This window comes from Alkaliflexus imshenetskii DSM 15055 (genome assembly GCF_000517065.1).
Taxonomy (GTDB): Bacteria; Bacteroidota; Bacteroidia; order Bacteroidales; family Marinilabiliaceae; genus Alkaliflexus; species Alkaliflexus imshenetskii.
Map to the genome: position 1 here is coordinate 2,879,684 of NZ_KI912105.1, position 230,686 is coordinate 3,110,369.

Annotated in this window: 180 protein-coding genes, 5 tRNA genes, 1 other RNA gene, 2 pseudogenes, 1 CRISPR repeat array and 1 riboswitch (1 of these 190 only partly in view); of the genes and pseudogenes, 95 read left to right on the forward strand and 93 right to left on the reverse strand. The window is 41.8% G+C overall.

The genetic code is table 11. The annotated features are described in order from the left end of the window. Positions 1 to 14 precede the first annotated feature (14 nt). A CRISPR array of direct repeats spans positions 15 to 10,524; the repeat unit is 30 nt; unit sequence ATTTCAATTCCACTATGGTGCGGTTGGGAG. Between the two features lie 226 nt (positions 10,525 to 10,750). The 10 genes from cas2 to cas6 all read right to left on the reverse strand — a co-directional run bounded on the left by cas2 (position 10,751) and on the right by cas6 (position 22,350). Further along, positions 10,751 to 11,014 carry a CRISPR-associated endonuclease Cas2 gene (gene cas2 / locus ALKIM_RS0112175; protein WP_026474891.1) on the reverse strand — a complete coding sequence of 88 codons (264 nt, stop codon included), beginning with the start codon at positions 11,012 to 11,014 and terminating at the stop codon, positions 10,751 to 10,753. Between the two features lie 363 nt (positions 11,015 to 11,377). Beyond that, positions 11,378 to 11,677 (reverse strand): four helix bundle protein, encoded by a 300-nt coding sequence (locus ALKIM_RS18445; RefSeq protein ID WP_044117926.1) that lies wholly within the window; start codon positions 11,675 to 11,677, stop codon positions 11,378 to 11,380. 230 nt (positions 11,678 to 11,907) lie between these two features. Beyond that, positions 11,908 to 12,909, reverse strand: coding sequence for a type I-B CRISPR-associated endonuclease Cas1b (gene cas1b, locus ALKIM_RS0112185; RefSeq protein WP_026474892.1), 1,002 nt, complete (start codon positions 12,907 to 12,909; stop codon positions 11,908 to 11,910). 387 nt (positions 12,910 to 13,296) lie between these two features. Continuing rightward, positions 13,297 to 13,806, reverse strand: a complete 510-nt coding sequence (gene cas4, locus ALKIM_RS0112190) for a CRISPR-associated protein Cas4 (RefSeq protein ID WP_026474893.1) — start codon at positions 13,804 to 13,806, stop codon at positions 13,297 to 13,299. 220 nt (positions 13,807 to 14,026) lie between these two features. Next, on the reverse strand, positions 14,027 to 16,699 hold the full coding sequence (locus ALKIM_RS0112200; RefSeq protein WP_026474894.1) for a CRISPR-associated helicase/endonuclease Cas3: 2,673 nt from the start codon (positions 16,697 to 16,699) through the stop codon (positions 14,027 to 14,029). Further along, the gene (locus ALKIM_RS0112205; RefSeq protein WP_026474895.1) at positions 16,680 to 17,477 is read right to left on the reverse strand and encodes a CRISPR-associated protein Cas5; all 798 of its coding nucleotides are present in this window, start codon (positions 17,475 to 17,477) and stop codon (positions 16,680 to 16,682) included. The genes ALKIM_RS0112200 and ALKIM_RS0112205 overlap by 20 nt, the downstream gene beginning before the upstream one ends. Then, positions 17,477 to 18,499 carry a PDDEXK nuclease domain-containing protein gene (locus ALKIM_RS0112210; RefSeq protein ID WP_026474896.1) on the reverse strand — a complete coding sequence of 341 codons (1,023 nt, stop codon included), beginning with the start codon at positions 18,497 to 18,499 and terminating at the stop codon, positions 17,477 to 17,479. The genes ALKIM_RS0112205 and ALKIM_RS0112210 overlap by 1 nt, the downstream gene beginning before the upstream one ends. 9 nt (positions 18,500 to 18,508) lie before the next feature. After that, the gene (locus tag ALKIM_RS0112215; protein WP_026474897.1) at positions 18,509 to 19,444 is read right to left on the reverse strand and encodes a type I CRISPR-associated protein Cas7; all 936 of its coding nucleotides are present in this window, start codon (positions 19,442 to 19,444) and stop codon (positions 18,509 to 18,511) included. A 22-nt stretch (positions 19,445 to 19,466) separates the two neighbouring features. Further along, entirely contained in the window at positions 19,467 to 21,347 is a 1,881-nt protein-coding gene (locus tag ALKIM_RS0112220; protein ID WP_026474898.1) for a hypothetical protein, read from the reverse strand. 235 nt (positions 21,348 to 21,582) lie between these two features. Beyond that, positions 21,583 to 22,350, reverse strand: a complete 768-nt coding sequence (cas6, locus tag ALKIM_RS0112225) for a CRISPR-associated endoribonuclease Cas6 (RefSeq protein ID WP_026474899.1) — start codon at positions 22,348 to 22,350, stop codon at positions 21,583 to 21,585. Between the two features lie 486 nt (positions 22,351 to 22,836). Between cas6 and pfkA the strand changes: the two genes are divergently transcribed. Next, on the forward strand, positions 22,837 to 23,808 hold the full coding sequence (gene pfkA / locus ALKIM_RS0112230; protein WP_262480532.1) for a 6-phosphofructokinase: 972 nt from the start codon (positions 22,837 to 22,839) through the stop codon (positions 23,806 to 23,808). 58 nt (positions 23,809 to 23,866) lie between these two features. Here the strand turns inward: pfkA and ssrA are convergent. The 10 genes and pseudogenes from ssrA to ALKIM_RS0112260 form a co-directional block, all read right to left on the reverse strand. Next, positions 23,867 to 24,264: a transfer-messenger RNA gene (gene ssrA, locus ALKIM_RS19655) on the reverse strand. A gap of 741 nt (positions 24,265 to 25,005) precedes the next feature. Further along, entirely contained in the window at positions 25,006 to 25,377 is a 372-nt protein-coding gene (locus ALKIM_RS0112235; RefSeq protein WP_026474901.1) for a barstar family protein, read from the reverse strand. A gap of 7 nt (positions 25,378 to 25,384) precedes the next feature. Further along, complete coding sequence (locus ALKIM_RS18450) at positions 25,385 to 30,544, reverse strand: FG-GAP-like repeat-containing protein (protein WP_052345539.1); 5,160 nt, start codon at positions 30,542 to 30,544, stop codon at positions 25,385 to 25,387. 140 nt (positions 30,545 to 30,684) lie between these two features. After that, positions 30,685 to 30,978: a hypothetical protein gene (locus ALKIM_RS20265; protein WP_052345540.1), complete on the reverse strand. Its 294-nt coding sequence runs from the start codon at positions 30,976 to 30,978 to the stop codon at positions 30,685 to 30,687. Positions 30,979 to 31,002: 24 nt separating this feature from the next. Beyond that, positions 31,003 to 31,152, reverse strand: a pseudogene (locus ALKIM_RS20390) (SpvB/TcaC N-terminal domain-containing protein); the annotation flags it as partial. A 15-nt stretch (positions 31,153 to 31,167) separates the two neighbouring features. Next, the gene (locus ALKIM_RS19345; RefSeq protein ID WP_052345541.1) at positions 31,168 to 31,560 is read right to left on the reverse strand and encodes a hypothetical protein; all 393 of its coding nucleotides are present in this window, start codon (positions 31,558 to 31,560) and stop codon (positions 31,168 to 31,170) included. A 29-nt stretch (positions 31,561 to 31,589) separates the two neighbouring features. Next, positions 31,590 to 32,015, reverse strand: a complete 426-nt coding sequence (locus ALKIM_RS0112245) for a T9SS type A sorting domain-containing protein (RefSeq protein WP_026474902.1) — start codon at positions 32,013 to 32,015, stop codon at positions 31,590 to 31,592. A gap of 878 nt (positions 32,016 to 32,893) precedes the next feature. Next, the gene (locus ALKIM_RS0112250) at positions 32,894 to 33,253 is read right to left on the reverse strand and encodes a hypothetical protein (RefSeq protein ID WP_026474903.1); all 360 of its coding nucleotides are present in this window, start codon (positions 33,251 to 33,253) and stop codon (positions 32,894 to 32,896) included. Positions 33,254 to 33,590: 337 nt separating this feature from the next. Continuing rightward, a complete protein-coding gene (rpe, locus tag ALKIM_RS0112255; protein WP_235714412.1) occupies positions 33,591 to 34,247 on the reverse strand; it encodes a ribulose-phosphate 3-epimerase in 657 nt (218 codons plus the stop codon). Positions 34,248 to 34,359: 112 nt separating this feature from the next. Then, on the reverse strand, positions 34,360 to 35,226 hold the full coding sequence (locus ALKIM_RS0112260) for a sigma-70 family RNA polymerase sigma factor (protein ID WP_026474905.1): 867 nt from the start codon (positions 35,224 to 35,226) through the stop codon (positions 34,360 to 34,362). Positions 35,227 to 35,797: 571 nt separating this feature from the next. Between ALKIM_RS0112260 and rho the strand changes: the two genes are divergently transcribed. The 3 genes from rho to nifJ all read left to right on the forward strand — a co-directional run bounded on the left by rho (position 35,798) and on the right by nifJ (position 42,832). Further along, a complete protein-coding gene (rho, locus tag ALKIM_RS0112270; RefSeq protein ID WP_026474906.1) occupies positions 35,798 to 37,672 on the forward strand; it encodes a transcription termination factor Rho in 1,875 nt (624 codons plus the stop codon). A gap of 360 nt (positions 37,673 to 38,032) precedes the next feature. After that, positions 38,033 to 39,214, forward strand: coding sequence for an AAA family ATPase (locus ALKIM_RS0112275; RefSeq protein ID WP_235714413.1), 1,182 nt, complete (start codon positions 38,033 to 38,035; stop codon positions 39,212 to 39,214). 84 nt (positions 39,215 to 39,298) lie between these two features. After that, positions 39,299 to 42,832 carry a pyruvate:ferredoxin (flavodoxin) oxidoreductase gene (nifJ, locus tag ALKIM_RS0112280; protein ID WP_026474908.1) on the forward strand — a complete coding sequence of 1,178 codons (3,534 nt, stop codon included), beginning with the start codon at positions 39,299 to 39,301 and terminating at the stop codon, positions 42,830 to 42,832. A 79-nt stretch (positions 42,833 to 42,911) separates the two neighbouring features. Here nifJ and ALKIM_RS0112285 read toward each other — a convergent pair whose 3' ends face one another. After that, complete coding sequence (locus ALKIM_RS0112285; protein ID WP_044117927.1) at positions 42,912 to 44,825, reverse strand: polysaccharide biosynthesis protein; 1,914 nt, start codon at positions 44,823 to 44,825, stop codon at positions 42,912 to 42,914. A gap of 466 nt (positions 44,826 to 45,291) precedes the next feature. Between ALKIM_RS0112285 and ALKIM_RS0112295 the strand changes: the two genes are divergently transcribed. The 3 genes from ALKIM_RS0112295 (at position 45,292) to ALKIM_RS0112305 (ending at position 52,339) form a co-directional block, all read left to right on the forward strand. After that, positions 45,292 to 47,820, forward strand: coding sequence for a M1 family aminopeptidase (locus ALKIM_RS0112295; protein WP_084555880.1), 2,529 nt, complete (start codon positions 45,292 to 45,294; stop codon positions 47,818 to 47,820). Between the two features lie 407 nt (positions 47,821 to 48,227). Then, a complete protein-coding gene (locus ALKIM_RS0112300; RefSeq protein WP_084555881.1) occupies positions 48,228 to 52,109 on the forward strand; it encodes a M1 family aminopeptidase in 3,882 nt (1,293 codons plus the stop codon). Between the two features lie 56 nt (positions 52,110 to 52,165). Further along, positions 52,166 to 52,339, forward strand: coding sequence for a hypothetical protein (locus tag ALKIM_RS0112305; RefSeq protein ID WP_157363900.1), 174 nt, complete (start codon positions 52,166 to 52,168; stop codon positions 52,337 to 52,339). An 18-nt stretch (positions 52,340 to 52,357) separates the two neighbouring features. On the opposite strand, the gene ALKIM_RS0112310 is transcribed toward ALKIM_RS0112305, so the two are convergent. The 26 genes from ALKIM_RS0112310 to ALKIM_RS0112435 all read right to left on the reverse strand — a co-directional run bounded on the left by ALKIM_RS0112310 (position 52,358) and on the right by ALKIM_RS0112435 (position 79,642). After that, the gene (locus tag ALKIM_RS0112310; protein WP_026474913.1) at positions 52,358 to 53,335 is read right to left on the reverse strand and encodes an MraY family glycosyltransferase; all 978 of its coding nucleotides are present in this window, start codon (positions 53,333 to 53,335) and stop codon (positions 52,358 to 52,360) included. A 7-nt stretch (positions 53,336 to 53,342) separates the two neighbouring features. Continuing rightward, positions 53,343 to 54,260 carry an NAD-dependent epimerase/dehydratase family protein gene (locus ALKIM_RS0112315; RefSeq protein ID WP_026474914.1) on the reverse strand — a complete coding sequence of 306 codons (918 nt, stop codon included), beginning with the start codon at positions 54,258 to 54,260 and terminating at the stop codon, positions 53,343 to 53,345. Beyond that, positions 54,260 to 55,300, reverse strand: coding sequence for a glycosyltransferase family 2 protein (locus ALKIM_RS0112320; protein ID WP_026474915.1), 1,041 nt, complete (start codon positions 55,298 to 55,300; stop codon positions 54,260 to 54,262). The genes ALKIM_RS0112315 and ALKIM_RS0112320 overlap by 1 nt, the downstream gene beginning before the upstream one ends. Positions 55,301 to 55,316: 16 nt before the next feature. Next, positions 55,317 to 56,594 carry a phenylacetate--CoA ligase family protein gene (locus ALKIM_RS0112325; protein WP_026474916.1) on the reverse strand — a complete coding sequence of 426 codons (1,278 nt, stop codon included), beginning with the start codon at positions 56,592 to 56,594 and terminating at the stop codon, positions 55,317 to 55,319. 27 nt (positions 56,595 to 56,621) lie between these two features. Beyond that, positions 56,622 to 57,674, reverse strand: a complete 1,053-nt coding sequence (locus ALKIM_RS0112330) for a glycosyltransferase family 4 protein (RefSeq protein ID WP_026474917.1) — start codon at positions 57,672 to 57,674, stop codon at positions 56,622 to 56,624. 6 nt (positions 57,675 to 57,680) lie between these two features. Then, positions 57,681 to 58,784 (reverse strand): glycosyltransferase, encoded by a 1,104-nt coding sequence (locus ALKIM_RS0112335; RefSeq protein WP_026474918.1) that lies wholly within the window; start codon positions 58,782 to 58,784, stop codon positions 57,681 to 57,683. Positions 58,785 to 58,916: 132 nt separating this feature from the next. Continuing rightward, positions 58,917 to 60,035, reverse strand: a complete 1,119-nt coding sequence (locus ALKIM_RS0112340; RefSeq protein ID WP_026474919.1) for a glycosyltransferase family 4 protein — start codon at positions 60,033 to 60,035, stop codon at positions 58,917 to 58,919. A 22-nt stretch (positions 60,036 to 60,057) separates the two neighbouring features. Continuing rightward, a complete protein-coding gene (locus tag ALKIM_RS0112345) occupies positions 60,058 to 61,476 on the reverse strand; it encodes an O-antigen ligase family protein (RefSeq protein ID WP_026474920.1) in 1,419 nt (472 codons plus the stop codon). A 74-nt stretch (positions 61,477 to 61,550) separates the two neighbouring features. Further along, positions 61,551 to 62,702 carry a glycosyltransferase family 4 protein gene (locus tag ALKIM_RS0112350; RefSeq protein WP_026474921.1) on the reverse strand — a complete coding sequence of 384 codons (1,152 nt, stop codon included), beginning with the start codon at positions 62,700 to 62,702 and terminating at the stop codon, positions 61,551 to 61,553. Positions 62,703 to 62,720: 18 nt separating this feature from the next. Further along, the gene (locus tag ALKIM_RS18455; RefSeq protein ID WP_052345542.1) at positions 62,721 to 64,121 is read right to left on the reverse strand and encodes a hypothetical protein; all 1,401 of its coding nucleotides are present in this window, start codon (positions 64,119 to 64,121) and stop codon (positions 62,721 to 62,723) included. A 28-nt stretch (positions 64,122 to 64,149) separates the two neighbouring features. Beyond that, positions 64,150 to 65,319: an acylneuraminate cytidylyltransferase gene (locus ALKIM_RS0112360; RefSeq protein WP_026474922.1), complete on the reverse strand. Its 1,170-nt coding sequence runs from the start codon at positions 65,317 to 65,319 to the stop codon at positions 64,150 to 64,152. After that, on the reverse strand, positions 65,310 to 66,185 hold the full coding sequence (locus ALKIM_RS0112365) for an N-acetylneuraminate synthase family protein (protein WP_026474923.1): 876 nt from the start codon (positions 66,183 to 66,185) through the stop codon (positions 65,310 to 65,312). Before ALKIM_RS0112365 ends, ALKIM_RS0112360 begins: the two co-directional genes overlap by 10 nt. Positions 66,186 to 66,322: 137 nt before the next feature. Then, positions 66,323 to 67,321, reverse strand: a complete 999-nt coding sequence (locus ALKIM_RS0112370) for a glycosyltransferase (protein ID WP_026474924.1) — start codon at positions 67,319 to 67,321, stop codon at positions 66,323 to 66,325. After that, positions 67,322 to 68,236, reverse strand: a complete 915-nt coding sequence (locus ALKIM_RS18460) for a glycosyltransferase family 2 protein (RefSeq protein ID WP_052345543.1) — start codon at positions 68,234 to 68,236, stop codon at positions 67,322 to 67,324. A gap of 13 nt (positions 68,237 to 68,249) precedes the next feature. Then, entirely contained in the window at positions 68,250 to 69,185 is a 936-nt protein-coding gene (locus tag ALKIM_RS0112380) for a glycosyltransferase family 2 protein (protein WP_026474925.1), read from the reverse strand. A gap of 1 nt (position 69,186) precedes the next feature. Beyond that, positions 69,187 to 70,293 carry a DegT/DnrJ/EryC1/StrS family aminotransferase gene (locus ALKIM_RS0112385; protein WP_026474926.1) on the reverse strand — a complete coding sequence of 369 codons (1,107 nt, stop codon included), beginning with the start codon at positions 70,291 to 70,293 and terminating at the stop codon, positions 69,187 to 69,189. Further along, positions 70,284 to 71,225, reverse strand: coding sequence for a hypothetical protein (locus tag ALKIM_RS0112390; RefSeq protein WP_026474927.1), 942 nt, complete (start codon positions 71,223 to 71,225; stop codon positions 70,284 to 70,286). The genes ALKIM_RS0112385 and ALKIM_RS0112390 overlap by 10 nt, the downstream gene beginning before the upstream one ends. A 27-nt stretch (positions 71,226 to 71,252) precedes the next feature. After that, a complete protein-coding gene (locus ALKIM_RS0112395; RefSeq protein WP_026474928.1) occupies positions 71,253 to 72,383 on the reverse strand; it encodes an acyltransferase family protein in 1,131 nt (376 codons plus the stop codon). Positions 72,384 to 72,385: 2 nt separating this feature from the next. Continuing rightward, positions 72,386 to 72,874, reverse strand: a complete 489-nt coding sequence (locus ALKIM_RS0112400; protein WP_026474929.1) for an acyltransferase — start codon at positions 72,872 to 72,874, stop codon at positions 72,386 to 72,388. 4 nt (positions 72,875 to 72,878) lie between these two features. Next, the gene (locus ALKIM_RS0112405) at positions 72,879 to 73,376 is read right to left on the reverse strand and encodes an acyltransferase (RefSeq protein ID WP_026474930.1); all 498 of its coding nucleotides are present in this window, start codon (positions 73,374 to 73,376) and stop codon (positions 72,879 to 72,881) included. Then, positions 73,373 to 74,287 carry a DegT/DnrJ/EryC1/StrS family aminotransferase gene (locus ALKIM_RS0112410; protein ID WP_218916699.1) on the reverse strand — a complete coding sequence of 305 codons (915 nt, stop codon included), beginning with the start codon at positions 74,285 to 74,287 and terminating at the stop codon, positions 73,373 to 73,375. The genes ALKIM_RS0112405 and ALKIM_RS0112410 overlap by 4 nt, the downstream gene beginning before the upstream one ends. Beyond that, positions 74,274 to 74,723, reverse strand: a complete 450-nt coding sequence (locus ALKIM_RS0112415) for a sugar 3,4-ketoisomerase (RefSeq protein ID WP_044117928.1) — start codon at positions 74,721 to 74,723, stop codon at positions 74,274 to 74,276. The genes ALKIM_RS0112410 and ALKIM_RS0112415 overlap by 14 nt, the downstream gene beginning before the upstream one ends. Continuing rightward, the gene (locus ALKIM_RS0112420) at positions 74,695 to 75,090 is read right to left on the reverse strand and encodes a sugar 3,4-ketoisomerase (protein WP_173400723.1); all 396 of its coding nucleotides are present in this window, start codon (positions 75,088 to 75,090) and stop codon (positions 74,695 to 74,697) included. The genes ALKIM_RS0112415 and ALKIM_RS0112420 overlap by 29 nt, the downstream gene beginning before the upstream one ends. Positions 75,091 to 75,092: 2 nt before the next feature. Continuing rightward, positions 75,093 to 76,901: an ABC transporter ATP-binding protein gene (locus tag ALKIM_RS0112425; RefSeq protein ID WP_044117929.1), complete on the reverse strand. Its 1,809-nt coding sequence runs from the start codon at positions 76,899 to 76,901 to the stop codon at positions 75,093 to 75,095. Positions 76,902 to 77,512: 611 nt separating this feature from the next. Then, positions 77,513 to 78,571, reverse strand: coding sequence for a GNAT family N-acetyltransferase (locus ALKIM_RS0112430; protein WP_026474935.1), 1,059 nt, complete (start codon positions 78,569 to 78,571; stop codon positions 77,513 to 77,515). 15 nt (positions 78,572 to 78,586) lie between these two features. Then, on the reverse strand, positions 78,587 to 79,642 hold the full coding sequence (locus ALKIM_RS0112435; RefSeq protein WP_026474936.1) for a GNAT family N-acetyltransferase: 1,056 nt from the start codon (positions 79,640 to 79,642) through the stop codon (positions 78,587 to 78,589). 369 nt (positions 79,643 to 80,011) lie between these two features. Here ALKIM_RS0112435 and ALKIM_RS0112440 point away from each other — a divergent pair, with 369 nt between their 5' ends. Beyond that, positions 80,012 to 81,151: a lipid II:glycine glycyltransferase FemX gene (locus tag ALKIM_RS0112440; RefSeq protein WP_026474937.1), complete on the forward strand. Its 1,140-nt coding sequence runs from the start codon at positions 80,012 to 80,014 to the stop codon at positions 81,149 to 81,151. Between the two features lie 80 nt (positions 81,152 to 81,231). Beyond that, complete coding sequence (locus ALKIM_RS0112445; protein ID WP_044117930.1) at positions 81,232 to 82,395, forward strand: lipid II:glycine glycyltransferase FemX; 1,164 nt, start codon at positions 81,232 to 81,234, stop codon at positions 82,393 to 82,395. A 24-nt stretch (positions 82,396 to 82,419) separates the two neighbouring features. Here the strand turns inward: ALKIM_RS0112445 and def are convergent, their stop codons facing one another. From def to ALKIM_RS0112465, 4 genes are all read right to left on the reverse strand, one after another. Further along, a complete protein-coding gene (gene def / locus ALKIM_RS0112450; RefSeq protein ID WP_026474939.1) occupies positions 82,420 to 82,974 on the reverse strand; it encodes a peptide deformylase in 555 nt (184 codons plus the stop codon). 76 nt (positions 82,975 to 83,050) lie between these two features. Beyond that, positions 83,051 to 83,467 carry a Holliday junction resolvase RuvX gene (gene ruvX / locus ALKIM_RS0112455; protein ID WP_026474940.1) on the reverse strand — a complete coding sequence of 139 codons (417 nt, stop codon included), beginning with the start codon at positions 83,465 to 83,467 and terminating at the stop codon, positions 83,051 to 83,053. 139 nt (positions 83,468 to 83,606) lie between these two features. Then, complete coding sequence (ppdK, locus tag ALKIM_RS0112460) at positions 83,607 to 86,321, reverse strand: pyruvate, phosphate dikinase (protein ID WP_026474941.1); 2,715 nt, start codon at positions 86,319 to 86,321, stop codon at positions 83,607 to 83,609. A 398-nt stretch (positions 86,322 to 86,719) separates the two neighbouring features. After that, positions 86,720 to 87,730, reverse strand: coding sequence for a dihydroorotate dehydrogenase-like protein (locus tag ALKIM_RS0112465; protein WP_026474942.1), 1,011 nt, complete (start codon positions 87,728 to 87,730; stop codon positions 86,720 to 86,722). A 687-nt stretch (positions 87,731 to 88,417) separates the two neighbouring features. On the opposite strand from ALKIM_RS0112465, the gene ALKIM_RS0112470 reads away from it, so the two are divergent. Beyond that, positions 88,418 to 90,226 carry a T9SS type A sorting domain-containing protein gene (locus tag ALKIM_RS0112470; RefSeq protein ID WP_026474943.1) on the forward strand — a complete coding sequence of 603 codons (1,809 nt, stop codon included), beginning with the start codon at positions 88,418 to 88,420 and terminating at the stop codon, positions 90,224 to 90,226. 91 nt (positions 90,227 to 90,317) lie between these two features. On the opposite strand, the gene ALKIM_RS0112475 is transcribed toward ALKIM_RS0112470, so the two are convergent. Together ALKIM_RS0112475 and ALKIM_RS0112480 are read right to left on the reverse strand one after the other, a co-directional pair. Further along, on the reverse strand, positions 90,318 to 92,663 hold the full coding sequence (locus ALKIM_RS0112475) for a GumC family protein (protein WP_026474944.1): 2,346 nt from the start codon (positions 92,661 to 92,663) through the stop codon (positions 90,318 to 90,320). A 16-nt stretch (positions 92,664 to 92,679) separates the two neighbouring features. Next, the gene (locus tag ALKIM_RS0112480; RefSeq protein WP_026474945.1) at positions 92,680 to 93,462 is read right to left on the reverse strand and encodes a polysaccharide biosynthesis/export family protein; all 783 of its coding nucleotides are present in this window, start codon (positions 93,460 to 93,462) and stop codon (positions 92,680 to 92,682) included. A gap of 322 nt (positions 93,463 to 93,784) precedes the next feature. Between ALKIM_RS0112480 and ALKIM_RS0112485 the strand changes: the two genes are divergently transcribed. Both ALKIM_RS0112485 and trkA read left to right on the forward strand, forming a co-directional pair. After that, entirely contained in the window at positions 93,785 to 95,860 is a 2,076-nt protein-coding gene (locus tag ALKIM_RS0112485; RefSeq protein WP_084555882.1) for a ComEC/Rec2 family competence protein, read from the forward strand. A 96-nt stretch (positions 95,861 to 95,956) separates the two neighbouring features. Next, the gene (trkA, locus tag ALKIM_RS0112490; RefSeq protein WP_026474947.1) at positions 95,957 to 97,297 is read left to right on the forward strand and encodes a Trk system potassium transporter TrkA; all 1,341 of its coding nucleotides are present in this window, start codon (positions 95,957 to 95,959) and stop codon (positions 97,295 to 97,297) included. A 10-nt stretch (positions 97,298 to 97,307) separates the two neighbouring features. Here trkA and ALKIM_RS0112495 read toward each other — a convergent pair whose 3' ends face one another. The 3 genes from ALKIM_RS0112495 to ALKIM_RS0112505 all read right to left on the reverse strand — a co-directional run bounded on the left by ALKIM_RS0112495 (position 97,308) and on the right by ALKIM_RS0112505 (position 98,309). After that, positions 97,308 to 97,922, reverse strand: coding sequence for an L-threonylcarbamoyladenylate synthase (locus tag ALKIM_RS0112495; protein WP_026474948.1), 615 nt, complete (start codon positions 97,920 to 97,922; stop codon positions 97,308 to 97,310). A gap of 185 nt (positions 97,923 to 98,107) precedes the next feature. Further along, positions 98,108 to 98,190: transfer RNA gene (locus ALKIM_RS0112500), tRNA-Tyr, on the reverse strand. Positions 98,191 to 98,235: 45 nt separating this feature from the next. Then, positions 98,236 to 98,309: transfer RNA gene (locus tag ALKIM_RS0112505), tRNA-Thr, on the reverse strand. Between the two features lie 423 nt (positions 98,310 to 98,732). Here ALKIM_RS0112505 and ALKIM_RS0112515 point away from each other — a divergent pair. Genes ALKIM_RS0112515 through ALKIM_RS0112525 form a run of 3 tightly spaced genes read left to right on the forward strand, consistent with a single transcriptional unit; the run spans position 98,733 to position 100,975 of the window. Then, entirely contained in the window at positions 98,733 to 99,275 is a 543-nt protein-coding gene (locus ALKIM_RS0112515; protein ID WP_026474950.1) for a DUF4199 domain-containing protein, read from the forward strand. After that, a complete protein-coding gene (locus ALKIM_RS0112520) occupies positions 99,265 to 100,257 on the forward strand; it encodes a glycosyltransferase family 2 protein (RefSeq protein ID WP_026474951.1) in 993 nt (330 codons plus the stop codon). Before ALKIM_RS0112515 ends, ALKIM_RS0112520 begins: the two co-directional genes overlap by 11 nt. After that, positions 100,244 to 100,975 (forward strand): class I SAM-dependent methyltransferase, encoded by a 732-nt coding sequence (locus tag ALKIM_RS0112525; protein ID WP_026474952.1) that lies wholly within the window; start codon positions 100,244 to 100,246, stop codon positions 100,973 to 100,975. Before ALKIM_RS0112520 ends, ALKIM_RS0112525 begins: the two co-directional genes overlap by 14 nt. 1 nt (position 100,976) lies before the next feature. Here the strand turns inward: ALKIM_RS0112525 and ALKIM_RS0112530 are convergent, their stop codons facing one another. From ALKIM_RS0112530 to ALKIM_RS0112540, 3 genes are all read right to left on the reverse strand, one after another. After that, a complete protein-coding gene (locus ALKIM_RS0112530; protein ID WP_026474953.1) occupies positions 100,977 to 101,441 on the reverse strand; it encodes an NUDIX domain-containing protein in 465 nt (154 codons plus the stop codon). Positions 101,442 to 101,676: 235 nt separating this feature from the next. Next, positions 101,677 to 102,585 carry a tRNA (adenosine(37)-N6)-dimethylallyltransferase MiaA gene (miaA, locus tag ALKIM_RS0112535; protein ID WP_026474954.1) on the reverse strand — a complete coding sequence of 303 codons (909 nt, stop codon included), beginning with the start codon at positions 102,583 to 102,585 and terminating at the stop codon, positions 101,677 to 101,679. Between the two features lie 5 nt (positions 102,586 to 102,590). Continuing rightward, entirely contained in the window at positions 102,591 to 103,124 is a 534-nt protein-coding gene (locus tag ALKIM_RS0112540; RefSeq protein WP_026474955.1) for an IS1096 element passenger TnpR family protein, read from the reverse strand. A 164-nt stretch (positions 103,125 to 103,288) separates the two neighbouring features. Between ALKIM_RS0112540 and ALKIM_RS0112545 the strand changes: the two genes are divergently transcribed. The 3 genes from ALKIM_RS0112545 to cysK all read left to right on the forward strand — a co-directional run bounded on the left by ALKIM_RS0112545 (position 103,289) and on the right by cysK (position 106,393). Further along, positions 103,289 to 104,428, forward strand: a complete 1,140-nt coding sequence (locus ALKIM_RS0112545; RefSeq protein WP_026474956.1) for a BamA/TamA family outer membrane protein — start codon at positions 103,289 to 103,291, stop codon at positions 104,426 to 104,428. Between the two features lie 387 nt (positions 104,429 to 104,815). Beyond that, positions 104,816 to 105,238, forward strand: a complete 423-nt coding sequence (locus tag ALKIM_RS0112550) for an RrF2 family transcriptional regulator (protein ID WP_026474957.1) — start codon at positions 104,816 to 104,818, stop codon at positions 105,236 to 105,238. Between the two features lie 234 nt (positions 105,239 to 105,472). Then, a complete protein-coding gene (gene cysK, locus ALKIM_RS0112555; protein WP_026474958.1) occupies positions 105,473 to 106,393 on the forward strand; it encodes a cysteine synthase A in 921 nt (306 codons plus the stop codon). Positions 106,394 to 106,453: 60 nt separating this feature from the next. On the opposite strand, the gene ALKIM_RS0112560 is transcribed toward cysK, so the two are convergent. Next, positions 106,454 to 106,930, reverse strand: a complete 477-nt coding sequence (locus ALKIM_RS0112560; RefSeq protein WP_026474959.1) for a Dps family protein — start codon at positions 106,928 to 106,930, stop codon at positions 106,454 to 106,456. A 211-nt stretch (positions 106,931 to 107,141) separates the two neighbouring features. On the opposite strand from ALKIM_RS0112560, the gene ALKIM_RS0112565 reads away from it, so the two are divergent. Both ALKIM_RS0112565 and ALKIM_RS0112570 read left to right on the forward strand, forming a co-directional pair. Then, positions 107,142 to 109,289, forward strand: a complete 2,148-nt coding sequence (locus tag ALKIM_RS0112565; RefSeq protein WP_026474960.1) for a DUF3857 domain-containing protein — start codon at positions 107,142 to 107,144, stop codon at positions 109,287 to 109,289. Between the two features lie 38 nt (positions 109,290 to 109,327). After that, positions 109,328 to 111,265, forward strand: coding sequence for a DUF3857 domain-containing protein (locus ALKIM_RS0112570; RefSeq protein WP_044117931.1), 1,938 nt, complete (start codon positions 109,328 to 109,330; stop codon positions 111,263 to 111,265). 140 nt (positions 111,266 to 111,405) lie between these two features. Here the strand turns inward: ALKIM_RS0112570 and ALKIM_RS0112575 are convergent, their stop codons facing one another. Continuing rightward, positions 111,406 to 113,670, reverse strand: coding sequence for an aconitate hydratase (locus ALKIM_RS0112575; RefSeq protein WP_026474962.1), 2,265 nt, complete (start codon positions 113,668 to 113,670; stop codon positions 111,406 to 111,408). Between the two features lie 337 nt (positions 113,671 to 114,007). Between ALKIM_RS0112575 and ALKIM_RS0112580 the strand changes: the two genes are divergently transcribed. From ALKIM_RS0112580 to ALKIM_RS0112600, 5 genes are all read left to right on the forward strand, one after another. Next, entirely contained in the window at positions 114,008 to 114,478 is a 471-nt protein-coding gene (locus ALKIM_RS0112580) for a hypothetical protein (RefSeq protein WP_026474963.1), read from the forward strand. A gap of 123 nt (positions 114,479 to 114,601) precedes the next feature. Beyond that, a complete protein-coding gene (locus ALKIM_RS18465) occupies positions 114,602 to 115,387 on the forward strand; it encodes a sirohydrochlorin cobaltochelatase (RefSeq protein ID WP_052345544.1) in 786 nt (261 codons plus the stop codon). 314 nt (positions 115,388 to 115,701) lie between these two features. Next, positions 115,702 to 117,243 (forward strand): acyl-CoA carboxylase subunit beta, encoded by a 1,542-nt coding sequence (locus tag ALKIM_RS0112590; protein ID WP_026474964.1) that lies wholly within the window; start codon positions 115,702 to 115,704, stop codon positions 117,241 to 117,243. A gap of 97 nt (positions 117,244 to 117,340) precedes the next feature. Then, the gene (locus tag ALKIM_RS0112595) at positions 117,341 to 118,825 is read left to right on the forward strand and encodes an acetyl-CoA carboxylase biotin carboxylase subunit (protein WP_026474965.1); all 1,485 of its coding nucleotides are present in this window, start codon (positions 117,341 to 117,343) and stop codon (positions 118,823 to 118,825) included. Positions 118,826 to 118,834: 9 nt separating this feature from the next. Then, on the forward strand, positions 118,835 to 119,353 hold the full coding sequence (locus ALKIM_RS0112600; RefSeq protein ID WP_026474966.1) for a biotin/lipoyl-containing protein: 519 nt from the start codon (positions 118,835 to 118,837) through the stop codon (positions 119,351 to 119,353). A 255-nt stretch (positions 119,354 to 119,608) separates the two neighbouring features. Here ALKIM_RS0112600 and ALKIM_RS0112605 read toward each other — a convergent pair whose 3' ends face one another. From ALKIM_RS0112605 to ALKIM_RS0112630, 6 genes are all read right to left on the reverse strand, one after another. After that, positions 119,609 to 119,932, reverse strand: a complete 324-nt coding sequence (locus tag ALKIM_RS0112605; RefSeq protein ID WP_026474967.1) for a DUF2149 domain-containing protein — start codon at positions 119,930 to 119,932, stop codon at positions 119,609 to 119,611. Positions 119,933 to 119,943: 11 nt separating this feature from the next. Further along, positions 119,944 to 120,552: a MotA/TolQ/ExbB proton channel family protein gene (locus ALKIM_RS0112610; RefSeq protein WP_026474968.1), complete on the reverse strand. Its 609-nt coding sequence runs from the start codon at positions 120,550 to 120,552 to the stop codon at positions 119,944 to 119,946. A gap of 29 nt (positions 120,553 to 120,581) precedes the next feature. Continuing rightward, positions 120,582 to 121,295 carry a hypothetical protein gene (locus ALKIM_RS0112615; protein ID WP_026474969.1) on the reverse strand — a complete coding sequence of 238 codons (714 nt, stop codon included), beginning with the start codon at positions 121,293 to 121,295 and terminating at the stop codon, positions 120,582 to 120,584. 7 nt (positions 121,296 to 121,302) lie between these two features. Further along, on the reverse strand, positions 121,303 to 125,508 hold the full coding sequence (locus ALKIM_RS0112620) for a cobaltochelatase subunit CobN (RefSeq protein ID WP_026474970.1): 4,206 nt from the start codon (positions 125,506 to 125,508) through the stop codon (positions 121,303 to 121,305). A 210-nt stretch (positions 125,509 to 125,718) separates the two neighbouring features. Beyond that, positions 125,719 to 127,101 (reverse strand): HmuY family protein, encoded by a 1,383-nt coding sequence (locus ALKIM_RS0112625; RefSeq protein ID WP_026474971.1) that lies wholly within the window; start codon positions 127,099 to 127,101, stop codon positions 125,719 to 125,721. 39 nt (positions 127,102 to 127,140) lie between these two features. Next, the gene (locus ALKIM_RS0112630) at positions 127,141 to 129,417 is read right to left on the reverse strand and encodes a TonB-dependent receptor (protein WP_026474972.1); all 2,277 of its coding nucleotides are present in this window, start codon (positions 129,415 to 129,417) and stop codon (positions 127,141 to 127,143) included. 726 nt (positions 129,418 to 130,143) lie between these two features. On the opposite strand from ALKIM_RS0112630, the gene ALKIM_RS0112635 reads away from it, so the two are divergent. Continuing rightward, complete coding sequence (locus ALKIM_RS0112635; protein WP_026474973.1) at positions 130,144 to 131,781, forward strand: ATP-binding cassette domain-containing protein; 1,638 nt, start codon at positions 130,144 to 130,146, stop codon at positions 131,779 to 131,781. Position 131,782: 1 nt separating this feature from the next. Continuing rightward, complete coding sequence (locus tag ALKIM_RS0112640) at positions 131,783 to 133,381, forward strand: ATP-binding cassette domain-containing protein (protein ID WP_026474974.1); 1,599 nt, start codon at positions 131,783 to 131,785, stop codon at positions 133,379 to 133,381. Between the two features lie 50 nt (positions 133,382 to 133,431). Here the strand turns inward: ALKIM_RS0112640 and ALKIM_RS18470 are convergent, their stop codons facing one another. The 6 genes from ALKIM_RS18470 to ALKIM_RS0112670 form a co-directional block, all read right to left on the reverse strand. Beyond that, on the reverse strand, positions 133,432 to 133,932 hold the full coding sequence (locus ALKIM_RS18470) for a hypothetical protein (protein ID WP_052345545.1): 501 nt from the start codon (positions 133,930 to 133,932) through the stop codon (positions 133,432 to 133,434). 7 nt (positions 133,933 to 133,939) lie between these two features. Beyond that, on the reverse strand, positions 133,940 to 135,271 hold the full coding sequence (locus tag ALKIM_RS0112650) for an ABC transporter permease (RefSeq protein ID WP_026474975.1): 1,332 nt from the start codon (positions 135,269 to 135,271) through the stop codon (positions 133,940 to 133,942). Then, a complete protein-coding gene (locus tag ALKIM_RS0112655) occupies positions 135,268 to 135,906 on the reverse strand; it encodes an ATP-binding cassette domain-containing protein (protein ID WP_026474976.1) in 639 nt (212 codons plus the stop codon). Before ALKIM_RS0112655 ends, ALKIM_RS0112650 begins: the two co-directional genes overlap by 4 nt. A 28-nt stretch (positions 135,907 to 135,934) precedes the next feature. After that, a complete protein-coding gene (locus ALKIM_RS0112660) occupies positions 135,935 to 137,137 on the reverse strand; it encodes a GTP-binding protein (protein WP_026474977.1) in 1,203 nt (400 codons plus the stop codon). Positions 137,138 to 137,309: 172 nt separating this feature from the next. Continuing rightward, a complete protein-coding gene (locus ALKIM_RS0112665) occupies positions 137,310 to 138,287 on the reverse strand; it encodes a CobW family GTP-binding protein (RefSeq protein WP_026474978.1) in 978 nt (325 codons plus the stop codon). Between the two features lie 6 nt (positions 138,288 to 138,293). Beyond that, entirely contained in the window at positions 138,294 to 138,701 is a 408-nt protein-coding gene (locus tag ALKIM_RS0112670) for a Fur family transcriptional regulator (RefSeq protein WP_026474979.1), read from the reverse strand. A gap of 226 nt (positions 138,702 to 138,927) precedes the next feature. After that, a riboswitch (cobalamin riboswitch) is annotated at positions 138,928 to 139,135 on the forward strand. 123 nt (positions 139,136 to 139,258) lie between these two features. Between ALKIM_RS0112670 and ALKIM_RS0112675 the strand changes: the two genes are divergently transcribed. From ALKIM_RS0112675 to ALKIM_RS0112690, 4 genes are all read left to right on the forward strand, one after another. Continuing rightward, positions 139,259 to 141,400 carry a ribonucleoside triphosphate reductase gene (locus ALKIM_RS0112675; RefSeq protein WP_026474980.1) on the forward strand — a complete coding sequence of 714 codons (2,142 nt, stop codon included), beginning with the start codon at positions 139,259 to 139,261 and terminating at the stop codon, positions 141,398 to 141,400. Further along, on the forward strand, positions 141,397 to 142,023 hold the full coding sequence (locus ALKIM_RS18475) for an anaerobic ribonucleoside-triphosphate reductase activating protein (RefSeq protein ID WP_052345546.1): 627 nt from the start codon (positions 141,397 to 141,399) through the stop codon (positions 142,021 to 142,023). The genes ALKIM_RS0112675 and ALKIM_RS18475 overlap by 4 nt, the downstream gene beginning before the upstream one ends. Before the next feature lie 314 nt (positions 142,024 to 142,337). After that, positions 142,338 to 142,676: a DUF6686 family protein gene (locus ALKIM_RS0112685; protein ID WP_162148817.1), complete on the forward strand. Its 339-nt coding sequence runs from the start codon at positions 142,338 to 142,340 to the stop codon at positions 142,674 to 142,676. Positions 142,677 to 142,770: 94 nt separating this feature from the next. Further along, positions 142,771 to 143,277 (forward strand): flavodoxin, encoded by a 507-nt coding sequence (locus ALKIM_RS0112690; RefSeq protein ID WP_026474982.1) that lies wholly within the window; start codon positions 142,771 to 142,773, stop codon positions 143,275 to 143,277. A gap of 84 nt (positions 143,278 to 143,361) precedes the next feature. On the opposite strand, the gene ppnP is transcribed toward ALKIM_RS0112690, so the two are convergent. The 6 genes from ppnP to ALKIM_RS19350 form a co-directional block, all read right to left on the reverse strand. Then, positions 143,362 to 143,643, reverse strand: a complete 282-nt coding sequence (gene ppnP / locus ALKIM_RS0112695; protein ID WP_026474983.1) for a pyrimidine/purine nucleoside phosphorylase — start codon at positions 143,641 to 143,643, stop codon at positions 143,362 to 143,364. 106 nt (positions 143,644 to 143,749) lie between these two features. Beyond that, positions 143,750 to 144,718: a tRNA dihydrouridine synthase gene (locus tag ALKIM_RS0112700; protein ID WP_044117933.1), complete on the reverse strand. Its 969-nt coding sequence runs from the start codon at positions 144,716 to 144,718 to the stop codon at positions 143,750 to 143,752. A gap of 89 nt (positions 144,719 to 144,807) precedes the next feature. Further along, a complete protein-coding gene (gene gap / locus ALKIM_RS0112705) occupies positions 144,808 to 145,821 on the reverse strand; it encodes a type I glyceraldehyde-3-phosphate dehydrogenase (RefSeq protein ID WP_026474985.1) in 1,014 nt (337 codons plus the stop codon). Between the two features lie 291 nt (positions 145,822 to 146,112). Next, positions 146,113 to 146,238, reverse strand: coding sequence for a hypothetical protein (locus ALKIM_RS20325; RefSeq protein ID WP_262480533.1), 126 nt, complete (start codon positions 146,236 to 146,238; stop codon positions 146,113 to 146,115). Between the two features lie 161 nt (positions 146,239 to 146,399). Beyond that, positions 146,400 to 146,708 carry a nucleotidyltransferase family protein gene (locus ALKIM_RS0112720; protein ID WP_052345547.1) on the reverse strand — a complete coding sequence of 103 codons (309 nt, stop codon included), beginning with the start codon at positions 146,706 to 146,708 and terminating at the stop codon, positions 146,400 to 146,402. Then, the gene (locus ALKIM_RS19350) at positions 146,687 to 147,067 is read right to left on the reverse strand and encodes a HEPN domain-containing protein (RefSeq protein WP_052345548.1); all 381 of its coding nucleotides are present in this window, start codon (positions 147,065 to 147,067) and stop codon (positions 146,687 to 146,689) included. Before ALKIM_RS19350 ends, ALKIM_RS0112720 begins: the two co-directional genes overlap by 22 nt. Before the next feature lie 240 nt (positions 147,068 to 147,307). Here ALKIM_RS19350 and ALKIM_RS0112730 point away from each other — a divergent pair, with 240 nt between their 5' ends. From ALKIM_RS0112730 to ALKIM_RS18500, 9 genes are all read left to right on the forward strand, one after another. Beyond that, positions 147,308 to 148,144: a tRNA threonylcarbamoyladenosine dehydratase gene (locus ALKIM_RS0112730; RefSeq protein ID WP_026474987.1), complete on the forward strand. Its 837-nt coding sequence runs from the start codon at positions 147,308 to 147,310 to the stop codon at positions 148,142 to 148,144. A gap of 171 nt (positions 148,145 to 148,315) precedes the next feature. Next, positions 148,316 to 148,750, forward strand: a complete 435-nt coding sequence (locus ALKIM_RS0112735) for a DUF6483 family protein (protein ID WP_026474988.1) — start codon at positions 148,316 to 148,318, stop codon at positions 148,748 to 148,750. Between the two features lie 170 nt (positions 148,751 to 148,920). Then, positions 148,921 to 149,877, forward strand: a complete 957-nt coding sequence (locus ALKIM_RS0112740) for a sensor histidine kinase (RefSeq protein WP_026474989.1) — start codon at positions 148,921 to 148,923, stop codon at positions 149,875 to 149,877. Continuing rightward, the gene (locus tag ALKIM_RS0112745) at positions 149,870 to 150,523 is read left to right on the forward strand and encodes a response regulator transcription factor (protein WP_026474990.1); all 654 of its coding nucleotides are present in this window, start codon (positions 149,870 to 149,872) and stop codon (positions 150,521 to 150,523) included. Before ALKIM_RS0112740 ends, ALKIM_RS0112745 begins: the two co-directional genes overlap by 8 nt. A gap of 113 nt (positions 150,524 to 150,636) precedes the next feature. Then, positions 150,637 to 151,287 carry a 4Fe-4S dicluster domain-containing protein gene (locus ALKIM_RS18485; RefSeq protein ID WP_044117934.1) on the forward strand — a complete coding sequence of 217 codons (651 nt, stop codon included), beginning with the start codon at positions 150,637 to 150,639 and terminating at the stop codon, positions 151,285 to 151,287. A 171-nt stretch (positions 151,288 to 151,458) separates the two neighbouring features. Then, positions 151,459 to 152,511, forward strand: coding sequence for a heterodisulfide reductase-related iron-sulfur binding cluster (locus ALKIM_RS18490; protein ID WP_052345550.1), 1,053 nt, complete (start codon positions 151,459 to 151,461; stop codon positions 152,509 to 152,511). Between the two features lie 110 nt (positions 152,512 to 152,621). Continuing rightward, complete coding sequence (locus ALKIM_RS18495) at positions 152,622 to 153,653, forward strand: FAD-dependent oxidoreductase (protein WP_044117936.1); 1,032 nt, start codon at positions 152,622 to 152,624, stop codon at positions 153,651 to 153,653. Between the two features lie 55 nt (positions 153,654 to 153,708). Beyond that, a complete protein-coding gene (locus tag ALKIM_RS0112765; RefSeq protein ID WP_026474991.1) occupies positions 153,709 to 154,044 on the forward strand; it encodes a 4Fe-4S dicluster domain-containing protein in 336 nt (111 codons plus the stop codon). Between the two features lie 28 nt (positions 154,045 to 154,072). Then, the gene (locus tag ALKIM_RS18500) at positions 154,073 to 155,929 is read left to right on the forward strand and encodes a (Fe-S)-binding protein (RefSeq protein WP_162148818.1); all 1,857 of its coding nucleotides are present in this window, start codon (positions 154,073 to 154,075) and stop codon (positions 155,927 to 155,929) included. Between the two features lie 34 nt (positions 155,930 to 155,963). Here the strand turns inward: ALKIM_RS18500 and ALKIM_RS0112775 are convergent, their stop codons facing one another. Further along, positions 155,964 to 156,353: a winged helix-turn-helix domain-containing protein gene (locus ALKIM_RS0112775; protein ID WP_026474992.1), complete on the reverse strand. Its 390-nt coding sequence runs from the start codon at positions 156,351 to 156,353 to the stop codon at positions 155,964 to 155,966. 433 nt (positions 156,354 to 156,786) lie between these two features. Here ALKIM_RS0112775 and ALKIM_RS0112780 point away from each other — a divergent pair, with 433 nt between their 5' ends. From ALKIM_RS0112780 to ALKIM_RS0112795, 4 genes are all read left to right on the forward strand, one after another. After that, the gene (locus ALKIM_RS0112780) at positions 156,787 to 158,298 is read left to right on the forward strand and encodes a sigma 54-interacting transcriptional regulator (protein WP_157363904.1); all 1,512 of its coding nucleotides are present in this window, start codon (positions 156,787 to 156,789) and stop codon (positions 158,296 to 158,298) included. 4 nt (positions 158,299 to 158,302) lie between these two features. Continuing rightward, complete coding sequence (locus tag ALKIM_RS0112785; RefSeq protein WP_026474994.1) at positions 158,303 to 158,779, forward strand: GNAT family N-acetyltransferase; 477 nt, start codon at positions 158,303 to 158,305, stop codon at positions 158,777 to 158,779. 144 nt (positions 158,780 to 158,923) lie between these two features. Next, entirely contained in the window at positions 158,924 to 159,328 is a 405-nt protein-coding gene (locus tag ALKIM_RS0112790) for a NifB/NifX family molybdenum-iron cluster-binding protein (protein WP_026474995.1), read from the forward strand. A gap of 137 nt (positions 159,329 to 159,465) precedes the next feature. Next, positions 159,466 to 159,705, forward strand: a complete 240-nt coding sequence (locus tag ALKIM_RS0112795; protein WP_026474996.1) for a hypothetical protein — start codon at positions 159,466 to 159,468, stop codon at positions 159,703 to 159,705. 117 nt (positions 159,706 to 159,822) lie between these two features. Here ALKIM_RS0112795 and ALKIM_RS0112800 read toward each other — a convergent pair whose 3' ends face one another. Next, complete coding sequence (locus ALKIM_RS0112800; protein ID WP_218916701.1) at positions 159,823 to 160,284, reverse strand: hypothetical protein; 462 nt, start codon at positions 160,282 to 160,284, stop codon at positions 159,823 to 159,825. A gap of 381 nt (positions 160,285 to 160,665) precedes the next feature. Here ALKIM_RS0112800 and nifH point away from each other — a divergent pair, with 381 nt between their 5' ends. The 9 genes from nifH (at position 160,666) to ALKIM_RS19360 (ending at position 174,784) form a co-directional block, all read left to right on the forward strand. After that, on the forward strand, positions 160,666 to 161,490 hold the full coding sequence (gene nifH, locus ALKIM_RS0112810) for a nitrogenase iron protein (protein ID WP_026474998.1): 825 nt from the start codon (positions 160,666 to 160,668) through the stop codon (positions 161,488 to 161,490). A gap of 32 nt (positions 161,491 to 161,522) precedes the next feature. Then, positions 161,523 to 161,849, forward strand: a complete 327-nt coding sequence (locus ALKIM_RS0112815) for a P-II family nitrogen regulator (RefSeq protein WP_026474999.1) — start codon at positions 161,523 to 161,525, stop codon at positions 161,847 to 161,849. Positions 161,850 to 162,075: 226 nt separating this feature from the next. Next, positions 162,076 to 162,441 (forward strand): P-II family nitrogen regulator, encoded by a 366-nt coding sequence (locus ALKIM_RS0112820; RefSeq protein WP_026475000.1) that lies wholly within the window; start codon positions 162,076 to 162,078, stop codon positions 162,439 to 162,441. 14 nt (positions 162,442 to 162,455) lie between these two features. Beyond that, positions 162,456 to 164,084 (forward strand): nitrogenase component I subunit alpha, encoded by a 1,629-nt coding sequence (locus tag ALKIM_RS0112825; protein WP_026475001.1) that lies wholly within the window; start codon positions 162,456 to 162,458, stop codon positions 164,082 to 164,084. Positions 164,085 to 164,168: 84 nt separating this feature from the next. Continuing rightward, on the forward strand, positions 164,169 to 165,548 hold the full coding sequence (gene nifK / locus ALKIM_RS0112830; RefSeq protein ID WP_026475002.1) for a nitrogenase molybdenum-iron protein subunit beta: 1,380 nt from the start codon (positions 164,169 to 164,171) through the stop codon (positions 165,546 to 165,548). Between the two features lie 571 nt (positions 165,549 to 166,119). Continuing rightward, positions 166,120 to 167,811 carry a thiamine pyrophosphate-binding protein gene (locus ALKIM_RS0112835; protein ID WP_026475003.1) on the forward strand — a complete coding sequence of 564 codons (1,692 nt, stop codon included), beginning with the start codon at positions 166,120 to 166,122 and terminating at the stop codon, positions 167,809 to 167,811. 245 nt (positions 167,812 to 168,056) lie between these two features. After that, a complete protein-coding gene (locus ALKIM_RS0112840) occupies positions 168,057 to 169,379 on the forward strand; it encodes a 2-hydroxyacyl-CoA dehydratase family protein (protein WP_026475004.1) in 1,323 nt (440 codons plus the stop codon). A gap of 92 nt (positions 169,380 to 169,471) precedes the next feature. Then, a complete protein-coding gene (locus ALKIM_RS19355) occupies positions 169,472 to 171,445 on the forward strand; it encodes a PAS domain-containing hybrid sensor histidine kinase/response regulator (RefSeq protein ID WP_162148819.1) in 1,974 nt (657 codons plus the stop codon). A gap of 168 nt (positions 171,446 to 171,613) precedes the next feature. Further along, complete coding sequence (locus ALKIM_RS19360) at positions 171,614 to 174,784, forward strand: PAS domain S-box protein (protein ID WP_162148820.1); 3,171 nt, start codon at positions 171,614 to 171,616, stop codon at positions 174,782 to 174,784. 251 nt (positions 174,785 to 175,035) lie between these two features. Here the strand turns inward: ALKIM_RS19360 and ALKIM_RS19365 are convergent, their stop codons facing one another. The 7 genes from ALKIM_RS19365 to ALKIM_RS18525 all read right to left on the reverse strand — a co-directional run bounded on the left by ALKIM_RS19365 (position 175,036) and on the right by ALKIM_RS18525 (position 186,242). Continuing rightward, positions 175,036 to 179,586, reverse strand: coding sequence for a PKD domain-containing protein (locus tag ALKIM_RS19365; protein WP_052345554.1), 4,551 nt, complete (start codon positions 179,584 to 179,586; stop codon positions 175,036 to 175,038). A gap of 421 nt (positions 179,587 to 180,007) precedes the next feature. Then, entirely contained in the window at positions 180,008 to 180,721 is a 714-nt protein-coding gene (locus tag ALKIM_RS0112860) for a LytR/AlgR family response regulator transcription factor (protein ID WP_026475005.1), read from the reverse strand. A gap of 9 nt (positions 180,722 to 180,730) precedes the next feature. Beyond that, complete coding sequence (locus ALKIM_RS0112865; protein WP_026475006.1) at positions 180,731 to 181,771, reverse strand: sensor histidine kinase; 1,041 nt, start codon at positions 181,769 to 181,771, stop codon at positions 180,731 to 180,733. A 21-nt stretch (positions 181,772 to 181,792) separates the two neighbouring features. Next, positions 181,793 to 183,013, reverse strand: a complete 1,221-nt coding sequence (locus tag ALKIM_RS0112870) for an ABC transporter permease (protein ID WP_026475007.1) — start codon at positions 183,011 to 183,013, stop codon at positions 181,793 to 181,795. Between the two features lie 53 nt (positions 183,014 to 183,066). Beyond that, positions 183,067 to 183,768: an ABC transporter ATP-binding protein gene (locus ALKIM_RS18520; protein ID WP_044117937.1), complete on the reverse strand. Its 702-nt coding sequence runs from the start codon at positions 183,766 to 183,768 to the stop codon at positions 183,067 to 183,069. 30 nt (positions 183,769 to 183,798) lie between these two features. Next, on the reverse strand, positions 183,799 to 185,004 hold the full coding sequence (locus ALKIM_RS0112880; protein ID WP_026475008.1) for an efflux RND transporter periplasmic adaptor subunit: 1,206 nt from the start codon (positions 185,002 to 185,004) through the stop codon (positions 183,799 to 183,801). A gap of 11 nt (positions 185,005 to 185,015) precedes the next feature. After that, entirely contained in the window at positions 185,016 to 186,242 is a 1,227-nt protein-coding gene (locus tag ALKIM_RS18525) for a TolC family protein (protein ID WP_262480548.1), read from the reverse strand. A gap of 75 nt (positions 186,243 to 186,317) precedes the next feature. Between ALKIM_RS18525 and tnpA the strand changes: the two genes are divergently transcribed. From tnpA to tnpC, 3 genes are all read left to right on the forward strand, one after another. Then, positions 186,318 to 186,671, forward strand: coding sequence for an IS66 family insertion sequence element accessory protein TnpA (tnpA, locus tag ALKIM_RS0112890; RefSeq protein WP_026473991.1), 354 nt, complete (start codon positions 186,318 to 186,320; stop codon positions 186,669 to 186,671). Positions 186,672 to 186,677: 6 nt separating this feature from the next. Continuing rightward, complete coding sequence (gene tnpB / locus ALKIM_RS0112895) at positions 186,678 to 187,043, forward strand: IS66 family insertion sequence element accessory protein TnpB (RefSeq protein ID WP_026473992.1); 366 nt, start codon at positions 186,678 to 186,680, stop codon at positions 187,041 to 187,043. Positions 187,044 to 187,106: 63 nt separating this feature from the next. Further along, positions 187,107 to 188,780, forward strand: coding sequence for an IS66 family transposase (gene tnpC, locus ALKIM_RS18530; protein ID WP_044117938.1), 1,674 nt, complete (start codon positions 187,107 to 187,109; stop codon positions 188,778 to 188,780). Between the two features lie 711 nt (positions 188,781 to 189,491). Here tnpC and ALKIM_RS18535 read toward each other — a convergent pair. Both ALKIM_RS18535 and ALKIM_RS0112910 read right to left on the reverse strand, forming a co-directional pair. Further along, a complete protein-coding gene (locus tag ALKIM_RS18535; RefSeq protein WP_052345556.1) occupies positions 189,492 to 189,818 on the reverse strand; it encodes a DUF4907 domain-containing protein in 327 nt (108 codons plus the stop codon). After that, complete coding sequence (locus ALKIM_RS0112910; RefSeq protein WP_026475009.1) at positions 189,805 to 190,809, reverse strand: Kelch repeat-containing protein; 1,005 nt, start codon at positions 190,807 to 190,809, stop codon at positions 189,805 to 189,807. Before ALKIM_RS0112910 ends, ALKIM_RS18535 begins: the two co-directional genes overlap by 14 nt. A 366-nt stretch (positions 190,810 to 191,175) precedes the next feature. Here ALKIM_RS0112910 and ALKIM_RS0112915 point away from each other — a divergent pair, with 366 nt between their 5' ends. The 21 genes and pseudogenes from ALKIM_RS0112915 to ALKIM_RS0113025 all read left to right on the forward strand — a co-directional run bounded on the left by ALKIM_RS0112915 (position 191,176) and on the right by ALKIM_RS0113025 (position 211,418). Further along, complete coding sequence (locus ALKIM_RS0112915) at positions 191,176 to 192,489, forward strand: DUF4270 family protein (RefSeq protein ID WP_084555886.1); 1,314 nt, start codon at positions 191,176 to 191,178, stop codon at positions 192,487 to 192,489. After that, the gene (locus ALKIM_RS0112920) at positions 192,482 to 193,714 is read left to right on the forward strand and encodes a hypothetical protein (protein ID WP_026475011.1); all 1,233 of its coding nucleotides are present in this window, start codon (positions 192,482 to 192,484) and stop codon (positions 193,712 to 193,714) included. Before ALKIM_RS0112915 ends, ALKIM_RS0112920 begins: the two co-directional genes overlap by 8 nt. A 774-nt stretch (positions 193,715 to 194,488) precedes the next feature. Beyond that, a complete protein-coding gene (gene nifE, locus ALKIM_RS0112925; protein ID WP_026475012.1) occupies positions 194,489 to 195,817 on the forward strand; it encodes a nitrogenase iron-molybdenum cofactor biosynthesis protein NifE in 1,329 nt (442 codons plus the stop codon). Positions 195,818 to 196,006: 189 nt separating this feature from the next. Further along, entirely contained in the window at positions 196,007 to 197,380 is a 1,374-nt protein-coding gene (locus ALKIM_RS0112930; protein ID WP_026475013.1) for a nitrogenase component 1, read from the forward strand. Positions 197,381 to 197,534: 154 nt separating this feature from the next. Next, positions 197,535 to 198,806, forward strand: a complete 1,272-nt coding sequence (gene nifB, locus ALKIM_RS0112935) for a nitrogenase cofactor biosynthesis protein NifB (protein ID WP_026475014.1) — start codon at positions 197,535 to 197,537, stop codon at positions 198,804 to 198,806. Positions 198,807 to 198,995: 189 nt separating this feature from the next. Continuing rightward, positions 198,996 to 199,304: a (2Fe-2S) ferredoxin domain-containing protein gene (locus ALKIM_RS0112940; RefSeq protein ID WP_026475015.1), complete on the forward strand. Its 309-nt coding sequence runs from the start codon at positions 198,996 to 198,998 to the stop codon at positions 199,302 to 199,304. A gap of 134 nt (positions 199,305 to 199,438) precedes the next feature. Further along, positions 199,439 to 200,650, forward strand: coding sequence for a homocitrate synthase/isopropylmalate synthase family protein (locus ALKIM_RS18540; protein WP_044118310.1), 1,212 nt, complete (start codon positions 199,439 to 199,441; stop codon positions 200,648 to 200,650). A gap of 75 nt (positions 200,651 to 200,725) precedes the next feature. Further along, positions 200,726 to 200,986: a TOBE domain-containing protein gene (locus tag ALKIM_RS18545; RefSeq protein ID WP_044117939.1), complete on the forward strand. Its 261-nt coding sequence runs from the start codon at positions 200,726 to 200,728 to the stop codon at positions 200,984 to 200,986. A 2-nt stretch (positions 200,987 to 200,988) separates the two neighbouring features. Beyond that, entirely contained in the window at positions 200,989 to 201,321 is a 333-nt protein-coding gene (locus ALKIM_RS18550; RefSeq protein ID WP_044117940.1) for a winged helix-turn-helix domain-containing protein, read from the forward strand. Between the two features lie 102 nt (positions 201,322 to 201,423). Then, positions 201,424 to 202,164, forward strand: a complete 741-nt coding sequence (modA, locus tag ALKIM_RS0112960; protein WP_044117941.1) for a molybdate ABC transporter substrate-binding protein — start codon at positions 201,424 to 201,426, stop codon at positions 202,162 to 202,164. 81 nt (positions 202,165 to 202,245) lie between these two features. Continuing rightward, entirely contained in the window at positions 202,246 to 202,737 is a 492-nt protein-coding gene (locus ALKIM_RS19370; RefSeq protein WP_052345557.1) for a TOBE domain-containing protein, read from the forward strand. A gap of 2 nt (positions 202,738 to 202,739) precedes the next feature. Beyond that, the gene (modB, locus tag ALKIM_RS0112970; protein WP_026475017.1) at positions 202,740 to 203,420 is read left to right on the forward strand and encodes a molybdate ABC transporter permease subunit; all 681 of its coding nucleotides are present in this window, start codon (positions 202,740 to 202,742) and stop codon (positions 203,418 to 203,420) included. Further along, the gene (locus ALKIM_RS0112975) at positions 203,405 to 204,289 is read left to right on the forward strand and encodes an ABC transporter ATP-binding protein (RefSeq protein ID WP_218916703.1); all 885 of its coding nucleotides are present in this window, start codon (positions 203,405 to 203,407) and stop codon (positions 204,287 to 204,289) included. Before modB ends, ALKIM_RS0112975 begins: the two co-directional genes overlap by 16 nt. A 340-nt stretch (positions 204,290 to 204,629) precedes the next feature. After that, a complete protein-coding gene (gene dapA, locus ALKIM_RS0112985; RefSeq protein WP_044117942.1) occupies positions 204,630 to 205,523 on the forward strand; it encodes a 4-hydroxy-tetrahydrodipicolinate synthase in 894 nt (297 codons plus the stop codon). 368 nt (positions 205,524 to 205,891) lie between these two features. Next, a complete protein-coding gene (locus tag ALKIM_RS19930) occupies positions 205,892 to 206,062 on the forward strand; it encodes a hypothetical protein (RefSeq protein WP_157363908.1) in 171 nt (56 codons plus the stop codon). Between the two features lie 503 nt (positions 206,063 to 206,565). After that, positions 206,566 to 206,916 (forward strand): hypothetical protein, encoded by a 351-nt coding sequence (locus ALKIM_RS0113000; RefSeq protein WP_026475022.1) that lies wholly within the window; start codon positions 206,566 to 206,568, stop codon positions 206,914 to 206,916. 11 nt (positions 206,917 to 206,927) lie between these two features. Beyond that, positions 206,928 to 207,746, forward strand: coding sequence for a hypothetical protein (locus ALKIM_RS0113005; protein WP_026475023.1), 819 nt, complete (start codon positions 206,928 to 206,930; stop codon positions 207,744 to 207,746). Then, a pseudogene (locus ALKIM_RS20270) lies at positions 207,715 to 208,350 on the forward strand (S8 family serine peptidase); the annotation flags it as partial. The gene ALKIM_RS0113005 and the pseudogene ALKIM_RS20270, both read left to right, overlap by 32 nt. Further along, positions 208,339 to 209,247, forward strand: a complete 909-nt coding sequence (locus tag ALKIM_RS20395) for a T9SS type A sorting domain-containing protein (RefSeq protein ID WP_394332396.1) — start codon at positions 208,339 to 208,341, stop codon at positions 209,245 to 209,247. The pseudogene ALKIM_RS20270 and the gene ALKIM_RS20395, both read left to right, overlap by 12 nt. Before the next feature lie 142 nt (positions 209,248 to 209,389). Continuing rightward, entirely contained in the window at positions 209,390 to 210,127 is a 738-nt protein-coding gene (locus ALKIM_RS0113020; RefSeq protein WP_262480549.1) for a nitroreductase family protein, read from the forward strand. Positions 210,128 to 210,197: 70 nt separating this feature from the next. Continuing rightward, entirely contained in the window at positions 210,198 to 211,418 is a 1,221-nt protein-coding gene (locus ALKIM_RS0113025; protein ID WP_026475027.1) for a serpin family protein, read from the forward strand. 431 nt (positions 211,419 to 211,849) lie between these two features. Here the strand turns inward: ALKIM_RS0113025 and ALKIM_RS0113030 are convergent, their stop codons facing one another. Further along, entirely contained in the window at positions 211,850 to 212,605 is a 756-nt protein-coding gene (locus ALKIM_RS0113030) for an SDR family NAD(P)-dependent oxidoreductase (RefSeq protein WP_026475028.1), read from the reverse strand. 219 nt (positions 212,606 to 212,824) lie between these two features. Here ALKIM_RS0113030 and purL point away from each other — a divergent pair, with 219 nt between their 5' ends. The 4 genes from purL to ALKIM_RS0113055 all read left to right on the forward strand — a co-directional run bounded on the left by purL (position 212,825) and on the right by ALKIM_RS0113055 (position 218,264). Continuing rightward, complete coding sequence (purL, locus tag ALKIM_RS0113040; protein WP_026475029.1) at positions 212,825 to 215,056, forward strand: phosphoribosylformylglycinamidine synthase subunit PurL; 2,232 nt, start codon at positions 212,825 to 212,827, stop codon at positions 215,054 to 215,056. Between the two features lie 125 nt (positions 215,057 to 215,181). Further along, entirely contained in the window at positions 215,182 to 215,913 is a 732-nt protein-coding gene (ubiE, locus tag ALKIM_RS0113045; RefSeq protein WP_026475030.1) for a bifunctional demethylmenaquinone methyltransferase/2-methoxy-6-polyprenyl-1,4-benzoquinol methylase UbiE, read from the forward strand. A gap of 53 nt (positions 215,914 to 215,966) precedes the next feature. Then, a complete protein-coding gene (porT, locus tag ALKIM_RS0113050) occupies positions 215,967 to 216,677 on the forward strand; it encodes a type IX secretion/gliding motility protein PorT/SprT (protein WP_026475031.1) in 711 nt (236 codons plus the stop codon). A 15-nt stretch (positions 216,678 to 216,692) separates the two neighbouring features. After that, positions 216,693 to 218,264 (forward strand): NAD(P)/FAD-dependent oxidoreductase, encoded by a 1,572-nt coding sequence (locus tag ALKIM_RS0113055; RefSeq protein ID WP_026475032.1) that lies wholly within the window; start codon positions 216,693 to 216,695, stop codon positions 218,262 to 218,264. On the opposite strand, the gene ALKIM_RS0113060 is transcribed toward ALKIM_RS0113055, so the two are convergent. Further along, a complete protein-coding gene (locus tag ALKIM_RS0113060; protein ID WP_026475033.1) occupies positions 218,261 to 219,031 on the reverse strand; it encodes a TrmH family RNA methyltransferase in 771 nt (256 codons plus the stop codon). The genes ALKIM_RS0113055 and ALKIM_RS0113060 overlap by 4 nt on opposite strands. A 50-nt stretch (positions 219,032 to 219,081) precedes the next feature. On the opposite strand from ALKIM_RS0113060, the gene tamL reads away from it, so the two are divergent. Continuing rightward, entirely contained in the window at positions 219,082 to 221,403 is a 2,322-nt protein-coding gene (gene tamL / locus ALKIM_RS0113065; RefSeq protein ID WP_026475034.1) for a translocation and assembly module lipoprotein TamL, read from the forward strand. A 63-nt stretch (positions 221,404 to 221,466) separates the two neighbouring features. Here tamL and ALKIM_RS0113070 read toward each other — a convergent pair whose 3' ends face one another. Further along, the gene (locus ALKIM_RS0113070; protein WP_044117943.1) at positions 221,467 to 222,462 is read right to left on the reverse strand and encodes a class II fructose-bisphosphate aldolase; all 996 of its coding nucleotides are present in this window, start codon (positions 222,460 to 222,462) and stop codon (positions 221,467 to 221,469) included. Between the two features lie 315 nt (positions 222,463 to 222,777). Between ALKIM_RS0113070 and ALKIM_RS0113075 the strand changes: the two genes are divergently transcribed. From ALKIM_RS0113075 to rplA, 13 genes are all read left to right on the forward strand, one after another. Then, positions 222,778 to 224,109 carry a sodium-dependent transporter gene (locus ALKIM_RS0113075; RefSeq protein WP_026475036.1) on the forward strand — a complete coding sequence of 444 codons (1,332 nt, stop codon included), beginning with the start codon at positions 222,778 to 222,780 and terminating at the stop codon, positions 224,107 to 224,109. Between the two features lie 48 nt (positions 224,110 to 224,157). Beyond that, positions 224,158 to 225,228 carry a helix-hairpin-helix domain-containing protein gene (locus ALKIM_RS19385; protein ID WP_052345558.1) on the forward strand — a complete coding sequence of 357 codons (1,071 nt, stop codon included), beginning with the start codon at positions 224,158 to 224,160 and terminating at the stop codon, positions 225,226 to 225,228. A 172-nt stretch (positions 225,229 to 225,400) separates the two neighbouring features. After that, positions 225,401 to 225,592, forward strand: coding sequence for a 30S ribosomal protein S21 (gene rpsU / locus ALKIM_RS0113085; RefSeq protein WP_026475037.1), 192 nt, complete (start codon positions 225,401 to 225,403; stop codon positions 225,590 to 225,592). A 92-nt stretch (positions 225,593 to 225,684) separates the two neighbouring features. Then, the gene (locus ALKIM_RS0113090; protein ID WP_026475038.1) at positions 225,685 to 226,569 is read left to right on the forward strand and encodes a tyrosine-type recombinase/integrase; all 885 of its coding nucleotides are present in this window, start codon (positions 225,685 to 225,687) and stop codon (positions 226,567 to 226,569) included. 18 nt (positions 226,570 to 226,587) lie between these two features. Continuing rightward, complete coding sequence (gene hpf / locus ALKIM_RS0113095) at positions 226,588 to 226,887, forward strand: ribosome hibernation-promoting factor, HPF/YfiA family (protein WP_026475039.1); 300 nt, start codon at positions 226,588 to 226,590, stop codon at positions 226,885 to 226,887. Between the two features lie 303 nt (positions 226,888 to 227,190). Beyond that, positions 227,191 to 227,263 (forward strand) — tRNA-Gly (locus ALKIM_RS0113100). 9 nt (positions 227,264 to 227,272) lie between these two features. Next, positions 227,273 to 227,344, forward strand: a tRNA-Thr gene (locus tag ALKIM_RS0113105). Between the two features lie 61 nt (positions 227,345 to 227,405). Then, positions 227,406 to 228,593, forward strand: coding sequence for an elongation factor Tu (tuf, locus tag ALKIM_RS0113110; protein ID WP_026475040.1), 1,188 nt, complete (start codon positions 227,406 to 227,408; stop codon positions 228,591 to 228,593). A gap of 57 nt (positions 228,594 to 228,650) precedes the next feature. After that, a tRNA-Trp gene (locus ALKIM_RS0113115) sits at positions 228,651 to 228,723 on the forward strand. Positions 228,724 to 228,760: 37 nt separating this feature from the next. Beyond that, positions 228,761 to 228,955, forward strand: a complete 195-nt coding sequence (gene secE, locus ALKIM_RS0113120; RefSeq protein WP_026475041.1) for a preprotein translocase subunit SecE — start codon at positions 228,761 to 228,763, stop codon at positions 228,953 to 228,955. A 21-nt stretch (positions 228,956 to 228,976) separates the two neighbouring features. Then, entirely contained in the window at positions 228,977 to 229,522 is a 546-nt protein-coding gene (gene nusG, locus ALKIM_RS0113125) for a transcription termination/antitermination protein NusG (protein ID WP_026475042.1), read from the forward strand. Between the two features lie 113 nt (positions 229,523 to 229,635). Next, the gene (gene rplK, locus ALKIM_RS0113130; RefSeq protein ID WP_026475043.1) at positions 229,636 to 230,079 is read left to right on the forward strand and encodes a 50S ribosomal protein L11; all 444 of its coding nucleotides are present in this window, start codon (positions 229,636 to 229,638) and stop codon (positions 230,077 to 230,079) included. A 14-nt stretch (positions 230,080 to 230,093) separates the two neighbouring features. Then, positions 230,094 to 230,686, forward strand: the 5' portion of a protein-coding gene (gene rplA, locus ALKIM_RS0113135) for a 50S ribosomal protein L1 (RefSeq protein WP_026475044.1). It continues 103 nt past the right edge of the window; only the first 593 of its 696 coding nucleotides appear in the window; the start codon lies at positions 230,094 to 230,096; its stop codon lies off the right edge, out of view.

A 230,686-nucleotide genomic window follows, 5' to 3' on the forward strand; every position in this document is an offset into this window, starting at 1 on the left:
GGAGATGAACACCAATTTCAATTCCACTATGGTGCGGTTGGGAGAAAATTCATTTTCTTCTGATTGATGGATTATTAGATTTCAATTCCACTATGGTGCGGTTGGGAGCCTTGCATATTTTCAATTACATCACTTTCAAAAAATTTCAATTCCACTATGGTGCGGTTGGGAGGAAGTGACAGTGGATATGTCAGCATAGAGAGAACCTTATTTCAATTCCACTATGGTGCGGTTGGGAGTCTCTTCCGCTTCAAGTGCCATTTTTTGAGATAGTTCATTTCAATTCCACTATGGTGCGGTTGGGAGAAACTTACATACAAATGCTTGAAGATAAAAAGACTTTATTTCAATTCCACTATGGTGCGGTTGGGAGCTGGACGGCTAAAAGAACAAAGCGCATTGTTGAACTATTTCAATTCCACTATGGTGCGGTTGGGAGCGATGAGGCGCGGCAATATGAGGAGATGAACACCAATTTCAATTCCACTATGGTGCGGTTGGGAGAAAATTCATTTTCTTCTGATTGATGGATTATTAGATTTCAATTCCACTATGGTGCGGTTGGGAGCCTTGCATATTTTCAATTACATCACTTTCAAAAAATTTCAATTCCACTATGGTGCGGTTGGGAGCAACCGTTAGATAATTATCCGCAGTGGTCTGGCTTCATTTCAATTCCACTATGGTGCGGTTGGGAGGCGGGTTTGACGACGAGGATCTAAAAGCTTTTGGCATATTTCAATTCCACTATGGTGCGGTTGGGAGAGAAGAAATGTGTAAATACATTGACACGATGCATAAATTTCAATTCCACTATGGTGCGGTTGGGAGGAAGTGACAGTGGATATGTCAGCATAGAGAGAACCTTATTTCAATTCCACTATGGTGCGGTTGGGAGTCTCTTCCGCTTCAAGTGCCATTTTTTGAGATAGTTCATTTCAATTCCACTATGGTGCGGTTGGGAGAAACTTACATACAAATGCTTGAAGATAAAAAGACTTTATTTCAATTCCACTATGGTGCGGTTGGGAGCGATGAGGCGCGGCAATATGAGGAGATGAACACCAATTTCAATTCCACTATGGTGCGGTTGGGAGAAAATTCATTTTCTTCTGATTGATGGATTATTAGATTTCAATTCCACTATGGTGCGGTTGGGAGCGAAGGTGAAGCTTCCTACAGTGCCTGCCAATCCGCATTTCAATTCCACTATGGTGCGGTTGGGAGTCTGCGTTGCCATATTCGGTTAAACATCGGATCCTTATTTCAATTCCACTATGGTGCGGTTGGGAGTTATTCACTATGTGATGCTCAACCTCGACTTCCATATTTCAATTCCACTATGGTGCGGTTGGGAGCCTACAAAAAGAAGTATGTGCATGTATTGAACACAGATTTCAATTCCACTATGGTGCGGTTGGGAGTTGTCACGGTAGAAGGGTTCAAGCTTGTTCCATCATTTCAATTCCACTATGGTGCGGTTGGGAGTCTTCATGTACACGCCATCCCCTTCACGGCTCCCCATTTCAATTCCACTATGGTGCGGTTGGGAGCGTGCGATCCTACCATCTGTTGAATATTGAAAGTATATTTCAATTCCACTATGGTGCGGTTGGGAGTCTGCGTTGCCATATTCGGTTAAACATCGGATCCTTATTTCAATTCCACTATGGTGCGGTTGGGAGAGCGCGAGACTACAATCAACAGAAGCCAATATGTAAATTTCAATTCCACTATGGTGCGGTTGGGAGACAACACGCGTTATAAAAAATTGCCGTTGAAGTGATTTCAATTCCACTATGGTGCGGTTGGGAGGATGTAATTCATCACCGTGCTCTCACTCACAATAATATTTCAATTCCACTATGGTGCGGTTGGGAGCCACGTAAGGACACATTGACGCCGCAACTGCGTAATTTCAATTCCACTATGGTGCGGTTGGGAGCAGGATAAGCTCCCGTCTCCTTGCTGGAGATTTCACGATTTCAATTCCACTATGGTGCGGTTGGGAGCGCCATTCCTGCGGGACATAATGTGCGTTTTATCGAATTTCAATTCCACTATGGTGCGGTTGGGAGAATCAGACGACAATCAATATCGACGGGGTGTCCACATTTCAATTCCACTATGGTGCGGTTGGGAGATTAATCGTTGTGGCGTGTATGCTTCGCAAAACGACATTTCAATTCCACTATGGTGCGGTTGGGAGAGCACAAAGCAAGTATGTGAGCAAGTTTGACAAGAATTTCAATTCCACTATGGTGCGGTTGGGAGTATTCAGTTGAAAGTCAGTCAGGTGATAATGAGGATATTTCAATTCCACTATGGTGCGGTTGGGAGGGAATTGACATGGAACGATTATCTATTGTAATGAATTTCAATTCCACTATGGTGCGGTTGGGAGAATTATAGCTTTTTATATTTTGGTGTCTGTGTTGAAATTTCAATTCCACTATGGTGCGGTTGGGAGGAGCGCGCGCATTAGTAAAGTATTGATTAGTACCTTCATTTCAATTCCACTATGGTGCGGTTGGGAGTATGACATCGGATGAATATCTGGAGATGTGGTATGAAATTTCAATTCCACTATGGTGCGGTTGGGAGAAAGAGCGTCGCTCTAATTTCCCATCTGACAGAAGAAATTTCAATTCCACTATGGTGCGGTTGGGAGTATTGTTGACGCTGATTTAGGCACTTTGTCGGGCAAATTTCAATTCCACTATGGTGCGGTTGGGAGTATGAAGCGTGGCCCCTTGCGTATCCGCATTCATGATTTCAATTCCACTATGGTGCGGTTGGGAGAGCTCCCGAGCTAAATGTTAGATTGCCTCCGAAGGATTTCAATTCCACTATGGTGCGGTTGGGAGGATTTATTCCAAATCCCCGGAATGTGCACATCCTTGATTTCAATTCCACTATGGTGCGGTTGGGAGTCGGCTTGCGCCCACGCTTTACAACAGGTTTTTCTTATTTCAATTCCACTATGGTGCGGTTGGGAGAACGCAGCAGTTAAATTTGAATTTATCGTTTGAGTATTTCAATTCCACTATGGTGCGGTTGGGAGGGTGTAATGTCTGATTTCTTTTGGACAATTAAAGAATTTCAATTCCACTATGGTGCGGTTGGGAGACTGTCAATGTATTTATCCCAAACCGCTTTTTCTGAATTTCAATTCCACTATGGTGCGGTTGGGAGGAATTGCAATGTTCGAAACATAAATTCATTCGTGAATTTCAATTCCACTATGGTGCGGTTGGGAGCCGACTTGTACGTATTTAACCGTGAGCGCAAACAAAATTTCAATTCCACTATGGTGCGGTTGGGAGTGGTGGCTTTGTTGCCTGCCCGAACCGATACAAGAATTTCAATTCCACTATGGTGCGGTTGGGAGTCTGTCAGATTCGCGCTTATATGCACTTTGAGCGTCAATTTCAATTCCACTATGGTGCGGTTGGGAGTATGCAAGGCCAACTACTTCAATGCCAAAGCGTTTATTTCAATTCCACTATGGTGCGGTTGGGAGTATGCAAGGCCAACTACTTCAATGCCAAAGCGTTTATTTCAATTCCACTATGGTGCGGTTGGGAGAGGGAGCAGATAATTAACAAAATGACACGTATGGGCATTTCAATTCCACTATGGTGCGGTTGGGAGATTAGGGTATTACCATTAACGTGGAGGCGTTCGGAATTTCAATTCCACTATGGTGCGGTTGGGAGAATCAAAAACAATTATTAATAATGTAAATAGTAAGATATTTCAATTCCACTATGGTGCGGTTGGGAGAAAATGAGAAAATTTAATGAAATAATTGAAAGATCAGATTTCAATTCCACTATGGTGCGGTTGGGAGTTGGGCGAGATGTATTACACCAACGCACTGAAAGTCATTTCAATTCCACTATGGTGCGGTTGGGAGTAACTCAATTATGTACATCTACTAAAATAAATAAGATTTCAATTCCACTATGGTGCGGTTGGGAGATGAGTAGAATACCGTTATCCGGTGAGGTAATTGTATTTCAATTCCACTATGGTGCGGTTGGGAGTTCTTAGGAAAAATTCCTAACTTTTATTTTTTACTTATTTCAATTCCACTATGGTGCGGTTGGGAGATATATTCACATACATAGTAAGGCTTTCTTTTGCTATTTCAATTCCACTATGGTGCGGTTGGGAGAAGGTGATAAGATCCTTGATACTCATTTTGGTTCATTTCAATTCCACTATGGTGCGGTTGGGAGCAGCAAAAGCCGCGGAGGCCAGATGGCAGAAGGCTTATTTCAATTCCACTATGGTGCGGTTGGGAGCGTTATCTTAAGGATGTGCAGCGCATAGCAGGCGATTTCAATTCCACTATGGTGCGGTTGGGAGCACATCGCCGTTGACCTTCATCTGACTAAACACGAATTTCAATTCCACTATGGTGCGGTTGGGAGTTTAAGCAAACGAGCGACTTTCTTTTCATACTTTTATTTCAATTCCACTATGGTGCGGTTGGGAGGAAGGGATTGCGCGATCATGCAATTATCACGCTCAATTTCAATTCCACTATGGTGCGGTTGGGAGGCGGTAATCCCGGTTCCAAAAGTAAGCGTCTCAATGCATTTCAATTCCACTATGGTGCGGTTGGGAGTTAATGAGCTAGAGGGAGCTCCGACGTTGAATAGAATATTTCAATTCCACTATGGTGCGGTTGGGAGAAAAGCAACATCTATTGAGGATGCTTCAAAAACATAATTTCAATTCCACTATGGTGCGGTTGGGAGCATTAAAAAAACTATTGCCCTGAAACACACCACCATATTTCAATTCCACTATGGTGCGGTTGGGAGAAATTTTCATATTCTTTAATCCATCTTGAGTACATTTATTTCAATTCCACTATGGTGCGGTTGGGAGACAGGTATCCAATCCAAGACACCAACAGTGCCCTCATTTCAATTCCACTATGGTGCGGTTGGGAGCAGGGAGCTGAATTGATTCACTTGTAGCATTTTTTTATTTCAATTCCACTATGGTGCGGTTGGGAGTGAATGTGTCAAACAGGATGCACGTCTTAATTAAATATTTCAATTCCACTATGGTGCGGTTGGGAGGGAATTCCTTCGAGTCTTTCGGTTGTTTCGTAATGCCATTTCAATTCCACTATGGTGCGGTTGGGAGAGTTAATTGGGATAAAGTAGTTTCTGCTTTGAAAAAATTTCAATTCCACTATGGTGCGGTTGGGAGACCCATCTGAAAACAGGAACGACCTCGCCGTCTGGAATTTCAATTCCACTATGGTGCGGTTGGGAGTGCCTTCGTGCTCTTCTTCCATTCGGTTGATCCGCAATTTCAATTCCACTATGGTGCGGTTGGGAGAGTCTGGCGGCTTTTTCAGCCGTCAGCGAAACACATTTCAATTCCACTATGGTGCGGTTGGGAGCCTTCTCTGTAACACAAAATGAAGTGGTAATAGGTATTTCAATTCCACTATGGTGCGGTTGGGAGCACGATACTGGCAAGGCGATACTTGTCCGTATCAAATTTCAATTCCACTATGGTGCGGTTGGGAGTACTTCTTCTTCCTGTGATTGAATCCACTGGTAAGGTATTTCAATTCCACTATGGTGCGGTTGGGAGTGCTCAAGCTCTTTGTTTACGCATGATTTGACTTTATTTCAATTCCACTATGGTGCGGTTGGGAGCAGGATAGGATAACTTCAACGGTACGCCATAACAATTTCAATTCCACTATGGTGCGGTTGGGAGAATGATTTCACCTGTGCCTCTTAGCTCTTCATCGTTATTTCAATTCCACTATGGTGCGGTTGGGAGTATCACTTTCGCTTCTGTCACCGCCCAAAAATATCATTTCAATTCCACTATGGTGCGGTTGGGAGGCAGCACCAAACATGTTTATTTCTTGTGCTATCAATTTCAATTCCACTATGGTGCGGTTGGGAGGCCGGTTCAGATCCAATCAAATGGAGTTTCATTGAGATTTCAATTCCACTATGGTGCGGTTGGGAGTTCCCATTCATGGTTTCTTAACCAAAGAAGGTACCATTTCAATTCCACTATGGTGCGGTTGGGAGTTATCTGAAAAATCAGCTTATCGGATAATATTGAAATTTCAATTCCACTATGGTGCGGTTGGGAGAAAAAGCACGGTTTATAACACTATGTTTATGCAATATTTCAATTCCACTATGGTGCGGTTGGGAGATCGTTCAGCATGTCATAGTTCAGCACTGTGGCGCATTTCAATTCCACTATGGTGCGGTTGGGAGGTTAACTGCAAGCTTAAAGACCGTGCTTAAAAGGTATTTCAATTCCACTATGGTGCGGTTGGGAGCGAATAATCAAATAATTTACAGAACTCCAAAACAGATTTCAATTCCACTATGGTGCGGTTGGGAGAAAATGAAACATGAAACTCGACAAAGTTTCTAAATCATTTCAATTCCACTATGGTGCGGTTGGGAGACCGCGCCCCAGCTCACCAATAAGGTCCTGAGTATATTTCAATTCCACTATGGTGCGGTTGGGAGTTTTGCGGTTTTGATTAAAATTAGGTGCTTTTAGTATTTCAATTCCACTATGGTGCGGTTGGGAGCGGCAGGTTTCTCTTTTTGAAAAATCTCAGAATCATTTCAATTCCACTATGGTGCGGTTGGGAGGGCTTGAATTTGCAGGATTACAACGCAATAGTCTTTATTTCAATTCCACTATGGTGCGGTTGGGAGCACGTGGGAGATAACGCGCACTAATGAGGCAGAGCATTTCAATTCCACTATGGTGCGGTTGGGAGCCTGCTCTACCTTTGCCTCTGCCTTTGCCTGCACATATTTCAATTCCACTATGGTGCGGTTGGGAGCACCATGTGCACACGCCACCAGCCATTCAATTACTCAATTTCAATTCCACTATGGTGCGGTTGGGAGTTTGTAGCTGTGAAAATACAGAACGCATAGATGTATTTCAATTCCACTATGGTGCGGTTGGGAGAATTCCCTTGGCGTAATAGAGGTTTTTTGGAGCCAATTTCAATTCCACTATGGTGCGGTTGGGAGCGGGGTTTTTTCTCTGAAGATATGGCAGATGGAAATCAATTTCAATTCCACTATGGTGCGGTTGGGAGAACAAGCTTTAAACGGTAAAATTATTGTAAGTGAAATTTCAATTCCACTATGGTGCGGTTGGGAGCCGGACGACCCCAAGCGGCAGGGGATTCATCACATTAATTTCAATTCCACTATGGTGCGGTTGGGAGTGTTGATTTCGCCAGCCTGCTGAACCTGCTTGGTTATTTCAATTCCACTATGGTGCGGTTGGGAGAAGCTTTTCACAACAGTTAAGGGCCGTGAAATGGAGATTTCAATTCCACTATGGTGCGGTTGGGAGATTGTGGAGCAATACAATGTAAACTGGCTTAATAATTTCAATTCCACTATGGTGCGGTTGGGAGACAGAGATGCCGCCAGAACGCTATTCCTTGAAGGAATTTCAATTCCACTATGGTGCGGTTGGGAGAGTCATCCAGCAACTTGTCGAACAATTCCGGATCATATTTCAATTCCACTATGGTGCGGTTGGGAGCGTAAAATTAGAAGAGGTGAGGCGCGCGATAAACAATTTCAATTCCACTATGGTGCGGTTGGGAGACTTTTTTTTTTGCGCCAACAAAAAAGCCCCTGTTTTATTTCAATTCCACTATGGTGCGGTTGGGAGAGATGTCGCCTTCGCGGTTGTCCTGGTTAAATACAAATTTCAATTCCACTATGGTGCGGTTGGGAGATGGAGGCGAAGGCAAAGCGCACGTTTATTTTTTTGATTTCAATTCCACTATGGTGCGGTTGGGAGCGGCCTCCGTTTTTCCCATTCTAGCCAGCTCTATCATTTCAATTCCACTATGGTGCGGTTGGGAGAAAGACCAAGGAGCTCACATACGCTCTTGAAAATGCATTTCAATTCCACTATGGTGCGGTTGGGAGGATTTTTGCTTTCTGAAATGCAACTTTGATTTTTATTTCAATTCCACTATGGTGCGGTTGGGAGAATGACGAAACCATGCTCTTCAAAGAACCTTTTAAATATTTCAATTCCACTATGGTGCGGTTGGGAGAGTTTCCGAAGTTTGAAGCACCTCAGAAATTACAATATTTCAATTCCACTATGGTGCGGTTGGGAGTTTGGTTAAAACCCAAGTTACAAAGGATGTAACGGATTTCAATTCCACTATGGTGCGGTTGGGAGTGGAAACTTATTTTACTAATATGAATTCTTTATTGATTTCAATTCCACTATGGTGCGGTTGGGAGTAATTTAACAACCTCATTAAATGCTCACGATTTTAATTTCAATTCCACTATGGTGCGGTTGGGAGCTTCTTCTCATTACTTTTTGTCCTTTCTCTTTAATTATTTCAATTCCACTATGGTGCGGTTGGGAGTATCTATTTTGAACCTTTATTGAAAGGCTTAAAAGATTTCAATTCCACTATGGTGCGGTTGGGAGTTGCATAGCCTCCTGACCTTGATTCTTTGTTCTTGTATTTCAATTCCACTATGGTGCGGTTGGGAGTCATAATAAGGTGTTTTAGCAATTGAAGGTAAAGTGTATTTCAATTCCACTATGGTGCGGTTGGGAGTAAATACGTTTACTCTATGCATAACAGGTGCAACTAAATTTCAATTCCACTATGGTGCGGTTGGGAGAACCGATAGGAAAATCAGCAGGCTCACACAAGGTTATTTCAATTCCACTATGGTGCGGTTGGGAGTCGATGACATTGAGCAGCGTCACCTTCTTATTGTATTTCAATTCCACTATGGTGCGGTTGGGAGAAAGTGTTGATTTACGCAAAGTATATAGACACTCATTTCAATTCCACTATGGTGCGGTTGGGAGCTTGAATTTGCAGGATTACAACGCAATAGTCTTTATTTCAATTCCACTATGGTGCGGTTGGGAGTTCGTGGATTTGTTTGCGCAGATTGGCAATTTCGTATTTCAATTCCACTATGGTGCGGTTGGGAGGGATCTGAACCGGCTGTATTCAGATAACCGATGTATATTTCAATTCCACTATGGTGCGGTTGGGAGCGCAGTTCTTTCTCTGTTTTGCCACGTGCAAAGCTGTATTTCAATTCCACTATGGTGCGGTTGGGAGCGATACCACAGCTCGCCGCACTGACCACGGAAAGTAAATTTCAATTCCACTATGGTGCGGTTGGGAGGTTGAGTTGATACCGATAGAGAAAGTTGTGCCTAAATTTCAATTCCACTATGGTGCGGTTGGGAGAGGCAAATACAACTCATTAAACAGTATTCTGATAAATTTCAATTCCACTATGGTGCGGTTGGGAGTGACAGAGGGTGATTGGTTAGTTCTGCCTAAAGACATTTCAATTCCACTATGGTGCGGTTGGGAGTGGTATATGGCATAATGATTTGTTTTACATCATTGAATTTCAATTCCACTATGGTGCGGTTGGGAGTCTGGGCGGGCATTGTAAAACCCACAAATTATTAATTTCAATTCCACTATGGTGCGGTTGGGAGCCAAAAGGCTTTCATCCGGTCAACACACCTACATACATTTCAATTCCACTATGGTGCGGTTGGGAGGGCAAAGAGGTTACAGAAGGCATTGTAGATTTATTATTTCAATTCCACTATGGTGCGGTTGGGAGATCAAATCCGGTACAGGTTCAAAGAATGATAGACAATTTCAATTCCACTATGGTGCGGTTGGGAGGACAATGAGGCAAATCTAGCAGGGGGATATATACATTTCAATTCCACTATGGTGCGGTTGGGAGCTCATTGCGGTGAGCATTTTAGATTTGAAATGTTATTTCAATTCCACTATGGTGCGGTTGGGAGTAAAATCAAAGTGGGATTTATCATTAATTACTTGAATTTCAATTCCACTATGGTGCGGTTGGGAGAAACATCAAGTCCTACGACTGATATTCAAATACTAAATTTCAATTCCACTATGGTGCGGTTGGGAGAATGATAAACGAATCTTTTGAGATTGCACAAAATTTATTTCAATTCCACTATGGTGCGGTTGGGAGATTTGGGGATATTTTTCGCTTCCTTTTTTCATTCATTTCAATTCCACTATGGTGCGGTTGGGAGATGTTAATTTTTTACATTTTAAATCGTTAAATAACCCATTTCAATTCCACTATGGTGCGGTTGGGAGTTATTAATCGAGCCTGATAGTTATATCCAGATTGATTTCAATTCCACTATGGTGCGGTTGGGAGGACCAGCAGCTACCAAACGCTGCATTTGAGCCTCATTTCAATTCCACTATGGTGCGGTTGGGAGAGTTGGATTTGCTTCAATGAACTGGCGGTTCAAATTATTTCAATTCCACTATGGTGCGGTTGGGAGAATCGTAAACACTCAGGAAGACTTAGTTTCAATACATTTCAATTCCACTATGGTGCGGTTGGGAGTTTCCGAAGTTTGTAATACCTCAGATATTACAACATTTCAATTCCACTATGGTGCGGTTGGGAGCCGTTGAAATTAATAAAAAAAACAACGGTTTTCTTGGGGTTTACTATTATGTTTTTGTTCTTTTTAATGTTAATAGGTTGTCGATGTCCGATTGTTTAAAAAGTACCGGACATCGACAATATGGTGTATGGTTTTGATTGTTAGTATGTCAAAGAACTTATTGGTGCACAATATGAAAATAGTTTGCCAATTGAGAGCCTGAAAATTTCACATCGACAACCAAGGGTTATATAAAGTTATCAATTTCAGAGCGTTCCTTGCCAATGATTTCTTTGTCAAGCCACTTTTCCTGTCGACTCTTAAAGATAATTAAACTATCTGTTTCCGAATCCATTATTTCTTCCGCTTTATATTTTAATTCGAGTAATTTCACTTCTGTGATTTCCCCTTCAAAAACCGAATTTTGAATCCAATTCAAGTATTTCCGGCAGAGTTTCAGCATTTTTGCTACTCGTTTTTGGTTTACATCGTACATGAGAATTATATACATAGGGGTAGTTGTTTAGCTGTTGAGTTCGTGAGCTGATGAGTTGATGAGGTAAAGAGTGTTGATTAATAGAGTGTTCAGGTTGCTCGCTCTGATAATCTACTTTCCGCTCATCACCTCACTAGCTCATTAGTTATTGAACTCTTGAGTTATTGAGCTGTTAATCTGGCTAACTCACAAGTTCATCTGCTCTCTACCTCATAAGCTGATTAGCTGTTGAACTTCCCACCTCGCCAGTTCATTAAGTCATCAGCTCATCAACTCATCAACTCATCAACTCACTAATTCATTAGCTGGTTAGCTATAGAGTTTAGTTTTTAATGTTTTACGTGTTATTGAGAATACCTTTAATAACTCTTCGGATTCTTATAGTAATTTGCCTAAAGTCTGATTGTTAATGGGTAAAGCGCATTCTGAAAGTAATTCAAGCCAGAATAGGGTTTCATCACACTCTTCTACAACAATACAGAGTTTTGAAAAATACTCCCTTGTGGAACGAGCTCTGCATGCTGCCCGAAAGTTGGCAGCTACCGAAGTCCCTGAGCGTAATAGCTGCTTACCGATAACTTGCGTTTCCGTTGATTTCGATAATCCGGAATAGAACTTTACTATTTCAATCGCAAACAACTTTGTTCGTTCCTCGTACTTTTTGTTATAATCACTCATAATATGCTATTAATTGAACTAGATGATTAACTGCTGAGCTGATGAACTGATGGACTATTGAACTGATGAACGAAAGAGTTATTGAGCCGTTTAACTCACCACCTGTCATCTCACAATTTCATTAGCTCATAACCTCACCAACTCACTAGTTCATTAGTTGTTGAACTGTTGAGTTTTTAAGCTGTTGAACTAATCAACTCACTAACTCATTAGCTCACTAACTCCCCACCTCACCACCACATTTTAAAAGGTTTATACTCTTCAATGCCAAGAAAGTGCTTTGAAAGTTTGTAGCATTCCAGCTTTATCAGGTGCTTGTAACTCACATTTCTATTAAGACTTCTATGTTTGATGGTTTCATTTAACCTGTCTTCAAAGGCCTGAACAAATACCTTTTTGCCATTGGCATTGAGTAGACAACGGTTTAAGTGACGGTCGAAATGCTTCTCTTGCAGCTCTTTTTTGTTGAGCACTTTAAAAATTGTTCTGTCAACCAGTAGCGGTTTGAATATCTCTGCCAAGTCAAGTGCCAAGGAGTACCTACGTTCACCGGGCGTGTGGAGGTAGCTTATAACCGGATTGAGTTGCGTTTGATGTATAGCCCGCAAACATTGACTATAGCACATCATGTTTCCAAATGAGATAAGCGCATTCACTTCGTTTTGGGGAGGTTGTTTGGTACGGTTGCCCATCTCAAAATCATTTACTATCAGGTTGAACGCATCATAATATGTCATTCTGATGTTGCCTTCAACGCCCATTAATTGGTCAATTGCCGATGAATTTGGTATCGATTGTCGTAGGTTTTCAATTTTTTCGATAATCTCAGTCATATCCTTGCCTCTGTTGTGGTAGTATTTCAGGTTTTTAAGAATATTAGAAGATGCCCCATCAACAAACGCATGGGCTATTCTCATCCGTTTCACCAAATCGGTATGATGTGACGTTTGAGCCATGAGCATTCTCCCTGACAGTAGCTGGTCACGAGGCATAAACGAACCGGTATAGTTCTCATAGTAATCGAAAAAATGAACTGCAATGCCGCTTTGTCCCAGAAAGTTGTATAGCGCGCTGTTGGCTGTTAGGGAGCCAAACACATAAAAATCTTCGATGTTTTCAACTGGCAAATATCTGGGCTGACCAACCTTATCGTCAATAATTGGTGTAAATTTTAAAGTATTGTCTTTGCGACTTAACTCGCCCGGATTGAAAAGATAGAAGGTTTTCTTCATAATAAGTGTTTTTAGTTGTTGAGCTGTTGAACTTCCCACCTTGCCAGTTCACTACCTCATAAGCTGATTAGCTGTTGAACTGTTGAGCTAATGAGTAGATAAACTAAATAGTGTTGAGTAATAAAGTGTTCAGGATGCTCTGATACTTTACTTCCCACTCATCACCTCACTAGCTCACTACCTCATAAGCTGATTAGCTGTTGAACTGTTGATCTAATGAGTAGATGAACTAAATAGTGTTGAGTAATACAGTGTTCAGGTTGCTCTGATTCTTTACTTCCCACTCATCACCTCACTAGCTCACTACCTCATAAGCTGATTAGCTGTTGAACTCCCAACCTCGCCAGTTCATTAACTCATCAGCTCATCAACTCTCTACCTCATCAGCTATTCATCCTCCCCGCTAAAGCAAAAATCAAAATACGAACAGTTTTTACATTTGCTCTGGTTTATGCGAGGCGGACATACTTCAGATGTAAGAAGTGACTCTATCTCCAATTTCATTTTTTCAACTAAAGCTTCGTCTTCGTTGGAAAGATCAACATCCATCGTTTTCCTCAGTTTTGGATATTCCAGGATAGCTTTGGCTTCGGGCACCCCATTCTGTTTCAGTACATAGAGATAGTATTTTACTTGCCATTCATGAGCTTCTTTGTGACTTTTACTCTTTTTAATCTCATGTACCACCCGATTTCGGGCGTCATAATAGTCTATTTTTATACCATCCAGTTCAATCTCGGTATATTTTTCCGACCGGAACGGGTAGCTATTTTCATGAATCAGCTTCCCTTCGGCCACCAGCTCGCTGGTATGCTCCATGTTTATGCCATTGGCAAATAGCCATAATTTGCGATGACACACATAGTAATAGTTGAAGTGGGTTCCGGTAATTTGCATAATGCATGTAATGTTATATATGCTTTATCTACACTTTCAAAAGCGCAATTAATAATTTACAACAGGTTATTCTAAGCCTACACTTACAATTCCTTAATTTTGAAATAATCACATGCAATGTTGATTTGCATAAATGTTATCCATCATATCCATATCAAATAGAACATTTCTTAAAGCGCTGGCAATACTAATGTTTTCAAACGAATTGTTTAAGAGCTTTTTATAAAAAAACATCTTCTGTAACGCTCTTCATATCAAACCCGGCCACCTGATCATATTTACCTTTCCAATGAGAAAAATATTTGTAACCATACTGGCTTTTTTCTGCATCAAACTGGCATGAAAGGGCTTTTATCATTTTGGGATAAACAGATATGGTAAACCTGGACATTAGCCCTGTAAGTATTTTGAGTTCAATTTGATTTAAGGTATAATCACTATGTTTGTTCTTGATTATTGAAATATAGCGGTCAAACAGCATTTCACCGGATAGCTTCTTATCTATATTAAGAACATTAATTTTTTCTAAATATTCAAGTTTATCTTCTTTCTCTAGTTCAACATCCAAAGGAATAAATAATTGCTCGCTTTCATATTCGTCAATAAGACGGAATTCATTTGAAATATTCTTAAAATCAAATTGTTTAAAATTGTCAAGATAACTGTCTAATTTGTCGCCATCTGTCCAGTCTGGCTTCAATGCTTCTTGGAACACCTTTTCATACAGTTTGTCGAAGGTTTTATTCTGTAATATTTCCCTGAAATTATTGAATAGGTCTTTATCTTTTTGCTGCTGTATATAGCGTTTATCTTTTCCGTATATCACTTTGGCACTATCGCAATCGAACAAAAACACCTTGCAATCATCTTTCGAGGCGTTGCGGTTTATCCGTCCTGCAAGTTGTTCATCGCTGTCGAGCAACGAACGGTCTTTAAAGCCCAAATCCATATCTATATCAACACCAGCCTCAACTACTTGTGTTGATACGACTAAAACTTTATCGTATTTCACAGCTTTAAGTTCGTTGATAATTGTTTTGCGCTGGGGTTCTAAAATATCACCGGAGATAATAAACAGCTTATAACCTTCAAATTTTTTCTCGTTTTCCACGAGCTTAAAAAATTGAGACGCTGTATTTTTAGTAATAAATTCAACAAGCACTCTAGCTTTACCATGTTTTTCAAAATAGACATCTGCCTGCTCTTTCACAAAGGTTGCAAGCATACTTATATAGTTTGGTTTGTCGATGTTCTTAAAATCAGCATTATCGAGCAGCGAAAAGTCAAATTCAATACGTCCGGCAAAATTTTTATTGGTGAAATAATGATGTTTATTCGGAGTAAGACTCACAAATGTACCTTTTGCTGTTTCACTTAAAGCATCAATCTTTGGCAAGGTTGCCGACATTATTATAAATCTTATATTGAATAAGGGAGCATAATGCTCAATAAAATACAAGATTTTGTCCCAATGTTTCGGGTTGTATGTCTGCAACTCGTCAATCACTACCACAGAATTGCACAATCGGTGAAGAAGATAGTTAGATTCTTTGCTATTGCCTTTCAGAATCTCAAAAAAACGCACATGGGAAGTAACGCAGAATGGATAATTAACAAATAGATTATCGAGGTATAAGCGTTTTTCTTTCCCGTACGTGGCATCTACTTCTGCGCATGTTCTATTGCTTTCATGAAAACCGGCTTTTGAATGTAGCTGAATTATTTCATTGTTTGTCAGCCCAATAGTTTCTTGAATTGCCTGAAAGGTTTGTGTAATAAGCGTGGTGAACGGAAACACATAAAATATTTTGTTCAGGCTTTTATCTGTTTTCAACAATTCGGTAATACATGCCAGTGAAAGATTAGTTTTTCCAGCCCCAGTTGGTGCTTCTATATAATACCAGTGGCTATCGGAATTTTGCTTTAATGAAGAAATCACTTCTGCATTGAGCTTTTGCCGCAAAAAATTTAGGTTTGCCCTATTTCGTTCCTGAAGTTCTGTAAATGGTTTATTTTGAAACTCCTCGAACCTTTCAAATAGTTCCTTATTGTAGGATTTGGTTGAATAGAAATTGGTTGTTATTTTTTCTTTGAGTTCATTATTTAAAACTCCGAAATCATCAACTTGCATGTCAGCCATATAATCGTTTGTTGCATAATAGTCGCAGGCTGTAAGAAGTGAGTAGCTGAGTTTGAGGAGCGCGAAAAGACTAAAGTACGTTTTAGTATCTGCTTTAGCGGTGAATTCATTTATTATATCGTCAAAACTTTCATAAAAGCTAATGCTGCAATCAGAATTCAACAAAATTTTATAAACATCTAAAAATTGATATGATTCTTCAACAATCTTAATGTTAAACTCCTTTTCAAAACCTATAAATGGTGAATGATGACTGTTTATTGAACATCCAAAAGCAATAACTATGAAATACAAAAAAGTCTTATCATTCTCATTAACACTGTCATCTTCAAGTATTTGTTCGAAATAATAGTTGCTAAAAATATAACTGCCTAAAAATGAATGATAGTGCTTTTGTTCAAGAGCTTGTTTTTGGAAATCCTTGTTCTGCATTTTTTCAACTTGAAAATTCGGGTTAATTTTTCCCAAATCATGTAAAACGACAGAGTTAAAGAAAATAGCTTTACAATAGTTGCTAACTTCGGTGCTGTTTATGCTGGCTGCTTCGCACAATACCTTTATTGCATTATCTGCAATAGTTTCAATGTTCTGATTTACTGCAATTTTGCCAAGGTATTTTAAAACAAGCTCTGAATGTTCCTTTAAAGTTTCATCACGTTTGGAGTCAGAAATATGAGCCAAATACCTATCCCCTGCCGTATCAAAAAGCTTCAAGGCTTTTTTAGTTATATTACTAAAAGAGTTGTATAACATATTTCTCTGTACTTAATAATTGGAAAGATTCTGTTGGAGAATAATCTTCTCTTAGTTCATGGTTTGTATAGGCAAAAGCTTTATAATCATATTGAAATAAAGGAGCTCCCAAGTATAAATGAGGCAAATTCTCAAAATACATAAACGGTAAATTATTTAAGTCTTTCCTTTTGCCCGGGATAAAACGCGGCCTTGCTTTTCCATCTTTTACCGCTTCTTCTTTTACAAACAAAGAATTAATAATAAAATCACCCTCTGGTTTGAAATCAGAGTATGCAAGCTCACGGGCATTCTCCCACCAAAGCGAATGTTCATTTTTCCCCAAGTACGGAACATATTCAGATTTGTAGCTCAGTATATTATCATACAGTATTTTCTGTTCTTCTATTTCAGTATCAAGCAAAACAAAACATCTAAAGGCTGGAGCAATAAGAGTTTGTTCCGAAACCATAAGATTTCCACCAGTTTCTTCACTTGCCATGCCTGTGCTGTTATTGTACTTGATTATGGTTTTCGAGAAATTGCCGTTTTCGTGATATTTCTTTTCCGTATCATCGTTCAATGGCATAAAGCTAAGCTTAACATGATTCAATTTTTCGTAATACTTAGGCAACTCACCGTTTTTCATAAAGCCTTTCATTCCTGCTATTGCTCCGAGTATTCCCAGCAATGCGGGTTTGTGAAGCATGTTGAAAGTAAGATATACTGGTTCGTTTGTATCGGGTTTTTTCAGCATCCCGAAATCGGCTCTTAGGTCGAATGAAAGAAGTTTGTTCATTATTTTCTTGTTAATTGATATTCAACACGGGGTTCTTCTAATGTAAAAAACTCATCTAGTTTCTGTTCAAGCAGCTTTTTGTCAATTAGCTGTGTCTCGTACTTTGCAACCATTGTTGGTGAAACAGACCTATTAAGAGCATATTGCACAACTTGTGTGTCGTGGTTTTTACAGAGAATAATACCAACACTTGGTTTTTCGTGTTCCTTTTTCACATCATTGTCCAATGCTTCCAAATAGAACTCCATTTTGCCCATATATTCCGGTTTGAAATCTGTTATTTTTAAATCGAAAACCACCAGGCACTGCAATTCACGGTGGTAGAAAAGCAAATCCACATAAAAGTCCTTATTACCAACCTGCAAACGGTACTCTTCGCCCACTAATGCAAAATCTTTCCCGAATTCAATAACAAATTCTTTTAGGTTTTTCACAATAGCTTTTCTAAAATCTTTCTCGGAATGATGTTTTGGCAATGATAGAAAATCAAGCAAATAGATATCTCTAAGATTACGTTCAGCAGCAGGATGCAATTCTCTCAGCACTGCTGAGAGAAATTGATTGTTTGTGATTGATCGCTCAAACAAACCGCTATCAATCTGGCGTTCGAGCTCTCTAGAACTATATTTTTCTTGAATTGCTAGCCTTAAATAGAATTCCCGTTCCTGATTGTTGTTTGATTTCGATAAAACAAGCAAATTATTAGTCCAACTTAATTCTCTCACCAGTGGTGAGAGAATTACATTATCGCTGTATGTAGCGTAAAACTGTTTCATACGCCAGATGTTCTGAGCAGAAAATCCTTTGCTATCGGGTTCGTTCTTTAAAATATAATCAGACAATTTCTGAACAACCGACTTCCCCCATTCGCTTGACTTAATTTTATTATGTACATAAGCCCCAATTTGCCAATATAAATCAATGAGTGCGGTATTTACCGAATGGTAAATCCGTTGCTTAGTCGTAATAATTAAGCTTTGAATTTCGGAAAATTGTTGGTTGTAGTTTTTTATTGCTGTCATACTTTGCAACTATAAATTGAGAATCGTCCAACCGGATTCTATGTTTTCAAGTTTCATTGAATCATTATTGTAAGCTATCTCCACCGATTCTATTTCAGCTTTAAAATCTGCCAGTTTTGCCTTTAGTTTTTCGCAATCAAGCACAACCAGACCATTTTCCTTTACCTGCTTCAATTTTACTAATTGAGTAAGATTGGGCAGAACAAGTTTTGAGCCTTCTTTTAAGGTAATCCAAATCAAAGCTTCATTTTCCGAACCAGCTTTCGATGCCGAATCATACCAGGTAACTCCTCGGCTCATGGCTTCTTTAAGTTTGGTAATGTCTTCTTCTGATAAAGATTTTGCTCCTTCTCCTGCCAGTTTTACAACTTCACTTAAATTTGATGGATTCACCGAAAAGTGGTGCAAGTAATGCCCTTCTTGTAGTTTTGATTGGCGACCAAGCGTAGTGGCTTGTTTTTCTTCACTTTTTTCGTCAGGATTTCTAAATGGAGACATTATCTGTTCAGAAAATATATTGTTTTCTGCCCAAATATTAACACCATGATTTATTTGTACCGGGCCATGAATAGATATCGCAATATTTCCGGCTTTTGCCTTTTTTGCGAACGTTGCACCAAAAAGTCTAATATCAAGGCAACTTAAAATATCCTTTGCTACAACTTTTTTCTCCTTTGTATCCTTATTGATTGGAAACATTGCAGCATAAGCATCATCCAGGCTATACGGCACAAATTCTTCATTTAGGCGTTTGAAATAAAAAATCCGCTCATCATTCCCATACACATCTTTCAAATAATTCTTTACTGCATATTTGAATGCTTTGTCGGTTGCATATACCGTACCATCGGGTAATGTGCGTGGCTGGCCGCTAAAGTCGGCATTGTAGTTGGAGTTAATGGCTTTTACTATAGCTGCTCCGAAAACTCTTTTGCTGAATATCATAGTCTTAAAAATTACGTGGTTATTATTCGTTTTCTGATTTATCTTTTTTCTCGTAAATCACATTTTGCGCAAAGCAGCCTGCTAGAAAATAGCGGAGATAGTCTTTCATGTTAATGTCTGAATTATATCCAAGAACCTCACTAGCAAGTTTTTCAAACCGCCCTTTTGAAACGTCTATTTCGTGCTTATACATTGCTATGCTGTTGCTTATTGCGTCTTGTAATTGAGACACCTTGGTCTTTTGTAAAAAAGGTTCGAGCATTGCATAGCTTTTATTACTTGCTGCACTTTTTGTAAGCAGAAAGTAAACTATTTGCCCTGCACCGAATGCAAATTCAGCGGGGTCTTCCGAAAATGATACAGAATCGCCATTAGCTACTGCTTTCATTTTCTCTACTAATTCGGGAATTCGTGATGCCATATTCTCTCTATTTTGATTTTGACTAAAATGCGTATATAGGCTAAACCAAAGGTTTAGTTTCTCTTTAATATGATAACCCCTTGAATGATTGTCATATCGATATTCATCAATACGTATATCTTCAAGTATAGAAACGGACATCATTCTATCGAACATAGCGCAAGTAATGCTCTGGTGTCGTGATTTGTAGATGTAATCGTAGATAGACTTCCGATATTGAAGCATGAGGTTACAGATTGCATCTGTAAATTGATATTTCGGGTTCGGTTCAATTTCGTCAAAATATTTAACCCAAGTATCCGATGGGCATAACTGTCCGTTAAAAACTGAATTAAACACCCTACCCTGTAATTCAAATACATTGCTTATTACGTTTGCAGAAAATCTCCCTCCCAACCAAAAAACCTCTGTAAGTTTAATACTATCAAGCATGTATTTAAAATGAGGCACAAAGTCAATATCTATAATCTGACTACCTTTTAAGCCTTTCTGAAAATATATTAAATAGTAATTTTTCAAATCAGCATTGTGTTTTGAGGTTAGTTGATTTATCAATTTCGGGAATGTCAAAGTCTTATCTTCAATTTGAAAATGAACGATATCTTCGTTCAATTCATCTTGTTGTACAAATATTGGACATGGGTTAGGTAAAATTTTGTTTTCTGATTTCAACCTAAAAAACTTATAAATGCTCTTTGCCTCATCCCCTGAAACCTTAAAGTTCACCTCAAAACTTGCAGTCTTATGCCGCATAAAAGGCTTCTTTGTAACATTACCAACAGTAATATCATTGCTAATGCCATGTGTTTCATTCTTTTTTAAAGGATATAAAAACACACCTGACTCTATATATTTATCATAAAACAAATTGTAATCAGACATCTTGGGAGCATCCATGAAAAAATAAAATGAAAACGTATCTTTAATTTTCTGTTGGATGTTGCCAAATTCAAATTCAAATTCCCATTTGTTATCTTTTTTTTCGAGTTTTCCTTTAGAGTCAAAAAAATCAAACATTTTTCCTTTTGCAAAATATTGGAAGTCTTTAAACCATTGCTTCTGCAAAGTATATTCTTCAGCCTCAAAATCAACTACGCTAGCTACCGCTTTAAAATAAGCATTAACAGCATCTGCTTGTTTTTTTCTTCGGCTTGCGGGTGTTTCAGATTTTGTTTCATCAGGCTTTAATCCTTTACCTGAAATTGATATCGCGAATGGACTGCCTATATCAATAAAAATCTTTTCATTGGAGTTCATGCTTTTATTTGTAATCATACTAGAACATGAATACAATTCAAGAAACTCATAGTATAATGGCGTCTCTTCTGTTTTGTTATTTACTAACAGATATCGATTTGGATTTATTACTAACTCTTCATTTTCATAAGCCAGAAACATATACAGCCCCTCTTTCAACTTAAGGTTCTTGCTGAATGTCTCTTCCGGCAATGCCTTTGTAAATTGTACGATTTCTTTTATCATATTTGTATGTTTAAAAACTCCTGCTAATAACACTAGACTTTTCAGCTCTTATTGAATCTTAATATAAAATAGGTTGAATCAATTATTGCACCCCAAACAGGCTATTCACAATTCTCTCAAATCGACTAAATAGTTCAAACTGTAAACTAATAAAATCAAACGAGTAAATCAATAATTTTAATATAGCACTTAACTTTTGTCCTAACAATGATAGATATATTAACGGCAGGCGTTTTCATTCATAAACCTCAATCCAACCGAAACCATTTGAACTTTTTTCGCAGATACCAGCACTCCACACCATCTGGTGCACATCAATGGGAGCTGTAAGTTCAAAGTCAAAGAGGCTTCCTACAATTCTGGTTTCTTCTGCGGTTCCCGGTTTAATCAAATAACCTGAACGCTTGAAAGGAGCGTATGGCTTAAGCTTTATTAAACCAGGGTCTTGTAGTCTGGTGCTAACATATTTTTCACGAATGTGTTTTGTGGCAAATGTGGCAAAGTCTGGGTTGTCCGGGTATATAAAGCGGGCGTGCTTTGAGCCCTCTTCCTTTATGCTAACTACCCATGGAGTTGATAGGGAGTAATTCAATGTTGTTTTAAAATCAGGTGGTGAAGAGGCTTCGATTCCCGTTACCATAAAATCGATTCCATTGTTTCTGTCCCCCAAATAGAAACTGTTGGAAGCAAAAAGTCCTTTAATGAAATTTGTTGCTGCTTCGGGTATGTCAAAAGATATTTGCAGATGAATCTGCTTGCAATTCAATTCAAAAAGTTGTTTCTCCTTAAGCAGCCTGGGCCTTCCAAATTCCAGTCGTGAAAAGCAAAATAGTTTATACAGTTTTGAGTCTCCAATACCATATCCTTTCTCATGCAGAAATGTAGCAAAAGCTTCATCAGCTGATTTTAATACACGGTATATCCAGGCGCTGATGTAGTATTGATAATTCATGGGCAGAAGGTTTTGTGATCCGCTGCTTGTGAGGGTAAGTTTAAATCTCATAATCTTCGGTTTGAAAATTGTAATTATTCAATTTGTTAACTCAGTAACTGTTATAAAAATTATGTCACTCTTTAGGCAAAGAATTCAGTAAAGATTATTTTTCGGTATGCACTGCGCGGCAGATAATTAGGTGCTTTCCAATTCTTAATTATCTCTGAAATAGAGATTAACAGCATCTCACAATTCAATCGATATCCTGGTTCTGCAAGACTATTTATATTTTATAGCCATGCACAATTTTCAGGAGGTAAAAATGTTTCTCTCTCTCAAACATCGTTAAATATAGTGAAAACCGGCAAGATTTACGTCCGTGTTCGCACACGGTAACGCATCAATCATTATATTTACCTCATCTGTGGGGCACAATTATTCTATCATGAGAGTGTCTACGGTAATGTTGGAATATGTAAAGCGGTGTGTTACCAACAGTTTTGCGGTTTCAAGTTGTTGCTTGTCAATTAAATCAAATTACATAAAATGAGAGAGATGAAGAAGATAGGTGTACTTACCTCCGGAGGTGATGCACCCGGGATGAATGCTGCAATCCGGGCGGTGGTACGTAAGGCTGTTCATGAGAACATTGAGGTAGTCGGTATTTTAAAAGGTTACAATGGCATGGTGAATGGGGATTTTATTCCAATGGAAGCGGCTTCGGTAAGTGGAATCTTGAAAGAGGGGGGAACCATTTTAAAGTCGGCACGCAGCGATGTGTTTCGAACCCCTGAAGGGCGCGCTACGGCTTACGAAAACTTAAAGCGCGAGGGTATCGATGGTCTGGTGGTGATAGGTGGTGATGGCACGTTCACAGGCGCATCCATCTTTGGTCATGAGTATGACTTTCCGGTAATTGGTATTCCCGGTACCATCGACAATGACTTGTTTGGCACCGACCTTACCATTGGTTACGACACAGCGCTAAATACTGTGGCCGAAGCCGTAGATAAAATACGCGATACGGCCACATCTCACAGTCGCCTCTTTTTTATTGAAGTGATGGGCCGCGATGCCGGTTTTATTGCACTCAATGCAGGTGTGGCGTGTGGTGCTGAGGTGGTTTTACTGCCCGAAAAAAGAACCAGTTTCGATGAGTTAAAGGAGTTCTTGCAGAAGAAGTACAGCTATTCCAAGTCGAGTAGCATTGTGCTGGTAGCCGAGGGCGAAAAACTTGGAAAGACCATCGACATAGCCGACCGCATTGGAAAGGAGCATCCCGAGTATGATGTGCGCGTTACCATATTGGGGCATTTGCAGCGTGGTGGTTCGCCAACCGTTACCGACAGGGTTCTGGCCAGCGAGTTGGGTGTGGCGGCAGTGGATGCGCTACTCACCAACAAAAGGGATGTGATGGTGGGCATTGTGAATGGAGAGATAGTACACGTGCCACTTTCTCAGGCAATTAAAGATGAAAAGCCTATTAATAGCAGGCTGCTTAATCTTATTAATGTGATATCCGGTTAATGCACTTCAAATTATATAAATACGAATCCCGCAAGAATTTTCTCGCGGGATTCATATTTTGTGGAGCTGCGGGGAATCGAACCCCGGTCCAAACAAGTAAGCCATATGCTTTCTACATGCTTATTCTGTCATTGGTTTTCGTGAGCCGTTTGGGAACAGACACCCGGACGTCTCCTTAGCCTCTTTGTTTTCGCCAACAGAGCGAGGCAGCTGTTGACTATTCCCGATTTACCTACACCTCCGGTTCGGGCCGCTTCAGGAAATGGCACCCGGGAGATGTCTCGTCCAAGCTCCTGGAGCAAGGATTACGCTAATCTACTATACTTCGATTAAGCTGCGAGAGCGTAATTAGTTTCGCCAGTTATAAAGTCAGAATCCGGGATTATCGAGCCGTGATTCCATCGCTCGGCATGCTTACATACCACTTTACCTTGCTGTCAAATCCAGGTCAGCCCCGATAAAGGGTTGTGTAACTCTGCAAAGATAGTGCATTTTTAGAGACTACTTATAATTATTACTGTTTTTTGAAAATGATAAAATCTCATGAGTAGCTCATGGATGTTAAATGCAGAGATTAAAATTCAATGCAATTGAATAATCTCACAGCTAAGCGTAGTTTTTAACTACGCTTGAGTTAACACGTTACTTGTCATTGTATTGCTATGGTTTTTCTATTAAGCGAAGCTAGTAGATTATTTTCAAAAAATTGCCGTTTTTTAAAGCATAGTTAATTTTTTTGCCTGACTTGAGGTTATTCAGCTTCGTTTTCCGGCGTTAGCAGTTATAAATGGGAATGAAAGCACGAATTGCCGCTTGGCTTACCAAGAAACTCGCCTTAACGGGAACGGTGAACCCCCGCTCGGCGAAGTCTGTGACTTCGTCGTCTAAACCCTTGTAGTCTCCTGACTACATCTAATTGAAATCTCGGTTGGTTACACAAAATCGATGATGAACCAGCTCCATGGCAGTTACAAACTGCCGAATAGCATTCGACGTAGTCTGCCAAAGCATAGTCTCTAACACACAATACTACGCCGAGCGGGGGATGACAAGCATATTATTACAGAACTAATAAGCACATTTATTTTTCAAAGAGATACGCAAAAGCGGCTAGCACAAAAATAAAAAGCTCGGCAATAAACCGAGCTTATATTTAAGTGTAAATATGCTACTCAAAGATATAGGACAATAAGGCTATTATTTATTACACAATAGCTCCTTTACTTTTATTTCATCTTTTATTTCAAAGATTACTTCAAATATTTTATTCTTGTTAGGCTCCCATGTTGCAATTGCATCTACTAAGATATTTAGATATATTACGAGGGATTTATTATCTATTTTAGGTAAATCCTTATGTAATAAACTAATTTTTGATTTACTTATCCAACTTAAATCACAAAGGCAATCATATAATGCGTCCCAATTATTGCCAAAATAGTCCGGGAACAAAAGTTTTTCCTTTAGTTCATTAAGTAAATCTTCTTTCTGTTCATTAATACCTGTGATAATTGCTACAAATGCATCAGTATTTATATCACTTTTTACATTATTTACAAATCGTAACATATTCTACTTATTGGTCTATTTGAATAAATGTTTTATAATGGTCAGGTGTATAATAAATCTCTCCATTAAATCCTATTATAATTCTTTGCGGGCCTGGCCCATTAACTCCAGGTGTTGGATGTACATATTCTTTATAGTACCCCTCTGGTTGATTAGGTAAGAAACCTTCTCTATTTTGGAATGTAGAACCATCATTTCGATGTGGATAACTCTCTCCATTATTAATTCTGTCCATTGTTTTATTTAGACCTAAAGACTCGATGCTATTCTTAGGCGTTAAAGATTTCCCAGTCCATGGATTTATGTTATTTTGTTTAGCATATCGATAACCTCCAAAAGCTCCTGTCCCTGCACCGATAAAAGCTCCCATTTTCATGCCGTTCAACCCAGCTTTGTTGGCAGATTTCAGGTCTCCTCCCATTATAAGGTTTCCGGTAAACCCACCAGCATATCCTCCGGCCATGCCTCCAATGGCACCTGTTACCATTCCTTTAATAATGGGACTTGTAACATTTGTCCCATTTATAATAAGGCCGCCTAAACCTTGTCCAGCCCATTGACCAGCAGCACCACCAACGAGGCCAGAGAATGCCCCCACTAAAGCGCCTTGTATTATCTGGCTTCCGTTTCCTCCTCCAAGCGCAGTATTGGAAGCTCCTAATATTGCTCCCCCTGCTGCCCATCCTGCAGGACCATATAATGCTAAAGTGCCAGCGGCAGCACCTGCCCCAAAATATCCTAGACCTTTGGCATCAAATCTGCAACCATTCATTGCCCAGTTTATGGTGCCTCCTATAGCTGCGGCAATTAAATCATCAATTCCAAACCATTCACCGTTCTTATCGGTATATTTCAGTGGATTGTTTATACAATACGAATATCTATTATAGCTCTGGCTATTGTCCGGACTCTGCACATAATTATCAGGACTGAGAAAGCGGCTAATGGCAGGGTCATACAACCGGCCGTTCATATTAATGAGTCCAAACCAAGGCAAATGCTCATGTCCGGTAAAGCCACGGCCTAAAAATAGTTCAGGTTCATTCCCGGAGGTAAAGGTTACATGATTGTTCGGGTTGCGCAAGCGCCCCCAAGCATCATAACTCAACTCCTGAGTCAAAGAGCCGTTGCTGTTGACCAAATGGGTGATGCTACCCAAATAATCTCTACAAATGAAAAATAGTTGCCAATTTCCGCTTCCCTGTTTTACATACACGGCAGGGGCTGAGTAAGCATCGCCACCAAGGTAAAGCTTTTCTTTAGTTCCTGCAACACCTTGGTCTTTTTCGTAAGAACCGCCTAAATAATAACGCGTAAGTTTTAAAGAGCCATTTTCTTTCAAAGACATTTTTACCCGTTGCCCATCACAGTTGTATGTAAAATCAGCGGTGTAGTCATTTTCTGAAATAGAAGAAGGTTGTTTAAAGGAGTTGTAATTCACTTTTTGTAGTCGCAAAGGTACCGAGCCATTAGTAATATGGGCTGCTGAGATAGCATAGGGCTTTGAGATGTTGTTATAGTTGAAGGTTCCAATGTCCGATTTACTGGTAAGATTGCCGATGCCATCATATTCTGCCATGTGATTACCAAAAGTAATTAGCCTATTAAGATTATCATACCCGAAATTTTCAGTTATGTTCCTACTACCGTCTTTTCTACTTATTAGATTACCAGTTACAGTATCAAAGAGATATGTAGAGTTCTGTAGTTGTCCTTGGGAGTTCGAGGTTGTTCTACCTGTTGGCATGCCAAAGTTATTGTAGCTATATCCTCTGGTAAGTGGACCTGTTGTAATTGCTGTAGGTTGCCCAATTGCATTTTGTGCAGAAAGTTTGAAAATTGAGGTTGTGCCATTCAGCCGAATTTCCGAAAGTGTACCGTTGGTATAGACATATGTCTCTGTAGCAATAGTGCCAGTTGGAGTTAAATAACTTAGTGACTCAATACTTCCATCAGCACGATAGTTATAATCTTTTTGCAGCCATATTCCATCAGCTCCTATTTCTTTATTCGTCTTCACCCTATTGAAAGTGTCATAGGAAAAGGTTGTTGATGTCCCATTACTACTAGTAATTGCTGCAATTAAACCATAAGCGTTGTAATCATAGTTAGTGGAGAATTCAGGAGTTGTTTTTGAGGTGATTCTTCCGAACTTATCAAATACCATTGTGGTAACCCGGCCTTCCGCGTCTACCTGTCTGTTTAAATTCCCTGAATTGTCGTATCCATAAGTAATGGTTCCAGCAGAAGGATCTACCATACTAATTTGTCTTCCAAATGAATCGTAAGTGAAAGTAGTTCGTATGCCACCCGGAGCTTCAATTGTAGAGGGTTGTCCGTCAGCGCGAAGCAAAAAAGTAACAGTTCCTCCAGGGTCTTTTGATGAAACCATCCCACCCAGTGCATCATAAGTTCGCACCGTGGTTATTCCGTCAGATGTGATGGTAGTTGTTAATCCGTTGTATGAATAAGTAGTAGATTTACCTGAAGGTTGAGTTACAGATAATATTTGGTCATATACATTATAAGTATAGGTAGTCCATAATGAGCCTGCACTTCCGGTAAAAGGTTGAGATGCTTTATGTAATCGGCCATAGGTGTCGTAAAGATTATCTATCTGCGTCCAAAAACCGTCAAACCGTTGTTGTGCACTTCTTTTTTCACGCCCTAAAGCATCATACCATATCTTTTGTGTAGGCTGACCAGCATCGGTTTGTGTTACACAGTAAAGACTGTTATTGCCAGTTTCGCTCCAAGCGAAGAGAGTCGTACTTGTTTGCCCCGCAGGATTTATAGAGGAGAGCAACCGACCAAATTCATCATATGTATAGGATGTTTTTTGTCCTTTGTAATTTAGGCTGTAATCAGCCATTCCACTGGAAGTATAATGAGTTTCTCTAGAGAAGCCCATGGGATTGGTGCTCTTTATCATTCTACCGAAAGCATCATATTGGAATGTTGTGGTTAAAGGTTCTGAATTATAGGTGGTTTCAGTTAACGTAGTGATCTTGCCTAATATGTCATACAGATAAGCTTCTTGTTTTACAACCATTCCATCAACCATACTGATTTTGCTGTTTGGTAAGCCTTTATTGCTATAGGATGGATAGTAAAATCGAATGGTTGAGCTTCCTCCATTACGTGTTGTAACCTTGGTTTGGTCGTACAGAAATCCCAAAAGATAAGCCGCATCGGTAGTGTAATTGGCATATTTATTAGTGATTGTAATTTTTATTCCACCTGGTAGGGTGGTGTTCTCAGTTATTACATTTCCATAAGAGTCATGTGTATAGGTTGAGGACGAAGAGAGATTCTTTATCTTATCAAGATTTGTAACACTTGTTAATCGTAGATTAAGAACCTTATTGGTTTGCACGCTAACTGAAAATTGATATGTAGTCTTACAGGTAGGAGATTCATCGTAATTAGAAATCATATATAAGTAAGGATTAATTTCCTTGGTATAATGCCTATTTCTAATATTGTCATTCACCCTGATACGCTCAAAACCTCTGAAGCCTAGTCCTTGCTTATGAATAACGGCATTATGATAGTTGTATGAAACAGACTCCAGTTTGCTTCCGTTATGCCAAATTTCACTGATGGATAAAACCCATAAAGGGCCATTGAAATTCACATAAGGGAAGGCGGCTCCGGAGCCTTTGTTGTAAAGTGGTCCACTATTGTTTGAGCCATTACCGTTCAACTTTTCGTAGTCAAACCGGGATTCCACTCCAAAACTGTTCACAACAGAACTTAACATGTGCTCACGAGTATCATCTCTAGGGAAGCTATATTTTAAAATTTTTCCATTTTTTATTGCCAACAGCTGACAAAAAACGTTACGACTGTTTATGTTCGTCGGTAGCAATTTGGCATCATTGTTCTCCCTTCCAAATGACGAGTTTGATGGTGAGGGTGTTATGGCGTTGGGGATTCCGTTTTTAGTTAAATAGGTTGTAAATCCTATAGAATTATAGAAAATAAGATCGGTTAATCCGTCGCTGTTTATATCCTGCAACATAAAACCTTCATTTTCTCTAGTTGTTTTTTGAGGCCCTGTGAAGCTGCTCATGGTAAAGCTTCCGTTACCATTCGAATGGTAAATATTCCAGGTACTACTGTTATCCGCATTAGGTGATATTAGGAGATCTAGTAGACCATCGCCATTGAATTCACCCACCATTAAATCACGTCCCGCTATTGTGGATTTTTTTAAGTTGGAATAGGTGGCAATTTTTTTTAGTGAGTAGGTTACTCCACTCCCCTCAAAGGTGTATATGCTTGTTCCTGAATCATTAATGTGGCATATGTCGCTTTTGCCGTCTCCATTATAGTCTAATATTAGGATACGGTCGGTATTGTAAAACGCCGTTTGCGCATTTGTTTGTCTTGTGCCGAAAAAATCTACTACATGGGGGAAATCATATTTTTCATACAGTTTAGTGCCATTTTCAAGGTCAAACAAATAGCATTTTGATGTAATGTCAGATTTTCCTATTGGGTTGTGGGCAGAAACAGCCAAAACCTCCATTTTTCCATTACCATTAAAATCCCCCGTGAAGTAAAATTTGGGGTGTATGCTTTTACCTCCATCTGCATCCGTAAGAACGGTTGTGAAGTCAAAAGTACGTGTGTATCTTAAGCCTATCCCGGAATATACATTGCCGGAATAAACTTTAAAAACCACTCTATCGTAACCATTGAAAATTGTATTGTTAACTTTGATGACTTCTTCTTCATTCTTACCATCTATATCAGCACAGAAAATATCGACGAAACCAGGTTCTGTTAATAAATTGGGCATTGGGGCGGCCATATTTCCTGACAAGCCGGCGTATAGGAAGATTTTTTCGGTGCCATCATATCTATTATCATACCGGTTTTGTGAATGTCTGAATAACGTTTTATTCCTATAATGATTGTAATACGATTCCTTTGTGGGGTAAGTTATCACCCCTTCATCGTCTGATCCATAGTCGAATTTGCCTTTTCTTACGCTTATCGCATTTGGGGAGTCTCCGAAATTATACCATTCCAGTAGCTGGACTATACTTCTGTTATATGTTGAATTTGTATTTCCAGTACCATAATTAAATCTCAGAGGGTTGAAATATTTTCCTTGAGCAGAGAAGTTTATCTCCTTAATTAAGGAGTAGTTATTCATGGCGTAGGCTATCTCATAACTATGTAACAAATGACTGCCGTATTTACAGTTGATTCTGACCAATCGGCGATTTTCGGTGATTTGCAATCCTCCGATATAAAGGCGTATTGGATCTGGACGGGTGGTTTCATAAACAAAATCTATGCTCGCACTACTATTATCGCCATAAGTAATGCGCGAGATGTGTTTTTGATGGGTTCCTTGTATGTATAGTTGATAGTGTTGCCCGATGGGTCAGTCATATTGATAAGGGGATACTCCAAGCTATTTCCGGTGCTTGTTGTATAGCCATATATTCCTTTGTTGCCATTTGGGTAGAGTACCTGAAAGTGAGATATCACGTTGTTTGATAAATAAGCAATTGCTATGATTTTGCCTTGTTCGGATTCATAGCGAATGCTTGAAGCATTGCTGCTTAATTTGATTAAACGCATTCCATCCAAAGAAAATGCATCGTCATTTGTTAAGCTAACACCATTGGATTGCCCATCATAGTAACCACTTCTATTTATCCGGGTAATTTTTGAAATCCCAGTCAAACTCCAACCTGCACCTAATGTTCCATTTCCACCGCCTGAGCTATAAAATAGCGATATCTGAGGCTGTATGCCATTGGAGCCGGGTTATATCTGAATTGGAACCTGTAGTGTTGCTGCTCCATTTAATCCATGTCCGGGGATGACTGGTATTTCGCCAAAAGCCTTTGATTTATCAATATTTGTGGATAGAGTCGCAGTTGTTGAAGATTTTAGCTGTGGGGTAGGTAACGGTTGAGATATTTCGGGGACTTCTGTTTTTGGGATGGCATATGTGGTAGTGTATTGCTCAATTTCCGGTGCAGGATACTGAGCGTTAATTACTGAATCTTCCCATTGGGTAATTCGTTCGTCACTCCAGTTTTTCCAATCAGGGCCAGATGTTTGACTTCGTTTCTGTGCCTTTACTTCAAAGGCCATGTTATAAGTAGCCAAAAATAGAATAGCGCATATGCATGCTATTGGTAAACGTTTTTTCATGAGGGTTAAAATGATAAAGGTTAAGGTTTTTAGTTTTTTACGATTTTCCAAAAAGACGACTCTTCACCAAGTGTTATAGTCATTAAATAATAACCTGTAGGCTGATTGCTCAAGTTTAAAGATGTATTGGGTTCTAATATTTCTTGGGTCAGAATTAATCTTCCATTAATGTCAGTAATTGTAATTTTCCCAGTGGTTTTGTCTTCCAGGGATTTGATGCTGACAACTAAATGTCCTCTAGTGGGATTAGGGAAGATTTGGATTTTCTGGTCTGAAAGACTGTCCTCAAAGATTTGCTCTGTTTCAGCTTCACTAAATGAAGATGATTTGAGAGGAATTGTCTTTCTTTCTATGCGATTTCCGGCTTTGTCATATGTAAAGGCAATATTCTGCCCATGAAGCTTGACGAGTGCAAGAGTGAAGAAAAAGAATGTGGTCAACAATATTTTATTCATATCATTATTATTGGTTGAGTTTTTGGGTCCTTCATAATATTTCTATATTAAACTGTTTGAATTTAATGAGGATTATGAAAAACCTTGTGTGTACTAACAGTTCCTAACTCTATATATTTTAGAGAGGTCTGTTAAATTAGGGTACTATCACGATTTTTTTAATGAGAATCACGCAGTCAATTAAGCATAATTGACTTTACTGAAAGGAGTTTTCAGTATTTTGGAAAGAAATTTATGAATTGTCGATACGTTTCATTGGTATTAGGATTAAGGTGGTTAAAAATACACATGAACGCTTTAGCAAAAAAGCTAAACTAATGGCACAAAATAAATTTTAAAATTTGAAATTTGCAACTAGAAATTTGAATTTTTCGGAGCTTTCTATCTGGTCGTAATTTCTATCTTTTTTTGGAAGCGAAAGAACCAAAAAGTAATTACAATGTATTTTACTCCTAACTGATTGATTTTAATGCGATTTAGTTGTTTTTGGTGAGATGATTGCAATACTTCAATGCATTATGCAGCAATATCAATCATTGGGGAGAAACTTGTATTAATTTTAAGTTTTTAGTAAACATTGACATTTTGTGTAGTTAGCAGCCGTGTGTAAGCATCTTATTGTTAATATATTAGTGTATTGCGTAAAGCTGCCAGTGCTTTTAGCATTATTTGTAGGATGAGTCGAATGATAATATTTCGAGTGCTTTATTAGGGCTTATAATTATTACTGTTTTTTGAAAATGATAAAATCTCGTGAGTAGCTCATGGATGTTAAATGCAGAGATTAAAATTTCAATGCGATTGAATAATCCTCGTCAAAAACACCTGTGCTAGAAACCAATAAAACTCGCCCTAACGGGAACGGTGTAGCCAGCAATTTATTTATCATTTGCGGCTTGTCTCCTGATTTCAATAAAACTTCGGATATAGATGGCTAATGAGAAAACCGACGTTAGTATCATCAGCGACAAGCGAAAGAGAGCCAATCCATTGTTGGCAGATATGGCTGCTGACAAGGGTTTTGTCAGGCCAATTATAACTAAAAATGTTAGGAGCACCACAATGTGGGCAGCAATTTTATTTGATTTCCGGAACAAGGGATATAATGCGGTAATAACAACACCGAAGAAAGCCGGAATGAGAGCCGTAACCGAAGGGGTGTCCGATGCCACATAAGCCCAGACGCTAAAAAAAATCAGTGTAAGTGCATTGATTAAACTTGCAGTGTATGTCTTCATATCAGTTTGGTTTTTTGATAAGCCTTCCCAATGTCAGCCTCTTCTTTGTCGCTTCATTAGGAATTTCTATCAATAAACCCGGGAGAGGGGGCGGTTGTTCATTTTTAATACAGATATGCGACATTTAGGGAGTGTAATGCCGTTAAGTACTAAAAGCTGGTCATTACGATGGCTTATTCTTAGAAGAGACTGTTTAAATTTAATATATGCAATATGATATAGACGCGATGAGTTTTAGAAATTAGACAGATAGACCATCCGAGAAAGATGATTAGATTAATCTTATTCTCTATTGAATCATATCTATCAGTCTAAACATCTTTCATCTAATCATCTACTAAAAAAATTTAATCCTTTTAATGGCTTCCTGTGGGTTAACTGATTTAAACACGTAGCTTCCTGCCACCAGCACATCGGCGCCTGCATTAACCAGTGCAGCCGCATTGGTCTGGTCTACGCCACCATCTACTTCGATAAGCGCAGAGCTATTCTTTTTTTGAATAAGTTCTTTGAGACGACTGATTTTGTCCAACGAGCCGGGAATAAATTTCTGTCCGCCAAATCCGGGATTAACCGACATGATGAGCACCAAATCCAGCATTGGGATTATCTCCTCAAGCACCGAAACGGGTGTATGGGGGTTGAGTGTAACACCGGCTTTCATGCCTGCGCTGTGAATCGATTCAATGGTGCGATGCAGGTGTGTGGATGCTTCGTAATGCACATTGAGCAGGTGGGCTCCTGCCTGCTTAAAAGCTTCGACATACCGTTCCGGCTGAACAATCATCAGGTGCACATCCAAAGGCTTTTTGGCGATGGCGCTAACGGCCTCTATTACCGGAATGCCAAACGAGATATTGGGCACAAACACGCCATCCATGATGTCAAGATGCAGCCAGTCGGCATCGCTGTTGTTAATCATTTCAACTTCGCTTGCCAGATTGGCAAAGTCAGCGGCCAAAAGTGAAGGTGCAATAAGGTGTTGCCTCATCATTAAAGTTTTGTTGTGACGATGCTGCAAATTTAGCAGTATCTGTGATATAATGCATAAGCCCATTAACTGAAATCAATCAGCAAAGTGCTTAATTTTTGCTACAAACGAAGGATTACTCTCCCAGATAGGACCTTAATATTTTACTCCGATAGGTGTGCTTGAGTCTTTTAATGGCTTTTTCTTTTATTTGTCGCACCCGTTCGCGTGTCAGATTGAAGAGTTTTCCAATTTCTTCCAACGAATAAGGCGGTTCGCCATTCAGTCCGTAATAGAGTTTAACAATGTCTGCTTCTCGTGATGATAGGGTTGAAAGTGAGCGCTCTATTTCGCGTCTGAGTGAATCATCCAGTAATTGGGAGTCGGGGCTGGAAGCATCTGAAGAAAGCAACACATCGTAAAGGGTGTTTTCTTCATCTGTTTTAAGTGGTGCATCCATCGATACATGTCGCGACGATACTTTTAATGCTTCTTTCACCTCTTTGGGAGCCATATCAAGTAAGTCGGCAATTTCGTAGGATGTTGGTTCACGCTGAAACTCCTGCTCCAAACGTGAGAAGGTGTTGTTGACCTTATTGATGCTGCCGATTTTATTTAGAGGCAAACGCACGATGCGAGCCTGTTCGGCCAATGCCTGCAGAATGGATTGTCGGATCCACCACACGGCATAGGATATAAATTTAAAACCTCTGGTTTCGTCAAATCGTTGGGCTGCTTTTATCAGGCCCAGGTTACCTTCGTTGATGAGGTCGGGAAGGCTGAGTCCCTGATTTTGGTACTGTTTTGCAACGGACACCACAAATCTCAGGTTGGCATTGATTAGCCTCTCAAGTGCAGCCTCATCGCCCTGTCTGATTTTTTTAGCCAGCGCCACTTCCTCCTCAGCAGAAATCAATTGTACTTTACCAATTTCATGAAGGTATTTATCCAGTGATGGTGCTTCCCGATTTGTTACTTGTTTCGTTATCTTGAGTTGTCTCATGTTTTTTAATAGGTATAGAATAGGTTCAAAGGTTATGTAATATTAACAAAAAAAAGACAAGTGATGTTTCATTTTTTAATCTTTTTTTCTCCAATGTGTGTTGATATACAACTTTTTTAAGATTAATCATGAAAAAGCGAATCAAAATTTTGCTGGTAAAAATGGAATGTTTAAGTTTGCAAATGAAATTCATTCGGGTTTCTTCAAAAGTACCGTTCTAAAATAAAAACATTTCTTTTCCGGTTTAAGATTAATGGCAAAAAAAATGCCGTAATTTTCTCATAGAGCAGCCTGTTGTTTTTTTATTGTGGTAGAAGATATAAGCGGGCTAAACTGGCCGGATAAATATGTGTGATTATTCTGACAGGTTTCATTATTTTATTACAATTGTACCTTATTAATGTGAATACAGTCAATTGGTTATGTCTCTTGCATGCTTATTGATGTTGTTACTTCCCGGTTGATTCATCAACATCCCGTTTACCCACTTTCATGAGTTATTTCCTGAAAATTATAGCCAATACATAAACAATCGTTTTTAACAGAAAAACAAAGTATTATTTTATCAATCATGTACGATATTATTGAGTTAAACAAGAAGCTGCTGATGGATTTAAGAACCATCGCCAAGGAGCTTGATATCAAACGTATTGAATCCTACAAGAAACAGGATTTGATATATCAGATTCTTGATGCACAAGCAATTAAAGCTTCTGAAAGAAAAGGGAGAGAGCCACGCACTGCTGATGGTGACGATGAGAAACGCGGCAGACGAGGACGTCCTCCAAAGAGAATTAAGGATCAGGCCGAAAAGGCGGCACAAGAGTTAAGCCAGCCCAAAGAGAAGGTTGTTGTACAACAAGAATCCAAAAAGCCTGAAACAGAGCGTTCTGCAAAGCCTGAGCAGGCTCAGGAGCAGCGCAAAGCCACCCCAGCGGTTTCCGAAACCCCAGCGGTTAAAGAGGTAAAGGCTGATAAGCCTAACGAACGCACAAGCGATCGCACCGTAACTGAAAAACCTGTTGCTGCCCCGCAGAACGATACCGAGCAGAGAAAGCCGCATCCCCGACAACAACAGCCTCAGCAGCAGGCGCAATCACAGCCTTCTCAACCACAACCAACACAGCCACAGCCACAGGGACAGGGACAGCAACCACAACGCCGTCAGGATGACAATCGCAAGTGGAACCGTGGCGAAGAACGTCAGCAGCGCCCCGAAGGCCAGCAGGGACAAGGCCCGCAAAAGCGTTTTAACGACCGAAACGAGAACAGACCACAGACCCGCCCCGAACAACAACAGCGCAAGGAAGAGAAGGCTTTTGAGTTTGAAGGTATTATATCTGCTTCAGGTGTGCTCGAAATTATGCAAGATGGATATGGTTTCCTTCGTTCATCTGACTACAACTATCTCAACTCCCCTGACGACATTTATGTGTCTCAGTCGCAAATAAAACTTTTTGGTCTTAAAACCGGTGACATGGTGCTTGGCGCCATTCGTCCACCCAAAGAGGGTGAAAAGTATTTCCCACTTATCAAAGTGGAGTCAATAAATGGCCGTACGCCCGATTTTGTGCGCGACCGTGTGCCATTTGACCATCTTACCCCAATCTTCCCCGACGAGAAGTTTAACCTTACCGGTGGCCCCAGATCGAACCTTTCAACCCGCATTGTTGATATGTTTTCGCCAATTGGAAAAGGGCAGCGTGGATTGATTGTGGCACAGCCTAAAACAGGTAAAACGGTATTGCTAAAAGATGTGGCAAATGCCATCGCTTCTAATCACCCGGAAGTATATATGATTATCCTTCTGATTGATGAGCGTCCCGAAGAGGTGACCGATATGGCTCGCAGTGTGAATGCAGAGGTGATTTCCTCCACATTTGATGAACCGGCTGAACGCCACGTAAAGGTTGCAAATATTGTTCTCGAGAAGGCTAAGCGCATGGTAGAGTGTGGACACGATGTGGTTATTCTCCTCGATTCCATCACCCGTTTGGCACGTGCCTATAACACCGTGTCGCCAGCTTCGGGTAAGGTGCTCTCGGGTGGAGTGGATGCCAATGCACTGCATAAACCCAAACGGTTCTTTGGTGCAGCCCGTAACATCGAAGGTGGTGGTTCACTCACCATTTTGGCCACTGCCCTTACCGAAACCGGCTCAAAAATGGATGACGTAATATTCGAAGAGTTTAAAGGAACCGGTAACATGGAGCTTCAGTTGGATCGCAAGCTTGCCAATAAACGCGTATTCCCATCTGTCGACATCATGTCGTCTAGCACCCGAAGAGAAGATTTGCTGCTTGACAAAGAGTTTATGAACCGCATCTGGATTCTTCGTAACTACCTGTCAGATATGAATTCGGTGGAAGCTATGGAGTTCATCAAAGACAGAATGATGAAAACAAACTCAAACGAGGAGTTTCTTATATCGATGAATGACGGATAACAGCTAATTTACCCGCTGATGATTTATCATGACATCTCATTTTTAAAAAGAAAAATGCGCTGTTTCGGGTAGTTTTGCTTAATATATTTTAACAGTCGCAAGCTGAAAGCATTTTCTTTCGGTTTGCGACTTTTTTTTGTCACTTATTTTGTCCCTTTTTTTTGTTTGATGTCCTTAAACGGTCGGGTTTTCATGTGGTTATGAAGATGTGTCCGTGTTTTTTCACGAATGATGTTTGGATGCACGGTCTTATTTTTAATAGTTTTAAATAACACTAATCTCGTCGTTTTGTAATCTTTAAATTGCAAAATGAAGACCTAAAAAATTAAATTTGCAATAATAAAGAAACACTTTTTAATTATGATGCAGGCTTTTTTTAAAACGCACAAGTTCCTGCTCGATCATTTAAATGTGCCGATTCGCCGTGGAATGATGGACAAGATTAACTGGGACGACCGGTTGATCGGCATTCTTGGTGCCCGTGGTGTTGGGAAAACCAATTTTCTCCTCGACTATGTAAACGCTACATACGGCTTTGATAAAGCCTGCCTCTACGTTAACCTGAATAATCTATACTTTTCTGAGCGAACCATCATCTCATTTGCCGATGAGTTTCAGAAAACCGGTGGTGAGCGTCTTATTCTGGATCAGGTGTTTAAATATCCCGGGTGGATGGATGAGTTGATATATTGCTATGACAATTTTCCCGGGCTTAAGATTGTTTTCAGTGGGTCGCCACTAATGTACAATGCCGGTGAAGAGTTAAACCTAAACGGAAGAGCTGCAATATATACACTCGAAGGATTTTCGTTCAGAGAGTTTGTAAACCATAAAACCAATGGCAGTTTCAAGGCTGTTTCTCTTGATGATATTCTTAATAATCATGAGCGTATTGCAGCCTCAGTAGTTGAAAAGGTTAAACCATTAGCTTATTATAACGACTATCTGCATCATGGTTATTATCCCTTCTTTTTAGAGAAGAGCAACTACCTCGAAAACCTGGTGAAAAACATCAATCTGGTACTCGAAATTGATATCAGTTACCTGCAGCAAATTGAGTTGAAATATTTGCCAAAACTACGTAAACTGCTTTATCTTATAGCTTGTTCTGCCCCCTTTCAGCCAAACGTAAGCAGGTTGAGTGCCGAAGTTGAAACCAGCCGGGCCACCATCATCAATTACCTGAAATATTTAAAGCAGGCTAAGTTGATTCATCTGCTGTATGAGGGCAATACCGAAATGCTCAAGAAGCCATCTGAAATTTATATGCAGAATCCCAACTTGTTGTATTCGGTAGGCAGAGGCGATGTGGAGCAGGAGGTTCTGAATAAGACTTTTTTTTGCAACCAGGTAGCATACCGTCATCGCGTTGGATATAATCGAAATGTGGATTTTACGATTGAAGGAAAGTATCTGTTTAATGTAGGCCGGAGAGTAAATGGAAGCAAGAGTAGATTGGGCGAGGTGTGGCATGCTTGTGAAATGATGGAGGTTGGTTCGGGACGCGATGTGCCACTGTGGCTGTTTGGCTTTTTGGACTAACCCGAAACTGTGTGATTTTTAGATAGAACAGAGATATAACGAGATAGAATTAATTTTATTTTTTAACGTAAAGAGAATAGACAAATGGCAAAAGCAAAGAAGTTTATTACCTGTGACGGTAACTATGCTGCGGCCCACATCGCTTACATGTTTAGCGAGGTAGCAGCTATTTACCCAATCACTCCTTCTTCCAACATGGCCGAGTATGTGGATGAATGGGCTGCCAACGGAAGAAAAAACATCTTCGGTGAGAAGGTGAAGGTAGAGGAAATGCAATCCGAAGCCGGTGCTGCAGGTGCTGTGCACGGTTCATTGCAGGCTGGTGCTTTAACATCTACATTTACTGCATCTCAGGGTTTATTGTTGATGATCCCCAATATGTATAAAATTGCCGGTGAATTATTGCCCGGTGTGTTCCATGTTAGTGCAAGGAGTCTTGCAGCACAAGCGCTTTCGATTTTTGGCGACCACAGTGACGTGATGTCAACACGCCAGACCGGATTTGCGATGCTTGCAACAGGTAGCGTGCAGGAAGTGATGGATTTGGCCGGTGTGGCTCACCTTACTTCTATCAAATCGCGTGTGCCTTTCCTTCATTTCTTCGATGGTTTCCGTACTTCTCACGAAATTCAGAAAGTTGAGTTGATGGAGCAGGACGCCCTGGCTTCTCTACTTGATAAAGAGGCGCTTCAGAAATTCCGCGACAATTCGTTGAATCCTGAGCGTCCGGTTACCCGTGGTACTGCACAAAACCCCGATATTTATTTCCAGTCACGCGAAGCATCAAACCCATTCTACCTGGCTATTCCAGACATGGTTGCTTCGTGTATGGATGACATCTCAAAAATTACCGGAAGAAAATATCGTCCGTTTGATTATTATGGTGCTCCCGATGCCGAGAATATCATCGTGGCAATGGGCTCTATCACTGATACCATCCGTGAAACAATCGATTTCCTTACTGCAAAAGGTGAGAAAGTAGGTATGATTGCAGTGCACCTGTATCGTCCATTCTCAGCTAAATATTTCTTCGAGGCATTCCCAAAATCGTGTAAACGCATTGCCGTTCTCGACCGTACCAAAGAACCGGGTGCCAATGGCGATCCACTTTATTTGGATGTGTGTGAACTATTCTACGGTAAGGAGAATGCACCTCAGATTATCGGCGGACGTTACGGCTTGTCATCAAAGGATACTACGCCTGCACAAATCCTGGCTGTTTACAACAACCTGAAGATGAACGAGCCTAAGAACAAGTTCACCTTGGGTATTGTAGATGATGTAACTTTTACCTCGTTGCCATTGTTGCCTGAGATTGATCTTAGTTCAAAAGGTACTTTTGCGGGTAAATTCTATGGTCTTGGTTCTGATGGTACCGTGGGTGCCAATAAGAACAGCATCATGATTATTGGTGACAACACCGATAAGTATGCGCAGGCTTACTTTGCTTACGACTCCAAAAAGTCAGGTGGTATCACAATATCTCACCTTCGTTTTGGCGACAGCCCCATCCGTTCGCCATACCTGGTTAATACCCCAGACTTTGTAGCCTGTCACGTACCTGCTTATTTGGGTCGTTATGACATGCTCAAAGGGCTTAAAAAAGGAGGTACATTCCTGCTTAACAGTCACTGGGATTCAGAGGAGACAAAATCGAAGCTACCCAATGATGTGAAGCGTTACATGGCTGAAAATGACATTCAGTTTTACATCATCAACGCCACTCAAATTGCTGAAGAGATAGGGCTTGGTAACCGTACCAACACCATCATGCAGTCGGCATTCTTTAAAATTTCCGGCGTTATTCCTTACGAACAGGCTGTTGATCAGATGAAGAAATTCATAGTGAAGTCGTTCGGCCGTAAAGGTGAAGATGTGGTTAACATGAACTACAAAGCGGTTGACCGTGGTGGTGATGTTACCAAAGTGGAAGTACCTGCCGAGTGGGCAAAACTTGGCGATGAGAGCACCAACGGAAAAGCAGTGCCCGATTTCATCAAAAACATGGTATTCCCCATCAACGCACAGAAGGGTGACGACCTGCCGGTGAGCGCATTCCTTGGTCGTGAAGATGGTACTTTCCCCAACGGAACCACTGCCTATGAGAAACGTGGTATCGCTGTGAACGTGCCCGAATGGCAATCTGAGAACTGTATTCAGTGTAACCAGTGTTCGTATGTGTGTCCTCACGCAGCCATCCGTCCATTTTTGTTGGATGAGAAGGAACTTGCCGGTGCACCTGCAGATACAGTAACCATCAAGCCAAACGGTAAAGGATTCGACGGATTGCAATTCCGTATTCAAGTGAGCGTACTTGACTGTACCGGTTGCGGAAACTGTGCTGAGGTTTGTCCTTCAAAAACCAAGTCGCTTGTGATGAAGTCTCTCGAAAGTCAGATGATTGAGACGGATCGTTGGGACTATATGGCCGATAAAGTAACCATTAAGGATACCATTCAGGCTAAAGACCTTAACGTGAAAGCATCTCAGTTTGCTCAGCCTTTGTTTGAGTTCTCCGGAGCTTGTGCCGGTTGTGGTGAAACGCCTTATATTAAGCTTATTACCCAGTTGTATGGCGACCGTATGATGATTGCCAACGCTACCGGATGTTCTTCAATTTATGGTGGTTCAGCTCCTGCAACGCCTTACACAACTAATAAAAATGGTTGTGGACCAGCTTGGGCAAACTCACTTTTTGAGGACAATGCCGAGTATGGTATGGGTATGGCCACAGCAGTGGATGTATTGCGCGACCGTATTGAGAAGCGCATGAATGAGACACTCAACGAAGTGGCGCCTGAAACCAAAGCTGCTTTTGAAGCATGGCTTGAGGCTAAAAATGATGGCAATAAAACCCGTGAAGTTTCAAATGGTGTGCTCAAAGCCATTGAAAAAGAGAGTCATGCAGTTGCAAAAGAGATTCTTGCCCTTAAGGATTATCTGGTTAAGAAATCGGTATGGATCTTTGGTGGTGACGGCTGGGCTTATGACATAGGTTTTGGTGGTCTTGACCACGTGATTGCCAGCGGCAAGGATGTGAACATTCTGGTGATGGATACCGAAGTGTATTCTAACACCGGTGGTCAGGCTTCTAAATCAACTCCTGTTGGTGCAGTGGCTAAGTTTGCTGCATCAGGTAAGCGCATTCGTAAGAAAGACCTTGGTCTGATGGCCACCACCTATGGTTACGTTTACGTGGCTCAGGTTGGTATGGGCGCAAATCAGGCTCAGTATTTCAAAGCACTCAAGGAAGCTGAAGCGTATCCGGGTCCTTCATTGATTATTGCATACTCTCCTTGTATCAGCCACGGCTTGCACAGAGGTATGAACAATGCTCAGGACGAGACCAAACGTGCTGTTGAATGTGGTTACTGGCATCTGTATCGTTACAACCCAATGTTGGAACTCGAGGGTAAAAATCCATTCCAGCTCGATTCAAAAGAGCCTGAATGGAGTAAATTCCAGGATTTCCTTAAAGGAGAGGTACGTTACACTTCGTTGCTAAAAGCATTCCCTGCTGAAGCTAAGGAACTTTTCCTGGCTGCTGAAGAAAACTCCAAATGGCGTTACAGCACCTATAAAAGACTTGCTGAGGTTGATTATGCCGTAGTGAAGTAACATACTTTTATGGATAAATAAAAAGGGGTGTTCTGAAATGAGCACCCCTTTTGTAATTATATCAAGTAAAGTATTGTATTCAGACTGTTTCTGCCGGTGAGCCCATAAGCACTTTTCGGTAACGTTCATTTTGAGGAATAAATTCAGGAACCAACTCGCGCATACGAGCCACTACCAACTCCTCTCGTTCTTTATAAATTCTACCCAGAATGTCTGTAATGTGGTTATTTACATCCGCATATTTGCACTTTTGAACCTGGCCAATCATTATTTTTTCATGATAAGTGGGTTTTGTGCTCTCTTTGGATGCCAGCAGTTCTTCATAAAGTTTTTCACCAGGTCTGAGTCCGGTAAATACAATGTCTATGTCTTCTCCTACTTTCAGACCTGATAGTTTCACCATTTTTTCAGCCAAATCAAGTATCCGAACCGGTTCACCCATGTCGAACACAAAAATTTCGCCGCCTTTACCCATAAAGGATGCCTCCAGTACAAGCTGACAAGCTTCGGGTATGGTCATAAAGTAACGGGTTATTTCGGGGTGTGTGACTGTTACCGGGCCGCCTTGTTCAATCTGACGTTTAAAAAGTGGTACTACTGAACCGTTTGACCCAAGCACGTTCCCAAAACGGGTGGTGACAAATGCCGTGTTTATTCCCGGAATTTGCGACATGGACTGGATGTATATTTCGCACATGCGTTTGGATGCGCCCATTACGTTGGTGGGGTTTACCGCTTTATCGGTACTTACCATCACAAATTTCTCAACGCCAAACTCCACCGAGAGGTCGGAGAGTATTTTGGTGCCGCCTACATTCACTCGCAAAGCTTCAAATGGCGCATCCTCCATCATTGGAACATGCTTGTAGGCTGCGGCGTTAAATACTATCTGTGGTTTGTTCATTTCAAACACCTGGCGCATCCGTTGGTAATTTGTCACATCTGCCAACACGAGTTTAAAAGGTGCATCAAAGTGTCGGAGGATGATCTCCTGTTGCAAGTCGTAAAGTGCCGATTCGGCCTGATCGAGCATGATGATCTCGCGAATGGGAAACCGCAATAGCTGACGTACAATTTCGGAGCCTATGGAGCCGGCGGCACCTGACACAAGTATGGTCTTATTTTCCAGTCCTTCCAGAATCTGTTTCTGGTTAAGTTGTATCTCATCGCGGCCAAGTAAGTCTTCGATACGGACATCCCGTATCTGCCCCATGTTGGAAATACCGTTTACCCAGTTGCCCACAGAGGGCATCACTTTCAGTTTCCAGTTTCTTTTTAGGCATTCATCTGCTATCGACTGTTTTTTCTTTATTTCAATGTTGGTGACAGCAAGAATCACCTCTTCGATGTCGTTGTTTTTCCAACTGCCTTCCAGTATTTTCTGCCAGCTCACCACGGGTAATGAATGCAGGTTCATATTCCATTTGGACAAGTCTTCATCGGTAAAAGCAACCACTTCATACTGACTCTCTTTGTCGTTGCGGATGGCTTCGAGCGTTATCAGCGCCAGGTCGTCGGTACCATAAATTACAGTTTTTATGGTTCCCCTACGTTGGGTCAGAAACGCATAGGTTTCCCTAACCACCAATCTAAAACCGAAACAGAAAAACACCACAAGTACGAAATGAAAGATCAATACCAGACGTGGCGCCAGGTGCACCTGTATTTTCATGAGGCGCATGGTGGTATCTATTCCGAGCATGACAGTTACTGCCACGGCGCAGGCAATCATTAAAATACGAAGTTCGGAAAAATTGGTGTGGCGGATGACGCCCCGGTGAATGCCAAACAGAAAAAAGGTAACACCATACACAAGGATTACATAGCCACCGCTTCTCACAAACTCCCATACCGAATATTCGGGAAGCATTACATTTATTCTGGCAATATAGGCCAAAACAAAGGCGTTGGCCACCAACATCACGTCAATGCCAAAAATCCACCACGGGGAGATGATTCTTCCGTTAAAAGCCTTGAGTAGAAGTTCTTTCATACTATTGATATTGTTGTCTCATTATCTGTGGTCGAAATGAGCGATTGGGTGAAAATTGTTGCTCTTGTTGTCTCAAAAAGAGAGGGATGGGTTGGGAGGTTTAGTAGCGCAGAACGCTGCTTCGTTATACCAAATATCTGCCACAGAGTTTGTTTTAACAAATCCTTTTTTATGAGTATCATATATATTTACATTAAACACTGATATCGTGTTACGAGTATACACCTATTGTATGCAATAGCGGGATGAATAAGTTGATTTTTTGTTGTTTGTAGTTGATATACAGATGATTTTGTGTTTGAATGGCAAAGAGAGCTGCCTTTAATCAATGGATTTACACGTTTCGTAAAAAAAACACACTATTTGGAATCATTTTATACGGGTTTGATTGTTTAGATGTAAATGGGCTCGATAAATGATTAAATTTGTTATGCGCTTTTTGTATTAATACCTTAATCTGCTTATTATGAAAACAACAATTACAAACTCACGACCCGTATTATTCGGGTTATGGTTCTTTTGTATGTTGGTTACTGCTTATTCTACAGCATCTGCCCAACAGATAAAAGGAGAGGGGACAGCGGCGGAGGACCAACTCAAATCTTCGGCACAATCGATTTTATTGCAGACCGATACCAATATTGATGTTACCTTTTATCATATCGATATAGAACTTGACATTGCCGGCACTGCTATTATTGGGAAGGTGAATGTAAGCTTTAACTCACTCACTGAGGGGTTGGCATCCATACGTTTGAACTTAAAGAATTTCTTTACTGTTACCGCAATTGATGGTGCTTCTTCCTGGACGCATACGTCCGATATTCTTACCATCGTTCTGGAGGAGCCATTGGCTTTGGGTTCGGCTTCCTCAGTGGAGATTGAATACAATGGACAGCCTGAGTTAATTTCTTCAGGAGGCGTAAACAAAGGGCTTAGGTTTCAGACACGCGCCGATGGTGCACCTGCCATCGTGAATCTCAGTACACCCTATTTTTCACATTATTGGTATCCATGTAAGGATGGCCCTTCGGATAAGGCCGACAGTGTGTATGTGAATATCACCGTTCCCGAAACATACAATGGATTTGCACTTACGGCTGTATCCAATGGTAAGCTCGAGGGCACTACTACCGAATCGGGGATGAAAACCTTTAATTGGCGACACCGCTATCCAATCGCCCCATATTATGTGTTGGTGGCTGTTTCCAATTATACAGTAATAAACAGGGTTTATAGCAACAATGGCACGCAGTTTCCGCTAACTTACTATGCTTATCCGCAGGATGTGCCCGCTGCCAACACACTGGTTTCCAATATTCCTGAAATGTTGGATTTCTTTATTGATTTATATGGAGACTATCCCTTTGCCGAAGAGGGTTACGGATTGACACAAATACCAGTTTTATGGGCTATTGAGAGCCAGACCAACAATGTCATCGGCACCTGGTCCGAGGCTTGGTTGGGTTTCATTGCACATGAATTATCGCACGCCTGGTTTGGAAATTCCATTACTAACAAAACCTGGCAACATGTGTGGTTGCAAGAGGGTTTTGCCACCTATTCCGAGGCCCTTTACATTGAGGCAAAACAGGGAAAAGAGGCTTTCCTCACGTTTATTAGAAGTTTTAACGAACGGTTTAATGCCTCTCAACGACTATTCCTCGAAGATGATGCCCAACACAACAAGGTGTTTAGTCAGTATGTATTTGACAAAGGTGCCTGGGTTGTGCACATGCTCAGAAATCACATTGGAGATGAGTTGTTTTTTCAATGTCTGAAAACCTATGCGCAGTCGCCTGCCTTTCAGTATGGACACGCCACAACAGAGGATTTTCGTCTGCATTGCGAGCAGATTACCAATATGAACTTGTCTGCCTTTTTTGAACAATGGGTTTATGATCGCTCTTATCCCGATTATAAATACAATTTCTATTCTGATGTTGAGACAGGCAAAGCAGGTCTTGCCATTAAGCAAACACAGGGGATTGTTTATCAGGAGCGCGCCGTATTTGAGATGTATATGGATATTTTATTGACCTTTGACGATGGAAGTGAGCGTTTGGAGCGGGTTTTTAACAACAAACAGCTCCAGTATTTCTATTTCGACATCGATAAGGAGGTTACTCAAATCGTACTTGATCCGGACGAGTGGATTATACGGCGATTCCGAACATTGGACACCAATATAACAGTACCACTGTTTCAAAGTTTTGAGAACCATATCACATCATTTACCATAAGCGGCCAAATAGGTGAAAGCGTGATCAACAACGCTGAAGGAACAGTGACGGTATCGATGCCTTTTGGCACCAACCTGACGCAGTTGGCGCCAGTAATTCTGGTTTCGGCTAATGCGATGGTTTCGCCGCCTTCAACTCAGATACAAGACTTTTCACTGCCGGTATCGTATGTGGTAACAGGAGGAAATGGGCTTACACGAAACTATTTGATAATTGTAACCACGGTTCCAAACAACGACAATCGAATTGTGAGTTTTAGCATTTCCGGTGAGACACAGCCTGCGGTTATCAATGTGGAGGAGAAAACTGTTGTAGCCATCGTTCCTGTTGGTATGAGCCTTGAAGCCATTATTCCGGACATCGTTATTTCAGAGAATGCGGAAATATCTCCTGATCCATCTGTGCCTATTGATTATTCCAACGATGTTCAGTTCACCATCACCTCAGAAAGTGGCATCGCCGCCGAATGGGTTGTTAGGGTTCTGTATGAGGTGTCATCAGGTACGGGTGGGGAGCTTAATTTAAGCAATCCGCTGTTTTATCCGAACCCCACACGCGACAAGTTATTTTGGCTGGTTAATCCTGATTATATAACGGTAGATGTAATCTCTGTGGATGGCCGGGTGGTTCGTTCAGCAGCAGGCGCAAATGGCTACCTGAGCATGTCCGGTCTCCATACAGGAATGTATGTTATCAGAATTGAGACCGCACGCGGAACATATTTGTACAGCAAAGTGGTGTTGGTTAAGTAGGAGGTGGAAATTGCCATATTCGTGGCCACGCCGAAGTCGTCATATTATTTCTGTAAAACAGTTGTTTTTGTATCATTAAACCCGGATGTTTCAAGTGTTCTTGAATGTCCGGGTTTATTGTTCGAAGGCATAGGTTAACCGGTAACCTTAATTCAGATTCATTCGTCCTCAAAAACTATCCGGCAGTGTAATTATAGCCCCTGCCCATAAAAAAGGAGAGGCAATATCTCTCATATAGGTTTAACTTGTAACCATATTTGACAGCCGATGCCCGACCTGTGGCAGCCTTTATGGTTAGAGTGTTCTTGAGTAAATGGTTTTGCCCACCTTCTATACCTTTTTTGGAAATGTGATCTGTTTGTCCGTTTAACCGCGAGGATCGTGTACCTCTCTTAAAACAAATAGTAATGAAAATATATCTACGCTTCTGGTATTTGCTGGCATGTTACACAGTGGGAATGCTGGTGCTTCAGTCTGCCAACGCCCAGCGAAAGGATCAGCCCTGGCAACCGCCTACTGACTCCGTCTCACTGGCGCGCGAAGCGTTTTACCAGCAGGAGATGGTTGAGAGAATGGCATTGAAATCGGCTTCAGCCACACTGCAAACCGACCACAACATTGATATAACTTTTTACCACATCACACTCGATGTAAATACTACTGAAAAAACAATTGCCGGAAACACTTACATCGAACTAAAGCCAGTGGTAAACAATCTGTCACAGTTAAGGCTCAACCTTCACACATCAATGGTGGTTTCTGCTGTGGGCGAAAATGCCACATCATGGAGCCGTTCAGGTAGCAGTGTGTTGAATGTTACGCTTAATCGCCCTTATAATATTGGTGAAACGGTGCGACTGCGCATTCATTACAGCGGAACACCTGTTTTAGCTAGCGGAACGATTAAAGGGTTTAGATTTGATACACACTCCACAACGGTTCCTTCTGTTACCACATTAAGCACGCCTTATCTTGCTCATTACTGGTTTCCCTGTAAAGATGGCCCTTATGACAAAGCTGACAGCATAAAAGTGGACATAACAGTTCCTGACACAACCTTACAAGGGTATCCACTTATGGGTGTCTCCAACGGCATGTTGTATGATACCATAATAGATGGCGAAAAGCGCACCTATCGTTGGCAGCACAATTATCCCATTGTGCCCTATTATGTGACTGTGTCAGTTTCCAACTACCGGGTTTTTGGAGAGCAGTACAACCGTAACGGGCATAATTTCCCGCTGACCTACTATGTCTTTCCTAATAATTATACTACGGCGCTTGGTACCTTCAGTGGTGTCCCAGTATTGTTCGATGCTTTTATCCACTATTTTGGCGACTATCCTTTTAAAAGTGAAACTTATGGAATGACCCAAATAGCACATCCTTGGTATATTGAGAATCAGACAAACTCTGTCATGGGGTCTGTTGCTCCCAGCGTTTGGTGGCTCGTTGTTCATGAGTTGGGTCACATGTGGTTTGGCAATTCCATCACAAACAGGCCTTGGAACCATGTATGGCTTAATGAGGGATTTGCTACATATGGGGAAGCGCTTTACGAGGAGTTTGTGAAGGGGAAGACTGCTTATCACACATGGATGAGAGACATGGGGACTCGTTATAATGCTTCACAAGCTCTCTATTTGGCGGATGACAGTAACCCCTCGCAGGTATTTGTAACATACTATTACCAAAAAGGGGCATGGTTACTTCACATGCTCAGATATTATCTGGGCGAGGAGTTGTTTTTTGATATAGTAAAATCCTATGCTCAGGATCCACAGTTTAAGTATAAATATATCGACACCGAAACTTTTCGTGCTTATGTGGAAGAGATGTCGGGTAAGGATTTGTATAATTTCTTTGATCAGTGGGTGTATGATATTTCATATCCTGATTATGAGTTTAACTACGAGTATGATGAGGCTACCGGGATAAACAGCGTTACTGTAAAACAAACGCAGGGGCCAAATTATAATGATAGACCTGTTTATGACATGTATCTTCCATTGCGGTTTTCGTTTGCGGGAGGAGTGGTCATTGAGGAGAAGGTGTTTAACAACCAGATGACTCAAACCTACCACTTTGAACATGGTCAGGAGGCATGGAATCTGCACGTTGACCCTGATCAGTGGCTTATTCGGTCTGTGAAATTCGATGGTTTGATATCTGTACCAAAACCTCCAAGAATCACATCTTTTACACTACCGGGTCAGATTGGTTCTACGGTAATAAATGAACTTCAACGTACCATAAACTTAACCATGCCTGCCGGCACAGTATTAACGGCACTGCATCCTACTATAGCTCTTACTTCTAATACTACGGTTTCACCTGTTTCAGGGGCTGCAGTAGATTTTTCATCTCCTGTTCAGTACACTGTAACTGGGGCTAATTCAGGTCAAAGAGTTTATACCGTGCACGTCACCACCATTCCCAGTGATGAAAAGCTGATAACCTCATTTGAGATTCCTGGTCAGGTAAATTCGGTGATTGATAGCGATGCAGGTACCATTGAGGTAGTGGTGCCTCCTGGCAGTAATATAGCTGCTTTGGTTCCGGACATTCAGTTGTCGGTATATGCCGTGGTTAGCCCTGCTTCAGGTGTGGTTCAGGATTTTACCAGTCCGGTGGTATATACAGTAACAGCTCAAAATGGCACCCAAAAGCAATATAGTGTAACTGTTGTGGTAGAGAGTAATCCGGAAGTTACCGATGTTTGGACGGGCAGTGTTTCCAGTGATTGGAACCATCCCGGAAACTGGAGTCATGGCGTGCCGCTGCAGAGCATGAGTGTACATATCACTGCTCCGGCAACAAATTTTCCGGAGATACACAGTGATGTGACCATTCAAAATCTGACAATAGAGCCGGGCGCGCGACTGGTTCAGCATAGCGGTGTGTTTACGGTTGAGGGTGAGTTTAGGCTCAAGTCGTCTGCCGAGGTAAATGCCTCTTTTGTACAGAAGGGTGGTTCAATATCTGTACTGCCCTCACATGTGAAAATTGAACAAGCCATTTCGGGGCCAAATTACAATTACGGCATGGGTTCACCCGTAACTGGCGAATTGGCAACCAAGGCAAACACAGGCATCACAGGTACGGCTTCTATATTTAACAATGCCACCGGCCAATACCAATCGTTGGGTGATGATGAGCCTTTTAATGCCGGAGCAGGCATGTTTTTAAGTAATTACACATCAATCGTTTTTTCAGGTGTTCTCAATACTGGTTTGATTACTGTGCCGGTAAACCGTTCGTCGGCAGGGTTTGGCTGGAATTTGATTGGAAACCCCTATACCGCAACAGTAGATTGGCGCTCAGTAAATAAGAGTAACATCGATGATGTGTTCTGGATATATAGAAATGATATTGGTGCTTATGGCGTGTATAACAACCATACAGGCGTGGGTGTAGGATTAAACAGTCCGCCATACCTCATTCCGTCGTCTCACGCTTTTTGGGTGCGAGTTACGCAAGGGCGAACAAACGGTTCGGTTTCATTTACACCGGCATCTACTGTTCACAACTCTTTCTCTTATCTCAAATCAGGCAAAAAGGGTAATTATCCGCATGTGAAGTTGCAGACTATTTTTAACGGAATGATGGATGAGACAGCCGTAGCCATTGTGCAGGATGCCACAGTAGGAGCCACTGATGTTTTTGACAGTGATAAGATTTTTGGTTCGAATGCCAATATGGGTGAGGTTTATACCCTTGCGGCCAACAGAGAACTAGCCATTAACTCATTGCCTCAGCAGCCACAGCATATTGTTCCGGTTGGGCTGCTTGTGCGCAAATCGGGTACTGTCGTGTTTAGATTAGGTGATAGTGTTATTCCTGATAATCTGGTTGTGATGCTTAAAGATAAATCAACCGGTGAAATTACAAATTTAACAGCCGGCGACCGGAAAAGGGTTTACATACAGCTTGACGATGGTGGAATGGACGGAAAGAGTAGGGAAGTACATGTAACACACATAAAAGACCGTTTTGAGTTGATTCTCACATCAGGCACTCCAACATCGGTTGAGGAGCATCCGGCTAATCCGGGCTCAACGGCAGGTGGTGCAGAGGTTGTCGTTTACAATTTCAGCGATGGCATTGTTGTGCAGCCTATAAATATGCATGCCCCATCATTTGAACTGTATGATGTGACAGGAAAAAGAGTTGCATCCGGATTGCTTTTCGAGGATTCGGAGAATATAATTCCTCTGACCGAGCGGGGCGTTTATCTGCTGTCTGTTCTTAGCAGGGCGGGAATGAGGACGGTAAAGGTTGTGTTCTGATGGGGAATTGATTCTTTTGAGAGGAAAGCATGAATTTTACAGCAAAAAAGAGATATATGAGACCTTCCATGGATGTGCATCCACTGGATGTCTCTATATCTCTTTTAAATGAGTCGTCGCCTCCACCACCGCCCCCGCCCATTGGCGGTTCTTTTGGTCAGGTGAATCAGGAGAGTCCTTTCAGGGAGACTATTTTTCAGGACAATCCGCTAGATGGTTGGAATAAATAGGTAAAGGAGAGTGAAACTTTATTTTAGAAGTAGTTTCTGATAGTAACGATACCGAAGAGTGAGATAAACAATGGAGAGGATAATCAGTGTTACAAGGGTATATATGCCCGGAGAGAGCATCGGATGTGATTTGTAGATAAGGATGATAAGACCTGCATTCACAATGAACTGCACAAGCCCATAAATACCTGCAATAAGCAGATGCGGATGGGCGTGTTCGTTTACCATGAGTTGGTAGAGATGCTTACGGTGTGGTTCCCATATTTTCTCTTTCAGAAGGATTCGGTGTAATATTGTGATGCCAAAATCGATGGTATATACTGACACAAAAAGAATGTAATACCATTCACCACTCGTTAAAACTAATGTTGCCAACATGAAACTGATGAAGTATGCCAATGTAACTGAGCCTACATCGCCGGCAAAACAGAGCGCTTTTTTACGGAAGTTATAAAATCCAAAGGCCAACAAACCGGATATGGATACAATGAATATCTCCGGACTTGAAAATGGCCATACGAGATAATAGGTGAGAGCCATCGACAATATTACTGCGATGCTATAGAAACCGGTTATCCCATTTATTCCATCCATAAAGTTAAAGCCATTGATAAACACAACTGTTAAGAGGATTATCAACACCGAAAGTGGTAACCAGGGCATCAGTCCCCAAAGTTGAATCACCATCAATCCGGCTGCCACAAGATGTACCGGAAATCTGACCGAGGCCGGGAGTGGTTTCACATCGTCCCAGAAACTAACCACTGCCAGTAACATCAAGCCGCAGATGAACCAAATTGGAATGGCCATGCCGGTCAATATAAAGCCTGCAACAATGGCCGGAATAAAGATGATGCCTGCACCGCGCACCGGCGTATGCGTGTGCGACGACCGGCTATTGGGGACATCAAAAATGCCAAATCGCTCTGCCAGTTTAAAATAGCCTTTCAAAAGAAGTGCAAAAACAACAAATGCCGTTAAAAGTGTCAGTATCATAGTGAAGTTAGTTTATCCATAAATTTGCCGAATCAATCACCTTGCGACTTTCCCACCCATTTTGTCGAGCGTGTGTATCGTCAAAGGTGTATGAATTGGTGAGTTTCTTTAGCTTATAGCCCGAAAGAGGCATTTTTTTTCTGGTGATGATTTCCAGAATGTCAAACGAGAGCGCCACCGGTTTTAAGAGCCAATAGGGCAGGTTGATGATGGGTAACTTGTTGAGTATTCCGGCAATGGTTTCAGACAGCTCCTTGAATGAGGGGTGATGCCCGTCAGTGATGTGATAGCACCCTCCTTTGTCCCAAATTTTTTCTACAAACGGCGGAATGTCATCGGCTAAAACCATCGAACGTCTTGTTTTTCCACCCCCAATCTGGAAATAACGTTTTTTTCGGATGGCGCTGACCATATCGCCCAAATTGCCGGGAGCATTTTTACCAACAATAAGTGGCGGACGAAGTATGGTAAGTGTGACGCTGTTTTTCTCAGCCCACTCATGCAGCATTTGCTCTGCTTGTATCTTGCTTTTGCCGTAAGGGTCAGATGCTTTCAGAGGTGTCTCCTCATTGATGAGCTCTCCCGACTCGCGTCCGTAAACGGCTACCGTGCTGAATAATACTATTTTTTTTGGCAATCGGCCTTGCATCTCCAGCGCTGCGAGGAGGTTTCTCAGGCCGGTGACGTTCACCTCAAAGAATGCATTTGCTTCGGCCTCTGTTTTGGGTACCGTATGTGCTTTTCCTGCCAGATGGATAACTGTATCATACTGTTCGTGCAGTGCCGGAACCTCTGTCGAGAGGTCGCAGATTATCTCTTCGCCGCGGTTGCCAAGGGTGGTTACTGGGTGTCTTTGGCTCAGAAAATCAACGAAGTATCTTCCCACAAATCCGGATGCGCCGGTTATTAATATTTTATCACTCATTAGCGACTAATAGATATTTTTCCTGTAAACACAGATCTTTTGTTGAGCAGCAGTGCTGTTATACCTTTTACATACCCTGTACCGTAAGAGAAGTGTAGTATGAGAAACGACAACATGAGTTGTAGCACAAACGGCCGTTTTTGCCTTGATGCTTCTCTTATCGCAGCATATCCGATGGCTCCGGTGTAGAGCAGGATTACAGCCAGATAGGGTATGATTAGTATGGGTAGGATGCACGTCCATATAAGCCCTGAAAACAAAAAGAGAACAAAGAAAAGAGGAATGAGCTGTCTTACGGTTGGCACGCCTCCCAGCTTTAAACTTGCAAGCGGCTTATAAAGCCCATACTGGAAATACATCTTATAAAGTTTCCGGTAAGTGTCTCTGGCATAATAGGTAACTTCCACATTGGGAATGAGGAGTATTTTTAACCCTGCATTTTTCATTCGTCCGTTAAATTCGCTGTCCTGGGTACGAATCATCTCTACATCAAAAAGTCCAATCTTATCAAAAACTTCGCGCCTGAAACATCCAAACGGAACCGTGTCGGCCTCCCTAACCCTACTACTGCCAATTCTGAAATAGGCATTGCCTACACCTACCGGATGGCTTAACGCTGTGGCTATGGCGTGACACTTCAAAGTATCTTTTGCTGCAACTGTTTTAACTGTTCCTCCTGTGTTGTGCGCGTTGTATTTGAATAGGGCATCTACAAGTCTGGAAATGTAGTGTGCAGGGTAAACCGAATGAGAATCCATACGGACAATAACCTCGCCTTTGCTGCTGCGTATGGCACGGTTAAGACCAAAAGGGACGGTCTGTTCGGGGTTGTCAATCAGCGTTACTGCCAATTGATGGTTTTTGTCAATGAATGCCGCAACAAGCTCACGTGTTTTATCCGTTGACATGCCATCGGCAATGATTATCTCCAGTTTATGCGTGGGATAATCCTGCCGGGCTAATGTTTCAAGCGTGGCAGTTATATAGTTTTCTTCGTTTCGGATGGGTAGAATAACAGATACATAGGGTTGGTTTTCCATTGTAAATCAAGGGGTTTTAAATTTCAGAGATAAAGTGTTTGAACTTTCCGTTGCGGCCTCTTTGGAGCTTTTCTACACGTAAGGTTTTCAGTGGTATATCTTTTTCGAGCATGGAGTCAAAGCTTTTTGTCAGAAGGGCTATGTCTGATGCTGACAAATCTTTCTCGGCCACATATTCAAACTCGAACCACTCTTTGGTTTGTCTCACCAAAAACTCTTTTATAAACGGAGCTTTTGACAAAAGAGGCTCTGCCACGAAATAGAATGAGATTCCCGGCACTTTTTTTCCGGAAGGCAGAATGGCCATGTCGTTGAGACTGCCCATTATTGTCTCAATGTGTGTTTGCCCGTTCACGTGCCGTATCGAAGCCAAATCGCCTATCCGGTAACGAATAAAGGGTGTGGCTTTGTTAAAAAGCGCAGTGCACGTGAGGTAACCTGCTTGACCTTCCGGCACCGGATTGTTGTTTTCATCAAGTACTTCATACTTAATCAATGAATCGGAGCCAATCCAGTATCCATCTGTTTTAAAGCCCATAACGCCTAGCTCTGATGAGCCGTACTCGTTGTAAACGGGAATACCAAATGCTTCTGAGATGGTTGCTGCGTCCTTATCGGTGCAAACTTCTGAGGTTACAATGCATCCCTTAAGAGACGGAGATATGTATTTTAGAGTCAGTTCTTTGTTTTTCAGATACTTGGCAAAAGCCACCAGCGAATTGGTGTATCCATAAATATAGGAGAATTTATCGCGTCTGAAGCGTGTTTCCCATTTCAGAAGCCCCTCATCCGATAAATCGAAAACATTGAACCGATAGCGGTTGGATAAAAAGTCCTTTAGGCGGGCTTTCAATTTTGCAACAGGCTTTTGTGAGATGCCAAACATACGAGCCTGACGGTTGTTAACCGAAATTCCTGCGCTGTTGTAAAGGTGCTCCACATTGAGCCACACAAGTGCATGTGACATACGGTCACGTGCAAAATAGAGCGGGTCACCTGATGACCCGGAAGTGCTGCTGCAATAAAGGTTTTTGGGATTTAATCCCGATGGGAGCTTCGTTGTAAAATCACCCTTTAAATGGTTTCGGGTAATAACCGGCAAATCTTCCCATCTCAAGGGGGGCTTACCTACCAGCTCTCTGTAAAATGGGTTATGTTGATAGTGAAAGTTAAAGATTTCCCAGGCTTTGTTTATTTGCCACGAAGGGTCGGTTGTTGCAGGTTCAAATTCCTTACGCGCCTCCTCAACAGGGAATTTCAGCATCTTTAGCACGCGGAAAAAGTCAATTCTCATTCTCGTCTCGGTTTTCCTGTGGTTACTTTAAAGTGTCCAGCCGTATAAATGCATCAGCTCTTTGGATTGGCTGATGATGGCTTCGGTTTTAAATGGTTCGGCAACTTTTAGTATCCCGTGGTTCAACTCATTTGCAAGATTTTCATTTTGTATGAGTTGCATGATAAGGTTTTTTAGGTCTGACACATCGTGTGGCCTGGCCAGCAGAGCACTTTTTTCATGTTCAAAATACTCGGGCAAGGCATTGAAATGTGTGATGATTATTGGGATGCCTGCCATGGCCGCCTCCACTAAAATACCGGGTAGCCCTTCGCCAAAGTGAAAAGTTGGCAGTGCCAGAAAGTGATAGTTTACGAGCGTGTTTTGAACTTCGGAGGGTGATAGTTGGCCGCAATATTTGGCTTTGGCTCCAAGGGGTTCCAGTTTTTGGTTAAACTCCTTTTCATAATCCGGATCAATGGGGCCATAAAAATCAATGTTGATTTCCATGCCTTCGTCGTTGATTTGTTTAAGCGCATCTAGTAATACGCCAACCCCTTTATCTTCGGTGATGCGCGATATAAAGACGGCCTTGTGTGATATTTCAGTCGTAAATTGCCAGCGGGCTCCGGTATCGTTGCGTGGGTTGTAAACCAGTTCTACATTTTTTAATCCAAGTTCCAGCAGCCCTTTTTTTAAAGCTTTTGATTCAGCAAATATACCATCCAGCCGTCTGATGGCTTTTAAATAGAGCCTTTTGCTCAAGGGATTCATCTCCTGAACCTGTTGGTCAAAAGTGCCACCTACCACATACAATAGTGCACGTTTAGCGGTAAACATCTTCAGGAAGTAGAATATCCATATTATGGCATATCGGCCTTGGCGGTTGAGTGACAGAATTATCTGGTCGGCTTTGAACATCAAAGGGATAAGGCTCAGGCGATGGAGGTATCTGTTACCCTTTCTGCAAATGGTGTCAAACCATTGGATTGAATCAGTTCCTGAAGCTATAAAGCCATCTTTTAAACAGCTGTTTTTTACGCTATCACCAGTAAATGGAGGCGAGAATGGACCAATAAATAGTGTATTCCTTTTATTCATGCAGGGTTAATTGGTTTTATAAAGTGCAGAGTACACTGCTTTAATATTCTGTATGGCGCCCTCTTTTGAGAAGTTACGCAGAATATGTGTTCTCAACTGCTGTCCGGATGAGGTCATCTCTTCGCTGTGGCTTGCATATCGGATTATGGCATCAGCCAATTGCTGGCTATTGGAAGGCTCTACCAGTTTTCCGAAGGTTCCGTTATCGAGCACAAATTCGCAATCACCAACTTTGGTGCAAACAACCGGCAGCGCCGCCAACCCATACTCCAGCAACGAAACCGGCAGACCTTCGGATAGCGATGATAATATTCCGATGTGACAGTTGGTCAGAATATCTGCCACATCGTTTCTCGAACCCAGCACATGTACCGAGCCATTTAAAGCTTTGTCGTTCTCTATCCGGGTTACTATCGAGTTGTGGTAATCGTCGTTGAAATGACCGCCAACCAGATAAAGTGCCGCGTTTGGATAGGCCTGTTTTACAACTAAAAATGCGTTGAGGAGGTTGTGATGGTCCTTTTGTGGTCTTAGATTTGCCAAACAGACCAGTTTGGGATATGCTTCAGGTGATGGCAGTTCTGGTAGGGCCAGTTGGCTCGAATAGGTGTTTATATCGGCAAAATTTGCCAGGAATGATACTTTCCCTGGCGGGAATTTAAGGCTACGTATGGCAAAATCCCTTAGTTTATCGTTTACTACAAATGCGTGATCAACGAATGGTGCTGAAACACGGAGTGCCAATCGGGGTCTTTCATTCAACTGGTCGCTGTATCCATAATGGTCGTGCCATACAACTTTTAACCCTGGTGTCAGCATCTTAATTAATACAGCCCAAAATACCGACGACGAATGGGCGTGCAGAATTTCTATTCTGTGAGTGCGTATGTAACGGCGCAGTTTCCACAAGGCCTTATAATCCATAAACGACCGCTTTTGCAGAATCAAAATCCTGACATCTGGTGCAATAAACTCTTCGAGAGGCCCTCCTGAGTGTGTGGCGCACAGGTGGCTTTCTATTCCGGCTTCGGAGAGGCCATTGGCAATGTTTACCGCCATGCGCTCGGCACCTGCTGCTATAAGTGAATCGATTAGTGTTATTACCTTCATCTGATTTTTGGTGAGATATTTATCGATGTATCCGGAAAGTGTCTGCTGTTCGCGTAATTCTTTTTAATGGGTAGGATTGAAAGATGGATGTTTTTGTGTCACAAACAGAATAGGTTCACTTCACGGTGCATCTCAAATAAAAGTAGCGATGTCCTCTTCAAACTTTTCGAGATAATATTGTCTGGACCATTCAATAGCTTCAAGACACATCTGCGTATATTTTTCCGGATTGTTTATCATTGAAGTGATGGCATTTGTTACCTGGGTGGCATCGGGTTGCACCAATACGCCTCTGCTGCCATTGCCAATCATTTGTGCCACACACGACACTTTTGTCGTAACCGGCAAGCAGCCCCACCACATGCTTTCTGCAACCACTTTGGGCCATCCTTCCGACATCGATAGAAATACAAGAAAGTGTGCTTCCTTGAAATATTCAATCGCTTCATCGGGGTGTACTTTGCCGCGTAAAACCACGTTCTGGCTCATCTGGTTGTCGTTGATGAGTTGTTGCAACTCTTGGCGCTGGTTTCCATCACCCAAAAGATTGAGTTCTATGTTGTATCCTGCTTTGATGAGGTTCTGAGCAATTTCGAGTGTTAAAAGCGGGCGTTTGTTTGGGGTAAGAGTGCCAACAAAAAGGAGTTTTATACAATCGTCAGTTGCCAGGCGCCGGGGAGCCACCGGCAGTTGCATATTTTTAAAGTAGGATGCGGTATAAAATGGATGAATGTTCCTACTTGACTCATTCCAGTCGCCATAAACCAAAACTCTTGCGTTGCGGGTGAAGCGTGTACTTCTGAGTATAGCTTGTTGAAGTTTATAACTCAATGGCTGTGCACTTTCCGGATCCCAGTTGTTGGCATATTTTACCGTTTTTGGTTTGGCCGGAAAAAGTATTTGACAGAGGCATGCCAGCAATCCCATATTAGATGGGCATCTCAGATGCAGATGATCAGCCTTGCGCATGTGATAAATCATTTTAACAATGATTACGGGCAGAATGGCAATGGTCTTGATGGTTGCGGCAATAGTGGTGGTGTTGAATGAGGGCAGTGCCACAAAATTGAGGTTGTTATGCACATATTGACTCTCAAGCGGATCGGGAGCTGCATGTGTTACAGGTGCCAGAATGGTTACTTTATCAACATACTTTAGCCAGAGGTTCATCTCCTTTATATATGGGGCGTAACCGGCATAGCCTTTTTCATCTTTCTTATGGATGACAGGCGATATTATTAAAAAGTGCATTTGCGGATTGTTAACGCCTGAATCAGGCTGTTTTTTCGAGTTGGGATGAAGCCAATTGAGGTTGTTTTTTCTCTTCGGTATTTTTTGGCGTGGGTTTTACCAGCATAAAAGCAGTTCCAAACAATACCCCGGGCAGAGCCAGTCGCATGGCTGCGTGGAACATCGTGAACATACTAAGCAGGTAGAATGCAATAAAAAAGAAGCGTGTCAATGGTGTTTGGGAGCGAACGAAGAAATAAACAGGCAGCCACACCATCCCTATTAACATAAATAATAGTCCAAACATTCCGTTTTCGGAGAGTAGCCTCACAAATTCTGTGTGCGCAGCCGCCGCACCATAATATTTGGCCCGGTATTCAACTGCCATACCGTATCCGGTGCCAAATAGTGGATTATCAAAAAAGGCTTCAATATCTCCGCGCATTATCTGGTCACGACCTGTGAGAATGCTTCTCTCTTCAAGTCTCACCCCTGTGCGTACTTCGGTTGTGGTTAATCCCTGATATCGGTAAAGAAGAAAATTATTGGTAATGCGGTTGGCAACAAAAAACACGCCCACAAAGAATAGCATACCCGCCAAAATGTAAGGGATTTTTTTCATCAGCTGTTTCCTGAAGCTATGGTAGGCAAATGTAAGCACCAGCACAGCTGCTGCCAGAGAAAGCAGGCTTCCCATTACGCCCCCGCGCGAAAAGGTGAGCAATGCCCTCAGCACAATGTAGAAAAGAATGACCCAGTCGAGCCACTCATAGGCCGTAATTTGTTGCTTATTCACTTTAAAGAGCAGATGCAACAGTATGAACCATCCGAGAACAGTCGAAACCTGGTTTGGACCAAAGCCTCCTGCTGCTTCGGGGTTCGATTGCAGACTGGTAAACTGTAGTGTGGCGATGTTGGCCACCACCGAGAGGGCTGCAATTATGGTGAAGGCTGGTAAAAAAGCCATCCGCATGGAATGGTAAAAGGTGTTTTCATCTACCTGACGGCGATAGAAGTATAAACCTGTAAAAACCAGTGACAATGGCCCCGAGATGTTAAACAATATTTTTTTGCGTATATCTAACGAATCCGGCCCATCAGCCAAAAAGATGGATGGCAGCAGAAGGATAAGCAGAAATAAAAAGTTCCAGGCTATATAACGTCTTTGGCCTGACAACATTCCAACTAAACAAATCAGAATGCAAACGTATTTACCCATCTCCCATGAAAAGTGAGCCCCCGCCATCCGGTAAATCATCTCCAGCCCCATTAGATAAATGGCATAAAAGCCGGCCCGGCTGCCGCGATCTCTTGTATATATCACATCAAATGCCGACCAAGCAAACAGGCCAACATAAGCTAGTGACACAAGAGATGGTGCATACTTTACCATCACCCCAAGTGCAAGGTGAATGGCAATAAGCATAAGGTGTCCTTTTTTGGTCTTTAAGAGATCTATCATTTGTAATGGCCTAAGCGAAATTCATTGAATCTGAAATACAACGTTGTGTCATTTGGCATGTTTATCTCCTGCTATCAACGGCTCATGGCTCCGTTGGAAATGGTACCGTAAAATTCAATGTTTTTTTCGATGATGGCATCAATATTAAACATTTCTTTTGCAGATTTTTGCCCTCGTAAAGCAATTTCTTTCATTTTTTCCGGATTTCTTAAGGCAAACAATATTTGCGCGGCAATATCTTCGTGGCTCAGAGGGTTGCATAGCAGACCTGTATCCTGATGTTTAATGGTTTCCGGCCCAGGTCCGGCAGTTGAGAACAGCACCGGTTTGCCCATTATCATTGCTTCCGGGGCTACCAGACCCTGTGTTTCCATGTGTGAGGGAAATACGCATAGCTCGGCTTGCTCGTATTTTGAGGGTATTTCGGAAAGCTTCAAAGGACCATGAAAAGTTACATGACCCAGCAACTCCTGGCTAAACGAGGTTTTGAGAAATTCTGTATATGAACGGCGATCGGGAAAGTACCAGTCACGGCCATATACATCCAGGTGTATATCGGGAAATTCAGGGGTTATAAGCTCCAGTGCCTGAATTAATTGGCGGATGCCTTTTTTCTCACACACGGTGCCTGCAAAAACCAAACGATGGGGAATGTTTATTGACAAATCTGCCTGCCTGAAGAGTTTTTCGTCAACAGGATAGCGTATTTTTTCAACTGGTCGCCCTTTGGTTGAAAGGTATTTTTCGGTATGTGATTTTACATAGTCAGATACAGCAACAAATGCATTGGCACTCTTATAAGAGCGTTTTTCAATAAAGCCCTTCCATTTATTGATTTTCCGGTTTTCGCTCTCTGCAAAAAAATGATGCCCGCCATGCATCCTTACAACTTTTTTATATGGTGTTCTGGTTGGAAACATAAACATTGCCGATTCGGGCGTTTCAACTATTTGAATCGGATCTTTCTTATGAAGTTCTTTTACTTTTTTTCGTATTCGCAAGCTGTTCTCAATAAAGGCGGGTTTTCTTAAAAATGAGGGTCGCGGAAGACGATGGATTTCAACGCCCTCATCAATAACCAACTCTTCCTCATCAGCGCCACCAATTCCAACCACACTTACTTTATGTCCTTTTTTTACCAGCCCCCGGCCTATTGTTTGAATGAAACTTCCTATTCCGCCTGTCTGCCAAAGTGGATATTCATTTGATATGTAACAGATATGCATGTTTGTTGATTTTTGAAATTAATTTGCCTGTGCCTTATCCATAATTGTGTTGGCTATATTCTCAGACGCCTCAGTAACCGGTTGAAGGGCAATTACATTGAACCATCGGCCTGATTTGATATTCTCCGGCAGGTCTCCGTTTAATGCTTTTTTTACCGTGTTCAGAATTTCTTCCTTGTTGTTGAGCCAGATAACGCAATCTTCGGCGGGCATACTCCTGAAGTGCTGATAGTGGTTATTGGTTACTGCCGACCAGTAGGTAATTTCCGGCTGATCGTAGTTTATATAAATTGCAGGCTTGCTGAATACGGCAAAATCGTGCGCCATGGTAGAGCCTACATTTATTACAGCATCTGCATGCAATGAGGTGTTAACCAAAAGCGCCACATCCTCAGGTGTGGGAACAATGGCATCCCATCCGCCTTTGTATGACTTCCAGATCGGGTCTGAGGTTTTTATTAAATGGGGATGTTGTGCCACGATGGCATCAAACCGGCCTGACAGATCCACCGGACAGCGACGTAACAATACCTGCGGTCTTTCCTCTTCAGGGAGTGTCATCAATGCCTCGGCCAAATCTTTTAAATAGAGCTCATCACAAGGGAAAGTAAGGTCGTTGCCTGAGAAGCAGAGAATCTTTTTATTCGGGTCTAGTCCAATGTTACTGCAAAACTCCTCTTTTGACAGATGGAGCTTTTGGTTGAAATAGAACTCAAATTGCGGCGTGCCGGTAATGATAATATCCTTCTCGGGAACTTCCGGGTAATATTTAAGCATTTCATCCTTCATTATTTGCGACCATACCACATAGGTGTGTGAGCGCACCAGAAGCCTCGCCTTTGGCAAATTGTCCCATGAGTACACTGCGCCAATGGTAGGGATGTTGAGCTGATTGGCTGCTTCCACAATGGCTCCGGCATCCATCGACCGCTGATGGGTGCAGAAGATTACCGATGGCGCCATCGATTTTAGAATCTCTTTTTGTGCTTTTACATAACTGCTGCTTCCGATAACCCTGCTATATCTTTTTTCGAATTTTACTATCGAGTTGTAGTTTTTCATAAACAACTTGCCGGTGAATGCTGCCAGGCCAAAGAATAATCTGGAAAAGCCCCTTTGTTTCTTTCGGGTCCAGTTAATCATGGTGGTATCATTGTTGTCAAGGCTTGTATAATGGCGTAACCTGGCATAGGTAATGGCCTCTTTCAGCAGTTTTCCCATTAACGACTCCCGGTAGAGTTCCATCTTTTTGTAAACCACATTTCGTTTGGGATGCAGCTTTTTTACTTCCTCAATAATCTCTTCTGACAATGTGGTGTAGAGCACAATTTCGGCGTGCTCAGGAAATTTGTCAAGTATGCTGCTGTATAGATAGTTGCGTAGTCCTACGCCGTCGGGCACCAAAAAACAAATTCTCATATAACGTAAGGCTTAGGTAAATAATGCTTTATTCGTTTCTGTTAAGTATCAATTCAATAAATTCACGAACCACCCCTTCACCACCTTTTTTTGTGAGGATGCGGATTCCTTCTATGTTTTTTATTTTTTCGGTAGCATCGGCGGGACATGCTGCAACGCCCACGTGGCTAAGTAATTCAAAACAGTTGATGTCATCACCAATGTAAGCAGTTTCGTCCATCGACACGCCAAGTTCGTTGCATATCTCAATGGCAGCCTGAAGTTTACCTCCATGTCGATGTCCCTGACGTAAAAAGTCGATTTTGAGTTTGGCAGCCCTTCTTTCTACCAGTTTGGTGTTTTCAGATGTGATGATTGCTGTTTTAATACCTTGCTCCGATAAAAGGTTGAAACCCATGCCATCGCGGGTGTTGAACTTTTTAAGTTCATCGCCATTTTCCGAATAGTACATGCCGGCATCGGTAAGCACGCCATCCACATCAGAAATAAAGAGACGGATGTGAGGTAGTTTCTTTTCTGGACTTTTCTTCTGAACGTGCTTCCTGAAAAGATTCTCCGCCAACTGCCAATCATCCGGGTCATCAATTTCGATGGCCGAATATTCTGGCATTTCATAGATGGCAATGCGTCCCGAGAGACGGTTTTTATCGCGGAGAATGTTGCCTGCACGGTTAATGTAAAAGGCGCCATTTTCCATCAGCTGGCCATCAAAGTCCTGCCTTCGCGGCCTGCTTTTGTAGTTGTAATTGACCGGTGTGCCGTCTGGATTCCAGAAAAACCTTTTTTGTCGTACGCAGGTTAAAAGTGAGTCAAAACCTGTTTGGTTAAGTAATCTGAAGGCATCATCAATGTGGCGTGTTTGGGTGAAAGGTGTTGTGGCCTGGGCAAGAACAAACAGGTCATTTTCATCCAATGGATATGCCTGAAGATATTCGAGCATCACACTTTCGGTGGAAGCTGTGTCTGTGGCATTTTCCGGCTTTCGTTGATACACTTCAACTTTTGAAAGGTTTAAGTTTGCCACCACAGACTCTATCTCTTTGCTGTCGGTAGCCACTACCACCTTATCCACATAATCTGAGCCCGACAAGGCTTCTGCAAGCCAATATACCAGGGGTTTGCCACAAAATTCGCGAATGTTTTTTCCCGGAATCGATTTGCTTCCTCCACGTACCGGAATAAATGCAACTACTGCCATTTAACCTGATTCTTTTTAAGTTTGTCTCGTTGAACTTTCTCTATGTCCAACACATCGTGTGATTTGTATGTGAGCGCTTTGCTTACGGCTCTGCAGTCCCTTGCCAAACGGCGCATTCCATCGGGCTCAAGCGAGGCGGCATGGTCTGTTCCTTTCCAGGTTCTGTCCAATGTGTAGTGTCTTTCTATCCACTGGGCACCAAGCGTAACGGCTGCCACATCCACCGCTATACCCAGGTGGTGACCCGAAAAGCCTATAGCCTTCACCCGGTGTTCGAATTTCTCTTTTAAGCGCGATATTTCCAACAGGCAGATGTCCTCAAAAGGAACCGGATAGCCCGATGTACAGCTGTAAATTACCAAATCATTAGCCCTTCCCATCTTCTCAAAAAAGGAAACAACTTTTTCCTCTTCCTCCTTGGTTGTCATTCCAAACGAAGCGTGAATCTCACCTGCATAATTTTCGCAGAGATAAGTAAGCATAGGTTTGTTAAGGTTGCAGGCCGAAGGTATTTTTATCAGTTTCGGATTTAGTGAGGTGATCTCTTTGGCTGAGGTCACATCCCAAACCGAAGTAGAGTAAATAAGACCAGCATCTTCGCACCATTTTTTCAGCTGGCGGTGCTGATCCATGTCAAACTCCAGAAACTCACGGTGCTCGCCATAGGTTTTCCCGTAGGCATTAATGGGATTGGGGTGCGGCGAGTTGTACTCTTCTTCAGAGAGAAGCTCTCTGTTGGTGCGTTTCTGAAATTTTACCACATCAACTTTACAAAACATAGATGCCGTAACAATCAGTTCATGGGCAATGTCCATGTCTCCCTTGTGGTTACAACCAACTTCTGCAATAATTTTAGGTGCTTCCATGATTATGTGTTTAGAAATTGTTTAAAATTTAATTTGAAATGTGTCTAACAAAGAGACTTGTTTACGCACAATGGCTGTGTAATTACTTGTTTGCCAGATGTGTAAATCTAATCTCTGTGTTTTAATAGGTACCGTTGCTATATTATCTTGAATTTACGAAAAGCTCTGAAGCAAATCTCGGTGAGAGGGTATGCCGCTTTTCGGAAAAATGGCTGTTTTGCCGATTCCTTCCAATCAACGATGGGCGGTGTAGGGTTCGTTTCTTTCATTTTTTGATAGGATGCCACCAGCTTTTCGGGTATGGTATTTCCCATGTGATAGGCATACAATTCCTTTGTAGAAAGTCTCAAAAGCCCTTGTCGCTCGGCAGAAAAATCGATGTATTCATGTTCATATCCATTTCTGAACACATGCTCCACTTTATCATGATTAAAACCATCTACCACAACCCGGCGATAAGTTGCAAGTGCGTGTACGGCACCTACTATGGCCTGACGATTGTTCCTCCCTACATAATAGTGGCAATTGCGCCAGCTCTCTTTTCTCTTAAACCCATAACGTGAATAGAGCCCCTTATCGGGTGCATGGCCTATTCCTTGTTCAAACAGGTCGATGTCTGCATCGTCAATTATTTTTCCGCTTTTTAAAGATGTAGTGATGATGTTTGAATTGAAAAAATATGCCAGGTGAGCCGCCGGAAATGGAGTGACCATCCCTGCCAAAGGAAAGTTATTCATTATTTCGGCCACTTGCTGTTCCCAGCCCGGGAAAAAGAGGAAATCGGAATCGCCAATGGTTATATACTCCTCATACGATGCGCGGGCTTCTGTTAAGATGGTCTCGAGTTTGCCTCTGTTCTCGTTCATCGATACATACTTGTCGATTAGCCCATCCTTAAAATATTTGTTGGCAACATCAGTGGCTTCCTTACACGATGCATTGTTTATGAGTGTGATAGCTGTATGTTCTTTGTCAATGGTTTCGGTGAGACTTTTCAGACACATATCCAATACCGCAGGCTGTCCTTTGAAATAGGCATCATTGGTGTTGGGAATCCAAAAAGGCATTATCACACGATGTTTTTTGTGTGTGAGCTTTTGTATATCCGTTTTAAGCGGGTTTTGGCCTACTCTCATTTAAGCTAAGGATTTTGTGGGTTTAACCATCTCTTTCATCTTAAGGAGTATTCCCCACGACACAACGGGAATCAGCCAAAAGAAGAGATGCATCGAAAAGCAATTTTTTATGGATGTTTTTAACGACAATGAATCATATATCATGGATACCTGTTTCAATAGCAGGCGTTTCCGTATTTTTCCAAATCTTTTGTTCGAGAACGATTCCTTGTTTTTTAGTCCTTTTAACATCCTGAATAACTCCAGTGGGAGTTTGAGATAGGCAATTCGGTTTCCCGATATTCCTTGTGGATGCACCCGGTAATAGGCTGTGGGTTCATCAATGTAGTGGAATTTTGTGTAGAATGCCATACGCGAAAAGAACTCAGTATCTTCGCCTGCCGCCTTCATGTTTTCGTTAAAAGTACCGCATTGAGAGAGCAGCTCTTTTCGGAAAATGGCTGTGGGCGTCATAACTGTAAACGACCCTACCATTTCATCAAAAACGTAGCCATGTTTTTTTAAAGGGTCAGATAATCTGCCAACGGTTTCGCCGGTTTGATTCCCTTCGTGATCTATCACAAGGCAATAGCTGTGCACCAATCCAAAATCTTCATTTTTGTCCAATATGGCCACCTGTTTTTCAAGTTTGTCGGGGAGCCAGAGGTCGTCATCATCAACCAGGGCGATGTATTGGCTCTCGGCAAGTTTAAAGCCGGTGTTGCGAGGTCGCATTGGGCCACCGGAGTTGGCTATTCTGTGATATCTTACGTTGTTAAAATTACTGCACACCAATTTGTTTGCCTCACCAGGTGTGCCATCGTCCACAACAATTATCTCAAAATCCCTGAAAGTTTGCTTTTGCAGGTTTTCGAGTGTTATTTTCAGATAATCGGTTCGATTATAGGTAGGTATGATGACCGAGACTTTTGGCATTGATACTGTATGGTTACTTTCTTTTTAGCGGTTTTAAGTAACAGTTAAGCCATGTGAAAAGCAGTTTCACGTTTTTGGTTCTAATGGCTTGCTTTCGAACTATACTAAGACTTTTTGTATAGCCCTCACGAAATGCAACAAGGGCATCCTCAGACATTTTTTGATGTATAAGCTGGTCATACTCCTTACTGATGCCCAAATAGCGTGGTAAAATTTTGAAATGCCCATCCCAGTATCGGGTTCCACGGCTCATTTCGGTGCTGCCATGATGTCGGCGATACTTGCTGAATACCTGATTTTTAAATGCAATGCCATGTTTTAGAGAGATGCGCATAAACATGTCCCAATCCTCAGCATAGAGATCTTCATCAAATCCGCCGAGCTCCTTTAACGGGGCAGTCACATACAATCCGGATGCGGTTGGTATGAAGCATCCATGTTTTACAAGTTGTCCAAAGATAAAGCCCGATGGCATGCTGCCATTTCCAAAGTGCTTAATTCTGTCTTTGATTACTGAGTCGCGAAGCAGATTGCCATCATTGTCAATCCATTGCACATCGCCATATAAAAAACCGGGATGCCAGTCCAGACTCTCCATGTAGGTTACCTGGCTTTCGATTTTATCCGGCATCAGAATGTCATCGCAAGGCCACGGATGGAAATACTTGGTGTTGCACAATGAGAGGGCATGGTTCATAGTGTTGGTGATGCCCATGTTGTTTTCGTGACAGATTAAAGTGGCAGGATGTCCGTTCTCTTCGAGCCATTCATTTATCACCTCCACTGAATTGTCTGTGCTGCAATCATCAATAATATAGAAATGGCCGGGGCGCCATGTTTGTGCCATGATGCTGTTGAGCGTCTCTTTGAGAAAACGTGCCTGGTTGTAGCATAGTGCCACAACGGTGACATATTTATCGCAAATGCTTGGGTTAAGTGTTTGGGTCATTTTAGGCGAAGTTGTTGATTAGGTTTGCAACGGTAAGTATCTCCTCTTTGGTATGTACCGGACTCATTGGGAGACTCAATTCTTGTTCATGTATGCGTTCCGTAATCGGAAAACTCAGATGATTCCAATGTTTAAATGCCTCTTGTTTGTGTGGCGGTAATGGATAGTGTATTAGGGTTTGAACACCATGGTCGGCCAAATATTTTTGCAAAGCATCTCTGTTGGGATGCAGAATTGGATAGATGTGGTAAACATGTTTGCCATATTGTTTTTCAACTGGCAGAGTCACACTTGCGTTTTTGATGTTTTCGTTGTAAACCAACGCGAGTTGACGCCTGTGGTCATTCTCCCTGTCCAGCCCTTTAAGTCTGATTCGGAGCCATGCAGCCTGATTCTCATCAAGCCGCATGTTATAACCCTCAAACATGTTGTAATACTTTTTTTGCGAGCCATAGTTTCGTAATGCCTTTACCACTTCAAACAGCTCGGCATCGTTGGTAGTGACTGCACCTGCATCGCCCAGTGCACCCAGATTTTTTCCCGGATAAAAGCTGTGTCCGGTGGCATTAGAGAGGTTGCCTGCTTTTTTGCCGTTGCGCAATGCGGCACCGTGCGACTGCGCTGCATCTTCTACCACAATCAGATTGTTGGCTTTTGCAATGTCATTAATTGCGTCCATGTCGGCCAGTTGCCCATATAGATGAACAGCCAGAATGGCTTTTGTTCTGGATGTAATGGCACTTTGTATTTTACCCGGACAGATGTTGTATGAGTCAGGGTCAGGCTCAACAAGCACCGGCGTAAGCCTGCTTTGAGTTACGGCCAGTATGGATGCAATGTAGGTATTGGCCGGCACTATGACTTCATCATTTTCCTTTAGTTTTCCCAGTATTTTGTAGCCTTCAAAAATGGCGCGAAGGGCATCCAGTCCATTGCTTACGCCCACACAGAAGTTTGTGCCGCAGTATGCTGCGTATTCGTTTTCAAAGGCTTGTACTTCATTGCCCAGAACATACCAGCCACTATCCAGAAACCTCTGTGTGGCCTCCATAAATTGAGGAAAATATGGCTGATTAACGGCCTTCAAATCCAGAAATTTTATTTGCATAGCTCTTTTCTATAAAAATCGTGACAGAATCCAGACGCTCCAAAACCCTCTTTAAAGGAGGCAAGCCCTTCGTTTAGTTCCATGCCGTTTGCCTCAGTTGAAGTGCCAAAACTCAAATATCGTTTCTCCTTGTATTTTTCCATGAGGTAACCTACGAGAAATTCTGCTGCACATAAGTCGCGTCCTACATCGTTAAAATGGAGATATTGTGTATGAATAAAATCGTTGTCGGAAAATAGCCATGTGCCACCTAAGAATGTGTCATCATGATAAACCAACAGGGTTTGCAGGTTTTTGGGAAACCGGCTTTGCAGAAGCAGAACTTCGTTGGGCGAGTGTACAGGTTTCGTATTATATTTTTTGGAGAGGTTTTCTGCCACCAAAGTCATATAAGTGTGTACATCTCCATTTTCGACTATTCTCAGATTGTTGCGACCGGCTTTGTTAAAACGATATCTTTTATCTCTGGCAAACCCTGCAAAGTTTTTTAAATCAATAAAAAAAGAAAGGTCTCGTCTCCATAAACTATAGCCTTTCTTCCATAAAACCCACGAATCATAATCATTGGTATGCTTTTCAAATACCGGAGGCTTATGTTTGTAGTCTATTTGCCGTATTCCGTTTGCTTTCAGGTAGGCCTCCATCTCGTCAAACAAAACTTCCATATCGGCAGCGGCAAAACGTGGCGCCAGCACCCACCCTCCATAGGTGAGTCCCTGATGGGAACTTAGCACGCCCTCCTGCTCGTTGCAAGGCAGCACTGCTGCGAGTTTGTTGTTTTTATATACCATCAGGCTGTGATCGGTGAAACGATCCTGGTGGTAATCCATAAATCCCCTGTAGAAAAGAAAGACGCCATTCCACGAATGGCCTATAAACTCGTCCCAGGTTTTCTGTTTTTCGGGGGTGTATCTGATAATTTCGAACTGCATATAGAATGGTGTAGACTTGCATGCCTTTTAAACAGGCCGTGACACAACTATTTCAAACTTCTTTTTAAGAATCAGGAATGGTCTTTCGATAAACTGATATGAAATTACTGACATTAAAATGGTTAATAGAAGCGATACAATAAATGATATCCAGAGCACATTGGGATCTGAGAATCCTGCTTTTTTAACAATCATAAAAGCCAGTGAATTTGCTGCCAGATGAAAAACATAAAGCCCATAGGATCGTTTTCCCAGAAACACAAACAACTCCTTTGAGAAAAAGCGCTGCAAAGGTGGGCTGTATAATACGGCATAAAACACTAAAGCTGTTGAAAATCCAACAAACGTATATGTCAATATCAGCCAGCCTGAAATAATATCCAGATTGGGCATCAGTATGATTAAGACAAAGAAGAGCAGTCCGATGACGCCTACGATTTCGGGTTTGATTTTTTTTAAGATAAAATCAGCTCCGCCAAAACCTATAATTACGCCCATAAATATGGCCTCAAAATGTGTTATGGGCAGAACCCACAAAGCTGGGTGTGGAACTTGTTTTACGATTATAATTAACCGAATGATACTGCACAATAGATAAACCGAGATAAAAAACAGCCACCGTACTTTTATGGGCTTACGAACCAAAAAGAAAATTATTAACGGAATGAAAACGTAAAACTGCTCCTCATAACCTATGGTCCACAGATGTGAAGTAATTTCAATTGGATTATAACCGGCATTGGCTGTAAGTATATTATCTGCAAAGGTTAACAATCCGGCAATACGTATCCACATATATCGGCTCACCTCAAAATCCTTAGCATAAAGAGCCAATAAAACTACAATGGCCACAAACACATAGTAAACCGGCCAAATTCGGAAAACACGTCTTATGTAGAATTTCTTAAAACTTATGGTATTGGTTTTTTGGTACTCAACCACCAGAAGTTTTGTAAAGAGATATGCCGATAGCACAAAAAACAGATCAACACCAATCCAGCCGTACTCATAAATATATTTTAATCCTGGCACATCCTTAAACAGTGGATGGTGGTGAATAAAAACCAAGAGAAATGCAAAGAAGCGAACTCCGTCAAGCTCGGGCCAATATAGCCTTTCTGTTTTAGGGGTGTTGGTATCTGCTTTTGATATTTCCATGGTTATATCGTTTTTCCGGGATTATGTGTTTTAATCACTTTTGCCGGGGAGCCGCCTACTTCGCAGTAAGGAGGGATGTCACGGTTTACAAAACTTTTGGGGTGAATGATTACCCCATCACCAATGGTAACCCCGGCAATAATCATGGTGCCGTGTCCAATGTAACAATCATTTCCTACCTTGATGGGCGCCTCTTTAATGGGAAACTTCTGCAACATTTGCGGACTCGCAGTTGGTCCTGTGTCTACAATAAAATGGCAAAAAGAGCCAATGGCACATCTTGCGCCAATGGTTAGTGGAGCAGCAAATCCGTTGATGATGGTGTTGCTGCCTATGCGTGTACCTGCACCAATCTCCAAAACATTGGCAGGGCTTCCAAAAATGGTGGTACGCCTTCCAATGGTTACATCATCTCCAATCTTCACATTGTTAAGCGAAACGGATGAATCAACAGAGACATTTATGCCGGTGGTTATATTTGAATGTAGCATGGCTCTATTTGTTAATCCCTACTTCTGCCGGGTCAATGTTTCTGATAAAGCGGGCAGGGTTGCCGCCCACAACTGTAAAGTCGGGTACATCGGTGTCAACATAACTGTTGGAGGCTACAATGGAACATTTACCAATGGTTACGCCCGGAGCAATCACACAACCGGAGCCAATCCAGGAGTGGTCACCTATCCGGATGGGAGCAGCTTTTTTATCAAATAGGGTGTTAATTGCAGAGTTTTCTGTCAAACCCCAATTGGATACAATTACATTGTGTTGGGCAATAGATACATTCTCACCCAACTCAATATCGGCCTGGCTGCCATCAAGGGTTACATACATCCCAAATATGGTGCCGGCGCCAATTTTTACAATGTGATGCGCACTTCCTTGAATGGTACACTCCTTAGCAATTTTTACGTTGTTGCCAAATGAGACATTGTTGAAGTGTGTGGAGGGGTGTATTACCACATTTTCTCCAAATTTGAGGTTGGATAGTATCATTTTTTGAAGTGTTTTAGCAATGTTGCCAGATAGTCGGCATGCTGCGCCGTCATTCTTTGGTGGCACGGAATGTAAAAAGCATCTTCACCATAAAAAACTGAGCACTCTATGCCTTGTTTCTGCATAAATATTTTCAGCGCATCAAGTTGCCAGCCGGGAGCTTTGAATACAAATGCGCCGGGAACTTCGCCATTAGTTATCGGGAATCGCGGTTTTAGACCCAGATTACCAAGTGCATTTTCCAGATGTGCATAAGCTTGAAGTCGTTGCTTAACAATTTCGTCTTTTTCCTGAATGTAGTAGTGGTAACAAGCCTTAAAGTAGGAGATTGATTCATCATCCTTATTTCCATTGGCCGGTGCATGGTGCTTCATCCAAACCAATCCACCTGCCTGCATCGGAAACATCTTTGCCAAACTGTATATGGCAAAATCTCCCATAGTGCCTGCCTGCCTGCCTTTGTATGAAGAGAACATGGCGTATGCACAATCTTCAATAACCGGCAGGTTGTGCTTGAGGATTTCATCCATCTCTCTGTACACGAAACCAAACTCATGGTTTACCAGTATCGCTGCTGTGTTTGATGATTTTTGTCTGCTCCACTTGCAATATTTCTCGATGGTACGAGTTACACAGCCACTTATATATCGGTTTCCAGTGGTTGTTACAATCCAAATCTCATTGTTTGGAGTGAGTTTTAATACTTTAAGAACTGCCTCCAAGGCAGCGGTACCACTTTGTTGCAGGTGAAGTTTTTGTTCGCCCTGCATCACGTATGAAGGGCTGCTGTCGTTATATTTTCGCCAAATCTGATGGTTTTTTATGATGTCATCAGTCATAAATGGCGACATATATAGCAACCCATTTCTGAAAGGATCCGGGTTTATGATATAGCCACTATTCCAATCCACGGTATTTCAAATAATCTTCGTAAGAGCGGATGTAGTCTGACTCATCATAGGCATGAGATGTTAAAACCAGACAGATGGAGCCGGAAGAGAAGTTTTGCTCCCGGGCCCAAATTCCCGGAGGAATGTGTAAACCCATGAAAGGCTGATTCAGGAAAAGTGTTTTACGATGCTGTCCATCTTCAACCATTACTTCAAAACTGCCACTGGCAGCTACTAAAAACTGGTGGCAGTTAAGGTGTGAGTGCGCTCCTCTGTTTTCGCCGGCCGGGATGTCATACAGATAGAATGCGCGTTGCACATCAAAAGGGAGATCCAGTCCGTTTTCGATGGGGGTAATACGTCCCGAAACGGCAGAGATCTGCCTTAGTTGGTAAATGTGACAGTCGAATACTGTAGGCAGATTTTTTTTACTGCTCAAGGCTGCAGAATAGTTCATAATCTCGGATATAATCTGTTTCGGAAAATGGGTGTGAACTCAGATGCAGTGACAATGAATTGGTGCTGAAGTTTTCCATGTGGCGCCATGTGAGGGCCGGAAGGTAAAGCGCTTTATAGGAACGGTTCAGGTGGTATCTTCTGACATCTCCGCTCTTGTCCTTCACCACCACATCAAAACTTCCCGATAGCGCAATGATAACTTCCTGTTGGAGATGAAAGGCATGACCGCCCCGCATTTCACCACCGGGTACATCATAAGTCCAGAATACTCTGCTTACGGTAAACGGAAACTGTTTTTGGTTTTCGAGAAAAGTCAGGTTTCCCCGTTTATCGGGAATTTTCGGCAGATCAATAAGTCTTTCCATTATTAAAATTCTTGAAGTTCAACCATCTTTCTGAATCGGGGCGAGCTGGCCTGAAGTTCAGCAAAAGAACCGGAGGCTGAAATTTTACCTTTGTCGAGCAGATAGATAATGTCGGCGTGTTTCACGGTTGACAGCCTGTGGGCAATTATTATGATGGTATATTTCCCTTTTAGGGCATTGATGTTGCTTTGGATGATGCCTTCGTTTTCGGAGTCGAGTGCCGAAGTGGCTTCGTCCATGAGCAAAAGTGAACACTCTCTGTAAAGCTCACGGGCAATTGATATGCGTTGTTTTTGGCCACCTGAAATCAGCACGCCATTGTCGCCCAGCAAGGTGTCTTCTTTCAATGGCATATTTTTAACGGTATCAGTTAAGGCTGTTTTCTCCATCACCTCCCAAAAACGTTTGAGGGTATCTTGATTCTTGATGGCATCAAAAGTTACGTTATTAAACACTGTATCGTTAAAAATTACCGGTTCTTGAGTAATATAGCCAATCATGCGCCTGAAACTCCGAACCCTTGTGGCTGTTAATGGGGTATTGTCAATTCGTATGTAGCCCTCTTCGGGCAATAAAAGTCCGGCAAGCATATTCACCAAAGTGGTTTTTCCCGATCCACTCTCGCCTACAAAGGCAATGGTTTGGTTTTTCGATATGGTAAGTGAGATGTTGTTAAGCACAGGCACCGGGTTGTTTGGATATCTGTAGCTTACATTGTCAAATTGTATCTCGTTCTGGAACGCATCAAGCGGTTCGTGCGTTTTACTCTCCTCTTTTTTATCAAACTCATCGTAAAGTGTTTTTACCATGTGTATGCCGCCCGAGTTTACCAAAAATGCCTGCCAGTTGTTTTGTAACGAGAGCAAACTTACCAGTGAACGGTAAAAAAACAGAAGGCTTAGCGCTATACTAAGCATCGATACCTGAAAAAAACTCACCTGGATAAAAATTACCAGTGCCACCATTGCAATGGATATGGGTTCGCGCAATGCAGCTGATACAGCATTGAGTTTCCCCATTTTTAATGTCAGGTTTTCGGCATCATCTACCAAACCATTGAGTTTGGTGCGGTAACTTGAGATGAGGTCGGTGGCCTTTAGGTATTTGAAATTCCAAACGGCTTCCAGAACTTTTGATTGCAGCCCATTGCCAATATAGGACTGCATTAATGATGATGTCTCAACTTTTTTGTTGATGTAGCGGTATAAAAAGCCACTTAGGGCCCCAGCCAGAGTAATAAGCAGTGCAAATTTAAAGTTGGCAACAAATGCCAATACCAGATATCCGCAGAGTGTGATGGCTGCTTGCATGGTGCTCAGGTAGGAGAGGAGTGCGCCTCCGGCTTTCCCAATTTCAGTTGTAATCACGTTCTGGATGCGCCCAAGATCGGTATTTACAAATGCCGGAAATGAGAGGTTGCACAACCCATTTACGAGTTGTACACGCATCATTTTCATAAACCTTACTCTGATGGTGACCGAAAAAAACATGTTCACAAAACTCAGCAGCCCTTTAAAAGTGAAGAGCAGCAGTAAAAAGATAAGAATCGACCCTATGGTGATGTCAATGTTAAGCTTATGGAAAAAATCTATTACAAAATCGAGGTTTCCCAGGTCAGCTGCTTCAGTATCGCCCGATTCGGCTACCTGAAACAGAGGAATGAAAAGTGCCAGACCAATACCATCAAGAAAGGCTACGCCGGCACTTAAAATCAAAAGCACAGGAATGCGCAAACCCAGACGTTTGTAGTAGAATCTGAAGTATTTAAATTGATTGAGGTTTGACAGATGATTTATAATTGCTTTTATCATTGCAGCGAGTTGTTCTACTGTTTAATTAAATCTTATGTACACTTGCGCACGGTGTGTTTTTGGTGCGAATCTTTCTGATTTATTTCAATGCTTCGCCTCCCTCAGTCCCATAATATGGACTAACTGAGGTGGGCAATTTGGACTGTACGACTTTAAAAATAGTATTCCGCACCTATTGTTTTTTCGAATTATGACCAACTGTGCGAAATAGTTGCTAAAATCAAGGAATTGTAAGACAAATCTGTTACCAGGTTTTTAAAGAAAACCTCCGTTTTTTGGCTGTAAATTCCATTCTTAATATTGCTGAAAAACTAAAATTACACTGTTTTTTAACGCTCAGATTTTCTTAATTGACCCATTCAAAAGTATTACATCCAACAGTTTTGTGTTTCCATCTCAGTTCTGATTTCAGAACAGGTTCAAATGGTTCAGTTTGTGTCAAATCCTGGCGCAAATGTTAGAGATCAGCTCTTTTGCCAGGTTTTTCAAATAAAGTATCATCATTGATTTATGAAACAGGTGTTTAATTTGCACTAGAAGATGATTAAATCTTTTGCATCAAAAATTCAGATGTATCTCAGTGCAACTATCCGGCATAAAATCATGGTGGTTTATAAATCCCGGCCAACAATAAGTTTAGAACCGAACTTCACAATTTTCTTCATAAATGGATTTCTCGCGATGAAGCGCCCCGTATCCATTAATGGGTTAATCATTTTTTGGGGATATTTAATGTAGTGGGTATATGCTCCATGCACTTTATATAGTTTACATCCCAGCGATTCTTTGTAGCTAACGAGTCCGTCTTCGCCAAAGTCTACAATGGAAACGTTGTAATATTTATAGCCTTCCTGATGAAGGTGCGTGATAAGTTTGTGCTGAAGAAAGTGTTGAAGGCCATTTTTATAGGCAAATTCGTCAGATGCTATCATGATACCATACATGCGTTTTTCACCCGCAATGGCGCATCTTACGCAGTGTATCTCTCCGTCGGTTTCAAGCGCGTAAAGTTTGAGAATTCCTGCATGAAACATTTTATCTACTGCCTCCTTATCCATGTGCTTGTATGGATAGGGCGCATATCCGCCCTTGAACTTATCGTTGCGCAGTTCCCAGGTTTTTTGCAGTAATTCATGCAGTTTGTTGAGCATGCGCTCTGACGTTTCTTCGTAGAATACCGGGTTTAGCTTGGAGGCCTTACGTACATTGTACATAAATGATTTGTTGAACGTAAGAGGTTGTTCTTCGTGCTCTAATCGTCTGACAAACTCCCGGTTGGTGCGCACATAGTAACCCTTCGCTTTACATTTAAACTGATACTGTTGATCATAGTAAAGTATGTTTAACCGTGAAAATTTGTGTTTTGGGGCACATTTTTTCAGAGCAACCAGACACTCATTGTATAATGTTTCATCAACCTCTTTTAATGCTGGTCCGGCGTACACAAACAGATATTTCCCCATGAAGCGCGATTCGTTTTCCTCAACACCTGCAATTTTGCCAACAACTTCGCCATTCCTTATAAAATTGAAATAGTGTGCATTGCCATTGGGCGCCACAGACTCCAGAAAACCTGATTGCAGAAACAAACTGTAAGTGAAGTTGTGAAAATTCTTGTCATATTCTTCTCTCGATACGGCAACTGCTTTAACGATATTGTTTGGTTTCATCACTGTTTTATTTTATCAGATAAGCTTTTTTAGAAGTCCGATAAACCCCTCCTCTGTTGACGGGAGTCGTCTGCCGGCTTTCAGTAAAGGGTTGAGAAGTTTTTGAGGATAAACCAGAAAATTTGTGGTTGCACCATAAAATTCGCGCTTCTCAGCTCCCATGGATGCCTTGTACTTTTCGAGTCCGGCACCGCCATTGTCACTTGTGTTGCCTCCCGGATTATAGTATTGGTAGTTTAGTCCTTTAAGTTTTTCAATCACACCCTTGTCGATGAATGAGGGGTGCCCGTTCTGATAGGCCTCCGGGTCAGAACCCATCAACAATCCGTATGCCTGGCCATTGTGCTCAACATTGAGTTGCGCACAATGTATTTTTTTATCTTCTGTTTCGGTGTAATAGATTACACCAAGCCCACTGGCCATTATTTTTTTGAGAGAATCATCGGTTAGTCCGCGCAGGTAATAAGGATCGTAATCGCTACCATACTTCTTTTTTCTGTATGTTTGGGTAGAGTCAATAAGTCTGAAGAGTTCATTTAGATGCTCCTCTTTGGTGGATGTGTGAAATGATGCACCGCTTTTAACAGCCTTGCCGGCATTTTTCTTAAATCCTTTGCTAAAGTGTATATCGCTTGAGTCATTGAAACTAACAATGTACTCGCTTCTTTGCGTGGTGTAGTAACCGCTTAATTTGCAGCGTAACTGATGCTGCTGGTCATACGATGAGAAAATGATTCTGGTGTATCGTTTCTGTATGGCATAACGCCTGAGTGCATCCAGACACCTGTTTAGAATTTGTTCATCAGGATGTTTAAGCGCTGGCGCTGCAAAACTATAGAGCTGACGACCTTTGAGGGAATTTCTCTTGTTTACAATGGCTGATAGTTTGGCAACCACTTTTTCATCTTCCAAAAAATCAATAAAAACAGGTTCGTAATGCTCCGATTGTAGAGACAATATCCATTCACAACTAAGAAACAAGCTATGCGGAAATTCACTCAGATTCTTTTTCCAGTCTGAGGCTGAAGATTCATTTATTGTAATATGTAGTGGTTTCTCCGTTACTTTCATACTTATATGTTAAAAACACGCGAAGTTGTCGTTTTTCAAGGGGCGTATCTGTTTATCACAATCGGAATTAAATACTAAATTACTGCTTTACAAGCCGCCTTCATCCTTATTTTACACCATTTGGTTCTATCCGTTTATCAACGCGAGGTTTTGTTTGATTAACGCTTTATGCTATCTGTTTATCCATTGTGCAGCAAAAAATCCCACATCTTGCTTTACATAGATATTACTTGACACTCATTTAACGGCGTTAATCAAAAAATAGAGTTTATTGAAATAATAATCGTATCCGCAGAATCTATTCTTCTTAATTTTGGTTGTAATCATTGATTAAAATTCTCCTTTATCTGATAAAAAGCCGTTTCTATTATGACTGAATCATCTGATGTTTGCCTGGATTATTGTAACGCACCATTAAGCCCCGAGTGGGATAATTTTATAGCATCCATATCATCAATATGCCACGAACAGTCATCTGTTTGGGCCGAAGCGCAAAAAATGGCCGGATGGGAACCGCAAAGAATTTATCTCAGACGCAACGGCACCATTGTTTGTGGGGTGCAAATTATAATATTGAGCTTCCCTTTCCTTGGGAAATTTGGTTATGTGCAGCAGGGGCCATGCGTGAATGGTGCAAACCCCAGTGAGATAGATATGCTTCTGAACGAAATGAAACTGTTTGCCAGGCGCAGAAAGTTTCAGTATCTGACAGTGGATCTGGCCTATAATCTGCCTGAGTTGGTTGAGACCATTGAAAAATCAGGCTTTGAACTTCACCCTGACCGATTGCCTCCCGAAGCTACAATCACAAGCACTTTGCTCATCGACCTGTCGCAGGATTTGGATACCATAATGACAAAGTTCAAATCAGGTCGACGAAAAAGCATTCGCGCCGGATTAAAACATAATCTCGAAATACGCACAGGTACCAGGGACGATATTCCAATGCTCTTCGATTTAATAATGCAAACATGCGAACGGAGAAATACCAAGCCATTGTATCCAAATGTCAATTTCATTTTTCGACTGTGGGATCTGTTTGCCCCTAACAACTGGATTGTGCTGCATATTGCCGAAACCGAAGGAAAGCCTGTGTGTGCATCGCTTAGTTTCACCTTTGGTGATACATTTAGAAATAGCATTTGGGGTTGGTCTGGTGATTATGTGCATTTAAATGCTTCAGATGTTATCGATTGGAAAACCATTTGCTGGGCAAAAGAGAACGGATTCAGATACTATGATTTTGTTCACCTTGATACTGTTTCAGCAAAAGCACTGCTCTCAGGCGACGATGTTTCTGACGAAATTAAAGCCCGCGCACATTACGGCTCTACTTTTTACAAAATGCGTTTTGGTGGAGATGTGATGTTCTATCCGGGTAGCTATTCCTATTTCCCATCAAAGTTGAAGAAATCGCTCTTTATTTTTATGGCGCATACTGTTTTAAACAATACACTTATTAAAAAAGCAATTCAGTTTGTTCGTAAAAGAGCCAATCGTGAAAATTAATCAGGCTTTAAACCATAAGGCATCATTGTTGTTAGGTTATTAAAAGCTAATTTTGAAAATGCTTTAAATACACTTAACCTATGCTTATTCGGAGCCGTCGCTTTGTTATGCCATTTCGTCAGTCAGTGATTTATCAGGTATGTGATGCTGAGATGAATGACGAGTGGGACTCATTTTTACATCACAGTGGGATAAATAATTATCAGCAAACATCTGTTTGGGGCATAATAAAAGGAAAGGATGGATGGATAGCCAAGCGACTGATATTACGAAATGCCGAAGGTAATATTATTGGCGGAGCCCAGATTTTTCTTATGGAAATCCCGGTAATCGGGAGAATTGGTTACATTTCACAAGGCCCTTGTTTTGGCAACCAGAATTGTAGCAATCTCAATTATTTTATTTCACTTCTCAAAGTTTTTACCCGAAGAAACAAGCTGATTTATGTTACTGTTGATGTAAATTATCGCCTGCCAGAGGTTGTTAAAGCTTTAACCCGGCGTAGGTTTCGTAAGCATCCGGACAATACACCTCCGATGCCCCATGTAAAAGCTACATTAATCGTAAATCTTCAGCAGTCGGAGGAGCAGATTTTTGCCGGATTCAAAAAAAATCGCCGCAAAAGTATCCTGGCAGCTAAAAACATTTCCGTAACGCTTAGATCCGGAAGTCGCGATGACCTTCCCTTGCTGCACCGTTTGGTTGATCAAACCTGCGAACGTCAGGGTGTCGTTTCCGGATATCCAAATGTGGAGTATTTCTATATGCTTTGGGATTTGATGGCACCTCGTGGCTGGCTTGCATTCAATATTGCCGAAATGGATGGACGCCCGGTGAGTGCGTCGTTGGGGTATGTTTTTGGGGATACCTATCGTGATACAGTATGGGGTTGGAGTGGCGAGTATGCTGCAGAAAACATCTCTGATTTAATTACCTGGAAGTTGATACTATGGGCTAAACAGTCGGGTTTTGCCTATTTTGATTTTGTTCAGTTAGACATTGTATCAATAAGGGCAATTATGGCTGGTGATGTGGTGCCGGATGAGGTTAAGAGTCGTAAATCATTCGGAGCCACATTCTACAAAACGCGATTTGGCGGAGAGGTCTGTTTTTATCCAGGCACATACACATTTTTTCCATCCCAATTAATTGCAGCTTTAATGCAAATGGCATCCGGGCATCTGAGAAAAGATTCGATGGCTTCGCGCCTGGTGCGTTTCATCCGTTCCCTCAAGAAAAACTAAGTGAGCGCAGCGTTAAGCCTGTCCTTATTTTGGTAGTTTTATTTTGTAGTCTACATTCACTTTTCCTAAAGCTATTGAGTTTAGTTTCCCTTTTATCAGTCGTTTCCGCAATGACGAAAGGTAGTCGATAAACAGCTTGCCTTCAACGTGGTCATACTCGTGTTGGATGATGCGGGCTGCAAATCCTTCATACGCTTCTTCGTGTGGTTGAAAATTCTCGTCAACGTAACTTATTACAATGCGTGAGGGTCTGGTGACTTCTTCGCGTATGCCGGGGAGACTCAGACAGCCTTCGGCTTCGGTACATTTGTTACTCTCAGGAAAAGTGATTTTTGCATTGATGAATGTCTTTTTAAAACCTGCCAGTTCAGGATAGTCTTCGGCCAACTCGTTGCCATCAATCACAAAAATGCGTATAGGCAGGCCAATCTGAGGTGCAGCCAATCCAATACCATCGGCCCGGTACATGGTTTCCCACATGTTTTCGAGTAACTGCGGCAGGTTTTCATAGTTTGAATCAACGTCTTCGGCAACTTTTCGCAGCACTGGGTGTCCGTATACAACAACTGGTAGTATCATCTCTTGTTCGTCGTTTTTTTGAGTTTCAATCCCGATTTTTTTCCGGGTTTAATTTTTTTCCTGCAAACTGGGTTTACTAAGGTCTGAGGCTTTCAAGATAGGATTGCAGAATAATGGTAGCACTGATTTTATCTATCAACTCCTTGTTTCTGCGCGCCATTTTTCCAATTCCTGAATCAATCATGGTTTGAAATGCCAGCTGACTTGTAAAACGTTCATCTACCCATTCAACAGGTATGTTGGGATATTTGTTTTTTAAACTCTGTACAAAAGGTTGTATAAATCGCATCGATTCAGAGTCTTCTCCGTTTGTCTGACGGGCATAGCCTGCAACAAACAGCTCCACTGACTCCTTCTCCATGTACTTATCAAGAAAAGGCAATACTTCATGTACCATGAGGGTTGTTAACCCATTGGCAATAATTTTGGATGCATCGGTAACAGCTATGCCAACTCTTTTTTTCCCAATGTCAAAAGCAATTATTCGTCCCACATTTGCAATTTAGGGTGCAAAATTACTGAAAATATTCGTATGATTGATGAATGCCTGCAACAACCTATTTGGTGCCTTCGGGCGCAAAAAAAAGCCACCCCCTTGCAGAGAGTGGCTTTGCGAACAAATTATCAAGCACTTATTTGTTTCCTTTAACGGCTGCCTGAGCCGCTGCCAGACGCGCAATGGGCACTCTGTAAGGTGAGCAACTTACGTAATCCATACCAACAGTGTGACAGAATTCTACCGAAGAGGGTTCACCACCGTGTTCACCACAAATTCCAACTTTCAGGTTGGGCTTGGTCGAACGACCTTTTTCGGTTCCCATTTTCACCAACTGGCCAACACCTTCCTGATCCAACACCTGGAAGGGGTCGTGCTTCAGGATACCTTTGTCGATGTATATTGGCAGGAATGTTCCGGCATCGTCACGAGAGTAGCCAAATGTCATTTGAGTGAGGTCATTGGTTCCAAACGAGAAGAAGTCGGCTTCGGTGGCTATAAGGTCAGCTGTAAGTGCTGCGCGTGGAATTTCAATCATAGTTCCAAGCAGATAGTCGATTCTATCATTCTTTTCAGCAAAAACTTTCTCAGCTGTAGCCCTTATGATATCGGCCTGTAGTTTGAACTCTTTAAGCGTACCGGTTAGTGGTACCATTATTTCCGGACGGGCATCTACACCTTTGGCTTTTAGGTTTAGTGCTGCTTCAATAATGGCGCGGGCCTGCATCTCTGTAATCTCCGGGTAGGTGTTGCCCAATCGGCAGCCACGGTGACCAAGCATCGGGTTGAACTCCTCGAGTGAATCCACTTTTGCTTTGATTACATCAATTGTTACACCCATCTCCTCAGCAAGTTCTCTTTGTGTTGAAAGTTGATGAGGTACAAACTCGTGCAATGGTGGGTCGAGCAGACGAACAGTAACGCCATAGCCGGCCATCGCTTCAAAGATGCCTTCAAAGTCTTCTCTTTGATACGGAAGTAGCTTGGCAAGGGCACGTTTGCGTCCTTCGGTGGTTGAGGCAAGTATCATTTCGCGCATGGCTTTGATGCGTTCACCTTCGAAAAACATGTGCTCTGTGCGGCACAATCCAATACCTTTGGCTCCAAATTCACGTGCCACTTGTGCATCTTTTGGCGAGTCTGCATTGGTACGCACTGACATTTTGGTGAATTTTTCAGCAAGTTCCAGAATCAGACCAAAGTCACCACTTAAATCAGGTTTGCGTGTTTGTACTTTGCCTTCGTAAACTTCACCGGTTGACCCGTTGAGCGAAAGCCAGTCACCTTCTTTAAACACTTTTCCTTCGATGGTAAGGGTGCGCGCCTTATAGTCAATTTTAAGCGCTCCGGCACCTGATACACAGCATTTTCCCATGCCACGGGCCACAACAGCGGCGTGAGAGGTCATACCTCCGCGGGCTGTAAGGATACCTCTGGCAATATTCATCCCTTCAAGGTCTTCAGGAGATGTTTCGATACGCACCAGAAGGCTTGTTTCATATTTTGAGGCTTCATCGGCAAAGAAAACAATTTGTCCGGTGGCAGCACCAGGAGATGCAGGCAAACCTTTTGCCAGCACATTGGCAGCACGTATGGCTACTGAGTCAAAAACCGGGTGGAGTAGTTCGTCCAGTTTGGATGGTTCAAGTCGCAGAAGGGCTGTTTTTTCATCTATTTTACTTTCACGAAGCAGATCCATGGCAATTTTTACCATGGCAGCACCGGTACGCTTACCGTTACGTGTTTGCAGAATCCACAGTTTTCCCGATTGAATGGTAAACTCCATGTCCTGCATATCTTTGTAGTGGTCTTCCAGTTTTTGTTCTACAACGCGCAGCTCTTTGTAGAGTTCAGGCATGGTCTCCTCCAGCGATGGAAACTTGCTCGCACGCTCTTCTTCAGATACACTCTGAAGTTTTGCCCAGCGCAAACTTCCCTCTTTGGTAATTTCCTGTGGGGTACGGGTACCGGCCACAACATCTTCGCCCTGTGCATTAATAAGGTATTCACCATTAAATAAGTCTTCGCCAGTAGCTGCGTCGCGGGTAAATGCTACCCCTGTGGCCGATGTATTGCCCATGTTTCCAAATACCATGGCCTGTACGTTAACCGCAGTACCCCATTCATCCGGGATGTTATTCAGACGACGATAGTAAACGGCACGTGGATTACCCCAACTGTCAAATACCGCCATCACCGCACCCCATAGCTGCTCCCAAGCACATGTTGGGAAATCTCTGCCGGTTTGTGTCTTAACAGCTGCTTTAAACTTATTAACTAGATCCTTAAGATCCTCAACGGTTAAATCGGTGTCGAGTTCGACGCCTCTGGTATGTTTAACCTCTTCCATGATTTTTTCGAAAGGATCAATTTCTTCTTTCGATTCGGGTTTCATGCCTAGTACCACATCGCCAAACATCTGAACAAATCGACGGTATGAGTCCCATGCAAACCATTCGTTGCCCGATTTGGCAGCAATTCCTTTAACGGCATCGTCGTTAAGACCCAGGTTCAGAATGGTATCCATCATCCCGGGCATGGATGCACGTGCGCCTGAACGTACCGATACCAATAATGGGTTGGCGGCGTCGCCAAACTTTGTGCCTGTAAGTTTTTCTATATTTTCAATCGCTTTTTCTACTTCTGGTTTTAGTAGCTCAACTACTTTATCGCGACCCAGGTCGTTGTATTCTGTACAGACCTCAGTAGTTATGGTGAATCCCGGAGGAACCGGTACACCAATGAGGTTCATTTCAGCCAGGTTCGCTCCTTTTCCTCCCAGCAGATTCTTCATGTCTGCTTTTCCTTCGGCTTTTCCATTTCCGAAGGTGTAAACTCTTTTTTTACTCATAACGATTCTTTCTTGATTTGATTGGTATTATTATTTGGTTATTTTACGCTATTCACAAATTAACAGATTTTTTCTCTAATTTCATTCTGTTTTCATAATTACTGTTTAACGTTTGGCGATGTGAATTGCTTAATAGTGTATTAATGACGCTATTTTGCTATGAAGATGCGGTTTTATTTTCAGATATTGAAATAGTAGAACGTTAAATTTTGTTGATTTTTTGTCGGTGAAGTTCGGAAGTTATGGTGTGATTGTTTCATGAGGAGTTACCCCGATTCCGGTTTTTTAAGCCTGTTTTCAGGGTTGGTAGAGTGATATCTGGTGTCTGATATGGTAAAATAAAAGGGGGCTGTCTTATCTGACAGCCCCCCTTTGTTAATTATTTATGATCGAGTGAATTACCTTATCTGGTATTTGTTTGAGAATTCTTTGGACCGCATGAGGTAGTCAACGTATTGTGCTCTTCTGTACGCATGCGGATCCTTAAGATTTTGTTTCGACATTTTGCCTTTAAAGTCATCGATTGAATTATATCCTTTTCGATGCATCCAGTCGGTTATGACATTTAGCATTTGAGTGATTTTTTGAGTGCCGTTTTTATAAACGGTGCTTACCACTTGCACGGCGTCTGCTCCGGCCAACAGAGCGGCTACTACATCTTCGCCCTCCAGAATTCCGGTGTTTGCGCAGAGCGATGCTTTTACCTGACCCGATAACAATCCCATATAGCGTATCGTCATGCGGTCATCTCCTTTGTGGCTTAGGTTGTAGGGAATTTGCAATGCTTCCTCCCAAATGTCAATATCGGGTTGGAACAGCCTGTTGAAAAGCACGAAACCATTTGTTCCGGCTCCGTCTAATGCTTTTATGTACGCCAACGGGTTGGTATAGAATGGGCTCAGTTTTACTGCGATGGGTATTTTAACAGCAGCCCGAACTTTTTTGAGTGTTTCTAACTGGTTCTGCTCAATGGCTTGACCTTGCTTGTCAATATCTGAAACAGTTGAGTAAAAGTTTAACTCCAACCCATCGATACCGGTTTCGGCCAGATGAATAGCATATTCTTCCCAACTTTCGTTGTAAATGCAGTTTAAGCTTCCGAAAACCGGAATGGTAAGTGCTTTTTTCAATTCTTTGATAGCAAGCAGATGAGCTTTGGGCCCTGAATGCTCTATTTTTGGGAAAAGGTTGACCATTTCGGCATTTCTGTCGTCATACTGATGCAGGTTCTCATCGAGTTCGGCAGCTTCCAGATTTAGTTGCTCTTCAAAAAGCGATTTGAATACCAGAGCCGAAGCTCCTGCTTCCTGAAGTTCTATGGCCAGTTTAGAGTCGAGGGACAGGTTTGAAGCACCCACGATAATGGGATTCTTAAGTTTGATACCCAGATAATTGGTTGATAAATTCATAGCAGAAATTTTAAGGGTTTTGTATCTCGTGGAAATGTAACTCAGTAATTGGATGGTGTTATAATAACAGATGTAGGGGCCAATGGTTCACTGTCAGAGGCTTACAGTGGTGTTTTGTTCTATGGCTTTTTCCGAAGGATGATATCATTGCCATTACATACATTTAATTGAAGATTAATTTACAAATTATTACCCGTAAAGGAAAGTGCCTCCTCTCTTTTTCGTAACATTTTAGTCTGTAAAAGTTTTATCCAGGTTTCTGCTCAATATGGTAATAAGGTGAGAAGCTATATTTGAAGCAGTTCCGGACATTCTCACTAAGCCCGGAAACATCTGCAGATAGTATCAGGAGTAACCTATCTGTTTCTATAACATGTAGCTTCGTATCACTTTGTGTTAATTCCGATTGTCGGAGTCGCATGTTGATACATACCAATTTTTCTTATTTCATCCTCTTTCATCTAACTATCTAAACATCTTCCATCTAAATATCTATCATCTAAACATCTGTCATCGGCCTTCGGATGGTTCTTGTTAAAGTAATCCAGAAATTTCACCTGTCTCAAAGCCATGCAGGGTTTTGCTGATTTAAAAAGATATTTTTTTTGCAAGCATAATTTGAAGAATTTACTATTTACATTGAATTTTTACTGGCGTAAATTTCGGTTGTCTAATAAGTAGTTAATTATGAAGCGAGCGATTTTGAGTTTGGTTACAGTGTTTTTTGTTGTGTTAAATATCTATGCAGCAGGATTCTATGTTTCAGTAAATGGGACTGCACGAGGCAACGGCACGAGGGCGAATCCGTGGAACCTACAAACAGCACTAAATCATCCATCCTCAGTGGTGGCGGGTGATACAATATGGATTTTGGGAGGTACTTACAGGGGTGAGTTTACCTCTGTAATTCGCGGTAGAGAAGGTGCGCCGATTTTTGTGCGGGCATTTCCCGGGCAAGAGGTTGTACTTGATGGAAATGTGAATACAGTTGAGTCGGCAGTATTAAATATCACCGGACAACATGCCTGGTATTGGGGGCTGACCATTACAAACAGCGATGCAACCGGAAATAATTATTATAAGGATGGAGTCTATTTTGCGGGACCTAACAATAAATTAATCAATTGCCGCATCTATAATAATGGAGGCAATGGCGTGGGGTTCTGGCGGCCAGCCCTGAATTCAGAAGTGTATGGCTGTGTGATATATAATAACGGATTTAGTGGATCAACCAGAGGACACGGTCATGGTATTTATTCGCAGAATGAGACAGGAACTAAAATTATCAGGGAGAATATTCTGTTTCATTCACATGGAAATGGTATTCAGATTTATACCGAAGGTGGATCCATTATGGGGTATCTCATCGAAGGAAATACCATCTTTAACAGTGGCATTCCTGGTGCTGGTGCCATCGACCGTAACATTATTATTGGAGGACTTCAGCCAGCAGATCGTATCTCAATTGTTGGCAACTATCTTTACAACCGAGCCAATATTACTTCAAAGGCGAGTGTGCAACTAGGCTATTCGGCCGTAAACCGAAATGCTGAGTTCTCTGGCAATTATATTGTCGATGGTAGCTTGTATATGATGAGTGGATGGAACTCTTTGCAGGTGACCAACAACAGTTTTATTGCAAGAAACTCGGGAATGCAGTTAATTGCTTTCGATAATTATAGCAATATAGCCACGCCATTATTTAATAACAACCAGTACTTTGTTGGCAATTTGGCTACACGTACATTCACTGCATGGCAAACTTTTAGCCGGCAGGATGCCAACAGCACTTATTCGAGTTCAGTGCCTTCTCAAACACGTGTGATATTGCAACCAAACCGATATGAACAGGGAAGAGGACACATTATTGTTTACAACTGGGGCAGGGAGACCAATCGATTGGTGAACCTGAGTTCCGTTGTCAGAAATGGTTCACAGTTTCAGATTTGGGATGCTACAAATATAGCCGCAGGCCCCTTGGTTAGAGGGGTTTATGCCGGAGGTAATGTGCAGATTCCGTTACAGCTTACTCAGATTGAATTGCCAATACGGTCAGATAGCTACAGAGATATTTTGCGTCATACCCTCCCCGAGTTCGGAGTATTTATTGTTACGTCATCCGCTAACGATGGGAATGTTTCCATTGGTGATGTTATCAATGAAGAGCAACCTCTGAAAATATCTGCTTGTCATCCCAATCCTACGGTCGATTTATTGGTTGTGGAGTATAAATCACCGGCTGCCATGGTTCTGAATATTGATGTTATTGATAGTGCCGGCCGTATGGTTATGAGAGATACTCACAATGCCACTCCCGGCGATAATTCCTACGTTACCAATCTGGCTTCGTTACACGGCGGAGTCTATTTGGTGGTTATTTCCGATGGCAAAAACCAATCGGCAACCTGTAAGGTACTTAAACGTGATTTTGCCATCAACCTGGTTCCTGAGGTAATGGAATTAACTGAAGAGTCTTTGCCGGGCATGAAGCCGTGACATAAAGTTTGATATGAAACCAAAACAGGCTGATGAATCAACTTCACCAGCCTGTTTTGGTTTCTGTGCTTTTTTCTCAGCACTGTTTTGTTTAGTTTGAGGTAGTTACTGAGTTAAAGTACTTATTCTTAACATTATACCCGTAGTTATAGCTGTACTCTTTTCTATGGAAAGGTATTCCGTTCATTAGAATGCTCAAATGCGGAATGTTTTTGCTCTTTTCATCTTTCAGGTTCATTGTTAAAATCGGTTTTGGCGTAGTGTTATGCCTTACAACCAATATGTTTACATCGGCGTAAGGAACAAGCAGGTGGGCATCTGCTACCAATCCAATGGGTGGCGTATCCAGAATTACAATGTCATAATCTTCCTGAAGCTGCTCAATGAATTGAATTGTCCCCTGTTTGGCAATTAATTCGGCCGGGTTTGGAGGTATACTGCCTGCAAATATGATGTGGAGGTTGGCCTGACTGCTATCTTTGAAGATAATCGTGCCCAAATCACTCTCTTTACCCGAAATGTAGCTGCTTAAGCCATGTCCGTTGACCGATATTTTTGCTTGTTTTGCCAAAGATGGTCTTCTCAGGTCAAACTCAACTAAGATTGTCTTTTTGTTCAGATGTGCAAATGAGCGCGCAAGGTTTAGAGCGCAGAATGATTTGCCTTCTGATGGCAAAGTGCTGGTAAGCAATATTGTTTTCGACTTCTTGTCTGTTGCATAATAGCCCAGAGATGTGCGCACGTTTCTAAAGGCCTCTGCAAGCATTGTATTGGCCTGATTGGCGTGTTTATTCTCCTTGGAAAGGGTCTTGTGTAAAGGTATTTGGCCAATGATTGGGAGATCTGATATCTCCTTCACATCTTCAACTTCCTGAACTTTATTGTTTAGGAATATAATCATGAAAATGATAACCGAAGGAATTAGCAAGCCTATAATCAAAATCATTAACAGATATTGTTTTGTGTTTGGCACCACCTTTCCACGTGATATGGCTTCTTCAACAATCTCGTTGTCGGGCATGTTGGCTGCTTTGGCCAACTGAGCCTCGGTCAGTTTTGTTAGAAGAAAGGTGTATGTTTCGTTGTTCATCTCCCGTGTGCGCTGTATGTTAAGGAGACGCTGCTCTGTTTTTGGAAGTTTTTGAATTTCAAGGCTGAGATTGTAAAGCCTGTTATTTACATCGTTTAGCGTGAGGTTTGTAGTGGCAATCACACTTCGGATGGTCTCAATGATGCTTACTTTAAGGTTTTCAATGCTGGCGTTAATCCTTGTAATGTTTGGGTTATCCGTGGTGGCGTTAAACAATAGCGCCGATTTCTCGGCATTTAGTGCCGACAGCTGCCCAATGAGCTGGCTCAAAATAGGATCCTCTATGCCCATAGAGGATGGTGCTATTATGTTTTTTACATCTCTGTTGTTTTGTATATAGTCAATCAGGTAATTGTAATAGTCCATTTTAGCTAGTATTCCAGCTCTTTGATTCTCAAGGTCTTGTGATTGGCTGATAATCATCTGTCCCTGATAGGAGACATCCATAACCTGGTTACGCGATCTAAAATCCTCCAATATGTTTTCAGCTGCACCAAGTGAATCTGCAACGCCAATAAGCTGTTTTTCAATAAAATCAATAGTGTTGAGAGCTATCTGGTTCTTTCTATCCAGAGTGTAGTTAACGGAGTTGTTTGCCAACTTGTTTAGAAAATCGACCCCTTTCTGTATGTTATTTTCCATGATGGAGAGTTCAACAATGGATGCTCCAAATTGAACCCTGCGCATGGATATTTTTGACTGATACTGCCCTGCCATCCGTCTTATGTTGTTGATGGTGAAGCTGTAGGTGTTTTCATGATAGTTGCTTCCGGGAATATTCTCCTCAATAGGTACAATGGTGAAGGAGAATCGTGGATGGTTAACCTTTTCAAAGAAGTTTACTTTACGCGAAAATTCACCACCATTCTCCCAGGTAAGCAAAAATTGGTCGCGCGAGAGAAACTTAATTTTAAATGCCAGGTCGGTTGGTTTTACCTCTGAAGAATCAATAATTACTCTAAATGGTGAATAATTATATATCTCCTGAGGCCTGAATATACTCTCTCTAAAATAGGACACTTCAAAGTCAAGCTGTCTGAGTGTACGCTCTATTTGTCGGCGCGAGGTAAGGATAATCAGTTGGTTTTCCATGTGGCTCTGGTTTCCCAGAGAGATACCGGGCAACGCATTGTCGCCAACACCAACGCGAGGCGCAGCTTCACCAGCATCAGAAATTAGTAGCTGCACACTGATACGATAAAGCGGTACGGTTGTCTTATATGAAGCAAATGCTGCAATCAGGGCAATGAGAATAAATACTGGGTATATGTACCAGTATCTTAAAATTTTGAAGAATAATTTCTTAAAATCAATATTACGCTCCAATTCAACTTCTTCGTTCTTCATGATATACAATTAGGGGTTAATTTGTAACAATTGAATAGATAAGGAGTGAAGCACTCATAAAACTCATAGCAAAGGATAGCGGGATGGATGATAGCGTCCATTGCTTCAACCTTCTAGGTTCCACATATACAATATCGCCTGGTTTGAGATAGAAATAAGGCGAATACATGATTCGCTCGTCGGTTGTATCAATGATTAGCATTTGGGGTATGTCACCATCTTTACGTATTAGCCTCACTCTTTTTCGGTTGGCAAAGTCGGTCATGTCTCCGGCAAGGGCAATGGCTTCGATGATGGATATCTCTTCACTGTTCATGAGAAATCGCCCGGGACCGGTTACCTCACCCATTACAGTGATGTTGTCGTTGAGAAGCTTAACAATGGCACCGCTCTGGTCTATGTATTTGCTTGCTGCCAGCTCTACTTTTCTGGCAATTTCATTCAGAGAGAGGCCTGCTACATAAATTTTTCCAATAAATGGATAGTCGATGGCGCCGTCTAATCCTACCCGATATCCCAGAAGGCTTGCTGACATCGGGTTGCCGGCCATGGTTGTGTATCCGGATTCGTTGTTTAGGAATGCTGAAGAGCGTTCATCTAAGCTCGTAACCCTAATGTAGAGAAGGTCGTTGGGTTTTACCAGGTAGTCTTTTTTCTCAATTTTATATTGTCCTTCAAGTTCATCGAGTTTCCTCGCCATATCACCTTGTAAATATATCGATTCCTTCAGGGGAACGCAAGACGAAAAGCCTATCAGTAAGGATAAGATGGTTAAAATGGAGTAACGGTTTAGTTTCATACCAATATCAATTTATGCATGTGCAATTTAATGATTTGAATGTTAAGTGATACAAATATTTATGGTGGTTTTATCACTTGTTTGCATTAGTTGGTCAAATTATATACGAGTGTTTTAGTCTTTAAATTTTGTGTTTTCATTTTTTAGAATACGTATTTTTATAGATGTCTTAATCTTCTTCATTTCTGATGTATGCTATTTGATGGTGTTTCAAGTGTTTGTTTGTCAAATTCTTTTGAGTGTATGTTTGTTGTTGTTGTTATTAAAGATTATTTTCAGTAAATTAAACGAATCACTATTTATACCTTAATCCTGTGTCTTTATGTCAATTCTTCGACAGACTCCCTTTTTGAGAATGTTTGTGCCGTTGGCCACCGGTATTGGTTCTGGTTTTTGGCTAAGTGGCATTCGGCCTTCAGCGTTTTTTCTATCCATAGTAATAAGTGTCCTGCTCATCTTACTTATCAGTTTATACACCAAAGCGCGACAGCATTATGGACTTCGATGGATGTATGGAGTCATCGCGTTCCTGTTTCTCTTTTTTTGTGGTTTCCTGCTTTATGATTTAAGCCATCCAAAACTGATTTCTGATGAGCATCCTCTCGAAGCGCATGGTATTGCCGAATCGTTTGAGGTTCGCGAAAACGGATGGAGTCGTATGATAATGAAGCCTTTGAATGTGTTTTTGGAGGGCGATTTGGTGAATGGTTTTACCGATGGCTTATGGATGGTCATGGTAAAGGGAGAGTTGGAAAACGATATTCAGCCTGGTACTTTGGTTTTTGTATCGGGAACACTCCGGGAATTTCCTGCCGCATCTAATCCCGAGGCTTTTGACTACGGTCAGTATCTTGCTCGAAATGGCTTTTCCGGACAGATGTTTATCCGTTCAAATTACTTACAAGTATTGGAAAGTACACCAGCAGTTTCATTCAGGCTTATCGCAGCCGATGTGAGGGAGGGCGTATCACAAACATTGCATAGGTATGGCGTTTCTGATGCAAATTTACCGGTGATTAGCGCGCTTTTGCTTGGCAATCGTCAGGGGCTCGACCGGGAAACGACGGAACAGTTTATACGGAGTGGTGCAATACACATTCTGGCGGTCTCAGGATTGCATGTGGGTATTCTTTTTCTCATGATAAATGCGGTGCTCTCGTTGTTTTTTAGTTCACGTCATCCGGCACGCATTGTTATCTCTATTTCGCTGCTTTTTATCTATGCCTTTATAACCGGCTTTAGCCCATCGGTTTCGCGTGCGGTGCTTATGTTCGCAATTTTACAGGTTGGGAAGGCTTTTAACAGAGAAGCAAACATGTATAACTTACTCTGTGTTTCTGCCTTTATCTTACTGATATGTAATCCAATGTTTTTGTTTCATGCCGGCTTTTGGCTGAGTCATCTGGCCGTGGCAGGTATTGTAGCATTCTATCCGGTTATCAATGGATTGGTCACATTTCGATTTATTGTTTGGCGCTGGCTCTGGTCAATACTTTCGGTCTCGCTGGCAGCGCAGATTACAACATTCCCCTATTCCATCTATATGTTTGGTGCGTTTCCACTCTATTTTCTCTTGGCCAATGGGTTTGTATTACCTGTTGTGGCGCCTATTTTGATATTCTCTTTTTTGGTGCTGATGTTGCAACCATTCACATTTTTAGCACATGTGGCGGGTGGTTTACTCAATGCGCTTATCGATTTTATGGTAGCGATGGTTTCATGGATCGAAGGACTACCGGGTGCCTACGCAGAGTATTTGTGGTTTTCTTTACCACTCATGGTGGCGCTTTATGCTTTGGTGTTTTTCTTATATCGTTTATATGTCAGGCCATCCTGGGGAGGATGGTTAAGGTTAACGGTAGCTGCTCTGTTCGTATGCGTTATTGCCAATGTTCAATTTGTATCAAAAGCATCTGCCCATACGTTAGTTGTGTATGATGTCGGAAAACACATCCTAATAGATATAGTACAGAACGGGAGTGTAAGTCAGTTTTACTCTGAGGGACTAGATGATCGCGCAAAACGTTATGCACGTGATGGTTTTATCAGGTCTCGGCGATTGCGGGATGCCGATACACACATTCTGAAATCTCCCGGCGCAATGGAGAGTGCAGAGGTTATTGAGTTCGAAGCAGTTGGGTTAACGTATATGATTGTCAATGGAAACGGAACTATTACCATCCCTCAAACGTTTAAATACAGAGTTGATTGCCTCATCCTAAACGGGGCTTTGCGGGTCGAACCTGAGGTGCTTTTGTCATCTGTTGAGTGTAGCAGGGTTGTGTTGGCAACGGATTGTCCACCCTGGATGTTGGTGAAGTGGGAGGCGATGAGCAGTGAGAAGGGAGTAAATCTCCACAATGTACGTAAACATGGCGCGTTTGTAGCATCTAACTAGAATACCTTTTTTCTTGTTGCCGATTCCCGTGCTTTTGTTTCGCTATTTGGTTTTTATTCTCTTATTTTGCTGCCTGTTTGTTCAAAAAATTAGGAAATGAAGATTTTGATTGCCGGAGCCGGAGAGGTTGGGAGTCATCTTGCAAAGCTATTTTGCAATGAGGATCACGATGTTATTCTTATGGATAGCGATGAGACGAAATTGCGCAAGGCGGAATCTCATTTTGATTTGATGACCGTAGTAGGGTCTGTAACTTCAATCGAAGATCTTAAAAGTGCACAGGTTAAGTCGTGTGATCTGTTTATCGCTGTGCCACCTTACGAGGAAGTAAGCATTCTATCGGCTATGCTCGCCAAAAAGTTAGGCGCTCGCAAAACCTTTGCACGCATTAATAACAATGAATATCTGCAGCCCGAAAACAAAGAGTATTTCAGGCAATTGGGCGTAGATGAGATAATTTACCCCGAACACCTGGGTGCACGCGAAATTATGGCATCGCTCAAACAGGTAGGTATACGTCAGATGTTTGAATTCAGCGATGGCAGACTATTGCTGTATGCTGTAAAAATTAGAGATAATGCACCCATCGTAGGTCTTACTCTCTCGCAGGCCTCTGCCATGCACGAAACCAATGATTATTTCACTGTTGCCATTAACCGCGATGGCAAAACAATTATTCCGCGCGGAAACGATATGTTCCAGCATAACGACCTGGCTTATGTGGTTACCACCAAATCGGGTGCCAAACAGCTGCTCGACGATGCCGGAAAGGTTCAGTATGAGGTGCGCAATGTGATGATACTTGGGGGCAGTCGCATCGGAAAAAAAGTGGCCAAGGAACTGGAGTACCAATACCATATAAAACTTATCGAGATTAATCGTGAAAAAAGTGCGCGCTTAGCCGATTATCTTGAAAATACCCTGGTAATAAATGGCGATGGTCGAAACCTGGATCTTTTAAAAGACGAAGGTATCGGAAAAACGGATGCTTTTATTGCAGTAACCGGCAATTCGGAAGTAAACATTCTGGCATGCCAGCTGGCTAAAAAAATGGGCGTTAAGAAAACCGTGGCCGAGGTTGAGAATATGGATTATATCGATTTGGCCGAGAACATTGGCATTGGCACCATCATCAATAAAAAACTTATTGCGGCCAGCTACATATACCGGCACACATTTAAAGCCAATGTGTCGTACGTAAAATGTCTTACTGCCACTGATGCCGATGTGCTTGAACTAATAGCTCAGAATGGCTCGAAGATTACCCGCGGTACACTCAAAGAGCTTGACTTACCAAAGGATATGAATATTGGAGGTGTTATCAGAGGCGACGAGGTTATTATTCCTAACGGCAGCACACGTATTCAGCCGAGTGATAAGGTGGTGGTGTTTGCACTACCCTCGGGAATTAAAAAGGTCGAAAAAATGTTTTTGTAGAGGTTGGTATCTATTCAACTAAATCGCCTTTTCCTTGACGTATTATCTCAAACGGAAACGTTGTGCAATCCACAATGGTTGATGCTTCGTTTCCTCCGTAGCCACCATCAATAACCGCATCAACCAAGTTGTTGTACTTCTCGTGAATCAGTTCCGGATCTGTAGTGTATTCAATTATCTCATCTTCGTCGCGAATTGAAGTGCTTAATACGGGGTTGCCCAATTCTTTCACAATCTCCAGTATTATCGGATTGTCAGGAATCCGAAAACCCACGGTTTTTTTGTTGTTTTTGAAGAGTTTTGGGATGTTTGAACTCGCTGGAAGGATAAAAGTAAATGGTCCGGGCAGGTTGCGTTTAAGTAGTTTAAATGTGTGATTGTCCAGAGCCTTGGTGTATTCTGAAAGGTGGCTCATGTCGTGACAAATGATGGAAAGGTGGTCTTTTTTAAGATTGAGCCCCTTAATCTGTGCAATTCTCTCTACGGCTTTGCTGTTGTTTATGTCACAGCCCAGTCCATATACCGTATCTGTAGGATAAATAACCAGTCCGCCTGATTGCAGTATTTCAACTGCCTTGCGAATTTCGCGGGGATTTGGATTCTCAGGGTAGATTTTGATTAACATGGCATTGCATTTTAAACAAAGATAGAGATTTTTAAACGTGGTAAGGTAATCTGGCGTGAACTCTGTTTGGTTGGGTAATTGTAGTTTTGTTGGTGGGCTAAGTTATCTGTTTTATTACGAGGTGCTTGCGTGTGTGGTCAGAAGCGGTAAGGCACAAAAAAACCGACTATTGTCGGTTGATTGCGTGGGGGGAGGAGGATTCGAACCTCCGAAGTCGTAAGACAACAGATTTACAGTCTGCCCCAGTTGGCCGCTTTGGTATCCCCCCAAAATCTGTTTGTCAATAAAATTATGGTTGCTTACACAACCTGAGAGCCAATGGAGGGATTCGAACCCCCGACCCGCTGATTACAAATCAGCTGCTCTGGCCAACTGAGCTACATTGGCAGGTGGGTAAGTGCACTACATCGCACCGCTTCAACCGCCTACCCTTGCTGCCGTCAGACCCTGGGGGAGTTCAGCAGGAGCTGGTCGTATAGGACTTACCCGGCGACAAAAGTATAAAATTCTACTTTCACAGCAAGGTTTTCGAGTGTTTTTTTTTGATTTTTTTTGATTGGTTATTTCATCTGACGCATTTCCAGATATTTATGTTGCTCCAAAATATTGCTGTGTGGTACTGTTTTATCGCAGTTTGAATTTTGGGAGTGCCTCGCTTGGTGTTTTGGTCGTATTATGGCATAGTAATTCTGTTTGGCATGCAAACGGATTACAAGCTTTTTTCGCATGTTTGATAACATTTCGGGATGTGCGTATGGATTTATACAATAGTATTGATATTTTTGAAATGAAATAAATATGATGTTAGTTATGAACGAGAATCGCGGTTCTAAAATTCAATACATTTTATCGAGCGGAGCAAAACTGGGTATCGCTCAGACAGTTCTGTTGCTGTTGTTATACTTAACAGGCACAATGTTTAAATCGGGTCTGTCAGCTATTAGCTGGCTAATCTACGCAGCAGTGATATATTATACCCTTAAAATTTACCGTGACAGGTTTATGGATGGGTATGTAACCTATTGGAAGGGGGTAGGGTTTGGCACCCGTATTTCAATGTGGTCGGGCGTGATTGTAGGCTTCTTCTATTTTTTAATGATAAAGGTTTTTGACCCTTCAATGGCGGATTCGATGATTGCTGAAGCCGAAGAAGCTTATCTGGCAATGGGACTTTCCGAAACTTATGTGGAGTCGATGCAAGATGCCATACAACGTGCAGCCAACCCGTGGGTGCTGTTTTTTTCATCGATACTCAATGGGCTGTTATATGGTTTTATAGTATCATTGATTGTATCCATTTTTACCAAACGGAAAGGTGATCCCTTTCAAGAAGCTATGAAAGATGTATCATAACTCTGCAGAACTTGAGCTTTCATTGGTTATTCCGTTATACAACGAGGAGGAATCACTTCCTGAGCTTGTAGATTGGATATGCAGGGTGGTTCGCCCTGTTACGTCGGAATTTGAAATTGTGCTGGTCGACGATGGAAGTAAGGATAAATCATGGGATGTGATTCAACAACTCAGTGTTGATTATCCTGAAGTAAAAGGGCTGCGTTTCCGTCGAAATTACGGAAAGTCAGCCGCCTTGCATTGTGGGTTTAGCGAGGCAAGGGGTAAAGTTGTGATTACTCTGGATGCCGACTTGCAGGATAGTCCGGATGAGATACCCGAACTCAGGCGTATGATTTTGGAAGATGGCTATCATTTGGTAAGCGGATGGAAGAAAAAACGATACGACCCGCTCGGAAAAACCATTCCAAGTAAATTGTTTAACCTCACGGCACGTCTGGTTTCAGGTATTAAACTGCACGATTTTAATTGTGGTTTAAAGGCTTATCGCAAGGAGGTTACTGACAGCATAGAAGTGTATGGTGAAATGCACCGTTATATACCTATTCTGGCACAGCGTGCCGGCTTTGGTCGTATTGGCGAAAAGGTGGTGCATCATCGTGAACGAAAATATGGTGTGACCAAATTTGGCATTGAAAGGTTTGTCAAAGGATTTTTGGACTTATTATCTGTGATGTTCATCTCTAAGTTTGGGAATAGACCAATGCACTTGTTTGGTTCGCTTGGCACACTCACCTTTGTGGTAGGTTTTTTCTCTGCACTCTGGCTGGGGGTTCGTAAACTTTGGTTTGTCTATCATGGGATTCAAGCGCCTTTGCTTACCGATAGCCCGTACTTTTTTATAAGTCTGGTTTCCATGATTCTTGGAACGCAGTTGTTTATGACCGGTTTTATTGCCGAACTTGTTTCGCGTATGCGCCCGGATCGCAATCAATATCAAATAAGAGAGAAAACAGGAGGACAAATTGATGGCATTTTATGAGAGTATAGCACCGTGGTATGATTTTATTTTTCCGGTTTCGCCCGTACAAGGCGAATTTATAAAAAATCAGACCGACGGGGTAAACGGAAAGCACCTGCTCGATGTGGGTTGCGGAACCGGTAATCTGGCATTGTCACTTGCTTCTCAGGGAGCCATTGTTACCGGCATCGATTTGGATAAACAGATGCTTGAGATGGGCGCTCATAAAGCCACTGATTACTCAGGTGTCAGTTTCCAACAAGTCAACATGCTCGAAGTAGCCAAGTGTTTTGCGCCGCATTCGTTTGATGGGGTAGCCTGTTTTGGCAACACATTGGTGCATCTGCAAAAGCCCGGACAAATTCTCTCTTTCTTCAATCAATGCGCCGGGGTTCTAAAGCCTTGGGGCAGCTTGTTGCTTCAAGTTATCAATTATGATTACGTGCTGGACAGTGGACTAGAGCGTTTGCCTCTTATCGAAAATGAACAGATACGTTTTGAGCGTTTTTATGAACTGCGAGAACAGGACGAGTTGATTAATTTCAGAACTGTTTTAACCGTAAAAGAGACCGGGGGAGAGATTCGTAACAGCGTGCCGCTACTTCCGATACGTCGTGATTTGTTGCGTGTGTTGCTCGATGAAGCTGGTTTTGGCGAGATTCATTTCTTTGGAGGTTTCGATGGTTCGCGTCTCACAACTCAATCACTACCGCTGGTTGTTTCTGCTCGCCTCGATTAGGTCACCCATTGTATTGTTCAACAATCATTTCAGCAACTTTTCGATCGATGGGGAAGGTGAGGTTGTCTGGCTGCATTTTTACAATGGGCATCCATCGCAAGTGCTGAGTGCTTTTTGCCTCATTAAAAATGGGAGTTTCGGATGTTGGTAGCGCCGGTAGTCCGGGTATCGATATGGTATAGTAGATGCTTATCAGCTGTGTGTTTTCGAAAAACATTGCCGGTTGAAAATAGTCGGTGGTGTAAAAGTGTTGCAATATTTCAATGTGGCAGTTAAATTCCTCCAACGCTTCTCGCTTTAGGCATTCAATGGTTCCCTCTCCAAAGTGAAGCCCTCCACCAGGGAATTTCGTCATTCGTATCCCATTAAAAATCTCATCCGACAATAGCAAATGACCATCATTTATACATATTCCGTAAACACGGATGTTGAACCTGGGAGATTGATTGTTATTCGGGGTTTGCATTGATATATCAAGTAAAAAAAGAGGAAGCCGGCACCAGATTAGTTTGTAAACCGTGAGAAAGAAATTAGTTGGTTCCGGCTTCACTCATTAAACAAAGATAGTTGTTTTTGAGTATCTGTTTACTTTACTTTTTGGGTTTAATGATGCTTAATATTAAAACCTCATTAAATTCTCAGTAATAATTGTAAAGTGTTTAATTTTTGTCTTGCCGATACAATTTCTGGGTTAAATCCATTCAATAGCCTGACAAATGGTTTCTGATAATTTCTGAAATTTTAGTGGTGTCTTCGGGATGAAACCATTGCATTTGCTCGTCGCGTCTGAACCATGAAAGTTGTTTTTTGGCGTAATGTCTGGAGTTGCGTTGAATAAGCTCTACGGCTTTTTCCATACTGTGATGGCCGTTAAAGCAGGCGAACAGTTCTTTGAAGCCAACGGTGTTTAGAGCATTAAGATTTTGATGGTCGACAAGTTGTTGGGCTTCGGATTCGAGTCCGTCGTCCATCATTTGCAGAACACGACGGTTTATTCTGTTGTATAGCTCATTCCGCTCCATGTTAAGACCAATCTTAAGAATGTCAAATGGCCGTTCCTTTTTTGTTTTGGTACGAAGCGATGAGTAGGGTTTGCCTGTCATCAGACATATTTCAACCGCATGGATAACTCTCTTGGGATTTTTCAGGTCAACCTGCTCGTAAAAAACAGGGTCGAGAAGTTTTAGCTGTAGACGAATGGCATCAAGTCCTTCATTTTCGAGCCTTTCCATGAGGTCGTTACGTAATTGTGGATCCACAGTAGGCAAGTCGTCCACGCCGTTGCAGAATACATCAATATACATCATGGAGCCACCAACCATGAACACGATGTCATATCGGTTAAACAATTCAGCAGCAATACTCAGGGCATCTTGTTCAAACTCCCAGGCACTGTAATAATCGAATATTGATTTAGTACCAATCAGGTAATGTGGTACAAGGCTTTGTTCTTCTGCAGTTGGCGCTGCCGTACCAATGGGTATTTCCTTGTAAACCTGTCTGGAATCGGCTGAGATGATACTGCTGTTAAATTGTTGTGCCAGATGAATCCCCGTCCGCGTTTTGCCAATCCCGGTGGGACCGGCAATCACCACCATCAGTTTCGACATTTTTTCTAATAGTAATTGTCCGGATCCAGATCTTCGTCGGAGTATTGATCCGGAAATTCATCGTCCGTATTGTAAAAATCGTCTAATTCATCGTTATAGAGCTCTTCCTCCTCAAATGAGTCTAGGCTGAAACCTTCTTCCAGGAACTGCTGAGGCGGTGTACCTTCCTGTCGGGTGCAAACAGGTTGTTTGAGTGAGCCCTCGTCAATTTGTGTAAGTTCCATGAAGAGAACTCTTTCGGCAAAAAGGTCGAATGCATAAAGCAATCTTTGTTTTTTGTCACGCACAAGGTCTTCAAGCGCTACTTTGTCCATAACCAAACAGCCGCTCGCCTCCTCCATCATGTCTATCAGCGTGATTTCCTGCTCCTTATTCCATTCGTCATCTGTCACGAAGAATGACGCCATTTGGGTGTTGTCATAATCGAGACGTTGCTGTATAAAGTTGTGCAGATCAAGAAACCGGGAGCCACTATCGATGGCTATATCTATCAAGAAATCATCTGATTCGTTACTTATGGCTCTGAAAAAATAGATCATAAAAAATGAAATGTTTATGCTTGCAAAGATAATACTTATATAATGGTGCTATTGGTATATTTGTTCAATAACGATATAAAATGGTCGAAAGTTTCGTTTTGTTGTTGAAAAATAATAAAGTTAGATTTGTTGATTCTATAAGGTGTTTTGTTTTGAATTGATTTATGAAGTTTTGTAGCAGATTGGTTTTGCTGTGGGCTTGCTTGCTGCCATTTGTTTCTCTGTTTTCCCTCACCCCCGAAAACAACAGAGATTCTCTTGGTTTGTTTGACCGTACAGCGCAATTTGGTGAACAGCTAATAGACCTTCTTACTTATGAGGGAGAAAAAGGGGTTTTCGTGATTTACCCGGCCGGAGGGTACTCTTCACGAACAGGGCTGGAGTTTGGTTTGATGCCTGTTTTCAGTTGGCATGCTTCGGAGAACACTGATGGGTTCGTGAGCTCGCTGCTGGGAACTATTCAGTTTTCGACCAACGGGATGTTAGAATTGCGAAGTGAGCTGGATTGGTATCAGGGTGCCGAATGGCAGATTCAGGCCGGGTTGGGTTATCAGCGGGTGAATGATCGTTTCTGGGGCATCTATGATGCTGATGGCAATGGTGATGGTGTTAGTTATATTTCCAGACGCACGGCCGGCTCGATGCGTTTCATGCGTCAGCTTGGTGGAAAATTCTATGCCGGGATGCTGTTTCGTGGTGATGGGTTCTCTTTCAGTGGACTTTTAGATGATGATGATTATGATATGGCCAAAGGTTATTCCATTGGAGGTGGGCCGGTGCTGCTGTTCGATAGTCGCAATCATGTGTTTTATCCGCAGCAAGGCTATTTTGTCACGGCTCAAATGACGCGGTTTGGAGTTTTGTCGGCAGGCGATTTTCAGTTTAACACCTATATGGTTGATGCACGAAAATACTTTTCTTTAGGCGTGAATGTTTTGGCCATGCAGGCATTGTGGATGTTTGCTGAGGGACATGAGGTTCCTGCATTCATGATGCCTACATTGGGAGGTAAGAGTGGACTTCGGGGCATTGGACATTCGCAACGGGTGATGCATAATGGCATCTCTGTTTTGAGAGGCGAATTGCGCATGCCGTTATGGTGGCGCTTTGGATGTGTGGCTTTTGGCGAACTAGGACATGCTGGCGTTAATCCATCGCCTGATTTAAATCATTTGATAGGTTCCTATGGCGGAGGATTGCGCTTCCGAATTCTGCCACGTGAACCTTTGCACATTCGTTTTGATGCCGCGGTCTCAACCATAGGCACAACAGGATTCTTTATCTCTCTCAAAGAAGCATTTTAGGTTCCCTAAATCTCATTATTCCATTCCGATAACGGTTAAGAATGTGTTTTTCTTATTATTTAAAGATGATTGGAATAACATCCTTTTGAATGATAACATACCATCGGAGTGTGTTTTGGTTTGTGTAATTTAATCCTGTTATTTTGTTGTGTTTCATTTGATATCTATGTAGTTTTGTTTTATCCCTAGTTTTGAAATAGGATAAATGAATGGTTTTTATGTTGAGCCTGTGATTCTCAAATCAACATACAGTCCGGCTTAAGTTTACATATTTTAATCAGATGAACGAGCCATAGGAAAGTCCTTCTCATACAGGAAAAGGTTTTGTGGGATTTTCATCCCGATAAATCGGGACAAGTTCTGGCAATAAAAACAAATTATAAACAGATGAAATTTTCGAAACGGACACGTTATGGATTACAGTTTTTATTGCATCTCGGATTGCAGTGGCCACGTTATATACCTGTTGCAGATGTGTGTGAAAAGGAGAATCTGCCCCAGAAGTTTTTGGAGGCTGTAGCGGCTGATTTGCGAAAGTCCGGCCTCGTAAAAGTAAAGAGAGGCGCAGGTGGCGGATATTGTTTATCGCGAAGCTTAAAAGAAATATCTTTTTTTGATGTTACTGAAGTGTTGGAGCCTGATCCGGATTCAGTTACCAATTCACCGCAGAAGTTATCTGGCAACGAAAAGGCGGTTGATTTGTTGGTAAATGAAGTTTATGCAGGTGTGAAGAGTGGTTTGAGAGATGTTTCGCTGGATAGGTTGCTGGCGCTTTATCAGAAAGACAACTCTATACTTTACTACATTTAGTAACTGCTTAAATTTATATTGGTTCAGCTTTTTAGATATATAGACCGATAGCTTCGATTAAACAGAAAGTGTGATCAATCTAATCCTCTTTCTCAACTACTCTATCTGTCTAAAATCTAAAAGTCTTCGCGTCTTTAGGATGTTTTATGAATTAAACCAAAACAGTTGCTTAGTTGATTTAGAGAAAATAATGATTTTAATAATAGTTGGTTACATAGTTAATTTATTGGTGATATGACAAAAATAGCAAATGATATTACGGGGCTTATTGGCCGCACATCTTTGGTTCGCATAAATAAGATGGCAGAAGGAGCAAATGCGGAGGTTGTAGCCAAGCTTGAATTTTTTAATCCTGCAGGTTCTGTGAAAGATCGGCCTGCCTATGCCATGATAGTGGCTGCTGAAAACGCCGGGATTCTGGATCGTGACACTGTGATAGTTGAACCTACCAGCGGTAACATGGGGGTTGGGCTTGCGTTGACTGCTGCTGTGCGTGGTTATCGTCTTATCTTGACCATGCCTGAGAGTATGACCATTGAACGCCGTAAATTATTGAAAAAATATGGTGCAGAATTGGTTTTAACACCAGCCGCTCAGGGCATGAAGGGTGCAATAGCCAAGGCTTTGGAGCTGGCTGATGAGCATCCTAAATCTTTTGTGCCCTATCAGTTTAAGAACGAAGCCAATCCGGATGTGCATTATAAAACCACAGCTCAGGAGATTTGGGATGATACCGACGGGCAGGTTGATGCGTTTGTGGCAGGTGTTGGCACCGGAGGAACCATTACCGGAGTAGGGCGTTTTTTAAAGGAGAAGAATCCGAATGTACGCATTGTAGCGCTTGAGCCATCAGCATCGCCTGTATTGTCGGGCGGACAACCTTCGCCGCACAAGATTCAAGGTATCGGTGCTGGTTTTATCCCTGACATACTCGACCGCAGTGTGATTGACGAGGTAATTACGGTTGAGAATGATGATGCCTTAAATTATGCAAATTGCGCTGCAAAGTCGGAAGGATTACTGGTGGGCTACTCTTCGGGCGCTGCTCTTTGGGCTGCTCTTGAACTGGCTAAACGGCCTGAGATGAAGGGCAAGCGAATAGTTGTGCTGCTGCCCGACACGGGAGAACGTTATTTGAGTGGATTTGAAATTTAACAGAAAAGGGGAGAGCACACGATTGGCTCTCCCCTTTTTGTTGTGGTAGAATCTTTTTGGTTATTTCAGGTATGCAGAAAGCATCCATACAACTTTCTCCTGCTGAGAAATATAGTCGGTAAGCAGGGTAAGGGTTCCTTCATCACCTGCTTCGTTTGCCAATGGAAGTATCTCTCTCTCCAATCTGATTAGTGTCGATAGGTTTTCCAGAGTTGTTTCAACAGTTGCAGTGCCATCGTTTATGCCTTTGGCCTCTTTAATTGTTGAAACTTTAAGATAGTCGGTAAAAGTATGTAATGGAGTTTCTCCTAGTGTAAGAATGCGCTCAGCAACTTCGTCAACTTTCAAAACAGCATCGTCATATAATTCTTCAAACTTAGCGTGTAGCTCAAAAAATTTATTTCCTCTGATGTTCCAGTGGAATCCGCGGAGATTCTGATAAAACATCTGATAATTAGCTAAAAGTTCGTTAAGCTTTCCTCCTAATTGAGCTGCTTCTTCGGCTTTTAGTCCTAATAGTTCACTTATCTTTTTCATGTCAGTCTGTTTTTTTATGTTTCAGCATGTTGAAACACAATTGTGGTTAATAAATAACGTACATGCCCGCTTTATAATTTTAATGGTTATTTCCTACTTCAAATATAGACATTTTGAACAGAATATTTAAATAGGAAATATCTATATCCCATCATTTGTGTTTATAGTATTTTTTTTTACTTTAGCTTAAATTAAACCTAATTCCCAAATTATGAGATTATCTTACTTTCACTCCCTCTGTGTTGATTTTTTTCTGAAGTTAAAACTCAGCATCTCTTCTCTTTCTTTTCTGAATGTTAAACGCTTAATCGTATTCAGCTTATTCGTAAGCTTTTGGTTTATTGGTGGCGAAGCTCAGGTTGCCAAATTGCCAGCGTTTGGCAAGGTTTCTATGGATGAGCTAAAGGCTACAGAGTGTCTTATAGATTCCGAAGCACAGGCGTATTATATTTTTGATAAAGGACAAACCGATTTTGTTTATTACAGCACCACCATACGTACCGACGAAGCCGGATCGGGAAAAGGATTTCAAATGAAGTATGAGCGTCATCTTAGGGTGAAGATACTTGACCAGGCAGCTGTTTCTGCTTTGGCTGATTTTGAATTGCCGCTTTATACCAATGGTCAGGATAAGGAGCAGATTGTATTCATAAAAGGGTTTACATATAATCTGGTGGATGGCAAAATTGTCAAAACAAAGTTAGATTCAAAACAGATAATAACTGATAGAAAGGATGATAATTGGATAGTTGTGAAGTTTGCCATGCCCGATGTGCGTGAGGGGTCTGTTTTTGAAGTTTCGTATCAGATATTAAGTGATTTCTTTTTTAACCTGCAGGAGTGGCAATTCCAGAGATTGTATCCTGTAATGTATAGCGAGTACAAAGTAGCACTTCCTCAATACTTTTTTTACAACGTTAATAACCAGGGATATTTGAGTATTGACCATGCAAAGTCATCGGCTTCCAAATCAATTGTATTAACAGTAATAGAAAAAGATCCGAGAACTGGAGATACCGAAAGATACTCGTTTAAGGAGGATTATAGGGAACACATCACCAAGTACTATACAAGAGATGTGCCGGCATTTAAAGTCGAGAGTTTTTTAAGAACGCCACGCAACTATCTTTCAAAAATCACATTTGAGTTAACCGGTGTTCAGTTTCCACGGTCGCCTTATAAAAACTACAGTAATAGTTGGGGCGATGTGAGTAAGGAGCTGATGAAATATGAGAGTTTTGGAAGGGTACTTACTCGAAACACATTTCTGAAAGATGAGGTAGAAGCCATTAAAAGTCTCGATTTAACTGCTGAAGAGCAGATTGTTGCTGTTTTTGAGCGCGTGAAAGAGAAAGTGAAATGGAATGGGGTTAACAGTTTGTTTGCAAGTGATCCCACTTTAAGACAGTCGTGGAATAAGGGTACAGGAAATAGCGCAGACATTAACCTGACTCTGGTTTCATTTTTAACTGCCATGGGCATTGAGTCCTACCCGGTAGCCTTAAGCACCCGCGCCAACGGCATGATTCCACTGTCGCACCCTTCCATCTCCGGCTTTAACTATGTGATTGCTATGGCAATGGTTGGCGACAAGGAGATTTTGATGGATGCTACCGATTCATTTGCAGGAGTAGAAATGTTGCCCGAGAGGTGCCTTAATGATCGGGGACGAGTTATCGATGAACATAAATCTAAATGGGTGACGCTGGATGCCAATGGATTATCTAATCAAGTTATTTCTGGAAACCTGACAGTAGATTCTAAAGGTGGTTTTAATGGCAATATAGAGATAAGTGAAAACGGTTACGTTGCCTGGAGCAGTCGTTCTGCTATTAAAAAGCACAGCAACGAAGAGGCTTATAAAGAGGAGGTGGAAAAGGCGTACAGAGGTGTAAAAATCTCTGACATCACAATTTCCGGAGCTGATAGTGTTTACGACGCTTTGAAATGCATGTATCAGGTATCCATTGAAGATAGAACGGAGCAAATAGCTGACATGCTGATTTTTAATCCGCTATTGTTTTTTGCACACAGTGACAATCCATTTAAACTCGAAAATCGTGACTATCCGGTTGAGTATCCTTACATGTCGAGACGCAGGGTTTTATTGACGTACACTATACCTGAAGGTTACGAAGTTGAGAGCATTCCCGCTCCCCAGCGTATGCTGGCTGAAGACAGAAGCTATACGTTTTTGTACAACATCACGCAATTGGGTAATACAATACATGTGGTTCATGATTTTTCCATCAATAAAACAATGTTTTTACCCAACGAGTACGATGCGTTAAAGTCATTTTATGCCAGAATAATTGACAAGCATGGTGAGAAAATTGTGTTGAAGAAGTTATCCAACTAACTTTTTGAGATGTGTGCTAGCCATTATCTATTTTGTTCATGATAACTATATTCACCATTATGGTCGCTTTATATCGAAGATTTGTTTTGTTGAGTGTGACGATATTGTTGTGTGCGGCGGCACATGGTCAAAAGTTTAAGCCGGAATATGCTTCGGTTCCGGATTCACTTAGAAAAGATGCCAATGTGATTGTTCGCAAATTTTTCACTGAAATTGAGCGTACTTCGTTAGGGCGTTTAACTCAGAAAGAGTTCATTGCCATTACGGTTCTCAATGAAAAGGGGAATCGCGATGCCAGTATGTATCTGTCTTATGACAAGTATATTAAGGTGCTTAATCTGCGTGGGAGAGTGTATAACAACTTGGGGATGTTGGTTAAGGATGTAAAAATGAAGGATTTTTATGACTCCTCCTCTTATCAGGATTTTATCTTTTTTAGTGACGACCGTGCCAAGATGTTTTCACCCAACATGAGAGAATACCCATATACGGTTGAATATGAATATGAAATTCAGGTAAATGGTTTTGTGCATATTGAAACCTGGTTTCCGATACCGGGATTTCATGTGGCAGTGGAGTCTGCAACGTTAGTATTTAAAACGCCCGAATCCATCAGTTTTAAATTCAAGTCCGATAATTACCCATTTAATTATGCGGAGAGTAGGGGCGATAAAGGCTTTGTTACCCACAAATGGTCGATGGAAGGTCATAAAGCAATTAAAAGAGAGAGTCTGATGCCGGCGGTTCACTCTTTTCTGCCTTATGTTTTGCTTTCGCCTGTAGAGTTTGAGTATCAGGGTTACCGAGGAGATTTTACCAACTGGGGTACATACGGTAAATGGGTAAATTCGTTGTTGGCGCAACGAACTGAACTTACTGAACCAACCAAAACAAGAATAAGAGAACTTACCGCAGACTTGTCATGCGAAAGAGAGAAAGTAAAGGCCGTTTACCAGTATGTTCAAGGCAGAACACGTTATGTTGCCGTAATGGAGGGGATTGGTGGTTTGCAGCCAATGCTTGCCACTGATGTGGATAAGTTTGCTTATGGAGATTGCAAAGCACTTAGCAATTACACCCGTTCACTTTTGGAGGCAATCGGCATTCAATCATATTACACAACCATTGGTGCCGATAATGTTTCCATTCGCGATGCAGATTTTGCATCAAAGGATCAGACAAATCATGTGATTCTCACCGTGCCACTTCAAAACGATACTGTTTTACTTGAGTGCACCAATCCTTACGCTCCTTTTGGATATTTGGGTGTCGCAAATTCAAACCGTAAAGCCGTAATGATAACTCAGGAGGGTGGACGGTTAATTGATATGCCCTACTTCTCGGAGGCAGATAATCTTTTTTCACAGGTCATGAAAATGGATATCAACTCGCGTGGAGATGCAGTTGGTGCACTTCAGGTTTCTGCTTCGGGATTGCGTTTTGATGGTTTGGGATATAAAAGAGTCTCTCCTGAAAGGGAGCAGCGGGATTTTTTATTGAAGAGCTTACCTATAAATAATTTGGAAATCAGCAGTTTTAATTTTCGGAATGAGGGCGAGACTTCCCCTGTGGCATTTCTGAATGTGGATTTTAAGGCAGGCAGATACGCAAATATATCAGGAAATATGATGTTTATCCCGCTCAATAAACTGGACAAATCACATGTGTTATTTCAAAGCCGTAGTGACAGAGGTACGGATGTCTATTTTCCGTATGGCGTTACCAATGAGGCCAATGTAGAGTATTTGTTGCCATCAGATTATGAAGTAAGCTTTATTCCTCAAGGCGAAGTGTTGGAATCGCCCTACGGCTATTATTCATTTACTTGTGAGGTGATTGAAAGTAGAGTAATATATCATCGAAAACTTATAGTTTACGGCGGAACCATTAAGAAGGAAGAGTACGCTCAGTTGTATGACTTTTTTGATAAGGTGGGAAAACTTGACAATGCCAACATCGTTTTAAAGAAGTTGTGAGTTTATATGGGTTGCTAAAGCTTGTCCTGCAAATAGTTTCTTATGAACTGTTGTGCATTTAATTTAGGATAATTGCTTTGATAGAACAGAAAAAGCCGGAAGATGGGTTTCATCGTCCGGCTTTTTCGTTGATTTGATAACTATTTGTTTTGCAGTTTAATGAGGTTGAGTGCCGAGCCGGCTCTAAACCATTCAATTTGTTGCTTATTGTATGAGTGGTTCACTTTAATGGTTTCTTTTGAACCATTGGCATGAATCAACTCAATGTTTAATGGCTTGTCGGGTGCAAACGCCTCCAAATCAATGAGGTTGATGGTGTCATCCTCCTGTATTTTGTCGTAGTCGGCTTCATTGTCGAATGTTAGCGCCAGCATACCTTGTTTTTTCAGGTTGGTCTCGTGTATGCGCGCAAAGCTTTTCACCAACACAGCCTTCACACCCAGATGCCGTGGTTCCATGGCCGCATGTTCACGTGATGAACCTTCACCGTAGTTGTGGTCGCCCACTACAATGGATGGGATGGCAACAGCCTTATAGGCTCTTTGTACTGCTGGCACTTCGCCATATTCGCCGGTCAGTTGGTTTTTAACCAGGTTTGTTTTGCCATTGAATGCATTTACAGCACCAATCAGCATATTGTTGCTGATATTGTCAAGGTGTCCGCGATACTTAAGCCATGGGCCAGCCATCGAAATGTGGTCGGTCGTGCATTTGCCCTGTGCTTTAATTAACAATCTAGCCCCGGTTATATTTTTCCCATCCCATGGATTGAAGGGTTCTAAAATTTGCAAACGGTCGCTTGTGGGGCTCACTGCCACATCCACATCCGAACCATCCCTGGCAGGTGCTTGATAGCCGTTGTCTTCCACAGCAAACCCTTTTGTTGGCAGCTCATCACCACTTGGGGCATCGAGTTTTACCTGCTGTCCGTCGGTGTTCAGTAAGGTGTCGGTAATTGGATTAAATTCCAGCGTACCTGCAATAGCCAGCGCAGTTACCACTTCGGGAGAGGCCACAAAAGCATAGGTGTTTGGGTTTCCGTCGGCGCGTTTGGCAAAGTTGCGGTTAAATGAGTGAACAATGGTGTTTTTCTCTTGTTTTTCGGCTCCCATACGAGCCCACATACCTATGCAAGGGCCACATGCATTGGCAAAAACTTTGCCTCCAATCTTGTCGAAGATATTGATGAAACCGTCGCGCTCAATGGTGTATCTAACCTGTTCGGAACCTGGGGTAATGGTAAATTCACCTTTTACGCTTAGCTTTTTGTCAACAGCTTGTTTGGCAATACTGGCAGCGCGGGCAATGTCTTCATAGCTTGAGTTGGTGCAGGAACCAATAAGTCCAACTTCAACTTTTAGTGGCCATCCATTTTTGCGCGCTTCTTCTGCTACTTTGGATATCGGAGTAGCTAAGTCGGGGGTGAAAGGACCATTCAGGTGAGGTTCCAATGTGCTAAGATCGATTTCGATCAACTGGTCGAAATATTTCTCTGGATTGGCGTAAACCTCGGGGTCTGCGGTGAGGTGTTGTTTTACTTCGTTTGCCGCATCTGCCACTTCGGCACGGCCGGTAGCACGCAGATATCGTTCCATCGATACATCGTAGCCAAAGGTGGATGTGGTGGCCCCAATCTCGGCGCCCATGTTGCAAATGGTACCTTTACCTGTACAGGAGATGGATTCAGCGCCATCACCAAAATATTCAACTACGCATCCGGTTCCACCTTTTACGGTAAGAATTCCTGCCACTTTCAGTATGATATCCTTGGAAGAGGCCCATCCATTAAGCTTTCCGGTGAGTTTTACGCCAATCAGTTTTGGAAACTTCAACTCCCAGGCCATACCCGCCATTACGTCCACTGCATCCGCACCACCAACACCGATGGCAATCATTCCAAGTCCGCCGGCATTTACGGTGTGGGAGTCGGTTCCAATCATCATTCCACCGGGAAAGGCGTAGTTTTCAAGCACTACCTGGTGAATGATACCTGCACCGGGCTTCCAGAAGCCGATGCCATATTTATTACATACAGAACTTAGAAAGTCATAAACTTCACTGTTGCTGTCTTTCGCTGTTTTTAAGTCGTCGTTTGCCCCAATTTTTGCTTGTATTAGGTGGTCGGCATGCACCGTAGTGGGCACTGCCGCTTGTTTGCGACCGGCTTGCATGAATTGTAAGAGCGCCATCTGGGCCGTGGCATCCTGCATGGCTACCCTGTCAGGAGCAAAATCCACGTACGATTTACCGCGCTCAAAGACTTTATTGGGTACCTCTCCGGCCAGGTGGGCGTAGAGAATTTTTTCAGTGAGAGTAAGCGGACGGTTCAGGAGTTGCCGTGTCTGCTCAACTTTTTTGCCGTAACCGGCATATACCCTGCGAATCATGTCAATGTCGAAAACCATAATAAAAATGTGATTTTTGTCAGTTTGATAAATGGATGTTCAAAAATAGGAAAAAAAAGGGATATCATTATCTAAACAGTTATTGGTGGGCGAATGTTCAATGGTGGGTGTTGTTCTATGGCTTTGTTTGTCAAGGTTTTGTTTGATAAATTGCTTTTTTTACCTTATCAGAATCTAGCATGTAATTGGTAATGATTAGTGAATTTGCACCTTTTTATTTGGTCTGTTATAACTGAATTTAATCTGATATGGGGAGGGGAATGATCAATTGTGGCTAAAAGATTTCTCGTTTTTTGTAACTTTAGTACATTAAGGAATTGTGTAACCATCCGCAGATATGATTTTAAACTATACACTTGATAAAAGCTTTGGTCCGGCCGGAAGCATCGTTGGTTATTTTTTAATGGCCGTTGGCATTTCTACCATTCATTTGTCGCTCTCCGGATTGGTTTTGATTATGCTGGGTTGTTTTATGGCTTTTTCTGCCTCCGGATGCTCCATTGATGTGGAAAACTTTAAGATTCGGTTCTCTAATAATTTATTTGGATTTATAAAAATAGGGACGTGGCATTATGTGCATCCAAGAATGAAGCTGGGCCTATCAAATTCAAAAATGACTTATAGGGTATACAGCATGAGTAACCGTTCTGTGGATATGAAGAGCTCCGATTTCAGAGTTTATATTTATGAGGAGAGCGGCCGCAAAGGGAATGCCGTTTGCCGTTTTAAGAAGCGCGAAGAGGCTGAGGCCGAATTGGCCCGATTGAGCGATTTGCTCGGTTTGGAGATAAGGGGAGAGATAAGATAGTTTATTCTGAATTTTAAGATTTTCAGAGATGCATTGAAAAACAATAGTTGCCATGTCTTTGTTTTCTCAACTGGTTCGCATCGATTGCGATTCAACCACCTGATTCATTAAACTCATCATTTTATGATTGGCCAAACAGAAAAGAGAGGCATTTTGCTGGTGGCATTTGGTACATCTGTTGCTGGTGCCAGTAACGCTTATGATTCCTTACAAAAACAAATTCAGAACCTGTTTCCGGATGTTGAAATCCGAAGAGCGTATACCTCAAACTTTGTACGCCGCAAATTAAAATCCGAAGGAATTTCGATTCTGTCGCCTGCGTCTGCATTGGCCGGAATGGCCGATGACGGTTTTACGCATGTGGCCGTATTGTCACTGCATGTGATTCCGGGTTATGAGTATCATGATTTGCTGATGATAGCCAATGCTTTTAGAAGAGTGCCGAAAGGCATTAATAGCATATCTGTGGGAGGTCCGTTGCTCAATTCACACGACGACTATGTGAATGTGACCAAAGCCATCAAAGATTTTTCATCCGGATTTCTTAATTCTGGTGATGTGCTGGTGCTCATGGGGCATGGAACCAGTCATTCGGCCAATATTTGCTATGCCGGACTTCAGGAGTATTTCAGAAGATTGGATGATTCAATTCTCGTTGGTACCATTGAGGCGTTCCCTTCTGTTCAAGATGTGATTATCCAATTAAAACAAAGAAAGGCTTCACGTGTTTGGCTGATGCCTTTTCTGACAATTGCAGGCGATCATGTAATCAACGACATGGCCGGAGATAAACCTAATAGCTGGAAAACACTTCTCGAATCCGAAGGGTTTGAGGTGATGGTAAACAGAACTGCTTTGGCTCAAATTGTTCCTGTGGTGGATGTCTGGCTTAGTAAAATTTCATTTTAAGCAGATGTCTGTTTGTTGATAGTTAGCTGCTTATGAGTTTGTGTGTTGAGAACAGAACAAAAGCAGCTGATGTTTGTTACAATTAGTTGGTTGCAGGAATTTCTATTGTCAAATTTCCTGCAACCAATGCTTTTTTACATAACAATCCACTGACGAATAGTTTTTTTCAGTTGAACTGACGACGATTGTGATGGAACATAATTGGCATATTAGGTTTGGGAAAGTCGTTATCTGATTATCTTTAAAATCGGATTAAGAGCTTTTTCATTAGAGTATGTGATTGTAAATCATTGTGATGAATTTAAAATAGATTTATGGGAAGATCCTTCGACAAGTTTCAGGAGAGAAATGAATTGCTTAACAGTCAGTACGATAAAACGTACTTCGACAAGCAGCACAAAAAGGGAAAGCTAACGGCTCGCGAGCGTATTCTTTTGCTTTTCGATAAAGATTCGTTTGAAGAGATGGATGCTTTTGTGCCTCCGGCAAACGTATCGTTTGGCAAATCGTCAAAATCGATGGGCGATGGTGTTATCGCCGGATTTGGGACGGTGAATGGGCGTCAGGTTTGTGCTTTTGCTCAGGATTTTAATGTTCTGGGAGGCTCGCTTGGGTCAGCTCATGCTGCTAAAATTGTTAAAATACAGGATATAGCACTAAAAACCGGAACGCCGGTAATAGGATTAATAGATTCCGGGGGTGCTCGCATACAGGAGGGAGTTGCCAGCTTGGCCGGGTATGCCAATATTTTCCGTCGCAATGTGCTCTCGTCGGGCGTGGTGCCACAGTTATCGGCCATAATGGGACCTGCGGCCGGGGGTGCAGTATATTCGCCGGCGCTTACCGATTTCATTTTTATGACAGCCTCGACCGGCTACATGTTTGTTACCGGCCCCGATGTGGTGAAACAGGTGTTAAACGAAGAAGTTACACCCGACGAACTGGGTGGTGCACGCGTGCACTCATCCAAATCGGGCGTGGCGCATTTTGTTTATAACGATGATGAGAACACCATTGCAGGCATTAAGATGTTGCTATCCTATTTGCCATCCAATAACATAGAAAACCCACCCTTTGTAAATACCGGCGACCCGGTGAACCGTGCCGATGAGTTGCTGCGCAGCATTGTACCCGACGACCCCGACAAGCCTTACGATGTGCGTGATGTGGTGAACCTTGTTTTTGATAAGGATACCTTTTTTGAAGTGGCCGAAAATTATGCCCCAAACCTTGTGGTTGGTTTTGCCCGGTTGGGTGGATATGTAGTTGGCCTAATTGCCAATCAGCCCAATGTGCTGGCCGGTGCTTTGGATATTGATGCTTCTGTTAAAGGAGCCCGATTCATTAATTTTTGCGATAGCTTTAACATCCCTATTATCACGCTCGAAGATGTGCCCGGATTTTTGCCCGGTACCGACCAGGAGCATGATGGAATTATTCGTCATGGAGCAAAATTACTTTATGCCTACACGCGTGCCACCGTTCCAAAAATTACAGTTATTCTTCGTAAATCGTACGGGGGAGCTTACATTGTAATGAACAGTAAAGGCATTGGCGGCGACTTTAACTTTGCATGGCCCACAGCCGAAATTGCGGTTATGGGCCCCGAAGGTGCCATTGCAGTAGTAAACCGCAAAGAACTGGCCGAATCGGAAAACCCGGCAGCATTAAAAAAGGAGCTGGTGAAAAAATATCGCGACGAAATTGCCAATCCCTACATAGCCGATGAAAAGGGCTTTATTGATGAGGTGATTGACCCCGCAGCCACACGTACAAAAATTTACAGAGCACTTAAAATATTGGAGAAAAAATCGGTGAGTTTGCCCGGTCGTAAACATGGGAATACGCCGTTGTAGAAATTTTTGTTTATAGTTTATAGTTCATAGTTCATGGTTTATAGTTAACCCTCAACCCAAAACTATCAACTCTAAACTCAAAAACTTATTAGTTAATATGATACAATCACTTTTAATAGCCAACCGCGGAGAAATAGCTATTCGTATTGCACGAACGGCACGCCGTATGGGGGTAGTTGTTTATGCTGTAAGAACCAAGAAGGAGCCGGATGCTTTATATCTGTCGGCTGCCGATGTGGTGGTTGATTTTCCGGATACAGAGTTGCCGGTTTCGGAGTTCTTAGATATAGGTGCATTGGTTAAATTGGCTGTTGACAATGAGATTGAAGCCATACATCCCGGTTATGGTTTTTTGTCTGAAAATGCCGGATTTGCTGCTGCCTGTAAAAAAGCAGGGGTTATTTTCATAGGGCCACCGGCCGATGTGATAGATGCCATGGGTGATAAAATTAAAGCCCGCGCCTATGCCATGGAGAGTGGCGTAAATGTGCCCGGTGGCAGTAAAACACCGCTCACAAGTGTGGATGAAGCCAAAACTTTGGCCGAAAAGATTGGCTACCCTGTTATCATTAAAGCCACTGCCGGAGGCGGTGGTCGGGGTATGCGAATTGTTTCTATCCCGGGTGATATGCAGTTGATGTTCTCTCAGGCCACCTCTGAGGCTCAGAACGCTTTTGGTAATGCTTCGGTGTATATCGAGAAATATATCGAGAATCCAAAGCATATTGAAGTTCAGATTGTTGCCGATAATCATGGCAACGTGATTCATTTGGGCGAGCGCGAATGTTCGGTACAACGTAAACATCAAAAATTGCTCGAAGAAGCCCCTTCGCCGGCGCTCGACAGCCGTTTGCGTAAGAAGATGACTTCGGCAGCAGTGGCATTGGCTAAGTCGATAAAATACAAAAGCCTCGGCACTGTTGAGTTTTTGCTCGATAAAAACGGCGATTTTTATTTTATGGAGATGAATACCCGTTTGCAGGTGGAACATCCGGTAACGGAAATGATTACCGGGCTCGATTTGGTGGAGTTGCAGATTTTAATTGCTTCAGGCGCCAAACTACCTGTTAAACAGCAAGAGGTAAAATTTCAGGGCTGGGCCATCGAATGCCGTATCAACGCCGAAGATGTGCAGGCTGGTTTTGTGCCTTCAATGGGAATTATTCGCGGCATACGATTGCCACAGGGAAATAATATCCGCATTGATACCGGTGTGCGTCCGGGTTCAGAAATCACACCGTTTTTCGATTCCATGGTGGCCAAACTTATTGTTCATGCCGACTCGCGGGCCGAGGTAATTGAGAAAACGCTGAAAGCTTTGCGTCAGTTTCATGTGAAAGGGGTTAAAACCACCATTCCTTTTTGCAAAGCTGTTTTGCACAACCCCTTGTTTCGCTCGGGATATTTCGACACTTCTTTTGTTGAAACAGCCATGGATTCGCCCGTACACCGCGAGCCTCAGGAAGAGTTCCTGGCAGCCTTGCTGTCGGTATATGCACAAACGCACAACACCACGCCCATTACTTCCGACGAGGTGCAAATTGACCCATGGGTACTTAAAAAACGAATTAGAAATTTTTAGTTTTAACGGATGAAGACAACAAACACCAAAAGGCTTATAGCCACAGGTAAAAACAAAGAACGATACAGCTTTACCGTTAAAAATCGGTACGAGTATAATTATAAAAAAGAGAAACTGGTAGTAGAACTCATTGATGAACCGGACGGTTTCACAATACTCTCATGCAACGGGGTGCGATATCCGGTTGAGATTGTATCGCGTAGGCAAAACCATTACGAAGTACTGGTAAATGGGGTTGGTTATTCTTTTGCAGTAGAAACACCATTTTCACTAAACAGAAACAAACTACTTGCATCGCTCAACCCCGGGGGAAGAGTCGAAACAATTACATCGCCAATGCCGGGTAAAGTGCTGGACATACTGGTTGAGGCGGGGCAACAAGTTCAGAAAGGCGAACCACTGCTAATACTTGAAGCCATGAAAATGCAAAACAGTATTCTTTCAACCGTTTCGGGACAGGTGGTTAAAATAACCGTGGCAAAAGACGAGAATGTGGCAAAAGGAGCAGTGCTTATTGAAATAAAATAAGAAGACCCGTTCTGTAATTATATTAAAACTATTTTAAAGTGAAAAGTAAAATTAGTTTTAATGAGGGTTAGCCTTTTCATTGTTAAAATGATTAATTAGATATTGCTTTGTTATGCAGCACCTATTTAAAACATTTGATTTAATTTTAGGATAAATTGTTGATTTAACCAAATGTAAGAATAGTTGATTAGCTTACATATACATTGAAAAAGGGCAATAGTATATTGCCCTTTTTCAATGTATTTAAATTTTAATTTATTCGGGAACATATATAATTTCTCCGTTTTCGAGTTCGTAGGCAACGCCCACGCGTTTGCCCATTGTTCCGGTGGCGTTTTGGTCTTCGCTTGGAGTGTATCGGTTTATGGTGTTTCCTTCGCGTGTGATGATTTCCATATTATCTTTGCCCGGGTTTTTCACCATAGTAAAATCGTTGGTTGAAAATATTTCGGTCATTTGATAGCGGGTAACCAATGCTACCATAAGAGCAACAGCAAAAACCATAGCCACATCAAAAAGATTTGCCACAACGCTTATGGGGTCGTTATCATCGGTTTGCCTAAGAAGGTGCTTTCTCATTTTTAAAATATTTATTGTTTCTGATGGTTTACCGACTGCGACAATAGTTGCACTAGATATTCCAGGTTTGTAAAATCCTGTAGATACCATCGTTGTTTAACTTGTAGTGTAATAAAACCTATGGCACCGGTAAGCAGTCCTATAACAGTAGTTGCAAAGGCTACTTGCATGTTATGTGCCATTGAAGCTATATCGCCAGTGGCAAGCCCCACCAATGCAGGTCCCATCGGAATTAGGGTTCCCATTAAACCTAGTATTGGACCCAATTTGGTTAATGTTTTTGACAGAGCTAAATCTTTATCAGCATCGATTTCGAAACAAGCCAAAAGACGTTGCAACTGCGGTTTGTTACCTCTGTTTTCGGATATTTTCCGTATATAATTTACAAGCAAAGAGTTATTATTATGGGGCAAAGAGTCGCCAATTGACGAGAGGTTGTTTACATTTATCTGCTCAATTGTTTTATGAATGGCTACATCGGTTTTAACCTTTTGAGTGTAATGACCAAAAAAGCTACCTATTAAAACCAATGACCTGCCAAAAAGCAGCAAAAGAGTTATTACCACAGGAACTAGAAGACCTGTTGAAATCCAGTAAAGAGTATTGGTGATTGTTTCCATTTTTATAATTGATAATGATTTATTTTTAACTAAGCTGCTTTGCGATGCGGGACATGCCTTTGCGAAAGCCGGAGCAGTTTGCCAACTTGCGCCACAGGATTAATGTTTAGTTTTTTAAGCAGATACCCCAGCCCACCAAGAAATATTGCAATTGTTAGTAAAGCAAGCAAACTAAACCATTGTGGATTTTGCGGATTGTGAAACAACGGTGTGTCTTGAGCAGGAGCAATAGCTGCCAGCATAAGCGTTACAAGTGCTACGATAAATATTAATTCTCTGCGCAATTCACTCTCTGGTATTATATACCTAATGGCGATCGGAGCCAGCAAGACAATTGCGAATGTTGCAATTGCTATAACATAGGTTATCTGTTCAAACTTAATGCCCGGGTAATAGTAAAAACTTTGTGCCTGCAGATACCAGATTACAAGTAAAAACATAATGCCCGGAAAAAGCTTTAAAACACTTGAATATTTTAAACTCTTAAAACCAGAAAAACACCAGGCAATAAGAATTATCATTTCTAAACAAACCAAAATGGCCATGTTGGTCATTGTATCAAAACCCTGAAGAATTGAAACAATTTCACTTTTGGGTATATCGATTAAAAATGGCTGCATCGCCAGGGGTGTTAAAGCCGCTAGCGATGCTATTACCATGTTTGCGACAAGATTGCTAAAACTTTGGCGAAGAATAGACACCAAGACCAGCAATATCATTACCAAATGGATAAGATGTTCCATGGTTATATTATTTTCTTCGTTTACGTAACCAAATAGCCAAAGCTAATAAAAGGATAATGGCAATTACCGCCACTGCCAATGCGCTAAGAGGGGATTTCTCTGCAGTTGCTGTTTGTGATAATTGCTCACGGTTCATGACGGTGCCATCGGTTTGCGCATTTTCGTTGCGAACATTGCTCATTTGTTGGTTGTATGCCGGAGCCTTATCTGCATCGAGATTTGTGGCAATGAACTGACGCAATTTAGCATTGTCGCAGACAAAACCACTACATGCAGGGTTGTGCTTCTCTATTAGTTCGGCATGTAATTGGGCAATAGACTCGAGCTGTAGCTGCGACGCTTGCCAATATCCTTTACGAGCTGTTTCAAGCATAATGGCGGTAATTTCTTGCAAAGCTGCCGGACTGGTGTTCTCAAAAAACTCTTTAATGTTTAGGTTGTACTCATCGTTAACATAAACCGAGTGAATTTTATCCCACATTTCATTGTCAATAGCTTTTGGTTTCATCACATTCCAGCCGTATATGTTATTAACAATTTGGGCAAAGTTGGCGGCCGAAGATGCACTACCTTTCATTTGTTCACTTATATATGCGGGGTTAAATATTGAAGTGCGGGCTTCAACCCCAATAGCTTCCTTCACTTCCTGCATACGCGGATTGTGGCGGTTACGATAATCGCTAAAATATGCGTCGGGATCCTTACCTGTTACATGGCGAATGGCAAGATTTAAACCTCCCATAAATTCATATACATGGTCAAGACTGATGGCGCCCCAAGTGTTGTTCTGACGCGGTTGCACCACCAGGTCGGCATTATGTAACACCGCCTCCAACAAACCTTCGCGAAACTCGCCCCATTCATGTTCATTGCCATAAATGGCGCTCATATTGTGCAAATAGGTTTCGGCCACTTGCGATTCATTTTCCCAACGGTCGCCACTCTCAACCATTCCCATTATGCCGGTGCCATAACTGCCATTAACACCTCCAAACACTCGGTAAAGAGACATCTCACGAGCTGCACGCGGAGTTGCACCTTTCTCAACAAGCAACCTTTCAGTTACAACAGTACCTTCGGCTACGTTATTCGTAAACTCATCGTGTGTTGCATTGGCAGCCATAGCTACGGCACGATTTAGTAAAGCCAGCCTCGAAGCTGCCAAATCACGGAACTGACCTGATGTTTGAACCACAACATCAATTCGCGGACGCCCAAGCTCTGAGGAAGGAATTAAGCGCAAATCACCAACACGACCAAAGGCATCCCAAACAGGAGAAACCCCCAACATATACAACGCCTGAGCAATTGTTGCGCCTTCTGTTTCAATAAATTCGCTACTCCAAAAAGTATAACTCACCTTGCGAGGTAACTCCCCATTGCGCTCTATGTATGTTTCTAACGTTTTTTGTGCCAGTAAAACACCTTTATCCCATGCACTTTCCGAAGGCGTTGCCTCGGCATTAACGCTGAACAGATTGCGCCCGGTAGGTAATGTGTTTGGATTAGCCACGGCATCACCACCAGGCGATGGAGCAATGTAGCCTCCATTTAGTGCGTTAACAAGGGCGTTTAATTCGCCTTGTGGGGATGTTAACAGATGATTTTGATAGTTTAAGATGTTATCAACAGTTGTTGTTATGTTATTAAGAGCCTCTATATATGATTTCTCAAAATCGGTTAAAGGTTCTTTAGTATCCTCGCTATTGCGCGAAACGCCAGCCGGATACCCCCCGGTACTTCCGGATAGTTGTGCACCTATACTGCCACCTTCAGAGCTTCGTGGACGGCCTGCCGGGCTTCCCTCTGGACGCACTCCCTGTCTATTAGCCGGATGGGCAGATTCTTTTTCTACTGTCGGGTGCATTTTTCTGTGCATTTGCATGAGCTCGTCCATTGGTATTGCTGTTAAATTAGCAATTGATTGATGATTGGCAGTAACCTTACCATCTAATACCTGCTCAACAAACTTTTTGGCAGGCTCCAAATAAGTACGTGTAAAAAAGTTGCGGTTTTGCAACTGTTCAGCGCTGACTTTACCTCTTAAACGGTCGAGTGTTGCCACATTATATGCCAGAGGGTCGGTGCTCATTGCTAATACCGACGACCTTATTCGCTCACGGTTGTATGGTTCGCCCAGAGTATAAAACTGCCCAATAACTTTTTCGTTTGCCAGTTCGTCGGCAAAATTTTCTATTCGTTCAATGTCTCTTTCTGTATAAGGAACTGTTAAAATACTATCGAGCCCCAAATCGCGGTGAATACCAAGTTTTACAACCATTTTTTTTACTTCCAGCGATGCCTCAACCTGACCTGCGCCTTCGCGATTATAGAAAATCTTTATTTTTTCGTTGAGCGAACGAAACTGTTCACGTAAATCACTCTCCATAAAAGGAGGCGTAATATGCGATATTAAAGTGGCATAACTTCTTCTCTTGGCAATAATACCTTCGCCCACGTTGCTTATTGTGTACAAATAAAAATGAGGCAAACTGCCTACAAGTCGGTCGGGCCAATCGAATGATGAAAGACTAACTTGCTTTTTCGGAGTAAACTCCAGGCTTCCGTGGGTACCAAAATGCATCATAGCATCGGCATTAAAGCCATGTTGAGCCCATAAGTATGCAGTTACATAACCATAAGGAGGGGCATTGTCGGTGCCATGTACCATCTGAAAATGGTCATCGCCACCACCTGCAGCAGGCTGAGGCAGTAATGCCACATTCCCAAACTGCAACCGTGATACAGCAATGTGGGGCTCGTTATTTTTTACAATTGTCATTTTTGTTCCCGGAGCTTCTCCATAACTGTCTTGCAGTTGTGCAACAAGTTCCGTAGGCAAAGAATTAGCCATCCACATGTTAAGTTCTGAGGCTGATACAAGCTGAGGATTTCCATTTTCAAAGAATTTATTAATTGCTCCCTGCGCATAATCACCAAAAGTAGCCCCCTGTTGCATAATCATTTTCTCAAACGTTTTAAGGTCTGATGGTAACCCTTCCAGATTATATCCTTCACTTTTTAGTTTCTTTAAAAAATTATATAATGAAGGAACAACTTCCATGCCCGAAGCCACCAATGACGATTGACCGGCTCCTTTAAAATAAACAATAGCCAGTCTTTTTTCACTATTGGGTTTCTTTTTAAGCTCTAAAAAATTATTTACAATCGAAACAAAACTTTGCAACCTGTCGGGAATGGTTTTAAACAGATGAAATCCGTCTTTATCAATATATTGAGCAATTAGAGTGTAAGGATATATAGCACCATCGAGTTCGGGCATAACCACGCTTTGCGATAAAAACCCTCCCATCATCCCCATTGGGTCGTTAAGCCATTCTTCCTCTGTTTTAAGAATTGAAGTAGGGGTAAAAAGTGGGATGTTTCGATTCTTAAGCCATTCTACTGCAGCATCGCCGCCACCCATTGCCAAACGTCCGTGAGGCATATAAATAACAGCATCCGGATTAACCTCTTTAATCATGTCGAGACGCTTGTTACGCGCAAGGATAGGATAAACATTTAACCCGCTGTTTTCGAGAGCGGTAATAAGACTATCTATATGCCCGCGATTGCCCGCGTATGGATCTCCAATGCTTCCTACTACTGCTATTTTTGAAGCCTCCGGTTTAAGACTGTTTATGCTTTTTAAATAGGATTCATACTCTGCCAGAGTTTCAAAACTTCGATTTTCGTCTAAATGATAATACACGTCGTGTGGAATAACCAACAAATCACCATGTGCAGGGGCAAAAAAACGCTTTTTATCAATTTGGCTACGAATATACCTTAGCATGTTCTGATAATTGCTTTTGTTACGATTGCCAAGATATTCACTTAGCACTTTAATATGCACACTATCAATATTTGTAATATTGTTGGACGGATTGGTGACCGATATACTGTAAAATGGGATGCCTCTATCGGCAAGTTTTTGTAATTGCTCGCGCTCCTCGGCATTTATATTTAATCCCATGGCAAAAACTAGTACAAAATCAGCACTCTTAAGCTTGCTAATTTCCTTTTCGCTATAGTTCTTAACCGAAATAAATTTATCATCGGTTGATTTGGCAATACTTGCAGCCTGAAAATTGGGAAAGTTTAACAGAGCTACATTGGTGGTTGAGGCTGATTTTTGATATAATATGAAAGAGATAATAGCAAAAGCGCACACCAATAAGCCTCCAACTATTTTTTTCTGATGTTTTTTCATTTCTTTAAGGATGTGTTTTAAGAAAAACGTTCAACTTCACGCTGTATTGGGTTGGTTTAGATACTGTAAATGTCTGACCAGATAAGTATTGGTCAGACATCATTACATAGAGAAAAAGATAACAAACTATGGGTTAAGGATAGTTTAAGTGTTATGATAGAAGCTACTCCTTTATATCAGGCTAGCATCTTTTAGTTGTCATCGGACTCTTTACTCTCCTTTTTTAATAAGTGCATACTCAATATTCGGATAGCCGCGTGTTCCGCCATCATCTGTAGTGAAGTTTAAGAACCTTAGTTTGTAATAATTTCCGAAGGCATCTTTAACTACATAGAATCTGTCAAGCGCAACACCAATATTGCCTCTTGTTACTCTCCAATTGGCTCCAATGGTGTGTCTGTCAGTGCTGAAAGCCAGTGTTTGCAAATGCGTTTCACTCATCTCATTCCACTTAATGTTTTCTACCAGTACTTCAGATACAGTTACTAAGCCATAATCATTTGTGCGAACAAGGTCAGAGTAATAATATGGGATTTGGGTTCCATTGCTGAGCGTGGTTAAAACACCACCAGTCCATACAATATCCCAGTTCTGCTTTTTGGGTTCTACCTCAACAATCCCTTTGTCAAAACTAAAGTATATAAAGTTGTGGTCATTGTTTTTAGGGATATTCAGGGTTTGATAGTTAGCATCATTTATGTTGGCATAATAGAGTGTGTAACCGTTCTCGTTACGGATAATTTTAATTTTTTTCCATGCTCTTGCAGCTATTCCACCACCGGTTCCACGATTAACAATGAAAACTTTGTTCTCGTTTACGTTAGATGAGATACTACCAATAACTGTTACATCGAGGTTTCCATTCACATCATCAATTAAGTTTAATGCGTTTGAGTTTGATGTGGCAATTGAAAGGTCAAGGTTCATTGTGTCCGATGCACCTACTTGCGAGAGGTCGAATTTGTCTAAACCTTTTGCTGTTGTGGCGGCTGTATTGTTTAGGATGACTTTGAAATCATCGCCACACCAGAATGCCAAGTCCCAGGAGTCTCTTCTGATTTGTGTTTGTTGGTTACTTCTGAAGTTTACAAAAACTGAGTTTACCGCACTAGCCCCACCTTCACCACCTTGCAGGGTCATTGTTCCACCGTTTGAAACGATGGATGAGAAAAGCACTTCGAGACTGCTGCGAACTCCTTTTACCAGATTTTCGCCTGCTTGGTCTATCGTAAGGACTATCCGTTCAGAGCCGTTTAGGAAAACATCGTCTTTTTTTCTGATTGTGATTTCCGCTTTGGTTTGTCCTGTAGAAACAGGGATATTGATTTTTCCATCAACGACTTCAGGAGTTGTAGTAAAAGACTCTCCATAAACTAAATCTTCTAATTCAACTCCTATAATGATAGTAGTTGAAGTTTCAACTGCTCTGGAGAAGTTTATTTCTATGGTTTTAGAACTTTCGGTGCTTTCAAAGCCCAACTGAGTTACACTAAATTCTGCCAAATTGTCTGGCAAGGCAGGTGTGTCTTTCTCGCATGAAGAAAAAAGTAAAACAGATATAACTGCCAGTAATAGAATTAATTTGTATTGCATTTTATATGTTTTATTGGTTAAACATGAGATTGTTTTTTGTTAAAAACTGTAATGTAGCCCTGCAAACCAGGACCGTCCGTAGCTAAGCGGCATGGGTCCGGAGGTGTTGTGCCCGCCACTTAGCAGTGTGGTATTTCGAACTGAGGTGACGTCGAAAAGATTTTTAATACCAAACTGCATATTTAAGTGACGAGTAATTGATTTCGTAGCTGTGATATCAGTATAGTGATATTCATCTATATAGGCTTTGTTAATAGTGTTTTGTCCATTGACTGTGGTTATTTCGTGAAATGGTCTGCGGCCTGTATATTTATAGTTTAGACCTAAGGTGCCTTTAATGCCTTCAAATCGATATAGCAGATTGGCATTTACCTCAGGTGACCAATCAAAATCAGGGGTGTTGCTGGTTTCTGAGTACCTGTTATACCGCCCTACCTGTGAAAAACCGGCTCCCGCTTGCAAGTTTGCTAATGAAATAGATGCCTCAAGTGTTCCGCCGGTCGTTTTGTGCGTATCAATATTTACATATGTTGTTATATCGGGCTCATTGGCATCACGTGCTGTAGAAATCATATCCTTAAACTGATTATAAAAGCCCGATAGAGTAACATTTATACGCATGTTCTGATTATGGACAGGACGAAATGTGAATGAGCCTGTGTAGCTGTTAGAATGCTCGGCTTTAAGGTCTGTGTTTCCTTTTATTGAGTGACTGGCATTAAAAAACCAGAAGTACAGCTCCCTTAATGCCGGAGCACGAAATCCTTTAGCATAACTTAGTCTTAAATCGCTACGATTGCCGAGCGATATTTTTGTGTTCACCGAAGGGATTACCGGAGGGGCGTCATACACCGAGTTACTGCTGAAGCGTGCCCCGGGTCTTATCTGAATTTGCTTTAAAGGACTCCATTCTGCAGCAACAAATAAAGACTGGTCGGTGATAGACGGAGTTCCCTGAATGCGGTCGCCATTGCCTTTGTCGTAACGGTATTCATAACCACCCTGAAAACTTATTTTTTCTGTAAAGCGATTAGTTGCTGTGATTCGCCCAAAGATGTTTTCGAAAGCTGACACGTCCTGATCTCCCTGAGCCATTGATAGTCTTCGGTCGCCTGTAATGGTATTGAGAGTTGTGGTTTGTGTTTTTCGTTCATAATCCTGATACGACCCCATAGCGTTAATAGTAAGGTTGCTATTTGCTTTGTAGGAGCCTTGGAGTTGATGGGTGAGTCGGGTTGTAAGGAAATCTTTATCGGTAGCTGAAAAGGTGTTGGGGTTGACGTCACCCAATCCGATAATTGTTTCATCGAGCCAGTTTAGGCGATACCAATACTCCGATTTCTTTCCCCTGTAACCGGTACCAACCTGTGCCATAAGCTGCTCGCGAGCTTTCCACTCTTTTGCACGACCAGTGTTTGCTCCCTGCCATCCTCCAAAATTATTGCGGGTGGCATTGGTTTCGGCAAACCATCCCGATTTGTGGTTATAAACAATACCTGCGTGTTGATTATGTGAGCCTTTACCGTCGCCAAAACTATATTCATTACCTACACTCTCTTCAATAATACGGGCATTTACAGATAATGGCCTGCCTGTTTTACTACCCTTTTTACTTATAAGATTTATGACTCCGGCCAGAGCGTCAGTACCATATTGAACCGACATGGGGCCTTCTACTATTTCTACACGCTCAATGGTGTTTAAATCTATCTGACTTAAACTTTGTCGGTTACTGCCACGGTCAATCAGCGGAACGCCATCGAGAAGCACTTTTACATTTTGCCCCGACATGCCCATCAATTGGATATCAGATTCACCTGTTGCAAGATCGTTACTAAACCTAATGCCTAACTCAGACTCCAGAAGACCTTTTAGCTGTGTGGCTCCCGACTGCATTATGCGCTCACTGTTAATGGTACGTACTCTGTAAACAGAGTTTTGCAACGATTGGGGTACGAATTGGCCAGTTACTACAACCTCGCCTAATTGGCGAGAATTCTCAATAATGGTTATAGTTCCCAAATTCACGAATTCTGAACCATCTAATGATATCTCTCGTTCAACCCTATGGCATATTATAGACTGTATAATAAGGGTGTAATCTCCAGTAGGAGCTGAAAAAGAAAACTCTCCAACAGCATTGCTTTGTGTTCCATAGCGGGTTCCTTGCAAAAAAACTTGAATAAACTCGGCAGGCTTACCATCTGAGGTTACTACTTTGCCTGTTAATGTTACATTGTTTGAAACGTATTCGGCAAACAATAAACTATGGGTTGTTATAGATAACAACAATAGAATCAACAAATATTTTTTCATCCCTTCACCAAATAAAAATTAGCAAAGGCAAAGTAACTTACTCTAAAATGCGCCTACAATCCCAAATTGTTGTGTTTTTTTTCATGCTAAAAGAGTTGGGTTCTAGGGCTTGGGTTTCTTTAAACGATTGTGAAATAACAAAACATGTAGTAGTTTTAATTAGGCTTTTTCTGTTATCCCTATTATTAGTGATACTATTTTTGGGGATATATTTTTAAAAGGAGTTTGTGGCGATTAAGTTTTTAATTATAAGTTACTGTTATTCCTCCACTGCAATAACTATGTTACAAATTGCGTTTTTTAGATTACCATAAACATATTCACTACTGTCCGATAAAATTTTGGATAAGATGCTATAATGCCGACTAATTGTGGTGTCCCTACAGTACGCTGAAAATTAGGGTCGATTCATATTTACCGATATTCTGTACTTGACAGCACAGTCCCGTTAGGGACTATAGATCGGTAAAACACTGAATTGAGGATTGATTTATTGTCCCGTTAGGGACAAAACTTCTTTTTCCCGGATAGTAGTGAAACATATTAATTACCAATAGTTTATTAAATGGTTTCATTTTTTAGATTTAATTGTTTTGATAATTGCCAGTATATGAATATTTAACATCTAATTAACTAAAAGCCTAACATTCTAAGCAAATAATAATTCACTAAAAACAATTATCATTATAAACAGTTATTATTGAGTAAAAGGAATAGCTTAAACTAATGAGTTCAAATCAGGATAATGCCTCACGCTGGCTTTTTAAGTGGATGGGTGAGGCCAAAAAACACTATATATTTGCATTGGTATTAACACTCGCAAGCGCCGGGTGTTTCGTTTTGTTTAGTTGGTACCTCTCGTTTTTTGCTGCCACCTGGCTTACTGCAGACCGATTATTGCCCAATTATTTGCTGCTTGCATTGCTCTTTATTGCAGGCAGGTATTTGTTTGGCCACTTCGCGTCTGTTATTAACTACAGTGCGGGCAGTATCATTGTCTCCAAAATAAAAAAGAAACTTTATCCGCGACTTTTGAATAACAATCAGCACGATTCAATATCGGGCACCTTAATGGTTACGCGGGTGAGCGACGATTTAAAACCTTTCTTTTCATTCTTTATACCTTATGCCACTGCTTCGGTTATGGTGGCCATAGTATTGTTGGTTGTTAGTTTTTGGTTCGAGGTGTGGGTAGGGGCTACGCTGCTTATCTCGTTTTTGGTGATTCCTTTTCAGATGATAATGATTGGTGTAGGGGCGGAGTCGTTACACAAAAAGCACATCAACCTTTTTATGAAATACTCGGCTGTTTTTTACAACCGACTTCACACCATTGCCGAAATTGTTAACCTCAACAACTTTAAGCCGCAATACGATTTTCTTTCTGATAAAAGCAATTCGCTTAATAACGCAACTACCAATGTTATGCGCGTTGCTATTCTTTCGTCGGCCGTGCTGGAACTATTTGTTTCCATTGCCATTGCTGCCGTGGCCATATATTTGGGAATGAGCTTGCTGGGCATAATGCCCGGAGCCAACTACGGTAAGGGTTACGATTTTCATATTGCCTTGTTTTTGCTGATGTTGGCGCCCTATTTTTTCTTCTACCTGCGAAAATTTGTGAGTGCCTATCATGATAGAAATAAGGCCTTGGCTTCGGCGAAACTGCTTATGCCACTGTTTAGCGAAAATAGTGAAGATGGTGTTGTTACTCACAATGCGGAGCTACGCACTGTTGAAATAAGCAATCTTAACTTTGCCTATCCCGATTCGATGGTAAAAGTGTTGAACAATATTTGTCTTACATTGCCTCAAAAGGGATTGGTTTTGGTTAAAGGCATCTCAGGTTCTGGGAAATCTACTTTATTAAAAATATTGTCTGGAAATCTCGCCATAAAGGATGGCTCTATTTCGGTAAACGAGAATACAAATAATTGGTCGATGCAGTGGTTGCGGGCCAATTCATCGTACATGAATCAGTTTCCTTTTATTTTTGATGGCACATTGCATTACAATGTTTTTCTCGATGAAAAATCAGATTTCAACCGACAATATCCTCGTTTTTTAGATAAGATACTTGCTAAAAAAGAGGAGCGTTGGCAAACTATGTTAACTCATAACGGAAAACAGCTTTCGGGTGGCGAAAAGCAGTTGGTTACGCTTGCGCGGATGATGTTGTATCCTAAACCAATAGCAATTCTCGACGAGCCAACGGCAAATCTCGACCCCGATACAGCGGATATTATTATTGAGCAAATATCTGATTTATCGAAGCATACGCTTTGCATTGTTGCCTCGCACGAAGAGAAGTTCGAGGCCAATGCCACAACAATTCTGAATTTAAACTGGGGAGAGCAGATATAATATGAACAGATTTATTTTTAAACACATACTTAAACCTATGGCAGGCCGATGGCTTGCCGGGTTTTCTCTGCTGTTATTCTGGACTGTAGCATTTATTGCCCTGCCGGCTATTTCGGGATGGTTTATTGCCATTTGCAGTGTGGTGTTTATTACTGCCAATACGTTGTTTTCGTATTTGGTTCCATCTGCCATTATTCGTTTGCTTACCTTAATGCGCACTGCAACAAGGTATTTCGAAAGATTAAATAACCATAGAACAACTCTCGATGCTCAACGTAAACTGCAATTAAACATTTTTAGTTCGGTGGCTCGTTTTCCCTATTTTAAAAAGCAGGTTAATAATAATTCATCAATTCTAGAGAACAGTACTTATGGTATCGATTTGGTTTTAAATCATATCCTACTCTGGATTTTGCCTTTTGCCGCACTCATTATTTCGTTAAGTTTTTACTTCTTTTTTCTCAAATATTTTTCGCCACAAATTGCCATTGAGTTTATAATCTCATCGGCAGTTCTTTTGTTTATAGTGCCTCAGTTTATTTTCATAAAAAACCGAAAGCTATATGCCGAACTTAAAACTCTTAAAGAAGAAAATAATCAGCTGTTAATTGAGAGCTTCAGAGGTCGAATCGAGATATCGAAATACAATCTTGAGCAAAAAGCAATTAGACAGCAGGAACAGCGAATGGCAAAACTGGAACAATTGGAAAGTAAGCTGCAAAATAATTCGTTTTCGTTGCAATTAATTGTGGGATTTGGTTTCAGCTGCATTGCTATTTTCACTCTATGGCAATCTGGCAATTACCAGCTAACCGCACCATTGGCAATTGGTATTTTCTTTGGCATTATGGCACAAGCCGAACTGTCGGAGATGTTATTCTCAGGAAAATCGGAAAGAAGTTCAGTAGCCAATCAGATTAATGATTTGGATTTAATTCTTAAACAGGGGCAAGAACCTATGGTTGAGGTAAATGTTGATTCTAATCTTGAAAGCTTGTGCTTAAAAAATATAAGTGCCAAAATCCCTGAAACATCTATTGTTACGTCCGAAATATCCTTAGAAATAAAGCGAGGCGACTGGATTGCTCTTTACGGCGAAACAGGCAAGGGAAAAACCACTTTGCTGAACTCTCTTTTTTATCCCGAATATCGTTTAAACGGGTCGTTATTATGGAATAGTGCTACTGAAATTTCACAACTGCCTGTCCCAGAAGCTGTTTATGTTACACAAAAGGCATATTTGCTAACAGGCACATTGCGTGAGAATTTTCAGGGCTATGCCGACAAAGATATTCTTGCAGCACTCGAAACGGTTGACCTTGTAAGCTGGTATTTGTTACTGCCAAAAGGGTTAGACAGTTGGCTGGGCGAAAATGGCGAAACCTTGAGCGGAGGCCAGCGCAAAAAACTCTTATTGGCACAAGCTATCCTAAAAAAACCACAACTTCTGGTTGTGGATGAGCCTACTGCCGGCATCAGCACCGAAAATGCAATCACCATCTTTAAAAACATAAAAAAACAATACCCACTCATCACAATTCTTATGGCTACTCACCTTAAAAGCTTTGAGAATGAAGTTGACAGGGTGGTGAGAATTTAGTTGAGTTACTTTTTTCACCATAGCAAAATGAATTTAGAATTTGTACTCCCTTACTTCAAAACATCTACCAACTCAGCATCAGTGATTATGTATATTAAGTGGTTGTAGTTGCTTTCGTTGAGTTTAAGTTTCCCCCTGATGTTGATGTAGTTGTCTGTTTTGAGGCGTTGAAACCGCCTGACATGATCCGGCTTTGGGATAATCTCTACTATGGATTCGATACCGGCGCCACCGCAGAAAAAACACATGTTCATAGGATAATAGGATAGCACAAATGCAGAGCCGGTAACATCCACAGGCAGGAAGAAACCTTTAATTGAAACCGGTTCCCCATCAAGGGTTTTTAAGTCCTTTCCAAAGCGGGGACGCGGAAAATAGGTGTTGTAGTTAATCGCGTAGCCATATCTTACTTTTACATCGTACATCAAAAAATCCCAAAGATTCTCTTTACGGTAGGCCATGTTCTGACCATGGACGAATGTGGGAGAGCTGCCCAAAATGATTGTTAGCAATAGAATGATGACAGGTTTTGTACGTGTTTGATAAATCATGCCCGTTTCATAATTTTTGCAATAGGTAATGAATATCTGTTCTGTATGCCTTAATGGCCGGGAGGAGTGCTGCGGCTATGCCAACTAAAATTGCATAAATCAACATCAACATCTCTTCCGGCAAAATGGTTTGCATTGCACTCAATGCAAGCCAGTCGGAATTGGCAGCAAGAACTGTGCCTGTAATGCGGGTTATTATCAAGCTGACTATCCATCCGCAGGTTGCAAGCATGGTACCTTCAGTTAACAAAAGCATAAATGCCTTTGCTCTGGATGTTCCCAGGCTTCTTAGAAGAGCCAGTTCGTGAACTTCCCGGCTTAAACTACTCCAAAGTAGTATCATTATATTGATACCGGAAAAGAGGGTGATGATCCAGGCTAATCCTCTTATTACATCCATACCGAAACCCAATAGCCCCATTAAGCGGTTAAGTTCCATTGCCGGCGATGCTGCCTGCATGGACGTGTTATCGTTTATCATACGAGGCAACATCACAGCTGCCATTGGAGTGTTATAAAAAACAAGCAAAGAGGTTATTTCTTGTTCTGAATTGGTTGCAATGCTGAGTTCTCCCATATGTTGGTTGTAGAGGTTGAGCTCACGTGCTGAGAGGTCCTCTTGTTTTTCAACCTTTTCCAGAATAATCGCCATTTCACCTTTTTCTCCATTATGCCCATGTTCATGATGATGTTCGCAGTGAGGGTCTTCGCATTCATCATGGTTGTGTTCGTGCACTTCCCATACGCTTTCCAAGGGGGTCAGAATCAGTCGGTCGATGATGGTGCCGGTGGGTTTTAGCACGCCGGATACTGTGTATGGGTGATCGTCGTGACTATGCCCGTGTTCCATAAAACCGTGCACCCCGGTAAAAACATCGCTGGTTTTTTGTCCCGTTCGTTGGGCTGCAACAGCTCCCATAACCACCTCCATTGAGTGTTTATACCAATCTCCGGTTTGCAATTCGGCATCATATAGTGCGGCATAATCCAATGTAGTACCTACAATTCTGTATCCAAGATAATTGTCACCCAGAGCAATAGGAATCGTTGCTTTCACCATGGGATTGCGCGATATTCTTTCCGCTTCGTGCAAAGGAATGTTTCCGGTTGGATTGTCGGCATGCAATACCGACGAAAGAATCAATTGCAAAGGACTTCCTTTGGCTCCCACAACTAAATCAATTCCGGCCAGATTGTTGTGAAACTGAAATTGCGTTTGCCGTTCGAAATGCAACAGCGCCGAAACAACCGACAAGCCCAAAGCAAAAAGGGCGATGCTTAATAATGATTGAAGCGGTTTTCCGGATAGTTGTGCAAAGGCTAACTTTATGATGTTCATTTGCTTTCGTTTATTTCTATGACGCAGTTGAATTGTTGTTCCAGTCGAGAATCGTGGGTGGCGATTAAGAGTGTGATATTGTATTTTTCACATACTCCTTTCAGCATTTGTGTAAATTTGAGACAGTTTGCATTATCCAGACTCGAGGTTGGTTCATCAGCAAGAATTACTTTTGGCTTATTAACCAACGCCCGGGCAATAGAGAACCGTTGCTGTTCTCCCTGGCTCAAATGATGTGGTTTTTTGTTGGAAAGATTGCCAATGTCAAGCTCCTCAAAAATCTCTATAAGAATCTCTTTGTCAGCTCCGCTATGAGCAACGCCTTGCGCCAGTAGCATGTTTTGATACATACTGACTGATTGAATAAACAAGTTACGTTGGAAAATGAGTCCGATGTTTTTGGCACGGAATAGATCTTTTTGTTGACCCGATAGTTTGTTAACAGGGACATTGTCGATAAGTATGGTTCCTGATTCGGGTGTTAAAATGCCGGATAAAAGATGCAAAAGGGTTGTTTTTCCTGAGCCTGACATCCCTTTTATCAACCCTTGCTCACCGGTTAAAAGCGAAATATCCCGGAAGCCGAGCATGCCGGCATCCGGGTACTTAAATTGAAGCGCGTTGGTATGTATCATTTAAGTTGTTTTAATCAGGAGATAAGAATTAAATTGGCCAGGAATCAAGAAACTCATATGTACCCTGTTGCATGCCCCTTATTTCATCCTCCGAACACAGACATGCCTCAAGCTCTTTGCGAATTTCAGTTTCATCCATGTTTTGACCAATGAAAACCAATTCGTTTAACCTATCGCCAAATTCTTTATCCCATTTTTGCATAATAAGTTCCTCATTTTGCTGAAACACGGGATTTTGGTTTCTCTCTTTTGTGCCGAGTGATGCCCACCAAACGCCGGCTTTATCGGCTCTTAGTGAACCGCCGGCCTGACTCCAGTTAAGTGCATCAGCCGCACGAGATGCTATCCAGAATAATCCCTTGCTTCTTAGAATGGACGAGTCCCAATCCCGGTTTACATATTTCCAAAATCTGGATGGATGAAATGGCCTCCTGTCACGAAATACAAACGACGATATTCCGTACTCTTCAGTCTCCGGCGTATGTTCTCCCTCCAGTTCCTTTATCCATCCGGCGGCCAATGAAGCCTTGTTAAAATCGAACAACCCGGTATTTACAATTTGGTTAATGTCCACCTGAGCTTCAACAGAAGTTATGATGCGGGCTTCCGGATTGAGTTTCCTGATGATGGCCTTTAATTGTTCGGTTTTTGATGGCGATACCAAATCAGTTTTATTTATGATAATCACATTGGCAAACTCAATTTGGTCGGTCAGCAGGTTTACAATTGAGCGGTCGTCGTATGGAACATCATCTTCAGTCTGGAGGTCTCCGATGGAGACTAGGCTTTCAAAATCTTTCTCGAAGTTGGCAGCATCTACCACAGTAACCATGGTATCAAGTTTAGCCCATCGTGACAGGTCAATTCCAAGTTCATCAAACGCGTAGGTAAATGTTTGTGCCACAGGAATTGGTTCAGAAATCCCTGAGCTTTCTATAAAGAGATAGTCAAATCGGTTTTGTCGTGCCAGATTTTCAACCTCTTTGACCAGATCTTCTCTCAAGGTGCAGCATATACAACCGTTGCTCATTTCCACCAGTTTCTCTTCGGTTCTCGACAAGCCTCCATTGTTATCAATAAACGCTGCATCCACGTTTATTTCGCTCATGTCGTTTACAATTACAGCAGCTTTAAGTCCGTTCCTGTTATGTAGGATATGATTTAACAAAGTGGTTTTACCTGCACCCAAAAATCCACTCAACACTGTAACCGGTAGTTTGTTACTATCCATAGCTAAATATTATTTAGTGTTATTAAGAAAACAACAAATTTTTCAGTCTTTTTTAAGAAAGCGTCAAAGATAAGGCTTTCGAAGGTTTTGAAACCAAGGAGTTTACTTTTCGTAAATGACTGTTTCAAAAACGAGAATAACGTAGTGTTTGGCGTTTTCTTATAAAGACTATTTAAACTGTTAATGCTTGTAATGCCTCTTCTAAAGCCACTTCGTCTATTCCTGTGCCAATAAATACCATACGGCTTTTCCTTGCTTCTAGATCATTCCAGACCGACCCGTTTAAAACCTGGAAATTTCCCGAAACGGATTGCAGAATTATCTTATGTTTCATATCATGAATGCTTAGCAGTCCCTTTATTCTCAGGATTTTATCGAAATGAGTGATTAGAAAATCTTCCAGCCAGTATGAGAATCTTTCTACATTGAGATTTCCTTCAATGGTGAACCCGAACGTACTAATGCCATGGCGTTTTTTTGTGTTGGATGCAACTGGTTTGAATGAGGAAAAGTCAATTATTGACGTTTCAATTTTTCCGGGTTGGTAAGACCAGCTGTCCAGTATGTTTATATCAGGCGTTTCTCCAAATTTGGTTTCGAACAAATACGCAAAGGGATTAAGCGTTTTTACCTGATTAGTTATTTTTTTAATATCCGCTTCTGTTGCCAAATCGGTTTTATTAATAAGGATGATATCGCTTTGAGCCAACTGTCGGCGTATCTCTTCATATTTTATAAATTGCGACAGGAACAATCCGGCATCCACAAGTGCAACCACTGCATCCAACCTGAAATATTGCTGCGCCCGGTTCCCCATAAACAATTGAATGACCTCCGATGGGTCAGCCATGCCTGTGGCTTCAATAATCAGGTAATCATATTTTGCTCCGGCCAGAATCAGACTGTTCAAAAGCGTTCCAAGCTCTGCGTTGAGAGAACAGCAAATGCATCCATCTGTTAACTCAATAACATTGTTGTCGTTTTTTTCCAACAGCATTCCGTCAATGTTAATATTGCCGGCTTCATTTTCAATAATCAGAAATTTACTTTTGGGATGTTTTTTAAGAAGGCCATTTAGAAATGTCGTTTTCCCGGCTCCTAAAAATCCTGTAACGATGGTCACAGGAATTGGTGTTGCGTTCTCATTCATGGTAGGTTACTCTTTGCAGTTGCAATTGTTGCAGGTTCCTTTAATGATTAAGTTCGTTTCTGAAATCTTGTATCCATCGGGCAAGGGAACTTCCGGCGTTAAAACGGTAGGCATACATTTTACTTTTTGGCATTTGCTACAATAAAAATGTGCATGTTTACTTTTTCCTTTGTTGTAAGCTCCCAGTGCATACCTAATCGTTTGGTTGTCAATTACTATTTTGTGTATTATGCCGGAGTCTTCAAGTGTTTTAAACGCACGGAAATAGGTAGTTCGGTCGTAATTGCCTTCAAGTTGTTGGCGAATTTCCTGCTCAGATAAGGCTACTTCGTTTGAGTCAATCACTTTTATTATGCCCTCGCGACAGCTCGTTCGTTTTAAATTGTGGTTGGATAAAATGTCAGATGGTCTCATGGATGCAACTTTATTTTAAATGCAACAGTGTTGCAAATATAAGGAATAATGGTTTGCATTTGCAAGTCGCTCTTCGTATTAATTTCCAAACATTGTATCTGACCTTAGTTAATACCTGCCAAGAAAATATCCCCATGGAAAAGCCTCCTGGAATCACTTTTCAACACGCATTGTTAATATCTAATTCCAAATACCTATAGTAATTAAGTAATATTACTTTAGTTTTGATTTATTAAAACCATTAGGTTCTGGTGATTTTTATATTACCAGATTAAAAGGGAATCCTGTGAAAATCAGGAGCTATCCCCGTAGCTGTAAATCCTATTTTAGTGATTCGAAATTTATGTGCCACTGTTCAATCCATTTCGAGGATAAATGGGAAGGCCTTTTCGAATTGGGACAAGCCAGAAGACCTGCCATTGGTTTACTTTGTAGCTTTCGGGTGAAAGGCGAAGAATGAAGTAATGGCTTCTCTTTATTTTTCCTGTTTCTATTCCGTGCTACCATTTTTCTTTTTTAACCGGTTTGCTGTATTGTGAGCCAAAAAAATGATGTTTATGGAGTTAAATGGTGCTTTTAATGAGCTCGTTGTTCGGAAACGCGACGGGCGAATGGTGGCTTTTGATGCTGCTAAAATTTCCTATGCTATTTTTAGAGCGTTGCGAGCCTGTGGCAAACCCAATCGGGAACTCGCTGGTGATTTAATGCTGGATGTACTTAAAAGACTCAACCTCTTCGCGAGTGAATTACCTATTTTGACTGTAGAGAAAATTCAAGATGAAGTGGAGATGATGCTGTTTGACAGCCGCCTTTTTGATGTTGCTAAAGCTTACATCATTTACCGTAAGCAGCATGAGTCAATGAGGAATGCACGTGAGCTGATGTCGAACCTCGATTTGGTTGATAATTATCTTAATCTTAACGACTGGCGGATTAAAGAGAGTGCGAATTCTTCTTATTCGCTTCAAGGCTTAAACCAGCACATAGCAACGGCAATTAGTTCGCAGTACTGGCTTGAGCGTATTTATCCTGATGAAGTCAAGAATGCTTATTTGTCAGGTCGTTTGCATATCCATGATTTAGGATTTTTGAGTGTTTATTGTGTCGGATGGGATTTGCAGGACTTATTAATGTCTGGTTTTACTGGTGTTACAGCTAAGGTGGAAAGCAAACCAGCCCGGCATTTTAGAACGATTCTCGGGCAAATAGTAAATTTTTTCTATACCATGCAAGGTGAAGCAGCCGGGGCTCAGGCTTTTTCTAATTTTGATACCTTGCTGGCTCCATTTATCCGTTTCGACAAACTTGAATTTGATCAGGTAAAACAAGCCTTGCAAGAGTTTATGTTTAATGTGAACGTGCCAACGCGGGTGGGCTTTCAAACCCCATTTACGAACGTTACACTGGATTTGAAAGTGCCTGATTTCATGAAGAATGAACCGGTTGTAATTGGAGGTGTGCCAATGAATTGTACTTATGGCGAGTTTCAACCTGAGATGAATCTTTTCAACCGTGCTTTTGCTGCCGTTATGGCTGAGGGAGATGCCAACGGAAGAGTGTTTTCGTTTCCAATTCCAACTTATAACATCACTTCTGATTTTGATTGGGACAATCCCGATTATAACCAGATTTGGGAAATTACAGCAAAATATGGCATCCCCTATTTTTCTAATTTTGTGAATTCTGATATGAGCCCTGATGATGTGCGCAGCATGTGCTGCCGCTTGAGATTGGATAAGCGAGAGTTACAAAAGCGAGGGGGAGGATTGTTTGGCGCAAATCCTCTTACCGGTAGTGTTGGCGTGGTAACTGTAAACCTGCCGCGGTTGGGATATGAAAGTGAGAATGAAGACGATTTTTTCTCGCGACTGGAGAAATTGATGGAAATTGCTCGCGATAGTCTGGAAATTAAGCGTAAAGTTATTGAACGCTTTACAAAAGAGGGCTTGTATCCATATTCCAGATTCTACCTTAGGCATATCTATAATCAGTTTGGTATGTATTGGAAGAATCATTTTTCTACCATTGGGATTATTGGTATGAATGAATGTATCCAGAACTTTATGGGACATGATATTACCTCTGATATGGGGCGTGAATTTGCTTTACGTGTAATGGATTTTATGCGTTTAAAGCTTGAGTTATTTCAAGAAGAGAGTGGGAATATTTACAATCTGGAAGCTACTCCAGCCGAAGGAACATCCTACCGATTGGCTCGTATTGATTTAAAGGACTATCCGGATATCATTGTGGCTAACGAAAAGGATGTCAAAAATGGACATAAACCCTATTATACTAATTCAACGCATCTGCCTGTGGCATATACAAATGATTTATTCAAAGCTCTATCGATGCAGGATGCCTTTCAGGTAAAATATACAGGAGGAACTGTGTTCCATACTTTTCTTGGCGAAAACCATATTTCAGCCGAATCGGCAAAACTGTTGATTCGCAAGATAACTCATAACTTTCATTTGCCCTACGTTACACTAACGCCAACATTTAGTATTTGTCCCTCGCACGGTTATATTGCGGGGGAGCATCGGTTTTGTCCCTCGTGCGCAAATGAGGGGCATGAATCTAGTTGCGAAGTATATTCACGTATTGTTGGATACCTAAGGCCTGTTGAGCAATGGAATGATGGCAAACAAGAAGAGTTTACTGATCGCAAGTTGTTTGATAACGCTATGTTGAAGTGAAGATTGGTGGTTTTTTAGAGCAGAGCCTGCTTGATTATCCTGGCTTCATGGCTGCAGTAGTTTTTGCGCAGGGATGCAATTTTAGGTGTGGATATTGTCACAATCCCACTCTGGTTCTTCCAGCTCTATTCTGTAATGCATTACCCGAATCGCTAATAGTCGGTTTTTTAGAGAAAAGAAAATCGTGGCTTGATGCAGTGGTAATTACAGGCGGAGAGCCAACTGTTCATCCGAGCCTTCCGAATTTTTTAAGGCAAGTTAGATCTTTGGGTTTTCGAATAAAACTCGATACCAATGGTACGAATTCCTCTATGATTAATTATCTTTTAAACAATGGATTGGTTGATTATATCGCGATGGATTTGAAGGGCATACCCGGAGATTGGGCTTTTTGGCAGAAGGTTGTTGGCATAAACCTTTCATCCAAAGTGAGATTAAATATCGAACACTCCATCAATTTGCTAATCAACGCTTCTGTTGTTTCTGAGTTCCGAACAACTTTTATTCCTGATTTGCATACAGATGAGATTATTCAGCAAATCAAGGAATCCGTGTCAGGAGCAGACCGCTATACAGTGAATGTTTTTCGTGATGGCTGCTTGGTGAATAATGCACTGGTATGAGTTTCTATGGCAGAAAATCGATTCTTTAATTACTCAATGAATCTGCATCCCAACTTATTGGGATGCAGATTTTCTTTAATGTGCTCTAATTCAAAGGTTAGAAGTTTTTTGATCGTTCCAGTAGCCGAATAAAAACCCCATTATTTGTGATTGTGCTGATAGTTAATAATCTCTTCCTTTGTATAGAATCTTTCTAAATAAACACTTTTTTTCTGGTGCAAGTAGATGGAATTAGAGAGATGAATTAAATAGGTGACATTCTTTACGTCATCAATGAGTAGACATAGAGTACCAGACAAATTCAATTTGGTGATATGAAGTTGATAAGCAAATCAGTTAATGGACAAATCGCATTTTGTCCTTGCCAAAATGTTTTCCACATGGAGTTTGGCAACCTACTTCTGAATCTCAATTATGAAGAGTTAAAGCGATTTTCAGATTACGTTCGAAATATTGATTATACGCATTATCTAAGGCTTAACAAAGATTCATTTAACCGTCGCAAACTGCTGCTCAACATTGGCGCGTCAAAAGCTTATTTGTGCCTTTCGTCATCTGAATTTCTTGAACTACGTGAACTGCTGGAGCTGAAGAATAATCCCCGGTTGCTTAATAATAGTGACCTGATTAACTGGGAGCTTGTATTAAATTGAATTATTCTGAACCTGGATAACTTCGATGATAGGAGATGCAGTTAATTATTGATTTGCATAGCATTATGTTTAACGATTGCTGAATACTATACTTATGAAGAAGATTGCAATATTTTATGGCTCATCCACCGGGAATACCAAAACGGTTGCCCACTCAATTGCAGATAAATTAACTGGTTGTGATGTGCATCTTGCCGATATCTCCAATGCTGCTGCCGAACATCTGACAGAATTCTCCTGTTTGATATTTGGTACTTCAACCTGGGGATATGGCGATATTCAGGACGATTGGGAGTCTTTTCTGCCGAAACTTAAAAAGGCTGACCTGAATGGGAAAAGAGTTGCCTTGTTTGGATTGGGAGATGGCGAATCATACCCCGATACTTTTGTGGATGGTATTGCTGATATTTATGATGCCGTGCTTAAATGCGGTGCTCAAGTTGTGGGGCAGGTACCTACCGATGGTTATAATTTTTCCGAGTCGCGGGCGGTAAAAGATGGCGTGTTTGTGGGGCTTCCGCTCGACGAGGACAATCAGAGTAATCTTACCAATCAACGTCTGGAGGCGTGGATAGGTGAGTTGAAGTCCTGCTTTAGTTAGAGTTTCTTTTAGTTAAATTAATCTTGCTTTTATGTTTGTCGGACGGCCCTTTTTTATGGCGAATGGGCCGTCCGTTTTTTCTGGTTACAGATAAAGGCACAGATACGGCGTATCCTCATTCACACTTACTTTAAATGTAACTCCTTTTTCTACTCTAAAAGAATCAAACTTCTTGTAGGTAGTCCATTCGGTGGCGCCGGGCAGTTTAATCTTCATCTCTCCCGAAATAACCGTCATTATCTCTACCGATGAGGTGCCGAAATCATACTCTCCGGCAGCCATCACACCGATGGTGGCATTTCCTTCGGCACCTTTGTGGGCTATGGAGACCACATTACCATTAAAATACTCGTTGATTTTGTACATGATTGTGCAATTTTGTTAGTGATATATTGATACTGCTAAGTGGTTTAATGTCTCTACAGATTTGTCCATTCTAAAAATTTCATGTTTTCTCACCAAAGCAAAAACTCTATTTCTGTTTAAGGATGTTTGCAACGCCTTGTTGATAGGCATCTATTGATTTTGCTTTTCGGATAATCTTATAAGTTTTATGCGCATCGGAGAACATTTGGCTGAAATATTCCCAGTAGCTCTGCATTTTTATCAGTAAATGCCCCGGTCCCGAGAGTGACTCACTCATAGATTGAAACAGGGCTTCGTGAAAGGATTTGAACTGCTCTGTCCAATCCTCTGGAAGTTGGCAGGAGCCGGTTTTTATCATGCCTGCCAAAAACGGATTTGAAATAACGCTGCGGCCTATAGCCCAGTGGTTTATGTGTGGAAATCGTTGTTTGAGGTAAACGAACTTTTCAACCGTATCAATGTCGCCGTTGTAAACAATTGGCAGGTCGCAGATTTCCATGCACTGTTCAAACATTTCCAAATCTGCATCGCCCTTGTAAAGTTGCTTGCCAATACGAGGATGTATAATGAGATATTTGATTTTATGGTTGTTGAGCACCGGCAGCAGCTTTAGTATTTCCTGATTGCTCTCATACCCGAGTCGCAGTTTTACTGAGATGTCTAAATCGGCTTCACCAGAAACTGTTTGCAGGATGGAGTCAATTTTGTCAAAATCCTTAATGAGTCCTGAGCCCATGCCCCTTTTGGCCACCATGGGGTAGGGGCAGCCCAGATTCCAGTTTAGTTCTTTGTAGCCCAGTTGTTTCACATAGTCAGCCACATACAAAAGTTCCTTGCTGTCACGCGTCATAACCTGGGGCACAAGGTTTTTTACTTCGTTATGGCTTGGTAACAGGTCGTTCTTATAGCTCTTCTTGATTTCCATTCCGCCCTGAAACCTGATATAAGGTGCAATGAAAGTATCAATACCGCCAAAATGCTGATTCACCAGATTTCGGAACCTATAGTCGGTGAATCCCTGTAATGGAGATGATATGATGTTTATATCCCTTTTTTCGTTGCTGATTGCCGTCATTGGAGCGGTTGCAGATTATTGGTTTGATTGGTAAAAAAAAAGCCCCATCAGAATCGAAGGGGCTTTTAAATATGGTTGATGCTTAAAAATTAAGCTTTGTCAACTTTGTACATGTGCTGAATCAGCTCAACAACTTTGGTTGAATAACCCATTTCGTTGTCGTACCAGCTAACAACTTTTACGAAGTTGTCGTTCAAAGAGATACCAGCTTCTGCGTCGAATACTGAAGTTTTGGTTTCACCAACGAAGTCGTTAGAAACAACAGCATCTTCGGTATATCCAAGTACACCTTTCAATTCGCCTTCTGAAGCAGCTTTCATAGCAGCACAGATATCAGCATAAGAAGCAGGTTTTTCCAAACGGCAAGTCAGGTCAACTACAGATACGTTAGGAGTTGGCACACGGAAAGCCATACCAGTAAGTTTGCCGTTCAAAGCAGGAATTACTTTACCTACAGCTTTAGCAGCACCGGTTGAAGAAGGAATGATGTTTTGGCCGGCACCACGTCCACCGCGCCAGTCTTTCATTGAAGGACCGTCAACAGTTTTTTGAGTAGCAGTGGTAGCATGAACAGTAGTCATAAGACCTTCAACAATACCAAATTTGTCGTTCAATACTTTTGCGATGGGGGCAAGACAGTTGGTAGTACAAGAAGCGTTTGATACAAACTGCATATCTTTTGTGTACTTGTCAAGGTTTACACCACAAACAAACATCGGGGTGTCGTCCTTTGAAGGAGCAGACATGATCACTTTTTTTGCACCGGCATCAATGTGGCCTTGTGCAGTTTTTTTGTCAAGGAACAAACCAGTTGACTCAACAACGTATTCTGCACCGATAGCATCCCACTTCAGGTCAGCTGGATTTCTTTCAGCAGTAACACGGATAGCGTTGCCATTTACAACCAGTTTTCCGTCTTTTACTTCAACAGTACCGTTGAAACGACCATGAGTAGAGTCATACTTAAGCATGTAAGCCATGTAGTCTACGTCAATCAAGTCGTTGATACCTACAATCTGTACATTGTCGAAGTTTTGAGCGGCGCGGAACACCAGACGGCCGATACGGCCAAAACCGTTGATACCAATTTTAATTTTTGACATTTTATCTCTGTTTTAAGTGATTATTTTGGTTAAAGTGATGTTCAAGAAGGGCTTTTTATTTAAAGCGGTACAAAAATATAAAAACAATGTCAAAGATTCAAGGAATGATTTGTTTCATTTGAGGCTGTAAATGTGAAATGAAGTTAAATTTCGGTAATTGTAACCTGCTCATTATGAAAATTAAAGGTGGGGCGAAAACTGAAGTGTGGTGTAAGAGGATGGTTTATGCAACAAAAAAAGGGAAACTTTTAATCCCCCTTTTTTGATTCATCATATAATCTGTTTCAAAGATTAGGCATGAACCGGTTGTTCTGTTTCGGCCTGGCTATATGCAGGGCAGTCGTAATTACTTTTGCATGACGAGAAAGCCAGCGCAATAAATACGAGAACTACAGCAATGGTTGCAACTCTTTTCATAATCACTTTTTTTTGTAAAAATAGGGTAAATGATTTATTTCAACAACTATATGCCCAGATAATCTTGTGCGATATACCCTAAAAACGAGAAAGAGGATGGTAGGGTTTCAATTTTTTGATGAAAGATGTAAGTTTTATTGTGGAGTGCGTTGAATGTGATTTTATGATATTTCTAACCCGGTTCTTTTTACTAAATCAATTAAGGGAGAGTCATTGTCATTAACAAAACGGCCTTTCCCTACCAAATAGGGCTCTATTTTTGAGCTTACTTTCCTTGTCAGACTCCAAACTTTCCCAGTTACATAATCGTCCTCATTTTCAGTGACTATCATTACGTCAATGTCACTTTCATCTGTGGCTGTGTTCGACAAATAACTGCCATATAGATATGCTTTATCAACGGTTATACCTTCGGAACGTAAAACTAAAATGTATTTTTTCAATAAATCTACAATCTCTCTTTTAGCCATTTTAATAAGGTATTAGTTGTTTCAAGGTATTCATTAACTTTTAATATGTCTGGAACGATAGGATTATAGTCGGGGTATCGGCCTTGAAGTTGATACTTCATTAATATCCCCAGAAATATTTCTGTTTCACTGTCTAGAGTCAAGTTGGTTTTTTCTGATAAATAGATTAAGTTATGTGATTTAGGAGCTATCTCACCTGTGTGCTTAACAACATGGGCTTTAATGGCTTTTTCTATCACTAAATGACAAAAAAACAATCCATGTAGAATGCGTTTTTCTTGAATTAACAATTTAGCTGTTAATAAATCATCATCAGCTCCGTTAATGCAATAGTCAATTTGCTTTTCTATATTAATCATCTTATGTGGTCAAGAATATCAAAGTTACTAAAAACAATCATTGAACAGATTCAAATTTCAATGTTTTCATACCTATCACGCTGGTAAGGGATTATTGTTAACAAAGTTAGATCTCTCCTACAAGGATTCCAAAAACCATTTACGCACTTAAAGTCTTAAATTTTGTGAAACCAATTGGCTAATTCAACTGACATTCCGATTTTTGCGGATGTTTTTGTCGTTTTAATTATATTCTTGTAAATGGGAATCGAAAAGGGGTTGTTCCAGCGTACGGAACTTTTAATGGGCAGTGAGCGAATGCAGGCGTTGGCTCAAAAGCGTGTCATTATTTTTGGAATTGGTGGTGTGGGCAGTTGGTGTGCCGAAAGTCTCATTCGTACCGGAATCAGACATCTTACCATTGTTGATTCGGATCGCGTTTGCATTACCAACGTAAACCGCCAGTTACATGCCACATCGCAAACGGTAGGCGAAGTTAAAACGGATGCCTTAAAAAGACGTTTACTTGAGATTAACCCCAATGCTGAGATTACTGCCATTCAAAAGATATACAACAAGGACAATCACCATATTTTTGAGCTGGAGAAATATGATTACATCATTGATGCCATCGACAGTCTGGGAAGTAAAATGCATCTGATACGCCAGGCTACACGCACCAATGCCGTGTTGTTTTCATCGATGGGCGCATCGTTAAAAGTAGATCCTACGCGCGTGAAGGTGGCAGAGTTCTGGAAAGTAAATGGTTGCCCGCTTGGTTCGCGCATTCGAAAGATGATGCGCAAAGGCGACTTGCCCGCTAAGAAGTTTATGTGCGTATACAGCGATGAGGTGCTCGAAAATGCAGGAGCTGGTGCATCATGTGGCACCTCAGCCTGCTTGTGTCCCAAATCAACAAATGCACCCGGCGACCCCGAACTGGCCAATCATGAATGGTGCAGTCTCAAAGCAGTTATCAATGGCACTGTAGCGCATATTACTTCCATTTTTGGTTTCACTCTGGCTGGTTTGGTTGTACAGGATATCTACCATTCACTCTCGAAAAACGAAACTGCATTACACGAGGCGCTTTGCTAAACCGGTAGCTCTTTTATATTTTTGGCTTGTTTTTGAGTGAAATGTTGTAATTTTCATCTGACTATATTTTGTTTTTAACGGCCAGAACTTGTCCCGATAAATCGGGACAGGCTATGTTCATGTGTGAGACCACTTTCACATGGCTCGTTTCATCATCGAAAACAGCGGTTTATGTATCAGCGAGACTACATAATGCGAATGCTAGAAATGCTTGGTGAACTTATTGCCGGCATTTTAGGTCTTATCCGTAAAGGTCAATTACATGACGCATCGGTACATATTGACCGGCTTTATTATGACATGCTGAAAAAGGATGCCGCATTTTTTTCTGCCATCCCAAAGAATGAACTTACCCAAGTGTTGTTACAAGAGCACAATTACAGTCATGGCCATCTCGAAATATTGGCCGAACTGTTCTTTGTGCAGGGAAAATTGTCCGAGGCTGAAAATAGTCCAATCGCAAGCCTTGAATTCTATGAGAAATCTCTATTAATGATACAGTCTATAATTGAGCTTTCACGAACTTTTTCGTTGGAGCATCGAAACAGGGAAACGGAGTTGAAAGAGCGAGTTGAGTCACTTAGAGGGCAGCTGGGTAAGAAGTAGATTGGCGCTGATTTGTAATCAAACAACCTTTTTTGGGGGTAGTTGCATTATAGTTTTAAGATGATAGATGTCTGATGCATCAGAAAAAGTTATATATCTTCGAAAACTGATTCGGTATCTCATAGAGTCTCATTTCTATCCATCTAGCATCTGTTAAATAAAAACCAGATATGGCACTTATAATAACGCTGGCAATCACCATTATTTTGCAGTTTTTTGCGGCTCTTGTGGCAGTAAAGCTCATGAAGGTCACCAAATACAATTTTTCATGGATTCTTATCTCTTCTGGTTTGATTATCATGGCTGTTCAGCGCAGTGCAGAGTTCTTACCATTTGTTACCAACATAGAGCCTCAATATTACAAACTTTTTTATACCTGGCTAGGTGCCATCGCCAGTCTCTTTTTTGCTTCGGGGGTATTTCTGATTCAGAAGATTTTTCAGCACATTAAGCAGGTGGAGCAACAAACGCGCAACCAGGAGAAAGCCCTGTTAAATGCCATCATTCAGGCCGAGGAGCGTGAGCGGCGCCGTTTTGCTACAGAGATTCACGATGGGCTGGGGCCACTTTTGTCAACCATTAAGATGTCGGTTTCGTCTCTGGCTGCTGCGGAAACAAACCCTTCCAGTTTGTCCATCATTAAAAATACCAACATGGTCATCAGTGAGGCCATAAAGAGTGTGCAGGAGATTTCGAACAACCTGAGCCCGCATGTTTTAAAGAATTTTGGGGTGGCAAAGGCCATTCGCAATTTTGTCAATAAAATTAATCAGAGCAAAGGGTTAAAAGTGGTGTTTAAATCCAATGCCATCGATGACCGGTTTTCAGAAAGCGTTGAAATATTGCTATACCGGATGGTGTGTGAATTGCTCAATAATTCCATCAAACATTCGGGCGCTTCGCGGGTGGATATTGACATGCAGCTGAATGGAGAGCTCATCCAGGTAAACTATAAGGACAATGGTGTCGGGTTTAATACCGATGGACTTTGCGCCGACAAGCAAGGCGTTGGAACGGGTTATTTTAATATGTTTAGCCGCGTGAAATCGCTGAAAGGACACATCGAAGTGCTGTCTGATGTAAATAAGGGTGTTATTGTAACCATCTCAATACCGGTAAATGGATAGTAAAAGTAAAATTCGGATTTTTTTGGTGGATGACCACAGTTTGTTCTTAAATGGATTGAGCATGTTGTTGTCGTCGATGCCTGACATGGAAGTGGCCGCTGAAGCCGGCAATGGCAGAGTTTTTCTCGAGAAGCTACAGCACACCCCGGTGGATGTGGTGCTTATGGATATTGCAATGCCTGAGATGGATGGCATTGAAGCATCGCGGCGTGCACTGGAGCAGTATCCTGATATAAAAATTATCACGCTTTCGATGTATGGTGAACAGGAGTATTACACCAAAATGCTTGAGTGCGGAGTGAAAGGTTTTTTGTTGAAAGACAGCGACATACAGGAAGTTAAACTGGCCATCCACACTGTGGCCGAAGGAGGGAATTATTTCTCGCATCAGCTGTTGCGTAACCTGATACTCTCCCAAAAGGCCGAGTCACACCCCGAAAACGATGATGAGCAGCTCTCTAAACGTGAGTTGGAGATTCTGATTGGAATTTGCCAGGGGTTGTCAAACAGTGAAATTGCTGACAAATTGTTTATCAGTAAACGCACCGTTGAAAAGCACCGCGCCAATGTGCTGCTTAAAACGGAATGTAAAAATACTGCCAGTCTGGTGATGTATGCCATCAAAAATCAACTCATCGAAATGTAGCCTGACAGAAATTACTACGTATTAGTACTACCTGGTTTTTACGTATTTCCCCTTATTTAAGTAGGAAAAATTGTGTTTACTTTTGATTAAGAAATAACTCTGATTCAGAAGTAATGACCTCTTTATTAAACGAACTACGGTCTGACATACGCTTTGTGGAAGGGCTGAACGCTTGCATGAGTTGTGGCGTTTGTACTGCAATTTGCCCTGCAGCCGCCTACTTTGATTACGACCCGCGTAAGATTTGTCTGGAGGTGCAATCCGCTGACGAGAACACGCTTAAAGATATTTTGAGCAGCGAAGAGATTTGGATGTGCGGACAGTGCCTGTCGTGCAAAACCCGCTGTCCGCGCGGCAATACACCTGGGTATGTGATTCAGGTGTTGCGAAGGCTGAGTCAGGAGTCGGGGCTCTTTGTGAATTCCCGCTTGGGGCGTCAGCAATTACAGATTAAGCGAACCATTGGTCACAGCATTTTGGAAACCGGTTATTGTGTGCATCCCAGATTGGTCAAGCCGGAACTTCATCCGGAGCAAGGGCCTGTATGGCAATGGGCCGTTGACAATGGCGAGAAATTGTTCCCACATTTAGGCTCAAACTATTATAAGCCGGGAAACGGTGGCGTTCGTCAGATGGATTCGGAAACCCTGGCGGAGTTGCGCCGCATTTTTGAAGAGACCGGAGCCATTCGCCTTTTCGAAAAGATAGAGAAAGCCATGGAGACTGCCGGTTCTGAAGTAGTATCGGCTTCTGATTTCAAGTAAATCCTACATTTTAAGCATTATATAGTTACTTAAGTCATACAAGCGTCTGATTATTATGGAAGATTGTAGATTTTAGAGGGCTGGAACCATTCAGATATGAGAATTTCTCATCTGCTCATCTAAAATCTAAACATCTAACATCTATTTAAAACAATCCATTATTCTGAGGTGATGGCAAATATATCATGGAAAGATTATGAAAAGCGGGTGCCCGACGACCATTTTTTTTATGTGCGCAGCTGCATTCGGCAAACTTTTTTCCCGGGCGCAGAGACAGCTCTGTTGAATATTTTACGCAACGAGCTTGGGAAGGATGTGTTTGAAGACAGCCGACACACAACCTGCACCGGCATAGGTTACCATTCAGACATCATTCCATTGGAAACAATCATGACTATGGTGGCGCGTCAACTGTCGCTGATGACGGAGGCCGGGTATCGCAATCTGTTGGTTTCATGTGTGACATCTTTCGGGATATATCTTGAGATGTTGGATATGTGGAAACATTTTCCTGAAAAGTTGGAACAAACCAGGGATGCTTTACGGAAAACCACCGGGCGGGAGTTTGAGTTGCCTCAATCGGTGGTACACGCCTCGGATGTGGTATTTCATTTTCGCAATGAGATTTTGAAGCGTTCTTCTGTTCGGCTGATGAATTGTAAAAGTGGAGAGCCGCTTAAAGTGGTGGAGCATGTGGGTTGTCATTATGCGAAGATTTTTCCACATGAGGGTTTTGGTGGAGCGGAGTTCCCTTCTGTTTTGTCAGGGCTTGTTGAATCCTGGGGTGGCACGGTTGTGGACTATCCGGAGCGCCGACACTGCTGCGGTTTTGGATTTAGGCACTATCTGATACAGGAAAATCGCGGTTATTCTGTGTCAAATGCCAAAGTGAAATTTGAATCCATGGCACCCTTTCAACCGGATTTTATTGTTGCCAATTGCCCCGGATGCGCCATGTTTTTGGATAAATGGCAATACACACTTGCCGAGATGACGGGCAAAACTTTCTCCGCACATGGTCACGGCATTCCAGTATTAACCCACGAAGAGCTGGCAGGGCTGATGCTTGGCATGGACCCATGGAAACTGGGTTTGCAGATGCATCAGGTACAGGTTGAATCGTTACTCGATAAATTGGGCATACTGTATGCGCCAATTGAGAAATATCGGTTGGCCGGAGTGGACATAAAACCACCTGCGCGTCCATCGGTTTTAATGGTTTGAATTGAATTTTTGGTTTCAGAGCTGGTTCAAAATCCAATCATCTTACATCTAATCATCTTACGTTTATCCATCTTCTCATCTATAAAAGATAAGTTTTAAAGTCTGAAAATATGTCGCAACAAAAAGTGGCCATAGTAGGTGCCGGTCCAGCCGGTTTGCAGGCTGCCGCCACGCTGGTAAGTCTGGGGGTTTCTGTCGAGATTTTTGAGAGAAATGGTTCTCCCGGAGGGCACCTTAAACAATGGCATGCCTTGTTTCCGCACTTTCAGAATGCAACCCATGCATTAAATCCTTTGCTGAATGGTGTTAAAGGCATTACCATGCATTTGGGGAGTAAGGTTTCTGAGATTTCCCATAATGGAAATACATGGCGACTGCTATCTGACGACGGACTTAAATATGAATCAGATGCGGTGTTGCTCACCACCGGTTTTAACCTTTTTGATGCCTCGCGCAAAGAGGAGTATGGTTATGGCGTATATCCGGGCGTGGTCACCTCGGCACAACTGGAAGAGATGTTTAATGGTCAACGGCCGTGGCCATTTGATAAATCATTGGCGGCACCAAAAATAGGGTTTGTGCATTGTGTTGGCTCACGCGATGTGAAATGTGGTAACCGTTTTTGCAGTAAGGTATGTTGCGTTACGGCGGTGAAACAGGCCATCGAAATCAGAAAGAGGTTTTCCGACTCAGCAGTTACATGTTTTTATATGGATTTGAGAATGTATGGTCTTGGTTTTGAGGAGCTCTACCACGAAGCGCAGGTGAACCATCAGGTGCAATTTATCCGTGGCCGATTGTCAGAGGCATCGCCGGCAGTGTCAGGCAAAATTCAAGTAAAGGCCGAAGATACGCTAATGGGGCGCCCCTTAAAACTTACACTTGATATGCTTGTATTGATGGTTGGCATGGAGCCTGCCGTGAAATTAACTGCCCAAAACAACCATCTGGCACTTGGTAAGCCCGGGTTTGGCGATGGTTTTATGGCAGATAGAGAGCTGAATACGCCTGAATACCTTCAGGTGACGCCGGGATTGTTTGTAGCCGGTGCCTGTAAAGGCCCTGCATCTCTGCCTGATACCATTCAGGATGCCAAAGCTGTTTCTGTGGATGTATATAACTTTTTAAAAACAAAAAGTTGAAGTAATATATTTCTACTGGTAGCAAATTAATTGATTCATAGACTATTATTTGATAATGATAAATTTTGGATATACTGCTTCGGAGTCCCGTCATATCGATATGGATGAACGGCTGCATCCGGCCATCGAGAAGATGCTTCACCGTGAACCATCACTTAAAGAGTGTATTGCATGTGGCCGGTGTGCCGCAGTATGCACGGCTGGTTACTTTACCGGTATGCAGTTTTATCGTTTAAATTTGATGGCTCACCGAGGACTCATTAATGAGATGAAGCAAGCAGCCAGAGCCTGCATGTTATGTGGAAAATGCCAAATGACCTGCCCCAAGGGCGTTAACATTCGGCACGGGGTGTTGTTGATGAGCCAGATTACAGACGTTTTGGATGTTTAGTGTTTATCGGTTTTTAAACACTGGTGTAGTGATAAAAATTGAACTGATTATGTACCATCCTTTTGTATTGCCTTTTGTTGTTGGTTTTTCAGTGATGGGCGTTGTACTTGTAGCCAGGTATATTTATTGGCTCAGGGGCATGTCGCCTGGCAACAGGCAACGTGTTCTGTGGGGCTTTTTTTCTCGCAGTACTTTGTTGGCGGTGAAAGAAATTTTGCAAGAATCTCTTTTGCATCTGAAAATTTTCCGGGTGAATCCGCTCCTTGGTTTCATGCATGCTAGTCTGGCATTTGGGTGGTTTATGCTCATTGTTGGCGGAAAACTGGAAACATGGTACTATACCGGCAATTTTTTCAACCCACCTTACTATGCAATATTTTTCCGCTATTTTGAGCCGCTCACCGAAGGTTTTTGGATGAACGGGGTACTGCTGTTTTATATGGAGCTTTCGTTGTTGATTGTGTTGTCCGGATTGTCGATAGCTGTTGTGAAGCGCATCCGCAAAAAGGTGGTTGGTATGAATAATACCACCAGGCACAATCCGGCCAATCGCATAGCACTTTTTTTTCTTTGGATGGTTTTTCCGTTGCGGTTGATGGCTGAGTCGGCCACGGTGGCAGTGCATGGTGGTGGCAGTTTTTTAACTACGGTTACTTCGTCACTCTTTCTCTCTCATGATTGGGCTGTATGGCTTGAATTGCCGCTCTGGTGGGCTTACTCAACTGGTTTGGGACTCTTCTTTCTGGCATTGCCATTTTCGCGTTATCTGCATATCCCCACCGAGATGGTGATGTTGCTGTTGAAAAAATGGGGGGTGCAACCTGAGCCGGGATTTAACCCTGAGAAAGGCGTACAGGCCTTTGAAGTGCATTCCTGCCCGGGATGCGGTGTTTGCCTCGATGTTTGTCCGGCCATGGGCGCCGGCATTAACTCGTTTCAATCAGCCTATTTTGTGCGGCAGGTACGTGCCGGGCACAATTATGAGACCATTGCCGATATGTGTCTCAACTGCGGTGCTTGTAAGGAAGCCTGTCCAGTGGGCATCAGCCTTGAAAGCCTGAGGCTGGATGCACGGAGTCATTTACATCGCAAAGCAAATTTTGACCATCGGTATCTTCACGGAACCATGACGCTGTGGCGCGATACAACCGAAGTGGTGCTCTATACAGGGTGTATGGGGCGCATCAATCCCAAGACCACCCAGGCTGTGAAATCGTTACTTCACGAAGCGGGTGTGAAGTTTATTCATCTCGATGAGCACGAATCCATCTGTTGTGGGCGCCCAATGGCATTGGCTGGCGCTGCAGAGCAGGCTAAAATGCTCATCCAAAGAAACCGTGAATTGATTCATGGGCAAAACGGACAACTGCTCGTGACGACCTGTCCCATCTGCTACCGCTATTTTTCTTCCGAATATGATTTAAATATTCCGGTGTTGCACCATTCTCAGTTTCTTTGGCAATTGATTGAAACGCAAAAATTGAATCGTCATAAAGGAAACTTGCGTTATGCCTATCATGACCCTTGTGAGTTGGGGAGGGGTGCAAATTGTTACGATGAGCCACGTAACCTGCTTTACACTGTGGGTGAGTTGGTGGCTTTGTCAAGTGAACGCAACAAAGCGCTTTGTTGTGGAAATAATATCGGTTCGCTGACACTCGCCGAAGAGCAAAAGCAAAAAATTACCGCCAATACGTTGACTGTTTTATCTGAGAATAGCCCAGATTATATTGTCACGGCTTGTCCAATGTGTAAAAACACATTGTCGCGTCAGAGTACATTGCCTGTGAGAGATTTGGCAGAGGTGATGCTAGAGTGCAAGGAGGTTAACGTTGCTGGCTCCCGCACACGCAAAAAACAGGCGAGTGTCAACGTAACGCCTTAAAAGGGATTGAACTTCTGAATCGAAAAAATCTTCCTCAATGCATCACTGCCATCAGGTTGTTTCTGGTTTCATTCATCATCATGAACGAGTTATTCAAATGTTGATTGCTCTTATTCAGAAAAATGTATAGTTCAAATTCTTTCTGTGCATAGCTGTTTAGGAGCATCATCCCAAAATCACTTACCCGAAAGGTTGGTTCATTTTTGTCTTTCTCGATTTCAACTACCGGACGCGGCGCCAGTCGGTTCATGTGGTTGATTATTTGCATGGCCTTGTTACGTGAGATGTGCAGCTCTTTTACCAGTCCTGCCATCTGTTCATCGGTGAGGATGAGATTTAGTAAGCGGTAATTTAAGGCATCCATTAAAACTTCGTTGTTGTAATGAATGGTTATGTTTCCGTTTAAGTTGAAGTTGTTTTTCATCCGTTTTTGATTTGGGAATTTTTTATTGATATTTTATGTGTATCTCCTGTTTTTTGTGTTTGTGAAGCAAATTTGATTCCTTTTTTGCATTAGTGGTGTTTTTTAAGTGGTTTGATGGGTTTAGTCATAGTGTACTTTAATTAAATCCTACTTTTTTGTAGTGTATATTCACAAAAAGTACTTTTTAGTAGGATGTTTTTTTGTGTTTATGGTGTGACTGTAAAAATAGTATACTTTTTTATGAAATGTGAATTATTTTACGGGTTTAATGTGAAATTATTATAAAATAATTGATTTGGTGGTGTTATTGATAGGGGGTGGATATTAAAATTCGTATTTTTAGCATTGTATTTTCAACACAATCTTGCCTAAACCATAACACAATACCACTATGCCCGATTTTTTTGAATCTTCAGCGAATGATTGCTATGGCATGAGGGAACTTAATCTCCTGCTCGATTTTAGTGAGTTGCTGAGCAACAAGGAGATAGATCTCAATCTTGTAATTGCCAGACTTGGTGAGCATTTGCTTGCCGAACGAATTATTCTTGCCATTCTAAACCGCGAGAGTGGGCAAATATTTGTAGAAGGGGCATTTGGTTTCGAGCAGGAGGAGAATGTGGTGTTAAGCTACCGACCGGGCGAAGGGGTCATAGGCTCTGTTATCAAAAGTGGCAAACAAATTTTGGTGCCAAAAATTGGTGATGCACCTGATTTTCTGAATCGAACCAAGTCACCAGTGACAGTGAATGGTGAGGATATTTCTTTTATCTGTGTTCCCATTCGGTATAAGGATGAAATCATTGGTTCACTGAGTTTTCACAAAGTGTATGGCCGCATGCGACTGTTTGATGAAGACGTTCGCCTCCTGAAAATTGTAGGTACTATGATTGGGCGCGCCGTACGTCGTCGTCAGGAGTATGCCGAGGAACTGGAGCAGTTACGTTGCGAAAACCAAAAGCTACGCGGGGTATTGAACCAACAGATAAAAACTGATTTTATCATTGGCAACAGCGGCAAAATGAACGATGTTTTTGCATTGCTTCAAAGTGTGGCAGGTACCGATGCCACAGTACTTATCCGTGGCGAAAGTGGTGTGGGTAAGGAGCTTATTGCTGATGCCATTCACCAGAACAGTCTGCGAAAAAATAACGCCTTTATTAAGGTAAACTGTGCCGCTTTGCCCGAAAATCTTATCGAAAGCGAGTTGTTTGGGCATGAAAAAGGTGCTTTCACAGGTGCTATTAACCAGCGGGTTGGCCGATTTGAAGCGGCGCATGGTGGCACAATCTTTCTGGATGAGTTTGGTGAGATACCCTTATCCACACAAGTTAAGTTGCTGCGCGTGATTCAGCAGCGCGAAATCGAAAGGGTAGGAGGTACCAAGCCGGTAAAAGTGGATGTGCGGATAATTTGTGCCACAAACCGAAACTTGGAAGAGCTTATTGCCAATGGGGAATTTCGCGAGGATTTATATTACCGGATAAATGTATTTCCTGTGTATGTGCCGCCGTTGCGTGAGCGGATAAACGACATTCCCGTACTGGCAAATTATTTCATCGAGAAGTTTAACAAACGTCACAACAAGAACATTAAACGCATTACTTCAATGGCCATCGATATGTTAATGGTTTATCACTGGCCAGGAAACATCAGGGAGTTGGAAAACTGTCTGGAGAGGGCCTGTATTCTTAGTACCGATGGGGTGATTCGGGCGCATAACCTGCCTCCTACGCTTCAAACTGCTGTGTCTAGCAAAACCACCGAAAGCGGTACGCTTGAGATGATTCTCGAGAAGCATGAGAAGCAACTGATAATTGATTCAATGGTTGCGAGCAAGGGCAATATGGTGAAAGCTGCAAAGGTTCTGGGAATTACCGAACGGATGATGGGCATCCGTATTAAAAAGTATGACATCGATCCAAGACGGTTTAAATTACGCTGATATTATGAGTAATCATCAATTCCAATTTTTATTTTGTGACTTTAATAACAGCACGCACGCTGCAGCTCTTGTGCAACTTATCAATGCATACAAGCAGGATCCCATGGGAGGCTCTGTTCCTTTTTCCGATGAGGAAGGACAGATTTTGATAAAGGGGCTGGCATCTCATTCATCCTGTTTTGTGTTGTTTGGCCTTTGTGATAATGTGTTTGCTGCAATGGCTACCTGTTTTGTAAACTACTCTACTTTTCAGTTGGCGCCTTATATCAACATCCATGATTTAATTGTGTTGGACACCTATCGAGGCAAGGGTTTAGGTAAGGCCATGCTTCAAAAGCTGTTTCAGATTGCTTCTGAACGTGGCTATTGTAAAGTAAATCTGGAAGTTAGGGAGGATAATTCTCGGGCAAAAACATTGTATGCCGGTTTGGGATTTGCCGAATGCGAACCACCCATGCACTTTTGGGAGCGACTGGTTTAGTCCTACATAAATGTAGGATGTACGACTGTTTTGTTTTAATAAGTGTCTTATAGTCTGCGAAATGCATTTTTTGGTACAGAGGTTGAGTAGAGGTAATTAACCTACCTGATTAATCTAACTATAAACCTATTAAAACATTAAGCCATGAAAGTCTTTGTACCCGTAATCGACAGTGCTTCTCACCGGTATGAGATTGCCGGCGGGTTTAGCGCATCCTGTTCCGTCTGTATTTTTGATACGTCTGACAACCATGTGACTTGGTACGATCCTTCGGGACTACCGGTTGATTTTGCGGAGATGCTCGAAGAGTTGAAACTCAATGGGGTGGTCAACGTGATTGCCACAGCCATGCAACCAATGGCGCTCAAAGTATTTAGTAACGGTGGTTTTAGGGTTTACCGCTCTGTGGGCAATGATTTACTCACCAATCTGGAATTATTAAAAATGCGCTGCCTGCCATTGTATGGATATGAGGAGGCATTGAGTGAAGTTCACTCATTTTGTGCTTCTTCATGTGCTTCATGCAGTTCGGCATTATGCCAAAACTGATTCCGAATGTTTCAAATGCCGCGCTTTGCTTAGGGTAGCCAGTTGTTTTTATCTAAACCAACCTAAACCAACTTTATTATATGGCTACTTGGAATTAAAAAGATGGCTTTTCAGTAAAAAATCAGAAACGTATAATTATGTCCACTTCAAATGCGTTAAGTTTTATCCGAAATTTTGAAACCGACACCCAAATGCGAAAGCTGTGCAACAGCTGTAAGTCCAGAGGAGAACTTCTGGACTTACTTTCTGGTATGGGGCTGCCATTTACCGAATTTGAGTTTGATGAGGTAATCAACAGTTTGCTGGTCAAATGCCAAACCTACGAACAGGCCGGCTATGTGAAGAATATAAAGGATTGGTTTTATCTTTTTGGATGAGGTGAAGAAGATGCTTGGAAATTAGTTATCGGCAACTGAACTGCTATTTTGCTTACTTCTGTTTTAAATGAAAAAAATGCCATCAGATGAATTTTATATTATTCGTCTGATGTTTTTTTATGCCATTAGAGCGACACGCTTTTCAACCAAAGTTTTGATTTCCTTGATTCCTTCTATCATGTTTTTTAAATCTTCATTAGTGGGTGTGCGGTAGCCAAAATCCTCTAGCGAACAAATGCCTTCGAATTTTCCTGTTAAAATGCAGGTCTGTTTGATGGATGGCGTAAGTTCAGGCTCAAACTGTTCTGCTTCGCGATAAAGCCCCAATGGTACATGGTGTGTGGGCAACTCTTCATAACAGGCCATTAATGCCACAAAGTACTTTTCAACCATCATCAGCGTGATGCTGTATTTCAGGTCGTTGTTAAACCGCGATGGCTCATTGATACTTCGTTTGAGAATGTCGAAGAACTGGTTGGCCTCTTGCAAAGTGTTTGATGCCAAAACCATATAATCATGGTCAATAGTTGCATGTTCCATATTGGTGGGTTTTGATTGGAAGTCAGTTTTAAATGTCATATCAAATCAGGGTAAATCAGAAATCAGGCCATGATTTTGTTTTGAGCAACCTGATATTTAATTGTGTTGCTAATGTTTTGTTATTCAAGACATAGGGATGTCTTTTTTTCTGATTGGTCTCCTGTGGTATCTGCAAAGCCATTTTTACGGGCACTAAAATCCTACGATTATGTATGATGCCGGTTTTTCAAATACCGGAATGTTGTAAATCAGATGATTGCTTATTTAAACTTAATTGAAATAGCTGCTTGTGGGTTATTGTAAGTAGTTGTATAATAGGAGTTAGCGCAAATTATTTTTTCTTAGGAACTATGTTTATTCTGCTTCGGCATACTTCTTTCAATAGGTGTATCCAGATTAACCAACATAAACTTTACTGCAATGAGAAAAATTGCCATTTATGGGAAAGGTGGTATCGGAAAAAGTACCACAACCCAAAACACTGTTGCCGGACTGGTAGAGATGGGCAAAAAAGTGATGATTGTGGGCTGCGACCCCAAAGCTGACTCAACCCGTCTGTTGCTTCACGGGCTTGCACAAAAAACCGTGCTGGATACTTTGCGCGATGAGGGCGAGGATATTGAGCTGGATGATGTGCTTAAGCCTGGTTTTGGTAATACACGCTGTGTGGAGTCTGGTGGCCCCGAACCAGGCGTAGGTTGTGCCGGACGAGGCATCATCACTTCAATAAACCTGTTGGAACAGTTGGGGGCTTATGATGAGGACAAAAAGCTTGATTATGTATTTTATGATGTATTAGGCGATGTGGTTTGTGGCGGTTTTGCTATGCCCATACGCGATGGTAAGGCCCAGGAGGTGTACATTGTATGCTCTGGTGAGATGATGGCCATGTATGCTGCCAACAACATCTGTAAATCCATCGCCAAGTTTGGTAAAGCAGGTGATGTCCGTTTGGGCGGTCTTATCTGTAATTCACGAAAAGTGGATAACGAAGCCAATATGATACAGGAGTTTGCCCGCAAGCTTGGCACACAGATGATTCATTTTGTGCCGCGCGACAATATGGTGCAACATGCCGAAATAAACCGCAAAACGGTAATTGACCATGCTCCTGAACATGTGCAGGCCGATGAATACCGCCAGCTGGCACAAAAAATCGACGAAAACAAAATGATGGTGCTGCCAACCCCGCTCTCTATCGACGACCTCGAAAAACTACTCATCGACTTTGGGGTACTTAACTAAACCAATCTACTAATCTGCTAAATCTATTCAATATGTATATGTTAAGAGCAATCGTACGCCCGGAAAAATCACCGGTGGTACTTAAAGCACTGTTTGATGCGGGTTTTCCTGCGGTTACCAAGTTGCCGGTTTTTGGACGTGGCAAACAGCGGGGATTAAAAGTGGGCGCTGTGACTTATGATGAACTGCCCAAAGAGATGTTGATGTTGGTAATTCAGAATAAAGACAAGGACTTTGTGGTTGAAACCATTATGAGTGCTGCACGCTCAGATGATGGCGGACAGTATGGAGACGGGAAAATTTTTGTCACGCCGGTTGAAGAGTCCTATACCATCTCATCAGGGTTTAAGGAGGTTTGAAGTTTGTAGTTCAGAGTTCAAAGTTTAGGGTTTATAGTTCAGAGTTTATAGTTCAAAGTTTAGGGTTCAGAGTTTATGGTTATGGATGCAGTTATTGGCTTTTACCGACAACTCTCAACTCTTAACCATTAACTACCAACTCTCAACACTCAACTCACAACCATTAACTACCAACTCACAACTCAAAAACCAACAACCTAAAACCAAACCAATAAAAGAATAACAGATGAAATTGATATTAGCAATAATACGAATAGCCAAAATGCAGGAAACCAAGCTGGCACTCTCCGATGTGGGTCTGCCATCATTCACTGCAATGCCGGTGTTCGGTCGTGGAAAGGGGCATGGCGACCTTGAGCGGGCGGCCGAGGTAAATCCCCAGCTCCATGAACTGATTCCCGAAGTGCCCCGATTCAAATCAAAACGGCTGATCACGCTGGTGGTGACCGATGACAAAAAAGATCTGGCCGTTGAAACCATTATCAAAGCCAACCAATCCGGTAAAAGTGGCGATGGAAAAGTTTTTGTGGTCAATACCTTTGACTCAATACGTGTGCGAACGGGCGAAACCGGTGATAAAACGCTTGATTAAAGGAGGATGTAATTATGGGAAAGACAAAAAAAATTGAACTGGACAAGTTCCGGGAGGCAGTGGTTGGGAAGTATCCCACCAAAGTAGGCCGTAAAAGGGCCAAAGCCATCATTAACAACGACCCGGATAATATTCCGCAGATTCAGGCCAACATCCGCACTGTGCCGGGTATCATCACACAAAGAGGATGTACTTATGCGGGATGCAAAGGGGTGGTGTTGGGCCCAACCCGCGACATTGTAAACATTACGCACGGTCCCATCGGATGTGCTTTCTACTCCTGGCTCACACGTCGAAATCAGACCCGTACCGAATCCGATATGGAGGAGAACTTCATTCCGTATGCTTTCTCAACCGACATGCAGGACTCTAACATTGTTTTTGGTGGTGAGGAGAAACTTAAACAGGCCATACGTGAGGCTGTGGAGCTTTTTAATCCCAAGGCAGTCGCCGTTTTTTCTACTTGTCCCGTAGGGCTAATTGGCGATGATGTGCATCGGGTTGCGAAACAGATGATGGAAGAGTATGACAACAAAATCAACATCTTCGGATTCTCCTGCGAAGGCTACCGCGGCGTATCACAATCTGCTGGTCACCACATTGCCAACAACCAGCTTTACAAGCACCTTATTGGTCGCGATGATTCGGTAAATGGCAAGTTTAAATACCGCGTTAACCTGCTGGGCGAGTACAACATTGGCGGCGACGCGTTTGTGTTGGAGGAGATGTTTGAAAAATGCGGCATCGAGTTGGTGGCCACATTTTCGGGTAACTCAACTGTGAACTCATTTGAAAATGCCCACACAGCCGATTTGTCGATGGTGATGTGCCACCGCTCCATCAATTACGTGGCCGAGATGCTCGAAACATCTTTTGGTATTCCATGGATAAAGGTCAATTTTATTGGTGCAGGTGCTACTGCCAAAGCCTTGCGCAAAGCAGCTGCCTATTTCGACGATGCCGAACTTAAAGCCAGAGTAGAAGAGGTGATTGTCGAAGAGATGGCCAAAGTGGAGGTTGTTCGTAACGCTGTTATACCCAAAACTACAGGCAAAACTGCCATGCTCTTTGTAGGTGGGTCGCGGGCGCACCATTACCAGGAGCTTTTTAACGAGCTTGGCGTTAAAACTCTGGCTGCCGGTTACGAGTTTGGTCACCGCGACGATTATGAAGGACGCCGCGTTATTCCAACCATTCAGATTGATGCCGATACCCGTAACATCGAAGAAATTACCGTGAGTAAGGATCAAACGCGTTACAAGGAGCGCATTTCAAAAGAACGCATCGAAGCCTTGGAGAAGGAAGTTGGTTTTGAATACAACGAGTACGCCGGTTTGATGGCCGATATGGAAAAGGGAGCATTGGTGATTGATGACCTGAGCCATTATGAGATGGACAAGCTGATTGAAATGTACAAACCGGATATTTTTTGTGCCGGCATCAAAGAGAAGTACGTAGCTCAGAAAATGGGAGTGCCACTCAAACAGCTTCACAACTACGATTCCGGAGGTCCTTATGCAGGTTTTCAGGGTGCCATCAATTTCTATAACGACATTGCCATGATGATGTCTACATCCATCTGGAAAGAGATGAAGGCACCGTGGGAGCGTGAGGAGGTTATTGAAGCAGTTTATGCCTCCTAAACCTTTAAATGGCAGAAATAGTTGAGCATTAGTTTGATGTGATTTATATTTCTGTTATTCAGTAAAATCTAAACCTGATTAATTATGTTATTACGACACACAACACCCAAAGAGATAGACAGGAAGGCATTGACCATCAATCCGGCCAAAACCTGTCAGCCTGTGGGGGCAATGTATGCAGCCCTGGGACTGCATGGTTGTTTGCCCCACAGCCACGGTTCGCAAGGTTGCTGCTCATACCACCGCAGCATGCTCACACGACATTTCAAGGAGCCTGTGATGGCTGCTACCAGCTCATTTACCGAAGGTGCTTCAGTGTTTGGCGGTTCGGCCAACCTGGTGCAATCCATCAATACCATCTTCTCCGTGTATAACCCTGACGTAATTGCCGCCCACACCACGTGTCTTTCAGAGACCATTGGCGACGATATGACAGCAATTATTGCAAAAGCGGCCGATGATGGTATGATACCCGAGGGCAAAAAGGTGATTTACTGCAACACGCCAAGCTATGTGGGAACGCACGTAACCGGCTATGCCAATCAGGTGAGTGCTTTTGTGAAATTCTTCTCAAAGGCCACCCTGAAAAAGAAAAATGTGGTGAACCTGGTGGCGGGATGGATGGAGCCTTCGGACATGCGCGAGATTAAGCGTCTGGCCAAGGAGTTGGAAGCCCGCACCATCCTGTTTCCCGATATGAGCGATGTGCTGGATGCGCCCCTTGATGGTAAGTTTCAAATGTATCCGGCTGGTGGCACCACCACCGCCGATATGGAAGCCACTGGCGACAGTAAATTCACCATTGGCATTGGCCCCTATTCCACCGAAGATGCCTGCATTACCCTCGAGAATAAATGTAAAGTGAAATTCGAGGTGGTGGATATACCCATTGGTTTGAAGGCCACCGACCGGTTCATCATGTCGTTAAGCCGTCACGCAAACGTTCCGGTGCCCGACGCCATCACGCTGGAGCGTGGCCGTTTGGTCGATTTAATTGCCGACAGCGCCCGAAATCTATATGGCAAACGTGTGGCATTGTGGGGCGACCCCGACACACTTATTCCTTTGTGCGAGTTTCTGGTGTCGTTGGATATGAAACCGGTTTATGTGGTGAGTGGCACTTCAGGAAAACTTTTTGATGAACGCATGGGTGAAATATTAAAGAATATCCCCGAGGCAAAATACAAATGTGGTGAGCGTGCCGATATGTTTATGATGCACCAGTGGATTAAGCAGGAAGGCGTGGATTTGCTCATTGGCAACACCTATGGCAAATATATTGCCCGTGATGAGGACACACCATTTGTGCGCTTCGGCTTTCCGATTGCCGACCGTCCGGGGCATAACTATATGCCTAAGACCGGCTACCAGGGCGCAGCCAATTTACTGGTTCAAATTCTCAACGCCTTTCTCGATTATGAAGACCGTACCTGTCCCGAAGAGAAAGTGGAGTTTCAGATTTAAGAATCAATTATCTTTTGATAATTTTTCTTTGAAAGGTCACTGGAGTATAACTCTGGTGGCCTTTTCTGTTTATATACAAATGGGCTGATGAAATCGACTATAGTAGAGAATATTTGATTATGTTATTCAGATAAATGATAGTAATGTATGCTGTTTTGATATAGTATTTTGATAGTCTGGCGATTTGCGTGTCATGTCTTGATGGGTGTTTAATGAGTTTGTGTTGCTCTATTAGTTTGATGACATTTTAATGGCGCGTTTTTTTTGTAGCTAATAATTTAAACAGATGTGATTTTTAATTAACTTTTATCTGTCAAGTCTTAACTCTGAGTTTATTAAAAAAAAGACGGTTGTAGTTGGTGTATTTTGTAAACACTTGATTGTATTGGTGTTTTGTTTGGATTTTGGTGAACATTGCTTAAGTCAGGCATTCCAGATTCGACGATTGTACAATGCTATCTGTTATTCAGATCTTTAGGTTTAAACCATGGTTGATAGCAAATTATGGCGTTTAATGATAATTGTCCAAATAAGTATGACTTTTTTTTAATCACTTTTTAGCATCAAGTATATGAAAAAGCGAGCAGCCAACATGATTATTGAACAATTGGTATTACATGGGGTCGATTATGTGTTTGGAGTAACTGGAAAAGCTATCTCCCCATTAATTGATGCTTTAATCGATTTTGATTCAATACAGTTTATAGCAACCAAACATGAGACAGGTGCTGCATTAATGGCCTATGGATATGCTCAAGGAACCGGGAAGATTGGAGTTTGTTGTGGCACAACCGGCGGAGGTTCAACGAATTTGGCTACAGGAGTGGCTACTGCTTTTATGAATTCAATTCCTTTACTGGTTGTTACTGGTCAGGTTTCAACTTTTGAGTTTGGTAAGGGTGCCTTTCAGGAATCAACTGGTCAGGGGCAGTCTATAAATACGGTTGATTTTTTCAAATCCATTTCCAAAGCAAGTATTTTTATTGATAGCGTGGACAATATTCGTGAAAAAATAGATCATGCCATTCAACTGGCCACTACCGGGCGCATGGGACCAGTACATATCAACATCCCTTTTAATTTGCAATTGGCAGAGTTACCTATACCAGATGTTGAAACCTCCATTGCTACTAATCATAATAAGGATAATGCATGTTTTGATAGTGATGTGATTGAGGCGGTTCAGCTTTTAGTAGAATCAATAAATCCGGTTTTTTTAATCGGATGGGGAGCTGTATTATCAGGAGCTCACAGGGATATTATCAGTATAGCTGAACGTTATGATATTCCTGTTGCAACAACGATTCAAGGGAAAGGAGGGATTCCGTCCAATCACTACTTATGTTTAGGCATATTTGGCGTGTGCGGTCACTCCATGGCTTCTGATTATATTTTTGAACATGCCGACCTGGTGATAGCGGTTGGTACCACCTTTGGTGAGTTTTCTACTTTTAATTGGGACGACAGGGTGGTATCCAATAAAAAAATGATTCAGATCGATATTGACCATAGAGAAATAGGCAAAAACTATCCGGTAACACTTGGGATAAACGGCGATGCAAGCGTTATTGCAAGGCTTTTAAAAGTTGAGTTGGAAAGAATCAATCCTTCGCCAAAGAATTCGGGAAGGCAGGTGGAGGAGATGATTGATCGAATTGGTCGTGTTATCAACCCTCATTTGATGGATTCTTTGCAAGTTCCGTTAAAACCTCAAAGAGTCATGAAGGAAATTCGTGACAATACACCTGACAATACATTATTTTTGGCCGACTCAGGCGCTCATTGGGCATGGGCAATGCACTATCTGCATGTTCATCACGGGGGTGGGTTTTACCCTACCTTGGGTTTGGGCTCAATGGGCGCATCTATATGCTCCTCAGTAGGAATAAAGTTGGCAAAACCTGATCATCCTGTGGTGTGTATTTGTGGAGATGGTTCTTTTTTAATGTATGGAAATGAGATAACAACTGCTGGTCATTACAATGTACCCGTTATCTGGATTATCCTAAATGATGCACGATATAACTTACCGTCTCATTCCATAAAAAAGATGTTTGATCGCACCATTGGCGTGGATTTTAGAGAGATTAATTTCTCGAAGCTGGCCGAAGTTTATGGTCTAAAGGGATACAGAATTGAAAAACCAGGGGATCTTTCTATCGCCTTGCAGGAATCATTGTATCTTAATAGTCCTGTGGTTATTGATGTTGTAATTGATCCGGATGAAATGCCCCCTTTGGGCCGAAGAAAGCTTACAGTGTGATATCAATTTATAACAAATTGGTGACATGGCATGGTTCCTATTTTTTGTTGGTATCAATAGAGACTGTTTAAAAAATGTATTAATTCTGTTTTAAAGATTATTAGATGCTAGATATTTAGACTGATAGATAAGATAAATCTAATTATCTTTTTCTACTACTCTATCTGTTTAAATTCTAACATTATTAGCGTCTGTATCATGTTTTATAAATTAAAATTATACAGTTACTCAACTAATTAAATATTATGGAGAACTTTGAAAAATCTGATATAATCACGGATGTGGCATTTAATAAAAGCAAAAAGCATTTTCTTCCCCGAAATGAGCAAATGCGCATTAATACCATTTTAAAGAATAACCTTTTGCGCTTTTTATCTGAGGTTCAGTCACAGCCTCAACGACCGGAAACCATGAAAATGTTTGATGCAATGATGAACGACATGCATGGTCAGCGAGTTAAGGACTTGTATAATTATCGAAACAACGGAATGCATGTAGTTGCTATGCTTGATAGCAACATTCCTCATGAGTTGATATATGGGATTAATGGATTTATACCTGTTGGTATATGTATGGGGGCAGGCGAGGTTGAGGAGTATGTTGAGGATATTGCACACGGTTTAAGTACACCAGTGAAGTCGATGATTGGTTTTTTGAAAACCGGCATGTGTGTATTTTTTAATTTGGCAGATTTTGTGGTTGGAACCAATTTGTGTCCTGATATAGTTAAGGCTTCTGAAATTATTGAAAAGAGTTCATCTGACTTTAACGTTTTTAATATAAAATATCAAAAGCACAATGAGAATGTAACAGTTGATTTAAACGATTTGCTGATATGGATTAACAAAGTTTCTGGCAATAAAGGTCTGGATAGAGAGCGATTCTCGGAATATTGCATGTTGTATTCTGAAATTAGAAATCAGTACCATAAAATCTCAGAACTGCGTGCCTTACCAAATCCCCCAATCGATGGAAGAAACAGTCTGTGGACGCAACAGATTTTCTCTGTTCAGGAACCGGTTACTCTGCTTAAAGCTCTTAAAAACCTTTATTCTGAATTGTTGCAGCACGTTAAAGACGGGATAGGATACAATCCTGAAGGTAAAAGGAAACGGGTTCTGCTTATCTGCCCCAGAATAATGCCGCCTTTCACCGAAATCTACCGTTTAATAGAGCTAAGTGGTGGGCTTATAGTTCATGAGCTTACAGATATGGGTATTTATAATATTAAATATCAAGTTGATAGTCTGATTGAGCTTGTTGATGATGAGATATCATGGCCGGTTGCCGCAGTCAAATACCTGGTAGAACAAATTGATTGTAATCAGGCATCCAGTTTTAGATGTTTTGATAAAGATGCTATTGCCAAGGCTATAAGTGACTACAGCATCGAAGCTGTTATATGCTTTAACTTTGATGGATGCAATGAAATGGATGAGAAAATTTCCGGAATATCCAATTACCTTGTTGATAACAAAATACCCAAATTAATACTACGGTCAGACTATATGCGCATTTTTAGTAACAGCTCTGACTATCGCCAAAAAATATCGGATTTTCTAAGTTGATAAGTGTAAATCGGATTTTTCTTATTGATTTAGGTGATTATCTTAATTATATTTATAGATGACGACTTTGGTTAATTCAAATGTTTGATTCTATGGATGCAGATAAAAAACACAACGATAGAAGCGCACGCTCAACCAACAATAATTTGGACTTTCAAGCCAAGGCAGAATATCTTGAAAAGTTGATTTCAGCTCAGGAGGATATTCAAATGTTTGTGGTTTGCCTCGATTCTGAAAAGGATTATGTCATTTCATTTAGTGAAGGACAGATAGCCATAAAAAACAGATTGCAAACGAAGGATGTTGCAGGTAAAAAAGTATCCGAGGTTTTGGGCGCAGAACTATTCACAACATTGAAACCTTATTATGTTCGAGCCTTTGAGGGTGAAACAGTTAAGTATAGAGGCTTTTTATTCAATGGTCGTTACTATTCCACCATTCTTTCGCCTCTTACATTCGATTTAAAGGGTTTGGTTACTGAAGTGGTTGGAAACACTCAGGATATAACCGATGAGTACTATAAAGAGATAGAGAATAAAAAGAAAACAGATATTCTCGATAGCATAATAAAGAATAATCCATATAGCATCCAAATTCTAAACGAAGAGGGTAGACATGTGCGTCATAACAGCGCATTTATTCACATGTTTAAATCTGTACCGGATGAGAATTGGTCAATCTTCAACGATCCGCTTATACAGCAGAGTGGAATATCTCGTTTAGTAGATCAAGTGTACAACGGAGAAATCATAAAAACTCCTCCTTTTTGGTATAATGCCAATTGGGTAGATCCAAAATATCCGGATATACCTATCTGTCTGGGTTCTGTAATTTTCCCAGTGACTTCATCAAACAATAAACTAGAGTTTGTTGTAGTGATGCACGAAGACATAACCATGAGAGTCAGAGCCGAAGAAGAATTGATACAGGCCAAAAATAAGGCCGAAGAAGCCGATAGGTTAAAATCAGCCTTCCTGGCAAATATGAGCCATGAAATCCGTACCCCCATGAATGGCATTCTGGGATTTGCCGAATTGCTTAAAAATCCTAAACTCACTCCGGATAAACAGCAAAAATACGTTCAGATAATAGAGCAGAGCGGCATACGGTTATTAAATATCATCAATGATTTAATAAATATTTCCAAGCTGGAATCCGGACTTATGGAGGTGAATTTGGTCGAGATTGTTGTGAATGAGCAGTTAAGATTTTTATATGACTTTTTTGAAATAGAAGCCACTCGAAAAGGATTGAAGCTAAATCTGATTATGCCTGAATTGTCAACTGATTTAAAAATTGGAACTGACAAAGAAAAGTTTCTGGCAATATTTACAAACCTAATTAAGAATTCTTTGAAGTTTACAAAAGAGGGGGGTATCGATTTTGGGTATTCATTAGAGAATGGGGATTATACTTTTTTTGTGAAAGATTCAGGAATTGGTATTGCTGAAAGCAAACAGAGAATAATATTTGACCGATTTGTGCAAGCCGAACCAGCCGATAACGAAGTTAATGAAGGTGCAGGTTTAGGTTTATCAATATCCAAAGGTTTTGTGGAGATGCTTGGGGGTAAGATTTGGCTCGAATCGGAAAAGGGGAAGGGCACCAGCTTTTTCTTTAAGTTACCACAAGTTTTAAGTGAGTTGGAGTATAAGGTTGAGAAGATACCTAATAAACCTTCTTATCATGACAATGGTAAATTTAATATAAACGTTTTAGTTGTGGATGATGATGAGGTTTCTTTGTTGTTTTTAGTGCATTTATTAGAAGGATGTTGTAAGAAGGTTTTCATGGCCAGAGATGGAAATGAGGCTATAAAAATTTGTCTTGAGAGGCATGATGTTGAATTGGTTCTGATGGATATTAAAATGCCAGAGTTGGATGGGTTTAATGCCGCAAAAGCCATAAGGGAGTGGCGCCCTAATTTGCCCATCATTGCCCAAACCGCTTACGCTACCGAGGTCGAAAAGGAAAACTATAAAGCGGTTTTTGACCAGTATGTAACCAAACCTGTTAGCGTTGATGTGTTGAAAAGTACCATAAGTCGTTATTTAAAACAGATTTAATTAGGATTTTTTTATTTAAGATGACACCGGGTTTGAGGTGAATTAAATTGTATTCTCCGTTTTAATAGAAATCTGATTCAAAAGCGATTGGTATAAACCTCACTATCAAGTCAATAACGGTTTTGTGTGTAAGGTATGTTAATTCAGTTTATAAATTGGGTTAATTGTATGGTTATGAACAATGATGTGTTATCATATATCGACTTTGACAGGGTAAATAATGTGCTCGATGGGTTTCATAACACGATGGGCTATGCATTTGCCGTTGTTGACCTTAATGGGAATGTGTTATCCAATGGAGGATGGAAACCGCCCGTGATTGATCTGAATTGCATTGATCCTTTGAGAAAACTGCCTATCGAAGAGAGGTGTAATCAGATATTACCATCCAAAAGTCCTAATACTACATTTCATTTTTACAAATGTGTAAATGGACTATTTGAGGTGGTAGCTCCCATTGTAGTCAACAATGTCCATATCGCCAATATTGTTTCGGGCCTTTTTTTATTAAAAGAGTCTGAAGCAGATGATGAAAGTCAACTTTATCGCTCATTGTGTGGAGAAATACTAAGCCACGGGGTAATTCCTGTTGTCACCAAGGAGATGTTGGTCAAGGTTTTGGATTTATTGGTTGATGTTTTACATTTGGTCGTGGAGCTTGCTATTCAAAAGCACGAGCAAATAGAATTAAACAAAGAGCTGTTAAATAGTGAACAGAAGTTTAAATCTGTGTTTGAGTCGGCAAGCGTGGGCAAATCAATCACTCTCCCTACTGGTGAAATTTTTGCAAACCAAGTGCTGTGCAGTATGTTAGGATATACACCTGCAACTTTAAATGGCAAAAAGTGGCACGAAATTACTTACACTGACGATATACCTTATAGCATTTCGGTAACCGATGATCTTTTAAATGGTAAATACCAATCAGCCAGATTGGAAAAGAGATTGATACGTAATGACGGAGCTATTTTGTGGGCTGATGTGAGCGTGTCTATGGTACTGGATTTGGATGGAAGTCCCATGCATTTTGTGACTAATATAATTGATATTTCAGAGCGAAAGCAAATTGAGTTTTTACTCAATGAAAAGCTTGAGCTGATTACCGAGATGGGCAAGATGGCGAAAATCGGAGGATGGGAGTTCGACGCCGTCACAGGAAAAGGAACCTGGACCGAAGAAACAGCCCGAATTCATGACCTGGATCCCGATGATGAAACCTCAATGCTACAAGGCCTCTCATTTTACAAGGATGAATCGCGCAAAATCATAGAAGAAGCTATAAAGAATATTCTGGAAACTGGTGAACCATACAACCTCGAGTTAGAGCTTGTTTCTGCTAAGGGTGTTGAAAAATGGGTTCACACCATAGGTCACGCTATAATTGAAAATGGAAAGGTTATTAAAGTGCGTGGGTCGTTTCAGGATATTACCCAAAGAAAGAGGATGGAGTCAAATCTTAGGGAGAGTGAAGAGAAATTTCGCTTACTATTTCAGGAACATTCAGCTGTCAAACTTATTATTAACCCTCTAAATGGCGATATTGTTGAAGCTAATAATGCGGCAGCCCAGTTTTATGGATGGACTGTTGATGAGTTGCTAAATATGAAAATTTCGTCAATCAGTATGTTGGAGGCGGAACAGGTGAATCGCGATATGGCTATGGTAATGCAAAATGGGAGCCATCAGTTTGAATCCAAACACAGAAGGTCTGACAGTAAAGTTGTTGATGTAGAGGTTTTTAGTGGTAAGGTGTTGTTGGGAGGAGAAGTATTTTTTCACTCGATAATTCACGATATTTCTGATAAAATAAGGATTCGAGAGGAGATGACACTTCTCAAAAAAGCTGTGGAAGCTGCAAATGTGTCCATCAATATTACCGATTCACTTGGAAACCTTGTTTATGTTAATCCTTTTTTTGAGAAGTTGACAGGCTACAAAAGCAATGATGTAATTGGACGTAACCCTCGCTTTTTAAAGTCAGGTTATCATTCCAGACAGTTTTATGAGCAATTTTGGCAGACTTTGCTTTTGGGCAATGTTTGGGAAGGTGAAATATTAAACAGAAAAAGTAATGGTGAGTTATACTGGGTTAAAGCACACATATCGCCTATCAGGAATGAGAAGGGTGAGACTGTAAATTATGTGTCCATCAAGGAGGATATCACAGAGAAAAAAAGCATACATCATCAGCTTGTTATTGCTAAAGAAAAAGCTGAGGAGAGCGACAGACTGAAAACGGCATTTTTAAACAATATCTCGCATGAATTAAGAACACCGTTGAATGGGATCCTTGGCTTCGGACATTTTTTGGCTGATCCAAGCCTGTCTCCCGAAAAAAGGAGACTTTATTATGATTTTGTAAAGTCGTCAAGCGAGAGATTGTTGAATACTGTTACTGATTATATTGATATGGCAATGTTGGTTTCTGGCTCAATGGCTATCAACAAACAGGCCGTTGATGTTAATGCGATGATCAATGAGCTTTCAACATGGGCAGAAAGTTTGTGTAATACTAAGGGGCTGAATTTTAAAGCGTCAACATCTGGCAATGCAAAAGATTGTCAGCTATATACAGATGCAGAATTGCTCAAAAAGATTTTACAGATTGTTATTCAAAATGCGGTGAAATTTACCAATAGAGGTTCAGTTTTACTTGAATGCAGCTTAAGTCATAATGCAGTTGATTTTTCTATTAAAGACACTGGGGTTGGAATTGAGAAGAGCAAGCAGGAATTTATTTTTGAGATGTTTACTCAGGAGGATATCTCAAATACGCGCACTCATGAAGGCAGTGGCCTGGGATTGGCCATTGCACGGGGTTTGGTTAACTTGCTTGATGGGAAAATAATGGTTGAATCTGAAAAGGGACAAGGCTCTATGTTCATTGTATCTATTCCCATCGAAAAAATGGATAACGTGGAAGATATTGCTTTACAATGCGCTGTTGCCTCACCGAACAACAGCGATGCACTGGTTCTTGTTGCCGAGGACGACGAATTAAATTTCTGTTACATTGAGTCTTTGCTAGAGCTTATGGGTTATAACTATTTACATGCCCGTGATGGATTAGAGGCGGTTAATTACTGTAAACAAAACAGTGCTATCACTTGTGTTCTGATGGATATAAAGATGCCCGTAATGGATGGAATACAAGCCGCTAAGGCTATTCGGGAGTTTCGACATGATTTACCAATAATTGCTACTACTGCTTTTGCTCAGACAGGGGATGCGGAGCGCTTCTTAAACGCTGGATTTGATGAGTACATTTCAAAACCAATTGCCAAAGAGAAACTCATGTCCATACTAGAAAGCTTAATTGCCAAAACATCAAAAAGATAGTGTGGGGTTTTGATGAAAATTAAGCTGCAATTTCTTGCTTTCCTATTTAAGAAATAGATTTTTGTAAGCAGGTTGGTTCTTTAAGATATAATAGTATTCCCCTCAAAAACTCTGTGAAATCTTCGTTTTTGAAGGGAATACCATTGTTGTTAATTGTTGGCTCTGATATCCCAATGCTTTATGTTTTTAATCCCTGCTGTGAGCTAACATTTTAGCATTCAAGACACAATAAGAGATTTCAGGCATGTTTTTTACTCTGCTTTTATTATTCTTTCAGTAAATGATTCAGAATCGTTGTAAAAGTGTATCAGGTAAATACCATTGGGCAATGCACTAACATCTATCGTTTCGGTGAATGCAGAAATTTTGGTTTGCAAAATTGTTTTTCCGGTGATGTCGTTTATATTCACATGATACGTTTTGTCCGATTCCAGAACGAGTGTTGATTTAACAGGGTTTGGATAGAGTTTCAATTTTCGAAATGCCTCATCATTCGCCGATGTGGGGGCAGCCAAAACTTTTATAAGATTTGCTTTGACAACAGATATTGAGCCATAAGTGCCATTCACTCTTAGTGTTACGCTATATGTTCCCGGTGTTGTAAATGTAAAAGCTGGATGCTCCTCAGTACTGGTGCTTAAATTCCCAAATGTCCATAAATAACTGGTTGGAAAGAAGGTACTTTCATTAGTGAAGTTTACCGTCAATGGTGCGACACCTTCGGTTATATCCACAGAAAACACTGGTATCGGAATCCTTTTAATGGTGATGTAGCTGGTTTTGGTCTCAGTATGGGTGCCGGCAATGTTTGAAGCGGTTAACGTAACAGTATATGTGCCATCCTGAGTGTAATGATGTGTTGGGTTTTGATTGGTGCTGGTGTTGCCATCACCAAAGCTCCAGAGCCATTGAGTAGGTTCGTTATCCGATTTGTCGGTGAAATTCACAATTCTGTTTGATGCTGTTGTATCTGCTTTAAAATCAGCTATAGGGGTGCTCATTATGTTGGCTGAATGAAGCACAGTATAGGTTTTCGAAAGGTCATCAATGACAGTAAGTCTGATGGTATAAATCCCTTTCTCAGCAAAAGTATAAGTAGCATTTTGCGTATCGGCATCTTCATTTTCGTCGTTGTTAAAATCCCAACTCCAGGATGTGGCATTGGCCAAATGAAGCAAGCCTTCTGCATTTAAAACTTCATTTACAGGATGTGCTTTAGGTGCAAATATGTAAAGCGTTGGTTCAATATGTTCATAAGCGCCAATGTCCACATTCTTTCCCATTGCTCTTCTGTTTTGCGCAATATCCACCTCGGGAAACAGGTTGTTGGGTATCTCCTGAGTGCCCGCATCAATAAGAGGGGATTCGGCTTTTAATCTGAAATCTCCAATCTCTGCATCCACAAACATTGGATCTTCTTCAGTACAGTCAACGTATGCGGCAGCAGCCAAACTGCTTCCATTCATAATGCAACTGTTGTATATAAATGCATTTGACGCGTTTGTGATTTGTGTGTAAGTGGAGCTGCGTCGGTTGCCCCAAATGATTGAGTTGTATATTTTTACCAGCGTGTTGCTGGCTGCCACCGTCTTTAAATCAACACTTGGAAATCCAAATTCATTGTTAATGATGTTGCTGTTGATGATGGTTAAATTTCCACCAATTGTTATAATACCGCCACTGCTGCCAAAAGTGGTGTTGTTGCTTATAATGCAACCAATCAAATTAACATTTGACATCCTTGCGTAGATTGTACCGCCTTCAGTACCGTAATTGCTTCGGCTAATAGTACCGTTGTTTTTAAATATTGTATTTCTTATTGTTAATGTTGAGTTTGACACATATAAAGCGCCACCATCTAATCCGCTGCTGTTCCGAATTGTGCTATTTGAAATATCTACTCTGTTAAAGTTGTTAATTGTGAATGCGCCACCTGACCATAAGTTTTTCACACCTTCTACTTTACAATGGTCAAAAATTGAGGTGCTTGCTTCGGCATGCATGGAATCGAATATAATTCCCGACCAGGTGCCCTTTTTGCTCGAATTGTATAAGTTTATCTTTTCGATATTTGCCGCAGTAAAGGTAATTTGGTTTTCACTTGTACCTTTTGCAAATATGCTGCCCTTATCTGTAATTTTCAGATGGCTTTGGTTGTAGAATTTAATAGTTGTTCCGGGAGCTATTGTAAGTTTTGTATTGTTCAGGGTTATGTTGGTCAAAACGTTTATGTGGTTGCTCCAGTTTTCGGTTTCGCCAAAAGGGGTTTCATCATCCACAACCAAATGGTCATAAACAGTGATGTCAATTTGTTTATTCATGTTTTCACCTACTACAATTTTTCGGGGATAGATGAATTTACTCTCTGGTGCGTTGAGTGCGAGTTTGTCGTTATTTGAAATGTTGACTTGGTTAGCAACTATGGTATATTCGCCCTCACTGTTTGTGATGATACCCGGATAAAGTTCAAAATTTGTAACTGCTTCACCATGTTCATCAATTACTTTTCCTGTAACCTTTGAAATGATATCTGTTTGATATTCAATAGCGCCGATATCAATCCTATTTTGATTTATTCTGGGGTTTCCAAGGATGTCTGTTTTTGGTAATAAGTCTGCAACATATTCAAGATTACCAGCGTTTATGGCAACAGAGTTGGCAGCGAGTTGAAAATCAGTGCCACCTGGGTTTGAGAAAACTACACCTTGAATTATAAGGTTTTCCTGCGCATTTAACTCTCCAACAAATGCTTCTTCAATAAAGCTGTTGTATGCATTAATCAACTTGCCATATAATTGCTCTTTTCTATCGTTTGCAGTGTTTCCTGATATGATTGAATTATAAATGGTCACATAAGGTGTGTTTGATATACCACCACGTGCATAAATTGCACCTCCATTGCCTGCAGCTCTGTTATTGGTTATGTTGCAGTTTATAATGTTAACGGTTTTAAGATTACTTGCTTCTATGAAGATAGCTCCACCTGAGTTTACATAAGTACAGTAGTTGTTGTTTATTACGCAGTTAACAATGTTGATGCTCGAATGGTTTATGAAAATTGCTCCGCCGCCTGGAGGCGATGTGAAATTGTGTACGCTGTTACTATAAAAAGTGCAGTTGGTCAGCCCCAGTTTGTCGAATCTGGTAACAGAAAGCGCTCCTCCAAATTGGCTGTTTTGTACTTCTTTACTGTACTCAAACGTGCAGAAGCGGAACTTAGAAGAATCGGCTTCCGTACTCATGTTGTTGAACACAATTCTGTTCCAGCTACCAGCTGTACTTGAGCTAGTGAGGATGTATTTCTCTTTTTCTGCCGAGGTGAAGATGATTGGTTCGTTAACTGTGCCAAGCGCGATGATTCGTCCTTTGCCGGATACGCGTATACCGTAGTGCCCTCGAAATTTTACAGTTGTATTGGGTGCAATTGTGAGCGACACATTGTTAAGCATTACCGTTCCAAAAACGTTAACTATTTCGGAATCCCATTCCACTTCGCTGTCTGGCGCATAATTTCCCTCAACCACTATGCCGTTATAAGCAGTGATGTGGGTGGTTTTTGTACTGTTTGCCAATATTATTTTCGGATAAAACTCAAAACCTTCAGGTGCGGCATTTAAAACCAACTCCTCATTCTCTGAAATTCCGTCTTTCCCTACCTCAATTCTATAATTTCCATTCTCGTCGGTGGTTATCTTATCGTGAAGCATGTAGTTGGCCAATAAGGTTCCATCTTCCAGTTTCACCACGCCCGAAATAACTGTTGGTACAAATAGCTCGTATGCACCCAAATCAATGGAACTGCCTGAAATTCGCTTATTACCTGCTAAATCAAACTCTGTTATGCCATCCACAGTGGACAGACCGGCATCAATGGCAGGTGTATTTTCTGTGAGCATGAAAAGGCTGTTCGCGGCATCTTGAAATGGTGATTGTGAAAGACCTATATTGTTGTTTGTGCCCACTCTTTCATCTCCTGGGTTTAAAGCATTGTAACTAAATGTGCCATCGTAAAACTTCAGGTTGCTGATTGTTCCGTTTGAGAAGTTGTTGTAAACAATGGAGTTGACGCATGAACTGCCCGTTTCAATAACTATACCGGCTCCATTCTCAGCGTCTGGTGTGCTGTTTTGGGTAATGGTGCAGTTTATGATTTGAGTATTGTTTGTTGCATAAATGCCGCCGCCATGATTGGCGCTGTTGCCTACAAAAAGGCAGTTTATAAAAACACCGCCAATGGATGTCACCGCACCTCCCGAGTTGGAATAGGCACTACCGGTAACCGAGTTGTTTATGAACTTACAATTTACATAAGTGCCCCCCATGGTTCGCAATGCCCCTCCTTGACCATCTCCGTTGCTTTCTGCCTTGTTGTTTAAAAAGGTGCAGTTTTCAACCCAAACGTTCTCTTTTGGTCCAGAACCAAAAACATACATTCCGCCGCCCATTGCCAGAGAACCTTCTTTTTTTCCATTCTGAATGGTGAGGTTTTTCAGTGTAACTTTCTTTGAACTGTCGTATGAAATGCTAAACACATTGTCTTTCGAATCGCCATCTATCACCACACCTTCTCCACCAAGTATTGTAAGCGATTTGTATGAGATGGTAAGCCGGCCTGCAAGGGTAATATGCTCTACATCAAAAACGATGGTGTCCCCATTTTTTGCATTATTAATATAGTATCGGAGCATGCCTTCCTCCGGAGAACTTAAGTCATCACCTGTGTGGGTTACTGTGTGTATTGTGGCTTTCACATTAACAATGAAGCTCAATAGAACAAGGGTAGCAAGTAGAAGTGTTTTCATAACGCAGTCAGGGATTTAATATAATATAGATGGTAAAACTAGAAATATTTCGTCATTTGGGGAGCCGAAAAGTGAGTTTTTCTGTATTATAATTTAATCCACCTTTATTTGAGCAACGTCTTAAGAAAAGAAAAGTGCGGCGTAATTATCTGTCTATGAGTATTGTGTGTAGTGATGTGTAAGGATGCTGTTTGGGGCAGATTGTATTTGTTAGTAGATATTATGAGCCTTAACGATAGTCTAGTAATTATTGAGATTAATATCTACTATTTTGCTTTATGCGCAAATTGTTATTTTTTAGACAGATAGGGTATTTGAGAAAGATGATTAGATTTAGCCTGTTTTCTGTTTAATCATATCTACTCGGTCTAAAACTCTTCAATGCTGATTTAAGCATTCATTTAAAAAATGTGTAAGATTTTCAGAGATTTTCATCTGAAAGTAATTTGAAGAATGAGCCTTTAATCGACTCTGATATAGGTATATAGGTTTTCCCAAAGACAATTCGATTTCGTTCAATAGTTTGAATATGGTTAATATTTACGATATATGAGCGATGGACTCTGAAAAATATTGATGCAGGTAGCTTCTCTTCAATACTTTTCATTGTAGTTTGAGTGATAATTGGTTGTTGATTATCTCCACAGTAAATCTTTATATAATCACCCATGCTCTCAATATAGATGATATTGCTTATTAAAATTCTGTTTAGCTTAGAATCTGATTTAACCATTATGGATTCTGGTTTGCTTGGTTCTAATGATGTACTTTTTAAACTAAACCAGTCGTGAGCTTTGTTGGCAGCCTTTAAAAATTCAGTGTAATCAAAAGGCTTTAAAAGATAATCTAATGCATTGGCTCTGAAGCCTTCAAGTGCATACTCTCCGTATGCTGTTGTGAAAATTATTCGAGGTTCTGACGTCAACGTTTTAGAAAGTTCAAGACCTGTGAGTCCGGGCATTTGGATGTCTAGAAACAGGAGTTCGATTTTCTGATCTTTTAATGTTTCTATCGCTTGAAAGGCATTGCTACATCGTGCAGCTAGCTCAAGAAATGGAGTCTTTTTAATATATGATTCGATAAGATCAAGAGCAAGTGGTTCGTCGTCAACAATGGCACATTTTATAGTTTGCATTACAGAATTTTAAAGGTTTACCAATAAGCTCACAGTGAAAATGTTATCCTTCTCATGGGTTTTGAATATGTAATTTTCATTATATATTAAATCCAAACGCTTTTGAAGATTCGCAATTCCAATACCTTTATGATATTTACTATTTGAAGGGTTGGTGGCAATTGTGTTGGTAATTAGTAGTTTTATGGTTTTGTGTTCTCCTGAAATTTTTATCGTTATGTAACTATTAATATCAGTTCCAACACCAAATTTGAAAGCATTCTCTATTAATGGAACAAACAACAAAGGCGCGATTCTTTCATCGGGATTCTTAACGTCACAATCCAAAGCTATTTTTACCAATGGAGTTGTGCGAAGTTGCATAATTGCGACATAATTTTTTATAAATTCCAATTCATTACTTACTGGCACTCTTTCGCTATTGGTTTCATATAGATGATATCGCATTAGTTTTCCCAGACCATGTACGGCATGTTGGGCTTTTTCAGGTGAAGGTTGAATTAGCGCATATATGTTATTAAGAGTATTGAAAAAGAAATGTGGGTTTAGCTGCATTTTCAGGTTGTTAAGTTCTGATCTTAAATGCTCCATTTCCAGTTTGCTGCGTTCATTTTCAATTTTTAACCACCGTTTGGTTGTATTTATTGCTACAGCAACAGAAATTGTTAGTATAAATGAGATGGCCATGCTGTTTATAAACCGCCCACGAGGAGGCCTGCCAGGCATCATTATTTCAGGTCTCATCTGGGGATCAAAAGATGGATTAAATAAGAGTGGTTTCAAAAGTTCAGATACCAAAATGCACAATGCAACCAGTCCAACATTAATTATGATAAATGTTGTGATTCGATGGTTAAAGAGCAGACGCTCAATTAGGAATAGGTAATTTAGATAGAAAAGAATAATGGATAATAACATAGTTACCCATAAATGAGGAAATATGAGTAGAGGTTCTTTAAACAAGCCATGTGAGAATATAAATGGCACCCCAAACCAAAAGAACCATACGATTATATGAATTAGTACATGTTTGAAAGGCAAGTTTTTCATGGAAGCAAGTTATTAAAAAGTCTATTCATATCTTAAGGCTTCAATCGGATCTAATGAAGCAGCCTTACGAGCAGGATACCAACCGAAGAATACCCCTATTATGGCGCAGACAAAAAATGACAAGATAATTGAACTTTGCGTTATAATCATTGGCCATCCTGCAATTTTTCCTAATATTAATGATGCCAAAATACCAGAAAAAATTCCAATCAAACCACCTCCAACACTTACAATTATCGCCTCCATTAAAAATTGTGTTAATATGTGGCGCTCTTTGCCTCCAACTGCCATTCTTAGGCCAATCTCGCGAGTTCTCTCAGTAACTGATACAAACATAATGTTCATAATTCCAATTCCGCCAACAAGCAATGAAATTCCGGCAATTGCGGCAAGCAGGAGTGTCATCATTTGATTCGTAGAGCCCATCATTGATAGCAACTCGTGTTGTGAGCGTATTTCAAATTTGTTCGTATTACCCGATACTAATTTCGGGTTTTTTCGAAGAGCGGTTTCTACTTCCTCAATTGCAAGTTGAGAGGACTCTTCGTTTATTGCAGACAAATATATATTTTGAATATGGTTAATTCCAAGGATTCGCTTTTGTACTGTTGTAAATGGTGCAATAATTACATCATCCTGATCTTGTCCAAAGGTATTAACTCCTTTTTCTTTAAGTATACCAATAACCGTAAATGGTATTTGATTGTATCTTATGATTTGACCAAGAGGTTGTTCTCCATTTTTAAAGAGATTGTTTATTACCGTTTTTCCAAGGATACAAACTTTTGCAGCTGAGTTTATATCATATTCAGAAAACAAACTTCCTTGTGATATGTCTAGCTTTCTAATGGTCAAATAGTCTGTTGACACACCTTGTATGGATGTAGGCCAATTATTTGCACCTGCGATTGCTTGTCCGTTCCCAGAAACGAGTGGGGATATGTGCGAGATATATCTGGAATTATTACGAATTGATATTGCATCGTTCCAGGTCAACTGCGGCATGTCTGAAGCTCCGAGTCTCGCCCCGCCTCTTTGTCCACCACCAGGAAAAACCATTATCATGTTAGCTCCCATTTCTGAAACTTGTTGTTCTATGCTTTGTTTAGAACCTTGTCCAATTGCAAGCATTGTAATAACGGATGCCACACCTATGATAATTCCCAACATGGTAAGAAAGGATCGTGTCTTATTGCGGGAAATGGCTTTTAGTGCCAGGATAATAAGAATTAAGTTGCGCATTTGTAATTAGTTATGGTGTAGGTTTGTGCGAATCTGATTGTATTTCCATTAAACTATGAAGCAGTCAGTGTATCACTCACGATAGCGCCATCTTTAAGGAGAATTATCCTCTTTGTTAAATTGGCCACTTCAGGTTCGTGGGTAACAAAAACAATTGTTTTTCCGGAATCATTCAATTGCTGAAAAAGTGATATTATTTCATGTGTGGTTTGTGTGTCAAGATTACCTGTAGCCTCATCAGCAAGGATGAGCACCGGATTGTTAACTAAAGCACGCGCTATGGCTACTCTCTGTTGTTGACCACCAGAAAGTTGAGACGGGGTGTGGTGTATTCGGCTCTCAAGGCCAACTGTTTGCAGCGCCTCAATTGCCAATTGCCGTCTTTCTTTTGGTTTAATGCTATTGTTGTATATCAGGGGTAGTTCTACATTCTCAACAGCTGATGTTCTGGGAAGTAGATTAAATGATTGAAATACAAAGCCTAATTTTGTGTTTCGTATTTCAGCTAACTGGTTTTTACTGAGTTGAGCAACAGGGGTTTTATCCAGAAAATATTGTCCAGTAGTTGGGTTGTCAAGACAACCCAATAAATTCAATAGGGTTGACTTCCCAGAGCCGCTGCTTCCCATGATAGAAACAAATTCACCCTTCTCAATTTGTAAAGATACGCCTCTTAGAGCTCTTACTACGCTGCTACCCATTATAAATTCCCGAGTTAAAGCAACGGTTTTAATTATACTTGATGTGTTATTCATAAAGTAACTATGGATTAATGGTGTAGGTTATTAACGCCTGCCTCCTGGGGGTGTTGGAACAAATGGACTGTTTAAATTCTCATTTTCTTTGATGCCAGATTCTGTATCTATCGAAAGAATGATTGAGTCATGTTTTTCGAGGCCATCTTTAACCTCAATGTTTACGCGATCAGTTATTCCGGTTTGAATAATTCTCTCTGAAATGCTATTGCCTGTAACAATCCAAATCTTTTTTTCGTTGTCGGCTAAGTCTTTAAGCTTTTTTCCGGGCGGCTGTTTATCTGTGATAATATAATTCTGATGGCTCAAGGTCATTATCTGATGGTGGTTGATATTTGTTGCTGATGTAGGTATGACCAGAATGTTAGAAGCTTCAGCAGTAATAATGGTTATTGTTGCAGTAAGGCCGGGTTTTAATTTTAAATCTGGATTTGGTGCATCAATTATTACTTTATATGTCACTACATTGCTTGTAACTGTTGGTATAAGTCTTATCTGGGTGATAACACCTTCAAAAGTTCGCCCTGGATATGCGTCTACTTTAAAATGCACTTTTTGTCCATGCTCTATCTGTCCAATGTCTGCTTCATCCACATCCGCTTCAACTTGCATTTGGGTTAAGTCACGCGCTATTGTAAATAACGTAGGAGTGTTAAAGCTTGCTGCAACTGTTTGTCCAGCTTCTATAGTCCTTTCAAGAACAACCCCATCAATTGGTGAATAAATGGTTGCATACGATAGGTCAACTTCGGCTTGTTCTACTTCAGATGTTAATCTCTCTACTTGAGATTTGGCGTTGTTAAGTTGATAAACAGCCAACTCATAATCAACATCACTAACCATTTCTTTTTCATAAAGTGATTTAGTTCGGTTGTAGTTTTGAGTTTGCCAGTCTAATTCGTTTTTTGCTGAGGATAGTCCGGCACGGGATTGTAATAGTCGTGCATTTAGTGTGCTTCTATCCAATTCTGCAAGCACCTGACCCTTTTTTACATAAGAGTTGAAATCCACGTAGATTTGATTTATTACCCCTGAAACTTGTGTGCCTACTTCTACTTTTTCTATTGGTTCAACAGTTCCAGTGGCTGTTACAGAATTTGTGATTGTAGCAATTGAAGGTGCCACAGTTGTAATACTTATGGACGCATGCTTGTTTTTACCTGATAGAAGAGCTGAAATGCCTACAATTAGAAGTAGCAACATGGCAATGAGTAGTAGTTTTATTTTTTTTGTCATTTCTTTAAAAGTTAAAGTGAAACAGGTATTCCCATATAGAAGTCAAGGATTTTCTTGAAAAGAATAGCAGTGTATTTGGACTGCATCAACTCGTTTCTGCCACTTAAATACTTGTTATGGATTTGTAAAAGTTCTATAGTGTTTATCATTCCCATGTTGTATTGTTCAGTAGCAAGTGTATAGCTTTCCCAAATGGCCTTGTCTTGAGCAATGGCAGAAATGTATCTTTGTTGTCCTGCTCTGGTGTCGTCATATACACGTTCAGCTATTTGCAAGAGTTGATTTCTGGTTTTATGTATCGTTAATTGTGATATTTGGTCGTTGATAATTGCTTTTGATACGGCTGTTTTGTTTTCATATCTGGAGAATATGGGGATTGTCATATTAAGGCCAATGCTTTGCGCAAAGTTGTTAGACATTTGGAGATTATAGGATGATGCATAATTGCTTTTATAGTTGCTGCCAGCAGACATGTTAAGAGTTAAATTCGGTAAATACCCTGAGCGGGCTTCTGCGACTGATATTTCTGAAATGCGCTTTTGTTGATTGGATATGTCCATTTCAGGCCTTGTTAATAGAATAAACTCGAATAAGACTTCGATAGGGGGGAGAGGTTCCATCTGATATAGTAAATTATCCGGAACCTCTATAGAAAAGTTAACCTCTACAGGAATTTCTAATATCTGTTTGAGTTCGGTAGTACGAAGGATTAAATTATTCTCAGCTTGAACTAGCATATATTCGTCAGAAGCATGCTGGGCATTCATGTCGGCCACATCCCGACGTGATAGGGAGCCTGCCTGATGCAGTAAAGTTGCCCTGTTAAATTGTTCCTGAGATAACAGAACTACATCTTTGTAGTACTCTACATTTTCAAAAGCATAAAGTATATTTAGATAGGCCTGCACTACTGCGAGGGTAATATCCTTTTCAGCCAGTGAGACATTTAGTAACGCTATTTCCTTACTTAGTTCACTCTTTTTTATGTTTTGAGTGATAGAACCTCCCTTGTATAGAACAACACCACTATTGATTGATGCGGAATTGCCAAAATTTGATTGCCAACCGGCAATGGTGTTATCAGTTTCAAATTTCTTCTCATTTTGTATTGAGCTGGATATTGAGCCTGATAGGTTTGGTAAACGACTGCCTTTGGCTTGTACTAAATCGGCTTCGGCAGATTGAACCTGTAGTTTTGATTGATTTACTTGAATGTTATTATCAATAGCGTAGTTGATACAATGTAAGCATTCGGCCTAGTACATATTGTCATCAAAGCTAAGCAGTCGTTTCTTTGAAGGCAAAAAATGAGGATGACACATACGACCTTCAAGCAACTCTATCAAGAGTATCAGGAATCCAGTTTAAGCGTACGAGACTTCTGCTCCAATCAGGCTTTATCCCCTTCTACTTTTTATTACTGGAGAAAGCAGTTGGGGAATACAGCGCAAGAAGCACCTGAGCGCTTTGTTCCACTGGTAATCGACTCGGCACCGACGCAAAAAACAAAACACAACAAGCACGTTGCGATAGCCACGAACAAAACCGATGGTTTAAGCATTTCACAGGCACCTGTTGAACTTGTCTTTCCCAACGGAACAAAGATGGTAATCCGCGAAAACATCGACCTGCGATTATTAAAAGCAATTGTTCACCTCTTTGATTAATGGCCGATGTTTCATTTGCATGGAAAACTCAAATACTTTCTATATCCTGCAGCCGTTGATATGCGCAAGAGTTTTTACACCCTCAGCGGTATCGTCACCTCATTAATGAAGCGTGAGGTACAAAGTGGCGAGGTCTTTATTTTCGTCAACAAGCGACTTACCACTATGAAGATACTGCACCTGGAGCATGGCGGTTTAGTAATCTATCACAAGAAGCTCGACAGTGGCGTTTTTAAGTTGCCCACCTTTGATGACAGCTTGCCTTCTGTTGCTATCGACTGGCAGGATTTAATGATGATAGTGAAAAATGTTACCCCCAGAAAACGACGTTTGAAACCGCGACAAAAAGAAGCACTTTTTCAGGATTATTAGCTTGTTAAAATTGGCTGCAAGCCTTGGTTTTACTACCTTTAAGCTCGTAATCAAACAGGGATAATGAGCGATTTATCAAGCGACAACGACAAGTTGGTTCAGGCGCTTCTTCAGGAAAGAGACGAACTCTTCCAGGAGCTTTCCCGGCTGCGAAAAATCGACAATGGTACCCTGGACACCCTCGAAGCCCAGAACCAAAAACTGAGCTCTGAAGTCGTTCAAAAGGATCAGGAAATTAAGAAGCTCACCGATCAACTGGCCTGGTTTCGCCACAAGTTTTTTAGCAAGTCCTCAGAGAAGTTCATAAAAGAAGACCCCAACCAAAGAAAGCTTGACTTTGATGGGATTGATGCTCTGCCCCAAGAGAAGATCGCTATTGAAAAAGCTGAAATGGAGTTGATCGAGTACGAGCGTCGTAAAGTTGTTCGGGAAAAGAAGAGCGCCGTTCGTCTTCCTTTGCCAGAGCATCTCAGACGCGAGATCGAAGTCATAGAGCCCGAAGACCTGCGAGCCAACTGGGTTCGTATTGGCATAGAAGCAACTGAAATCCTCGAGTTTAAGCCCGGAGAGCTGTATGTGCGTCGCATAGAGCGTCCCAAATACGCCGTTAAACCCATAGCCGCCCGGGCACAAGACCAATCCGAACAAGAAGAAGCACCTGCCGTACGTATCGCACCTATGCCTTTGCTGCCGTTGCCCCGCAGCAATGCCGGTGCTTCTTTGTTGGCAGAACTGTTGATGAACAAATATTTTTATCATTTGCCATTTCATCGGCAGATTGCTATGCTCAAAATGGTCGATGTTAAGCTGCCTGCATCAACGGTTAATGGTTGGTTCCAAGGAGGGAGTGATTTACTTCGTGCCCTTTATCTTCGTTTAAAGGATCTTGTTTTAGAATCGGACTACATTCAGGTAGATGAGAGCACCATACCGGTGGTAGACAATGAAAAACACAAAGCCACTAAAGCCTATCTATGGATGGTTCGTTCCGTTATGAACAACCTTGTATTCTTTCACTACGACAAAGGCTCCCGGGCCCAAAAGGTAGTCGTGGATCTCTTAAAGCATTTTCAGGGAGCCGTTCAAACTGACGGGTACCAGGCATACTCCATCTACGAGCAAAAGAAAGGTGTTTTGCTGCTTGGGTGCTGGGCACACGCACGCCGTAAATTCACCGAAAGCTTCCTGGAAGACAAAAACGGAGCAGAGTATGCTTTGGCACAAATTGCCAAATTGTACCAGGTGGAGCAAATGGCCAACGATGAATCCATGACGTACGAACAACGTTCAGAGCTGCGAAAAAGGTTGGCTTACCCAATCATGCGTGGATTTGAGAAATGGATTGTGGCTTATCACCCCAAAGCCATACCCGGTGGCCGCATGAGCAAGGCCTTGAGCTATACCTACAATCTCTTTGAGCGCTTATCTCGCTATCACTTGGATGGTCGATACCTTCCAGACAACAATTTGGCCGAAAATGCCATCCGTCCTTTGGCTGTGGGTCGAAAAGGATTTCTGTTTTGCGGCAACCACGAGTCGGCCGAAAATGCGGCCATTATGTATTCGTTGCTGGGCTGCTGCAAGGCCTGCGATGTGAACCCCAGAGAATGGTTAACGGATGTCTTTAGTAAGATTGCTTTGTACAACAACAATTATGAACTGGACTTAGCAGATCTTTTGCCACACAATTGGAAACTCTCAAACAAGTGTCAGAATTTTCCAAAGGATTCCAACTAAATCCAACTTATTCCAAAAGATTCTAATAGATTCCACTACACTTTAGAACACTTCACCACCCTAGGTCGGCCTTCCGGCTTAGGGATTTTTCTTACTTTTACAATACGTGGCAGACCGAATGCATACGATACAATCGTTTAGACTCCAGGAGTCGATCATGTTTTTCTGCCCATATGTGTTTGCGATGCTTATTGTTAATGCCAGAAGGGATAAATGCCATTTGATGGTTCTAATTGTCAGTATCATATTATGTGATTTTATGCGTCAAAGTTCATTATTGATTCTCTGGTACTGAAATATAATCGATAGGATAGAGGAAATTACCGACAGATTAAGTAGAATCAAGGATGTTTGTATTGGTTATGTGTGTAAATGAGAGGGTTTTAAGGTGTGTTATGTCTTAGTTCTGAAGTTGTAATAAAGTGTTAGTAACAAAGTGGTAGTTCACACTATTTTATCGAGTATTCAACTTACTTAATTGGCAAAGTAATTCCGGATGTTTGTTTTCTGAATCGAAGAATCAAAAAACAATATGTGGAGGAGTGTGCAAGTTTATATTGGCTCCAATGTTAGATTTGTTTATGCAATAAGATTTGCTTTTTTAAACTAATTCTATAATTTGTGTGGATTTTTGGAGCTTAATCTTGGCGTATTGGAATCTTGAAGTTAATCGTTCTGGTTGATTGCAATCCCTAATAATTATGTGTCAAATCAAAATTTAACTCCAAGTTGGACTAAGTCATCTAAATTGATGGTCGGCGTTTCTCCTTTTCTTATTCTGTTTTTTACTTGCTTAGCAATTCGGTGAGCATCCGTTTCGCTTGCAAATGGGCGATTCCCTTCAATAGCTGGAATAAATGGTTGGTTTATAAAGGTCTCTTTATCGCATAGGATTTTATAACCAAACCCATCATTAACGGCATAAGTTTCGATGGTAAGGCAGTCCGTTTTAGGAACTGCCTTACCATACAATAACCAAAGAAAGAAAAAAGCTAACAAGAATGTTAGAATATAAATACCTGCACTAGTCCTTTTCATTATACTCGTCATATGGAAGAAACTCATACATGTCATCAAATCTGTAACTGCTGCTTCGTCCTGTAGCAACAAACGCCCTGTTGTCGAATGAAAATGCAACAGCACCACTTCTGGCAGCACCTTCAAAGGAGGTCTTTTTCTCCCATAAGTCAGTTAGGGTGTTGTATTCCCATGTATTGGTATTTAACGATCCTCGTTCCCCGGTAGTAACATATCCAAGTGTATTGATGTTAAATGCTACACCATAAGAACGGGTTATGGTATAATCATCATCATAACTTTCGTCACTGGTATTGGTGATGTCTCTTTTCTGAGTCCAGGTAAAATCATCTCCATTAAGCATCCAAAAATCATATACCAATTGTTCATTGTTAACTCCACCAACTAGGTATGCATTGTTGTTTATAACAAAGACAGATGCCCCGAGTCTTTTCATTCCTGGAAATGGAATTTGCTCCCATGTGTCTGACTCTGGATTGTAACTATAGAAATCTTTAAGGTGATTTTTGTCGTAACCAGAGCCGACAATCCCGCGATTTGATATGGTAAACCCAACAGCTCCATACCTTGAGGACCCCGGAAAATTGCTTTTTTGACTCCATGAATTACTTTCAGGGTTGTATTCCCACAAGTCATTCAAATGGTTGTAACCATCATTTCCCGTACATATATATCCTTTTTCTCCAATAGAGAATCCAACGGCCGAATGGCGAGCTGTTGCCGGGAGACTCGCTTTTTGTACCCAATAATTCATTTTGGAGTCATACTCCCAAAGGTCTGTTAAACGGTCACGACCATCCCATCCTGTGCATAAATATCCTTTTTCGCCAATGGTAAATGCGGCGGCGTTTCCTCGGGCAGCACCGTCAAAATCAGACATGCGAACCCAGTTTCCTAATAGTTCATCATCATCGTCATCACTGCATCCGTAAGATATCAATGGAATAACAATGGTCGTCATTAATATTAATAACATCTGCTTCAATCTCATAACTGTTCTAAATTTTAAATTAAACAAATCTTCTCAGCAAATCTATTCTAAACGGGCGCATATAGAAAAGAAAGTCGATAAACGGGTGATATTAACCGATGAATATTATGAGGTAATCGCTGAGCCTTGCAAATACCGACACTTTTTTAGCGATGAATTATTCACATTCATCGGTAAAAACCTGAGAGTCGGCTATTATTTTTTTTTGAGGATGTGGATTTCAATTCTTTTGCAGTACTAAAACTCGTTACCGATTTAGTTGGTATGGGTAATCCTCTCCGGTTTCTGTTTTGTGCAATTGCATATTTTGTATTTATGGGGCTGTTTAGGATGTGAGATTTTGCATGTATAATAAAACGATTTCGTATGAAACAACTTTGGACATATGTAGTTTTAATTGTGATGGTATATTCCTGTAGTAATGAGGGGATGGAAATCGGTTCAAGCATGGTTGAGAGCAGTGCACGAACTGTACTAATAGATACTTGTACAGTAACGCTAACCACCGTGAAAATTGACTCCTTAATTACAAGTGGAAAGGGAGTTATCTATAATGGAAAAATTGATTCTGAACTTCGAGGTAAAGTAAGTTCTACATCTTTTGTATCCTTTCTAAGTCCTTCGTATACAGAGTATCGAAAAAATATGACAACGCCTCTAGTGTTTGACTCACTAGTGATGGAAATGAATTTTAATTCCAGTTTTTATGGCGACACCCTGAGCAGCCATAAATTGGATTTGCACCTCTTAAAGAAAGCATTGGAACTGCCCAGTTCCGATGCTTTTTATAATACATCTGTCGTTTCATATCTGGAGGATGTTTACGCAAGTATAAGTTTTACCCCTCGCCCAAGTAGGGGGGATGCTTTGAGAATTAAATTGTCAAATACTTTTGGAGAGGATTTGCTTTCAAAATTGGCAAACAATCTTGACGAAATCCAAACAGATGAAAAATTTCAAAATTATTTTACAGGATTTGCCTTCGTTTCCGATGAGAATAGTAAGGCAATTTTTGGGTATGATGTAAGCGAAAGCAGCACCATTATAAAGCTTTACTACCATTTTGTGGAGGTGGAAAAAAAGGAGTATGAAATAACTATTTCACCAAATACATCTACAAATTTCTTTTCTGTTAATCACAACCGCGAAAACTCCCCATTAGAAAATCTTCAAGATGGCTACCAGGGATTATCTTCCTCAAAAAGTGATAATATAACCTATTTATATGGCGCTTTAGGGTACTATGCCAGAATTGAATTTCCCTATCTACGCGACTTGCTTACAATTGGTCAAGCAGGGAATATTATCTCTGCCCAAATGTATATTTATCCTATTGAAAAGAGTTTTAATCAACAACATAAATTGCCCAGCCAGTTATACTTGTATATAGCGGATGATACAAATTCAAATGTTGATGCAATTACAAATTCCTATGGAACTGAATTGCAAACAGGGAATCTGGTTGATGATGATTTGTTTTCTGGGAATACGCATTATAGTTTTTCAATCACATCATTTTTACAAGAGCAGTTGCCTGCAATCGGCTTCAACAAGAAAAAGCTACATCTCACATTGCCAGAAAGTGAAATGAATCAATCTTTTAATAGTATGCTGTTTGGTGACAGACAACATCCAAATCAACGTATAAAAGTAAACATAATCTATAGTGTGTATGAATAGTTTAATTCAAATTTCGATAATATTATTGGTGTATGTTGTTTCTGCTAATACAGTGGCACAATCATTATCATCATCTCCTTATTCAATGTACGGAATTGGTCAATATGAGACAGCAGGTAATGGAAAGAATGCTTCGATGGGTGAAATCGGTATTGGGATGTTCTCTGACGAACAACTTAATTTGGTAAATCCTGCTAGTTTGGCTTCTCTTAAAAAGGAAACGTTTTATTTTGATATGGGAGTAACCTTGAAAAACTCGATTTATTACTCAGGAGGAAATACCGAAAGTGTTACAGAAGGAAATTTTAACAGAATGGCTATTGGATTTAAGCCTACAAATAGATTGGGGATTTCAATTGGTTTTTTGCCTGTAACATCTATTGGGTATAAAATAAAGACCCAGCAATATATAGAGGGAACTTCTCAAACAGAAAGCATATCTTTTAATGGTGGAGGAGGGATATCCAAATTTTTTGTTGGAGGAGGATGGCAGCTTTCGCCTGCAATTAGCTTAGGTGCTACAACTTCTCTACTGTTCGGTTCAATTAAAAATAGTGAACAACAAGCCATGATTACGGTTGCTGAATCATCTTATATGCGGGATTTCTATTTTGAAGGAGGTTTTCAGTTTAAAGAGCATTTCAATGATAATATGCCACTTACTTTTGGTTTAATATATGGTAGTGGTAAGAAATTATCAAAGGACAACGAACTAAAAGTTTATGGGTCTGATGGAGCTACAACAATACTTGAGGAGTCGCTGCCTACATCTTATGGATATTTACCTAAATATATAGGTATTGGGGTTTATAGTGGCTATGGTGAAAAATGGCAATTTGGTTCAGACTTTTTATTTCAGGATTGGAGTAGAAATATCAGTGGAGTATCTTCCATCTCATTTGTTGAAGTGAAAAAGCTAAATGCCGGAGTTCAATATGTCCCTAGTCCACGTAATGCTGCTAATATGTTTGAACAAATACGCTATCGAGCAGGTTTTTCAATTGAGAATTCTTATCTGAAAATCAGGGGTCAAAACCCTCTTATATATAACTTTACCGCGGGTTTTGGGGTTCCTCTTCGTGGTTCTTCTATGTTGAATTTGGCTGTAGCTTGGAAATATGATACTATGGCGAGCCGGAATAATAGTATACAAACTTCTTCTATTAACTTTACACTTGGAATATCTTTTTCTGAATCATGGTTTCTTAAGCGTCAGTTTGATTAAAACTTCCGAATTGGTTTTGAGTTATTTTGCTTATGAGGTTGAATTTATTTTTAAGTATTATGTCTTATTCGGCTCATAATGAGATTATTAAGCTTTTTTAAAGCTTACATTGTTTTTAACGCAGTTTTTTTTGTAAATAATAGGTTAAAAGCAATTGAGTTTTTACCTCTTACCTCTTACAGTTAATTATCTTATTTATTGCGATAATATATAGAGCATACGCAGAGGTTGATAATTGCATTGCAATTTTAATCTCTGCGTTTTTTGTGAAGTCATAGTAGATATACCCATATTGTTTAGAACAGTAAAATGCTTAATCGTGTTACTACACACAAAAAAAATAAACTGTAGTGTTTATTTTTTAACAGGCAGTTGTTTTTATTTTGGTACGATTTCTGAGATTTTCAGCCCCCTACTTTAGTTAGCTATATGTTTTTAAAATATAGATTATGAGACTTTTATGTGTATAGACAATCTTGATTCTCAATTTGATTTCTTCCATAACATTTCATTTTTTTTATTTAGAATGATTACAATCTTCTAATCCCTTGAAAATATTGACTCTTTTCGGGCTAAAACAACCATATCCTACTAAAATGTAGCTCTTTTTTACCCGAGTTACCTGAATGTCATAGTTTGCTTGTTTTTATTGATTTTAAATAGCCCTAAGTGCTTTATAATAAGCAATAATCAGGGCTTATCTAATACTCGTTTTACTGGCATGGTTTTTATCTATACCATAGTGAACCTATTGTTAATCTACACCTATTCACTATGGCCAACTACATTCTCACCGAACGACAAAAGCAGGTTGCCCGTTCCGGTTCCGATTCCGGAAAGATGGTATGCAACAAACCCAGCGTGGCCGGGAGTGTAAGCCAGCGGGCCTGTGTGTTTTGCGGTTCAAGGGTGGTTTTATACCCCATTGCCGATGCGCTCCATATTATTCATGGACCCATTGGCTGTGCCGCCTACACATGGGACATCCGCGGGGCCATGTCGTCGGGGCCGGAACTGCACCGCATGAGCTTTTCCACCGACCTCAGCGAAAAGGAGGTGGTGTTTGGCGGAGAGCCAAAACTTTATCAAGGACTTACCGAACTTATTGAAAAGTACAATCCCAAGGCTGCGTTTGTTTATTCCACCTGCATTGTGGGCATCATTGGCGACGATGTGGAGAAAATTTGCAAGCAGGTTGCTCAGGAGAAAAACATACCGGTACTGCCCGTTCAGGCGCCCGGCTTTCAGGGCTCTAAGAAGGATGGTTACAAGGTGGCTTGCGAGGCGCTTTTTAACCTGGTGGGAACGCTGGATTTGCCGGTTCCCAAATACAGCATCAATATTCTTGGCGATTTTAACCTGGCCGGCGAGCTTTGGATTCTGATGGATTACTACAAACGGATGGGTGTTCACATCAATGCCACCATTACGGGCGACGGACGCGTGGATGCCATACGCAACGCGCAAAATGCTGCCCTTAACGTGGTGCAGTGTTCCGGCTCCATGGCGCATTTGGCCCGCTTGATGAAGGAGAAGTACAACGTGCCGTTTATGCACGTCTCTTATTTTGGCATTGAAGATATGTCTGATGCATTGTATGAGGTGGCCAAATTCTTTAACAGCGATGAACTGATGGCAAAGGCTCGCGACATTGTACGCGAGGAGGTTGGGCGATTGATGCCGGCTTTGCAATGGTACCGCGAGCGTTTGGAAGGCAAGCGGGCTGCGGTTTATGTGGGTGGAGCGTTTAAAGCCATTTCACTTATCAAAGCGCTTCGCCTTATTGGGGTGAAAACCGTGATTGTGGGTTCGCAAACCGGGAATGCTGATGATTATGAGGTAATTAAAAAACTGAGCGACGAGGACACCATCATTGTGGACGACTCAAACCCGGTGGAGCTCTCCAACTTTGTGAAGGAGAAGCAGGCCGATGTATTTATTGGTGGCGTGAAGGAGCGACCCATCGCCCATAAAATAGGCATTGGCTTTTGCGACCATAACCACGAGCGCAAAGAAGCACTGGCAGGCTACGAGGGCATGATGAATTTTGCCAAAGAGATTTATGCCACCACCATGAGTCCCATCTGGAAATTTACCATGTAACAAACCAATAATCCTCAACATTCAACTCTAAACCTAAAACTAAACCTAAAACATAAAACCAACCCACACCCCCTAACTCCACCGGAGGCGGACACAGCCCTGACTAAAGGGGGAACCCATAACGCTCAAAACCCTCAACTCAAAACCCTCAACCCTAAATATAAAACATAAAACCTAAAATCTAAAAAAATGGCCACCATATCAAAACCAATATCATCAACTCGCAATGCCTGCAAACTTTGTGCGCCTCTTGGTGCCTCGCTGGTGTTTAAAGGGATTGAAGGATGTGTGCCGCTCATTCATGGTTCGCAGGGATGCAGCACATACATCCGCCGGTACATGATAAGCCATTACAAAGAGCCGGTGGATATTGCATCCACAAACTTTAGCGAGGAGGCTGCGGTTTTTGGTGGCGGACAAAATTTTGTGACGGGCATCAACAACATCATCAAGCAATACAATCCTGCCGTGATAGGCGTTGCATCAACCTGCCTGAGCGAAACCATTGGCGAAGACGTGGATGCACTGATACGTGATTATACAGGGCAGAACAAACATACGCCACTGTTTTTTAATGTCTCCACACCCAGCTATTGTGGCACGCACATGAATGGCTTTCATCAGGCTGCCATTGCCGCTGTGGCGCGGTTCGCAAAGTCGGGCAAAACCGGTAGCCATATCAATATTTTTCCGGGTTTTGTATCGCCGGCCGACATTCGCTATCTGAAAGAGCTCTGCATCGATTTTAAAATAACTGCAACCCTTTTTCCGGATTATTCTGAAACGCTCGACAATGTGCACACCAGAGAGTACCAATTGGTTCCTTCGGGTGGGACAACCATTGCTGAACTCGAAAAAACTGGCTCGGCATTGGCAACCATAGAATTTGGGACTGTTTTCAATAGGGGAGTGAAAAATTCGGTTGGCAATTCCATTGCGAGTGCCGGAGAATGGTTACTCGATAAAATGTCTGTGGCAAATAATCAGATTGGTTTTCCCATAGGCATTGATGCAAGTGATAAATTCTTTAACGTGCTGGCCGGTTTAACCCAAAGTCCGATGCCTGAGAAACACCAAAAGGAACGTGGACGCCTGATTGATGCCTATGTGGACGCTCACAAATATGTGTTTGGCAAACGTGCCGTGATATATGGCGAAGAGGATTTTGTGATTGCGCTGGCTGCTTTTCTCCACGAGATAGGTATGAAGCCGGTTTTGGTAGCCTCGGGTGCAGCAAGCGGCGTGTTAAAAAGCGCCCTCGATGAGATTGTTGGCCCCGGCAACGATATCTGCATTGCCGATGGTTCCGACTTTGCCACCATGCGTGAAATCATGCAGGAGCTCAAGCCGGACATCATGATTGGTAACAGCAAAGGCTACTACATTGCCCGGGAGATGAAAATACCTCTGGTTCGTGCTGGTTTTCCCATACACGACCGCTTTGGGGCATCGCGCATCCATCACATCGGTTACCGCGGCACCCAGGAATTGTTCGACCGCATTGTAAATGCCCTCATCGAATATAAACAGGAAAACAGCCCGGTAGGATATAAGTATATCTGATGAGTTAGTGAGCTAATGAACTAATGAGTTCAATAGTTTAACAACTCAACAGCTCATCACCTCAACTACTATAAAATGTACAGCTAATGAGCTAACGAGTTCAACAGTTCATCAACTTAACAGTTCATCAACTCATCAACTAAAAAACACCGCCATGATAAACAAACCCAACACATCCGCAGCTCATCCCTGTTTCGATGAAGAAGCCAGACATTCTCACGCCAGGGTGCACTTACCGGTTGCTCCAAACTGCAACATACAGTGCAACTATTGCAACCGTCAGTACGATTGCGTTAATGAAAGCCGGCCGGGGGTAACCTCTACGGTGCTGAAACCTTTTCAGGCTTATGAGTATTTCAGGGCGTTGGACGATAAGCTGGACAACCTCTCGGTGGTGGGTATTGCCGGGCCGGGGGACCCGTTTGCTAACCCCGATGAAACATTGGAAACCATGCAACGCATAAAGGATAGTTACCCCGATAAGCTCTTTTGTGTCTCTACCAATGGGTTAAACCTCTATCCGTATATCGACAGGCTGGCGAAAATTGGCGTGTCGCATGTCACCATAACCATCAATGCCATCGACCCTGCCATTACGGCAAAAGTATATAAATGGGTGCGATTCAATAAAAAGGTTTACAGAGGTGAGGAAGGCGCCAAAGTGCTGTTGCGCGAGCAGTTGCAGTGCATTCCGGCTCTAAAGGAGAGGGGCATCACGGTTAAAATTAACTCGGTGATTATGCCGGGCATCAACGACCACCACATTGCTGAGGTGGCCAGGGTTTGCGCTGCATTGGGTGCCGATGTGATTAACTGCATCCCCATGATTGCCGCCAAAGGAACCGCTTTCGAGAACATGGAGCAACCTGACTCCAAAATGGTTTTTAAAACACGCATGGAGGCATCGAAATATCTGAAGCTGATGTCGCACTGTGCCCGTTGCCGCGCCGATGCCGCCGGTTTATTGGGAAAAGATTTAAAGGATACGCATGTTATGTTGAAAGAATTTGCCAAACGAGAACCTTTTACCGAGGAAGAGCGCCCCTATGTGGCTGTGGCCACCCGTGAAGGTTTGCTGGTGAATATGCATCTGGGCGAAACAAAAGCCTTCTACATCTTTCGCAAATCGCCCAAAGGGTTTCAGTTTGTGGAAGAGCGCGAAGCGCCTCCTGCCGGCACGGGCGATAACCGCTGGCTCGATATGGCACGAATACTTAAGGATTGTCGTGCCCTGCTGGTGTCCGGTATAGGCGAGAACCCAAAAGCCATTATTGGCAGTTGTGGGGTGCGCATCATCGAAATGACCGGCCTCATCGACGAAGGTCTGGATGGCATTTACAACCATAAACCCATCCGAAGCATCGCCAAACAGGATGCCTTCCGTTGCGGCAGCAACTGCAAAGGAAACGCTCAGGGATGTGCCTGAAAACAGATAACAGTGTTCAGTCATTAGTTGGGAAGTTTTGAGTTGATGGTTGGAAGGTAAGTAGGTTCCAAGTTCAGATGGCATAGTACTCAAAACCCCAAACAATCAACCCCAAACAATCAACTATAAACTATAGAACAACCTCAACAACTCATCAACTCAACAGTTCATCAACTAAACTAAGCAATCATGAAAAAACCAACCTATCACATTCTAGTATGCAACTCATTTCGCGTTGCCGGCGATGCCCAGGGAGCATGTAATAAAAAAGGAGCTACCGGATTGATACAATATATTACCGAAGAAGCTACCGACCGAGGTCTCGATGTGGCCGTGTCATCCACCGGATGCCTTAATGTTTGCTCCGAAGGGCCTGTCATCGTTATCCATCCTAACAATCTATGGTACGGAAAAGTGGAAAACGAAGCAGCCATCGACGAAATACTGGATGCCCTGGAAGATGGGGAAGCCTGTGAAAAGTATTTGATATCCAACTAACCCAAATGTCCTTTGCATGTTGTGGTGCCGACTCTAATTTCATGGTAGGGGGTAGTCGTGTTGCATTAAGCGCTATGTGCCTGCAACATGCAGCGGCCCACAACTGCAAAGGATTTATACAAAATCTGTTCGTTATGAAATTGCATCCTCCACCCGTTTTGATTGATACCACATTGCGCGATGGTGAACAGGCGCCAGGTGTGGTGTTTTCGCTGGCTGATAAAATGACCATCTGTGGCATGTTGGACGAAGCCGGGATTCAGGAAGTTGAGCTGGGTACGCCTGCTATGGGAGCCCGTGAAGTGAATGATTTAAATGCGCTCAACCGGGCCGGATTTGGTTTCATTACCACTGCCTGGTGCCGTGCGCTTCCGGCAGATATCATTGCAGCGTCAAAAACCGGATGCCATGGCGTGCATTTTTCGTTTCCGGTTTCTGATATTTTACTTGAATCTATTGGTAAGCATCGTGATTGGATTGTGGAGCAGCTTGAAACATTGGTTGAACTTGCATCTGACTTATTCCCATTTTTTACCGTTGGGGCTCAGGATGCCTCTCGTGCCAACCCCGATTTTCTTCGGGCCTTTACCCAGTATGCCGCCCTCTGTGGCGCATCACGTGTGCGAATTGCCGATACGGTCGGGCTTTTAACCCCAAACACAACTGCCCGATTGTTTCGCAACTTAATGCAGGTGGATTATACCATTCCCTTGGAATTTCATGCCCATAACGATTTGGGTGTGGCTGCCGGTAATGTGCTGGCTGCCGCAAATACAGGAGTCAACTGCTTTAGTGTGACTGTTAACGGACTGGGAGAGCGCGCCGGTAATGCTGCACTGGAAGAGGTGGTGATGGCTTTTGAATATGGTGAGAAAATCAACACCGGCATCAGTACCAAAGTGTTTTCAAAATTATCCCGTTTTGTGGCAGAAGCCTCCAACAGACCATTGCATGCGGCCAAACCGATTACCGGGGAAATGGCCTTGGCTCACGAAAGCGGGATGCACACCAACAGCATCATTAAAAACCGGAGTACTTATCAATTGCTTAACGCTGCCGATATTGGCCGCAACGACATGCCATTTGTCTTTGGGAAGCACAGCGGCAGGGAAAGCATCAGACACTTTTTTAATAGCATAAATACAGAGATTTCTGAAATGGATTGCAGCATATTGCTGGACCAGATTAAATGGCAATCAGAAAACCTAAAACGGGCAATTTCAGAATCCGAGATATTGGAGTTGTATAACCAAATGCAAAGTGAAAAAGATTTGCTTCAGTCAAATACAGCTCTGGTAATGCAGACATCTCTTTCAAAAATTGAGAATGAATGGTTGGGGCATTGAATGTGACCTAATATAAGAGAACGGCCTTGTCCCTAACTCCTTTATCAATACCAATAATTCTAAAACGTATTAAAAATGAAACTAAGCGCCAGAAATCAACTCAAAGGAAAGGTTGTAAAAGTGGAAGAGGGTTTAATCAACTCAAAAGTGGTCCTTGATTTAGGAAGCGGCAATGTAATATCGGCCATCATTTCTAAAGATGCCATTGCCGACCTCGAACTAGAGGTAGGTAAAACTGCCATTGCAGTCATTAAATCCACAGAAGTTATTATAGGTACACCGTGTGAATGTAAAAAGGAAGAACCCGGTGAGAAGTGTGGTTGCGGTTGCAAATAACTATGATTGAAATTATATGTCATATCGATATTTTGAAGAATGGGACTGCCATTTTAGACGGTACAAAAACTTCTTTGCTCAAGCAAATTAACGCTCTTGGGAGTCTTAGCAGCGCAGCAAAACAACTTAAAATTTCGTACCAGCATGCCTGGAATATGGTTGATGAAATGAACCGCTTGGCTCCTCAACCATTGGTTGTTAAGCAACGAGGTGGCTCCAACGGCGGTGGAACTCAGCTTTCTGAATACGGGAAACGTGTAATAAAAGAGTATGTCTATATAGAATCGCATGTGATTTCGCTTGTGAAAAAATTAAACGTGGAAGTTTCTTTGTGATTTTTTTTGCCTTGCGTTATCTGGTTCGGTTTATAACGAGTTTGGTGTAAACATAGAATTAGCTTGGTTGTAGAAATTGTTGTAATCTGAAACTGATTGTTTATGAGGATATTGTTGATATTGTTGTTGTTGGCAGGAAGTTTTTTTTCTTACGCTCAAAAAGTAAGAATTGCTGCTGCTGCCGATTTGCGCTATGCCATGGACGAAGTCGTTGCGGCATACAAAACCGGAAATCCGCAAGCCATTCTGGAAGTCATCTACGGCTCATCAGGAAATGCATTTACTCAAATATCAAATGGAGCGCCTTATGATTTGTTCTTCTCGGCAGATGTTATTTATCCGCAAAAACTGCATGAGGCAGGATTCACCATTCACGAGCCGGTGCTGTACGCCATTGGCCGAATCGTTTTGTGGAGCGCTTCTGTTGATGTTAGCAAAGGTATTTCCGTGTTGTCAGAATATCCCAAAGCCAGAATTGCCATTGCCAATCCCTCTCATGCACCTTATGGCTTAAGAGCTGAGGAAACCCTTCGCCATTATGGTGTTTTTGATGGCGTGAAACCTCGGTTAATATATGGCGAGAACATCTCTCAGGCGGCGCAGTTCTGCCTTACCGGTAATGCACAATTTGGAATAATTGCACTTTCTCTGGCACTCTCGCCAAACATGCAGTCAAAAGGCAGCTACTTTTTAATTGATGATGTCACTCACAAACCGCTTCAACAGAGTTTTGTGATTCTGAACCGAGCCAAAGATAATTCTCTTGCCCTGACTTTTGCAGAGTTTGTCTCCTCACCCCAAGCCATCAAAATTTTTAAAAAATACGGATTCGTTTGTAACTAGTCATCCGATGACTAATGCAAAAATATCCATAAGTCATCGGATGACTTAAAACTCATTGGATGACCTAAAAACGACTAAATCATGAATATAATCCCGGCTATAATCCAAACCATCACCACCTCGGGTGGCGTTGTTCTGGTCGATTTGCACAGTGGCGACTGTCCATTGTCGGCTCTTCTTGTCGATGCCGATAAATTGCCCGCATGGCTCACGACTGGCCAGCAAGTGTTAGCCGTTTTTAAAGAGTCTGAACTCTCAATTGCGGTTGACCTATCTGGAAAAATAAGTCTTCGCAACCGTTTCCCATGCATTGTTAGGTCTATTAACCGTGGCGAATTACTTAGTTTGGTCGAACTTTCATTTGGTGAGCATATTATACATTCTGCCATCACAACCCGCTCAGTAAATGCACTCGAACTAACAACCGGAACACAAGTCCTGGCTCTTATCAAAGCCAACGAAATATCCCTAATACAACTATCAACCCAAAACTATCAACCCAAAACTATCAACAATAAACTATCAACTATCAACTCTCAACTTCAAACTATAAACCCTCAACTCAAAACTTAAACATGCCAAGCCCATTCATCCAAACCCTCATCCTCACCGGAAAGCTGGCAATTTACACCACCTCAATTTTGCTTGTAATCGGATTGCCGCTCAGTTATTTCATGGCCTACGCCCGGTTTCGGTTCAAACCTGTGCTCGAAGCTTTGGTGAGTATGCCGCTCGTTTTGCCGCCTTCGGTAATTGGGTACTACATTTTGGTAGCATACAGTCCCAATTTTTGGTTCGGAAAACTTTTAAGTGAATGGTTCGATGTGCAACTGGCTTTTACGTTTGAGGGAATTCTTTTGGCTTCAGTGGTGTTTAGCATCCCTTTTATGGTGCAGCCGCTCACGAATGGGTTAAGGGCTGTTCCGGTTAATCTGCGCGAAGCTTCCTACACCTTGGGGAAATCAAAAACTACTACTTTTTTCCGGGTGTTAATTCCAAATATAAAGCCATCATTAATCACAGCCATAGCGCTCACTTTTGCCCATTGTATTGGCGAGTTTGGAATCATTCTCATGGTGGGGGGCAACATGCCGGGCGAAACCCGTGTGGCTTCAATTGCTATTTACGATGAGGTTCAGGCGCTTAATTTCGATGCTGCCAACCAGTATGCACTCACGTTGTTTCTTACTTCGTTTGTCATACTTACCCTAATTTATACTGTCAACAGAAAAAGCGATGCATGGAAAATGATATAATCGAATTAGATGTGCAAAAAGAACTTGTTTCTGCTTATGGCAGGATGGTGTTGTCTATACAGATTTCCATCTCCGCCGGCGAACTGGTGGTGTTGTTTGGCGAGTCGGGTGCCGGCAAAACTACCTTGCTCAGGATGATTGCCGGGCTTACCACTCCCGATAATGGAACTATTAAGGTGGGCGATGAGGTCTGGTTTAGTTCGGCCCGTGGAATAAACATGCCGCCACAGAAGCGAAACATTGGCTTCGTTTTTCAGGATTATGCACTTTTCCCGAATATGAGTGTTTACAACAATGTGGCTTATGGTCAAAAAGATAGGGATAAGATATTTATTGATGAGTTGCTGCAAAACTTTGGGTTAACAGAGTTTGCCAACCGTAAACCTGAAAAACTCTCGGGCGGACAAAAACAACGCGTGGCATTGGCCCGTGCGCTGGCTCGCAAACCTAAATTCATGTTGCTCGATGAGCCTTTGTCGGCACTCGATGCGGGCATTAGAACATCCTTGCAAAACGAAATACTGAAGGCTCACTCAATTAGTAATACCACAACGTTGTTGGTGAGCCACGACCTGGCCGAGGTGTTTCGCCTGGCGCAAAAGGTCATGCTTATCCAGGATGGGAAAATTAAGGGGTTTGGACGTCCCGATGACATCTTCATCAACAATCAAATTAGCGGCAAAGTACAAATCACGGGCACCATCGTGAAGATAGAGACACAAGACACTTTTTATTTACTTACGGTGGTTACCGGAATGAATCAAATCATCAAAGTAACCGCTTTCGAAAGCGACATTGCTGAACTCACCGAAGGCGACCGTGTGATGGTCTTTTCAAAGGCGTTTAACCCGCTTGTTATGAAGCTTTAGATGTTAGTCGCTTTGAATCTCTCGCTGGTCAATAATCTTTTTGCACTTATTTATCTTTTCAATATCTTTACACATCTGAACATCAATCCTGACTTTTAAGTAGGGTTTTTCAAGGATGCATTTGGTACTGGCTCGTTTATTTCTGTTTATTAAATTAGATGTTAATAAGTTAGATGATTGTAGTGATTTACAAGTTTGGATGAAGGGCAAAGCATCTTCAAAGATTAACTTTACAATTCCATCAGACTTAAATCTAACCATCTCAATTTAGTAGTAACCGGTTGTGTGAATGCATTTTCAGCCGTTATGTTTGATAAAGTTCATCTTAGAATAGAATTATATGTCTAAAATTCAGAACCTGCGTGGCTCAATCGTTGCCATAGTTACCCCTTTTAAAGAGAGTGGAGAAATTGATTTTGATGCTTTTGATGCACTTATTGAGTGGCACATAGCCAAAGGAACCGACGGCCTGGTGGTATGTGGCACAACCGGCGAAACACCCACCCTCTCCGAAGAAGAAGATGCGATGATGATGGAACGTGCCGTAAAGACTATCAATGGCCGCATTCCGGTTATCGCAGGCACCGGCAGCAATTCAACTCAGGATTGTATCAAGTACTCCAAAAAAGCCGAAAGCATTGGGGTTGATGCCCTTTTGGTGGTGGCGCCATATTATAATAAACCTACCCGTAAAGGGCTTCACCAGCACTTTTCCAGTGTGGCTCAAGCTGTGAATATTCCCATTGTACTTTATAATGTGCCAGGCCGTACGGGCAGTTGCATCGCTTGGGATTTGGCCATCCAGTTGGCTAAAGAGCATAAAAACATTGTGGCCATTAAAGAGGCTGGAGGCAGCATGGAGGTGTTTGCCAACCTGCTCGCTCACCGTCCCCAAGGTTTTAACGTATATAGTGGAGACGATTTTCTGGCTTCCTCGGCCAACTTGCTGGGCGCCGATGGTTGTATCTCGGTAATTGCCAACGTTATACCGGCTGAATTTCATCAATTAATGAAGTTTTCGCTCGATGGAGATGTGGTTTCAACACGCAAACTGTTTTATAAATACAAGAGAATCATGGATTTGATGTTTGTTGAGTCAAACCCGATTCCGGTGAAAACTGCGCTTGCATTAATGGGTAAAGTAAATGAAGTTTTCCGCTCTCCCCTTTGCACCATGGAGGATGCCACCAGAAAATCACTCGAAAATGAGCTGAAGAAGCTGGGGTTAGTATAAATTTTGTATCAAAAAAACTAATGGAGCAGCCATCTCAGATATTAAACTGAGGTGGCTGCTCTTTTTGATATAGGTTACAGCCACTTCTCGAATCGCCAATAAAACATCAGTATTAAACTTATGGTAAAATAAGAATAGGTTGCACAAAACGTGCGGAGCATCACATAGGAATTTTTGTTCTTTTTTCGACAGCTCTGAGTTTCCGTATCACAAAATGCAATCTGCTCAAAAACATAGACTTGATTCGCAACCCTTTCGTAAATTTAACATCATTGTTTAAATGGTATATTTCTTTCGTGTTTTTTCGGCGTTGTCTCATTGAATATCCATTTTTGCCACCGGTTTTTATCCACTTAACATCTAACACTATGAAAATATTATTTTTTGAAATTGGGGTCTTTCTTATAGTCTTGCTTTTATCATTGATGGGATGTAATAATGATGAAGAAAAAATCCCTGACGGATTTATCAAAGCCTTTGTTCCAAATGATACTTTGTATAGAGCAATTTATAAAGATTGTTTTAATGAAGTCATTTGAGTACAGGTTTTGAATAATGATACTTTAGGAGTTGATATTCCTATGCCATCTTTCTACCCGGGAGGAGAAGGAATCGCTGTAAAATATCAGAATATTGTTGAGATCCCGATTATTCAAGTTATGGAATCGGGAGCTGACTTTCCTTTCTCACGAACTGTATATTTCCAGTATAGAGATCCACAACAATCGGAGATTGATGAGTTGAGATATTCGAACTGTGCCGAAGTATATGATTATTTTGACATCCCATTAATAATTCCCACAGAATTGATTCTGAAAACTAAGTTAAGTTTAACCCTATTAAAACAATAAGTTATGAAAGCTATTTAGTTCAGCTACAAAACTTTTCCATAATGCCTCCAAAGTTTTGGAAAAGGGAAGCTAAAACACCTGTATTGCACCCTTTAAAACCCAAAGTAATGAAACCTCGACCGCCTTAAGCAATTTTCGCTTACCGGACAATCCGGAAAAATCTCAATTGTAAAATTTAAAAACATATAAAAATGAAAATAACAATTTCAAAAATTAGTGTTTTCCTCCTGCTCATCAGTTTAATGGGGGCAGGGTGTGAAAAAGATGAGAAACGGGATTCCCTGTGTTTTCAAGGAGAGGTGATAAGTCTTAATCAGGGAGACGGTTGCCAGAATATTATTAAGATTACAAAAAGCACTAAAGACAGTGAGTTTGAAGTAGGCAATACAATATCATTTGACCCGGATTTATACGGGGGTACATTAAAAGTAGGTGATGTTGTATATTTTAAAATCATCCAATACGAAGATTGGGAAGGTCCTGCCACTGCATATTGTCTATGGCCAAAATTCACAGCTCGTATTGAATTCTGTAACAATTGAAATCTCAAATTATGAAAAGGTTTTTTACAACAATCGTAATCGGTTTTATCTCTACTATTTTATTTTCCCAGTCTTTTTATCGGTATCAGGGGGAGAAGATTGATTTGAAAATAGATAGTACGGCGTTTGTTATACAGCTAAGTAACCAGTTTGTAGAGAAACAGAATAGTGTTTTTGAAGAAAAACATAGAAAAGGTGAAATTGATTTTTTTCAAGTGATGCCCGGTAACCGCTTTTTGATAAGAGGGACCAAATTGAAAGCTGAAAATTATGATTTTTTTTCATTTGTTTATCGGGATAATGGAAGCGGTATGGTAATTGTTTTGCCACGTATCGTGGTAATGCTCAAACCAGATGCTACATTACAGTTGATTTTGGATAAATATGAAGGGAAATTAGTTAAAGAGAGTGGAGGTAATCAGAGATATGTTTTAAAGTGTAATGTTGCCCAATCAGGAGAAGTGCTGAGGCTAGTCAATGATTTAGACACAAGGGATGATGTTATGTGGTGTGAGCCGGAGTTTTTATCTGATTATAGAACTAAAAATACATTCTATCCACAACAATACTATTTGAAAAATACAGGGCAAAACGGGGGTACGGCTGGAATTGATATCAATGTTGAACCTGTCTGGAATTTAACAAATGGTAACGCATGTATTACAGTTACTGTAATAGATGCCGGTGTTGACAGAAATCATGAAGATATGGGGGTTCGTGTTTTGGAAGGTTATACCATAAGGAATGTCACTGGAGTAGGAATTCCTCAAAACGCCAATAGTTTAGATCCCAAAGCACATGGCATGTGCCGGGATTGTAGCTGCTTCTAATAATACAATTGGCATCAGGGGAGTTGCCAGTAATGTAAATATTCTACCTGTAAATATTGTCCCTGATGAAACTTTTATTGATTGGCTAGGAGGGCGGATTGAGGGGTTCGGAACTAACATTGAAATTGCCGAAGCCATCAATTGGGCATGGAGTAGGGCCGATGTGCTCAGTTGTTCCTGGGGTGGAGGAAGCCCTTCTAACGATATTACGACAGCAATAAATAATGCCAGAACACAAGGTCGTAATGGACTTGGCAGTATTGTTGTTTTCGCGTCAGGGAATTCAAACCAACAATTTAGCGGTGTTACTTTCCCGGCTAATGTAAATGGTGTAATTACTGTAGGAGCTATTAATCGCAATGGCAATATCCATAATTACAGCAGCAGAGGACCTTAGATGAACCTTGTGGCACTTTCAGGCGGCATTCCAGGAGATATAGTTACAACAGATAGAATGGGGGCTTTAGGATACAACAGTGGCACTGATCCAAATTACTATTTCCAGTTTAATGGCACATCAGCTGCATGTCCCCAGGTTTCCGGAGTTGCTGCTTTAATGCTGTCATTGCGACCAGATTTAACAGAAACACAGGTGCGGACTGTACTGCAAAATACAGCTCGCGATTTAGGCCCTGTAGGTTTTGATAATACTTATGGTTACGGTCTCGTAAATGCTCATGCTGCTGTTCAAGCTATAGCTCCTTCCATCTCCGGCCCCACCACCGTCTGCTCCTCTGGTGCCACCTTTACCATCAACAACTTACCCCAATCGGTAAATTCCATTGTATGGACACATGGCACTAACCTTGCTATTACCGCAGGGCAAAACACCTCCAATTGCACTTTCTCAGCCACCGGTACCGGTGCCAGTTGGGTAAGGGCAAGGCTGGTTGCAGATTGCGGGGAGATTACCCTGCCTGTTTTTAATACGCATGCAGGGAACCCGTTGCCAAATGTTTCAGGCCCTCATGATGCTGCAACTCATCAGGTAATTGGACTGCCACAAACTGGTAAGGAGTATTATTTTTCAGTTTTGAATCCTCCGGCTCAAAGTAGTTACAGGTGGGAACTTACACCACAATTCCCATGCAGTGGTCGCGGTTGTACATTTTCCGGCATTGGAAATACAATATGGCTTTCGTTTGTCCATGAAGGGAATTATCAATTAACAGTAGAGCAATTATCTCCCTGTAATCAAGGTGCGGTGCGTTATGTCTCTGTTTACGCTGTTCCGGGGCATTATTATTTGTCGATAAGCCCTAACCCTGTTTCAGGCGAAACAACTTTTAATATTATTGCTGGTTCCAATGAAAAACTATACTCTGAGATCCCTCTATGGTCATTTGAGATACATGATCAAAGTCAACGTCTTGTCATGAGTAAAGTTAATCTTAATAGCGAGTCGCATACTATTAATACCTCTGGTTGGGAGAAGGGGATTTACATTGTTACAGCTACTTTCAAAAATGAGAAGCTTAGCCAAAAACTAGTAGTTCAGTAACATTTTTTCGTATATTTAATTAGGGTGTTGCTCTTAGTGAAACCCTAATTTTCATTAAAATCATTATCTCATCTGTTCTACTGTTTGTTAATTCATTCACTCACTCATTCACACCCACTCTATGGATACCCTCAACACATTAATGTCGCACCGTTCCATCCGGAAATATATGTCCAAACCGATTGGTAACGAACTGCTCAATGAAATACTGGAAGCTGGTTGCAGAGCCTCAACCACAGGCAATATGCAGGTTTATAGCATTGTTGTTACCACATCGGACCAGGGGAAGGCAGCTTTGGCTCCTGCACATTTTAACCAGCCATCTATAACCGGAGCGCCGGTGGTACTTACTTTTTGTGCCGATTTTAACCGGTTTAACAAATGGTGCCATGCCCGAAATGCCGAGCCGGGTTATGACAATTTTCTCTCTTTTTTCACAGCGGCCATCGATGCTTTGCTGGTGGCTCAAAATGTCTGCGTAGCGTCCGAAGCCAAAGGGCTGGGAATATGCTATTTTGGCACCACTACCTACAATGCGGGCAAAATTATTGAAACGCTCAAACTGCCCAAAGGGGTCGTGCCTGTTACAACGGTTACCATCGGTTATCCCGATGAATCTCCGCCACTGACCGACCGCCTGCCGCTCAATGCCGTGGTGCATTATGAAGCGTATGAAGACTATTCCGCTGCCGACATCGACCGGATTTATCGCGAGAAAGAGTCCATGGAACTGTATCAAAGTTTTGTGAAGGAGAACAACAAGGAGACCTTAGCCCAGGTTTTTACCGATGTACGCTACAAAAAAGCTGACAATGAACATTTCTCGAAAATGCTTGTCGATGTTCTGAAGGCGCAAGGTTTTGGTTTTGGATTGGATTAATATCTGCCGATGCAGGCAACCTTTTCAATCTATTGCATCATAAGGGAACACAACCTAAAAATTTGAAGTTATGAAGAGTTTGCTTTTTTTTGCAGGTATCATGTTCCTGATGAATGCCTGTACCGATAAAGATAAGGAGTCTGAAGTGCAATGGCCAAAAGAGGAGTTTACGCAAAAATCGCTCTCTCTGATTGAGGATGGTGATGCCTTTGGCTGGAATCTGTTCCGAACCATTAATCAGGAGGCAGATGCGGGTAGCAATGTGGTGGTTTCCCCAATAAGTGTTACGCAGGCGTTTGGAATGGCCATCAACGGTGCCTCTGGCGACAATCGTGCCGAGATGCTCTCAGTGATGGGTTTTGACAATAGTGATGGCATGAACGAGGCATACCAGAATATTCGGGGCGCCTTGCAAACAGCCGACCCAAAAGTAAAGCTCGGCATTGCCAATTCAGCCTGGTATCATAAGGAAATTGCTATTAAAACGCCTTTTTTCGATGCGCTCAAAACCTACTATGATGCGGAAATTGCCGCGCTTGATTTTAATAACAAGCAAGCCTCCATTAAGGCTATCAACGACTGGGTAAATGGCAAAACCCGGGGTAAAATTCCATCAATCATCGACAATATTTCCGCGGACCATTTTCTTTTTCTGGTCAATGCAGTTTATTTCAATGGGGAGTGGGCTTCGCGTTTCGACAAAGGCAAAACCAGCGATCAGCCTTTCCGTTTGTCTGATGGTAGCGAGATTAACGTTAAGATGATGTATCAAAAGGAGAAGTTTGCCACCCTCCATGGTGATGGGTTTTCAGGCGTGAGATTGCCCTATGGCAATGATGCTTTCGCCATGAGCCTGCTTCTGCCTGATGGTGGTAAAACGGCCGATGACATAATCAACTCGCTTAACACTGAAGCCTGGAAGGCGTTGCGCAGCCAGCAGCATGCGCGTGAATTGGAGATTTATTTGCCGCGATTTAAAACGGAGTGTGAATTTAACCTGATTCCGTCGATGAACTCTCTGGGCATGAATATGGCATTTGCTCCCGGGTCGGGGTTCAGTAACATTACCGATGGCCCCATTCACATAAGCGATGTGGTGCACAAAACATTCATCGAAGTGGATGAACGGGGTACCGAAGCGGCTGCCGTTACCAGCATCGGCTTTGAGCTAACAAGCGTGGGTCCAACTCCGCCGGTGTTTCGGTTCGACAGACCATTTGTTTTTGTGATTTCTGAGAAAGAAAGCGGTGCGGTCTTGTTTGCCGGTAAAATTGAAAATCCTTTGAAATAGCGGATTCATTATATAATTACATTGGTGTCCGAAAAAAAAAATCGGAAATTATATAAAGCATTAGTTAATGAGGTCTTTAGAAGGTTTTGTTCTCTTTGGGGGCTTACTTTCCGCCTCAGAGAATTTTCGTTAAAAAAATCAGATAAATTGTCGTTAAAAAATCCGAGTTGTTTAAGCGCAGCGAGTTTTCGGATTTCAGACAATTGATCTGGTTTTTAGAAAATTATCTGTTGCGGCGGCATTTTTTGCTTACTTTTTTTTGCTGAAGAAAAAAAGTAAGAGCCCGTGCGGCTTGAGCACTTGAAAGAAGAGATATCTCTTTTGCCGGACAATAATGATATAATTATAAAAGGGATGCCTTATCTGTTGGTCTTTACAGTGGCATCCCTTTTTTTATTGCTTAGGTGCAGAAAATAATTGCTTTCTGCGCATCAATCCCGATAATTGTAAACACCTGTAGCCTGGCGCGCAGGCATCAGCAGCATGTCGTTTACATTTACGTGCGCCGGTCTGGTTACCATAAACTCAATGGCATCGGCTACATCTTCGGCGTAGAGGGGCGTCAGACCTTTATACACATTGTCGGCTTTGGCTTTATCACCATGGTATCTCACAATCGAAAACTCCGTCTCCACCATTCCCGGCGATATGGTGGAAACTTTGATGTGGTGCTGCAACAAATCAATGCGCATTCCTTTACTGATGGCTTCCACCGCATGTTTTGTAGCGCAATACACGTTGCCGTTGGCATACACATCTTTTCCGGCGATGGAACTAACGTTGATGATGTGGCCTGATTTACGCTCAATCATACCCGGTATAACCAGTTGACTCATGGCCAGCAATCCTTTGATGTTTGTATCAATCATCTGTTCCCAGTCGGCCCAGTTGCCCTGGTTAATGGGATCGGCGCCTGCGGCCAAACCGGCATTGTTAACGAGTACATCAATCACTTTTTTCTGGATCGGTAACTCTGTCCATGCCTTTATCGTGGCATCGCGGTCGCGAATGTCAAATACCAATGGGGTTACTTCAATGTCAAGGTTTATCAGCTCGTCTTTCAACCCATGCAACCGCTCACTTCGCCTACCCGTAATTATTAAATCGTATCCAAGCACAGCTAGTTTGTGGGCTGTGGCTCTCCCAATACCCGATGTGGCTCCGGTAATCAATGCACGCTTTCTCATTGTAATATTTTTTGATGGTGTCATATTGTTAATTATCAATTCTTTGCATCTCTTTATTAAGGTTGCTTAGGCTTATGATGGTGCTTCCTATTTTGATAAATGCGTTTGGAATCTGGTTGTTTTTTATTACTTTCAGCAATGTATTTACGGCACTATTGCGATTGGTAAAATTACGTTTTTTTTAAAGAAGTGTCGGATTGATTTTATAAACTGTGAGCTATGTCCATGCAGGAAACTACCATTTATGATGCCGAAGTCTTCAATCTTACATCTGAGGAGTTCGAACAGATACAACATATTTTAGGGCGTAAGCCCAATCACCTGGAACTGGAAATATTCTCCATCCTTTGGTCGGAGCACGCCAGTTACAAAAACTCGCTGAAATGGCTTGAGCTGTTGCCCAAGAAGGGCGATGGGGTTGTTGTGGAGGCCGGAAAGGAGAGTGCCGGAGCCATTGATATTGGCGATGGGCAGGTATGTGTTTTTAAAGTAGAATCACACAACCATCCTTGTGCTGTTCAACCCCGCTTGGGGGCTTCAACCGGGCTTAGAGTGGTTACCCGCGACATTTTTGCAATGGGAGCCAAGCCACTGGCTTTTCTTAATTCTCTGAGGTTTGGCAACGGCGAGCGCGACACGGCCCGTTGGTTGTTCGAGGAGGTGGTAACCGGATTGGCCGATTTTGAAAAAGGGTTTGGTGTACCGGTTGTTGGTGGTGAAACATTTTTCTGCGACGCCTTTAACTCCAGCCCAATTGTAAATAATATGGTGGTGGGTGTGGCGCCTAAGGATGACCTGATTTCTGCCGTAGCAAAAGGTGTAGGCAACCTGATTGCCATTATTGGTGTCGAAACTGGCAATGAGGGCATCGATGGGGATGCTTTTAATTCAGATATTATCAGCGATAATGGTACAAAAGGATTGGCGCTCGACTATCTGCGCAACGTAGATGTTGAAAAAGCCTTGTTTAAAGTGATTCAAAAGCTTATTGCGGATAAAATGGCCGTGGGTATTCAGCCCATTGGCGCACAAGGAATTGTTGGAGCAGTTACTGAAATGGCTGCCCGCGGAAAATCGGGCGTGAAAATCTCGACCAAAGAGGTGCCATTGAGAGATGCTGCATTAAGTCCGAGAGACATTCTCGTGTCTGAAACCTGGGGTAGAATGTTGGTGTGCTTTGCGCCTGAGCATCTTACTGAAATAAAAAAACTGGCCAAAGAAAATGATGTGCATTTTGGCCTGTTGGGAGAGGTTACTGCCGACGGCTTATTTACGCTTAATAACAACGGAGCCGTACAAGTGTCTTTGCCAGTTGAGTATCTGGGATTGGGTGGTAAAGCTCCGGTTTACGAGCCGCTTTTTGAGCTCGATGGTGCACAGGCTGTAGATTGTGATGTGGATACGCTTCCGGAGCCTGACCACTATCCTGCCACAGTTAAAACCATGATGAGCTCTTTAAATCTGGTGTCGAAAAAATGGTTGAGCCGTAAGTTCTCAAAATCACTGCGCGCCGAAGATTTAAGCACAAAATATCCTTCCGATGCGTCAATAATTGAGGTGGTAGAAAACGGAAAGGCTCTGGTCGCCACCATGGATTGTAACCCCGGATACATGAATGCTGACCCTTACAAGGGGGCTCAGATTGCAGTGGCCGAGGCGGCACGTAATATCGTTTGTGCCGGTGGCAAACCATTGGCAGTATCTGATTGCCTTAATTTTGGAAGTCCAAATGACCCAAAAGCCTATGGTGCTTTTGTGGCATCGGTTAAAGGTGTTGCCGAAGCGTGCAGATTATTCAAACTTCCCGTTATCAGTGGTAATGTGAGTTTTTACAATCAACGCTCGGTCGATGGGCAGATTATTCCGGTTACGCCGTCGCCAATTATTGGGATGGTTGGTTTGCTAAAAGATGCAAAACATCATACAACGCTGTCGTTCAGACATAAAGGAGATATGATTTTTTTGGTTGGTCGTTCACGTAACGATGTAAATGGCTCAGAGTATGTGCGTAAAGTACATCGAATCAATTCATCATTACCACCTTATTACGATGCAGCCGAAGAGCAGGAGATGCAGCAGGTTGTGTCAGGAATGATTGACAAAGGTCTGGTACGGTCGGTTCATGATGTGTCTAATGGAGGTCTTTTCTTTTCGTTGCTCGAGTGTGCCATTCCGCTCGAATTTGGTTTTGACATCACCACCGATGCTGAAATCCGCAAGGACGCCTTCCTGTTTGGTGAATCGCAAAGCCGCGTAATTGTGTCCGTTTCTGCCGAAAAACAGGATCTATTTGTCGACTATATGGTGGAGCAGGAGTTTCCGTTCAGTATTCTTGGTCATGTGACCAAAGGCGAACTCCGCATCGACGATGAGTCTTATGGGTTTGTGGAGGATTTAAAAAAGTCGTTTGAAAATCACCTTAAGGATTGGGTTGAAGGCAAGAAGATTTAATTAACGGTTTTGTACGATATTTAAAGGGGTGTTCATCTGTTTCGAATGCCCCTTTCTTTATGTTTTTGGTTATTTTTGAGTTTTCAGAGTTACACTTCACTACAAACAACTTTTATATTGTAATTATGTCAGTAACACCATATTCTGCTCAGGATGGAACCAAAAAGGATCAGGTCAAAACAATGTTTAACCGCATTGCACCCCGCTACGATTTGCTAAACCATCTCTTATCATTTGGCATCGATCGCAAATGGCGAAAACGTGTGGTCAAAATGGTGAAAGGCATGAAAGCGCCTGTAATACTGGATGTGGCCACTGGAACTGGCGATTTGGCCATTGCACTTTCAAAATCCCATCCATCTGCTGTGTACGGCGTTGATATTTCGGTGGGCATGCTCGAAAAGGCACGGCAAAAAGTGCAGAAACTGGGATTACAGCATACCATCATACTTAAAGAGGCTGATTCTGAAGCCTTGCCATTCGATCGTAATACGTTTGATGTGGTTACGGTAGCATTTGGCGTGCGTAATTTCGGAGACTTAAATGCTGGTCTCACAGAGATGGGACGTGTGCTGAAACCCGGTGGGAAACTGATTGTTCTTGAGTTTTCGCGTCCCGCAAATTTCCCGATGAAGCAACTTTATAATTTCTACTTTAAGCGGATTCTGCCGTTGTGGGGAGGGCTCATTTCCAAAGACAAAGAGGCATATACATATCTGCCCGCCTCGGTGATGGAATTCCCCGAAGGCGAGATATTTGAAACCGAGCTTGTAAATGCTGGTTTGCATCCTGAAAAATCCATCAGACAAACTTTTGGTATCGCCACAATTTACGTCGCACTTAAACCATTGCAATAAAACAGCTTTTTTTTCGTTTTTGGCATATAGCCTAATCTTTAGTTTATCTCTCAATGAGGCAATTGGTTTCTTTTATCGTATGCTTTTGTGTTTTGTCAACAGTGGGTTTGGCGCAGCCGCTCAAAAAGGGGGTTCCCAATCTGCCGAATTTTGATGATCGTCCTTTGCATTTTGGCTTTTATATAGGTTTTAATGCGATGGATTTTAGGGTGGTTCACAAAGAGCCGGGGCTGATTGGCGATGCCCAGGTGCGTTATGCCGACGTGGTTTCACTCAATCCGGGAATAAACATTGGAATGGTTACAAGTTTTAGACTGAACCAATATTTTAATCTGAGGGTTTTACCTGGCATCAGTTTCGGACAGCGCGATTTGTTGTTCATCAGCGAGGATGGAGAGAAGGACCGATTGCCACTCGAAGTAAAGTCCACTTTCATCGAAAGTCCGATATTGATTAAGTTCAACGGTGCACGCATGACCAATGCTAAGCCGTTTCTTATTACCGGCATCAACCCGCGTTTTGATTTGGCCAAAAGTAAGAAAGATGGGATTTTGATGCGTCCCTTTGATCTCTATTGGGAAATAGGTGGCGGTATTGATTCTTATATGAGTTATTTCCGTTTTGCTACTGAACTTAAGCTCTCCGTAGGACTTCTCAACGTACTTAATCCATCCGGAACTGGAGAGCCCGAAGATGTACTCTATACACATGTGTTGGATCGGGTAACTTCTCGTATCTTTGTGCTCACGTTTTATTTTGAATAATTTCCCTGTGTCAGCATGAAGAAAGAGATTGCATTACGACTCACCCCGGCCGAAGCTGCCGATGAAAGCAAACTGCTTCCAATTATTGCCAAGGAGATGAAAGTGGCGCCATCTAAAGTTTCCGGTTTTCATATCCGGAGGCGCTCCATCGATGCCCGAAAAGCGCCCGTAATGGTTCAGTTGCATATCATTGCATGGGCCAATGCTCCAAAGCCAAAGGATGAGCCTGTTGCTTTTAGTTATCCCAATGTAAGTTCGGCGCCCGAAGTAATCATTGTAGGTGCTGGTCCCGGTGGGCTGTTTGCTGCATTGCGTCTCATCGAACTGGGTTTAAAACCCATAGTGCTCGAACGAGGAAAAGCGGTAAGCGAGCGCAAGCGTGATGTGGCTCTGCTCAACCGTAACAATCCTGTTAATCCTGAGTCTAACTATGCCTTCGGCGAAGGCGGCGCAGGCACTTTTTCAGATGGCAAATTATATACACGAAGCATAAAGAGGGGCGATTTCAGACGTTTCCTGGAAGTGCTGCATTTCCATGGTGCTTCAGAAGATGTGTTGATTGATGCGCACCCACATGTTGGCACCGATCGTTTGCCGGGAATCATCAAAAACATCCGTGAATCGATTATTGCATCGGGTGGTGAGGTGAGATTCAATACCCGTGTGGATGATTTAATTATTGATGGCGACACCATAACCGGTGTTGTAACGCATCTGGGTGATAAAGTTTACGCAAAGGCTGTAATACTTGCTACGGGGCATTCGGCACGCGACATTTACGAGTTGCTTCATCATCGGGCCATTCTGCTCGAAGCCAAAACCTGGGCTATGGGCGTTAGGGTTGAACACCCGCAAACGTTAATCGATCAGATTCAGTACCATTCACCCGATGGTCGAGGTGAGCATCTTCCGGCGGCATCATATAACTTTTCCTGTCAGGTCGAAAATCGGGGCGTCTATTCCTTTTGCATGTGTCCGGGCGGCTTTATTGTACCTGCAATGACTGGCGACAATGAGATGGTGGTCAATGGCATGTCTGCCTCCGGCCGAAATTCGCCCTTTGCAAACAGCGGTATGGTGGTTGAAATTCACCCCGATGATCTTACTGGTTTCAAAAAGTATGGCCCGCTTGCCGGGCTAATGTTTCAGCGCGAAGTGGAGAACTTTTGTTTTGTGAATGGTGGCAAAAATGTAATTGCTCCGGCACAGCGGTTAACCGATTTTGTGAATGGCCGTTTATCTTTCGATTTGCCAGAAACATCTTATGTGCCTGGCACAATTGCAGCACCTTTACATTTTATTCTGCCCGATATTATTTCAGGAAGATTGCGTGAGGGCTTTCGTCATTTTGGCAAATGGGCACGAGGGTTTTTAACCGATGATGCTGTGGTTCTGGGAACTGAGTCGCGCACATCATCGCCGGTTCGGATTCCTCGAGACCCGGCAACATTGCAACATGTGCAGATACGCCATCTTTTCCCTTGCGGTGAGGGAGCTGGTTATGCCGGTGGTATAGCCTCTTCGGCTCTCGATGGCGAAAGGTGTGCCGTTATGGTGGCACACGCACTGGGCATAAAGGTTGATTAAAGGGATGCCTGTCGCCTGAATTCTGAACATAAAATGGCCGTGGCCACACCCACATTCAACGATTCTGAGGTGGGTTCATTGGCCGGATAACTCGGGATGGTTATGCGGTTGGTCACCATCGAACCTATTTCATCCCGTATACCTTGACCCTCGTTTCCCATTATCAGCAACCCCTGATTTAACAGTTTTGCCTGGTATACATTGTCGCCCTTTAAGAAAGTGCCGTAAACCGGATTTCCGGTTTCCTTCTTATAGATTTCAATAAAACCGGAAAGATTGGTATAATGTACCCTCACACGGGCAATTGCCCCCATGCTGGATTGAATAACTTTTGGGTTATACAAATCTGCGGTGTCGGTGCTGCAAACAATATCACCAATACCAAACCAGTCGGCCAGCCTGATTATGGTTCCCAAGTTTCCGGGATCCTGAACACCGTCGAGCAGCAGGGTCAGATTATTCTTAATGGCACTATTCTTGAGATGATGTTTGTGTTGAGGAAAGAGACCCAAAACATTTTGTGGTGTTTTTTGCAGTGATACTTTCTCCAGTTCATCGCGACTCGTGATTACCATCGGGAAATGTTCGGCTACCAGATTTGCAGGTAGCAACCAGGTGTCTGTAGCAACCAGCAACTGAGGTGTCATACCTGCTGCCAGCAGGTCTCTGACAATTTTATCGCCTTCGGCCAAAAACAGTCCGTGCACGTCACGTTGTTTTTTTTGTGCCATGGCAGCAATCAGTTTTTTCTGATTCTTACTTAACATGATCTAATTTTTTACCTTTGTCTGCAAAAGTAGCAATATTAAGAAGATAAATGATACGTAAAATAGCCGTAGTTTTCTTGCTTTTTTTATCTATATTCCTGTCTCAACTGGGTTTGCAGGGGTGTAGTTCAACCAAGTATGTTCCCGAGGGGGAACGGCTATTGTCCCGTGTCCGTATTAATCACGATGCCCGTGACATGTCGCGCGAAGACCTCAAGTTGTATTTGCGCCAACAGGAAAACCTTAGGATTTTGGGCGTTTGGCGATTGCACCTTGGATTATATAACCTCTCTGGTCGTGACGATTCAAAGGGCTTTAACCGATGGTTACGACGAATAGGTGAAGCTCCCGTTATTTATGACTCCTCACTGGTGGATCGCTCCGTTGAACAAATGGGGCTTTATATGCGCAACCGAGGCTATTACCTTGCGCAGGTTAAGGATACTGTTACATTCCCTTCCGACAAAAAAGCGCGTGTTACCTATAATATCACAGCGGGGCCACGATACAGATTGAATGATCTGTTTTACCGTATCGAAGACTCCACTCTTACCAATCTGGTTCTTAAGGACACCATAAATACTGCCATGCGCAAGGGCAGGGGATTTACCACAGAAATGCACAACCGCGAACGTGAGCGTATTACTCAAAATTTACGAAATCATGGTTATTATAACTTCTCCCGGGAGTACATCTATTTTTTAGCCGATAGTTCTCTTGGAAATTACCGCGTTAATGATACCCTCGTGATTATGAGGCCTCCATTGAATGCCACCGGACGCAATCCAGATGGGAACCATGCCAGATACGCCATCCGAAGTGTAGTTTTTCAGGTGGGAGGCGATTCTCAGGAGCTGGCGCGTGAGGAAGCAACTCTGGGCATTGTTATGGATACCATCTGGCATCAGGGGTATAGAATTGTTTTTGAGGACGAGTTGGATTTTAAACCCGATGTATTGGTAAACAGCAATTACATCGTACCCGGAGACATATATCAGGCTGCATTGGTCGAACGAACTCAAATGCTACTGAGCGGATTGAGGATATTTAAATATATCAACATCCGTTTTCGCGAAGTAGAACATGAAACGGATGAAAATGGAAATAAGATCCTCGACTGTGTGGTTCATGTTGTGCCGGGAAAATTCCAGTCTTATGCGCTTGAAATAGAGGGCACAAACTCATCCGGGAACCTTGGGGCTGCCGGAAACATCAAGTATCAGCATAAAAACATCTTTAAAGGTGCTGAATTGTTTACCCTGAGCACCCGTCTGGCTCGTCAGAATCAGTTTGTTGTGCGCAGTGGTACGCGGGAACAGTTTAACACAGCTGAGTATGGAGGAGAAACATCTGTTGTTTTTCCCAAGTTTATTCTTCCTGCGCGAATCGAGAAGTTTCGGCAGAGATATAATCCAAAAACAACCATCGCCCTGGCATATAATTATCAACGAAGACCCGATTATACCCGAACCATCGCCAATGCCCGGATGGGTTACACCTGGCGTGCATCAAGATATAGCAACCATACATTTTTCCCGCTTGATTTTAATCTGGTGAATATTCCCAATGTAGATCCACGTTTCTGGGATGTTATCAGCAATACATTCCTTCGGTATACTTATGAGGATCACCTTATTGCCAGTTCAAATTACAGCTATCTATACAATCAGCAGGAACTGGGAACCCGCAATCGGGAATTTTGGTATTTTCGTTACAACGTGGAGTCAGCAGGAAATATTCTGCAACTGTTTTCGCCCTTAACAGAAAAAAGAGAAGCATACAATACATTCCTTGGTATCCGTTATGCACAATACGTAAAGAGCGATGTGGACTTAAGGTTTCATGATCCAATTGATAGGTTTACCTCAATGACCTATCGCTTTTTTGCCGGAGTGGGTGTTCCTTACGGCAATCTGAATGTACTCCCTTTTGAAAAACGTTACTATTCCGGTGGAGCAAATAGCATAAGGGCCTGGCCGGTGCGCGCACTTGGACCTGGCTCCTACAAGCAGGAGGAGCTTACTTTTTATAACCAGACTGCCGATATTAAGCTCGAACTTAATGTGGAGTATCGTTTTCCGCTGTTTTGGCTCCTCGAAGGCGCCCTCTTTCTGGATGCCGGAAATATATGGGATTTAAGACGCGGAGTAAGTAGCGAGGGACTCTTCAAATTTGATGAGTTCTATAAGCAGTTAGCTCTGGGTACAGGGTTTGGAACACGCTTCGATTTTAAATATTTCATCTTCCGTATCGATACCGGGCTTAAGCTCCATGATCCGGCGGCGCCTTCTGGTGAGAGGTGGATTCCATTTGCGCGTCCATATATATGGAACGATGTAGGTTTTAATTTTGCCATTGGTTATCCGTTCTGATACCACACAAAAAAAACCGCCTTCAAAATATTGAAGGCGGTTTTGTATATGTAAGCTATTTTATTAAGCTTTACCTGCAGAACCAAGCACGTTGATGTTTTTGTGCTTGTAAAGTTCTTTCAGAACATCGCGGGCAGGACCTAAATATTTACGTGGGTCAAATTCTCCCGGATTTTCAGCCATTACTTTGCGGATGGCAGCAGTCATTGCCAGGCGACCATCAGAGTCGATATTGATTTTACATACTGCTGATTTAGCAGCTTTGCGCAACCACTCTTCTGGAATACCAACGGCACTTTTTACTGAACCGCCATATTTGTTGATGGTATCAACATGCTCCTGAGGTACCGACGATGCGCCGTGAAGCACAATGGGGAAACCAGGAATACGTTTCTCAATCTCTTCCAAAATGTCGAAACGAAGCATTGGGGGAACAAGTTTTCCATCAGCATCAACAGTACACTGAGCTGGTGTGAATTTGTGTGCACCGTGCGAAGTACCAATTGAAATTGCCAATGAGTCAACGCCAGTACGTTTTACAAAATCTTCAACCTCTTCAGGACGGGTATATGTAGAGTGCTCAGCAACCACATCGTCTTCCACTCCGGCAAGCACTCCCAATTCGCCTTCAACAGATACGCCATGTGCGTGTGCGTACTCAACTACTTTTTTAGTTAGGGCAACGTTCTCTTCGTATGAGTGGTGTGAACCATCAATCATTACTGATGAAAATCCGGCATCAATACACTCTTTGCATAGTTCGAATGAATCACCATGGTCAAGGTGAAGCACGATGGGTATTTCGCAACCCAATTCTTTCACAAATTCAACAGCTCCTTTGGCCATATTACGCAATAGAGTAGCGTTGGCATATTTACGGGCACCTGATGATACCTGAAGAATCACCGGAGATTTGGTCTCCACGCAAGCCATAAGGATTGACTGGAGTTGCTCCAGGTTGTTGAAGTTGTAGGCCGGGATGGCATAACCGCCGGCTACGGCTTTAGCAAACAGTTCTTTGCTGTTAGCCAGGCCTAACTCTTTGTAATTAATTGCCATTTTTTTTATTGTTTAATTGTTGGTTTTAAAGAATCCTGAATCTTACTTGTCGTAAAATCAGATACAAAAATAGTCATTGATATGAACTTTTACAATTTTTGCTCACCAGGAGTGGCGGAGTTGTGATTCTATAAGTAAAATTTAACTTTGTATGTGAATTTTTCTCATTTTTGCCGTAAAAATTAACATTATTTTTGCAGTCTGTCAGAGAGTTGAAAAATCCGGCTTTGGATTTCATGCCGGTTATATTTTTTTAGATGTTTATTCATGGTGTTTGTCTCTTCGAAAACACGAAAGTTAATTCATAAATAGCGCATGGCTGATAACAATCAATTAAATAGCAGAGATAGTTTTTCAAGTAAGTTTGGCGTAATTGCTGCCGCGGCAGGTTCAGCAGTGGGTCTGGGCAATATCTGGCGGTTTCCGTATGTGGCAGGCGAAAATGGGGGAGGTGCATTCCTTCTGCTTAATCTGGCCTTTATTCTCGCTATAGGTGTGCCGGTAATGCTTTCCGAATTGCTCATCGGACGAAAAGCACAACTAAATATTTTTGGTGCATTTCGAAAACTTGCTCCCGGTAAACCATGGTATTTGGTTGGCCTGATGGGGGTTGGTGCAGCATTTATGATTCTTTCATTCTATGCGGTAGTTGCTGGGTGGACGCTCGAATATTCATTCTATGCTCTTCGCAATGAGTTTGCAGGGAAATCGGCCGAGGAACTTTCGTTAATTTTCGACAAGCTTACAGGGGCAACCTGGCGCCCGGTTGTATTTATGCTCATTTTCATGGCAATTTCTGCGCTGATTGTACGCTCCGGTGTGAAGAAAGGCATTGAGCGATATACAAAAATATTAATGCCGCTTTTACTGGTTATCATAATTGGTCTGGCCATCCGTTCGCTTACCCTCGAAGGTGCCTATGCAGGCCTTGAATTTCTCTTTCGGCCTGATTTTTCTGCCATTGATGCCAATACTGTTCTTGAGGCGCTGGGTCAGGCTTTCTTTTCGCTTAGCTTAGGAATGGGGGTTATGGCTACTTATGGTTCATATATCAAAAAGTCTGAATCACTGGGGCAGACGGCCATTTCTGTCTCGTTGACAGATACCTTTATCGCGGTGTTGGCGGGTGTGGCAATTTTTCCAGCAGTTTTTGCATTTGGAATAGAACCCGGCGCTGGTCCCGGGCTGGTATTTGTTACACTTCCAGGCATTTTCAATCAGATGGTGGGAGGTTATTTCTTTGCTGTCTTCTTTTTTGTCTTACTCGTTATTGCAGCCCTCACCTCCTCAATCTCGCTGCTTGAGGTTGTTGTTGCCTATTTTGTTGAAGAGCTTAAGATGAAAAGGCCTGTTGCAACATGGGTGGCTGCAGGTATCATGTCGCTGCTTGGGGTGTTGTGCGCATTAAATGGTGCAATTTTCAATCTTTTTGATAAAACGTCATCAAACATTCTTTTGCCATTAGGCGGTCTGTTTATTGTCATTTTTGTTGGATGGTTTCTCGGAAAACGCGTCGTTAAAGCGGAACTTGAAGCCGATGGTCGTGTCGCCTTTTACTTCAAGATGTTTGTACCTGTAATCAGGTTCCTTGCACCCATCGCTATAGCATTGGTTTTTCTGAATGGTATAGGATTGTTAAAGTTTTAGGTGCTTGACATTCTAATGCTTAGTGCATAATATTGTGCTAAAAAATGCATGTGGAAAGATTACTTTTCGTTCACAGCTAAAGAGCAACGCGGTATATTGATTCTTTGTACTTTGATATTGTTACTTACCGGCACCCGCTTTATGTTACCGGTGGTAATGAGTAGCAATCACCACCTTGCCATCACAAGGGATTCATTACCGGCTTTCCAACCCATATCGATGGTTGTGGAATCAATCGGCATGTCCGATGTGCTTGAGACCCGGCTTTATATGTTTAACCCCAACGAGGTGAGTTATAGGGAGCTTATCGGTTTTGGTGTGCCCGCATCAGCTGCCGGAAATTGGGTTCGGTATCTCGAAAGAGGTGGTCGTTTTCGCTCAAAATCCGACATCGGGAGAGTCTATGGTATGGATTATGCGGTGCTTGAGCGCATTTCCCCATTTATGGCTTTTGAGATTGATAATGAGGTTTCAATGAGCGCACACACCAATAGAGTGGCTGATTTTCATCTTGATCTCAACCGTGCCGACTCTCTAACGGTTGATGGATTGGCCTGGAGTAAACCCATGCGCGATACCTTAATGGTATGGCAAAAAACACACTGGTTTCCGCAGCGATACGCTTCAGTACGTTTAAAAGCCTGGACGTTGGATTCGTTAATTGCGGTTAAACCCACTTTACAAATACGCAATGCTTACAGGGCATCAAATACTTTTACAATTGGAATTAATACAGCAGACACTGCCGATTGGGCCAGTTTGCGAGGTATAGGGCCGGTATTGAGCCGTCGTATTGTGGCTTACCGAAAGGCGCTGGGTGGTTTTGTTTCTATTGAGCAGATTGGCGAAGTGGAGGGCATCTCACCTGTGCTTTTGAATGATTTGAAGGCCAGATTGACACTGGATACATTACCAGTTACCACCATTAATATTAATACCGCTTCAGTAAGAAGGCTGCGTGATCATCCATACCTGGATTTTTATCAGGCAAAGGCCATTGTCGATTTCAGAAATGAGAATGGTAAGTTAAAAAGTACTGAACAGATCATGAGAATAAAGTCGCTCGAAAGTGCTGACTGGGACAGGTTATTACCATATTTAAGTGTTGCAGAAGATTGAATGTTATCCGATTTAAAAAAAAGATGATGCAAAATTTGCCATAATCCCGAAACTTCATTTTCTTTGCAACCTGAAAAAAAGAAGTGAATGGCTTTTTTTGATTTTCTGTTATTGGAATCATTTTTAAAGTTGTACATTTGCAAGCCCGAAAAAAATATTAAAAACAAAAGTTATGATAGTTGTACCCATCAAGGAAGGCGAAAACATTGAAAGAGCTTTGAAGAAATTCAAAAGGAAGTTTGAGAAAACAGGAACAATGCGTGAATTGCGTTCACGTCAGGCTTTCACAAAGCCTTCTGTAGTTAACAGAGAGCAAAAAAAGAAAGCGATCTACATTCAGCAGCTGCAACGCGAAGAAGAATAGTTCGCTACATAATTTTTAAAAAAGTGTCTTACTTTTCTCCTTTTTTTTCTTACATTCGTAAGGAAGAGGAGACAAGTAAGACATTTTTGTACATGCATCATACAGACACGTTTCTGCAATATCTGACATACGAAAAGCGGTGTTCGCCACATACCGTTACTGCTTATGAGGGCGATTTAAAACAGTTTTTCGACTTTTTGGGGAGCGATGAACTCTCGCTTCTGGCATCTGTGCGCCCAAAGCAAATACGGAACTGGGTTATTGACATGAGCAATAAGGGGCTGAGCTCACGTTCCATCCATCGAAAAATATCCTCCTTAAAAACATTTTACAAACACCTTCAGGTTCAGGAGTTGGTCGATAATAATCCGGCCACCCTTGTAACTCTTCCAAAAATACCAAAAAAACTTCCGACCTTTGTGCAGGAGAAGGATATGGATTTTTTATTGGATCAGGTTGATTTTGGACAAGACTATGAAGGTGTACGCAACAAGTTGATTCTGGAGTTGTTTTACGGAACAGGCATGCGGTTGTCAGAGTTGGTGGGTTTACACAACCGCGATGTTGATCTTTCAGCCGGATTGGTCAAGGTGTTGGGCAAACGAAATAAGGAACGCCTAATCCCACTCACCAACGAGGCCATCCTCATGTTTAAGCGGTACAATGTAGTGAAGCAGGCAACTTTTGGTGGCGATTCGCCTCAATGGATATTTCTTACATCAAGCGGTAATCCTATATATCACAAATTGGTTTACCGAATCGTCAACGCCTCGCTTCATTTGGCTACTACCATGCAGAAAAAAAGTCCGCACGTGCTGCGTCATACTTTTGCAACCGTACTCCTGAATCGGGGAGCCGATATAAATGCAATTAAAGAACTGCTTGGCCATTCAAACCTGAATGCCACTCAGATATATACACACAATACTTTTAAGCAATTAAACGCTATTTATAAACAAGCTCATCCGCGAGCTTAAAATAAAGGAGGAGTGATTATGAACATAACGATTCAATCCGTGCACTTTGATGCTGCAGATCATCTGGAAGATTTCATCAACCAGAAAGTAGGAAAACTGGATCAGTATTTTGATGGGATTTTAGGCGCTGAAGTCATTTTGCGGCTCGACAAATCTGAAACGCTGGAGAACAAGGTGGCCGAAATCACACTTGACATTCCAGGTAACAAAGCCTTTGCTAAAAAGCAGAATAAAACTTTTGAAGAGGCCGTAGATTTGGCTTGCGAAGCCCTGCGTAAACAACTGGTTAAACGCAAAGAAAAGATTAAAGCCAAATAAACTAAAAAAGAATTCAATATTTTGTGTTGTTTGAAAAATATTATACATTTGCACACCATTTTTAGTGTATAAGCTATAAAATGAATGCTTCAATAGGCTGGTTATCAAAGGTGATCAGCCTATTGAAATGAAATAAAGGTTGGTTTTTAATTGGCCTGATTCGCTTTAAGTGTTTGTAAATAAGCGAAATCAGGGTTTGGTCAAAATTTGGATTGCACAATGCCGCAGGAGGCGTTTTTTTAAACAGTTGTTTTTGAGTTTTTTTGCATTAAATTCATTAACTTTGTAGGCTTTAAAAATAATGCGGGAGTAGCTCAGTTGATAGAGCATTAGCCTTCCAAGCTAAGGGTCGCGGGTTTGAGTCCCGTCTCCCGCTCATTTAAAAGCCGATGTAGCTCAGGGGTAGAGCGCTTCCTTGGTAAGGAAGAGGTCATGGGTTCAATTCCCATCATTGGCTCAAAACTAAAGAATGTTTTCGGTTTCAATATTGTTCTAATTGTCTTAAATAATTTCGTACTATGGCTAAAGAAACATTTCAAAGGACGAAGCCTCACGTTAATATCGGTACCATCGGTCACGTTGACCATGGTAAAACCACTTTGACTGCTGCTATTACTGCAGTTTTGGCAAAAAAAGGTTTGTCCGAAGTTAAGAGTTTCGATTCTATTGACAACGCTCCCGAGGAAAAAGAGCGTGGTATTACCATCAATACCGCTCACGTAGAGTACCAAACAGAGAACCGTCACTACGCTCACGTTGACTGTCCAGGTCACGCCGACTACGTGAAAAACATGGTTACCGGTGCTGCCCAGATGGACGGTGCTATTCTTGTTTGTGCTGCTACTGACGGTCCTATGCCTCAGACCCGCGAGCACATTCTTCTGGCCCGTCAGGTAAACGTTCCTAAAATCGTAGTGTTCCTTAACAAAGTGGACATGGTTGACGATGCCGAGCTACTTGAGCTTGTGGAAATGGAACTTCGTGACCTGTTGAACTTCTATCAGTTCGATGGTGACAATACCCCTGTAATTCTTGGTTCTGCTCTTGGTGCTCTTAACGGAGAAGCTGAGTGGGAAGAAAAAGTTATGGAGCTGATGAATGCAGTGGATACTTGGATTCCACTTCCTCCACGTGATATCGACAAGCCTTTCCTAATGCCTGTTGAAGATGTATTCTCTATTACTGGTCGTGGTACTGTGGCTACTGGCCGTATCGAAACCGGTATCATCAAAACTGGTGAAGAGATGCAGATTATCGGTCTGGGCGCAGAAGGTAAGAAAACCGTATGTACCGGTGTTGAGATGTTCCGTAAAATTCTTGACGAAGGTCAGGCTGGTGACAACGTAGGTCTTTTGATGCGTGGTGTTGACAAAAATGAAATTAAGCGTGGTATGGTATTGGCTAAGCCAGGTACCATCAAGCCTCACACCAAAATTAAAGCTGAGATTTACGTGTTGAAGAAAGAAGAAGGTGGTCGTCACACGCCTTTCCACAACAAGTACCGTCCTCAGTTCTATATCCGTACCCTCGATATCACCGGTGAAATTACCCTTCCTGAAGGAACAGAAATGGTAATGCCTGGTGACAACGTAACCATCACTGTAGATCTTATCTATCCTGTAGCTGTAAACGTAGGTCTTCGTTTCGCTATTCGTGAAGGTGGTCGTACCGTTGGTGCTGGTCAGATTACTGAAATTCTTGAATAGTAATTCGAGAGAAATATCTAAGGTTGGGAATGGGTTAAACCATTCTCAACTTTTTACACGGGTGTAGCTCAGTTGGTAGAGCACTGGTCTCCAAAACCAGGTGTCGGGAGTTCGAGTCTCTCCTCCCGTGCAAAATCATAAATAATCCGGTTTAACCGAATTTTAGCATGAAAAAAATTAAAGCATACTTTCAGGAAGTTCATAACGAGTTGGTTAATAAAACTTCTTGGCCTACATGGGCTGAACTTCAAAATAGTGCGATTGTTGTAATGGTGGCTTCGCTCATCATTGCCGGCATTGTTTACGTTATGGATTTTTCTTTTGATACTTTACTGGAGTGGTTCTACAAAAAATTGTACTAATCCCCGGAGAACAATAACAGAATGAGTGAACTTGAAAGAAAATGGTATGTGCTCCGGGCCATCGGTGGAAAAGAAAAGAAGGTTAAGGAGTACATAGAAAGCGAAATCGTCAGCATGAAAATGCAGGACTATGTGACGCAGGTGTTGATTCCCACGGAAAAGGTATACCAGATTCGTAACGGGAAGAAAATCAGCAAAGAGCGCACATATTATCCTGGTTATGTGTTGGTAGAGGCCGCTTTGGTTGGTGAGGTTCCTCACGTTCTTAAGAATATCCCCAATGTTATTGGTTTTTTGAGCGACCGCAACGATATACCTACACCACTGAGAGTATCAGAAGTGAACCGGATATTAGGTAAAGTAGATGAACTCTCTGAAACAGCTGAAGAGATCAACATACCATTCTTTGTTGGCGAAACCGTTAAGGTGAGCGATGGCCCCTTTAATGGATTCTCAGGCATCATTGAAGAAGTGAATGAAGAGAAACGCAAGCTTAAAGTAATGGTAAAGATTTTTGGGCGTAAAACACCTCTTGAACTAAGTTTTTTACAGGTAGAGAAGGAGTAACGAATCATTTAGTAGCGGGGCTTCCAGGATATTTCCCTTAGGGGTATATCTCTACAAATGAAATACGAATCCCAATCTATTGTGAATTTTAATAACCAACATGAATTGCTACAATGGCTAAGGAAGTAGAAAATTTTATTAAGCTTCAGATTAAAGGCGGTGCAGCAAATCCATCACCTCCGGTAGGACCTGCTTTAGGTTCTAAAGGGGTGAACATTATGGAATTTTGTAAGCAATTCAATGCCAGGACGCAGGAAAAAGCCGGTAAGGTTTTACCTGTGGTGATTACGGTGTACAAAGACAAATCGTTTGATTTTGTTGTAAAAACACCTCCTGCTGCAGTACAGCTAATGGATATGTCTAAGGTAAAAGGTGGTTCAGCTGAACCAAACCGTAAAAAAGTGGGTTCAGTAACCTGGGATCAGGTTAAGACCATAGCCGAAGATAAAATAGCTGACATGAATTGCTTTACGTTGGATTCTGCAATGAGGATGATTGCCGGTACTGCCAGAAGTATGGGAATTACCGTGGAAGGTGAATTTCCTGGTAACAATTAAACTTGTTTGTAAAAATGACAAAACTAACAAAGAATAAGAAGTTAGCTTTAGCAAAGATCGATACCGACAAGTCTTACACCATCGAAGAGGCAGCTGGTCTTGTTAAAGACATCACCTATACCAAATTTGATGCTTCAGTGGACATCGACATCCGTTTGGGTGTTGACCCTCGTAAAGCGAATCAAATGGTGCGCGGTGTTGTTACACTTCCAAACGGAACAGGTAAAGATACCAGAGTATTGGTATTGTGTACCCCCGATAAGGAAGAAGAGGCAAAAAGCGCTGGAGCCGATTTTGTAGGTCTTGACGATTACATCGAGAAGATCAAAGAAGGTTGGACTGATGTAGACGTTATTATTACCATGCCCAGTGTAATGGGTAAGGTGGGTGCATTGGGTCGGGTATTAGGTCCTCGCGGATTGATGCCAAACCCCAAAAGCGGAACTGTAACCATGGAAATTGGTAAGGCCGTTAAAGAAGTGAAAGCCGGTAAGATCGACTTTAAAGTTGACCGTTACGGTATCGTGCATTCTACCGTAGGTAAGGTATCTTTCAGTCCTGATAAACTTGTGGAAAACGTTCGCGAATTCGTTAGCGTAATTCAAAA

Coding starts and splice junctions, on each gene's coding strand:
- cas2 (WP_026474891.1), bottom strand. CDS start 11,014: ATGTATATAATTCTCATGTACGATGTAAACCAAAAACGAGTAGCAAAA.
- ALKIM_RS18445 (WP_044117926.1), bottom strand. CDS start 11,677: ATGAGTGATTATAACAAAAAGTACGAGGAACGAACAAAGTTGTTTGCG.
- cas1b (WP_026474892.1), bottom strand. CDS start 12,909: ATGAAGAAAACCTTCTATCTTTTCAATCCGGGCGAGTTAAGTCGCAAA.
- cas4 (WP_026474893.1), bottom strand. CDS start 13,806: ATGCAAATTACCGGAACCCACTTCAACTATTACTATGTGTGTCATCGC.
- ALKIM_RS0112200 (WP_026474894.1), bottom strand. CDS start 16,699: ATGTTATACAACTCTTTTAGTAATATAACTAAAAAAGCCTTGAAGCTT.
- ALKIM_RS0112205 (WP_026474895.1), bottom strand. CDS start 17,477: ATGAACAAACTTCTTTCATTCGACCTAAGAGCCGATTTCGGGATGCTG.
- ALKIM_RS0112210 (WP_026474896.1), bottom strand. CDS start 18,499: ATGACAGCAATAAAAAACTACAACCAACAATTTTCCGAAATTCAAAGC.
- ALKIM_RS0112215 (WP_026474897.1), bottom strand. CDS start 19,444: ATGATATTCAGCAAAAGAGTTTTCGGAGCAGCTATAGTAAAAGCCATT.
- ALKIM_RS0112220 (WP_026474898.1), bottom strand. CDS start 21,347: ATGATAAAAGAAATCGTACAATTTACAAAGGCATTGCCGGAAGAGACA.
- cas6 (WP_026474899.1), bottom strand. CDS start 22,350: ATGAGATTTAAACTTACCCTCACAAGCAGCGGATCACAAAACCTTCTG.
- pfkA (WP_262480532.1), top strand. CDS start 22,837: ATGAAGAAGATAGGTGTACTTACCTCCGGAGGTGATGCACCCGGGATG.
- ALKIM_RS0112235 (WP_026474901.1), bottom strand. CDS start 25,377: ATGTTACGATTTGTAAATAATGTAAAAAGTGATATAAATACTGATGCA.
- ALKIM_RS18450 (WP_052345539.1), bottom strand. CDS start 30,544: ATGAATAACTACTCCTTAATTAAGGAGATAAACTTCTCTGCTCAAGGA.
- ALKIM_RS20265 (WP_052345540.1), bottom strand. CDS start 30,978: ATGCGTTTAATCAAATTAAGCAGCAATGCTTCAAGCATTCGCTATGAA.
- ALKIM_RS19345 (WP_052345541.1), bottom strand. CDS start 31,560: ATGAAAAAACGTTTACCAATAGCATGCATATGCGCTATTCTATTTTTG.
- ALKIM_RS0112245 (WP_026474902.1), bottom strand. CDS start 32,015: ATGAATAAAATATTGTTGACCACATTCTTTTTCTTCACTCTTGCACTC.
- ALKIM_RS0112250 (WP_026474903.1), bottom strand. CDS start 33,253: ATGAAGACATACACTGCAAGTTTAATCAATGCACTTACACTGATTTTT.
- rpe (WP_235714412.1), bottom strand. CDS start 34,247: ATGATGAGGCAACACCTTATTGCACCTTCACTTTTGGCCGCTGACTTT.
- ALKIM_RS0112260 (WP_026474905.1), bottom strand. CDS start 35,226: ATGAGACAACTCAAGATAACGAAACAAGTAACAAATCGGGAAGCACCA.
- rho (WP_026474906.1), top strand. CDS start 35,798: ATGTACGATATTATTGAGTTAAACAAGAAGCTGCTGATGGATTTAAGA.
- ALKIM_RS0112275 (WP_235714413.1), top strand. CDS start 38,033: ATGATGCAGGCTTTTTTTAAAACGCACAAGTTCCTGCTCGATCATTTA.
- nifJ (WP_026474908.1), top strand. CDS start 39,299: ATGGCAAAAGCAAAGAAGTTTATTACCTGTGACGGTAACTATGCTGCG.
- ALKIM_RS0112285 (WP_044117927.1), bottom strand. CDS start 44,825: ATGAAAGAACTTCTACTCAAGGCTTTTAACGGAAGAATCATCTCCCCG.
- ALKIM_RS0112295 (WP_084555880.1), top strand. CDS start 45,292: ATGAAAACAACAATTACAAACTCACGACCCGTATTATTCGGGTTATGG.
- ALKIM_RS0112300 (WP_084555881.1), top strand. CDS start 48,228: ATGAAAATATATCTACGCTTCTGGTATTTGCTGGCATGTTACACAGTG.
- ALKIM_RS0112305 (WP_157363900.1), top strand. CDS start 52,166: ATGAGACCTTCCATGGATGTGCATCCACTGGATGTCTCTATATCTCTT.
- ALKIM_RS0112310 (WP_026474913.1), bottom strand. CDS start 53,335: ATGATACTGACACTTTTAACGGCATTTGTTGTTTTTGCACTTCTTTTG.
- ALKIM_RS0112315 (WP_026474914.1), bottom strand. CDS start 54,260: ATGAGTGATAAAATATTAATAACCGGCGCATCCGGATTTGTGGGAAGA.
- ALKIM_RS0112320 (WP_026474915.1), bottom strand. CDS start 55,300: ATGGAAAACCAACCCTATGTATCTGTTATTCTACCCATCCGAAACGAA.
- ALKIM_RS0112325 (WP_026474916.1), bottom strand. CDS start 56,594: ATGAGAATTGACTTTTTCCGCGTGCTAAAGATGCTGAAATTCCCTGTT.
- ALKIM_RS0112330 (WP_026474917.1), bottom strand. CDS start 57,674: ATGAATAAAAGGAATACACTATTTATTGGTCCATTCTCGCCTCCATTT.
- ALKIM_RS0112335 (WP_026474918.1), bottom strand. CDS start 58,784: ATGAAGGTAATAACACTAATCGATTCACTTATAGCAGCAGGTGCCGAG.
- ALKIM_RS0112340 (WP_026474919.1), bottom strand. CDS start 60,035: ATGCACTTTTTAATAATATCGCCTGTCATCCATAAGAAAGATGAAAAA.
- ALKIM_RS0112345 (WP_026474920.1), bottom strand. CDS start 61,476: ATGATAGATCTCTTAAAGACCAAAAAAGGACACCTTATGCTTATTGCC.
- ALKIM_RS0112350 (WP_026474921.1), bottom strand. CDS start 62,702: ATGCATATCTGTTACATATCAAATGAATATCCACTTTGGCAGACAGGC.
- ALKIM_RS18455 (WP_052345542.1), bottom strand. CDS start 64,121: ATGAGAATTTGTTTTTTGGTGCCCGACGGCGTAGGACTACGCAACTAT.
- ALKIM_RS0112360 (WP_026474922.1), bottom strand. CDS start 65,319: ATGGCAGTAGTTGCATTTATTCCGGTACGTGGAGGAAGCAAATCGATT.
- ALKIM_RS0112365 (WP_026474923.1), bottom strand. CDS start 66,185: ATGGAAGCACCTAAAATTATTGCAGAAGTTGGTTGTAACCACAAGGGA.
- ALKIM_RS0112370 (WP_026474924.1), bottom strand. CDS start 67,321: ATGAGAGTAGGCCAAAACCCGCTTAAAACGGATATACAAAAGCTCACA.
- ALKIM_RS18460 (WP_052345543.1), bottom strand. CDS start 68,236: ATGCCAAAAGTCTCGGTCATCATACCTACCTATAATCGAACCGATTAT.
- ALKIM_RS0112380 (WP_026474925.1), bottom strand. CDS start 69,185: ATGACCCAAACACTTAACCCAAGCATTTGCGATAAATATGTCACCGTT.
- ALKIM_RS0112385 (WP_026474926.1), bottom strand. CDS start 70,293: ATGCAAATAAAATTTCTGGATTTGAAGGCCGTTAATCAGCCATATTTT.
- ALKIM_RS0112390 (WP_026474927.1), bottom strand. CDS start 71,225: ATGCAGTTCGAAATTATCAGATACACCCCCGAAAAACAGAAAACCTGG.
- ALKIM_RS0112395 (WP_026474928.1), bottom strand. CDS start 72,383: ATGGAAATATCAAAAGCAGATACCAACACCCCTAAAACAGAAAGGCTA.
- ALKIM_RS0112400 (WP_026474929.1), bottom strand. CDS start 72,874: ATGCTACATTCAAATATAACCACCGGCATAAATGTCTCTGTTGATTCA.
- ALKIM_RS0112405 (WP_026474930.1), bottom strand. CDS start 73,376: ATGATACTATCCAACCTCAAATTTGGAGAAAATGTGGTAATACACCCC.
- ALKIM_RS0112415 (WP_044117928.1), bottom strand. CDS start 74,723: ATGAACTATTCTGCAGCCTTGAGCAGTAAAAAAAATCTGCCTACAGTA.
- ALKIM_RS0112420 (WP_173400723.1), bottom strand. CDS start 75,090: ATGGAAAGACTTATTGATCTGCCGAAAATTCCCGATAAACGGGGAAAC.
- ALKIM_RS0112425 (WP_044117929.1), bottom strand. CDS start 76,901: ATGATAAAAGCAATTATAAATCATCTGTCAAACCTCAATCAATTTAAA.
- ALKIM_RS0112430 (WP_026474935.1), bottom strand. CDS start 78,571: ATGAAACCAAACAATATCGTTAAAGCAGTTGCCGTATCGAGAGAAGAA.
- ALKIM_RS0112435 (WP_026474936.1), bottom strand. CDS start 79,642: ATGAAAGTAACGGAGAAACCACTACATATTACAATAAATGAATCTTCA.
- ALKIM_RS0112440 (WP_026474937.1), top strand. CDS start 80,012: ATGACTGAATCATCTGATGTTTGCCTGGATTATTGTAACGCACCATTA.
- ALKIM_RS0112445 (WP_044117930.1), top strand. CDS start 81,232: ATGCTTATTCGGAGCCGTCGCTTTGTTATGCCATTTCGTCAGTCAGTG.
- def (WP_026474939.1), bottom strand. CDS start 82,974: ATGATACTACCAGTTGTTGTATACGGACACCCAGTGCTGCGAAAAGTT.
- ppdK (WP_026474941.1), bottom strand. CDS start 86,321: ATGAGTAAAAAAAGAGTTTACACCTTCGGAAATGGAAAAGCCGAAGGA.
- ALKIM_RS0112465 (WP_026474942.1), bottom strand. CDS start 87,730: ATGAATTTATCAACCAATTATCTGGGTATCAAACTTAAGAATCCCATT.
- ALKIM_RS0112470 (WP_026474943.1), top strand. CDS start 88,418: ATGAAGCGAGCGATTTTGAGTTTGGTTACAGTGTTTTTTGTTGTGTTA.
- ALKIM_RS0112475 (WP_026474944.1), bottom strand. CDS start 92,663: ATGAAGAACGAAGAAGTTGAATTGGAGCGTAATATTGATTTTAAGAAA.
- ALKIM_RS0112480 (WP_026474945.1), bottom strand. CDS start 93,462: ATGAAACTAAACCGTTACTCCATTTTAACCATCTTATCCTTACTGATA.
- ALKIM_RS0112485 (WP_084555882.1), top strand. CDS start 93,785: ATGTCAATTCTTCGACAGACTCCCTTTTTGAGAATGTTTGTGCCGTTG.
- trkA (WP_026474947.1), top strand. CDS start 95,957: ATGAAGATTTTGATTGCCGGAGCCGGAGAGGTTGGGAGTCATCTTGCA.
- ALKIM_RS0112495 (WP_026474948.1), bottom strand. CDS start 97,922: ATGTTAATCAAAATCTACCCTGAGAATCCAAATCCCCGCGAAATTCGC.
- ALKIM_RS0112515 (WP_026474950.1), top strand. CDS start 98,733: ATGAACGAGAATCGCGGTTCTAAAATTCAATACATTTTATCGAGCGGA.
- ALKIM_RS0112520 (WP_026474951.1), top strand. CDS start 99,265: ATGTATCATAACTCTGCAGAACTTGAGCTTTCATTGGTTATTCCGTTA.
- ALKIM_RS0112525 (WP_026474952.1), top strand. CDS start 100,244: ATGGCATTTTATGAGAGTATAGCACCGTGGTATGATTTTATTTTTCCG.
- ALKIM_RS0112530 (WP_026474953.1), bottom strand. CDS start 101,441: ATGCAAACCCCGAATAACAATCAATCTCCCAGGTTCAACATCCGTGTT.
- miaA (WP_026474954.1), bottom strand. CDS start 102,585: ATGTCGAAACTGATGGTGGTGATTGCCGGTCCCACCGGGATTGGCAAA.
- ALKIM_RS0112540 (WP_026474955.1), bottom strand. CDS start 103,124: ATGATCTATTTTTTCAGAGCCATAAGTAACGAATCAGATGATTTCTTG.
- ALKIM_RS0112545 (WP_026474956.1), top strand. CDS start 103,289: ATGAAGTTTTGTAGCAGATTGGTTTTGCTGTGGGCTTGCTTGCTGCCA.
- ALKIM_RS0112550 (WP_026474957.1), top strand. CDS start 104,816: ATGAAATTTTCGAAACGGACACGTTATGGATTACAGTTTTTATTGCAT.
- cysK (WP_026474958.1), top strand. CDS start 105,473: ATGACAAAAATAGCAAATGATATTACGGGGCTTATTGGCCGCACATCT.
- ALKIM_RS0112560 (WP_026474959.1), bottom strand. CDS start 106,930: ATGAAAAAGATAAGTGAACTATTAGGACTAAAAGCCGAAGAAGCAGCT.
- ALKIM_RS0112565 (WP_026474960.1), top strand. CDS start 107,142: ATGAGATTATCTTACTTTCACTCCCTCTGTGTTGATTTTTTTCTGAAG.
- ALKIM_RS0112570 (WP_044117931.1), top strand. CDS start 109,328: ATGATAACTATATTCACCATTATGGTCGCTTTATATCGAAGATTTGTT.
- ALKIM_RS0112575 (WP_026474962.1), bottom strand. CDS start 113,670: ATGGTTTTCGACATTGACATGATTCGCAGGGTATATGCCGGTTACGGC.
- ALKIM_RS0112580 (WP_026474963.1), top strand. CDS start 114,008: ATGATTTTAAACTATACACTTGATAAAAGCTTTGGTCCGGCCGGAAGC.
- ALKIM_RS18465 (WP_052345544.1), top strand. CDS start 114,602: ATGATTGGCCAAACAGAAAAGAGAGGCATTTTGCTGGTGGCATTTGGT.
- ALKIM_RS0112590 (WP_026474964.1), top strand. CDS start 115,702: ATGGGAAGATCCTTCGACAAGTTTCAGGAGAGAAATGAATTGCTTAAC.
- ALKIM_RS0112595 (WP_026474965.1), top strand. CDS start 117,341: ATGATACAATCACTTTTAATAGCCAACCGCGGAGAAATAGCTATTCGT.
- ALKIM_RS0112600 (WP_026474966.1), top strand. CDS start 118,835: ATGAAGACAACAAACACCAAAAGGCTTATAGCCACAGGTAAAAACAAA.
- ALKIM_RS0112605 (WP_026474967.1), bottom strand. CDS start 119,932: ATGAGAAAGCACCTTCTTAGGCAAACCGATGATAACGACCCCATAAGC.
- ALKIM_RS0112610 (WP_026474968.1), bottom strand. CDS start 120,552: ATGGAAACAATCACCAATACTCTTTACTGGATTTCAACAGGTCTTCTA.
- ALKIM_RS0112615 (WP_026474969.1), bottom strand. CDS start 121,295: ATGGAACATCTTATCCATTTGGTAATGATATTGCTGGTCTTGGTGTCT.
- ALKIM_RS0112620 (WP_026474970.1), bottom strand. CDS start 125,508: ATGAAAAAACATCAGAAAAAAATAGTTGGAGGCTTATTGGTGTGCGCT.
- ALKIM_RS0112625 (WP_026474971.1), bottom strand. CDS start 127,101: ATGCAATACAAATTAATTCTATTACTGGCAGTTATATCTGTTTTACTT.
- ALKIM_RS0112630 (WP_026474972.1), bottom strand. CDS start 129,417: ATGAAAAAATATTTGTTGATTCTATTGTTGTTATCTATAACAACCCAT.
- ALKIM_RS0112635 (WP_026474973.1), top strand. CDS start 130,144: ATGAGTTCAAATCAGGATAATGCCTCACGCTGGCTTTTTAAGTGGATG.
- ALKIM_RS0112640 (WP_026474974.1), top strand. CDS start 131,783: ATGAACAGATTTATTTTTAAACACATACTTAAACCTATGGCAGGCCGA.
- ALKIM_RS18470 (WP_052345545.1), bottom strand. CDS start 133,932: ATGATTTATCAAACACGTACAAAACCTGTCATCATTCTATTGCTAACA.
- ALKIM_RS0112650 (WP_026474975.1), bottom strand. CDS start 135,271: ATGAACATCATAAAGTTAGCCTTTGCACAACTATCCGGAAAACCGCTT.
- ALKIM_RS0112655 (WP_026474976.1), bottom strand. CDS start 135,906: ATGATACATACCAACGCGCTTCAATTTAAGTACCCGGATGCCGGCATG.
- ALKIM_RS0112660 (WP_026474977.1), bottom strand. CDS start 137,137: ATGGATAGTAACAAACTACCGGTTACAGTGTTGAGTGGATTTTTGGGT.
- ALKIM_RS0112665 (WP_026474978.1), bottom strand. CDS start 138,287: ATGAATGAGAACGCAACACCAATTCCTGTGACCATCGTTACAGGATTT.
- ALKIM_RS0112670 (WP_026474979.1), bottom strand. CDS start 138,701: ATGAGACCATCTGACATTTTATCCAACCACAATTTAAAACGAACGAGC.
- ALKIM_RS0112675 (WP_026474980.1), top strand. CDS start 139,259: ATGGAGTTAAATGGTGCTTTTAATGAGCTCGTTGTTCGGAAACGCGAC.
- ALKIM_RS0112685 (WP_162148817.1), top strand. CDS start 142,338: ATGAAGTTGATAAGCAAATCAGTTAATGGACAAATCGCATTTTGTCCT.
- ALKIM_RS0112690 (WP_026474982.1), top strand. CDS start 142,771: ATGAAGAAGATTGCAATATTTTATGGCTCATCCACCGGGAATACCAAA.
- ppnP (WP_026474983.1), bottom strand. CDS start 143,643: ATGTACAAAATCAACGAGTATTTTAATGGTAATGTGGTCTCCATAGCC.
- ALKIM_RS0112700 (WP_044117933.1), bottom strand. CDS start 144,718: ATGACGGCAATCAGCAACGAAAAAAGGGATATAAACATCATATCATCT.
- gap (WP_026474985.1), bottom strand. CDS start 145,821: ATGTCAAAAATTAAAATTGGTATCAACGGTTTTGGCCGTATCGGCCGT.
- ALKIM_RS20325 (WP_262480533.1), bottom strand. CDS start 146,238: ATGAAAAGAGTTGCAACCATTGCTGTAGTTCTCGTATTTATTGCGCTG.
- ALKIM_RS0112720 (WP_052345547.1), bottom strand. CDS start 146,708: ATGGCTAAAAGAGAGATTGTAGATTTATTGAAAAAATACATTTTAGTT.
- ALKIM_RS19350 (WP_052345548.1), bottom strand. CDS start 147,067: ATGATTAATATAGAAAAGCAAATTGACTATTGCATTAACGGAGCTGAT.
- ALKIM_RS0112730 (WP_026474987.1), top strand. CDS start 147,308: ATGGGAATCGAAAAGGGGTTGTTCCAGCGTACGGAACTTTTAATGGGC.
- ALKIM_RS0112735 (WP_026474988.1), top strand. CDS start 148,316: ATGTATCAGCGAGACTACATAATGCGAATGCTAGAAATGCTTGGTGAA.
- ALKIM_RS0112740 (WP_026474989.1), top strand. CDS start 148,921: ATGGCACTTATAATAACGCTGGCAATCACCATTATTTTGCAGTTTTTT.
- ALKIM_RS0112745 (WP_026474990.1), top strand. CDS start 149,870: ATGGATAGTAAAAGTAAAATTCGGATTTTTTTGGTGGATGACCACAGT.
- ALKIM_RS18485 (WP_044117934.1), top strand. CDS start 150,637: ATGACCTCTTTATTAAACGAACTACGGTCTGACATACGCTTTGTGGAA.
- ALKIM_RS18490 (WP_052345550.1), top strand. CDS start 151,459: ATGGCAAATATATCATGGAAAGATTATGAAAAGCGGGTGCCCGACGAC.
- ALKIM_RS18495 (WP_044117936.1), top strand. CDS start 152,622: ATGTCGCAACAAAAAGTGGCCATAGTAGGTGCCGGTCCAGCCGGTTTG.
- ALKIM_RS0112765 (WP_026474991.1), top strand. CDS start 153,709: ATGATAAATTTTGGATATACTGCTTCGGAGTCCCGTCATATCGATATG.
- ALKIM_RS0112775 (WP_026474992.1), bottom strand. CDS start 156,353: ATGAAAAACAACTTCAACTTAAACGGAAACATAACCATTCATTACAAC.
- ALKIM_RS0112780 (WP_157363904.1), top strand. CDS start 156,787: ATGAGGGAACTTAATCTCCTGCTCGATTTTAGTGAGTTGCTGAGCAAC.
- ALKIM_RS0112785 (WP_026474994.1), top strand. CDS start 158,303: ATGAGTAATCATCAATTCCAATTTTTATTTTGTGACTTTAATAACAGC.
- ALKIM_RS0112790 (WP_026474995.1), top strand. CDS start 158,924: ATGAAAGTCTTTGTACCCGTAATCGACAGTGCTTCTCACCGGTATGAG.
- ALKIM_RS0112795 (WP_026474996.1), top strand. CDS start 159,466: ATGTCCACTTCAAATGCGTTAAGTTTTATCCGAAATTTTGAAACCGAC.
- ALKIM_RS0112800 (WP_218916701.1), bottom strand. CDS start 160,284: ATGACATTTAAAACTGACTTCCAATCAAAACCCACCAATATGGAACAT.
- nifH (WP_026474998.1), top strand. CDS start 160,666: ATGAGAAAAATTGCCATTTATGGGAAAGGTGGTATCGGAAAAAGTACC.
- ALKIM_RS0112815 (WP_026474999.1), top strand. CDS start 161,523: ATGTATATGTTAAGAGCAATCGTACGCCCGGAAAAATCACCGGTGGTA.
- ALKIM_RS0112820 (WP_026475000.1), top strand. CDS start 162,076: ATGAAATTGATATTAGCAATAATACGAATAGCCAAAATGCAGGAAACC.
- ALKIM_RS0112825 (WP_026475001.1), top strand. CDS start 162,456: ATGGGAAAGACAAAAAAAATTGAACTGGACAAGTTCCGGGAGGCAGTG.
- nifK (WP_026475002.1), top strand. CDS start 164,169: ATGTTATTACGACACACAACACCCAAAGAGATAGACAGGAAGGCATTG.
- ALKIM_RS0112835 (WP_026475003.1), top strand. CDS start 166,120: ATGAAAAAGCGAGCAGCCAACATGATTATTGAACAATTGGTATTACAT.
- ALKIM_RS0112840 (WP_026475004.1), top strand. CDS start 168,057: ATGGAGAACTTTGAAAAATCTGATATAATCACGGATGTGGCATTTAAT.
- ALKIM_RS19355 (WP_162148819.1), top strand. CDS start 169,472: ATGGATGCAGATAAAAAACACAACGATAGAAGCGCACGCTCAACCAAC.
- ALKIM_RS19360 (WP_162148820.1), top strand. CDS start 171,614: ATGGTTATGAACAATGATGTGTTATCATATATCGACTTTGACAGGGTA.
- ALKIM_RS19365 (WP_052345554.1), bottom strand. CDS start 179,586: ATGAAAACACTTCTACTTGCTACCCTTGTTCTATTGAGCTTCATTGTT.
- ALKIM_RS0112860 (WP_026475005.1), bottom strand. CDS start 180,721: ATGCAAACTATAAAATGTGCCATTGTTGACGACGAACCACTTGCTCTT.
- ALKIM_RS0112865 (WP_026475006.1), bottom strand. CDS start 181,771: ATGAAAAACTTGCCTTTCAAACATGTACTAATTCATATAATCGTATGG.
- ALKIM_RS0112870 (WP_026475007.1), bottom strand. CDS start 183,013: ATGCGCAACTTAATTCTTATTATCCTGGCACTAAAAGCCATTTCCCGC.
- ALKIM_RS18520 (WP_044117937.1), bottom strand. CDS start 183,768: ATGAATAACACATCAAGTATAATTAAAACCGTTGCTTTAACTCGGGAA.
- ALKIM_RS0112880 (WP_026475008.1), bottom strand. CDS start 185,004: ATGACAAAAAAAATAAAACTACTACTCATTGCCATGTTGCTACTTCTA.
- tnpA (WP_026473991.1), top strand. CDS start 186,318: ATGACACATACGACCTTCAAGCAACTCTATCAAGAGTATCAGGAATCC.
- tnpB (WP_026473992.1), top strand. CDS start 186,678: ATGTTTCATTTGCATGGAAAACTCAAATACTTTCTATATCCTGCAGCC.
- tnpC (WP_044117938.1), top strand. CDS start 187,107: ATGAGCGATTTATCAAGCGACAACGACAAGTTGGTTCAGGCGCTTCTT.
- ALKIM_RS18535 (WP_052345556.1), bottom strand. CDS start 189,818: ATGAAAAGGACTAGTGCAGGTATTTATATTCTAACATTCTTGTTAGCT.
- ALKIM_RS0112910 (WP_026475009.1), bottom strand. CDS start 190,809: ATGAGATTGAAGCAGATGTTATTAATATTAATGACGACCATTGTTATT.
- ALKIM_RS0112915 (WP_084555886.1), top strand. CDS start 191,176: ATGAAACAACTTTGGACATATGTAGTTTTAATTGTGATGGTATATTCC.
- ALKIM_RS0112920 (WP_026475011.1), top strand. CDS start 192,482: ATGAATAGTTTAATTCAAATTTCGATAATATTATTGGTGTATGTTGTT.
- nifE (WP_026475012.1), top strand. CDS start 194,489: ATGGCCAACTACATTCTCACCGAACGACAAAAGCAGGTTGCCCGTTCC.
- ALKIM_RS0112930 (WP_026475013.1), top strand. CDS start 196,007: ATGGCCACCATATCAAAACCAATATCATCAACTCGCAATGCCTGCAAA.
- nifB (WP_026475014.1), top strand. CDS start 197,535: ATGATAAACAAACCCAACACATCCGCAGCTCATCCCTGTTTCGATGAA.
- ALKIM_RS0112940 (WP_026475015.1), top strand. CDS start 198,996: ATGAAAAAACCAACCTATCACATTCTAGTATGCAACTCATTTCGCGTT.
- ALKIM_RS18540 (WP_044118310.1), top strand. CDS start 199,439: ATGAAATTGCATCCTCCACCCGTTTTGATTGATACCACATTGCGCGAT.
- ALKIM_RS18545 (WP_044117939.1), top strand. CDS start 200,726: ATGAAACTAAGCGCCAGAAATCAACTCAAAGGAAAGGTTGTAAAAGTG.
- ALKIM_RS18550 (WP_044117940.1), top strand. CDS start 200,989: ATGATTGAAATTATATGTCATATCGATATTTTGAAGAATGGGACTGCC.
- modA (WP_044117941.1), top strand. CDS start 201,424: ATGAGGATATTGTTGATATTGTTGTTGTTGGCAGGAAGTTTTTTTTCT.
- ALKIM_RS19370 (WP_052345557.1), top strand. CDS start 202,246: ATGAATATAATCCCGGCTATAATCCAAACCATCACCACCTCGGGTGGC.
- modB (WP_026475017.1), top strand. CDS start 202,740: ATGCCAAGCCCATTCATCCAAACCCTCATCCTCACCGGAAAGCTGGCA.
- ALKIM_RS0112975 (WP_218916703.1), top strand. CDS start 203,405: ATGGAAAATGATATAATCGAATTAGATGTGCAAAAAGAACTTGTTTCT.
- dapA (WP_044117942.1), top strand. CDS start 204,630: ATGTCTAAAATTCAGAACCTGCGTGGCTCAATCGTTGCCATAGTTACC.
- ALKIM_RS19930 (WP_157363908.1), top strand. CDS start 205,892: ATGAAAATATTATTTTTTGAAATTGGGGTCTTTCTTATAGTCTTGCTT.
- ALKIM_RS0113000 (WP_026475022.1), top strand. CDS start 206,566: ATGAAAATAACAATTTCAAAAATTAGTGTTTTCCTCCTGCTCATCAGT.
- ALKIM_RS0113005 (WP_026475023.1), top strand. CDS start 206,928: ATGAAAAGGTTTTTTACAACAATCGTAATCGGTTTTATCTCTACTATT.
- ALKIM_RS0113020 (WP_262480549.1), top strand. CDS start 209,390: ATGTCGCACCGTTCCATCCGGAAATATATGTCCAAACCGATTGGTAAC.
- ALKIM_RS0113025 (WP_026475027.1), top strand. CDS start 210,198: ATGAAGAGTTTGCTTTTTTTTGCAGGTATCATGTTCCTGATGAATGCC.
- ALKIM_RS0113030 (WP_026475028.1), bottom strand. CDS start 212,605: ATGAGAAAGCGTGCATTGATTACCGGAGCCACATCGGGTATTGGGAGA.
- purL (WP_026475029.1), top strand. CDS start 212,825: ATGTCCATGCAGGAAACTACCATTTATGATGCCGAAGTCTTCAATCTT.
- ubiE (WP_026475030.1), top strand. CDS start 215,182: ATGTCAGTAACACCATATTCTGCTCAGGATGGAACCAAAAAGGATCAG.
- porT (WP_026475031.1), top strand. CDS start 215,967: ATGAGGCAATTGGTTTCTTTTATCGTATGCTTTTGTGTTTTGTCAACA.
- ALKIM_RS0113055 (WP_026475032.1), top strand. CDS start 216,693: ATGAAGAAAGAGATTGCATTACGACTCACCCCGGCCGAAGCTGCCGAT.
- ALKIM_RS0113060 (WP_026475033.1), bottom strand. CDS start 219,031: ATGTTAAGTAAGAATCAGAAAAAACTGATTGCTGCCATGGCACAAAAA.
- tamL (WP_026475034.1), top strand. CDS start 219,082: ATGATACGTAAAATAGCCGTAGTTTTCTTGCTTTTTTTATCTATATTC.
- ALKIM_RS0113070 (WP_044117943.1), bottom strand. CDS start 222,462: ATGGCAATTAATTACAAAGAGTTAGGCCTGGCTAACAGCAAAGAACTG.
- ALKIM_RS0113075 (WP_026475036.1), top strand. CDS start 222,778: ATGGCTGATAACAATCAATTAAATAGCAGAGATAGTTTTTCAAGTAAG.
- ALKIM_RS19385 (WP_052345558.1), top strand. CDS start 224,158: ATGTGGAAAGATTACTTTTCGTTCACAGCTAAAGAGCAACGCGGTATA.
- rpsU (WP_026475037.1), top strand. CDS start 225,401: ATGATAGTTGTACCCATCAAGGAAGGCGAAAACATTGAAAGAGCTTTG.
- ALKIM_RS0113090 (WP_026475038.1), top strand. CDS start 225,685: ATGCATCATACAGACACGTTTCTGCAATATCTGACATACGAAAAGCGG.
- hpf (WP_026475039.1), top strand. CDS start 226,588: ATGAACATAACGATTCAATCCGTGCACTTTGATGCTGCAGATCATCTG.
- tuf (WP_026475040.1), top strand. CDS start 227,406: ATGGCTAAAGAAACATTTCAAAGGACGAAGCCTCACGTTAATATCGGT.
- secE (WP_026475041.1), top strand. CDS start 228,761: ATGAAAAAAATTAAAGCATACTTTCAGGAAGTTCATAACGAGTTGGTT.
- nusG (WP_026475042.1), top strand. CDS start 228,977: ATGAGTGAACTTGAAAGAAAATGGTATGTGCTCCGGGCCATCGGTGGA.
- rplK (WP_026475043.1), top strand. CDS start 229,636: ATGGCTAAGGAAGTAGAAAATTTTATTAAGCTTCAGATTAAAGGCGGT.